Source organism: Methylobacterium durans, from assembly GCF_003173715.1.
In the GTDB taxonomy this organism is placed as follows: domain Bacteria; phylum Pseudomonadota; class Alphaproteobacteria; order Rhizobiales; family Beijerinckiaceae; genus Methylobacterium; species Methylobacterium durans.
Genome location: NZ_CP029550.1, coordinates 4,897,528 through 5,117,803, shown reverse-complemented (window position 1 = coordinate 5,117,803; position 220,276 = coordinate 4,897,528). Strand labels below are relative to the sequence as shown.

At 66.6% G+C, this 220,276-nt stretch carries 210 protein-coding genes, 27 pseudogenes and 1 other annotated feature (2 of these 238 running past the window's edge); of the genes and pseudogenes, 117 read left to right on the top strand and 120 right to left on the bottom strand.

Going from position 1 to position 220,276, the window contains the following annotated elements; translation table 11 throughout:
- Together DK389_RS23605 and DK389_RS23600 are read left to right on the top strand one after the other, a co-directional pair.
- Positions 1-181, top strand: the end of a protein-coding gene (locus tag DK389_RS23605) for a sensor histidine kinase (protein WP_109893256.1). It extends 1,268 nt beyond the left edge of the window; the window shows 181 of its 1,449 coding nt (coding positions 1,269-1,449); the start codon falls outside the window, past its left edge; its stop codon occupies positions 179-181.
- A gap of 58 nt (positions 182-239) precedes the next feature.
- Positions 240-752, top strand: a complete 513-nt coding sequence (locus tag DK389_RS23600) for a YidB family protein (protein ID WP_109893254.1) — start codon at positions 240-242, stop codon at positions 750-752.
- 21 nt (positions 753-773) lie between these two features.
- On the opposite strand, the gene rnhA is transcribed toward DK389_RS23600, so the two are convergent.
- Positions 774-1,469 carry a ribonuclease HI gene (gene rnhA / locus DK389_RS23595; protein ID WP_109893252.1) on the bottom strand — a complete coding sequence of 232 codons (696 nt, stop codon included), beginning with the start codon at positions 1,467-1,469 and terminating at the stop codon, positions 774-776.
- 161 nt (positions 1,470-1,630) lie between these two features.
- Here rnhA and DK389_RS34525 point away from each other — a divergent pair, with 161 nt between their 5' ends.
- Positions 1,631-2,113 (top strand): hypothetical protein, encoded by a 483-nt coding sequence (locus DK389_RS34525; protein ID WP_236960302.1) that lies wholly within the window; start codon positions 1,631-1,633, stop codon positions 2,111-2,113.
- A 74-nt stretch (positions 2,114-2,187) separates the two neighbouring features.
- Here DK389_RS34525 and DK389_RS23585 read toward each other — a convergent pair whose 3' ends face one another.
- Positions 2,188-2,937: an SDR family NAD(P)-dependent oxidoreductase gene (locus DK389_RS23585; RefSeq protein ID WP_109893250.1), complete on the bottom strand. Its 750-nt coding sequence runs from the start codon at positions 2,935-2,937 to the stop codon at positions 2,188-2,190.
- 85 nt (positions 2,938-3,022) lie between these two features.
- Positions 3,023-3,316: an ArsR/SmtB family transcription factor gene (locus tag DK389_RS23580; protein ID WP_109896774.1), complete on the bottom strand. Its 294-nt coding sequence runs from the start codon at positions 3,314-3,316 to the stop codon at positions 3,023-3,025.
- Between the two features lie 259 nt (positions 3,317-3,575).
- Between DK389_RS23580 and DK389_RS23575 the strand changes: the two genes are divergently transcribed.
- On the top strand, positions 3,576-4,025 hold the full coding sequence (locus tag DK389_RS23575) for a Ros/MucR family transcriptional regulator (RefSeq protein ID WP_109893248.1): 450 nt from the start codon (positions 3,576-3,578) through the stop codon (positions 4,023-4,025).
- 475 nt (positions 4,026-4,500) lie between these two features.
- On the top strand, positions 4,501-5,847 hold the full coding sequence (locus tag DK389_RS23570; protein ID WP_109893246.1) for a methyl-accepting chemotaxis protein: 1,347 nt from the start codon (positions 4,501-4,503) through the stop codon (positions 5,845-5,847).
- Between the two features lie 47 nt (positions 5,848-5,894).
- On the opposite strand, the gene DK389_RS33495 is transcribed toward DK389_RS23570, so the two are convergent.
- Positions 5,895-6,071, bottom strand: coding sequence for a hypothetical protein (locus DK389_RS33495; protein ID WP_194075105.1), 177 nt, complete (start codon positions 6,069-6,071; stop codon positions 5,895-5,897).
- A 288-nt stretch (positions 6,072-6,359) separates the two neighbouring features.
- Between DK389_RS33495 and DK389_RS23565 the strand changes: the two genes are divergently transcribed.
- The 7 genes from DK389_RS23565 to DK389_RS23535 all read left to right on the top strand — a co-directional run bounded on the left by DK389_RS23565 (position 6,360) and on the right by DK389_RS23535 (position 12,318).
- Positions 6,360-7,136 carry a Crp/Fnr family transcriptional regulator gene (locus DK389_RS23565; protein ID WP_194075104.1) on the top strand — a complete coding sequence of 259 codons (777 nt, stop codon included), beginning with the start codon at positions 6,360-6,362 and terminating at the stop codon, positions 7,134-7,136.
- A gap of 166 nt (positions 7,137-7,302) precedes the next feature.
- Positions 7,303-8,727 carry an ABC transporter substrate-binding protein gene (locus tag DK389_RS23560; RefSeq protein WP_109893242.1) on the top strand — a complete coding sequence of 475 codons (1,425 nt, stop codon included), beginning with the start codon at positions 7,303-7,305 and terminating at the stop codon, positions 8,725-8,727.
- A gap of 4 nt (positions 8,728-8,731) precedes the next feature.
- A complete protein-coding gene (locus DK389_RS23555) occupies positions 8,732-9,619 on the top strand; it encodes an ABC transporter permease (RefSeq protein ID WP_194075103.1) in 888 nt (295 codons plus the stop codon).
- A gap of 65 nt (positions 9,620-9,684) precedes the next feature.
- Positions 9,685-10,545, top strand: coding sequence for an ABC transporter ATP-binding protein (locus tag DK389_RS23550; RefSeq protein ID WP_109893238.1), 861 nt, complete (start codon positions 9,685-9,687; stop codon positions 10,543-10,545).
- Between the two features lie 28 nt (positions 10,546-10,573).
- The gene (gene fdxA / locus DK389_RS23545; protein ID WP_109893236.1) at positions 10,574-10,912 is read left to right on the top strand and encodes a ferredoxin FdxA; all 339 of its coding nucleotides are present in this window, start codon (positions 10,574-10,576) and stop codon (positions 10,910-10,912) included.
- A gap of 24 nt (positions 10,913-10,936) precedes the next feature.
- Entirely contained in the window at positions 10,937-11,710 is a 774-nt protein-coding gene (locus DK389_RS23540) for a ferredoxin--NADP reductase (protein ID WP_109893234.1), read from the top strand.
- 176 nt (positions 11,711-11,886) lie between these two features.
- Entirely contained in the window at positions 11,887-12,318 is a 432-nt protein-coding gene (locus DK389_RS23535) for a hypothetical protein (RefSeq protein WP_162560808.1), read from the top strand.
- 145 nt (positions 12,319-12,463) lie between these two features.
- Here the strand turns inward: DK389_RS23535 and DK389_RS23530 are convergent, their stop codons facing one another.
- Both DK389_RS23530 and DK389_RS32785 read right to left on the bottom strand, forming a co-directional pair.
- Positions 12,464-13,402, bottom strand: coding sequence for an MBL fold metallo-hydrolase (locus tag DK389_RS23530; protein ID WP_162560807.1), 939 nt, complete (start codon positions 13,400-13,402; stop codon positions 12,464-12,466).
- A gap of 11 nt (positions 13,403-13,413) precedes the next feature.
- Entirely contained in the window at positions 13,414-13,638 is a 225-nt protein-coding gene (locus DK389_RS32785; RefSeq protein ID WP_162560806.1) for a hypothetical protein, read from the bottom strand.
- Between the two features lie 41 nt (positions 13,639-13,679).
- Here DK389_RS32785 and DK389_RS23525 point away from each other — a divergent pair, with 41 nt between their 5' ends.
- Complete coding sequence (locus DK389_RS23525) at positions 13,680-14,438, top strand: SDR family oxidoreductase (protein WP_109893230.1); 759 nt, start codon at positions 13,680-13,682, stop codon at positions 14,436-14,438.
- Positions 14,439-14,452: 14 nt separating this feature from the next.
- Complete coding sequence (locus DK389_RS23520; protein ID WP_109893228.1) at positions 14,453-14,893, top strand: hypothetical protein; 441 nt, start codon at positions 14,453-14,455, stop codon at positions 14,891-14,893.
- 3 nt (positions 14,894-14,896) lie between these two features.
- Here DK389_RS23520 and DK389_RS23515 read toward each other — a convergent pair whose 3' ends face one another.
- The 3 genes from DK389_RS23515 to DK389_RS32780 form a co-directional block, all read right to left on the bottom strand.
- Positions 14,897-15,796, bottom strand: coding sequence for a sigma-70 family RNA polymerase sigma factor (locus DK389_RS23515; protein ID WP_109893226.1), 900 nt, complete (start codon positions 15,794-15,796; stop codon positions 14,897-14,899).
- Positions 15,783-16,178, bottom strand: a complete 396-nt coding sequence (locus tag DK389_RS23510) for a hypothetical protein (RefSeq protein WP_109893224.1) — start codon at positions 16,176-16,178, stop codon at positions 15,783-15,785. The genes DK389_RS23515 and DK389_RS23510 overlap by 14 nt, the downstream gene beginning before the upstream one ends.
- 439 nt (positions 16,179-16,617) lie before the next feature.
- Positions 16,618-16,791 (bottom strand): hypothetical protein, encoded by a 174-nt coding sequence (locus DK389_RS32780; RefSeq protein ID WP_162560805.1) that lies wholly within the window; start codon positions 16,789-16,791, stop codon positions 16,618-16,620.
- A gap of 170 nt (positions 16,792-16,961) precedes the next feature.
- Here DK389_RS32780 and ampH point away from each other — a divergent pair, with 170 nt between their 5' ends.
- A complete protein-coding gene (gene ampH, locus DK389_RS23500; protein ID WP_109893220.1) occupies positions 16,962-18,068 on the top strand; it encodes a D-alanyl-D-alanine-carboxypeptidase/endopeptidase AmpH in 1,107 nt (368 codons plus the stop codon).
- Between the two features lie 100 nt (positions 18,069-18,168).
- Here the strand turns inward: ampH and DK389_RS23495 are convergent, their stop codons facing one another.
- Positions 18,169-19,500: an AmpG family muropeptide MFS transporter gene (locus DK389_RS23495; RefSeq protein ID WP_109893218.1), complete on the bottom strand. Its 1,332-nt coding sequence runs from the start codon at positions 19,498-19,500 to the stop codon at positions 18,169-18,171.
- A gap of 294 nt (positions 19,501-19,794) precedes the next feature.
- Here DK389_RS23495 and DK389_RS23490 point away from each other — a divergent pair.
- Positions 19,795-21,752 (top strand): annotated as a pseudogene (locus tag DK389_RS23490) (AI-2E family transporter).
- Between the two features lie 139 nt (positions 21,753-21,891).
- On the opposite strand, the gene DK389_RS23485 reads toward DK389_RS23490, so the two are convergent.
- The 9 genes and pseudogenes from DK389_RS23485 to DK389_RS23450 all read right to left on the bottom strand — a co-directional run bounded on the left by DK389_RS23485 (position 21,892) and on the right by DK389_RS23450 (position 30,559).
- A complete protein-coding gene (locus DK389_RS23485) occupies positions 21,892-23,304 on the bottom strand; it encodes an amidohydrolase family protein (protein WP_236960300.1) in 1,413 nt (470 codons plus the stop codon).
- A gap of 56 nt (positions 23,305-23,360) precedes the next feature.
- Positions 23,361-25,067, bottom strand: coding sequence for a gamma-glutamyltransferase family protein (locus DK389_RS23480; protein ID WP_109893216.1), 1,707 nt, complete (start codon positions 25,065-25,067; stop codon positions 23,361-23,363).
- 142 nt (positions 25,068-25,209) lie between these two features.
- Complete coding sequence (locus tag DK389_RS23475; RefSeq protein WP_162560804.1) at positions 25,210-25,473, bottom strand: hypothetical protein; 264 nt, start codon at positions 25,471-25,473, stop codon at positions 25,210-25,212.
- A 266-nt stretch (positions 25,474-25,739) separates the two neighbouring features.
- A complete protein-coding gene (locus tag DK389_RS23470; RefSeq protein WP_109893212.1) occupies positions 25,740-27,410 on the bottom strand; it encodes an adenylate/guanylate cyclase domain-containing protein in 1,671 nt (556 codons plus the stop codon).
- Between the two features lie 156 nt (positions 27,411-27,566).
- A complete protein-coding gene (locus DK389_RS23465) occupies positions 27,567-28,187 on the bottom strand; it encodes an anti-sigma factor family protein (RefSeq protein ID WP_236960298.1) in 621 nt (206 codons plus the stop codon).
- 87 nt (positions 28,188-28,274) lie between these two features.
- Positions 28,275-28,346 (bottom strand): annotated as a pseudogene (locus DK389_RS35755) (zf-HC2 domain-containing protein); the annotation flags it as partial.
- Positions 28,347-28,386: 40 nt separating this feature from the next.
- Entirely contained in the window at positions 28,387-29,145 is a 759-nt protein-coding gene (locus DK389_RS23460) for a sigma-70 family RNA polymerase sigma factor (protein WP_109893208.1), read from the bottom strand.
- A 45-nt stretch (positions 29,146-29,190) separates the two neighbouring features.
- On the bottom strand, positions 29,191-29,571 hold the full coding sequence (locus tag DK389_RS23455; protein WP_109893206.1) for a cupredoxin domain-containing protein: 381 nt from the start codon (positions 29,569-29,571) through the stop codon (positions 29,191-29,193).
- 34 nt (positions 29,572-29,605) lie between these two features.
- Complete coding sequence (locus DK389_RS23450; RefSeq protein WP_109893204.1) at positions 29,606-30,559, bottom strand: metallophosphoesterase family protein; 954 nt, start codon at positions 30,557-30,559, stop codon at positions 29,606-29,608.
- A 323-nt stretch (positions 30,560-30,882) separates the two neighbouring features.
- On the opposite strand from DK389_RS23450, the gene DK389_RS23445 reads away from it, so the two are divergent.
- Both DK389_RS23445 and DK389_RS23440 read left to right on the top strand, forming a co-directional pair.
- Positions 30,883-31,191 (top strand): hypothetical protein, encoded by a 309-nt coding sequence (locus tag DK389_RS23445; RefSeq protein ID WP_109893202.1) that lies wholly within the window; start codon positions 30,883-30,885, stop codon positions 31,189-31,191.
- Between the two features lie 239 nt (positions 31,192-31,430).
- A complete protein-coding gene (locus DK389_RS23440; RefSeq protein ID WP_236960296.1) occupies positions 31,431-32,162 on the top strand; it encodes a M15 family metallopeptidase in 732 nt (243 codons plus the stop codon).
- A gap of 96 nt (positions 32,163-32,258) precedes the next feature.
- On the opposite strand, the gene DK389_RS23435 is transcribed toward DK389_RS23440, so the two are convergent.
- Positions 32,259-33,311, bottom strand: coding sequence for a zinc ribbon domain-containing protein (locus DK389_RS23435; RefSeq protein WP_109893198.1), 1,053 nt, complete (start codon positions 33,309-33,311; stop codon positions 32,259-32,261).
- Positions 33,312-33,709: 398 nt separating this feature from the next.
- Between DK389_RS23435 and DK389_RS23430 the strand changes: the two genes are divergently transcribed.
- Positions 33,710-34,246 (top strand): GlcG/HbpS family heme-binding protein, encoded by a 537-nt coding sequence (locus DK389_RS23430; RefSeq protein WP_109893196.1) that lies wholly within the window; start codon positions 33,710-33,712, stop codon positions 34,244-34,246.
- A 119-nt stretch (positions 34,247-34,365) separates the two neighbouring features.
- The gene (locus DK389_RS32775) at positions 34,366-34,515 is read left to right on the top strand and encodes a YjiS-like domain-containing protein (protein WP_162560803.1); all 150 of its coding nucleotides are present in this window, start codon (positions 34,366-34,368) and stop codon (positions 34,513-34,515) included.
- Between the two features lie 230 nt (positions 34,516-34,745).
- Here DK389_RS32775 and DK389_RS23420 read toward each other — a convergent pair whose 3' ends face one another.
- Positions 34,746-36,506: a cache domain-containing protein gene (locus DK389_RS23420; protein WP_236960295.1), complete on the bottom strand. Its 1,761-nt coding sequence runs from the start codon at positions 36,504-36,506 to the stop codon at positions 34,746-34,748.
- 463 nt (positions 36,507-36,969) lie between these two features.
- Between DK389_RS23420 and DK389_RS23415 the strand changes: the two genes are divergently transcribed.
- Positions 36,970-37,944: an ABC transporter substrate-binding protein gene (locus DK389_RS23415; protein ID WP_109893190.1), complete on the top strand. Its 975-nt coding sequence runs from the start codon at positions 36,970-36,972 to the stop codon at positions 37,942-37,944.
- A 253-nt stretch (positions 37,945-38,197) separates the two neighbouring features.
- Complete coding sequence (locus DK389_RS23410) at positions 38,198-39,613, top strand: TadE/TadG family type IV pilus assembly protein (RefSeq protein ID WP_109893188.1); 1,416 nt, start codon at positions 38,198-38,200, stop codon at positions 39,611-39,613.
- Between the two features lie 126 nt (positions 39,614-39,739).
- Here DK389_RS23410 and DK389_RS23405 read toward each other — a convergent pair whose 3' ends face one another.
- On the bottom strand, positions 39,740-42,001 hold the full coding sequence (locus DK389_RS23405; protein ID WP_236960293.1) for a hypothetical protein: 2,262 nt from the start codon (positions 41,999-42,001) through the stop codon (positions 39,740-39,742).
- Between the two features lie 433 nt (positions 42,002-42,434).
- Here DK389_RS23405 and DK389_RS23400 point away from each other — a divergent pair, with 433 nt between their 5' ends.
- Complete coding sequence (locus DK389_RS23400) at positions 42,435-43,049, top strand: carboxymuconolactone decarboxylase family protein (RefSeq protein ID WP_109893186.1); 615 nt, start codon at positions 42,435-42,437, stop codon at positions 43,047-43,049.
- A 168-nt stretch (positions 43,050-43,217) separates the two neighbouring features.
- Here DK389_RS23400 and DK389_RS23395 read toward each other — a convergent pair whose 3' ends face one another.
- The 4 genes from DK389_RS23395 to DK389_RS23380 form a co-directional block, all read right to left on the bottom strand.
- Entirely contained in the window at positions 43,218-44,105 is an 888-nt protein-coding gene (locus DK389_RS23395) for an alpha/beta fold hydrolase (RefSeq protein WP_109893184.1), read from the bottom strand.
- Between the two features lie 10 nt (positions 44,106-44,115).
- Positions 44,116-44,727, bottom strand: a complete 612-nt coding sequence (gene leuD, locus DK389_RS23390) for a 3-isopropylmalate dehydratase small subunit (RefSeq protein WP_109893182.1) — start codon at positions 44,725-44,727, stop codon at positions 44,116-44,118.
- Between the two features lie 3 nt (positions 44,728-44,730).
- Positions 44,731-46,161, bottom strand: coding sequence for a 3-isopropylmalate dehydratase large subunit (gene leuC, locus DK389_RS23385; RefSeq protein ID WP_109893180.1), 1,431 nt, complete (start codon positions 46,159-46,161; stop codon positions 44,731-44,733).
- A gap of 64 nt (positions 46,162-46,225) precedes the next feature.
- Positions 46,226-47,575, bottom strand: a complete 1,350-nt coding sequence (locus DK389_RS23380) for a dicarboxylate/amino acid:cation symporter (protein WP_109893178.1) — start codon at positions 47,573-47,575, stop codon at positions 46,226-46,228.
- Positions 47,576-47,793: 218 nt separating this feature from the next.
- Between DK389_RS23380 and DK389_RS23375 the strand changes: the two genes are divergently transcribed.
- On the top strand, positions 47,794-48,777 hold the full coding sequence (locus DK389_RS23375) for a LysR family transcriptional regulator (RefSeq protein ID WP_109893176.1): 984 nt from the start codon (positions 47,794-47,796) through the stop codon (positions 48,775-48,777).
- Positions 48,778-49,096: 319 nt separating this feature from the next.
- Here the strand turns inward: DK389_RS23375 and DK389_RS23370 are convergent, their stop codons facing one another.
- The 3 genes from DK389_RS23370 to DK389_RS23360 form a co-directional block, all read right to left on the bottom strand.
- Positions 49,097-50,722 (bottom strand): hybrid sensor histidine kinase/response regulator, encoded by a 1,626-nt coding sequence (locus tag DK389_RS23370; protein WP_109893174.1) that lies wholly within the window; start codon positions 50,720-50,722, stop codon positions 49,097-49,099.
- A 445-nt stretch (positions 50,723-51,167) separates the two neighbouring features.
- Positions 51,168-52,436 carry a hemolysin family protein gene (locus DK389_RS23365; protein WP_418292074.1) on the bottom strand — a complete coding sequence of 423 codons (1,269 nt, stop codon included), beginning with the start codon at positions 52,434-52,436 and terminating at the stop codon, positions 51,168-51,170.
- A 312-nt stretch (positions 52,437-52,748) separates the two neighbouring features.
- A complete protein-coding gene (locus DK389_RS23360) occupies positions 52,749-53,879 on the bottom strand; it encodes a 2OG-Fe(II) oxygenase (protein ID WP_109896764.1) in 1,131 nt (376 codons plus the stop codon).
- A gap of 442 nt (positions 53,880-54,321) precedes the next feature.
- Between DK389_RS23360 and DK389_RS34515 the strand changes: the two genes are divergently transcribed.
- From DK389_RS34515 to DK389_RS23330, 6 genes and pseudogenes are all read left to right on the top strand, one after another.
- On the top strand, positions 54,322-54,678 hold the full coding sequence (locus DK389_RS34515) for a hypothetical protein (RefSeq protein WP_236960292.1): 357 nt from the start codon (positions 54,322-54,324) through the stop codon (positions 54,676-54,678).
- A 789-nt stretch (positions 54,679-55,467) separates the two neighbouring features.
- Positions 55,468-56,430, top strand: a pseudogene (locus tag DK389_RS23350) (IS630 family transposase).
- A gap of 294 nt (positions 56,431-56,724) precedes the next feature.
- Positions 56,725-57,072: a hypothetical protein gene (locus DK389_RS23345; RefSeq protein ID WP_109893172.1), complete on the top strand. Its 348-nt coding sequence runs from the start codon at positions 56,725-56,727 to the stop codon at positions 57,070-57,072.
- Between the two features lie 180 nt (positions 57,073-57,252).
- Positions 57,253-58,437, top strand: coding sequence for an AraC family transcriptional regulator (locus tag DK389_RS23340; protein WP_109893170.1), 1,185 nt, complete (start codon positions 57,253-57,255; stop codon positions 58,435-58,437).
- Positions 58,398-58,643, top strand: a complete 246-nt coding sequence (locus tag DK389_RS23335; protein WP_236960291.1) for a hypothetical protein — start codon at positions 58,398-58,400, stop codon at positions 58,641-58,643. The genes DK389_RS23340 and DK389_RS23335 overlap by 40 nt, the downstream gene beginning before the upstream one ends.
- Complete coding sequence (locus DK389_RS23330) at positions 58,636-59,157, top strand: GNAT family N-acetyltransferase (protein ID WP_109896760.1); 522 nt, start codon at positions 58,636-58,638, stop codon at positions 59,155-59,157. Before DK389_RS23335 ends, DK389_RS23330 begins: the two co-directional genes overlap by 8 nt.
- Before the next feature lie 191 nt (positions 59,158-59,348).
- Here the strand turns inward: DK389_RS23330 and DK389_RS23325 are convergent, their stop codons facing one another.
- The 4 genes from DK389_RS23325 to DK389_RS23310 all read right to left on the bottom strand — a co-directional run bounded on the left by DK389_RS23325 (position 59,349) and on the right by DK389_RS23310 (position 61,685).
- The gene (locus tag DK389_RS23325) at positions 59,349-60,029 is read right to left on the bottom strand and encodes a 3-oxoacid CoA-transferase subunit B (protein WP_109893168.1); all 681 of its coding nucleotides are present in this window, start codon (positions 60,027-60,029) and stop codon (positions 59,349-59,351) included.
- 4 nt (positions 60,030-60,033) lie between these two features.
- Positions 60,034-60,681 carry a CoA transferase subunit A gene (locus DK389_RS23320; protein WP_109893166.1) on the bottom strand — a complete coding sequence of 216 codons (648 nt, stop codon included), beginning with the start codon at positions 60,679-60,681 and terminating at the stop codon, positions 60,034-60,036.
- 46 nt (positions 60,682-60,727) lie between these two features.
- Positions 60,728-61,159, bottom strand: coding sequence for a hypothetical protein (locus tag DK389_RS23315; RefSeq protein WP_109893164.1), 432 nt, complete (start codon positions 61,157-61,159; stop codon positions 60,728-60,730).
- Positions 61,160-61,286: 127 nt separating this feature from the next.
- Entirely contained in the window at positions 61,287-61,685 is a 399-nt protein-coding gene (locus tag DK389_RS23310; RefSeq protein ID WP_109896758.1) for a hypothetical protein, read from the bottom strand.
- 530 nt (positions 61,686-62,215) lie between these two features.
- Here DK389_RS23310 and DK389_RS23305 point away from each other — a divergent pair.
- The 5 genes from DK389_RS23305 (at position 62,216) to DK389_RS23285 (ending at position 69,757) form a co-directional block, all read left to right on the top strand.
- Positions 62,216-63,025: a universal stress protein gene (locus tag DK389_RS23305; protein WP_109896756.1), complete on the top strand. Its 810-nt coding sequence runs from the start codon at positions 62,216-62,218 to the stop codon at positions 63,023-63,025.
- 237 nt (positions 63,026-63,262) lie between these two features.
- Positions 63,263-64,267 carry a glucokinase gene (gene glk / locus DK389_RS23300; protein WP_109893162.1) on the top strand — a complete coding sequence of 335 codons (1,005 nt, stop codon included), beginning with the start codon at positions 63,263-63,265 and terminating at the stop codon, positions 64,265-64,267.
- Positions 64,268-64,612: 345 nt separating this feature from the next.
- Positions 64,613-65,620, top strand: coding sequence for a 2-hydroxyacid dehydrogenase (locus tag DK389_RS23295; RefSeq protein WP_109893160.1), 1,008 nt, complete (start codon positions 64,613-64,615; stop codon positions 65,618-65,620).
- Positions 65,621-65,623: 3 nt separating this feature from the next.
- Positions 65,624-68,017: a glycoside hydrolase family 65 protein gene (locus tag DK389_RS23290; protein WP_109893158.1), complete on the top strand. Its 2,394-nt coding sequence runs from the start codon at positions 65,624-65,626 to the stop codon at positions 68,015-68,017.
- A gap of 144 nt (positions 68,018-68,161) precedes the next feature.
- On the top strand, positions 68,162-69,757 hold the full coding sequence (locus DK389_RS23285; protein WP_109893156.1) for an aspartate:alanine exchanger family transporter: 1,596 nt from the start codon (positions 68,162-68,164) through the stop codon (positions 69,755-69,757).
- Between the two features lie 42 nt (positions 69,758-69,799).
- On the opposite strand, the gene DK389_RS23280 is transcribed toward DK389_RS23285, so the two are convergent.
- The 5 genes from DK389_RS23280 to DK389_RS23260 all read right to left on the bottom strand — a co-directional run bounded on the left by DK389_RS23280 (position 69,800) and on the right by DK389_RS23260 (position 78,523).
- Positions 69,800-72,121 carry a glycoside hydrolase family 65 protein gene (locus DK389_RS23280; protein ID WP_109893154.1) on the bottom strand — a complete coding sequence of 774 codons (2,322 nt, stop codon included), beginning with the start codon at positions 72,119-72,121 and terminating at the stop codon, positions 69,800-69,802.
- Positions 72,114-72,842, bottom strand: coding sequence for an HAD family hydrolase (locus DK389_RS23275; RefSeq protein WP_109893152.1), 729 nt, complete (start codon positions 72,840-72,842; stop codon positions 72,114-72,116). The genes DK389_RS23280 and DK389_RS23275 overlap by 8 nt, the downstream gene beginning before the upstream one ends.
- A gap of 30 nt (positions 72,843-72,872) precedes the next feature.
- Positions 72,873-75,308, bottom strand: a complete 2,436-nt coding sequence (locus DK389_RS23270) for a phosphoketolase family protein (protein ID WP_109893150.1) — start codon at positions 75,306-75,308, stop codon at positions 72,873-72,875.
- A 750-nt stretch (positions 75,309-76,058) separates the two neighbouring features.
- Complete coding sequence (locus tag DK389_RS23265; RefSeq protein ID WP_109888633.1) at positions 76,059-77,051, bottom strand: IS481 family transposase; 993 nt, start codon at positions 77,049-77,051, stop codon at positions 76,059-76,061.
- A gap of 137 nt (positions 77,052-77,188) precedes the next feature.
- Complete coding sequence (locus tag DK389_RS23260) at positions 77,189-78,523, bottom strand: IS1182 family transposase (RefSeq protein ID WP_109893148.1); 1,335 nt, start codon at positions 78,521-78,523, stop codon at positions 77,189-77,191.
- Between the two features lie 122 nt (positions 78,524-78,645).
- Here DK389_RS23260 and DK389_RS23255 point away from each other — a divergent pair, with 122 nt between their 5' ends.
- On the top strand, positions 78,646-79,965 hold the full coding sequence (locus tag DK389_RS23255) for an IS701 family transposase (protein ID WP_109890411.1): 1,320 nt from the start codon (positions 78,646-78,648) through the stop codon (positions 79,963-79,965).
- Positions 79,966-80,061: 96 nt separating this feature from the next.
- Here DK389_RS23255 and DK389_RS23250 read toward each other — a convergent pair whose 3' ends face one another.
- The 4 genes and pseudogenes from DK389_RS23250 to DK389_RS23235 all read right to left on the bottom strand — a co-directional run bounded on the left by DK389_RS23250 (position 80,062) and on the right by DK389_RS23235 (position 83,845).
- Complete coding sequence (locus DK389_RS23250) at positions 80,062-81,732, bottom strand: SulP family inorganic anion transporter (RefSeq protein ID WP_109893146.1); 1,671 nt, start codon at positions 81,730-81,732, stop codon at positions 80,062-80,064.
- A 631-nt stretch (positions 81,733-82,363) separates the two neighbouring features.
- Positions 82,364-82,558 (bottom strand): annotated as a pseudogene (locus tag DK389_RS23245) (universal stress protein); the annotation flags it as partial.
- A gap of 7 nt (positions 82,559-82,565) precedes the next feature.
- Entirely contained in the window at positions 82,566-83,558 is a 993-nt protein-coding gene (locus tag DK389_RS23240) for an IS481 family transposase (protein WP_109888633.1), read from the bottom strand.
- Entirely contained in the window at positions 83,480-83,845 is a 366-nt protein-coding gene (locus tag DK389_RS23235; protein WP_109896754.1) for a universal stress protein, read from the bottom strand. The genes DK389_RS23240 and DK389_RS23235 overlap by 79 nt, the downstream gene beginning before the upstream one ends.
- A 199-nt stretch (positions 83,846-84,044) precedes the next feature.
- On the opposite strand from DK389_RS23235, the pseudogene DK389_RS23230 reads away from it, so the two are divergent.
- The 4 genes and pseudogenes from DK389_RS23230 (at position 84,045) to DK389_RS23220 (ending at position 87,080) form a co-directional block, all read left to right on the top strand.
- A pseudogene (locus tag DK389_RS23230) lies at positions 84,045-85,091 on the top strand (IS630 family transposase).
- Positions 85,092-85,806: 715 nt separating this feature from the next.
- On the top strand, positions 85,807-86,415 hold the full coding sequence (locus DK389_RS23225) for a hypothetical protein (RefSeq protein WP_236960289.1): 609 nt from the start codon (positions 85,807-85,809) through the stop codon (positions 86,413-86,415).
- 144 nt (positions 86,416-86,559) lie between these two features.
- The gene (locus DK389_RS34510; RefSeq protein ID WP_236960288.1) at positions 86,560-86,715 is read left to right on the top strand and encodes a hypothetical protein; all 156 of its coding nucleotides are present in this window, start codon (positions 86,560-86,562) and stop codon (positions 86,713-86,715) included.
- Positions 86,712-87,080: a Cache 3/Cache 2 fusion domain-containing protein gene (locus DK389_RS23220; RefSeq protein WP_236960286.1), complete on the top strand. Its 369-nt coding sequence runs from the start codon at positions 86,712-86,714 to the stop codon at positions 87,078-87,080. Before DK389_RS34510 ends, DK389_RS23220 begins: the two co-directional genes overlap by 4 nt.
- Before the next feature lie 163 nt (positions 87,081-87,243).
- Here DK389_RS23220 and DK389_RS35750 read toward each other — a convergent pair whose 3' ends face one another.
- Positions 87,244-87,387, bottom strand: coding sequence for a YjiS-like domain-containing protein (locus tag DK389_RS35750; RefSeq protein ID WP_162560802.1), 144 nt, complete (start codon positions 87,385-87,387; stop codon positions 87,244-87,246).
- Between the two features lie 176 nt (positions 87,388-87,563).
- Here DK389_RS35750 and DK389_RS23210 point away from each other — a divergent pair.
- Positions 87,564-89,500, top strand: a pseudogene (locus tag DK389_RS23210) (adenylate/guanylate cyclase domain-containing protein).
- Between the two features lie 506 nt (positions 89,501-90,006).
- On the opposite strand, the gene DK389_RS23205 reads toward DK389_RS23210, so the two are convergent.
- Positions 90,007-90,777 (bottom strand): SDR family oxidoreductase, encoded by a 771-nt coding sequence (locus DK389_RS23205; RefSeq protein ID WP_109893140.1) that lies wholly within the window; start codon positions 90,775-90,777, stop codon positions 90,007-90,009.
- A gap of 103 nt (positions 90,778-90,880) precedes the next feature.
- Here DK389_RS23205 and DK389_RS23200 point away from each other — a divergent pair, with 103 nt between their 5' ends.
- On the top strand, positions 90,881-91,300 hold the full coding sequence (locus DK389_RS23200; RefSeq protein ID WP_109893138.1) for a winged helix-turn-helix transcriptional regulator: 420 nt from the start codon (positions 90,881-90,883) through the stop codon (positions 91,298-91,300).
- A 629-nt stretch (positions 91,301-91,929) separates the two neighbouring features.
- On the opposite strand, the gene DK389_RS23195 is transcribed toward DK389_RS23200, so the two are convergent.
- Positions 91,930-92,970 (bottom strand): YihY/virulence factor BrkB family protein, encoded by a 1,041-nt coding sequence (locus tag DK389_RS23195; protein WP_109893136.1) that lies wholly within the window; start codon positions 92,968-92,970, stop codon positions 91,930-91,932.
- Positions 92,971-93,677: 707 nt separating this feature from the next.
- Here DK389_RS23195 and DK389_RS23190 point away from each other — a divergent pair.
- The 4 genes from DK389_RS23190 to DK389_RS23175 all read left to right on the top strand — a co-directional run bounded on the left by DK389_RS23190 (position 93,678) and on the right by DK389_RS23175 (position 96,553).
- Positions 93,678-93,941 carry a hypothetical protein gene (locus tag DK389_RS23190; RefSeq protein WP_109893134.1) on the top strand — a complete coding sequence of 88 codons (264 nt, stop codon included), beginning with the start codon at positions 93,678-93,680 and terminating at the stop codon, positions 93,939-93,941.
- A 137-nt stretch (positions 93,942-94,078) separates the two neighbouring features.
- Complete coding sequence (locus tag DK389_RS23185; protein ID WP_109893132.1) at positions 94,079-94,258, top strand: hypothetical protein; 180 nt, start codon at positions 94,079-94,081, stop codon at positions 94,256-94,258.
- 443 nt (positions 94,259-94,701) lie between these two features.
- A complete protein-coding gene (locus tag DK389_RS23180; RefSeq protein ID WP_162560801.1) occupies positions 94,702-95,052 on the top strand; it encodes a hypothetical protein in 351 nt (116 codons plus the stop codon).
- A gap of 292 nt (positions 95,053-95,344) precedes the next feature.
- On the top strand, positions 95,345-96,553 hold the full coding sequence (locus DK389_RS23175; protein WP_109896011.1) for an IS256 family transposase: 1,209 nt from the start codon (positions 95,345-95,347) through the stop codon (positions 96,551-96,553).
- 221 nt (positions 96,554-96,774) lie between these two features.
- On the opposite strand, the gene DK389_RS23170 is transcribed toward DK389_RS23175, so the two are convergent.
- On the bottom strand, positions 96,775-96,978 hold the full coding sequence (locus tag DK389_RS23170; protein ID WP_109893128.1) for a hypothetical protein: 204 nt from the start codon (positions 96,976-96,978) through the stop codon (positions 96,775-96,777).
- A gap of 133 nt (positions 96,979-97,111) precedes the next feature.
- On the opposite strand from DK389_RS23170, the gene DK389_RS23165 reads away from it, so the two are divergent.
- A complete protein-coding gene (locus DK389_RS23165; protein ID WP_109893126.1) occupies positions 97,112-97,291 on the top strand; it encodes a hypothetical protein in 180 nt (59 codons plus the stop codon).
- A gap of 160 nt (positions 97,292-97,451) precedes the next feature.
- On the opposite strand, the gene DK389_RS23160 is transcribed toward DK389_RS23165, so the two are convergent.
- Positions 97,452-98,018 (bottom strand): Ros/MucR family transcriptional regulator, encoded by a 567-nt coding sequence (locus DK389_RS23160; protein WP_109893124.1) that lies wholly within the window; start codon positions 98,016-98,018, stop codon positions 97,452-97,454.
- A 54-nt stretch (positions 98,019-98,072) separates the two neighbouring features.
- Between DK389_RS23160 and DK389_RS35745 the strand changes: the two are divergent.
- A pseudogene (locus DK389_RS35745) lies at positions 98,073-98,381 on the top strand (hypothetical protein); the annotation flags it as partial.
- A gap of 237 nt (positions 98,382-98,618) precedes the next feature.
- Here the strand turns inward: DK389_RS35745 and DK389_RS35740 are convergent.
- Positions 98,619-98,858, bottom strand: a complete 240-nt coding sequence (locus tag DK389_RS35740; protein ID WP_109893122.1) for a DUF6894 family protein — start codon at positions 98,856-98,858, stop codon at positions 98,619-98,621.
- A gap of 335 nt (positions 98,859-99,193) precedes the next feature.
- Between DK389_RS35740 and DK389_RS23150 the strand changes: the two genes are divergently transcribed.
- Complete coding sequence (locus tag DK389_RS23150) at positions 99,194-99,805, top strand: PAS domain-containing protein (protein WP_162560799.1); 612 nt, start codon at positions 99,194-99,196, stop codon at positions 99,803-99,805.
- A gap of 265 nt (positions 99,806-100,070) precedes the next feature.
- Here DK389_RS23150 and DK389_RS23145 read toward each other — a convergent pair whose 3' ends face one another.
- A complete protein-coding gene (locus DK389_RS23145; RefSeq protein ID WP_109893118.1) occupies positions 100,071-100,322 on the bottom strand; it encodes a hypothetical protein in 252 nt (83 codons plus the stop codon).
- Positions 100,323-100,600: 278 nt separating this feature from the next.
- Positions 100,601-101,617, bottom strand: a complete 1,017-nt coding sequence (locus DK389_RS23140; RefSeq protein ID WP_109893116.1) for an NAD(P)H-binding protein — start codon at positions 101,615-101,617, stop codon at positions 100,601-100,603.
- Between the two features lie 228 nt (positions 101,618-101,845).
- Here DK389_RS23140 and DK389_RS23135 point away from each other — a divergent pair.
- A pseudogene (locus tag DK389_RS23135) lies at positions 101,846-102,477 on the top strand (tyrosine-type recombinase/integrase).
- Between the two features lie 214 nt (positions 102,478-102,691).
- On the opposite strand, the gene DK389_RS23130 reads toward DK389_RS23135, so the two are convergent.
- The 7 genes from DK389_RS23130 to DK389_RS23100 form a co-directional block, all read right to left on the bottom strand.
- Positions 102,692-103,054, bottom strand: coding sequence for a YybH family protein (locus DK389_RS23130; RefSeq protein ID WP_109893114.1), 363 nt, complete (start codon positions 103,052-103,054; stop codon positions 102,692-102,694).
- A gap of 248 nt (positions 103,055-103,302) precedes the next feature.
- Positions 103,303-104,010: a class I SAM-dependent methyltransferase gene (locus DK389_RS23125; RefSeq protein ID WP_210206701.1), complete on the bottom strand. Its 708-nt coding sequence runs from the start codon at positions 104,008-104,010 to the stop codon at positions 103,303-103,305.
- On the bottom strand, positions 104,000-104,464 hold the full coding sequence (locus DK389_RS23120) for an Rrf2 family transcriptional regulator (protein WP_109896752.1): 465 nt from the start codon (positions 104,462-104,464) through the stop codon (positions 104,000-104,002). Before DK389_RS23120 ends, DK389_RS23125 begins: the two co-directional genes overlap by 11 nt.
- Before the next feature lie 289 nt (positions 104,465-104,753).
- A complete protein-coding gene (locus DK389_RS23115; protein ID WP_109893110.1) occupies positions 104,754-106,376 on the bottom strand; it encodes an FAD-dependent oxidoreductase in 1,623 nt (540 codons plus the stop codon).
- A 305-nt stretch (positions 106,377-106,681) separates the two neighbouring features.
- Positions 106,682-106,933 (bottom strand): hypothetical protein, encoded by a 252-nt coding sequence (locus tag DK389_RS23110; RefSeq protein WP_236960284.1) that lies wholly within the window; start codon positions 106,931-106,933, stop codon positions 106,682-106,684.
- A gap of 27 nt (positions 106,934-106,960) precedes the next feature.
- Positions 106,961-107,161 carry a hypothetical protein gene (locus DK389_RS23105; RefSeq protein WP_162560798.1) on the bottom strand — a complete coding sequence of 67 codons (201 nt, stop codon included), beginning with the start codon at positions 107,159-107,161 and terminating at the stop codon, positions 106,961-106,963.
- A 12-nt stretch (positions 107,162-107,173) separates the two neighbouring features.
- Positions 107,174-107,410 (bottom strand): hypothetical protein, encoded by a 237-nt coding sequence (locus DK389_RS23100; protein ID WP_162560797.1) that lies wholly within the window; start codon positions 107,408-107,410, stop codon positions 107,174-107,176.
- A 413-nt stretch (positions 107,411-107,823) separates the two neighbouring features.
- Between DK389_RS23100 and DK389_RS23095 the strand changes: the two genes are divergently transcribed.
- On the top strand, positions 107,824-108,081 hold the full coding sequence (locus DK389_RS23095) for a hypothetical protein (RefSeq protein WP_162560796.1): 258 nt from the start codon (positions 107,824-107,826) through the stop codon (positions 108,079-108,081).
- 86 nt (positions 108,082-108,167) lie between these two features.
- Here the strand turns inward: DK389_RS23095 and DK389_RS23090 are convergent, their stop codons facing one another.
- Entirely contained in the window at positions 108,168-108,869 is a 702-nt protein-coding gene (locus DK389_RS23090; protein ID WP_109896750.1) for a sigma-70 family RNA polymerase sigma factor, read from the bottom strand.
- 155 nt (positions 108,870-109,024) lie between these two features.
- Here DK389_RS23090 and DK389_RS23085 point away from each other — a divergent pair, with 155 nt between their 5' ends.
- Together DK389_RS23085 and DK389_RS23080 are read left to right on the top strand one after the other, a co-directional pair.
- A complete protein-coding gene (locus DK389_RS23085; protein WP_109893100.1) occupies positions 109,025-109,273 on the top strand; it encodes a hypothetical protein in 249 nt (82 codons plus the stop codon).
- A gap of 301 nt (positions 109,274-109,574) precedes the next feature.
- Positions 109,575-109,805: a hypothetical protein gene (locus tag DK389_RS23080; RefSeq protein WP_109893098.1), complete on the top strand. Its 231-nt coding sequence runs from the start codon at positions 109,575-109,577 to the stop codon at positions 109,803-109,805.
- Positions 109,806-110,200: 395 nt separating this feature from the next.
- On the opposite strand, the gene DK389_RS23075 is transcribed toward DK389_RS23080, so the two are convergent.
- Entirely contained in the window at positions 110,201-110,803 is a 603-nt protein-coding gene (locus tag DK389_RS23075) for a DUF2147 domain-containing protein (RefSeq protein WP_109893096.1), read from the bottom strand.
- Between the two features lie 300 nt (positions 110,804-111,103).
- On the opposite strand from DK389_RS23075, the gene DK389_RS23070 reads away from it, so the two are divergent.
- Positions 111,104-111,355: a hypothetical protein gene (locus DK389_RS23070; protein WP_109893094.1), complete on the top strand. Its 252-nt coding sequence runs from the start codon at positions 111,104-111,106 to the stop codon at positions 111,353-111,355.
- A gap of 257 nt (positions 111,356-111,612) precedes the next feature.
- Here DK389_RS23070 and DK389_RS23065 read toward each other — a convergent pair whose 3' ends face one another.
- Complete coding sequence (locus DK389_RS23065; protein ID WP_162560795.1) at positions 111,613-111,795, bottom strand: hypothetical protein; 183 nt, start codon at positions 111,793-111,795, stop codon at positions 111,613-111,615.
- Positions 111,796-112,619: 824 nt separating this feature from the next.
- On the opposite strand from DK389_RS23065, the gene DK389_RS23055 reads away from it, so the two are divergent.
- From DK389_RS23055 to DK389_RS23045, 3 genes are all read left to right on the top strand, one after another.
- A complete protein-coding gene (locus tag DK389_RS23055; RefSeq protein ID WP_109893090.1) occupies positions 112,620-112,865 on the top strand; it encodes a hypothetical protein in 246 nt (81 codons plus the stop codon).
- 35 nt (positions 112,866-112,900) lie between these two features.
- Positions 112,901-113,317: a DUF1236 domain-containing protein gene (locus DK389_RS23050; RefSeq protein ID WP_109893088.1), complete on the top strand. Its 417-nt coding sequence runs from the start codon at positions 112,901-112,903 to the stop codon at positions 113,315-113,317.
- 426 nt (positions 113,318-113,743) lie between these two features.
- Positions 113,744-114,445, top strand: coding sequence for a sigma-70 family RNA polymerase sigma factor (locus DK389_RS23045; RefSeq protein ID WP_109893086.1), 702 nt, complete (start codon positions 113,744-113,746; stop codon positions 114,443-114,445).
- A 265-nt stretch (positions 114,446-114,710) separates the two neighbouring features.
- Here the strand turns inward: DK389_RS23045 and DK389_RS23040 are convergent, their stop codons facing one another.
- Together DK389_RS23040 and DK389_RS23030 are read right to left on the bottom strand one after the other, a co-directional pair.
- Positions 114,711-115,505 carry a hypothetical protein gene (locus DK389_RS23040; protein WP_109893084.1) on the bottom strand — a complete coding sequence of 265 codons (795 nt, stop codon included), beginning with the start codon at positions 115,503-115,505 and terminating at the stop codon, positions 114,711-114,713.
- 841 nt (positions 115,506-116,346) lie between these two features.
- Entirely contained in the window at positions 116,347-116,676 is a 330-nt protein-coding gene (locus tag DK389_RS23030; RefSeq protein ID WP_162560794.1) for a hypothetical protein, read from the bottom strand.
- Positions 116,677-116,932: 256 nt separating this feature from the next.
- On the opposite strand from DK389_RS23030, the gene DK389_RS23025 reads away from it, so the two are divergent.
- The gene (locus DK389_RS23025) at positions 116,933-119,470 is read left to right on the top strand and encodes a TonB-dependent receptor (RefSeq protein WP_109893078.1); all 2,538 of its coding nucleotides are present in this window, start codon (positions 116,933-116,935) and stop codon (positions 119,468-119,470) included.
- A gap of 415 nt (positions 119,471-119,885) precedes the next feature.
- Here the strand turns inward: DK389_RS23025 and DK389_RS23020 are convergent, their stop codons facing one another.
- Positions 119,886-120,920 (bottom strand): IS110 family RNA-guided transposase, encoded by a 1,035-nt coding sequence (locus tag DK389_RS23020; RefSeq protein ID WP_109893076.1) that lies wholly within the window; start codon positions 120,918-120,920, stop codon positions 119,886-119,888.
- A gap of 496 nt (positions 120,921-121,416) precedes the next feature.
- On the opposite strand from DK389_RS23020, the gene DK389_RS23015 reads away from it, so the two are divergent.
- On the top strand, positions 121,417-122,682 hold the full coding sequence (locus DK389_RS23015; protein ID WP_109893074.1) for an efflux RND transporter periplasmic adaptor subunit: 1,266 nt from the start codon (positions 121,417-121,419) through the stop codon (positions 122,680-122,682).
- Positions 122,683-122,958: 276 nt separating this feature from the next.
- Here DK389_RS23015 and DK389_RS23010 read toward each other — a convergent pair whose 3' ends face one another.
- The 4 genes from DK389_RS23010 to DK389_RS35735 all read right to left on the bottom strand — a co-directional run bounded on the left by DK389_RS23010 (position 122,959) and on the right by DK389_RS35735 (position 127,318).
- Positions 122,959-124,311, bottom strand: coding sequence for an MFS transporter (locus DK389_RS23010; RefSeq protein WP_109893072.1), 1,353 nt, complete (start codon positions 124,309-124,311; stop codon positions 122,959-122,961).
- A 933-nt stretch (positions 124,312-125,244) separates the two neighbouring features.
- Entirely contained in the window at positions 125,245-126,261 is a 1,017-nt protein-coding gene (locus DK389_RS23000) for a hypothetical protein (RefSeq protein WP_236960282.1), read from the bottom strand.
- 690 nt (positions 126,262-126,951) lie between these two features.
- Positions 126,952-127,089 (bottom strand): hypothetical protein, encoded by a 138-nt coding sequence (locus tag DK389_RS32760; RefSeq protein ID WP_162560793.1) that lies wholly within the window; start codon positions 127,087-127,089, stop codon positions 126,952-126,954.
- Between the two features lie 46 nt (positions 127,090-127,135).
- Positions 127,136-127,318, bottom strand: a complete 183-nt coding sequence (locus DK389_RS35735) for a c-type cytochrome (RefSeq protein WP_418292073.1) — start codon at positions 127,316-127,318, stop codon at positions 127,136-127,138.
- A 29-nt stretch (positions 127,319-127,347) separates the two neighbouring features.
- Between DK389_RS35735 and DK389_RS34505 the strand changes: the two are divergent.
- From DK389_RS34505 to DK389_RS22990, 3 genes and pseudogenes are all read left to right on the top strand, one after another.
- Positions 127,348-127,667, top strand: a pseudogene (locus DK389_RS34505) (transposase); the annotation flags it as partial.
- A 253-nt stretch (positions 127,668-127,920) separates the two neighbouring features.
- A pseudogene (locus tag DK389_RS22995) lies at positions 127,921-128,004 on the top strand (RNA polymerase sigma factor); the annotation flags it as partial.
- Between the two features lie 461 nt (positions 128,005-128,465).
- Positions 128,466-130,001, top strand: a complete 1,536-nt coding sequence (locus DK389_RS22990; protein WP_109893068.1) for a CHRD domain-containing protein — start codon at positions 128,466-128,468, stop codon at positions 129,999-130,001.
- A 529-nt stretch (positions 130,002-130,530) separates the two neighbouring features.
- Here the strand turns inward: DK389_RS22990 and DK389_RS22985 are convergent.
- Positions 130,531-132,879 (bottom strand): hypothetical protein, encoded by a 2,349-nt coding sequence (locus DK389_RS22985; RefSeq protein WP_162560792.1) that lies wholly within the window; start codon positions 132,877-132,879, stop codon positions 130,531-130,533.
- Complete coding sequence (locus DK389_RS22980; RefSeq protein ID WP_109893064.1) at positions 132,821-133,696, bottom strand: DUF4344 domain-containing metallopeptidase; 876 nt, start codon at positions 133,694-133,696, stop codon at positions 132,821-132,823. Before DK389_RS22980 ends, DK389_RS22985 begins: the two co-directional genes overlap by 59 nt.
- Before the next feature lie 459 nt (positions 133,697-134,155).
- Here DK389_RS22980 and DK389_RS22975 point away from each other — a divergent pair, with 459 nt between their 5' ends.
- Positions 134,156-134,482 (top strand): ATPase inhibitor subunit zeta, encoded by a 327-nt coding sequence (locus DK389_RS22975; protein ID WP_109893062.1) that lies wholly within the window; start codon positions 134,156-134,158, stop codon positions 134,480-134,482.
- A 519-nt stretch (positions 134,483-135,001) separates the two neighbouring features.
- Positions 135,002-135,274 (top strand): hypothetical protein, encoded by a 273-nt coding sequence (locus DK389_RS34500; RefSeq protein WP_236960281.1) that lies wholly within the window; start codon positions 135,002-135,004, stop codon positions 135,272-135,274.
- Positions 135,275-135,701: 427 nt separating this feature from the next.
- Here the strand turns inward: DK389_RS34500 and DK389_RS22965 are convergent, their stop codons facing one another.
- Entirely contained in the window at positions 135,702-136,127 is a 426-nt protein-coding gene (locus DK389_RS22965) for a hypothetical protein (protein ID WP_109893058.1), read from the bottom strand.
- A gap of 258 nt (positions 136,128-136,385) precedes the next feature.
- Between DK389_RS22965 and DK389_RS22960 the strand changes: the two genes are divergently transcribed.
- Complete coding sequence (locus DK389_RS22960) at positions 136,386-136,619, top strand: hypothetical protein (RefSeq protein WP_109896746.1); 234 nt, start codon at positions 136,386-136,388, stop codon at positions 136,617-136,619.
- 548 nt (positions 136,620-137,167) lie between these two features.
- On the opposite strand, the pseudogene DK389_RS22950 reads toward DK389_RS22960, so the two are convergent.
- Together DK389_RS22950 and DK389_RS22945 are read right to left on the bottom strand one after the other, a co-directional pair.
- A pseudogene (locus DK389_RS22950) lies at positions 137,168-137,559 on the bottom strand (transposase); the annotation flags it as partial.
- Positions 137,560-137,975: 416 nt separating this feature from the next.
- Positions 137,976-138,365: a hypothetical protein gene (locus DK389_RS22945; protein WP_109893052.1), complete on the bottom strand. Its 390-nt coding sequence runs from the start codon at positions 138,363-138,365 to the stop codon at positions 137,976-137,978.
- A gap of 444 nt (positions 138,366-138,809) precedes the next feature.
- Between DK389_RS22945 and DK389_RS34490 the strand changes: the two are divergent.
- Positions 138,810-138,905, top strand: a pseudogene (locus DK389_RS34490) (SOS response-associated peptidase); the annotation flags it as partial.
- 83 nt (positions 138,906-138,988) lie between these two features.
- On the opposite strand, the gene DK389_RS22935 reads toward DK389_RS34490, so the two are convergent.
- The 3 genes from DK389_RS22935 to DK389_RS22925 are packed head-to-tail and all read right to left on the bottom strand — an operon-like array spanning position 138,989 to position 140,252.
- Positions 138,989-139,408, bottom strand: a complete 420-nt coding sequence (locus DK389_RS22935; RefSeq protein WP_109893050.1) for a hypothetical protein — start codon at positions 139,406-139,408, stop codon at positions 138,989-138,991.
- Positions 139,405-139,800: a phage holin family protein gene (locus tag DK389_RS22930; RefSeq protein ID WP_109893048.1), complete on the bottom strand. Its 396-nt coding sequence runs from the start codon at positions 139,798-139,800 to the stop codon at positions 139,405-139,407. The genes DK389_RS22935 and DK389_RS22930 overlap by 4 nt, the downstream gene beginning before the upstream one ends.
- A gap of 8 nt (positions 139,801-139,808) precedes the next feature.
- On the bottom strand, positions 139,809-140,252 hold the full coding sequence (locus DK389_RS22925) for a hypothetical protein (protein WP_236960279.1): 444 nt from the start codon (positions 140,250-140,252) through the stop codon (positions 139,809-139,811).
- Between the two features lie 169 nt (positions 140,253-140,421).
- On the opposite strand from DK389_RS22925, the gene DK389_RS22920 reads away from it, so the two are divergent.
- Together DK389_RS22920 and DK389_RS22915 are read left to right on the top strand one after the other, a co-directional pair.
- Positions 140,422-140,628 carry a DUF6582 domain-containing protein gene (locus tag DK389_RS22920; protein ID WP_109889090.1) on the top strand — a complete coding sequence of 69 codons (207 nt, stop codon included), beginning with the start codon at positions 140,422-140,424 and terminating at the stop codon, positions 140,626-140,628.
- Positions 140,629-140,740: 112 nt separating this feature from the next.
- Positions 140,741-141,217 (top strand): Ros/MucR family transcriptional regulator, encoded by a 477-nt coding sequence (locus tag DK389_RS22915; RefSeq protein ID WP_109893046.1) that lies wholly within the window; start codon positions 140,741-140,743, stop codon positions 141,215-141,217.
- Positions 141,218-141,438: 221 nt separating this feature from the next.
- Here DK389_RS22915 and DK389_RS22910 read toward each other — a convergent pair.
- Positions 141,439-141,848: pseudogene (locus DK389_RS22910) on the bottom strand (transposase); the annotation flags it as partial.
- A 116-nt stretch (positions 141,849-141,964) separates the two neighbouring features.
- Positions 141,965-143,025 (bottom strand): IS630 family transposase gene (locus DK389_RS22905; RefSeq protein WP_109887384.1). Its coding sequence is split into 2 segments (ribosomal slippage): positions 141,965-142,539 and positions 142,539-143,025, totalling 1,062 coding nucleotides; the frame shifts between segments, so codons are not numbered across the junction.
- A 111-nt stretch (positions 143,026-143,136) separates the two neighbouring features.
- Here DK389_RS22905 and DK389_RS22900 point away from each other — a divergent pair.
- The gene (locus DK389_RS22900; RefSeq protein WP_109893044.1) at positions 143,137-143,865 is read left to right on the top strand and encodes a transporter substrate-binding domain-containing protein; all 729 of its coding nucleotides are present in this window, start codon (positions 143,137-143,139) and stop codon (positions 143,863-143,865) included.
- A gap of 280 nt (positions 143,866-144,145) precedes the next feature.
- On the opposite strand, the gene DK389_RS22895 is transcribed toward DK389_RS22900, so the two are convergent.
- Both DK389_RS22895 and DK389_RS22890 read right to left on the bottom strand, forming a co-directional pair.
- Entirely contained in the window at positions 144,146-144,529 is a 384-nt protein-coding gene (locus DK389_RS22895; protein ID WP_109893042.1) for a tautomerase family protein, read from the bottom strand.
- A 48-nt stretch (positions 144,530-144,577) separates the two neighbouring features.
- Positions 144,578-144,994, bottom strand: coding sequence for a MarR family winged helix-turn-helix transcriptional regulator (locus DK389_RS22890; RefSeq protein WP_109893040.1), 417 nt, complete (start codon positions 144,992-144,994; stop codon positions 144,578-144,580).
- A gap of 161 nt (positions 144,995-145,155) precedes the next feature.
- Between DK389_RS22890 and DK389_RS22885 the strand changes: the two genes are divergently transcribed.
- Positions 145,156-145,710: a nuclear transport factor 2 family protein gene (locus tag DK389_RS22885; RefSeq protein ID WP_162560790.1), complete on the top strand. Its 555-nt coding sequence runs from the start codon at positions 145,156-145,158 to the stop codon at positions 145,708-145,710.
- Between the two features lie 188 nt (positions 145,711-145,898).
- Here the strand turns inward: DK389_RS22885 and groL are convergent.
- Positions 145,899-147,534: pseudogene (gene groL / locus DK389_RS22880) on the bottom strand (chaperonin GroEL).
- A 374-nt stretch (positions 147,535-147,908) separates the two neighbouring features.
- Between groL and tnpA the strand changes: the two are divergent.
- The 3 genes from tnpA (at position 147,909) to tnpC (ending at position 150,288) form a co-directional block, all read left to right on the top strand.
- Positions 147,909-148,334: an IS66-like element accessory protein TnpA gene (gene tnpA, locus DK389_RS22875; protein ID WP_162560622.1), complete on the top strand. Its 426-nt coding sequence runs from the start codon at positions 147,909-147,911 to the stop codon at positions 148,332-148,334.
- Positions 148,331-148,687 (top strand): IS66 family insertion sequence element accessory protein TnpB, encoded by a 357-nt coding sequence (gene tnpB / locus DK389_RS22870; RefSeq protein ID WP_109891135.1) that lies wholly within the window; start codon positions 148,331-148,333, stop codon positions 148,685-148,687. The genes tnpA and tnpB overlap by 4 nt, the downstream gene beginning before the upstream one ends.
- Positions 148,688-148,806: 119 nt before the next feature.
- Positions 148,807-150,288 (top strand): IS66 family transposase, encoded by a 1,482-nt coding sequence (gene tnpC, locus DK389_RS22865; RefSeq protein ID WP_418292057.1) that lies wholly within the window; start codon positions 148,807-148,809, stop codon positions 150,286-150,288.
- A gap of 19 nt (positions 150,289-150,307) precedes the next feature.
- Here the strand turns inward: tnpC and DK389_RS22860 are convergent, their stop codons facing one another.
- Positions 150,308-150,538 carry a DUF6429 family protein gene (locus DK389_RS22860; RefSeq protein ID WP_109889933.1) on the bottom strand — a complete coding sequence of 77 codons (231 nt, stop codon included), beginning with the start codon at positions 150,536-150,538 and terminating at the stop codon, positions 150,308-150,310.
- Between the two features lie 434 nt (positions 150,539-150,972).
- On the opposite strand from DK389_RS22860, the gene DK389_RS22855 reads away from it, so the two are divergent.
- Positions 150,973-151,245 carry an usg protein gene (locus DK389_RS22855; protein ID WP_109893036.1) on the top strand — a complete coding sequence of 91 codons (273 nt, stop codon included), beginning with the start codon at positions 150,973-150,975 and terminating at the stop codon, positions 151,243-151,245.
- A gap of 739 nt (positions 151,246-151,984) precedes the next feature.
- On the opposite strand, the pseudogene DK389_RS22850 reads toward DK389_RS22855, so the two are convergent.
- A pseudogene (locus DK389_RS22850) lies at positions 151,985-152,206 on the bottom strand (transposase); the annotation flags it as partial.
- Positions 152,207-152,732: 526 nt separating this feature from the next.
- Between DK389_RS22850 and DK389_RS32755 the strand changes: the two are divergent.
- On the top strand, positions 152,733-153,557 hold the full coding sequence (locus DK389_RS32755; protein WP_162560789.1) for a hypothetical protein: 825 nt from the start codon (positions 152,733-152,735) through the stop codon (positions 153,555-153,557).
- A 157-nt stretch (positions 153,558-153,714) separates the two neighbouring features.
- The gene (locus DK389_RS22845) at positions 153,715-155,106 is read left to right on the top strand and encodes a site-specific DNA-methyltransferase (protein ID WP_335645495.1); all 1,392 of its coding nucleotides are present in this window, start codon (positions 153,715-153,717) and stop codon (positions 155,104-155,106) included.
- Here DK389_RS22845 and DK389_RS22840 read toward each other — a convergent pair.
- Positions 155,002-155,994, bottom strand: coding sequence for an IS481 family transposase (locus tag DK389_RS22840; protein ID WP_109888276.1), 993 nt, complete (start codon positions 155,992-155,994; stop codon positions 155,002-155,004). The two genes, DK389_RS22845 and DK389_RS22840, sit on opposite strands and share 105 nt — an antisense overlap.
- 89 nt (positions 155,995-156,083) lie before the next feature.
- Here DK389_RS22840 and DK389_RS22830 point away from each other — a divergent pair, with 89 nt between their 5' ends.
- A complete protein-coding gene (locus DK389_RS22830) occupies positions 156,084-156,506 on the top strand; it encodes a DUF5681 domain-containing protein (RefSeq protein WP_162560788.1) in 423 nt (140 codons plus the stop codon).
- 488 nt (positions 156,507-156,994) lie between these two features.
- Here DK389_RS22830 and DK389_RS32750 read toward each other — a convergent pair whose 3' ends face one another.
- Both DK389_RS32750 and DK389_RS22825 read right to left on the bottom strand, forming a co-directional pair.
- Positions 156,995-157,165, bottom strand: a complete 171-nt coding sequence (locus DK389_RS32750; RefSeq protein WP_162560787.1) for a hypothetical protein — start codon at positions 157,163-157,165, stop codon at positions 156,995-156,997.
- A 154-nt stretch (positions 157,166-157,319) separates the two neighbouring features.
- Complete coding sequence (locus DK389_RS22825; protein ID WP_109893030.1) at positions 157,320-157,655, bottom strand: GIY-YIG nuclease family protein; 336 nt, start codon at positions 157,653-157,655, stop codon at positions 157,320-157,322.
- A 63-nt stretch (positions 157,656-157,718) separates the two neighbouring features.
- Between DK389_RS22825 and DK389_RS22820 the strand changes: the two genes are divergently transcribed.
- From DK389_RS22820 to DK389_RS22800, 6 genes and pseudogenes are all read left to right on the top strand, one after another.
- Complete coding sequence (locus DK389_RS22820) at positions 157,719-158,318, top strand: DUF2239 family protein (RefSeq protein WP_109893028.1); 600 nt, start codon at positions 157,719-157,721, stop codon at positions 158,316-158,318.
- Between the two features lie 368 nt (positions 158,319-158,686).
- Positions 158,687-159,205, top strand: a complete 519-nt coding sequence (locus tag DK389_RS22815) for a molybdopterin-dependent oxidoreductase (RefSeq protein WP_236960277.1) — start codon at positions 158,687-158,689, stop codon at positions 159,203-159,205.
- 31 nt (positions 159,206-159,236) lie between these two features.
- The gene (locus DK389_RS22810) at positions 159,237-160,046 is read left to right on the top strand and encodes an IS5 family transposase (RefSeq protein WP_109895009.1); all 810 of its coding nucleotides are present in this window, start codon (positions 159,237-159,239) and stop codon (positions 160,044-160,046) included.
- Between the two features lie 24 nt (positions 160,047-160,070).
- Positions 160,071-160,343: pseudogene (locus tag DK389_RS35730) on the top strand (molybdopterin-dependent oxidoreductase); the annotation flags it as partial.
- 9 nt (positions 160,344-160,352) lie between these two features.
- Positions 160,353-160,820: a molybdopterin-binding protein gene (locus DK389_RS35725; RefSeq protein WP_418292072.1), complete on the top strand. Its 468-nt coding sequence runs from the start codon at positions 160,353-160,355 to the stop codon at positions 160,818-160,820.
- Entirely contained in the window at positions 160,813-161,379 is a 567-nt protein-coding gene (locus DK389_RS22800; protein ID WP_210206699.1) for a c-type cytochrome, read from the top strand. The genes DK389_RS35725 and DK389_RS22800 overlap by 8 nt, the downstream gene beginning before the upstream one ends.
- A gap of 221 nt (positions 161,380-161,600) precedes the next feature.
- On the opposite strand, the gene DK389_RS22795 is transcribed toward DK389_RS22800, so the two are convergent.
- Complete coding sequence (locus DK389_RS22795) at positions 161,601-162,680, bottom strand: YeiH family protein (RefSeq protein ID WP_109893024.1); 1,080 nt, start codon at positions 162,678-162,680, stop codon at positions 161,601-161,603.
- 133 nt (positions 162,681-162,813) lie between these two features.
- Positions 162,814-164,120, bottom strand: a pseudogene (tcuC, locus tag DK389_RS22790) (tricarballylate/proton symporter TcuC).
- Between the two features lie 283 nt (positions 164,121-164,403).
- On the opposite strand from tcuC, the gene DK389_RS22785 reads away from it, so the two are divergent.
- The 7 genes from DK389_RS22785 to DK389_RS22755 all read left to right on the top strand — a co-directional run bounded on the left by DK389_RS22785 (position 164,404) and on the right by DK389_RS22755 (position 171,329).
- The gene (locus DK389_RS22785; RefSeq protein ID WP_109893022.1) at positions 164,404-165,219 is read left to right on the top strand and encodes an IclR family transcriptional regulator; all 816 of its coding nucleotides are present in this window, start codon (positions 164,404-164,406) and stop codon (positions 165,217-165,219) included.
- A gap of 16 nt (positions 165,220-165,235) precedes the next feature.
- Positions 165,236-166,414 carry a CaiB/BaiF CoA transferase family protein gene (locus DK389_RS22780; protein WP_109893020.1) on the top strand — a complete coding sequence of 393 codons (1,179 nt, stop codon included), beginning with the start codon at positions 165,236-165,238 and terminating at the stop codon, positions 166,412-166,414.
- The gene (locus DK389_RS22775) at positions 166,411-167,124 is read left to right on the top strand and encodes an enoyl-CoA hydratase/isomerase family protein (RefSeq protein ID WP_109893018.1); all 714 of its coding nucleotides are present in this window, start codon (positions 166,411-166,413) and stop codon (positions 167,122-167,124) included. Before DK389_RS22780 ends, DK389_RS22775 begins: the two co-directional genes overlap by 4 nt.
- A 26-nt stretch (positions 167,125-167,150) precedes the next feature.
- A complete protein-coding gene (locus DK389_RS22770; RefSeq protein ID WP_109893016.1) occupies positions 167,151-167,978 on the top strand; it encodes a CoA transferase subunit A in 828 nt (275 codons plus the stop codon).
- Positions 167,971-168,702, top strand: coding sequence for a CoA-transferase subunit beta (locus DK389_RS22765; protein WP_109893014.1), 732 nt, complete (start codon positions 167,971-167,973; stop codon positions 168,700-168,702). The genes DK389_RS22770 and DK389_RS22765 overlap by 8 nt, the downstream gene beginning before the upstream one ends.
- 29 nt (positions 168,703-168,731) lie before the next feature.
- Positions 168,732-170,207 carry a class I adenylate-forming enzyme family protein gene (locus DK389_RS22760; RefSeq protein ID WP_109893012.1) on the top strand — a complete coding sequence of 492 codons (1,476 nt, stop codon included), beginning with the start codon at positions 168,732-168,734 and terminating at the stop codon, positions 170,205-170,207.
- A gap of 351 nt (positions 170,208-170,558) precedes the next feature.
- On the top strand, positions 170,559-171,329 hold the full coding sequence (locus DK389_RS22755) for a sulfite exporter TauE/SafE family protein (protein WP_162560786.1): 771 nt from the start codon (positions 170,559-170,561) through the stop codon (positions 171,327-171,329).
- Between the two features lie 345 nt (positions 171,330-171,674).
- Here the strand turns inward: DK389_RS22755 and DK389_RS22750 are convergent.
- From DK389_RS22750 to DK389_RS22725, 6 genes and pseudogenes are all read right to left on the bottom strand, one after another.
- Positions 171,675-172,461: pseudogene (locus DK389_RS22750) on the bottom strand (IS110 family RNA-guided transposase).
- Positions 172,462-172,703: 242 nt separating this feature from the next.
- The gene (locus DK389_RS22745) at positions 172,704-173,069 is read right to left on the bottom strand and encodes a response regulator (RefSeq protein WP_109893008.1); all 366 of its coding nucleotides are present in this window, start codon (positions 173,067-173,069) and stop codon (positions 172,704-172,706) included.
- Positions 173,066-174,075 (bottom strand): annotated as a pseudogene (locus tag DK389_RS35720) (sensor histidine kinase); the annotation flags it as partial. The gene DK389_RS22745 and the pseudogene DK389_RS35720, both read right to left, overlap by 4 nt.
- Before the next feature lie 28 nt (positions 174,076-174,103).
- Positions 174,104-174,373 (bottom strand): hypothetical protein, encoded by a 270-nt coding sequence (locus DK389_RS22735; protein ID WP_109896742.1) that lies wholly within the window; start codon positions 174,371-174,373, stop codon positions 174,104-174,106.
- A gap of 27 nt (positions 174,374-174,400) precedes the next feature.
- Entirely contained in the window at positions 174,401-174,757 is a 357-nt protein-coding gene (locus DK389_RS22730) for a c-type cytochrome (protein WP_109893006.1), read from the bottom strand.
- A 47-nt stretch (positions 174,758-174,804) separates the two neighbouring features.
- Positions 174,805-175,044, bottom strand: coding sequence for a biotin/lipoyl-containing protein (locus DK389_RS22725; RefSeq protein ID WP_109893004.1), 240 nt, complete (start codon positions 175,042-175,044; stop codon positions 174,805-174,807).
- Positions 175,045-175,251: 207 nt separating this feature from the next.
- On the opposite strand from DK389_RS22725, the gene DK389_RS22720 reads away from it, so the two are divergent.
- The 8 genes and pseudogenes from DK389_RS22720 to DK389_RS22685 all read left to right on the top strand — a co-directional run bounded on the left by DK389_RS22720 (position 175,252) and on the right by DK389_RS22685 (position 180,057).
- Entirely contained in the window at positions 175,252-175,770 is a 519-nt protein-coding gene (locus DK389_RS22720) for an ion channel (RefSeq protein WP_109893002.1), read from the top strand.
- 79 nt (positions 175,771-175,849) lie between these two features.
- Complete coding sequence (locus tag DK389_RS22715) at positions 175,850-176,056, top strand: hypothetical protein (RefSeq protein WP_109893000.1); 207 nt, start codon at positions 175,850-175,852, stop codon at positions 176,054-176,056.
- A gap of 10 nt (positions 176,057-176,066) precedes the next feature.
- Positions 176,067-176,324, top strand: a complete 258-nt coding sequence (locus DK389_RS22710; RefSeq protein ID WP_109892998.1) for a hypothetical protein — start codon at positions 176,067-176,069, stop codon at positions 176,322-176,324.
- Positions 176,321-177,661 (top strand): NRAMP family divalent metal transporter, encoded by a 1,341-nt coding sequence (locus DK389_RS22705; protein ID WP_109892996.1) that lies wholly within the window; start codon positions 176,321-176,323, stop codon positions 177,659-177,661. Before DK389_RS22710 ends, DK389_RS22705 begins: the two co-directional genes overlap by 4 nt.
- A gap of 65 nt (positions 177,662-177,726) precedes the next feature.
- Positions 177,727-178,190 (top strand): annotated as a pseudogene (locus tag DK389_RS22700) (response regulator).
- Positions 178,191-178,238: 48 nt separating this feature from the next.
- Positions 178,239-178,885, top strand: a pseudogene (locus tag DK389_RS22695) (BON domain-containing protein).
- 84 nt (positions 178,886-178,969) lie between these two features.
- A complete protein-coding gene (locus tag DK389_RS22690; RefSeq protein WP_109892994.1) occupies positions 178,970-179,782 on the top strand; it encodes a universal stress protein in 813 nt (270 codons plus the stop codon).
- Positions 179,782-180,057, top strand: coding sequence for a hypothetical protein (locus tag DK389_RS22685; protein ID WP_194075101.1), 276 nt, complete (start codon positions 179,782-179,784; stop codon positions 180,055-180,057). Before DK389_RS22690 ends, DK389_RS22685 begins: the two co-directional genes overlap by 1 nt.
- A gap of 41 nt (positions 180,058-180,098) precedes the next feature.
- On the opposite strand, the gene DK389_RS32745 is transcribed toward DK389_RS22685, so the two are convergent.
- The 7 genes and pseudogenes from DK389_RS32745 to DK389_RS22650 all read right to left on the bottom strand — a co-directional run bounded on the left by DK389_RS32745 (position 180,099) and on the right by DK389_RS22650 (position 184,635).
- The gene (locus tag DK389_RS32745) at positions 180,099-180,263 is read right to left on the bottom strand and encodes a hypothetical protein (protein ID WP_162560785.1); all 165 of its coding nucleotides are present in this window, start codon (positions 180,261-180,263) and stop codon (positions 180,099-180,101) included.
- Positions 180,264-180,625: 362 nt separating this feature from the next.
- The gene (locus tag DK389_RS22675; RefSeq protein WP_109892990.1) at positions 180,626-181,486 is read right to left on the bottom strand and encodes a universal stress protein; all 861 of its coding nucleotides are present in this window, start codon (positions 181,484-181,486) and stop codon (positions 180,626-180,628) included.
- Between the two features lie 14 nt (positions 181,487-181,500).
- Entirely contained in the window at positions 181,501-181,833 is a 333-nt protein-coding gene (locus DK389_RS22670; protein ID WP_109892988.1) for a c-type cytochrome, read from the bottom strand.
- Positions 181,833-182,647 (bottom strand): annotated as a pseudogene (locus DK389_RS22665) (universal stress protein). The gene DK389_RS22670 and the pseudogene DK389_RS22665 overlap by 1 nt, the downstream one beginning before the upstream one ends.
- Positions 182,648-182,763: 116 nt before the next feature.
- Entirely contained in the window at positions 182,764-183,747 is a 984-nt protein-coding gene (locus tag DK389_RS22660; RefSeq protein ID WP_109892986.1) for a zinc-dependent alcohol dehydrogenase family protein, read from the bottom strand.
- Between the two features lie 10 nt (positions 183,748-183,757).
- A complete protein-coding gene (locus DK389_RS22655) occupies positions 183,758-184,405 on the bottom strand; it encodes a BON domain-containing protein (protein WP_109892984.1) in 648 nt (215 codons plus the stop codon).
- A 29-nt stretch (positions 184,406-184,434) separates the two neighbouring features.
- Positions 184,435-184,635 (bottom strand): hypothetical protein, encoded by a 201-nt coding sequence (locus DK389_RS22650; protein ID WP_109892982.1) that lies wholly within the window; start codon positions 184,633-184,635, stop codon positions 184,435-184,437.
- Positions 184,636-184,768: 133 nt separating this feature from the next.
- Here DK389_RS22650 and DK389_RS22645 point away from each other — a divergent pair.
- A pseudogene (locus DK389_RS22645) lies at positions 184,769-185,335 on the top strand (phosphoketolase family protein); the annotation flags it as partial.
- Here DK389_RS22645 and DK389_RS22640 read toward each other — a convergent pair.
- Positions 185,327-185,548: pseudogene (locus tag DK389_RS22640) on the bottom strand (transposase); the annotation flags it as partial. The pseudogenes DK389_RS22645 and DK389_RS22640 overlap by 9 nt on opposite strands.
- 444 nt (positions 185,549-185,992) lie before the next feature.
- Here DK389_RS22640 and DK389_RS22635 point away from each other — a divergent pair.
- From DK389_RS22635 to DK389_RS22620, 4 genes and pseudogenes are all read left to right on the top strand, one after another.
- Complete coding sequence (locus tag DK389_RS22635; RefSeq protein WP_109892980.1) at positions 185,993-186,424, top strand: universal stress protein; 432 nt, start codon at positions 185,993-185,995, stop codon at positions 186,422-186,424.
- A gap of 347 nt (positions 186,425-186,771) precedes the next feature.
- Positions 186,772-187,173 (top strand): DUF6455 family protein, encoded by a 402-nt coding sequence (locus DK389_RS22630; RefSeq protein WP_109892978.1) that lies wholly within the window; start codon positions 186,772-186,774, stop codon positions 187,171-187,173.
- Between the two features lie 58 nt (positions 187,174-187,231).
- A complete protein-coding gene (locus DK389_RS22625) occupies positions 187,232-189,853 on the top strand; it encodes a cation-translocating P-type ATPase (RefSeq protein WP_236961033.1) in 2,622 nt (873 codons plus the stop codon).
- A gap of 165 nt (positions 189,854-190,018) precedes the next feature.
- Positions 190,019-190,878: pseudogene (locus DK389_RS22620) on the top strand (universal stress protein).
- 399 nt (positions 190,879-191,277) lie between these two features.
- On the opposite strand, the gene DK389_RS22615 reads toward DK389_RS22620, so the two are convergent.
- The 3 genes from DK389_RS22615 to DK389_RS22605 form a co-directional block, all read right to left on the bottom strand.
- Positions 191,278-191,970 carry a helix-turn-helix domain-containing protein gene (locus tag DK389_RS22615; RefSeq protein WP_109892974.1) on the bottom strand — a complete coding sequence of 231 codons (693 nt, stop codon included), beginning with the start codon at positions 191,968-191,970 and terminating at the stop codon, positions 191,278-191,280.
- Between the two features lie 121 nt (positions 191,971-192,091).
- On the bottom strand, positions 192,092-192,316 hold the full coding sequence (locus tag DK389_RS22610; protein WP_109892972.1) for a hypothetical protein: 225 nt from the start codon (positions 192,314-192,316) through the stop codon (positions 192,092-192,094).
- 88 nt (positions 192,317-192,404) lie between these two features.
- Positions 192,405-192,773, bottom strand: coding sequence for an SPW repeat protein (locus tag DK389_RS22605; RefSeq protein ID WP_109892970.1), 369 nt, complete (start codon positions 192,771-192,773; stop codon positions 192,405-192,407).
- A 296-nt stretch (positions 192,774-193,069) separates the two neighbouring features.
- On the opposite strand from DK389_RS22605, the gene DK389_RS22600 reads away from it, so the two are divergent.
- Both DK389_RS22600 and DK389_RS22595 read left to right on the top strand, forming a co-directional pair.
- Positions 193,070-193,384, top strand: coding sequence for a hypothetical protein (locus DK389_RS22600; protein ID WP_109892968.1), 315 nt, complete (start codon positions 193,070-193,072; stop codon positions 193,382-193,384).
- An 80-nt stretch (positions 193,385-193,464) separates the two neighbouring features.
- The gene (locus DK389_RS22595; RefSeq protein ID WP_109892966.1) at positions 193,465-193,737 is read left to right on the top strand and encodes a hypothetical protein; all 273 of its coding nucleotides are present in this window, start codon (positions 193,465-193,467) and stop codon (positions 193,735-193,737) included.
- A 202-nt stretch (positions 193,738-193,939) separates the two neighbouring features.
- Here DK389_RS22595 and DK389_RS22590 read toward each other — a convergent pair.
- The 3 genes and pseudogenes from DK389_RS22590 to DK389_RS22580 form a co-directional block, all read right to left on the bottom strand.
- Positions 193,940-194,296: pseudogene (locus DK389_RS22590) on the bottom strand (response regulator transcription factor); the annotation flags it as partial.
- Between the two features lie 90 nt (positions 194,297-194,386).
- Positions 194,387-194,995, bottom strand: a complete 609-nt coding sequence (gene fixJ, locus DK389_RS22585) for a response regulator FixJ (RefSeq protein WP_109892962.1) — start codon at positions 194,993-194,995, stop codon at positions 194,387-194,389.
- Positions 194,985-196,535, bottom strand: coding sequence for a PAS domain S-box protein (locus DK389_RS22580; RefSeq protein ID WP_109892960.1), 1,551 nt, complete (start codon positions 196,533-196,535; stop codon positions 194,985-194,987). Before DK389_RS22580 ends, fixJ begins: the two co-directional genes overlap by 11 nt.
- 244 nt (positions 196,536-196,779) lie before the next feature.
- Between DK389_RS22580 and DK389_RS22575 the strand changes: the two genes are divergently transcribed.
- Complete coding sequence (locus DK389_RS22575) at positions 196,780-197,640, top strand: universal stress protein (RefSeq protein ID WP_109892958.1); 861 nt, start codon at positions 196,780-196,782, stop codon at positions 197,638-197,640.
- Positions 197,641-197,951: 311 nt separating this feature from the next.
- On the opposite strand, the gene DK389_RS34485 is transcribed toward DK389_RS22575, so the two are convergent.
- From DK389_RS34485 to DK389_RS22555, 4 genes are all read right to left on the bottom strand, one after another.
- Entirely contained in the window at positions 197,952-198,140 is a 189-nt protein-coding gene (locus DK389_RS34485; RefSeq protein WP_236960269.1) for a BLUF domain-containing protein, read from the bottom strand.
- A gap of 214 nt (positions 198,141-198,354) precedes the next feature.
- Entirely contained in the window at positions 198,355-198,684 is a 330-nt protein-coding gene (locus DK389_RS22565) for a c-type cytochrome (RefSeq protein ID WP_109892956.1), read from the bottom strand.
- Positions 198,684-199,496, bottom strand: coding sequence for a universal stress protein (locus DK389_RS22560; protein ID WP_109892954.1), 813 nt, complete (start codon positions 199,494-199,496; stop codon positions 198,684-198,686). The genes DK389_RS22565 and DK389_RS22560 overlap by 1 nt, the downstream gene beginning before the upstream one ends.
- Positions 199,456-201,480, bottom strand: a complete 2,025-nt coding sequence (locus DK389_RS22555; RefSeq protein WP_109892952.1) for a heavy metal translocating P-type ATPase — start codon at positions 201,478-201,480, stop codon at positions 199,456-199,458. The genes DK389_RS22560 and DK389_RS22555 overlap by 41 nt, the downstream gene beginning before the upstream one ends.
- A gap of 127 nt (positions 201,481-201,607) precedes the next feature.
- Here DK389_RS22555 and DK389_RS22550 point away from each other — a divergent pair, with 127 nt between their 5' ends.
- Together DK389_RS22550 and DK389_RS22545 are read left to right on the top strand one after the other, a co-directional pair.
- On the top strand, positions 201,608-202,468 hold the full coding sequence (locus DK389_RS22550; RefSeq protein ID WP_109892950.1) for a universal stress protein: 861 nt from the start codon (positions 201,608-201,610) through the stop codon (positions 202,466-202,468).
- A gap of 640 nt (positions 202,469-203,108) precedes the next feature.
- Positions 203,109-204,337 (top strand): IS3 family transposase gene (locus DK389_RS22545; RefSeq protein ID WP_109888298.1). Its coding sequence is split into 2 segments (ribosomal slippage): positions 203,109-203,397 and positions 203,397-204,337, totalling 1,230 coding nucleotides; the frame shifts between segments, so codons are not numbered across the junction.
- Positions 203,390-203,506 (top strand) — a sequence feature (AL1L pseudoknot). (Overlaps the previous gene by 117 nt.)
- A gap of 201 nt (positions 204,338-204,538) precedes the next feature.
- Here the strand turns inward: DK389_RS22545 and DK389_RS22540 are convergent.
- On the bottom strand, positions 204,539-204,889 hold the full coding sequence (locus DK389_RS22540) for a hypothetical protein (RefSeq protein WP_162560784.1): 351 nt from the start codon (positions 204,887-204,889) through the stop codon (positions 204,539-204,541).
- A gap of 133 nt (positions 204,890-205,022) precedes the next feature.
- Between DK389_RS22540 and DK389_RS22535 the strand changes: the two genes are divergently transcribed.
- Both DK389_RS22535 and DK389_RS22530 read left to right on the top strand, forming a co-directional pair.
- Positions 205,023-205,340 (top strand): PilZ domain-containing protein, encoded by a 318-nt coding sequence (locus DK389_RS22535; protein ID WP_109892946.1) that lies wholly within the window; start codon positions 205,023-205,025, stop codon positions 205,338-205,340.
- Between the two features lie 267 nt (positions 205,341-205,607).
- Entirely contained in the window at positions 205,608-205,796 is a 189-nt protein-coding gene (locus DK389_RS22530; protein ID WP_109892944.1) for a hypothetical protein, read from the top strand.
- Positions 205,797-205,814: 18 nt separating this feature from the next.
- Here the strand turns inward: DK389_RS22530 and DK389_RS32740 are convergent, their stop codons facing one another.
- On the bottom strand, positions 205,815-206,660 hold the full coding sequence (locus DK389_RS32740) for a hypothetical protein (RefSeq protein WP_162560783.1): 846 nt from the start codon (positions 206,658-206,660) through the stop codon (positions 205,815-205,817).
- Between the two features lie 107 nt (positions 206,661-206,767).
- Between DK389_RS32740 and DK389_RS22520 the strand changes: the two genes are divergently transcribed.
- From DK389_RS22520 to DK389_RS22500, 5 genes are all read left to right on the top strand, one after another.
- Entirely contained in the window at positions 206,768-207,220 is a 453-nt protein-coding gene (locus tag DK389_RS22520; RefSeq protein ID WP_109892940.1) for an anaerobic typically selenocysteine-containing protein, read from the top strand.
- Positions 207,221-207,416: 196 nt separating this feature from the next.
- Positions 207,417-207,659, top strand: a complete 243-nt coding sequence (locus DK389_RS22515; protein WP_109892938.1) for a DUF6522 family protein — start codon at positions 207,417-207,419, stop codon at positions 207,657-207,659.
- Positions 207,660-207,815: 156 nt separating this feature from the next.
- On the top strand, positions 207,816-208,031 hold the full coding sequence (locus DK389_RS22510) for a hypothetical protein (RefSeq protein WP_109892936.1): 216 nt from the start codon (positions 207,816-207,818) through the stop codon (positions 208,029-208,031).
- 486 nt (positions 208,032-208,517) lie between these two features.
- Positions 208,518-209,219 carry a metallophosphoesterase gene (locus tag DK389_RS22505; RefSeq protein WP_109892934.1) on the top strand — a complete coding sequence of 234 codons (702 nt, stop codon included), beginning with the start codon at positions 208,518-208,520 and terminating at the stop codon, positions 209,217-209,219.
- Between the two features lie 280 nt (positions 209,220-209,499).
- Positions 209,500-209,679 carry a hypothetical protein gene (locus DK389_RS22500; protein ID WP_109892932.1) on the top strand — a complete coding sequence of 60 codons (180 nt, stop codon included), beginning with the start codon at positions 209,500-209,502 and terminating at the stop codon, positions 209,677-209,679.
- A 159-nt stretch (positions 209,680-209,838) separates the two neighbouring features.
- Here DK389_RS22500 and DK389_RS22495 read toward each other — a convergent pair whose 3' ends face one another.
- Together DK389_RS22495 and DK389_RS22490 are read right to left on the bottom strand one after the other, a co-directional pair.
- A complete protein-coding gene (locus DK389_RS22495) occupies positions 209,839-210,402 on the bottom strand; it encodes a Ros/MucR family transcriptional regulator (protein ID WP_109892930.1) in 564 nt (187 codons plus the stop codon).
- Positions 210,403-210,776: 374 nt separating this feature from the next.
- Positions 210,777-212,128 (bottom strand): IS3 family transposase gene (locus tag DK389_RS22490; protein WP_109889188.1). Its coding sequence is split into 2 segments (ribosomal slippage): positions 210,777-211,790 and positions 211,793-212,128, totalling 1,350 coding nucleotides; the frame shifts between segments, so codons are not numbered across the junction.
- Positions 212,129-212,212: 84 nt separating this feature from the next.
- On the opposite strand from DK389_RS22490, the pseudogene DK389_RS22485 reads away from it, so the two are divergent.
- Positions 212,213-212,764 (top strand): annotated as a pseudogene (locus DK389_RS22485) (TRAP transporter substrate-binding protein); the annotation flags it as partial.
- Positions 212,765-213,905: 1,141 nt separating this feature from the next.
- Complete coding sequence (locus DK389_RS22480) at positions 213,906-214,538, top strand: tyrosine-type recombinase/integrase (RefSeq protein ID WP_109896738.1); 633 nt, start codon at positions 213,906-213,908, stop codon at positions 214,536-214,538.
- 155 nt (positions 214,539-214,693) lie between these two features.
- Here the strand turns inward: DK389_RS22480 and DK389_RS22475 are convergent, their stop codons facing one another.
- From DK389_RS22475 to DK389_RS22450, 5 genes are all read right to left on the bottom strand, one after another.
- Entirely contained in the window at positions 214,694-215,911 is a 1,218-nt protein-coding gene (locus DK389_RS22475; protein ID WP_109896736.1) for an ABC transporter substrate-binding protein, read from the bottom strand.
- A 263-nt stretch (positions 215,912-216,174) separates the two neighbouring features.
- Complete coding sequence (locus tag DK389_RS22470) at positions 216,175-217,767, bottom strand: ABC-F family ATP-binding cassette domain-containing protein (RefSeq protein ID WP_109892928.1); 1,593 nt, start codon at positions 217,765-217,767, stop codon at positions 216,175-216,177.
- Between the two features lie 660 nt (positions 217,768-218,427).
- Positions 218,428-218,802, bottom strand: a complete 375-nt coding sequence (locus DK389_RS22465) for a DUF3768 domain-containing protein (RefSeq protein ID WP_109887400.1) — start codon at positions 218,800-218,802, stop codon at positions 218,428-218,430.
- A 660-nt stretch (positions 218,803-219,462) separates the two neighbouring features.
- Positions 219,463-220,197, bottom strand: coding sequence for an anti-sigma factor family protein (locus tag DK389_RS22455; protein ID WP_109887402.1), 735 nt, complete (start codon positions 220,195-220,197; stop codon positions 219,463-219,465).
- Positions 220,187-220,276 carry the 3' portion of a sigma-70 family RNA polymerase sigma factor gene (locus tag DK389_RS22450; protein ID WP_109887403.1) on the bottom strand. The gene runs 480 nt beyond the window's last position, so only the last 90 of its 570 coding nucleotides appear in the window; its start codon lies off the right edge, out of view — the gene reads right to left on this strand; its stop codon occupies positions 220,187-220,189. Before DK389_RS22450 ends, DK389_RS22455 begins: the two co-directional genes overlap by 11 nt.

The window sequence follows — 220,276 nt, the reverse complement described above, 5'->3', positions numbered from 1 at the left end:
GACGCGGCGCGACCAGGGCAGCACGGGCCTCGGCCTGCACATCGTCTTCAACCTCGTCGTCTCCCGGCTGCAGGGACGGATCGAGCTCGCGAGCGGGGCCGGCACCGGCACGCGCTTCACCATCACCCTGCCGCTCGCCCTCGAACAGGCCCGCGAGCGGGAGGATCTCGTCGCCGTGTGATATCCTCGCCGCCCGATCGGCGCCTGAATCGGGCTCGCTCGGCAACCGGAGGTTGACGATGAGTGACGGATATCCCTCGATGACGGCCCTCCTGGGCCTCCTCGCCCTGGCCGGCTACCAGAACCGGGACAAGATCGCCGAGTTTCTCGGCGGACGCGGGCAGCCCGACCCCGCCCCTGCCGGCGCGGCCGGCGGACAGGCCGGCCCGGGTGCCGGCGCCGGCGGCGCCCTGAGCGGCGGCCTGGCTGGTGGCCTCGGCGGCCTCCTCGGCAGCCTCGCGGGCCATGCGGGCGCCGGCGGCGCGGGCGGCTTCCTGCACAGCGGCCTCGGCGAGATGCTGGAGCGCTTCCAGCAGGCCGGGCACGGCTCCGCGGCCCAATCCTGGGTGAATAGCGGCCCGAACGAGGAGATCAGCCCGCAGCAGCTCGAGACCGCGATCGGCCCCGACGTGCTGGCCACGCTCACGCAGCGGACCGGGCTGTCGCGGGAGGATCTCCTCGCGCGCCTCTCCCGCGACCTGCCGCAGGCGATCGACCGGTACACGCCGGACGGGCGCCTGCCGGCCCAGTAGGGTCGTCCCGCGCCGGCCCGCTCAGGCCGCGCGGGTCGGCCGGGGCGTGAACTGCGCCTGCAATCGGGCTGTCTCCTCGGGGCCGAGCGCCAGAACGAGCCTCACCGCCTCCTCGACGAGGGCCGAGGGGGTGGTGCCGGCCCGCTTGGCAGCGCGCGCCACCTCGAGCCCGAGCCCGAGTTCGATCTGCACCGGGGCCGTGCGGCCCGCGCCCGCCGCGGCACCCGGCGCGGGCGGCGGGAGCGGGGCGGCTTGCGGGACGGCTTGCGGGACGGCTTGCCGCGGCAGGCCGCGCGCCTCGCGGCGTCCCTGCGCGGCCAGGCGATCGGCGCGCTCGTTCAGCGGGTCGCCGGCATGGCCGCGCACCCAGGTCCAGCGCACGTCGCGGCGGCCGGCGAGCTCGTCGAGGCGCTTCATCAGGTCGACGTTCTTCACCTCGCCGGTGGTCGTGCGCCAGCCCTTCGCCTTCCAGCCGCGCATCCACTCGGTGACGGACTTGATCACGTACTGGCTGTCGCAGCGCATCTCGATCGGAGCGCCCTCGGGGAAATGCTCGAGCGCCCGGATGGCCGCCGTCAGCTCCATCCGGTTGTTGGTGGTTCCGGCCTCGCCGCCGCAGAGTTCGAGGGCTCCGTCCGGGGCCGAGATCACGACCCCCCAGCCGCCGGGGCCGGGATTGGGGTCGCAGCCCCCATCGGCATAGACAACGGTTCGCATGGCGGCGGGTCCTTCGGGTGCGGGGCCGTCCCTTGCTAGCCGGAGGTGGGAAACGAATGGTTGATGCCGTCGGTCCCGCGGCCTTCCCGCGAGCGGGCCCGCAACCCTTCGTTAACCATCGTGAACCAATCCTTCCCCATCCGCAGGGGATTCGGATCACGATGGCACCCACACCGCTCCGACCGACAGCCACGGCGCTCGCGCGATACCCGATCCCGGTCGAGCTGATCGCGGCGCTCTACCGCGCCGACGCGACCGACTTCGCGCGCCTCGTCGCCCACATGCCGGAATACGGCCGCGCCCGGATCGCGGCCTATTGCGTGGAGCGGGAGCGCCTGCACCATCTCGGTGTGCGCCTCGCCGCCACCTGCGGCGAGGCGGCGCTGATCAAGGCCGCCGGGGCGGAGGTCGGCGCGGCCCTGTTCGCGCATGCCCGCATCGAGACGGCGGAGACCGACATCGGCTCGGGCGAGACAGCGGCGTCGGCCGAGGCGCCTGCCCGGGACCCTGCTCAGGCCACTGCCCAAATGACTGGCGAAGTGACGGCGCAAGCCCCCGCCCCGGCCCTCGCGCAGATGCAGATCATCGACCTGCCGGGCGCTTCGACCGGGCGCGCCCCGCAGGATCGCGCCAGGGCTGCCTGACGCGCCCCCATCCGGCCCGGCGCCGCGGCGCGCCCCTTCCCGTTCGGGCTGCCGCGGTCCCGGATCGGCAGCGCCTAGCGGAGGCCGCCCGAGGCCAGGATGTCCTCGCCGGTGATCCACCGGGATTCGGGCGAGGCGAGGAAGACCGCGAGCGCCGCGATGTCCTCCGGCTGACCCATCCGGCCGAGCGGCGTCCTCGCCACCATGTCGCGCTCCATGTCCGAGCCGATCAGCCCCAGCGTGTGGACGCCCTCGGTCTCGACGCCGCCGGGCGAGATCGTGTTCACCCGGATCCGGCGCGGCCCGAGTTCCTTGGCGAGAACCTGCGTGATCGCGGCCACCGCCGCCTTCGTGGCCGTGTAGACGGCGGTCGCCGGCGGGGCGAGCGCGGTCGCCGCGGAGCCGATATTGATCACGCTGCCGCCCTCGGGGCCGAACTGCCCCACCGCCTGCTGCGTCGCGAGGAGGAGCCCGAGCACGTTCGTGTCGAACTGCCGGCGGTACTCCTCCTCGCTGAACGCTTCGATCGGGGCGAAGCGGTAGATGCCGGCGTTGTTCACGAGGATGTCGACGGGGCCGAAGACGCGCTTCGTCTCCGCGAACAGGTGCTCGACCTCCGCGGCTCGCGCGACGTCGGCGCGGATCGCGACGGCCCGCCCTCCCCGCTCCTCGACCGCGCGAACGACGCGCTCCGCGCCCTCCGCGCTCGTGGCGTAGTTCACGACGACGGCAGCCCCTTCGGCCGCCAGCGCCCGCGCGATCTCCGCGCCGATGCCCTTCGAGGCGCCCGTGACCACCGCCACCTTGCCCTGCAATCTCGCCATGACTCGTCTCCTGCCGCCCCTCTCTTCGACATTTAGATGATCATCGAAGTGTTGCGTGTGCGAATCGGCACGCGGAGGGCCCGGCTCAGATCTCCGCCAGCCGGGCCAGATAGGCGCTCAGGATATCACGCTGCAGCACCAGGCTGGCGAACTTGCCCTCGCGCCGGATCTCGATGAGGCCGGCGGTCTCGAGTTCCTTGACGTGGTGGGAGAGGGTCGCCGCGCTGACGTTCTGGCTCTCGTGCAGGCTGCCGCAGGGGCACGATCCGCCCGTGAGGCCGACCTGCTTCAGGATCTCGTAGCGCCGCGGCTCCGCGAGGGCGCGGGCGATTCGGGCGAACTGACGGTCCGTGAGCGGGGGTGTCGGAGGCGATCCCATGACGGAGCAGGCATAGAGCACGCGGCGGGCGAGGGGAACTCCGGCCGGCCGCGATCCGCACGCGATAACAAGGATCTGGCGCGCCCGGTTGATGTCCCGCGGGAGCCCGGCGCGCGAGGGAGCCGCCGCCGACGCGCGCCGATCTCGGCGGCGGCTGACAGGTCCCGCTCCCCGTTCCCGCGACATGGTTGACATATGAACTTTCAGCGCTCATGTGCCAGACCTTCTTGAAATCGCCAAGACGAGGGTGCGAAGAGACATGAGCGCGATGCGTAACGCATTAGTGGAGATGACGGCCGAGGTCGTCTCTGCTTACATTGCGCACAATCATGTTGCTGCGAGCGACATCCCTGCATTGATCGCGAGCGTGCATGGGGCCCTGAACAACCTCGCGGGCGGCGCGCCGCAGCCCGCCGAAGAAGAGGTCGAGAAGCCGACGCCGGCGCAGATTCGCAAGTCGATCACGCCGGACGCCCTGGTCTCGTTCATCGACGGCAAGCCCTACAAGACGCTCAAGCGCCACCTCTCGACGCACGGGCTCGACCCCTACAGCTATCGCCAGCGCTACGGCCTGCCGGGCGACTACCCGATGGTGGCAGCAAGCTACGCTGCGCAGCGCTCCGAGCTCGCCAAGTCGATCGGCCTCGGACGCCCCGGCGGCATGGCCGAGGCCGGACCGGAGAGCGGCCGCGCGCGGCGCGAGGATTGAGGCAGGGCCCCGGCTGGACCGCCCCGCGCGCCGCGGCCTGCGGGGCGTCGCGTCGACGCGCCGGCAGGCCGCCGCCTGACCGCCCGCGACGGGACCGGGGCGCGGCCCATTGCGCACCAGCTCATAACTAAGAGTTATTCTATATCCCCGTCCAAATTCCCTACAGTTGAAATCTGAGCAGGGACGCCGGCGCGCCGGACCATTATTGTCCTGATTATATTCAGTTGCTCCCGGGCGATTTCATCTTTCGTTAACCAAGATCGAGCAATTTCGCGGCGACTTCTTCACGGCGTCCCGGCGACTGTCCTGACTTCGCCGGCCAGCGAGTGTGGGATCTCACGCGCGGCGGGCAGGTCGCGGCCGGATCCGGCCGTGAGACGGATCCTCAGTGGGGTCTCACCGCGGCGGTGAGCGCCCGACATGCGTGCCGCGAACCCGGTATTCCCCTCCTCAACGCCACGAGGATCAGATCGCCATGCGTGAGATCGAGCAGCAGAATCGCTTCGCCGCCTTCCACATCTCGGACGACGACATCGCCCAGCTTCAGCAGCACGCCGCCTTCGCGCGGACCCGGCTGCCGCAGCTGCTCGTCGAGCTTCACGCCGAGTTCGCCGCCTGGCCCGAGATCCAGCGCGCCCTCATGCTGCCCGACGTCCACGAGGCCCGCGTCGCCCACTGGGTGCGGGCGGCGGGCGGCGAGCTCAAGGCGGGGTTCCAGGATTCCGCCGAGCGGCTCGCCACCGCCTTCAGCCGGCGCGGCGTGCCGGCCTACGCGGTCGCGGTCTGCCACTTCACCGTCTCGCGCGCCATCGCCAAGGAGCTCGGTCTCGACCGGCCGCTGGGCGCGGGCCTGAGCGGGCACCTCGCCCTGCGGCAGGCGGCGAACCGGCAGGCGCTCGCCGCGATCCTCGAGAAGGTCGCCTGGTTCGATCTCGAGCTTCTGCTGGAGACCTATGCACGGGTGCAGGCGCAGGAGCGCCGCACGGCGCTCGCACAGCTCGAAGCCTTCCAGCACAAGGTCCAGGCGATCACCGAGGCGGTGACGGCGGGCGCCGGCACGGTGAGCAGCCGGGCCGAGACGATGGTGGCGACGACCGGCGAGACGGCGCAGCTCGCGCATTCCGTCGCGGGGGCCTCGCAGGAGGCGTCCGCCAACGTCGACGGCGTGGCCGCCGCCGCCGAGCAGCTCTCCGCCTCGCTGAACGAGGTCGCCGCCCAGGTCTCGCGGGCCGCGGACATCGCCCAGACGGCCAACCAGACGGCCCAGGACACGGATGCGACGGTACAGAGCCTGTCGGCCTCGGCGGGCCGGATCGGCGACGTGGTGGCGCTGATCTCCAGCATCGCGGGCCAGACGAACCTGCTGGCCTTGAACGCCACGATCGAGGCGGCGCGGGCGGGGGAAGCGGGGCGCGGCTTTGCGGTGGTGGCCACCGAGGTGAAGGGGCTGGCCGGGCAGACCGCCATGGCGACCAAGGAGATCACCGCGCAGGTGGGCGCGATGCAGAGCGCGACCCAGGGCGCCGTCGCGGCGATCGGGCGGATCGCCGCGATGATCGGGGAGATGGACCGGGTGGCGGCGACCATGGCCGCGGCGATCGACCAGCAGCGGGCCGCCACGCAGGAGATTGCGGGCAACGTGGCGCGGGCGGCGGCCGGCACGCAGCAGGTGGCCGGCAGCATCGACGGCGTCAGCCACGCCGCGGAGGTCGCCGGCGGCGCGGCCGGCGAGATGCTGGGCATCGCCCGCGCCCTCGCGGGGCAGGCGGTGACGCTCCAGCAGGCCATGAGCGAACTCGTCGCCCAGAACCGGGCCGCCTGACCCGCGTCCCCCGCCAGGGGGGCGACGGCGGCCGCCCGGCCCCGCCGTCAGCCTTCGTCGGCCTCCGGGCGGTCGACGTTCTGCTCCTCCTCGTCGAAGACGTAGCCGGCGAGCCAGTCCGCGCTGTCCTGGGAGCCCGCCCGGTAGGGATTGGCCGAGACGGGCAGGCCGGCGAGTTTCGCCGCCTTGCCGTCCTGCATGGCCTGGTTGAGCTCGTCCGCCATGTGCGCGTTCTCCCGTGCGGCTCGGGCACGCCGCGGCCGGGGACGGCCAGCGGCATGCCGGTTCGGCATCATGCCACGAACGGGCCCTGCCCTCACCGTCCTGCGCGGGGCGCGATTCCGCGCCGTCCGGCCGGGGCGGAGTGCGCACGAGCGTCCGGGCAAAATTCGCGTTCCGTGAAAAGATGTTGCGCCGATCGTCGCGAGCCCGCCGGCGACATGCCCAGATTAGAGCTGGTACAAGGTTTGCTGCGCCGCGGCAGGCAGCGAATCGAGGAACCGGCGATGCAGATGAGCCCAGCGCGAACCTGGAACCCGCACGCGGCCGGCGGCGCGGCCGCCCCGGTGCAGGCCAGCGCGCTTCTCCTCACGGAAACCGAGCGCCAGCCCAACGGCCCGCGCCCGCTCCTCCAGGGATTGACCGAGCCGGAGCTGGCGCTCGTCATGGCGAAGGGCCAGCGCCGGGTCCTCTACCGGGGCACCACCCTGTTCAGCCAGGACACCCCGCATGACGGGATCTGGCTCGTCGAGACCGGCCGCATGCGCGTCTTCTACACCGCCCCGTCCGGCCGCGAGATCACGCTCGCCTACTGGTATCCCGGCAATTTCGTCGGCGGGCCGGAGGTGTTCGGCAACGGCGTGCATAGCTGGTCCGGCATGGCCGCGAGCAACGCGACCGTGCTGCATCTGCCCGGCAAGGCCCTGCAGGGGCTCGTCGCGCAGATCCCGGCGCTCGCCCTCGGCGTGATCGAGGGCCTGTCCTTCAAGGGCAAGTGCTACTCGGCGCTCGCGCAGATGCTCGGCACCCGCTCGATCACCGAGCGCCTCGCCCACCTGCTCCTGCACCTCGCCGACCTCTACGGCGTCGAGGAGGAGGACGGCACCGTGATCGCCGCGACCTTCACCCACGCGGACCTCGCCCACATGGTCGGGGCCACCCGGCAATGGGTGACGATCAGCCTCAAGCGGCTCGCCGCGCAGGGCATCGTCGTCGCGCGGCGCTCGCAGATCGTGATCCTGCGGCCGGACCTGCTCGCCCGGATGCGCGGCGGCGAGGAGGCCGCCTAATCGGCGAGCGTGCCGCCCAAACAAGCGGCAGGGGCGTGGGGACCCCGGCTTTTTGCGCAACTAATCGACCCGCGAATCCTCTCTCCGTTTGATCGGACCGGATGCCGGCCCCGATCATGACCCCGGATGTCGAACGGACATCGTCCCGGCCGAAGTGGAGCAAGCGATGCCCTCGTTGTTATCCAGATGCGGATCGGTCTCGGCGGTCGCCCTGCTCGCCCTGGCGGGCCTTGCCGCCCCCGCCCGCGCCCAGTCGACGCTCACCGTCGGGATCGGCACGCAGGACACGACCACGAACACCGCCACGGTCGGCGTCGTGATCCGCCAGCTCAAGCTCCTCGAGAAGCACCTGCCGACGACCGGCAAGTATGCGGGCATGACGATCCGGCTCGACTGGCAGAACTTCACCTCCGGCCCGCCGGTCACGAACGGCATGATGGCCGGCAAGCTCCAGTTCGGCGCGATGGGCGACTACCCCCTCGTCGTCAACGGCTTCACCTTCCGGAACAACCCCGAGAGCCAGTCCGAGCTGATCTCGGTCGCGGCCTACAATCTCCACGGCTCCGGCAACGGCATCGTCGTCCACAAGGACTCGGAGTACTTCTCCTTCGAGGATCTCAAGGGCAAGCTCGTCAGCGTGCCCTTCGGCTCGGCCGCCCACGGGATGGTGCTCAAGGCCCTGCAGGACAAGGGCTATCCGGCGACCTGGATGCGCCTCGTCAGCCAGAGCCCGGAGGTCGGCTCGACGAACCTCCAGGAGAAGAAGATCGACGCGCACGCCGATTTCGTGCCCTTCGCCGAGCTGCTGCCCTTCCGGGGCTTCGCCCGCAAGATCTTCGACGGCGTCGAGACGAAGCTGCCGACCTGGCACGGGGTCGTGGTGCGCACGGATTTCGCCAAGCTCTATCCGGAGATCGTCGAGGCCTACCTCAAGGCCGTGCTCGACGCCCGCGACTGGGTGAAGGCCGACCCGAAGCGCGCGGCTGAGCAGATCGCCGCCTGGACCGGGACCGACAAGGAGGTCGTCTACATCTTCCTCGGTCCCGGCGGCATCATGACGATCGACCCGACCATCAAGGCGCCGCTGGTGGAGGCGGCCCGCGAGGACGTGAAGGTCCTGCAGAAGCTCGACCGCATCAAGGAGTTCGACGTCGGCACCTGGGTCAACGACGGCTATCTCCGCAAGGTCTTCTCCGAGCGCGGCCTCGACTACGAGCGGGAGCGGGCGAGCACCGCGAATTACGAGGTCTCGGGCGAGGACACCTACTGCAAGACGCCGATCTCCGAGCCGCGCAAGGCGGGCGAGATCTGGGTGAAGGGCGGCGCCATCCAGCCCTATTCCAGCGCCGCCTGCACCCTCGGCGCCCTCGGCGAGATGAAGGCCAAGGGCGAGGAGATCAACGTCGCCTACGTCTTCGACACCGCGCGCGGCATCAAGCTCTTCGCGAGCGAGGCGTTCTACGTCACCGACGGAAGGGGCGGCCTGTCGCCCTACCTCCTCAAGCAGGACGCCGAGGCCGCGGCGGGCGCCGGGGGCGGCAAGGTCCTTCCCTTCGCGGATGCCCTCAAATCCGCCGTTACGGGAGGCTAGCCCGATGGAAGCCGTCGCCCTCCGCTCCGCCGCCGCCGAGGCGCCCGTCACGCTGCGCCCGGAGCCGGCGAGGCAGGCCGCACCGCTCAGGGACGGCCTCGTCCGCCGCTGGCTGCGGCTCAACCGCGGCCAGATCCGCGCCGTGCTGATCGGGCTCGTCTCGCTCGCCCTCTTCGTCGCGGCCTGGCAGGTCCTGACCGCCAACCGCGTCACGTTCTACGTCCGCTTCGTCAACGTGCCGACGCCGGAGACCGTGCTGGAGCGGGCGCTCGTGGCGCTGAGGAACCCGATGTTCGGCGACCACGTGCTGATGAGCTGCCGCCGCATCCTGTTCGGCTTCCTGCTGGCAGCGGGCGTCGCCGTCCCGCTCGGGCTGCTGATGGGCCGCTTCCGCACCCTGCGCGAGATCGCCTTCCCGGTCTGCGAGGTGCTGCGCCCGATCCCGGCCATCGCCTGGGTGCCGATGGCGATCATGCTCTGGCCGACGAACGAAGGCTCGATCGTCTTCATCACCTTCCTCGGCTCGTTCTTCCCGATCCTGATCAACACCCTGCAGGGCATGGCCTCGGTCGATCCGGTGCTGACGCGCGCGGCCCGCTGCCTCGGCGCCGGCGAGAGGGCCCTGTTCCGCGAGGTCTACCTGCCGGCCTCCCTGCCGCAGATCTTCACCGGCCTCACGGTCGGGATGGGCGTCGCCTGGGTCTCGCTGATCGCGGCCGAGATGATCTCCGGCCAGTTCGGCATCGGCTACTTCACCTGGGAGGCCTACTCCCTCGTCCAGTACGCCGACATCGCGCTCGGCATGATCACGATCGGCGTGCTCGGCCTCGTCTCCAGCTTCGCCATCCGCATCCTCGGCCGCCTCCTCATGCCCTGGAGCGCGGCCCGCTGAGTCCCCGTCCCGGCGGGGCGAGCCGAAGCGCCCCGCCCACTCACCCGCATCGTCAGGAGCCTGCCATGGCCGGACCGGCCCGGGGCCTCATCGAGGTCCGCGACTTCAGCTTGCGCTACGAGACCCTGGAGGGCGCGGTCGAGGCCGTCTCCGACGTCGCCGTCACCGTCAGCCCCGGCGAGTTCGTCTCGATCATCGGACCTTCGGGCTGCGGGAAGTCGACACTGCTCAACGCGCTGGCGGGCTTCCTGAAACCCACGGCCGGGCGCGTCAGCGTCGACGGCGAGCCCGTCTCCGGCCCGAGCGCCGAGCGGGGCATGATCTTCCAGCAATACTCGCTGTTTCCCTGGAAGACCGTTCGCGAGAACGTCGAGTTCGGCCTGAAGATGAAGGGCATCCCGCGCGGCGAGCGCCAGCGGCAGGCCCGCACGCTGCTCGGGCTCGCCGGGCTGACGCCGTTCGAGAACCACTATCCCGACCGGCTCTCCGGAGGCATGAAGCAGCGCGTGGGCATCGTGCGGGCGCTGGCCACCGGCCCGCGCATCCTGCTCCTCGACGAGCCCTTCGGCGCGCTCGACGCGCAGACCCGGCTCATCATGCAGCAGATCCTCACCAACATGTGGCAGCGCCTGAAGATCTCGGTGCTGTTCGTGACCCACGACATCGACGAGGCGATCTTCCTCTCCGACCGCATCTACGTGATGACGGCGCGCCCCGGCACCATCAAGGCCGAGGTCGCGATCCCGCTGCCGCGCCCGCGCCAGCCCGCCATGACCCTGTCCTCGGAATTCCTCGGCCTGCGCCGCGGGCTGATGTCGCTCATCCGCGAGGAGAGCCTGCGCGCCATGGGCGGCGAGGTGAACGCCGAGGCGCTGAAGGGCCTTGCCATCAACCTCGAGGGCCAGGACCTCGCCGCCGTGCTCTGACGCCGGCACCTCTCAACAGGACACGCGCATGACCTACGTCGTCACCGAGAACTGCATCCGGTGCAAGTACACCGACTGCGTCGAGGTCTGCCCCGTCGATTGCTTCTACGTCGGCGAGACGATGCTGGTGATCAACCCCGACGAGTGCATCGATTGCGGCGTCTGCGAGCCCGAATGCCCGGCCGACGCGATCAAGGCCGACACCGAGCCGGGGCTCGAAGGCTGGATCGCCCTCAACGCCAAGTATGCCGCCCTGTGGCCGAACATCAGCGAGAAGATCGATCCGGACCCGGAGGCTGCCGCCTTCGACGGCCAGGTCGGCAAGCTCGCGCAGGCCTTCGGCACGCAGGACCCCGCCGCCGCCTGACACCGCCAACCGGAGGATCGACCCATGAGCAAGCACAACGAGGAGCGGGTGCTGTCGGTGCACCACTGGACGGACACGCTGTTCTCCTTCCGCACCACCCGCGACCCCTCGTTCCGCTTCCGCAACGGCGAGTTCACCATGATCGGCATCGAGGTCGAGGGCCGGCCGCTCCTGCGCGCCTACTCGGTGGTCTCGGCCAATTACGAGGAGGAGCTGGAGTTCTTCTCCATCAAGGTCCCGAACGGCCCGCTGACGAGCAAGCTCCAGCACCTCAAGGTCGGCGATCCGATCATGGTCGGCAAGAAGCCGACCGGCACGCTGGTGCTCGACAACCTGCTGCCGGGCCGCCACCTCTACCTCCTCGGCACCGGCACGGGGCTGGCGCCGTTCCTGTCGATCATCAAGGACCCGGAGACCTACGAGCGCTTCGAGCGCGTGGTGCTGGTGCATGGCTGCCGGCAGGTCTCCGAGCTCGCCTACGGCGAGACGATCACGCAGGATCTGCCGCGCCACGAGTTCCTGGGCGACATGATCAGCCAGCAGCTGGTCTACTATCCCACCGTGACGCGCGAGCCGTTCCGCAACCGGGGCCGGATCACCGACCTGATGGTGTCGGGCAAGCTGTTTGCGGATGTGGGCCTGCCGGCGATGAGCCGGGAGGCGGACCGGTTCATGCTGTGCGGCAGCCCGGAGATGATCCGCGACACGCGCCAGCTCCTGACTGAGGGCGGCTACGAGGAGGGCAACCACGGCGAGGCCGGGCACTTCGTCATCGAGAAGGCCTTCGTCGAGAAATAGGCGGTCTTGCCCCACGCTTCGCGGACGGCTTCACCTTGAGCTGCGCGAAGCGGCGGATCGTCCGCCAAGCTCCTGCGCGCAACTGCACAGAGGATTGCCTGCCCCTTCCGGCGGGCACAGCATCCGATCCGACCTGAGCGCGGCGCTGGTCCTCCAGCGGCAAGGTGGCATCCGTGATGCCTTTCGTCCGCCTGTTCGCGATCGCGGGATCCGCCCTCGCCTGGAACCTCCTCGACACCCGCGGGCCGACGCCGGCTGAGACGAAGTGGGAATGCCCCAGAACCTACACGGTGCTGGACGCGAGGCCGATCTCGTCTCTCCGCCCGATGACGCGACGAGACCTGATCGGCAAGACCCTCCGGGAGATCCGGCATGCGGGCGAGGAGCAATGGGATGCCGTCGAGGTCGCCTACGGAGCCGAGCGCTTCACGGTCCGCTTCGATGTCACGCCCTCCGCCTCACCGCCGGTGAAGGGGCTGTCGTGGAAGGGCTCGAAGGCCCCGGGCGTCGACTGGACCAAGCGGCACGCCGGCGGCGAGATCGGCGAGACGGCCATCTACGACGGGCCCTTGGCCGAACTCGCCCTCTCACCCGATCCGTGCCGGTAGGCGCTCGATCCGGCCCGAGCCCGCCGGAGTGACGACCACCGCGACACGGGGCTCCGCGGGACAGGCCCGGGGATGCCGACCTCCGGCCCCGGTGCGGACGCGGGCGGGATGTCGCCCGCCCGGTCGGTTCCTACCCGAGGGTCGATCAGTAATCCCAGAAGGCCGGCACGAAGCGGAAGACGTCGCCGTCGACCGCCACCCGGCCGATGGAGGGAAACGGCAGGTGGGTGGCCACCAGCGCCTCGCCGGTCGCCGCCAGCTCGCGCAGGAGCCGGATCCGGACGCGGGCGGCCTCCTCCGGGTCGTGCTCGAAGCCGTTGTGCCAGTCGGGCTGCTCGAACCCGACCGAGAACACGGCGTCGCCCGCGAAGGTCAACCGGTCGCCGCCCGATGCCAGGCGGACCACGCTGTGCCCCGGCGTATGGCCGCCGGTACGGCGGACGACGACGCCCGGCGCCACCTCGAACGCCTCGTCGAACGTCCGCAGATGCCGGCGGTACGTGCCCACGAAGCGCTTGGCGGCCGACCGGAGCGCGTCGGGGAAGCCCGGCGGCATGGCGGTGTGGGAGAAATCGGGCGCCTCCCAGAATTCGACCTCGGCGGCCGCCACGTGGATCCGCAGGTCGGGTCGCAGCCGCTCCTGCACGCCGTCGACGAGCAGCCCGCCGATATGGTCCATGTGGAGGTGGGTCAGCACCACGTCGGTCACGGAGGCGAGATCGATGCCGGCGGCGTCGAGGCGCCTGACCACCTGCCCGGCCCGCGGCAGGTCCAGGTTCGGGTCCAGCCCGAGCCCGGCGTCGATGAGGATGGTCCGGCCGCCGCTCCGCAGCACGACCACGTTCAGCGGCCAGTCGAACGCGTCCGGCGGCAGGAACATGTCGTCGAGCCACGCCGCGCGGACGGCCGGATCCGCGTTGTGGGCCAGCATCGCGGTCGGGAGCGGCAGCACCCCGTCGCTGATCACCATCACGTCGATCGCGCCGATGCGCAGGGCATAGCGCGACGGAACCAGCTCGTCCGGCCCCTGGGGCAGTGGCGTGACAGTCTTCGACCCCGTTTCGCCCATCACCATGTTCGTCATGTCCAGTCCTCTCATGAGGCGCGGGCGTCCGGCCTGCCCGGACGACACCATGCGCGCCGTGCGAACAGGACGAGGTGGGTGGGCGTGACTGTGACATCGCCACGAAAGATGTCCGGCGAAGGCGGCGATGCGAGCGCGGGACTGTCGCCCGCCCGGATCCTGCCCGCGATCCGGAGGTTCGTCCGTTTCTCGACGCCGATGTCACACGGCGTGGCCCCTCTCTCGTCCTGCTTCATGATCGCTCCGGCCGGAGCGGGACGAGGGCACGGAGGGCTCCATGAAGATCGTCGTCATCGGTGGGACCGGATTGATCGGGTCGCAGGTCGTCGCCGCCTTGAAGGGCCGGGGCCACGAGGTTCTCGCCGCATCGCCCAGGACCGGCGTCGATGCGGTGACCGGCGAGGGGCTGGCGGACGCGCTGAGGGGCGCCAGCGTCGTGGTCGACGTGGCGAACGCGCCCTCGTTCGAGAGCGAGCCGGCGATGGCGTTCTTCACGCGTTCCAGCGACAACCTCGCCGCGGCCGAGACGGCAGCAGGGGTCACGCATCACGTCGCCCTGTCGGTGGTCGGGACGGAGCGGCTGCTGGACAGCGGCTATTTCCGGGCGAAGCTCGCTCAGGAAGAGCTGATCGCCGCGGCGGGCATCCCCTGGACCATCGTCCGCGCGACGCAGTTCTTCGAATTCGTCGGCGCGATCGCCGCCGCGGCCACCGCCGGCGGCGTCAACCGCGCGACCTCCGCGCCGATTCAGCCCATCGCATCGGCCGACGTGGCGGCCAAGGTCGCGGAAGCCGCCCTCGGGCAGCCCCTCAACGCGATGGTCGAGGTTGCCGGTCCGGAGCGCCTGCCCCTCGTCGAACTCGTGAGGCGCTACCTGCGGGGCGTCGGGGACGAGCGGGAGATCGCGGCCGACGACGAAGCAGACTATTTCGGCGTCGTCATCGACGACCGCTCGCTGATCCCCGTCGATGGTGCCTGGCTCTCCGACACGCGCTTCGCGGATTGGCTGGCATCGCAGCCGAAGCGCCCGGCCTGAGGCGGAGCGCGCCGGTGGACGCGGGCTACATCCCGGCCTTCGCGGCCCTTGCAGGCTCCGCCATCGGCGCGCTGGCCTCCTTCGCCTCGACCTGGATCACCCAGCATGCCCAGCAGAAGGCAGCGCAGCGCGTGCAGGACCGCGCGCGCCGGGAGGCGCTCTACGGCGAGTTCATCCGCGAGGCGTCGAGGCTGTTCGGCGACGCCTTCCGGAACGATCTCGACGATCCCGCCAAGCTCGTGAACCTCTACGCGATCGTCAATACGATCAGGCTGTTCGGCGATCCGTGGACGCTGGAGGAAGCCGAGCGCGTCATGCACCGCATCGGTGAGACCTACTTCTCGCCGAACACGGATCTCGCCGCCTTCGCGGACATCCGCCATGCCGGCACGCTCGACCCGCTCTGCGCGTTCTCGCAGGCCTGCCGCACCGAACTCGCGATCGCGCGGCGCTGACGCTCAGTGAGCGGTCGGCGTCGCCGCATCGCCGCCGAACAGGTCGACGAGCCGGCGCAGCTTGTCCGGGTTGCGCGTGAAATAGACGCCGACGATCAGGCCGTGCTCGATCTCGAGGGCGACGGTCTGGTAGGTTCCCCCAGGTTCCAGGCTGAAATAGCCCGGCAGCCCGTCGATCCAGAGGTCCCGGAGCTTCTGCGCCTCCTGGATCCACGCCTTGCGCTTCATGCCGTGGTAGAGGCGGATCACCCGGTCGATGCCGACGATCGGCCGCGGGAAGGCGTACGCCTTGCCGCCGCCGTCGGAGTGAACGACCACCGCGTCGGCCAGGAGTGTCCGGAGCGTCGCCACATCCCCCGTCGAGGACGCCTCGAAGAAGGCTTTCGCGATCCGCGCGCCGTCGCGCGGGTCCATGGGGAAGCGGGGGCGCGCGGCCTGGACATGCTTCCTCGCCCGGGAGGCGAGCTGGCGCACGGCGGGGGCCTCCCGCTCGAGCGTCTCCGCCACCTCGTCGAGGGGAACGCCGAACACGTCGTGGAGCAGGAACGCGGCGCGCTCCAACGGCGAGAGACGCTCGAGCGCCAGCATCAGGGTCAGGGTGAGATCGTCCTGCGGATCCTGATCGAACGACAGGTCGACAGGCTCCGGCAGCCAGGTCCCGACATACGTCTCGCGGCGCGCCCGGGCGGATTTCATGACGTCGAGGCAGAGCCGGGTGACGGTGCGGGACAGGAAGGCACCGGGCGAGGCGATGCTCGTGTGGTTGACCCTGCGCCACCGGAGCCAAGCGTCCTGGACGATGTCTTCGGCCTCGCCGACCGAGCCGAGCATGCGATAGGCCAGCCGGACGAGCCGCGCTCGCTCCGCCTCGAAGACGTCCGTCGGATCGTCAGCCATCGACATGGCGGACCGACCAGAGGCTGAGGGCGATCGCGATGAGCGCGGGCAGCGTCACGGCCGGGAAGTCGCGCGGAAGTACCTCCGGTCCGCAGAGGCCGGCGGCGACTTCCCAGACGTGGAATAGGGCGTGACCCGAGAGCCAGAGGGCGGCCATGCCCCAGAGGAGCGTCCGCGTCTCGGGCCGGGCGGCGCCGAAAGCGACGGCCGAGCCGAGCAACACGAAGATCAGTCCGATGTCGCGCAGGAAGTGCTGGTTGAACGGGCCTGTCGCGGTCACGCCCGGCACGGCGAAGTACCACGCCTCCGGAGCGGCGAGCATCACGACGCCGTTCGCCGCCAACCCTGCTCCGAAGAGGCCCGCGAGCACCGGGATCGTCTTGGTCATCAACCTGTCCCCCGAGTGAGGTCCCGCGGTCATGACGAGGTTCGAGGAAGCGATGTGACATCGGGTCGAACGGATTGTCGACCTGCGCCGGGTCAAGCCTGCCCGCGCACCGCATTGGTCGAACCGAACCGCACGGCCCTGCTCAACATCGGCTCGCAGGTCGCCGGTCCTGTCGGGGCAGGCGCGATCGGCGGCGCGGCGGAACGGCGTGCGTTCGCAAGCAAAGCGCGGATCGACGGGTCGAAGCCCTGCTCGGCCGCGCGGAACGTCCGCGTCGCCACAGCCCCTGCCCCGAATCAGGGCGTGCGCGCCCGGCCCGAGCGAACGACCGGGACAGCCTCCGAGAACGATCGCTCGGTGTGCGGGCCGTGACGCTCCGGGCGATTCGTCCCCGCCGCCGAGACGCGCGGGCGCCCCCGAGGCCGGAGCCCCGCCGGCATCACAGGGCGAGCAGCTGCGCCGCCGCCTGCGTGAGGGTGGTGCCCCAGGTGATTCCGAGTGCCGCCGCGAAGGCGAGCATCGCCCAGATCAGCGTGTCCCGCAGATCGGACCCTCTGCCGATCCGGTCCGCGCTCCAGAAGGCCGGGAGGGTGGCATCGCGCTGGCTCGTCATCTGGAGATCCCCGCTGCCTGCCGCTCGGCTGAGCGCGTCTACCCGGTCCTCACTGTCTAGAGGGGGAACGCCCCGGATTTCGGTGCGGAATCTCACGCCTATCGCCGAGCTTCTGGTCGTTCGGCCGAGAGCCTGTAGGCTTCCGTTCTGAACGGAGCCCCGAACCCGACATGCGACTCGCCGTCCTCGCTCTCGCCCTCGCGCTCGCGACCGCGACGGTCTCGGAGGCCGCCGACGATCCGGTTCTCAAGGCCGCGACCGATCTCACCGGAGACGTCATGTTCCTGGAATCGGGGGCTCCCGGCATGGTCCTGGTGGTCGTGCGGGGCGATCAGGTGCTGATCCGCGGCTACGGCGAGACGGAGAAGGGCAACGGGATCAAGCCGGACGGAGCGAGCCTCGTGCGGCTGAACTCCATCACCAAGGTGCTCACCACGGAGGTCCTGGTCTCGCTCGCGGCCGAGAGGAAGCTTGCCCTGACCGACCGCCTGCAGCGTTTCGCGGAGGTGCGGTTGCCCGTCTTCAACGACCGAGCCATCACGCTGCTCGATCTCGCGACCCACTCGGCAGCGCTGCCGCGCGAGATGGGTTCCGCGCCCGACGGCGCGAACCCGCGGGCTTGGCCGACCTACACCGATCGCTGGACGTGGCTCCCCGGCTACCAGCTGCCGTGGGAGCCCGGCACCATCGCCTCCTATTCCAATGTCGGGTTCGACCTCCTGGCCGATGCCATCGGGAAGGCCGGCGGCCGCTCCTATCCCGATCTGCTGCGCAGCCAGGTCACGGAGCGGCTGGGAATGACGGATACCGGGTTCGCACCGACACAGGAGCAGTGCGGGCGGCTGATGATCGGCTCCGGCCTCGGCGGTCCGGCGACCTGCGTCGACACGCAGGCGACCGGCGGAAGCGGAGGCCTGTACAGCACCGGGAACGACATGGCGCGCTGGCTGCGGCACAACCTCGACACGGGAAACCCCGCGCTAGCCCTCAGCCACGCCGTCTACCGTCCGCGCCAGGCGATGCAGGCGACGATCGGCTTCGACGAGGCGGCGCCGATGGCGGGCCTCGGGCTGGGCTGGGTCGCCGTGGCGGCACGGAGCATCGAGCCGATGCTCCTGGTCAAGAGCGGCGGCGGCGCGGGGTTCATGAGCTACGTCGCCCTCGCCCCCGGTCGCGATGTCGGCGTGTTCGTCGTCGTCAACCGCGCCGATTTCGCCATGTTCTCCGGGCTGACGGATGCGGCCAACAAGCTGATCGCGAGTCTCGTGACGCGCTGATCGCGGGGCGCATGGGCAGCCCGGTGGCGAGCGGAGCGCGCGTCCCGCCCGCTGAGAGGGGGCTGCACCCTGGCGGGGCGCTCGTTCGGGCCCGAACCGCTCAATGCCCCGCGACGGCGTGAGGCGCGGTCTCGTCGGAAATGCCGACCTTCGCCCAGACGTAGAATGCGAGCAGCGCCACCGGCAGCCCGAGCAGGGACGTGCCGACGAAGAACCAGGTGAAGCCCGTCCGCTCGATCACGAAGCCGGAAAAGCCCGCCAGCACGCTGCCCGGGAAGGCGCAGAGCGACGTCATCAGCCCGAACTGGCTCGCCGCGTGCTCGGCCGAGGCCAGGGTCGACATGTAGGTGATCAGCACGACCGATGCGAAGGCGTAGGCGAAGCCGTCGATGCCGACGGTGATCGCGAAGGTCCAGAAGGCCGCTCCGCCGTCGCCTCCGTGCGCCGCGAGGTAGGCCAAGCTGAGATGCGAGGCCGAGCCCGCGACCGTGCCGATCAGGAGGCTCGGCAGCATGCCGATGCGCGGGATGAGCGCGCCGGCCAGGAATGTGCCGCCGAGCGCGATCCAGAAGCCGAAGAGCTTGGTGACGGTCGCGATATCGGTGTTCGAGAAGCCCTGGTGCTTGAACAGCGGCACCGCCATCGCGCTCGCGACGTAGCCCGGCATCCGGAAACCGGCGACGAGCAGCAGGATGACCGGTGCCGTGGGACCGAGGCGGGCCAGGAGTTCCCGGATCGGGGCCCAGACGGTCTCGACGAGGCCCGCTCGGGCGCTTTGGGCGGGGCGCCTGTCCGACGGCGGCTCGGGCGCCAGCACGGCCGCGACCATGCCGGGCAGCATCAGGGCGCCCATGCAGAGATAGGCGCCGCGCCAGCCGATCCGGTCGGCGAGGAACAGGGCGCCCGCCCCGGCTGCGAGGTTGCCGACCCGCCAGCCGATCTCGGTCCAGGAAGACAGCACGGCCTGCTTCTCGGGGGGGCGCACGCTGGTGATGCGCCAGCCGTCGATGACGAGATCGAGCGTGGCGCCGGCGAACCCGAGCGCCAGCGAGAACACGATCGTCCAGGCGAGCCAGTGCGCCGGATCGCCGAACGCGATCCCGGCGAGGGCGGCCATGACGCCGAACTGCGCGGCCACGATCCAGCCTCGCCGCCGGCCGAGGACCCGCCCGAGCAGGGGCGGATCGTACCGGTCCAGGAACGGCGCCCACAGGAACTTGAACTTGTAGGCGAGGGTCAGCTCGCTCAGGAGCCCGATCGTCGCGAGCGAGATCCCGACATCGGACAGCCAGGCCGATTGCGTCGCGTAGACGAGGAGGAAGGGGATGCCGGACGTGAAGCCGAGGCCGAGGGCCGGTGCGATCCGGCGATCCGTGAACAGCGCCGACCAGAAGGGCGTCGGCTCCGGTCCTGCCACGGCCGCTGGTTGCATGCGCGGTTCTCTCTCGATTCCGCCCGCGCTCGACGGACCTGGGCTGACGTCACCCCGTGAACAGAGATCGGCCTGCGGCCGTTCCCGCCGTGAACAGAGATCGGCCTGCGGCTGTTCCCGCACGGCCCCTCACCGCGACCTCTTCATCGCGGCCTCTTAACCGTGCCATGCGCCGACCGGACGGCGTGGGAGGCGCCGCGCGCTGATCGCAGGGCGGAGATGTCACCGAAATGCGGGCCTCCGCGTTGAGGGGAGACCCGGCATGGCCGGCCCCCGTCTCAGCCGGATTCCACGATGGCAGCCACATCGACGCCCGCTCCGCGCCAGCCCGCACAGGTGCCGCCCCCGATCACCCCGGGCCTGCGCGGTCTCCTGACGCTCGCGGTCGGCGTCGTGGTCATCGCCGCCCTCTATTTCGGCCGCGAGGTCTTCATCCCCCTCGTGCTCGCCGTCCTCCTGAGCTTCGTCCTCGCGCCCGTCGTCAACATCCTGCGCCGCATCCGCTTCGGCCGGGTGCCCTCCGTCATCGTGGCGGTGCTGCTCGCGCTCAGCGTCATCCTCGGCATCGGGGCCGTCATCGGAACCCAGGTCGCGAGCCTCGCCGGCAACCTGCCGCAATATCAGGCCACGGTGCAGAAGAAGGCGGCCGGCCTCCAGGAGGGCTTCCTCGGGCGCGCCAACGCGCTGCTGCAGCGGATCAACCATCAGGTCCACGACGCGTCCCAGAAGGCGGCCGCCTCCGGCACCACCGCCGCGGCGCCGGCCGGCGGCGAGACGCCGAAGGCGCAGCTCGTGCGGGTGCAGGAGCCGGATCCGTCGCCCCTCACGCTCGCCCACAACATTCTGGGGCCGATCGTCGAGCCGCTGACCACGGTCGGCATCGTGCTCGTGGTGGTGATCTTCCTGCTCATGCAGCGCGAGGACCTGCGCAATCGCCTGATCCGCCTGTTCGGATCGAGCGACCTGCATCGCACGACGGTGGCGATGGACGATGCGGCGAGCAGGCTCGGAACGTACTTCCTGGCGCAGCTCGGCATGAACGCCGCCTTCGGCGTCCTGATCGGGCTCGGGCTCTGGTTCATCGGCGTGCCGAGCCCGATCCTCTGGGGCGTGTTCTCGGCGCTCATGCGCTTCGTGCCCTATATCGGCGCCTTCATCGCCGCCCTCTTCCCCTCGCTCTGGCCGCCGCCGTCGATCCGGGCTGGTCGATGGTCCTCTGGACGGCCGGCCTGTTCCTGGTCGCCGAGCCGCTGTTCGGCCACGTGATCGAGCCGCTGCTGTACGGTCACTCGACCGGCCTGTCGCCCTTCGCCGTCATCGTCTCGACCCTGTTCTGGGGCTTCCTCTGGGGGCCGATCGGCCTGATCCTGGCCACGCCCTTCACGGTCTGCCTCGTGGTGCTCGGCCGCCATGTCGAGAGCCTGGAATTCTTCGACGTGCTGCTCGGCGACCGCCCGCCGCTGACGCCCGTCGAGAATTTCTACCAGCGGATGCTGGCCGGCGATCCGGACGAGGCGCGGGACCTCGGCGAGACGATGCTGAAGGAGCGCTCCCTCTCGTCCTATTACGACGAGGTCGCGTTGAAGGGCCTGCAGCTTGCCGCCAACGACTATGCGCGGGGCGTGGTGACGCCGGCGCAACTCGAGAACATCAAGACCTCCTGCCAGGGTCTCGTCGAGGATTTCGAGAGCCGACCGGACGCGGAGCCCTCCGCCGACGCCAGGGCGAGGAGCCATTCCGAGGTTCCGTCGCTGGCGGAGCAAGTGCACCCGAAGAACGAGGCCGTGCCGGGCCAAGCGCCGCCGGTCGAGGACCGTCCCGAGATCTGGCGCGGCGACGCTCCGGTGCTGTGCATCGCCGGCCGCGGCCCGCTCGACGAGGCGGCCTCATCCATCCTGGCGCAGCTTCTGCGCAAGCACGGGCTCGGCGCGCGCATCACCCCCCACGAAGCGGTGTCCCGCGGGCGCATCCGCGACCTCGACCTGTCCGGGGTGGCGATGATCTGCATCTCCTACCTCGACATCACCGGCAGCCCGGCGCATCTGCGATATCTCCTGGAGCGTCTGCGCCAGCGCAGGCCCGGCATCCCGATCCTGGTCGGCCTCTGGCCGGTGGGGGAGCGCGTCCTGACCGACGCGGCCCTCGGTCGGGAACTCGGGGCGGACATCTACGTGTCGTCGCTGCGGGACGGTGTCGAGGCCTGCCTCAAGGCCGTCCGGGAGGCACCGCGCGAGCCTGCCGCGGCCGCCTGAGGCCGGCCTCGGCCCACCGGCGATGCGGCCGCGACGGCGCGGGCCTCGCCTCGGGACGCGGAGCGGCCGCGAGCACTGCCGGGACAGCCTCGGTCGCTCGCCCTGTGGCCGCCGACACGTTCGGCCGGCCGAGCAAGGCTCACCGGTGGATCTTTTCCTCGTGCCGTGTCTCGAAGGTGACCTTGCCTCTCTTGATGACCCACGACCGTGGCGGCAGATCCAGGAGCGCATTGGCAACCATGGGCGTGTCGAGGATCACCATGTCGGCCTGCTTGCCGACCTCGAGCCCGTACCGGTCGCCGATGCCCATCGCGCGCGCCGCGTTGAGGGTCGCCATGCGCAGGACATAGGCCTGGTCGTCGGGCGATCCGAGCTGAGCGATATGCGCGAGCATGTTGCCGATCTGCAGCGGGTCGACCTTTCCGAACGGCGTGAAGGCGTTGCGGATGTTGTTCGAGGCGTAGGTCACGGTCACGCCCGCATTCCGGAGCGCCACCACGGGCGTCAGGCCACGGCGCGGGGCGGCCTGATCCTTCCGGCCGCCGAGATAGGTATCCGTTGCGGGAATGGTGACGATGCTGATCTCGGCCCGCTGGAGGAGGTCGATGACAGGCTTCGCCTGCTCCGGCAGCAAAGCCCCGAGGCTGGTCATGTGCCCCAGCGTGACCTTGCCCTGATATCCGGTGTCGATGGCCTTCTGCGCGATGTAGGACGCCGCCGCGAAGCGGCGATCCGAGGTGTCGTCGGCGAAGTCCGCGTGCAGATCGACGGGACGGCCGTACTTCTGGGCCAGCGCGAAGCACGCGTCGATGTGGCTCTGCGTGTCCTCCCAGGTGCGCTCGTTGTACGGGCAGCCTCCGACCACGCTCGCGCCCATGTTGAGCGCCTCTTCCATCATCGCCAGGGTGCCCGGCGCCTTGAGGATGCCTTCCTGCGGAAAGGCGACGATCTGGAGATCGAGCGCGGTCTTGTATTCCTCGGCCAGGGCCAGCCCGGTCTCGACGCCGATCAGCCCCTGGATCGGGTCGACGTCCGGTTGAGCGCGAAGCGCGACGACACCGTTGCGGATCGCCATGTCGAGGACCTGTCGGGAGCGATCCAGGACATCCTCCCGGACCTGCTGCGCCTTCAGCTTGCCCGTGATGCGGATCGCTTCCGCCAACGTGCCGGACTGGTTCGGCATCCGCTGCTCAAGCAGGGCCTTCTCCAGGTGGATGTGCGGCTCCAGCAGGCCCGGAATCGCGGCTCGGCCTTCGGCGTCGATCACGCGCGCCGCGTCGGCCGTGAGGTTCGGCTGCACGGCGACGTACTGCCCCTTGCTGGTGGCGAGGTCCACAAGGGGCTTGCCGTCGGCGATGCGGACGTTTCGGACCAGGAGGTCGATCTCGCCGTCCGCGGCCCTGCCGGCCTGCGCCCGCGCCGAGATCGGGACCGGCCCGACGCCGAGCGCGCCGAGCCCGCCGGCCGCAACCATTCCGACCGAGCCGACGCCCTGGAGAAAGGTGCGTCTGCTGGGGCTCGCACATCCGCACCTACAGCGTATCGTCGGCATCGTACCTCTCCCGTGCTGGTGCGACATGCAGGGCGATGTGATCGCGCTGCCCGGCGTCAGAGGCCCAGGGCCAGCCCGTCGCTCCGCGGATCGTGTGCGCCGACGATGCTGCCGTCGCTCTCGATGCGGATCGCGCCCGGATGGCCCGCCAGAGGGCTCTGCGCGGGGATGGGACTGATCTCGTGCCCGCGTGCGGCGAGCTCTGCGAAGACGTCCTGACCCGCATCGAGTTCGAGCTTCAGGCTGTCGCGGCTGTCCGAGAAGGTCTTGCCGAGGAGGAACCGCGGGCGGGTCAGGGCGGTGAGCGGATCCAGCTTGTAGTCGATCAGGCGCGTCAGCACGGCCGCGAGGGTCTGCGGCTGCCCGTCGGCACCCTGCGTGCCGTAGAGCAGCCTGGGGCGGCCATCGGTGAAGTACATCCCGGGATTGAGCGTGTGGAACGGACGCTTCCCGGGCTGCAGGACGTTGATGTGCTGCGGATCCAGGCTGAACGCCGCGCCGCGATTGTGCCAGAGGATGCCGGTGTCGCCCGCCACGACGCCGCTGCCCCAGTCGAAGTAGACCGTCTGCAGCATGCTGACGCAGTTGCCGTCCCTGTCGATCGCTCCGATGAAGACCGTGTCGCCCGGCTTGAACACGAACGGCCAGGGCGCGGCCCTGCGCAGATCGATGCTCCTGGCGTGCGCGTCGAGGTTGGCCTTGGACAACAGGCGGTTGACCGGAACGTCGACGAAGTCGGGATCGGCGACGTACCGGTTCCGGTCGATGAACGCCGTCTTCACCGCCTCGACGAGCAGGTGATAATAATCGGCGCTGCCCTCGGGAATGGCGGCTACGTCGAAGCGATCGAGCGTTCCCATGATCTCGAGCGTGGCGATGCCCTGCGTAGGCGGACGCAAGCTCACGAGCTCCCCGCCGCGGTAGGGAACGCGCAGCGCGCTCTCGTTCCGTGCCCGGCACCGGGCGAGGTCGTTCGCCGTCAGCGGCGAGCCGGCTTGCTGCAGGCCGCGGGCGATGCGCAGGGCCAAGTCGCCCTCATAGAACGCGCGGCCGCCATTCTCGGCGAGGACGGTGAGCGTGCGGGCGAGATCGGGCTGACGGAAAGTCTCCCCCACCTCCGGGATGCGGCCATCGAAGGTGAACACGCGGACGACGTCGGGCCAGTTGCCGATCTCCTTGGCCCGGAAGTTCGACCAGAACCGTTGCGAGGGCGTCAGGGGAAAACCGTCCGTTGCGTACTGGATCGCGCGCTTGAACAGGCCGTTCCAGGGTTGGCGACCGCCCCAGGATCTGCGGCTGAATTCGAAGGCCTGGTCCCAGGTATCGACCGCCGCCGCCGCGGTGAGCGCCGAGCCGGGTCCACGCACGGGAATCGACCCGGCATAGTCCAGCGGCTTCGCGGCCGCCTGCCCGATGCCGGACAGCGTGAAGCCGTTGCCCTTGCGGTCGCTGATGATCATGAAGGCGTCGCCGCCCAGGCCGCAGAAATGCGGATAGGTGACGCAGAGGGTGGCGTTGATGGCAATGGCCGCCTCGATGGCGTTGCCACCGGCCTGGAGGATTTCCCGGCCGGCTTGGCTCGCCAGTTCGTGCGGGCTGGTCACCATGCCCTGATCGGAACGCGCGAGCGCGCCGCGCTCGGCGCTCACCTCCGCATGGAGGTTGCCGGTCCATGCGGCGGCGCCAAAGGCGGCGGATGAGGCCAGGAGCGCGCGCCGCGAGGGCGTCGATCCGCGATGTCTCGCTTCTTCCGCACTGCCCATGACGAACGCCTCCCGGACAGAGTGTCGTGCAGGTGCTTCTCGGCCTTATATTGCGGCGCAACAGCAGCCGATGAAGTATCGGTCTGTTCCCCGCAATGTTCAAGCGTCGAGGCATGACCAAAGCGGTCCGCCCATTCCGATGTTACCGGTATCCGTCGAGCTGCGCTCGTCCGGCCGCCGTGATCCGCAGCCGGGCGGGCTTCTCGCTGACGCGGACGACCGCGTTCGCGGCGACCAGGGCGTTGAGGGCATCCTTCAAGGCTTGGAATGGGAGCCTGGAGCCGGCGGCCGCCTCGAGGGTCTTGAACGGCACGCCGGCCTCGCCGTGGCGAGCGTCGAGAGCCTCGAGGATCTCCAAGACCGTGACGGTCTGCAGGGAATCCGGTCGTGGTGCCCGTGGCCGCATGGTCCCTCCCCTCACCGCTCGTGCCGCAGCCTAGCAGATCTCGCGCAGCCGTCCGCGCCTTCAATGGCGGACGGGCCGCTCCGTGCAGCCCAATCGGTTTCGTCCGCTGATCATGCCGGCCGTGTCGGGGCGCCGGCTCGGACCGGTGCGGTTCTCGCGTCGACGGGCCGGCCGCCCGGTCCGATGGCCCATCGCGACGATCTCCGGCGAGCCGAGAGTGGCGGAGGCGTCGTGCAGGTTTGCGCGGGCGCACGTCCGAGGATCGCTCAACGGCGCCCGACCCGTCTCACCATCAGCGACTCCGAGCGCCCCTGGAGCACTACTTCCTGAAGCGAGGGCGCGTCGACCTTCGCCGCCGCATAGACCGCCTCCGAGACGAGAGCGACGCAGCCAAGCGATTTGGTCATGCCCTCCAGGCGGGACGCCACGTTGACGGTGTCGCCGAGTGCCGTGAACCGGGCATCCGCGTGGTCCCCCACCTCACCGACGATCGCCGCACCGGCATGCAGACCGATGCCGTAGCGCAAGGTCTGGCCGAGATCGGCGGCGAGCAGCCGGTTCAGACCGGCGACATGGTTGGTGATCAGGTCCACGCCCCGCAGGGCCTGCTGCGCCCCCGTCTCGGGGTCGGTCTGCAGGCCGAACAGCGCGAGCATCCCGTCTCCCAGCAATTGGTTGACCGATCCGCCCGCCTCGCGCACCGCGTCGCCGACAGCCCCGAGGAAGCGGTTGATGATGAACACCGTGTCGTAGGGAAGGCGTTCCTCCGCCAGCCGGGTCGAGTCCCGTAGATCGACGAACATGGCGACGATGAACCGCTCCTCGCCGGCCTGCGCCGGCTCGGCCCTGCGCGCCGGCAATTGTCGCGGTGGGAACAGCGGCGTGATGGCGAGATCGTGGGTCGGGTTCAGCTGGCACGCCAGCCGGATGCCGGGCGTCGCGCCGATGCGATCGAGCACGGCCTGCTCGGCCTTGGAGGGGGCGGGCAGGCCGCGCCCGTCCTCTCCGTCGAACACCCTGACACGGCAGGTCGAGCAGCGCCCGCGCCCGCCGCAGACGCTGGCATGCGGGATGTTGTGACGCCGGCTCGCTTCCAGAACGTTCGTGCCGCGCGGCACCCTGACCGCGCGCCCGTCGGGGTAGCTGATGCGGATCGTTCCGTGCCGCACCTCCAGGAGGGTCCGCAGGCCGCGCGCGGCGATGACGAGGGCGATCGCCGATCCGTAGCTCGTCAGCAAGGCGTCGCGGATCGCCCTGAGGCGCGCGATCTGGTCTGCCTGACCCACGTGGATCGGCGCGAGGGCCTCCGCTCTCCAGGACGGATCCTGTGCCAGCAGCGCGATGCTGCGGCCACCCTGGACGAAGCCGAGCAGTGCGAGGATCGGGACGAGCACGGCTCCCGCGAGCAGCCAGGGGCTGGCCGTCGCGAATCCCGGCTTCAGCCGGAGCCAGAAGAACAGCCCGAGGCATCCATGCACCCAGGCGACGATGAGGAGTGCGGATTGCATCAATCCGTTCGCGGGCGAGGCGACCCAGAAGACGTAGAGTTCCTGCGCGTAACCCTTCTCGAGCCCTTCCGTGCTGAAGGCGATCCGGGTCCCGACGACGTGGGTGATGAGCAGGAGCGGGACCGCCAGTCCCAGAATCAGCTGAAGCAACTCGGAGGCGCGCCATTGGAAGAAGCGGCGCTCGTAGAGCGCGTAGAGACCGAGCAGGAGGTGGGCGGTCAGGGCCGCGTAGAGCAGGACAAGCCCGAACGGGTTCAGCCAGATCGCCGAGGCGACATCCAGACCGGCATCCATGGCCGACAGCGACACGTTGCCCAGCGCGTGGTTGAGGAGGTGCGTGAGCACGTAGCCGAACACGACGAGCCCGCTGCCGAGCCGGACTCGGCGGAGCGTCAGGCGTCGGAAGGCTGTGAACGGGGTCAACCACATGACGCTGATCGCCGCTGCGGCGAGCCCCGGGCGGGCAGCAGCATGAGGGCGCGGTTTTGCGAGGGTCACGCTATAGCACAGCTCACGGGCCCGATGTCTCGACTGGCCGAGACCGGAGATGGGCATCGCGGCCCGGGTTCGGGCCGGGCGCGGATCTCAGTGCGGCGCGCGTTCGGCGAAATCGTCCTGGAATTCCTTGAGCTCGACCACGTTGAGATCGGATACGGCCCAGAACGCGAGCCCGGCCTGCTGCCAGCCGAGGATGTTGTAGCCCTCTCTGGCAAAGGCGGTCGGCCGCGAGCCTTCGGAGGGCCACATGAACAGATTGATGACGTGCTGGCGACGCTTGTAGATGAGCGCGGCCACGACCCGGTTCTCGATGTAGTCGAGGCGCCCCCCGACGAGCGTGAAGCCCCGGTCGTCGAGATCCACGACCGGGGGCGAGAAGTCGGTCTTCCCGGAGAACCATGGCTTCACCGTATGCTGGTCGGAGGTCAAGACGTCCGTCAGATGGTTCGCAAGAAGGGAGCGGACATGCCCGGACACAAGCTGACCCGGCAGATCCGGCCTCTCGTCGAGCCGGGTGATCAGGACGGCGAGCGCGAGGCTTGCGGCGAGCGCGAGGCCCGCGGGCACCGCACGCCATCGGCCCACCGCGTCGCGCAGGCGCGCGGCCCATCGGTTCGGTTCTCGCGTCCGCGCCGGCGGTGCGGCCCGAACGCCGGGGGCGGTGCTCGCGGCCTCTTCCGCGAGGGCGGCGAGGATTCTGGCGCGCAACGCGGGCGGTGTGCGCCAAGCGATCCCCTCGCGCGCGAGCCGCTCGCGCAATGCGCGCAGGCGATCGAGTTCGGCGGCGCAGGCGGGACACCGGGCGACATGGGCCTCGCACCGCAGGCTGTTGACCGCGTCGAGCTCCCCGTCGAGGAGAGCGTTCAGCGAGGCCGGGTCCTCGCCGCAGGGCCGATCGTGCCCCCCGTCATGGCCGATCCTCGCAGCACTGGCGCCGCCACGCGGTGCCCAGCATCTGCCGCGCCCTGGCGAGGCGCGACATCACCGTGCCGATGGGCGTCGCGGTGATGTCGGCGATCTGGCGATAGGACAGGTCGTCGAATTCGCGCAGGACAAGGACCTCGCGGAAGGCTTCCGGCAACGCTTCGATCAGCCGCCGGATCAGGCTGGCCTCGCTGGCGCGGAGGAGCGCGGTCTCCGGCGTGCCGAGATCGGCATCGGCGAGTTCGAGCGCTTCGGCGTCCGTGCCCTCCTCCGCCTGCGGTGTCCCGAGCGGCTCCGTGATCTCCCGAATCCGGGCCCGCTCGCTGGCCCAGCTCCGCACGCAGTTGCGCACGATCGCGAGGAGCCAGGCCCGCGGGTCGCCGCCCCGGAATCCGTCATAGGCCCGGAAGGCGCGCAGAAAGGCGTCCTGCACGATGTCGTCGGCGGCGTCCGCGTCCCGGGACAGGAAGCGGGCGAGGTTGTAGGCCGCGTCGAGGTGGGGCAGCACGATTTCGTGGAACGTGGTGCCGGAGCCCGGCGAGGGCGCCGAGGCGGCAGGCTCGTCGCGAACGCCTCGGCGCCCGGTCGGTGCCGCGGGGTGCAGGCGCTCGGACGGGACCGCCCGCGAGAGCAGCGCGCCCAGGGCCGCGAGATCGACGAGGATCGCCGCGATCCAGGCGCGGACGGGGGCGGCGGGAAGCGCCGCCCGGCCCGTTCCGGCCACAATGAGCCTGCCCGTCATGAGGCGCCTCCCGCGGTCGCTCGCCGCTCTCGCTACCGGGCCGGATCAGTCCGTCGAGGCCTTCACCACGACCGTGCCGGTCATGTGCGGGTGCAGGGAGCAGAAATACGCGTACTCGCCCGGCACTTGGAAGGTGAAGGTGAAGCGCTCGTCCGTATCGAGCGTCTTCGAACGGAAGAGTTTGTTCTGCGCCACGACCGTGTGGGGAATGTCGTCGCCGTTCACCCAGGTCACGCTCGTTCCCGGCGCGACGGTCAGCGTCTGCGGGGCGAAGGTGAAGTTGTCGATGCGGATGACGACCGGATCGGTGCGGGTCCGTTCGGCCGCCGCAATGCCCGGCACCGGCGCGAGGGCGAGGATCTGCAGGGTGATCGCGGCGATGCCGCATCCGGCCTTACGGCGCGGCAAGCGTTGAGCTGAAGGCATGAGGCGCTCCTGGTCGACGAGGGTTGCGGCCGGCTTACCCGGCGAGCGGCGTATCGATGATGGCCAGGGGCTCGCTGCCGCGGACGAATTGGACGCTCGCGATCCCGAGCACCCTGCGCAGTTCGCCGGCCGGCACCTTCAACGGCCCCGGCGAGGGCGCGGTGCCGGGCGCCGGCTGCGGGAAGGCCGTCGAGCGGGCGGTGTGGAAGGCGACGTTGCCCTCCACCTTCTGGATGATCTGGTGAATGTGCCCGTTGAGGACCGTGACCGAGCCGAAGCGCTTGAGGCAGGCGAGCACCCGCGCTCCGTCCTGCGTGCCCCAACCCCATTCGGGATAGACGGTCCAGAGGGGAATGTGGGCGAAGACGACGATGGGCATGCTCGAGGCGAGCCCCGCCACGTCGCGCTCCAGCCAGTCGAGCTGAGCGGACCCGAGATTGCCGAGGCCGCCGGCCCTCAGGTCGACGACGTTGACGAGGCCGATGAAGTGGACGCCCTGCCGGTCGAAGCTGTACCAGCCGGCCCCGCGCGTCCCCTTGCCGTAGCGGTCGCGGTAGGCGCGTCCCTGCCCGTCGTCGAGCAGGTCGTGCTCGCCGGGCACGAAGAAGAGGGGCAGCCCGGTCTCGCGAAGGATCTGGTCGGCATCGTCGAACTCCTGATCCTTCGAGAGATGGCTGATGTCGCCGGTGTGGATGATGAAGGCGGGCTTTTCCGGCAGCGCCCGGATCTGGGCCACCGCCTCGCGCAGCGTGCCCAGGGCGTCGGGATTGGCCGGCTTGTTGAAGCCGACGTGGCTGTCGCTGATCTGCAGGAAGGTGAACGGCGCCGCCACCGTCTCCGCTGCCAGTGCTCGACCCAGACCCACCGCGCTCGGCAGACCACCCGCGAGCGACCAGAGCAGGCCCGCTCCCGCCCAGGTCATGCATTCGAGGGCTCCGCGCCGGCTGACGGCGCCCGGCGCGCTTGGGCTGTCAGGATGATGGTGCATCGTTCCGGCTCCGCTGAGATGGGACCCCGGTGTCCCTGCGGATCCTGATCCTCGGCGCGCGCCGTTTATTCCCGACGCGGTGAGATCCGTCGCGATCGCGGGCCCCGCTCGCGCCGGGGCCATCCCGTCATCGGTCCGACGTTGCGCGGCGCGGGCGGGAATAAAGGGGCCGGCGGAGAGGTCTGGCCGGTTGGAGAGGCCGTGAGCCTCTCGATCCGTGCCAGCGCCGCAGCGTCGAGACGCGCTCCAGGCGGCCGGCGGTCCGGCACGCCTGGGCCCGCCAGCCGGGCGGCCGGCGGCTGGCCGTGCGTCAGGAGAACGCCATGCCCATGAATCGATCCCCGCGCCCTCGGAGCAGGCCGCTCCGGATCACAGCTTTCCTGCTCATCCTCCCCATCGCCGCAGCGCCCGCCGTCGCCGCGCCACGATCCTCGCCGCGCCCTGGCCTCCTCACGAGCTACGACGCGGCCGGGCCGGTCGGTCCGAGATGGACGGGCAGCCTTCGGGCGACCGGCACGCCAGCCCCCGTCTCTCCCGCCCGAAGGAGCAGCACGTCGGGCAACGCGGAATTCCCGGAGCGCGACCCGATCGCACAGAACCTGGGCGGCACGGCGGGCGGTGGGCTCGACTGACGGGAGGCGGGTTCGATCGAAACTTTGCGCAGACCTTTCGATCCTCGCTCGCCAGTGGACCGCGCGGGCGTCGACGCCCGCGCGATCCACGTTCGAGCGCCCGCCCTCCCCGCCGAGCCTGTTGCGACGCGTGAGGCGCACCCTTTCGGGGTCCCGACGGCCGGAGAGTGCCGCGATCCAGATTCGGGGTGTAACGGATCATGGGCGCGCTTGAGCGGGAGAGCCGGGAAGGAAGCAGGGTGGCGCATCGACATCGTTCCGGTCATCGGCGCCGCGCACGTGCGGCGACGAAGAAGCGGCTGCGACACGCCGCGTCGGGCGCCCTGTTGCTGCTCGCCGCCGGCGGCGCGCGGGCCGAGCCCGTTCTGGTGGACGCGGCGCGCTTCGTGCCGGGGCTCGTCACCGAGATCCGCTACGCGGGCAGCCACAACTTCGTCGGGCGGCCGATCGACGGCTACGAGGCGCCCCTCTGCCTGCTGACGCCGAGGGCCGCGGCAGCGCTCGCCCGCGTCCAGGCCGCTCTGGCGCCGGACGGGCTCGGGCTGAAGGTGTTCGACTGCTACCGGCCGCGCCGGGCCGTCGCCGATTTCGTCCGCTGGGCGCACGATCCGGCGGACTTGGCCGGAAAGGCGGAGTTCTATCCCGACATCGACAAAGACGACCTGTTTCGCCTCGGCTACATCGCCGAGCGATCCGGCCACTCGCGCGGCTCGACCGTCGACCTCACCCTCGTCGAACGCGGTACGGGACGGGAGCGCTCCATGGGCACGCCCTTCGATCTGTTCGATCCGCGCTCGGGTGAAGGCGCCGAGATCCCGATGGAGGCCCGCGCGAACCGCGCGCGACTGCGCGGCGCGATGATCGGGGCGGGATTCGCGCCGTATCCGGCCGAGTGGTGGCATTTCACGTTGCGGGACGAGCCGCATCGCGGGCAGGGCTTCGACGTGCCGGTGCGCGCGGTCGAACCTTAGGCCGACCGGGGAATCGCCGAGGTCTCGATCCCGCAGCCTCGCCTCTCGTCGCGGCCGGAACGCGGCGCCTCCCGGCGCGGCGCCGTCAGGCGCCCCTCACGCGGGCGTGGGTTGCACCGCGCTCGTCTGGCCGCAGGCGTAGCAGAACCGCTCGAAGGTGCTCTTGCGATGCTCGCAGGCCGGACAATGTTCGAACAGACCGATCCCGCAATGCGGACAGACGTTCGCGTCTGGATTGGCGAGGTCGACCGGCCGCTCGCACCCTGGGCAGACCTTCTTGGCAAGCCGTTGCAGCGCCTGATCCGTCGCGATCTCGGTGCGGCGCTCCTCATCAGGTCGGAGCTCCGCCGCCTTCTGCCGCTCTGTATAGGCTTGAAGCGCGCTGATCGCCGCACGACCCAGGATCAGGGTGGCGATGACGCCCACGCCGTACTGAACATAACCGCCGTAACTCGGCAGGTAGGGCACCAGCTCCACGAAGAAGGCGAAGGCCGCCGCGAGAGCGAAGCCCCAGATGAACGGCCAATTGCGCGTCTGCCGGCGCTTCAGAAGCAGCCATCCGGCGATCACCAGCAGCGGCAGGGTCAGCGCCAGCCGATACCCGAAGACGCGCAGTTCCTGCCCGCGCTCGGCCGCGTCGAGCCTCTGCTGGGCCGCCGCGTAGAGATCCGCGCTGGCACTCCTGACCGGAATCTCGCGCTCGGAGAGATCGAGCCCGGATCGCGCCAGGCCCTCCAGCCGCTCCTCGATCGCCCGCTCGGCGGCCTTGAGCGCGTCGAGCCGATCCGTGCGGGCGATCAGCCCCGGATCCTGATCGACGCGCTGCGTGGCGTCGCGCGTCTTCAGCCAGTTGGCAAAGGTTTCGCGCGCCGCCTCCGTTGCCGAGCGTGCGGCGTCGAGGGCCAGTTGCGCCTGCTCGCTCGCGCGCCGGTTGTCGTCCTGCTGCTGCCGGACCTGCTTCAGGGCGTCGGCCGAAACCTTCGCTCGATCCCGATCGAGAAATTGCTCGAGCGTGTATCGATGCTCCACCTGGGGCAGATCGCCGACGACGAGCGAGCCCAGGCCGATCAGGAAGCCCGCGAAGGCGAATGCCACGAGCCAGAGAACGGCGTTGAACCACCGCTCGGAGAGCCTTGTACCGAATCGCAAGGTTTATCCTCTCCCGTTTCGCGTTCGAACACCCGCGACTTGGCTCTCGACGGTTCGCGCTTTCCCGGGTCGAGCATTTGATGAGTCGGAGAGGTATACTGGGTGTCCGCGCACGCATTCAATTTGCAGGATCCTCGGAATGCCCCTTCGGCTCAGGATCGGGCGACGGGACTCCGTTATGCTCGGTCCGTCGCAGGTCGCCGCGCGGCCGGATTGACTTGTGCGCGCGGGAATTGAGGGGTGGCCTCGTTTGTCATTGCGAACGGAGGCCCGACATCGCGCACGCTCCGGCCGGCACGTATCAAGAGACTGTCTCCGCGCAGCCGGATGTGCGGGATATCGGAAAGCGGGACGCCACGATCCCGGGCCGAGCATCAGCGATGGGCGGAGGAAACACCATGAGGGTTGCGGCGCGTGCGGCGTTCGTCCTGCTGCTGGCGGGCGCTATGATGTCCGGAGGCGCCCCCCAGGCGCAGACCGGTGCGACCCCGCCGCCGGCCGGCGGCACGCCGGATCAGATGCCCTATGACGTGCCCTACGGCGTTCCGATCAACCTGGAGCGCGCCAAGCAGGTTCTCGCCGCCGCCGAGGCCGAGGCGCTGAAGCGCAATTGGAAGATGAACATCGCGGTGGTCGACACCCACGGCGACCTCGTCCACTTCGTCCGGATGGACGGGGCCCAGCTCGCCTCCGTCACGATCGCGCAGAACAAGGCGCGCACCGCCGCCCGCTGGCGCCGGGAGAGCCGGGTCTTCTACAACGCCTACGAGACCGGGCATCCTTATCTCGGAACGCTCGACCCGCAGCTCGCCGCCTCGCCGGGCGGCTTCCCGCTGATCGAAGGCGGCAAGCTGATCGGCGCCCTCGGCTGCAGCGGCGGAACGGGCGATCAGGACGCGGTGATCTGCAAGGTGGGCGCCGACCTCATTCGATGACGCGGCCGTACCGACGCATCATCGGCAACGCGGAAGCGGACGCCGGGACTGTGATCGTCCTCACAGATCTCTTCGCATCCCTCGGGCATCTCGCCGGCCCCTGGTGCGGAGATCACACGATGCTCACAGCCATCACGCGCAGCTTTCGCCTGTGGTGCGAGCGGCGGAAGGCAGATCACGAGCTCGCGGCTCTCGATGATCGGATGCTCGAAGACATCGGCCTCTGCCGCTACGAACTGGACGAGCGTCACGCCCGCCTGCGGCGCTAGGATCTCGCCGTGTCGGGGAACGTGTCGCTGGATCGTACGGCGGCGCATCCGCAACCGGGATCGGCTGCCCACCCGGTCCTGGACAGAACCGACGACGTTCGGGGGGCCCCGGGGTCGAGCCGTAGGGCAGGAGGCGTCGCGGTCGGGGTCCGGAACGCTCGGTCCGCCAGCATCGCGACGAGAGGCTCCGCGCAACCTGCCGATTCCTACCGCGCGACCGGCAAACAGCGCTATCCGGCGGCGACCGGGGTACGCCGAACGAGGCTGTAGATCTCGATTCCGGCGTCGAATCCCTTGAGAACCCGCGACCCGAGGGGGATCGTCTCGATCCGGTCCTGGATCCGGCCGGCCAGCGCCGCATCGATCAGGATCTGCGCGTCCTCCGCGGCCGCGCAGAGGCGTGCGGCCAGATTCACCACGGGCCCGATCGCCGTGTAGTCGAGCCGGTTCTCGTACCCGATCTGCCCGACGGTCGCTGGTCCCATCGTCGCGCCGACCCCGAAGCCGATCGCGTAGTCTCGGCGGCGCCATTCCACGACGAGAGGCTGAACGGCGTCCTGCATGGCGATCGCCAGCCTCATCGCCGTGAGGCTGGGCTCCGGGCAGGCCACGGGCGCATTGACGAGGACCATCAGCCCGTCCCCGGTGAATTGCGTGAGGGTGGCGCCGTGCTCGGTGATCACGCGGCCCAGCGCCTCGAAATACGTGGCGAGCACGTGGATGACCTCCTCGGGGGCCGCCTTTGCCGAGAACGGCGTGAACCCGCGCAGGTCGCAGAAGATCACCGCGACTTCCACCCGCCGCCCTTCGAGGACGCTGTCGTCTCCGGTTCGGTCGACGAGCTCGGCGACCTGTGGGGCGAGGAAGCGTCGAAGGCGGGCGATGCGCTCCTGCCGCTCCTGCGAGAGGGCGAGCTCGCCGGCCATGGCGTTGAAGCGCTGCGCCAGCCGGCCGAGCTCGTCCGCCGAGGAGACGGCGATGCGATGCTCGAAATGGCCTGCGCCGATCCGCTCCGTGCCGTCTTCGAGCTGCCGGATCGGACCTGTCATCCGACGCGCCAGCCAGAAGGCGAGGATGCCCGCGAACGCGCTGCCGAGAAGGAGCAGGGCGCCTGTTCGCCGGAGTGCTGTGTCGATCGGGCCGAACGCTTCGCGCAGGGGCTGATGCACGATGACGGTCCAGTCGACGCCCGGAACCACCGCCATGGCAGCGATCAGCGACGCGCCCGAGATGTCACGGCCGATCGCCGATCCACCCTCCGCCCGGATCGCATCGCGGAGCATCCGCAGCGGGCGCGCGGCGGCCGCGTCTCCGCCGCGGAGAACGAGGCTGATGTCGGGATGCGCGATGAGCCGACCTTCCGCGTCCAGCACGAAGGCGTGGCCGGTGCCCCCCACATGGATGCTCGAAATCACGTCCCAGATCAGCTTGAGGTTGATCTCGGCGATCGCGATGCCGACGATCGCGCGGTTGCCGGCGACCGCGATCCGCATGACGGGCTCCGAATTGCGGAAGTACGTCACCGGCCCGTACCAGACGCGGCCCATGCGGGTTCCGGCGTATGCGGGATCGGCGGACCGGTCCACGAGGCTGCCCATCTGATTGAGGCCGACGCGCGAGATGCTCAGCCGCTCCTTGCCCGCCCCGTCGACGAGCGTGAGGCTGACGATGGCCGGCACTTGGCGCATGAGCCGCAGGGCATCCAACCGTTGCCTGTCCTCGGCACCCGCTTCCCAAGGCAGCTGCACCATCCAACCGAGCTGGTCCCGGATGCCGTCGATGAAGCTCTGGATGCGGGATCCGGCGCTGCGCGCCTCGACGCCCAGCAACTCGTCCAGTCGTTCACGCTGGTCCTGATAGCCGAACCAAGCCTCCGTGGCGCCGCTGCCGAGGAGCGGCACCACCGCGGCCGCGAACAAGGCGAGGAAGTATTTGCGCAGGAGAGACCCACGAAGGTGGTGATCGCCGGCGCGGGCTGGAGCGCCCATCATGATCGGCGACGAGCGGTCGGCCCCCCGCTGCCGAGAATGTGCGTGGCGCACACGCCTCCCCGGACGAGAATGGCACACCGCCCCATGGGATCGCCTCTCCGCGGCCTGGAACCGGGAATTCACTATGCCACGGGCGGACAACCGGGTCAGTGCAGGGTCCGCGGACGAACCTTTGTCGGGAAGCGCGCGATCTATTCCTGCAGACGGGCACCGGAAAGGGTGCGAGGTGAACGGGACGGCTCGGCATCGGCTGGAGTGTCCTGCACGGCGCGTACGAGGCCGTCGAACCCGGATGCCGGCATTGCCGGATCGGAATGGTGGCCAGACGCCGCGCAGCGACGCCGCGGATGCACGGATGGGACGGGGCGCGACGGGCATCGCCATCGCCGGCCGTGGGTCGGTCGGGCGCGCGCGCCCCGAGGCTCGCTCGAGGTCGAGATCCTGATCGGACGATGGGGATCCCATGAGGCGGCGTGCGTTCATCCTCCTGCTCGGAGCAGCCGGTGCTCTCCCGGCCCGGGCGCGCCAGCCGACGATGCCGGTTGTGGGATATCTGGGTCTCGAATCTCCCGAGACCTATACCAGCCGCCTCGCGGCGTTTCGCGAAGGGCTGGCCGAGGCCGGATTCAGCGAGGGCCGCAATGTGGCGATCGCGTTTCGATGGGCCGACGGGCATTACGACCGCCTGTCGGCGCTCGCGGAGGAGCTCGTTCGGTTGCCGGTCTCGGTTCTGGCGGCACCCGGTGGCGCCCCTGTCGCCCTTGCTGCGAAATCCGCGACGACGGTGCTTCCGATCGTGTTCGAGATGGGCGGCGACCCGGTCGCGCTCGGCGTCGTCGACAGCCTGTCGCGGCCGGGCGGCAATCTGACCGGCGTGTCGAGTCTCAGCGTCGAAGTCTCGCGCAAGCGCCTGGAGTTCCTGCATGAGGTTCTGCCGGGCGTCGGCACCCTCGGAGTCGTCGCCAACGCCACCAGCCCGACCGCAACGTCCCAGCTGCGCAGTCTCCAAGTCGCCGCGGACACGATCGGCGTGGGAATCCGGAAGCTGCAGGCGAGCAACGAGGGCGAACTCGGCGCCGTGTTCACGCACCTTCCACGGCAGGAGGTGGGTGGTCTCGTGTTTACCTCCGACCCCTACTTCGCCAACCGCAGTCAAGCATTGGCGCGTCTGGCCCTGAGGCACCGGATCCCCGCGATCACGCAATCCCGGGATTTTCCCCTCGCCGGCGGCTTGATGAGCTATGGCGGCGACTTCACGCAGTCACATCGCAATGCCGGCGTGTATGTCGGGCGGATCCTCAAGGGTGAGAAGCCCGCCGACCTGCCGGTCCAGCTCGTCACGAAGGTCGAGCTCTTCATCAATCTGCAGGCGGCAATCGAGCTCGGCGTGTCTCTTCCGCCATCGCTGATGATCAGTGCCGATCAGGTGATCGAATGAGGGCTTTGCGACCGACCCATCGTCGGAATTTCCAGGCGATGGACGGCATTCGACATGGGCCAGCCTCGCGCGACGCCGGGAGGTGTTCCCGTCGGAGACGAAGCTGCGCAGTCACCTGTTCGGGGCCCGGCAATCCCCCGCCCGGCCCGTCGGGCGCGCCCCTGGTGCCGCCGACGGACCTTGAGCCCGCATTAACTCGCCTGAGACGGGTTCCAAAGTACCTCTTGCGCGGAAGTTGAAACGAGAGCGCACCATGTGGCTTCGGCGTGGACGGCACGCTCATCGGCACCTCGCCTGCTCGGAGCGGCCCGCGCACCGGTTCGGCCGGGATCGTCACGGCTCCGTGGCCGTCATTTTCGGGCTCTGCGCCGCGGTGCTGATCGGCGTCGCGGGGGGCGCCGCAGACTATGCCCGCCTCCTTCACCGCCGCGGTCAATTGCAGGCCGCCGTCGATGCCGGAACGCTGGCCGGCGGCAATGCCCTGAAGCTCGCAGCCTCGAACCCCGCCAGCATCGCTGGCCTCACCGAGCAGACCATCCGCGACGCCGCCCAGGCCTCCGCAAGTCAGCCGTTGACGGTCAATGTCACGGTCGCCGACGACAAGACCAGCGTCTTCGCGCGGGCCGAGGAGACGATCGGGCTCGCCTTCGGCGCCTTCGTGGGTATCCGAACCACCACCGTTGCGGCGCAAGCGCGCGCCAACGTGGTCGGCCGCATGAGGCTGTGCATGCTGGCGCTCGATCCCGGCGCGCCGGGGGCCTTCAATCTGCAGAAGAATGCCCAGGTCACGGCCAACAGCTGCTCGCTGTACTCGAACTCCAAGAGCAGCAAGGGGATGGTCGGCAAGGACAACGCCCTCGCCCGCGCCGACATCATCTGCTCGGCCGGCGGCTTCGACGGAGCGAAGGCCAATTTCGCGCCCAACCCGCAGACCGACTGTCCTGCCATCGAGGATCCGCTCAAGAACACCGGCCAGCCCAGCCTCGGCGACTGCGTGCAATTGCCCGCCTCCGCGCGCAAGGACGGCAAGCTCCGCCTCGGCGAGAACAAGGTCGACACGACCTTCACCCTGGAGCCGGGCACCTATTGCGGCGGCCTGCAGATCGCCGGCTCGGCGGTCGCGACGCTGAAGGCCGGCATCTACGTCATGAAGAACGGACCGCTGATCGTGAAGGACAACGCCACCCTGTCGGGCGTGGACGTCGGCTTCTTCTTCACCGGCGACAAGGGCGGCCTGCTCTTCGACAAGAAGACCACCATCAGCCTCGCGGCACCGACCACGGGTGTGATGGCGGGTCTGCTGATGTCGGAGCAGCGGTCGGTCAACTCACCGCTCGATCCGCTTCTCGATGTGATCGACCTCATCGCGGGCAACTCGATCCCGCCGACGCCGCCGCCGCTGGGGCTGACCAAGCCCCTGCGGACCTACCGCATCATCAGCGACAACGCGCGGACGATGCTCGGCACGATCTACCTGCCGGCCGGACGGCTGGTGATCGACGCGAGCCGGCCGGTCGCGGATCAGTCCGCCTATACCGTCATCGTCGCCCAGCAGGTCAATCTCTACGAAGGGCCGAACCTCTATCTCAACGCGAACTACGACGCCACGAGCGTTCCCGTGCCGAAGGGCGTCGGCCCCCTCTCCGGCAAGCTCATGCTGACCCAGTGAGAAGCCGCCGTCCTGACGGGAATGGGTCGGCCGATCAGGCGACCGGCGGGCTGCAACGAGCAAGGTGAGGCGCGCCAGGCCCTGCCGCGGCCGTCGATGCGGCCCGGAGCCGATATCGACGACACGTCATGGCTTCACGTTGAAGCCGTGACCGCCAAGAGGTCCCATCGTGTCGATCATCTGCGGAGTGGACTCCGTGATGTCATCCATCACGAGCTGGTTCATGGCGCAGATGAAGGACGTGAGACGGTAGCCGTCGTGGCGCGAGAGCGCATTGTCAAAGGCGCGCAGGTTCCAGAACGGATCGTTGGCGAGCGTGATCGGCGCGATGCCGCTCAGGTGGAGTCCGTGAACGAAGCGTGCCGCCGGCCTGCCGAGGCCCGGTCCCGCGGGATCGGCGGCCAGATCCTCGCTGTCCCAGAACTGCGTGAAGCGGTCCTGCCTGCGCATCCGCGCCCGGGTGAGCCAGCCATCCGAACGCGGGCAGTCGATCGGCGCGTCGGCCAACGTCGCGTAGGCGTGATGGCGCTCCCGGCCCGTGTCGTGCAGGCCCAGCATTTCGTGCGTGGTGCCGAACGGCGCCGCCGAGGGCTGCGTGTCCGCGAGGACGCCGGCCGCCGGGCGCGGCGGATCGAGGTTGCCGATCGTACGCGACTCTTCCCGGAGGCTGACTTGGAACGGGAAGGTCTCGGCGATCGCCGACAGCGCGCGCAGCGGCAGCGTCAGGAATGCATCGAGAGCGGCGGCATGCCTCGGCGGCATGCAGGTCATCCCGCGCGGCTGGCGGCCCTCGTACCGGGCCGCGACGCGATCGAGGAAGCGGGCCGCGGGGCGAAAATCGAGCTTGAAGGTCGGAAACAGGTCGTGCGTCGCCCAATCGTAGTCGACGCCGGAATGGAACATGGCGTCTGTGCTCGCGAGCCTCTGCCGGATGCGCTGGCGCGCGACTTGGAACCCGTCGTCGATGTCGAGGCCGATCCAGGCACAGTCGCCCGGCCGCAATCCACCGGCCGGAAAGGCGAGCGCGGCCGTCACCGAGATCAGCACGGGGCGCTGCTCGGGCGGGAAGAAGCCGGTGTCGCGAACGACCTCGTCGACCGGTGTGTGCTCGTCGGCGCGGAGGGCGACGCGCTCCCAGACCGCGCGCTGAATCGCCGTCCACTTGCTCGCCTCGGAGGCTGGGTTGATCAGGACGACGAGGTTGCCGAGGACCGGCGGCAGCGTCCTGCCGAAGGCGTGGCGGCGCACCGCTTTCAGCACGTCGTCCTTGAGGCCGGTGGCGAGCATGTTGCCGCCGAGACTGTGCCCGGCCACGATCATCCGGTTGTTGCGCTGGCTGCCATCCGACCGGGGTGCAACCAGGACCGATTCGATGGAGCGCAGGGCCGAGATCGCCGCGGGCGCGACGGCTTCGCTGACCGGTTTACGATCGAACAGGGTGGCGGCCGCCGAGACGCTGCCGAAGAAGCCTCCGACCGCGTCGCCCAGCAGATCCCTCAGGCCCTGTTCGTCGACCCGTGCGCCGCGCCAGCCGACGTAGATGGCCGTGACCTTGGTCTCGCACGCCTTCGGGTCGGTGGGGCAGCGCTGCTGCAGGAAGCGGGCGACGTGAGCCGCGTAGAGGCGCAGGTCGGCGACGTTGCCGTCGCCGATGCGGGCATCGTGGCGCCAGCCGTGGACGAAGACGAGGACGTAATTCGATCCGGTCGAGAGGTGCTGCTTGAGCGCGTCGAGCTGCGTGATCACCGGCCTGATACCGGAGGCGGCCTTGCCGCTCGCGCGCATCTGGCTCTCCATCGCGTGGCGCAGCATCGCGCTGGTGTTGGCCACGTCACTGCCGCCGCTGCGGGACACAAGGGCATAGGGCTCACCGTCTTCCTGGAACTCCAGGAAGCCCAGCGTGTAGTCGAGCGGCTTGCCGTCCGGGCGCTCGGCGGTCACGACGTGGCGTTGCAGGGCGCAGCGGAAGCGCGTGCGCCAGCGGGGATCGCCCGCGACGGCGGCGTTCTCGTCGTTGCTGGCATCGATCCACCCGCCGTCATCGACCGGGGTGGTTCCGGTGCGCTGGCGGCGCCCGGTATCCGCCAGGACGGTCCAGCCTCGGGCGAGCCCGTCGCTGCATTCGGGGGTCGCGGGGTCGAGATCGCGGTAGGCTCGCGCCTTCGGCGTCGACAGGACGACGTAATTCACGAACAGGACGCCGAGGACGAGCACGATGGCGCCGACCAAGGTCGCGAAGGCGGCGTGCAGGAGGCGCATATACCAACGCCAGACCCTGGCGAGCCAGGCTCGTCCTCGCTCCGCTGAACCGTGCTGCTCGATCTTCGGCTGCCAATCCACGGACGCGGTGCCCTGCCCGATGATGCCTGGCCGTGCAGGCCCTTTCATCAAGGGGATCAGCAACCGCGGGCGAGGCAGATGCAAGCGCGCGGGACCTGCCGCGGGAATTTCGTCCGCAATGGGACGAGCGTGGCGCGAGGTTCCATCTGAACGACGGAGCGAAATTCGAGCCGTCGGCGAGACGCGCGCTCGGGGCGCCGAAGGCCGGCGCGACCCGGGCATGATCCAGGCTGATGCCAAGGCGGCCGACCCCGCGATTCCGGGCCGAACCTCGGCGATGGGTTTAGAAAACACCGTGAGGGTTTTTGCGGTGCGTGCAGCGTTCGCCCTGCCGTTGACGGCCTCGGACAGACCCGCTGTCGCGGTCTCGTGCCGACGGGCGAACGGCTTGCGGTGTCCCTCGCCGATCATCGATCACCGGCACCTCATTGATCTCTCGAGGCTTTGGAGCGACACCACCCTTGCAGGGGGAGTTCGACTCATGAAGCGCCTTCCAATCGCGGTGGCCCTGGTTCTGTCGCCGCTCACGGCCCGCAGTGAGGACCGGCTGCCGACCATTCCGCCGAGCCAGTACACCGCCGAGCAGCAACAGGCCGCCTCGGCTTTCGAGGCGGCCCGCAAGACGCCGGTCTTCGGTCCGTTCGAGCCGCTGATGCACTCGCCCGACGTGATGACGCTGGCCCGCTCGATGGGCGACTACCTCCGCTACAAGCCCAGGATCGGCACCACCCTCTCGGAGCTCGCGATCCTGGTCGTCGCACGACACTGGACGCAGGATTACGAATGGTATGTCCACGCGCCGATCGCGCAGAAGGTCGGGATCAGGCCGGAAATCATCGCGGCGATCCGCGATGGGCGGCGGCCGGAGGACATGAGCGCGGACGAGAGCTTGGTCTACGACTTCGTCAGTGAGTTGCAGGTCAACAAGGCGGTCTCGGACGCGACCTTCGCCAGGGCCGAGGAGCGGTTCGGCAAGCCGGGGATCGTCGATCTGGCCGCGATCTGCGGCTACTACACGCTCCTCGCGATGGAGCTGAATACGGCGCGGTACGGCTTGCCGAAGGACGGCACACCTCTGCCGCGACTGCCCCAGTGAGCGACTGGAGCCGACACCCGCCATCATGGGACGGTGCGCCTGCGGAGGACCCGTTCGTCGCGCCGACGTCCGGCATCACCCTGCGGTGATCGCAGCGTTCGCATCTCGCAGGCCGCGACGGACCGGTTGAGAACGGCTTGCCGCGATGCAGGCCGGATCGGGTCGCGCTCAGCAGAGAAAGTCGCCGAGGGCGGCGAGAACGAGGTCCGGGCGCTCCTCCTGCAGGGTATGGCCGCAATCGAGGGCGTGACCGCGCACATCGGTGGCCTTCTCACGCCACGTCGCCAACACGTCGTAGGTTCGGCCGACCGTGCCCTTCGCGCCCCAGAGCGCCAGGAGCGGGACCTCGACCTGGCGGTCCGCATCGGCGGCGTCATGCTCCAGGTCGATGGTGGCCGCGGCCCGGTAATCCTCGCAGATGGCGTGGCGTGTCGCCGGATCGCGGTAGACCCGCAGATATTCGGCGAAGAGGCCGGGTCCCGGCACGCCGGGCGTCTTCGACTGCCCCTCGATATGCGTTCGCAGGAAGAATTCCGGGTCGGCGCCGATCAGGCGCTCCGGTAGCGGCTCGGGCTGGATCAGAAAGAACCACCAGAAATAGGCCGTCGCGAAGGCCCTGTCGGTGCGCGCGTACATGGTGGCGGTCGGCGCGATGTCGAACACGGCGAGGCGCGTCACGGCCGCGGGATGGTCGAGGGTCATGCGATGGGCGACACGCCCGCCGCGATCGTGCCCGACGACGGCGAAGCGCTCGTGCCCGAGTCTGCGCATCACGGCGACCGCGTCGGCTGCCATGGCACGCTTCGAATAATTGGCGTGCCCCTCGCCTCCCCCGGGCTTGTCGGAATCGCCGTAGCCGCGCAGGTCCATGGCCACCACGCTGAACCGCTCGGCCAAACGGGGGGCGACCGCGTGCCAAGTCGCGTGGGTCTGCGGGTGTCCGTGCAGAAGCAGCAGGGGTGGGCCCGAGCCGCCGATCGCGGCGCGGATGCCGACCGCGCCGGCGTCGATGTCGCGGAGCTCGAAGCCCGAGAGGAACGGGTCCATCGTCGCCATGAACCGCTCCTCAGCGCACGAGCCAGGGGTGGGCGGCGTGGTACCGCTCCTCGAAGGCGCGAATCGCGGCGGCTTGGTCGAGCGTCGTCCCGATGGCGTCGAGCCCACGGATGAGGGCGTCCTTGCGCGTCGCCGGGATCTCGAAGTCCACGCGCGTGGCATCCGCCGCGAGGATGGCCTGTCCCGGCAGGTCGATGGTGAGGCGGTTCCGCTCCGGATCGGCGGCCAGGGCCGTGAGGACGCTCACCGGCTCGGGGTCGAGGCTGACCAGGAGGAGCCCGTTGTTGGCGGCGTTGTCGGCGAAGATGCCGGCGAAGCTCGTGCCGATGATGGCGCGGATGCCGAGCTGTAGCAGGCCCCAGACGGCGTGCTCGCGCGAAGAGCCGCAGCCGAAATTCGGGCCGACCACGAGGAAGCGCGCCTCCGCCCATTCCGGTCGGTTGAGCGCGAAATCGGTGCGCGGCGTGCCCTGCGCGTCGAAGCGCAGGTCGTGGAGCGCCCCCCGGGCGAGCCCGCTGCGGTCGATGCCTTTCAGGAATTGCTTGGGCATTATCACGTCGGTGTCGACGTTGGCGGCCGGGAGGGGCAGGGCCGGGCCGGTGACGGTCTCGAAGGGCTGCATGGCTCAGTTCTCCCGGGCGAGGCGGCGAACGTCGGTCAGGCGCCCGGCGATCGCCGCCGCCGCGACCATCGCGGGGCTCATCAGGTGGGTGCGGCCGCCGGCGCCCTGGCGGCCCTCGAAGTTGCGGTTCGTGCTCGACGCGCAGCGCTCGCCCGGCTCCAGGACGTCGTCGTTCATGGCGAGGCACAGCGAGCAGCCGGACTGGCGCCACTCGAAGCCGGCCTCGATGAACACGCGGTCCAGGCCCTCGGCCTCGGCGGCGCGCCGCACGCTGGAGGAGCCGGGCACCACCATGCCGCGGACGCCCGCGGCGACGTGCCGGCCACGCACCACCTTGGCCGCCTCGCGCAGGTCGGAGAGCCGGGCGTTGGTGCAGGAGCCGATGAAGGCGCGCTGGATCGGCACCTCCGCAAGCGCGGTCCCGGGCGCCAGATCCATGTAGGCGAGCGCGCGCTGCATGTCCCTTCGCCGGGCCGCATCGGGCTCGGACGACGGATCGGGGACCCGGCCGCCGATCGGCACGGCCTGGTCGGGGCTGATGCCCCAGGTCACGAGAGGCTCGATCTCGGCCGCATCCAGGTGCACTTCACGGTCGAACACGGCATCGGGATCGGTGCGCAGGGTCGACCAGAACCGGACCGCTTCGTCCCAGAGACCGCCCTTCGGTGCCCGCGGCTTGTCGGCGACGTAGTCGAGCACCGCTTGGTCGGGTGCCATGATGACGCCGCGCGCACCCGCTTCGACAGCCATGTTGCAGATGGTCATCCGGCCCTCGACCGGGAGGGCGGCGAGGCCGTCGCCGGCGAACTCCACCGCGTAGCCCGTCGCGCCGGCGGCGCCGATCCTGGCGATCAGGGCCATCACCAGATCCTTCGCCGTCACGCCCGGCGGCAGCGTGCCGTCGAGGGTCACGCGCAGGGTGCGCATGCGGCGGTACCGGAGCGTCTGGGTGGCGAGGTAGTGCTCGATGTCCGAGGTGCCGATGCCGAAGCCGAGGGCGCCGAGCGCGCCGTAGGTGGTGGTGTGGCTGTCGCCCGCGGCCACGATCATGCCGGGCAGGATGAAGCCGAGTTCGGGCGCGACGACGTGCTCGATGCCCTGCAGCGGGTGCAGCACGTCCAAAAGCTCGATGCCGAAGTCGCGACTGTTCTCGCCGAAGTAGCGCACTTGGTTGGCGCCGCCCGCATCCGGCATCTCGGCGTTCCGGTTCGGCGCTGTCGGGTTGACGTGGTCGACGACCATCAGTGACGCGTCCGGCCGCCAGACGGGGCGCTTGGCCTCGCGGAGCCCGCTGAAGGCCTGCGGGCTGGTATACTCGTTGAGGATGGTGCGATCGATGTAGAGCAGCACCTCGGCGCCCGGACCGGCGCGATCGTCGAGGCGGGTGACCGTGTGGCTGTCGATCAGCTTGTCGTAGAGGGTGCGGGGCGACATCGTCTCACGTCCTGCAGGGGGGGGAGGCGCAGCCGCGCGGGCCGCGCCTCGGAAGTTTCGGGCGTCAGGCCGTCGCGGGAGCCGCCAAGACGCTACGGGGCGCCGCCTCGGCGTCGCCGCCGACCGGGTACTCCTCCACCAGCCGGCCGGCGAGCACGTCGCGCATCCGGTCCATGTCGAGCTCGCCCTCGATCTTCGCCATCACGACGGCGGCCACCGCGTTGCCGATGATGTTCACGATCGCCCGGCCCTCGCTCATGAAACGGTCGATGCCGAGGATCAGCGCCATGCCGGCGAGCGGGATGGCGGGGACGACCGAGAGCGTGCCGACGAGGGCGATGAAGCCGGCTCCCGTGATGCCGGAGGCGCCCTTCGAGGTCAGCAGGGACACGCCGAAGATCGCGAGCTGCTGCGTCAGGGTGAGATCGATGTTGGTCGCCTGCGCCACGAAGAGGGCGGCCAGCGTCATGTAGATGCAGGTGCCGTCGGCGTTGAAGATGTAGCCGGTCGGCACGACGAGCCCGACGACCGATTTCGAGCAGCCGAGATGCTCCAGCTTCTCCATCAGCGAGGGCAGCGCTGCGTCCGACGAGCTGGCGCCGAGGGTGATGAGCAGCTCCTCCTTGAGGTAGCGCAGCAGCTTGAACAGGCTGAACCCGGCCCAGAGCGAGACGAGGCCGAGCACGCCGAACACGAAGATCGCGCCGGTCAGGTAGAAGGTGCCGATCAGGCCGACGAGCTGCCCGAGCGAGCCGAGACCGAACTTGCCGATCGTGTAGGCCATGGCGCCGAAGGCGCCGAAGGGCGCGAACCGCATCAGCACGTTGATGACGCCGAAGATCCAGTGCGAGGCGGCGTCGACGAGGTCGCGCAGGGGCCGGCCGGCATCGCCCATCTTGGACAGGACGTAGCCGAACAGCACGGCGATGAACACGACGGGCAGGATCTCGCCCTTCGTGAGGGCGTCGAAGACCGTGTTGGGCACGATGCCCATCAGGAAGTCGACGGTGCCATGCTCCTTGGCGGCGCCGGCGTATTTGGCGACCGCCCCCGCATCGAGCTTGCTCGGGTCGGCGTTCATGCCGGCGCCCGGCCGCACGAGGTTGCCGACCACGACGCCGATGACGAGGGCGAGGGTCGAGAGCACCTCGAAGTAGAGCAGCGCCTTGCCGCCGAGCCGGCCCATCTTCTTCATGTCGCTCATGCCGCTGATGCCGGCGACGACGGTGCAGAAGATGACGAGGCCGATGACCATCTTGATCATCTTGATGAAGACGTCGCCCAGCGGCTTCATGTCGACGCCGAAGCTCGGCGCGGCGTACCCGACCGCGACGCCGAGCAGGATGCCGGCGACGACCTGGACGTAGAGGCTCCTGTAGAGCGGTTTCGCTTGCGCTTGGGCAACCCTCTGCACGGCGCGTCTCCCTGTTGCTTTTGGTCGGGCCGCCATCCTGGCCTTCGGCCGCAGCGGTTCGCAGCAGAGGGCCAGAGCCCGGCCGATTTCGCCAATGCCGTTGCTGCATCAGGTGATGCCGGGCCGCCGTTGACCGCCGTGCGAGGGCTCGCCATCCTTCCCGCCGGTTCCCGGGGGCGGCGCCCCGAGGGCCCCGACTTGGCAAGAGGGCTCGACGGATGGACGCCGCCTGGCTCGAAGACTTCCTGGCGCTGGTCGACCTGGGGCACTTCTCGCGCGCGGCGGAGCAGCGCTGCATCACCCAACCCGCCTTCAGCCGACGCGTCCGTGCCCTCGAGGAATGGGTCGGCGCCCCGCTGTTCACGCGCGACGTCCTGCCCGTCACGCTGACGCCCGCGGGCGAACGCTTCCGGCCGGTGGCCGAGGAGACGCTTCGGCGCCTCTTCCAGGGGCGTGAGGCGGCGCGCGAGGCGGGTCGCATGGCGGCCGAAACCGTTCGGTTCGCCTCGACGCAGACGCTCTCCGTCAGCTTCTTCCCGAACTGGCTGAGGACGTTGGAGAGCTTCGAGAGCGTTCAGGGGACCATCCAGCTGACCGCCGCCCACATGGCCGCCTGCGAGCAGATGATGCTGCGCGGCGAGGCGCAGTTCCTGCTCTGCCACGACCATCCGGCCACCACGCACATGCTGGCCTCGGACCAGTTTCGCTCGGTCCATCTCGGAACCGACGTCCTGCTTCCGGTGAGCGTCCCCCGCCCGGACGGGGCGGGGCCGCTCTTTGCCCTGCCGGGAGCACCGGAGACGCCGCTGCCGTTGCTGTCCTACACCGGAGAGTCCGGGCTCGGTCGCATCGTCGCGCGCGCGCGGGTGCTGGAGCGGAGCGAGGCCAGGGTGAGGCCGGTCTTCGCCTCGCATCTCACCTCGGTGCTCGTCGCCATGGCGCGTGACGCCCGCGGCATCGCATGGGCGCCCTTGAGCGTGGTGGCCGACGACCTCGAGCGCGGACGGCTGGTGCGTGCTGCCGGTGCCGAGAACGACATCCCGATCGAGATCCGCCTCTACCGCCCCCGCGCACGCCAAAGCCCGGCCGCGGAGCGCCTGTGGGCGCTCGTGGCCGGCCGTGACTGGGATGTGCCGGCCGGGGATAGCGTCGAGGAATCAGGCCCGTGCGCGCTGGCTTCGAAGGACACGGGTCCGCTCTAGTTTCCAGCGATCGCCGCATTGCGGCGCGTGCGGAAGCGGCACCGACTGGCCGATGCTGCGGCCGCTTGCGCCAGCGTCCGCCCTGCACTCCGCGGCGGATCTGCGACCTGCGCCAGCCCACTATCGGCAAGGGATCGTTCCGAACTCTTCACCCGAGCCGCGCAGGGTACCCGCGTGCCCACGGTTTGAGCCCCACAGTGAACTGACCGTGCTCGGCCACACCCGGCCGGCAGCGTTGTGCGCTGAGAGCCGACTTTGCGCCGGCTGAGACGGCCTTCCGGGAGCGGTCGATCGGTGGCTAGATATTCGGGACGCTCTCTCAGCCCACGCCCGTCGGGCCATCGAGGACCCGTCGGACGCGCCGGGCCAGCTCCATGCGCTTGTAGGGCTTGTTGATCACCTCGAACTCGGTGCCGCCCGCATCGGTGCGCTCCAGGGACGCCTCCGCGTAGCCCGTGGTCAGCAGCACCCTGATCTTCGGCTGCCGCTCGCGCGCGGCCCGCGCCAGCATCACCCCGTTCATGCCCCCCGGCATGATCAGGTCGGTGAACAGGAGGTCGATCCGCGCCTCGCCGTCGAGCACCTCGAGCGCCGCCTTCGGGCCGTCGACCACGGTGACCCTGTAGCCGAAATCCTCCAGAATGATGCCGGCCGTCGCCGCCACGTCGGGCCGGTCGTCCACCACCAGCACGGTCTCGGTCCCGTGCCGGTCGGCGGCACGCTGCGACGCCTTGCGCTCGTCCTCTATCTTCTGGTCGGAGGCCGGGAAGAGCAGGCGGACGGTCGTGCCGTGGCCGACCTCGGAGTAGATCTTCACCGAGCCGCCCGACTGCTTGGCGAAGCCGTACACCATCGCCAGCCCGAGCCCGGTCCCTTTGCCATCCGCCTTCGTGGTGAAGAAGGGCTCCATGACCCGCGTCAGGATCTCCGGCGCCATGCCGCTGCCGGTGTCGGTCACCGAGATGACCACGTAGGCGCCCGGACCGACCGTCTTGTAGAGGGCGGCGTCCTCATCCTCGATCAGCAGGTTCTCGGTCTTCACCGTCACGGTGCCGCCGCCGGTCATGGCATCGCGGGCGTTCAGGAGGACGTTGAGGAGCGCCACCTCGGCCTGGGTCGGGTCGATGCGGGTGTTCCAGAGGTCCGGGGCGAGATCCTGGCGCAGCACGACGTGATCCCCGAGCGACCGCTCGGCCATGTCGCTCATGCTCTGGACGAGGCCGTTGAGGTTCAGGAGGCGCCCTTCGAGCCGCTGCTTGCGCGAGAAGGCGAGGAGCTGATGGGTCAGCTTCGCGGCCCGCTCGGAGGCGTCGCGCACCGCCTCGCCCGCCCGCCGCAGGCGGCCGACATCGATGTCGGGATGGTCGATCAGCGCGAGCATCACCTCGTTGTGGCCGGAGATGACCTGCAGCAGGTTGTTGAAATCGTGCGCGATGCCGCCGGTGAGCTGGCCCAGGCTCTCCATCTTCTGCGCTTGGTGCAGGCTCTCCTCCGCGTCGCGGCGGCGCGAGACGTCGAGCTGCGAGCCGAAGAAGTAGACGAGATCTCCCGAGCGGTTGAACACCGGCGAGACGAACAGGGCGTTCCAGAACGAGGAGCCGTCCTTGCGGTAGTTCAGGATCTCGGTGGCGAATTCCCGGTGCTCGGCGATGGCCGACCGCACCTCGTCCACGGTCTCGCGGTCGGTCTCCGGCCCCTGAAGGAAGCGGCAATTCGTGCCGATGAGTTCCTGGCGCGTGTAGCCGGTCATGCGCTCGAAGGCGCGGTTGACGAAGATGATCGGGTTGTCCGGCTGGTGCGGGTCGGTGACGATCATCGGCATGCGCGTCGTCTCGACGGCCGCGAAGAAGATGTCGTGATGGACATCCTCGACGCCGGACGGGCCGCTGCCGGTGACGGGCGTGTGCGGCCCGTTCGTCTTGGGCTTCTCGGGCGACGTGACCATCCGGTGCGGATCTCCTGCTTATGACCCGAGCCCGTCCTGCCTCGAACCACGATGATGAACGATTGCGCGCAATCATCGCGCAGTGCCAGACGGCAGCGCTTTCACCGATGTATCGTTCCCTACGCAGAAGGTCGCAGGGCGCTGCCGGGCGCCCATTGTGAAACGCCGGGCGTAGGCCCGGCGCCATTCGTGCCCTCGAGCTGCAGCAGGTCTCGGCCGCACAGGACGCGACCTCGGCGTCGAGGACGTCCTCGGCCTCGCCGAAGGCAACGGGGTCCAAGAGACGGGGCTCGTCGCAGACCTCATCGGCGAGCCCATCACGCGCCGGGCCTGGCTGCGGCCATCCGGGTCATGCGAAGCCGCGGGAATTTATGGCCGGGGTGGGCACCGCGGCCGTTCTTCCCCTCCAAGACAGGTGCCAGCCCCGTGCGGGGAGCCGCCCGTCTCAGATCAGGGGGTGGGCCAGCACCTTGTCGATGCGCCGGCCGTCCATGTCGACGACCTCGAAGCGCCAGCCATGCACCTCGACGCTGTCGCCCACCGCCGGGATGTGGCCGAGTTGAGAGATGACGAAGCCCGCCAGCGTGTGGAAGTCGCCCGTCTCTGGCTCGCCGAGCAGATCGAGGCGTTTGAACGCGTCCTCGGCGGGCATCATGCCGTCGATCAGTAACGAGCCGTCCTTCCGCTCGACCACGGCCGGTTCGTCGCCCGGCTCCGGGATCTCGCCCGCGATGGCCTCCAACAGGTCGGTGGCCGTGACGATGCCCTCCAGGCTGCCGTATTCATCGACCACGATGGCCATCTGCACCGGCTTCCTCTGGAAGGTCTCCAGCACGGCCAGCACAGACATGGCCTCGTGCACCACGATGGGCGGCTGCGCGGCGACGCGCAGGTCCAACGAGCCCCCGTCGAGCAACTGGTCGAGCAGATCCTGCTTGCGCACGACGCCGACGACCTCGTCGACGGTGCCCCGGCTGACGACGACCTGCCCATGGTTGCAGGCTCGCACTTCTTCTCGGATGCGATCCGGCCCATCCTCAAGGTCGACCCACTCGATCTCGTGGCGCGGCGTCATGATCTCGCGGATGCGGCGCTCGCCGAGGTCGAAGATGCGCTCGACCGCCTCCTGCTGCGCCTCGCGGATCAGCCCGGCCTCGCGGCTCGCCTCGACGAGGAGGTTCAGCTCGGCCGTCGAGTGCTGACCGCCCTCGCCGTGGCCCGGCTGCAAGCCGAACAGGCGCAGCACGCCGTTGCCGAGCCCGTTCAGGAACAGGATGGCGGGGCGGAAGACCAGCAGGAACAGGCCGAGCGGCCGAATGACGGCGAGCGCCGTGCGCTCGCTGCGCTGGAGCGCGAGGCTCTTCGGCGCGAGCTCGCCGAGCACGATGTGCAGCGCCGTGATGATGACGAAGGAGATGATCACCGCGACGGTGTGGGCGGCGGCCGCGGAGATCATCTCCGGCAGCCACGACAGGGCCGGCTCGATCAGGTGGGCGAGGGCCGGCTCGCCCACCCAGCCCAGCGCCAGGGACGAGATGGTGATGCCGAGCTGGGTCGCGGCGAGGTGTGCGTCGAGGTGGTCGGTGGCCCAGAGCAGGGCCTTGGCGTTCGTCCGCCGCTCGTTGACGAGTTCGGCGACACGGCTCCTGCGGACGGCCACGAGGGCGAACTCGGAGGCCACGAAGAACCCATTTGCGAGCACGAGCAGGAGCACCGCGATGAGCCCCAGAATCGTCCCCAGACCGTCGTCCGAAATCTTCGCCTCCCGAGCCACGCCGCGTGGCAGACCTAGCAGCAGGCTCGATACGGGCCAACCGATCGCACTCTGCCAGAAAGAGCACGCGGGCGATCCGAGCCTGCCAAGGCGGGCCGGCCGCGCTGATGCGGGCTGGGATTTTCCCACGCAATCGTCGACCGGATGCGTGCCGCGCCTCGATGCGGCGGTTCTCGCGGGCCCGGTGCCGCATCGGTGGTGCTCCCCCTGTGCAAGGAGGGATGTGGCCCGGGGAAGGGCCGGCGATCTCAGCTATGCCGTCGCCCGATAGGCGCTGCCGCCCGCGAGCTTGGCGGCATTGGCCTCGCGGATCTTGGCCGCGGCCTCATCGTAGAGGAACGGCAGGAAGGCGTAGCGGCGCCCTGCCGTGACGCGCGAGACCGCGTGCAGGAGCGAGCAGGAAAACACCACGGCACCGCCTGGCGGTGGCTTGAAGCTGCGCGGCCCGTATTCCGGGAAGCTGACCTCGCCCCCCTCGAACTCCGCGTTCAGGTTGATCGAGACCGCGAACCGGCGGTGCGCCGTGCCGGTCGTCGTATTGTCCCGGTGCGCCCGGAAGTGGCCGCCGTCCTCGGCCGAATAGCAGGCGACGAGGTAGCGCTCCATGCGGGTCGGCTTGAAGCAGTGCACCTTCTCGATCTGCGGGATGACCCGGCGCAGGAAGCGCGCCTGCAACTGCTTGGTGAGCCCTTCGTCCTCGATCATGAGGTCCTTGCGGACCTTGTGGCTGCGATCGTGCACTTCGACGGTCCTGCCGTCGACCTCGCGCATGAAGCCGCTCTGGAAGCCACCTTGCTGCTCGTAGAGGTCGATCAGGTGCCGGCAGAGTTCGGGCTCGAACACGTTCGGCAGCACGAGGACGGGTGCCTGAACCTCGAAGCCGGCCGAGTGTCCGACCGGCGGCAGCTGATCAAGGTAGGCGAACAGCGCCGCGTGCGCGTCGAGCGGGAAGATCCTGAGAACGCGCAGGGCCGGATCGAGCACTATCCAGAAGCGCCTTGAGGTCGTCGCCCCATCCTGCGCAGGCGCTTTCGGCGCAGCGCCGTACAGGCGGCTCACGACAGTGTCGAAGTCCCAGAAGAAGCGGATGCCGGGAATGCTCTCCCGAACCCGCTGCTGCGCTTCGTCGGCCGGATCGATGCTGACGCCGAAGAAGCTCGCCCGCTGATCATCGAAATGCTGGCGATTGGCTGCGACGGCCGTCATGGCCCGCTGCGCCTGCGCATCGCCGGCGGATCCGTAGAAGCAGAGCACCACGTAGCGACCGGCGACCGTGTCGAACGCGTAGCGCGGATTGCCCGATGAGCGCTGATGAAACCAGGGTGCAGGATCGCCTGGCAGAAGCTGCACGTACGCTCGCGCCTGATCAGTTTTGGCGTTCATGGCCTGCATCGCTGATAAACTTCGTCAATCCTATCACGCTCTTTGTATGAAAGATTGACAGCGCTTCCATGGCAAATTGAAAACTGCCGCATGGTTAAACGATGGATGGAAAGGATACGCATCGTGAAAAACAATCACGCTTCACCATCGTAAATCTCGTCATGATCTTCACGCACCAAGCAGGCTGGCTCTGTACAGTGATTTCCCGGCCGGCGACGTTCGCTCCCCACGCCATGGACGGCACGGCATCTCCGATGCCAACCACCTTGCTGCGGATGGTCTCGGGCATCGGCAGGCCTGCTCTGCCTGCGGTAGCGTCCACGGACGAGGCGTCAGTTCCGGGACCGGTTCGGTGGGGATCGGGGTTGCCATCGGTACGCAACGGCAGAGGTCGATCCATGCGGAGCGTCTGTCACCTATCGTCTAACCCGTCCTCCCCCTGGTGAGCGCGAGCATCGGCATCGGCTTCGGCGGATTCGCGATTCTGGCTCTTCGGGCGGACCCAAGCCAACACACCGTCGACCGACCGCATGATATCGAGGTGCGGAACCTCAGATCGCTTGAGGAATGGACGATGCGCGCGATTGATCGCCTGTCTGCCTCGGAGGCGGAACTCGCCTCCGCAACTGCCGCTCCCCACCCGGAGGAGATGAGAGCGACGGTCGATCTCACGATCGGCCAATCGATCGCGTTTCGGGCAACGGCTCGGGCAACGCCTGCCGGACTCGTGTCCGCAGCGCTGCTCGTCGCCGCAACGCTCGTTCCCCTCGTGTGGCTGGCTCGAACCCGACGCGATTGAAGCTTTTCTCGAAGAGCAGTGGCACCGGCTGCCGGACAACGGTCGCCGCAGCCGGAACCTGTCGTCGGCGGCAGGGCGGTCGCTGAACACCGCCGCCCTGATTTGCGAGCCTGGATCGCCGCAGCACGCGATCTGGGCGCGGCGCCTCCACCCTGCTGATTTGCACACCCGATGCCGGCTTGAATCTGCTCAATGGCCGGCTGCACCCGGCCCATCGCCTTCACGCGGTGGCCGCCCTGGTTCAAGGTCGCCTCACGCAGCGATGCCAAAGCGGTCCCTCGGGACGTAAACATGTCCGCTCCGTTCGCGAGAGAAGTCTGGTCGCGAATGCAGGCCGTGGAGAGCGAGCTGGCCTGTCTCAGCGCGGCGAACAGCGTCTCCAGCGAACCGGTCTCCTGGCATGAGGGTTCGGCGGACGCGGAAGCTGATCAGAGAGCGCGCGAGACGCGGCCTGCCGAGCGGTACCCGACGGCCTCTAAAGGGGGCGGGAGAGCGGGCGCGAGAATTGCTCGCATCCGGCCAAGGATCTGAGATCCCGACGATCTCTGGTGTGCTCGGAAATGGCGCGTTTCGCGCAGAATGCCTGGTGGTGCACGCAGTCGTCTGCGAGCCGGTCTCTACCTCCCCTTCCCTGCTAACAGGGAAAACAAGAGAGAAAATGCCCTCGTTGGGATCATTGCCCGCGGCTTTAGCGGCATGCGGCCTCGATTTCACAGACACATAGAGCAGGTCCCGCGCTGCTTGAGACGGGTTTGCGGGTGGGGCGTTGACGGGTGAAGGAGATTGCCCATGCCTTCGCCCCTGTCTGTGGACCTGCGCGAGCGTGTCGTGGCTGCCGTGGCGGCGGGTGCCTCCTGCCGTCGCGCCGCCGCTCGCTTCGGGGTCAGCGTGTCCAGCGCCAGCCGCTGGTCGGAGCGCTTCCGCCACGAGGGCCAACTCGCCCCCAAGCCCATGGGCGGCGATCACACCTCGAAGCAGATCGAGGCGCATGCCGCGCTGATCCTGGCGACCTCTAGCCACGAGCCGCGTCTCTTCCTGCGTGAGCTGCGCGACCGCTTGGCTGAGCGGGGCGTGCAGACCAGCACGAGCGGCCTGTCGCGCTTCGTCCAGCGGCACGGGATCACCTGGAAAAAGGGGCGACGCACGCATCTGAGCAGGAGCGCGCCGACGTACGGGCTGCCCGCGAGGCTCGGTTCGAGGCTCAGCCGGAGCTCGATCCGGACCAACTCGTATTCTTGGACGAGGCGGGCGCAGCCACCAACATGGCGCGCCGCTATGGCTGGGCTCCGTGCGGCGAGCGCTGCCGGCTTGCGGCGCCGCAGGGGCACTTCAAAACCACCACCGTCACGGCCGTCCTGCGCTACCCACGGGCTGTGCGCCACCGCGCTGTTGGATGGCCTCACCAACGGCAGGCACTTTCGCAGCTATGTCACCGAGACCCTAATCCCGGTGCTGCAGCCGGGCGACATCGTCGTCATGGACAACCTGCCCGCCCACAAAGTCGCAGGCGTGCAGGCCGCGATCGAGGCAGCCGGAGCCCGGCTCATGTACCTGCCGTCCTACAGCCCCGATCTCAACCCGATTGAGCAGGCCTTTGCCAAGCTCAAGGCGCTGCTGCGCAAAGCGGCAGCTCGCACCATCGCGGATCTCTGGGCGGCAATCCGGCAGGCTTTCATCCGCTTCATCCCGCAGGAGTGCCGCAACTACCTCGCTGCAGCCGGATGCGAGGACGGCTTGGCCGTCGCTATGTGACCGGGAACAGCTCTAGCCTTATGGAATGAGACATGTTCAGCTTTCATAAGCCGACACGGGGTTGAGCGGCTGCCCGCTGCAGAGCTTGTCAGGCCCCAGATCTGACCCTTACCCCCTGACGCGCTGCTTGCGAGCCTATAAAGACGCTCGAACGATGATCAGGTCTTGTTCGATCAAGCAGCCCACGCAGAACTGGCAGAAAGAAGGAGAGTTCTGATCCTGCGTTGGCCAATCGTTGGTCCGCTGCCGAACGGTACATTCGAGGTTAAGGCGCTACTGCGGCGCGGGCATAGTATGAGCGACATCGGCGCCCCCTTCACCAACGAGCAGCTGACCGAACTGGCTCTGACCCAGGCGGAGAGTGTAAATCAGACCGGGAAAGCCCTGGCGGCGACGGCCCATCAGACCATCGCGGGATTGGTGATGAATGCGCTTCTGCTGCACGAGCTGGAGCGTCTTGGCCTCGTAGACCACGACGCCCTAAGGGCGGAGGCTGTTGAGCGGGCGCGGTCGATCCAACCGCCGGAGGTGGGGGCCAGCGTCGCCCGGGTCATCAAGACGATCTTCGACGGGGTGGCACCCGCCACGCCGAGCGCGGACCTCACCAGCGTCAACGGCCACAGGACGGACGCAAAGCACTGACGCCGCAGCTGGAGCGTATCGTCCGAGCACGAGAGATATCAGCGCCCTCAGGGTGACACATCACACCGTATTGCGAAAAACGAACCGAGGGCGGTCACAGTCAAAGAATGAATTCTCCTGTCCCATTTGATCAAGCACGGATCTCTGCATCGGATCATCTGGCGGCAGGAGGATATGGCTATGCTCTCCTCTGTCGGACAACGCACCAACGGCGGCTCGAATGGGGCGGCTACGGCCGAGAGTTCTGACGGGGCTGAGGAGGCTCCTTCCATCGGCTTCATTCATCCTGACGTGGTGCGGGCGCTCCACACCGTCCTGGTAGAACTCGGCGCGGATCTCGACAGCCTCCTCGGTGAAGCAAACCTCGATCCCCGCCTCTTTGACGGCAGCAGCAAGCCCGTCCCCTTCACCGTGATCGGCCGCCTGATCGCTCTAGCGGCTGAGCGCACGCGCTGCGCGCATCTCGGGCTGCTGGTCGGGCAGCGAACCACCCTGGCCTCGCTCGGCCTCCTCGGCCGACTGCTCCGCCACTCTGCCTCGGTGGGTGACGCCCTGCGGGCTCTGGAAGCGCATGCGCGTGTGCGCGACCGGGGAGCCGTCATCGGCCTCGGTGTCTACGACGACACCGCGGTGCTCAGCTACGCGCCGCATGAGCCCGAGGCCGAGGGCGCGGCTCTGCAACTGGAGCGAGCGCTCGCCACAGTGACCACCCTTCTGAGGGGGCTGTGCGGAGCCGCCTGGGCGCCGCTGGAGGTGCTGCTGCCGCGATCCGCGCCCCTCGACACAGCCCCATACATCGGCTTCTTCAGAGGACCTGTCCGCTTCGATCAGGAAGCGGCCGCCCTGGTGTTCCCTGCCGAGCTCTTGGAGCAGCAGAACGCGGGTGCGGACCCAGCCGTCCGTCGAAGGCTAGAGGACCGCATCCGCCGGCTTGAGGCCGATCAGGTCACCACGCTGACGGACAAGCTTCGCGAGTATCTCCAGACCGCGGTGACCCGGCAACGCTGCACGGCAGAGCGCGTGGCGCGCCTGAGGCTGGTGACCCGCCGCACCTTGAGCCGCCGCTTGCGGGCCGAGGGCACCAGCTTCCGGCGTCTTGCCAGCGAGGCGCAGTTTCGGGCGGCCAAGCAACTGCTCGCCGACACCAGCATGAGCTTGGCACAGATCTCCGGCTGCCTCGACTTCTCCGAGCCTGCCGCCTTCACGCACGCCTTCCGCCGCTGGTCGGGCACGACGCCAAGTGCATGGCGCCGGGCGAACCGACCAGAGACGCAGCGCGGCGAAGGTCCTGAGGAGCGTCGCGCGTTCGGGAGGAGGGACACGGGATGCAGCAGCACGTTCGTGCCTGGGCCTGCGCCCTCGTGATGCTCGCCGGGGAGGCGAGCGCGCAGGACGCCCGCACGCCTCTTCTGGACCGGGCGGATGCGCGCATGCGGATCGGCGCCGCCTCGCTGGTGCCGACGCTCCGCGGCCGCCGGCTCCATGCCGATCACAAGCTCGTCGTCGGCCGTGTGGAGGACGCGCGGGTCTCCTCCCCGGCGGGTTCGGGACGCCGTGGCCGCCATGGATGACCTATCGCACTATTCGGTCGTCGAGCGCCTGCGCGGTGGGCTCACGCTGGAGATCCGCGCGCTGAGGCCGGACGACCGCGCGGGATTGCTGGCCGCGGTTGACCACACCAGCGCCCAGTCGCTCTATCGCCGCTTCTTCGGCGCAAAGCGACACTTCACCGACAAGGAGATCGCCTTCTTCCTCAACGTCGACTTCACGAGTCACGTGGCCCTCGTGGCGACCGTGGACGAGGATGGAGAGCGCGTGATCGTCGGCGGCGCGCGCTATGTCGTGACGCAGCCTGGTCAGGCCGAGGTGGCGTTCACCGTGATCGACCACTACCAGGGCCGGGGCGTCGGCGCCGCGCTGATGCGGCACCTCGTCGACATCGCCCGCAGGAGCGGGCTCGCGGAACTGACCGCGGAGATCCTGCCGGGCAATGCCCCGATGCTGAAGCTGTTCGAGCGCTGCGGGTTGCCGCTCGGCAGGCGGCGTGAGGCGGAGGCGGTCCACGTGGTGCTTCGCCTGACCTGAGTGCTGCAGGCTCCGGCGATTCCATTCTCCTGAAGGAGGATCGGCAGCCGTCTCAACAGCGCCGGGTCCCGACTGCCCCGTGCGCGCCCGCGCAGCCGGCCCGGCACATGCCGCGGAGACAGGCGACGGCCTTCGCCTCGCCCGGCGCGAGACCCCGGCGGACGGGCCCAGGATCACCGAGACGCATTTCGTCACGCGCCCTCCGCCGGACGGGTCGTTCCGGGTTCCCGCAAGGCCGTGTCGAGCTCGGGCACGATGAGTTCGGCCTCGGTGGCGGCCAGCACCTCCTCGACGCTCACGCCCTCCGCCGTCTCGGCCAGCGTTGCCCGCCCCTGAGGAAAGGCGATGACCGCCAGTTCCGTCACGACAAGGTCGACCGGGCGTGCAGAGGTCAGCGGCAGAGAGCACGCGCGGACGATCTTCGACCGGCCCTTGGCGGTGTGCTGCATGGCCACGATCACGCGCTTGGCTCCGGTCACCAAGTCCATCGCGCCGCCCATGCCCGGGACCATCTTGCCGGGCACCATCCAGTTCGCGAGGCGTCCCTGCTGGTCGACTTGAAGGCCGCCGAGCACCGTCAGGTCCAGATGCCCGCCCCGGATGAGCGCGAACGACATCGCGCTGTCGAAGGCAGACGCCCCAGGCAGCGCCGTCACAGGCTTGCCGCCGGCATCGGTGAGCCAGCGCAGCGCCATGCCCTGCTCGGGGACCGGGCCCGTGCCGATCAGCCCGTTCTCCGACTGGAAGAACACGTGAATGCCGGCCGGGACATAGTTGGCGACGAGGGTTGGGATGCCGATGCCGAGGTTCACAAGCATGCCGTCGCGGAGTTCGCGGCCGATGCGTCGTGCGATGACGATCTGAGGGTCCATGGGGTCAGCACCTCGCGATGACGTAGTCGACGAGGGGAGCCGGGGTCACGACGTGGTCGGGCGCGATCACGCCGACCGGGACGACGTGCTCCGCGCAGACCATGACCGTGCGCGCCGCCATGGCGATGAGCGGATTGAAGTTGCGCCCGGTCAACGCGTAGGTGAGATTGCCAAGGTAGTCGCAGAGGAAAGCCTGGACGAGGGCGAAATCCGCCTGAAGGGCGGTTTCAAGCAGGTATTCCCGGCCACCGACCTCGATCGTCTGTTTCCCCTCCTCGACGACCGTCCCGATACCGGTCGGGGTGAGAATGCCGCCGAGGCCGCAACCACCGGCGCGGATGCGTTCCACCAATGTCCCTTGCGGCACCAGCTCCACCTGCAGGCCGTCCTCGATCATCTGCTTCTGGGTTTCAGGATTGAGGCCGATATGGCTTGCGACCACCCGCCGGAGCGCTCTGGCTGTCACCAGCTTACCGATACCGATGCCGGGCGAGGCAGTGTCGTTGGCGATGATCGTCAGGTCGTGCCGCGCCTGCCGGACGAGTTCGTCCATCAGCGGCTCGGGAGTCCCCACACCCATGAAGCCGCCGACCATCAGCGTGGCCCCATCGGGAATCGAAGCCACCGCCTCGTCGAGCGCGATCATCTTCATGTCGCACCTCGTTTCCTCTTCGATCCGAGCGCTCCCCGCTCACGCGCTAGTAGGCGTAGGAGGCAGGACGGTATGTGCCGGGCGGATTCCATCCATATCGTCCGGTGGCGGGCACCCGTGTCGCCACAACAGGAGCACCCGGGTCGAACGGCAAAAGGGCGGCGCCGGCGGACATGAAGCCGGCCAGCGCGCGCAGGTCGTCCGGCTGGCGTGGGTCGCGCGAGATGAACTCGGTCTCGCGCTGGAACCGGAGGTTGCAGGCTCGTGAGGGTAGGCGCCCGCTCGGAGCGCAGGCGTCATGCCGGGCGCAGGCGGCATCGAGCGCGTCGGTGGGAGGCAGCGGCGCGTTGTTGCCCATCCCGCAATAGTTGCCGTGGATGAGCGCCGCCGGCCGGCGAACGGAGCCCTCCGATTGGGCGAGCGCGGGCGAGATCTGGCAAGCTGCGGCGAGGAGGGGAATTACGATCCTGAGGGTCATGGCGTGAGACCTCGCAACCTGGAGACGCAGATCCTGGCGTGAGCGCGGCCGTTCGCGTCATCGGCGGCTCTGGCCCATTCACCGGACGGAGAGGGTCTGTCCGGACCCGGTTGAGCGGGACGGCATGTCAATAGGGACGGCAGACACCGGAATTCGCGTCGTAGTAGCGATAGGGCCCGCAGCCACCGTAGGCCGCACCGTAGCCAGCGGCGGCGGCAGCGCCGACCGCGGCCGCGCCCAGCCCGTAGCCACGATACCCGTAGCCGTAGCGGCCGTAGCCGTAACGCCCGACCCGTCCGTACCCTCCGCGATAGCCGCCCGCCACCGCGCCGCGATAGCCGCGGAACCCGCCCGCACGAACGCCGTGGAATCCGCCGCCACGGAACCCACCCCCGCGGAAGCCACCCCCATGGAATCCACCGCCGCGGAAGCCGCCGCCACCGCCACGGAACCCGCGAGCATCGGCCGCCACGCTGGTCACGATGAGGGCGGCGAAGGCTATGGAGGCAATCAGGAGAGATCTCATGGGGCTGTCCCTTCGCTCGAGGACGGCACGGCCGGTCGCGGCAAGCCGGGTCCGATCGTGCGGCCGGACACCAAGCCCGCCCAGCATCATCCCCATGGCGTGGGGACTGTAATGCCAAGGCGGTTCCGCCGCTTGATCCAAGGGGACAGCCGGCGAAGTCTCCGGCAGCCGAGATGTGCCGGCTGCGCCCCCAGGTGGGCCGCCTGTCAATGAACATGGGTCAAGGAGACACGGCTGCCGTCGTCCGTCACAGTCACAGCACCGGCTTCGTTTTACATGGCCTGACATGTCATAGGGCGAACGCTGTGGCGTGCGGCCTATGCCAAATGAGCTTTAGCCTGTAATCTTTGAGTGATCCCTGGCGACAAAACTTTTCGCTGGGTAGATGCAGTGACCATCAGGAGCCCGGTTTATTCGGGTCCAGCCAGGGGCATGCCAGCCCCCTTCCCTAGACAGAGAAGGAAACTAGTCGAGAAAAGCCGGCGAAGCTGTCCGTACAATCGTGCATGTCGATGATTGGAGGCGCCCAGATGAGTATCGCCAGCATCATGGTCTCCCTCGACCTCGGACCAACGGCCGCGGCCCGTGTCCGGCTCGCAGCCGGTCTTGCGAGCCGGTTCGGCGGCACGCTCACCGGTGTAGCCGCGCGCAAGGTCCCCAATCCCGGACCGGGCGAGGACCTCGAGACCTTACAGGCGGCGTACAAGCGGGAGCAGGCCAAGCTCAGCATGGATCTGTTTCAGTGCCGGAACCTCTTCGAGCAGAGTTGCGGCGTCGATATCCGACCGAACTGGCGTCAAGCTGAGGCTGACCCGACAGCCTTCCTCGTCCGGCAGGCGCTGGCCGCGGACATCGTGGTCGTTGGGCGCGAGACAGACAACATCGTCGGAGGCATGATCCCATCGCCAGGCGCAGTGTTGATGGAGGTTGGCAGGCCGGTCTTGGTGACGCCGCCGGGCTCCGATCACCTCAAGGCCGAACGGATCGTCGTCGCTTGGAAGGATGCGCCTGAGGCGCGGCGCGCAATCTCGGCCGCTCTGCCGTTCCTGCGTGGCGCGAAGCGGGTCTACGTCGTGAGCGCGGGCGAGGAGGCAGCCACCTCCAGTGCCGAGGAGGTCTCGGAGTTCCTGGCCCTCCACGGCGCACAGGCGGAGGCGCGCCTTCTGAATGCGGCGATGCAAGACGTTGCCGCTGAGATCCTGCGTTTCGCGGCCCAGGAGGATGCAGATCTCGTGGTGATGGGTGGGTATGGCCATTCGCGCCTGCGGGAATGGTTGTTCGGCGGGGTCACGCGAGACGTTCTGCAACACTCGCGGATGTGCTGCTTGCTGAGCCATTGACGGCCAAGATTTCGCTCGTCCGGCAGGAGATTCGTGCTCCTGCAGCCATCCCTGCTCAGGCAGAGGTCGCCTGGGGCGGATGTGCAGAGCGAAGCGGTGAAGCGGCACCGGGGCAGCCGATCTGATGCAGGGCGAGGACGAGCCAAAGGCGTGGACTGTCGTTCGGGACGCTCGATGAGTGCCGCCTCACGGCTTCGCCGACGCGTTCGGTGACGATATCGGTACGGATTCTTGCTCATGTTCGAATTCCCGGTCCTCGTCGGCGATATCGGCGGCACCAACGCGCGCTTCGCGCTGGTGGAGGCGAAGGGCGCCGCACCGCGGGTCCTGTCCCACGAGGCGACGGCCGGCCATCCGGACCCGTCGAGCGCGATCCGCGCGGCGCTTGCCAAGGGCGGCGAAGCGCCCGCTCCCCGCTCGGCGATCCTCGCCATCGCGGGGCGCGTCGACGGGCCGGCGGTGCAGCTCACCAACGCCCACTGGGTGATCGCGGGCGAGCGGATCGCCCGGGATTTCGGCCTCTCCAGCGCCGTCGTCGTCAACGATTACGTGCCCGTCGCCGCGGGCGCGGCCGGCATCGCGCCGGACGACCTCACCGTGATCGGCCCGGCGCGGCCGGAGGCGCAGGGCGCCCGCCTCGTGCTCGGCCCCGGCACGGGGTTCGGCGCCGCGGCGCTGGTGCCCTATGCCGACCGCCTCGCCATCGTCTCGACGGAGGCCGGGCACACGGAATTCGGCCCGACCGACGCGTTCGAGGAGCAGGTCTGGCACGCGGTCGAGCGCGTCGAGGGGCGCGTCACGGTCGAGGCGCTGCTGTCGGGGCCCGGCCTCGCGCGGCTGCACGCGGCCGTCCACCAAGTCCGCTCGGGGAGCCCGCGGGACAAGCTCGACCCGGCCGCGATCACCCGGGCCGGGCTCGCGGCGGAGGATCCGCACGCGGCCGAGACGCTCGCCCTGTTCGCCCGCCTCCTCGGCCGGGCCTGCGGCGACCTCGCCCTGACCTTCCTGGCCACGGGCGGCGTCTACATCGGCGGCGGCATCGCGCCCCGCATCGTGCGGGTGCTGCAGGCGGGGGGCTTCCGGGAGGCGTTCGAGCGCAAGGCGCCCTTCGCGCAGATGATGGCGCAGATCCCCACGAGCGTGATCACGGTCCACGACCCGGCCCTGACCGGGCTCGCGGCGCTGGCGAGCGAGGGCGCGGCCTTCGTCTATCACGGGCAGATCTGGCGGGCGGCGGGCTGACGGTTGTCCCTCGCGCCGCGGCATTTCAGTCGGATCGCCAAGTGCCAGCCACATCATCTTCGGACGTTACCGACGGCCTTGAACCGGCGAAGAGCGCCTACTTCCGCCCAATCAGGATGTCCCCGTTGATCAAGCGCAGGAATTCATCCGGCATAGAATGAGGGTGCAAAATGAGTGAAGGCGCATCTCATCATGCATGGCCTGAAAGACGTCACGCCATCTTCGGGCGTGTAAGAAAGTCAGAATCCTTGATGGAGTATGATCTATTCCGGCAAATAGGCGCCCACTTCGCTCGACAACGTACCAGTGCGCAGTGTTAGGACATCTAAATAAGGAGGCGTGAGCATGCAGGTCGCGATGTTCAGCGCGAAAAACTACGAACGGGCGCTTCTCAATGAACTCAATTCAGGTCACGGCCATGACCTCGTCTATTTCGATGCGCTTCTCGAACCCGAGACGGCCTCGCTCGCGGCCGGCTTCCCGGCGATCAGCGTCTTCGTCAATGATTCCGTCAACCGCGATGTTCTGCAACGTCTCGCCCATGGCGGAACGAAGCTGGTCGCGACACGCTGCACGGGCTTCAATCATATCGACCTCGATGCGGCGGAGGAATTCGGCATTCGCGTTGTGCGGGTCACCAACTATTCTCCCAATTCCGTAGCCGAATTCGCGGTCGGCTTATTGCTGGCGCTCAACCGCAAGATTCACCGGGCCTACAACCGGACGCGCGAGGGCAATTTCAAGCTCGACGGCCTGATGGGCTTCGATCTCGTCGGGCGTACCGTGGCGGTGATCGGCACTGGAAAGATCGGGACCATCTTCGCCCGGATCATGGCGGGCTTCGGCTGCAGGGTGGTCGGCTTTGACGTGCATCACTCACCCGAGTTCGAGAGGATTGGCGGACGGTACGTCGATGCCAAAGGTGTCGAAGAGGCGGATGTCATTTCGATGCATTGTCCCTTGACGCCCGAGACCTATCACATCGTCGATGCGCGGACGCTTGGGCGCGTGAAGAAGGGCGCGCTGCTCATCAACACGAGCCGAGGCGGGTTGGTCGACACCGACGCGGCGATCGAAGCGCTCAAGTCCGGCCGCCTCGGCGGATTGGCGATCGACGTTTACGAGCAGGAAGCGGATCTCTTCTATAGAGACCTGTCGAGCGCGGTCATCCCGGACGACGTCATCCAGCGTCTCATCTCATTCCCGAACGTGATCGTAACAGGACACCAAGCCTTCTTCACGCGCGAGGCCCTGGAGACGATTCTCGGCACAACTCTCACAAGCATATCGGAATTCGAGTCGGGCCGGCCTCTGACCAATGAGATTGCTGCACTAGGCCGATCCGGAGGATGACCGATGCTGCGCCCGCGCTATATTCCGCCCGAGGATATATTTCCCCCCAATCCTTGGGCGTTCGAGGCTGTCCGCTACGACGCGAGGCTGGCGCGAGAACTGACCGGACAGGCCGAGACGATGTTCGCCCTGTCAAACGGATATCTGGGCATTCGCGGCACGGCGGAGGAGGGCATGCCGGTCCGAGAAGCCGGCACCTACCTCAACGGCTTCTACGAACACCGGCCGATCTCCTACGGTGAGCATGCCTACGGCTTTCCGACGGTTGGCCAGAGCATCCTGAACTGCCCGGATGGCACGGCCTTGAAGCTCTTCGTCGAAGACGAGCCGTTCATCGTTCCGCAAGCGGAAATCCTGTCGTACCGGCGGGCCCTCGATCTGAAAGCCGGCACGCTGAACCGTGATGTCCGCTGGGTTTCACCCACGGGCAAGCGCTTGCTCATGCGGACGGTTCGATTGGTCTCGCTCGCGCACCGGCATCTCGCCGCCATCGAGTTGGAACTCATCGCGGAGGACGCGGACGTCGAGGTCGCGGTGTCGTCGGAACTCGAGAACTATCAGCCGCTGAGCGCCGACACGATGGACCCCCGCCTCGCGGAGGGATTCGTTGGCCGGGTCCTACATCCTACAGGGACGCAGTCCGAGGGCTCGCGGGCGATATTGAGCTACCGGACAGCAAGTTCCGGCTTGAGCCTCGGTTGCGGGATGGACCACAGCGCCTTCGCCGAATGTTCGATCTTTACAGAGTTGGTCTGTAACGACGACTCTGCGGCCGTCATATTTCGCTGCAAGCTTTCTCGAAAAAGGCCGCTGCGCATTTACAAGTACTTGAGCTATCACTATTGCGACATGCCCGGCTCCGCGCAGATCCTGTTCCAGGCCGCCTCCACCCTCGATAGGGCGAAAACGCATGGATTTCAGGCGATCCTTGAGCGTCAGAGGAGCGATGTCGGGCGCTTCTGGGCACGGGCCGATGTCACGGTGGAGAGCGACAATCCGAGGACGCAGCAGACGATTCGGTGGAATCTCTTTCAGCTTCTGCAAGCTTCGGAACGAGCGGAGGGACACGGGATCGGCGCCAGGGGCCTGACCGGACGAACTTACGAGGGACATTACTTCTGGGATACGGAAATCTACGTCCTGCCGTTCCTGATCTATACGAACCCTTCGATCGCGCGCAGCGTCCTCAAATTTCGCTACGATATGCTGGACAAAGCGCGGGCGCGGGCGCGCGAGCTTGGACACCGCGGAGCCACCTTTCCCTGGCGGACCATTAATGGTGAGGAGGCATCAGCCTACTATGCGGCGGGAACTGCGCAGTACCACATCAACGCCGACATCGCCTACGCGCTGCGGAAATACGTCGAGGTTACTGGCGATGAGGAGTTTCTCTGGAGCTATGGCGCAGAGATCCTGATCGAGACCGCACGCCTCTGGTTCGATCTCGGCTTCTTTTCCGACATGAAAGGCGGCCGCTTCTGCATCAACGGCGTCACCGGACCGGACGAATATACGGCGATCGTCAACAATAACTGCTTCACCAACCTGATGGCGCGAGAGAACCTGCGCTACGCCGTCCAGACCGTGCGCGCTCTCGAGCGCCTGCGTCCCGAGCGGCTCGCTACGCTGGTTGCTCACACGGGCCTCGAGCGTTCAGAACTCGGCCACTGGGAGGAGGCGTCCGAGCGGATGTACCTGCCCTACGATGAGCGCCTCGGAGTGCATCCTCAGGATGACGATTTCCTCGACCTGGAACGTTGGGACTTCGCGTCGACATCGGAGGATGAATATCCCCTCCTGCTGCATTATCATCCTCTGAATCTCTACAGATCTCAGGTGATCAAGCAGGCTGACACGGTGATGGCCATGTTTCTGTTGAATGGTCATTTCACGCGAGACGAGAAAAGGCGGAATTTCGAATATTATGACCCTCTGACGACGCACGACTCATCCCTGTCGGTCTGCATTCAGAGCATCGTTGCAAACGAGATCGGCCTCGAGCAGAAAGCGATCGAGTATTTCGACTTCGCGGCGGCGATGGACATGTCGGATATCGGCGGCAACATGATGCACGGCGCTCATGTTGCCGCGATCGGCGGTACTTGGCTCGCCCTCGCCTATGGCTTCGCCGGACTGCGCGACAGCGAAGGCCACATCTCGTTCAATCCCATTCTGCCGAAGGCATGGTCGGCGTTCAAGCTCGTCCTGACCGTGAGGGGGCAGACATTTCGGATCGAGATCGACCACGCGTCGGCGACATACCGGCTACTCAACGGCGAGCATGTGGGCTTCTCGCACGCCGGTGAAGAGTGCGTCCTGTCCTCCGCGGAGCCGGTCCTGATCCGCCCGGTCGGGCCTTTGCGAGCGGACCCTGGCGGCTTCAGCAAACCGAACTGACCAGCCCGCGAGCGGCTGGGCAGCAGCCGAGGTTCGGATCCGAGCAGGAAGACTGGCCGGGTCCGTGGCCGAAGACGCTGGTGCGGGCTGCGCTGAAGATCCTCGGGATTCGATGGCCAGCGTACTTAAGCGGAGAGCTCTTCCATGATGGCCTCAATCAGCGAGCTCATCGGGACACAGCCGATCCTCGCCCTCTTCCTCACCATCGGCCTTGGCTACGCGGTGGGACAGATCAGGTTTCTGGACTTCTCGCTCGGCGTGGGGGCGGTGCTGTTCGTCGGCCTGTTCATCGGTGCTATCGCACCAAAGGTGCAAATCTCCGGACCGCTCGGCCTGGTCGGTCTGATCATGTTCCTCTACGCGATCGGCATTCTCTACGGCCGTCAGTTCTTCGAGGGCCTGTCGGGACCCGGGCGCATCTACAACCTGCTGGCGGCCGTCGCTGTCATCGCCGGACTGCTGGTCGCGCTCGGCCTCGGCGCTGTCTTTCAGGTCAGTCTCGGCCACACGCTCGGCATCTTCTCCGGCTCGATGGTCAGCACGGCGGCCTTGCAGGCCGCGATCGACACGATCGGGAGCCGGGAACCCTCGATCGGCTATTCGGTCACGTATCCGTTCGGCGTGATCGGCCCCATCCTGTGCCTCTACTTCATGACGCGGCGCGTGAAGCCGGTCTTTCCGCAAAAACCCGTCCGCTTCCACATTGGCGAGGTCACGGTCGAGCGACTGCCGGCCGGCAGCGCCACGCTCGGCGCCGTCATGGCGACGCTGCCCGAGGGCGTGCAGATCGCGGGCGTGCGGCAAGAGCACCACAATCGACTGCCCGATCCAGGTCTCGAACTGCATCCCGGCGACGCGCTCCTGATCGCGGCCGATCGGGCGGCGGCCGTGGACGAGGTCGCCTCAGCCCTCGGACATGTCGACCGGGGCCGGCTCGCCAGGGATCGCGGCGACATCACCTACCAGCGCTTCTTCGTCTCGAAGCCGGCGCTGACCGGGGTGACGCTGGCGGAATTGCCCTCGCCCCCCGGCGTCCCGATCCGCATCCTGCATGTCCGGCGCTACGACATGGACCTGATGCCCTCGCCGGACCTGATGCTGGAGCTGGGCGACCGGGTCGGCATCCTCGTGGCACCCGACCACGTGGCCGAGGCGCGGGCGCATTTCGGCGACACGGTGAAGGCGGCCGCGGATTTCAGCTATGTCTCCGTCGGCCTCGGCATGGTGCTCGGCGTCCTTCTGGGCCTGATCCCGATACCGGTGCCCGGTGTGGGCATCGTCACCCTCGGCATCGGCGGCGGCCCGCTCATCGTGGCGCTCATTCTCGGCAGGCTTCGGCGCACCGGGCCGCTGAGCTGGGTCATGCCGCTGCCCGCCAACATCGTGCTGCGGAATCTCGGCCTGACGCTGTTCCTCGCGACGGTCGGGATCAATTCCGGTCAAGCCTTCGTCACGACCGTCGCGCAGACCGGGCCGCTGATGCTGCTGATCGGGGTAGCGGTGCTGCTGACGACCGTGGCGGTCGTGCTGCTCGCCGGCTTCTATCTGCTCGGGATCCCGTTCGACGATTTGCTCGGCGTCGCCTCCGGCGCCACGGGCAATCCCGCGATCCTGGCCTATTCCGCCCGCACGGCGCCGACGGAGCGGCCGGACGTGTGCTACGCGATGATTTTTCCCTCGATGACCATCGTGAAGGTCTTCAGCGTGCAGGTGCTCGGCCTGCTCTCCCTCGCCGGCTGACCTTTGCCGTTGCGCCTTGAACGGGATGGTGAGCGCGTTGCGCTAGGCCTCGACCTCCGCCACGCTAGGCAGGGCCTCGGACGACAGGTCGACGCGCAGGGGTGACCGCGCGTTCAGGGTCTGCGTGAGGCCCGCGATCGTGATGTCCATCGCGTCGCCCTCGATCAGTGTCGCCTCCACCGCATCACGGGCGAGGCTGAGGCTCACGGACCGGCCCCTCCACCGGACCTTGAACGTGAGGCGGTTCCACGTGCGCGGCAGCTTGGGATCGAGTTCCAGCGCCTCGCCCATGAGGTTCAGGCCTGCGATGCCCAGGACCGCAGCCTGCCACAGCCCGCCAAGGCCGGCGATCCGAATGCCGCCGGCGCTGTTCGGATCCGGGTCGAGGTCGAGTGCGGCGGTCTCGCGCATGTAGCGGAGCGCCATGTCGGCGTCTCCGAGACGGGCGGCCACGCGCGCATGCATCGCCGCGCTCAACGAGCTGCCATGGGCACACAGCGGCTCGTAATGGCGGAAATTGATCGTCGCTCCGTGCCCGGAAAACGCTTCGGGCAACAAGGCTATCAGGGCCACGACGTCGGCCTGCTTCACGACCTGCGAGCCTTGCGTCTGCTCACGGCCGATCACCACGTCGATCGGGAGCGCGTGGTCGGCGTAGTCCGACACGTTGAGCCTCTTCAGGGCGTGGAAGCCGGCGAACTGCTCGTACAATGCGGTCGCGGGGTCGAGGCCGGTGACGATCCGCCCCATCGCGTCCCGCCAGTCGTCGAGTTCGCTTTCGTCGAGCGCGAGCCTCTCCCGAAGCGTCGAGGCCCGATCAGGCCAGCGCGCCCGCAGCAGGTCCAGCGCCTCGAGGGCGCGGGCGATGTTCCAGCGTGCCATCACGTTGGTGAAGGCGTTGTCGTCCACATCCTCGTGGTACTCGTCCGGCCCGATCACCCCGCGGATGTGGCGCCCATCCGCCTCGGCAACGGCGCGGGATGCCCAGAAGCGCGCGGTCTCAAGGAGGATCTCGGCACCCGCGTCGCGGAAGAAGTCGTCGTCGCCGGTCGCGCGCCAGTACTGCCAGACCGCGTAGGCGACGTCGGCGCTGATGTGGTGCTCCATCTTGCCGGTCAGGATCTCGATCGGCTTCCCGTCGGGCCCCAGCACCGATTCCGGGGTGGTCTCCACGCCGGTGTCGGCCGACTCCCAGGGGTAGAGCGCGCCTCGGAAACCGCACAGCGCAGCCTTCGCGCGCGCGCCGGGCAGGGTGTGATACCGGTACATCAGCAGCGCGCGCGCCGCTTCGGGCCAGACGGCGGTGTAGAACGGCAGGAGGTAGATCTCGGTGTCCCAGAAGACATGGCCGAAATAGGCGTCGCCGGTCAGGGCGCGCGCACCGATCGACACACGGTCGTCGTCGGGATTTGCCGCGCTCGTCAGATGGTACACGGCGAACCGCAGGGCGCGCTGCAGGTCGTCGTCGCCGTCGATGCGGATGCCGCTGTCGCTCCAATGTGCATCCCAGGCGGCCTCGTGCTCCTGGAGGATGGCGCGCCAGCCCACGGCGGTGCTGCGCTCCAGCGCGGCAGTGGCTTGCGGCGCCGGGTCTTCCGCCGACCGATCGGCCCGGGCGACGGCGACGAGGCGGGCGAATTCTGCGACCTCGCCGGCGGTCGACCGCCAACGCCAGACCCAACGCAGCGGGAACGGACGCTCGGGCCTGAGCGAGACGTCGTTGAGGTTCAGCGACGCGGCACCGGCCATCGCGACGACCTTGCCGGTCCCTTCGGTGCGCCAAGCACCCAGGTCGCTCTCGAGACGCACCGGCTCCATGCCGAGGCCGGCAAGCCCGAAGCTCGCTTCGAGGCGGACCTCGATGCCGTCACGGTCCAGCACGATCCGCTGCAGCTGCAGTCCCACCGCACGGTCCGCCAGCGACAGGAGGCGAAGCTCGTGGCCCGACGCGGTGATCCCCGCCGGCGTCCGATGCGTCCATTCGGAGAGCAGCAAGCCGCGCCGCATATCGAGCCGGCGCAGGCCGTGGAGCACCTCCCCCTCGCGCGCCACCAGCGGCTCTCCATCGAGGATGAGGCGGACCCGCGACCAGTCGGCGACGGGCACGAGCGCGGGCACGGGCGGCTCGGTGTTGGGCAGGTCGAACAGCCCGGCCACGTAGCAGCGCGGCCACGAGGCCCATCGGATGTAGCCGAGCCAGCTCGCCCAGGTCGGTCCTCGGCCCGTCGAGCGCGACGCACGCATGCCGAGGAAGCCGTTGCCGAGAGCGAAGCGGGACTCGACCGCGCTCTCCGTGAGCACGCTGTAGCCTTCGTGCGCCAGAACCCAGCCGGGCTCCTCGGTCGGTTGAAGCACCTCAAGCATCTGCGACGGGCTCCGTGACGGCCCGGGCGCGCAACGCGCCCTCGGCCAGGGCGGTGACCGCCACCTCATCGAGGCTCGTCACGACGAGATCGGCACCCGCCTCGCGCAGAAGCGCCTCGTCGCCGAGCCGGGCGATCCCGAGGGCGGCCATCCCGCCGGCACGCGCCGCCCGGATGCCGGCGGGCGCGTCCTCCACCACGACGCACCGCGCCGGCGGCGTCTCCACGGCTTCGGCCGCGAGGAGGAAGAGCGCGGGGTCCGGCTTGCCCTTCGGCACCTCGCGGCCGCTGAGATCGGCGTCGAACAGCGAGAGAAGCGTGCGCCCATCCGGCAGCTTCAGGCGGGCCAGCATGGCGGCGGCGTTCCTCGACGAGGAGGCCAGCGCCAGCCGCAGCCCTGCGGCCTTCAGCGCGGCGGAGAAGCGCATGGCGTCCGGGAACACCGCGAAGCTGCCCTCCGCGATCAGCCGGTCGATGAGGGCCTGCTTCCTGGCCGCGTATTCCGCGGTCCGGGCGGCGGCCTGCGGTCCGCCGAGCCGCTCCAAAGTCGCCCGAGCGCCCTCGACGCGCCGCTTCCCGGCGACGTGCGCCTGATAGAAGGCGGTGGTGAAGCCTTCCGGGTCGAGGAACCCTGCCAGCGCCTCGCGCCAAGCGCGCTCGTGCGGCGAATCGACGAGCACGCCGTCCACGTCGAAGATCGCTGCGAGGAGTGCCGGTCTCACCGCACCCGACGCCCGTCGAGGCGCCCCTCCTCATACATTGTCGCTCTCCGTCGAGTGTGCGGCCCGCGCCGTCGCCATCTGGCTCCACGACCAGCCGGACACGTCGGGCATGTCGTCGCCGTGCCGGCAGATGTACTCGCGGTGATCGATCAGCTTGTCCCGGATCGCCTGCTTGGCGTAGGCCGCCCGGGCGGCCAGCCCCGGCACGCGGTCGATGACGTCGCTGACGAGATGGAACCGGTCGATGTCGTTCATCACGCACATGTCGAACGGCGTGCTCGTCGTGCCTTCTTCCTTGTAGCCGCGCACATGGAAGTTCCGGTGGCCGTGACGGCGATAGACCAGCCGGTGGATGAGCCACGGGTACCCGTGGAAGGCGAAGACGACCGGCTTGTCCGTCGTGAACAGGGCGTCGAAATCCTGGTCCGACAGGCCGTGCGGATGCTCCGTGCTGGGCTGCAGCTTCATCAGGTTCACGACGTTGATGACGCGCACCTTGAGATCCGGAGCGTGGCGGCGCAGGAGGTCGACGGCCGCGAGCGTCTCCAGGGTCGGCACGTCCCCGCAGCAGGCCATCACCACGTCCGGCTCGCTGCCGCGATCGTTGCTCGCCCAGTCCCATATCCCGAGCCCGGCCGCGCAGTGCTTGACCGCCTGATCCATGGTGAGCCACTGGGGCGCCGGCTGCTTGCCCGCCACGACGACGTTGATGTAGTTCCGGCTCCGCAAGCAGTGATCAGTCACTGAGAGCAGGCAATTGGCATCAGGTGGCAAGTAGACGCGGACGATCTCTGCCTTCTTGTTCACGACATGATCGATGAAACCGGGATCCTGATGGCTGAACCCGTTGTGGTCCTGACGCCAGACATGGCTCGACAGCAGGTAGTTCAGCGATCCGATCGGCCGGCGCCAGGGGATGTGGTTGCAGACCTTCAGCCACTTGGCGTGCTGGTTGAACATCGAGTCGATGATGTGGATGAAGGCCTCGTAGCAGGAGAAGAAGCCGTGCCGTCCCGTCAGCAGGTAGCCCTCGAGCCAGCCCTGACACTGATGTTCGCTCAGCATCTCCATCACGCGGCCGTCGGGCGCGAGGTGATCGTCCCACGGCAACGTCTCGGCGACCCAGGCGCGGTTCGTGACCTCGAGGGCGTCCTGCCAGCGGTTTGAATTGTTCTCGTCCGGGCTGAACAGCCTGAAGTTCCGTGCTTCGGCGTTCAATTGCAGGACGTCGCGCAGGAAGCGTCCCATCACGCGCGTGGATTCCGCCACGGCAACGCCGGGCGTGGTCACGGTGACGGCGTAGTCGCGAAAATCCGGCAGCCGGAGGTCGCGGAGCATCGCGCCGCCGTTAGCGTGTGGGTTCGCGCTCATGCGGCGCTCGCCCTTCGGGGCGAGTTCGGCGATCTCGGGGCGCAGCCGGCCGGCCTCGTCGAAGAGATCGCCGGGCCGGTAGGACTTCATCCAGTCTTCGAGGATCTGCACGTGGGCCGGATTGTCGTGCATCTCGCCCATCGGCACCTGATGCGAGCGCCAATAATCCTCGGTGCGCCTGCCGTCGATTTCCGCGGGACACGTCCACCCCTTGGGCGTGCGTAGAACGATCATCGGCCAGAGCGGTCGGCCCGTGAAACCTCTGTCACGCGCGTCGGTCTTGATCCGTCGGATGTCACGCAGCACCGCGTCCAGGGTGGAGGCCATGCGCTGGTGCATCTCGGCCGGCTCATGGCCTTCGACGAAGTGGGGCGTGTAGCCGTATCCGCGGAAGAGATGTTCGAGTTCCTCGCGGCTGATCCGGGCCAGGACGGTCGGATTCGCGATCTTGTACCCATTGAGGTGCAGGATCGGCAGGACCGTCCCGTCGGTCACCGGGCTGAGAAATTTGTTCGAGTGCCAGCTGGTCGCCAGGGGCCCGGTCTCGGCCTCGCCGTCACCGACGACGCAGGCGACGATGAGATCGGGATTGTCGAAGGCTGCCCCGTAGGCGTGCGAGAGGGAATAGCCCAGCTCGCCGCCCTCGTGCATCGAACCCGGCGTTTCGGGGGCGACGTGGCTCGGAATCCCACCGGGGAAGGAGAATTGCTTGAACAGACGCTTCATGCCCTCGGCGTCGGCGGAGATGTGCGGGTAGACTTCGCTGTAGGTCCCTTCGAGATAGGCATTCGCGATCAGGCCCGGACCACCGTGTCCCGGCCCGGTGATGTAGATCATATCGAGATCGTGCTTCTTGATGAGACGATTGAGATGAACGTAGACGAAGTTCAGGCCCGGTGTTGTGCCCCAGTGACCGAGCAGGCGAGGCTTGATGTGCTCCTTGGTCAGCCGTTCCTTCAGCAGAGGATTGTCGTACAGGTAGATCTGGCCGACCGACAGGTAGTTCGCCGCCCGCCAATAGGCATCGATCAGGGCGAGCTCTGGCGTGTGCGCCGCTCGCTTGGGCTGCCGCCGATTTTTGACGATCGCGTCCATCTGACTGCCTAGGCATGCTGCTGAGGCGGTTCTGGCGCAAAGCGGACGAGATGTGTCGAAGCGGGCTCGGCCTCAGCCTTCCACATGCTTCCAGCCGCCAGAATTCTCGGTTTGTATCGACGCTCGGACGCCCGGCTCAGTACGGGGTGCAAACCCCGGCGTAGGGGTCGTAGGTGGCGTCAGGTCCACATCCTCCGTACCCGCTGCCGTAATAGCCGGCCGCTGCCCCCACCGCGAAAGCCCCGCGCGTCGGCCGCAACGCTAGTCAGGATCAGGGCGGCGAAGGCCGCCGACGAGATCAGGAGAGCTTTCATGAGGTCGTCTCCTCGCCGGAGGACACTATGCGGTGGTGAGCCGCATCGTGCTCAGGCGTAGACCGGCACAACCGGCTCGCGCAGTTTCAACCCGTCCACGTCAGGAACGCTAACACCGCATCGAGCGCCCCGCTTGATCCGAGAGGACATTCACGTGCCGGAAACGGCTCGCGAGGGCCCATGTCTGTGATCAGATGCCCCATCGCATGATTGCAAACAGGACATCCTCAAGATCAGTACCTGCGCCGAATGGGGCGCCCAGACGCTGATACAGCAATCGGGATCCGACCGGCGTTGCGTGCCAGCGCTGCGCGCGAGAGACGCGTCGGATGTCGCCGAGAGGAGCGATGGTGCGGCCGCCGACGCATCGATGCGCGGCGGCTCGCAGGCGCACCGCTGTCCGACCGAAGCCGTACGGGCCGGCAGTGGCGCCCGTCTAGCTGTTTGGTCCCGGGATTTGGTGGTGCGGGTTCTGGGTGAACCTAGAGGGCTCCTCCGTCCAAGCTTTGCAGATAGCTTCGTAGGGCGTGAGGCCGCGTAGCGTCTTGAGGCGGCGGGCGAAGTTATAGGCGGCCACGAAGTCGGCGAGGTGCTGCCGAAGCTGACTGTGGCTGTCGTAGTAGAAGCGCTTGACGGTGGCGTCCTTGATCGTGCGGTTCATCCGCTCAACTTGACCATTCGTCCAGGGATGGCGCGGCTTCGTGAGACGGTGCTCGATGTTGAGGTCGGCGCAGGCGCCCTCAAAGGAGTGGCAGCGGAACAGCACCTTCTCGGCGCGCATCGCTCTGATCTCTTCCGGCGTCCAAGTGTTCCCGGACGGCTCGGTGAAATGCGTGCCGTTGTCGGTGAGCACCGTGTGGATCTTGTAGGGAACGGCGGCAGCAAGGGCCCGCAGGAAGTTGCCGGCGACCCGGCGCGTGGCCTTCTCGTGCAACTCGGCGAAGGCGAACTTGGAGGTCCGGTCGATCGCCACAAGCAGGTAGAGTCGGCCTTCTTTGGTGTGCACCTCGGCGATATCGATGTGGAAGTAGCCGAGCGGGTAGCGCTTGAATTTTGCACGTAGCGGCTTGTCGCCATCCACTTCGGGGAGCCGCGAGATGCCATGGCGCTGCAGGCACCGGTGCAGGCTTGAGCGTGTAAGGTGCGGGATCGTCGGCTGCAGGGCGTAGAGGCAGTCGTCGAGTGGCAGCAGGGTGTGCCGGCGAAAGGCGACGATCACCGCCTCGTTCTCGGCCGTCAGCACCGTAGACCGGTGTTCCGTTGGCCCCGTCTTCCGGTCAGCCACCGAGGACCGCTTCTTCCACTTCGCGACGGTCTTCGGGTTGACGCCGTAACGGGCCGCCAACGCCCTCAGGCTCGCTTGACTATGCTGTATCGCTCGACGGACTGCCGCTGTCGTCGTGGCGCTCCCGTGCTGAACCTGGCCCATAGCGCGTCCTTCCACTCTCGTGAGAAAACTGCACCATCAAACCCTGGGATCAAACACCTAGGAGCCTGTCCGAGTAACGGTGTTTGAGGCCTGGGTAGAGGGGGCGAGACCGGAGCCGATGAGGGCGGACAGCGGGCTCAACGGTCGGCCTGTGCCAGCTTCAGGAGGTTATGGGCCGTGCAGATCATCGCCCACTCGCCCCGGACCTGCTCAAGCCCTCTCATCAGGAACGGTCGGAAGCCTCGGGCCTGCTTGATCTGCCCGAACACCGGCTCAACCACCTGCTTCCTGAGGCGATAGCGACTGCGGCGGCCAGCCCGTTTTAGGCGGGCGGCCATCGCGCTCATCAACGGCATCTTGGTCAGCCTCCGGCGGCCGGCCGCATCCGCCTCGCCGTGTCGCGCCCGGCCCGGAGCGAGGTAGCCCGTAATGCCCCGCTCCCTGAGCGCGACGAGGTTCGCCTCGTTGGCAAACCCGGCATCGCCCGAGACCTCCCGCGGCTTGCGCCTGAGATGAGCGCGGACCCCGTCCACAAGCGGCACGAGGGCGCGGTAGTCGGCCGAGTTGGTCACGAGGCGGTGCGCGACGATCACCTGATGCGCGGCGTCGACCGCGATCTGACCGTTGTAGCCCTGCACGAAGCCGTCGCGCGTGGGCAGGATCCGGCTGTCCGGGTCGGTGAAGTTGCGCTGCGCCCGGTCGGGCGGACTGCCGTCGTCACCGCGCAGTGGCCGACCCTGCCAACGCATGCCCGACGAGGCACCCGGCCCGTTCTCGTCCTCCGGATCGGGCGGATCTGCGGCCTCCGCTTCCAGCGCGGCCTTGGCGGCGCGGATTGCTTCCAGCCGTCGCTGCTTGTCGGCCATCCAGTCCGGCGTTTCGTCGCCCCGACGGCCGGCACCGTGAGCCTGATCCTCCGCCGCGTCAGCCTCGCGCGCTCGCTCCAGCCAAGCGTCCACCTCGGCCGCCAGGGCCGGCTCGGCCGTCTTCATCCGCCCGTAGCTCATCGCTTTGTGGCGCGAGGCGTTTGCCTTCAGCTTGGTGCCATCCACCGCCACGTGAGCGAACTCGACGAGACCGGCCGCCCGACACAGGCGCAGCACCTGCACGAACAGGTCCGACAGGGCCACGAGGTGGCGCTTGCGGAAGTCGGCGATGGTTCGGAAGTCGGGCCGGTTCAGGCCGGTCACCGCCATGACATCGACCCGCTCCTCGCAGGCGCGGGCGAGCTGGCGCGAGGAGTACAGGCCTCGGCTGTAGCCGTAGAGCAGGAGCGCCACCATCATGCCCGGATGGTAGGGCGGGTAGCCGCGCTCCTCGGTGTAGGTGTCGAGAATGGCCGAGAGGTCGAGCGCCTCGCGCACCGTGTCGCGCACGAAGTGCGCCCTGTGCCCGGGTGGCACGAACTCGTGCAGCGAGGGCGGCAGCAGCCAGCCCTGATCGACGTCCCAGGAGCGAAACACCTTGGCCATGAGCCGAGTGAATCATCCCGCGGCCTCGTCGTCGAGACACTTACTCGGACGGGCTCCTAGTACTACTGTGTCACAAGATTGCGGTGTATGAGTGGTGATCCGACCTCGTGCGGGAGCGCGACATGGATCCCTGGAACACCCCGCTGGCCGACCCGCCGCGCTTTGCGGCCTATGTCGACACGCTCTCGGACGCCCTTGGCCATGCGGATCGGGTGGCGCCGCTGAAGGCTTACTGCACCGGTCTCCTCCTGCCGGGCGCGCGCAAGAGCATCGAGCCCATGGCAGCGCGGATCGCGCCAGCGCGTGTTCAGGCCACCCATCAGTCCCTGCACCACTTTGTGGCCAAGGGCGAATGGTCAGACACTGCTTTGCTGGCCCGGGTCCGTGCCGCTGTTCTGCCGATGATCGAGAGCCAAGGCCCAATCCAAGCCTGGATCGTCGATGACACGAGCTTCCCCAAGAAGGGCCGACACTCGGTCGGGGTGGGGCGGCAGTATTGCGGACAGGTCGGCAAGCAGGACAATTGCCAAGTGGCCGTGACGCTCTCGCTGGCTAATGCCCAGGCCAGCCTGCCGGTCGCCTATCGCCTCTACCTGCCGGAAGCCTGGGCCCTGGATCCCGAGCGGCGCAGGAAGGCTGGCGTGCCCGCGGCGATCCGCTTCCAGACCAAGCCGCAGATCGCGCTGGATCAGATCCGTGCCGCTCACGCCGACAAGCTGCCGCCCGGTCTCGTGCTGGCGGATGCCGGATACGGGATCGACACAGCCTTCCGCACGGCCCTGACGGAGTTGGGCTTGCCCTACAGTCTCGGCATTCAGTCTTCGACCAGCCTGTGGTCACCCGGAACGACACCGCTGCCACCCAAACCCTGGAGCGGGCGCGGCCGGCCGCCGACCCGGGTGCGGCGCAGCCCCGATCACAAGCCGCTCTCGGCTGAGAAGCTGGCCCGGTCTCTGCCAGAGGAAGCTTGGCAGTGTGTCACATGGCGTGCCGGCACGAACGGGCTGTTGGTGTCGCGCTTTGCGGCAGAGCGGGTGCGTCCGGCTCATCGCGATGAGCTGCGACACGAGCCCCGTCCCGAGGAATGGGTCCTGATCGAGTGGCCGCAGGGCGAGGCCGCGCCCACCAAGTACTGGCTCTCGAGCCTGCCACCCGAGACGCCCCTGACCGAGCTCGTCAGCCAGACCAAACTGCGCTGGCGCATTGAGCGGGACTATCAAGAGCTGAAGCAGGAGATCGGATTGGGTCACTACGAGGGCCGGGGCTGGCGCGGCTTCCATCATCACGCCAGCTTGTGCATCGCTGCTTACGGGTTTCTGGTCTCTGAGCGGGGCCGGATTCCCCCCTCGGCATCCGAGTTCGTCAGGCTCCAAACACCTGTCCTACCCGCCGATTACAGACCCCGCGGCGCCCCCGATCCGGCCCGAGCGTCACGTGCCTGACTCCATTACGACCTTGCGCCTGGGACTGACGCGCGCCCTGTTGCAATCGCTTCAGCGATGTCCCTGCTGCTATTCTCCGTTTGTGACACAGTAGTACTAGCCGGGTGCCGAGGGCGCCTGAAGCTTCCTGTAGCGCTCGATCGCCGTTCGGGCGTTGAACAACAGGCGGTCGGGGCCAAGTTCGTGATCGAGACCTGCGCGCCGCACCATGTCGAGCACGCCCGGATTGCAGTCGACGAGCCAGAGGGTCACGCTGGTTCGCCGCACGCCCTCCTGTAGCATCTGCAGTGCCGAATACTCGATGTCAGGCACGCGGCTGAGGTCGAGGACGACGACGCGCGGCTTGTGCTCGGCGATCAGCGTCCGGATCCTCTCGCCTACGTTCTGCGCGTTGGCGAAGTAGAGGCGCCCCTCGGGCCGCAGGATCAAGAGGCCCTCGAACGTTTCGTCATCGGGATGCTCAGGTGACAGAGGGCGCAGGACATCGGCCCCGCGCTTGCGCGCGACGACCGAGACCGGTGGGTGAGCGGTCTGGAGGGCGAGGCCGACGAATGAGAGAACGATGGCGACGACGATGCCCTGCAGCGTTCCGAAGACCAGGACTCCGACGGCTGCCACGACCGCCCAATGGAATTCCATCCGCCGCACCCGATGGATGGCCCGGAATTCCCTCGGCTGGATCAGGCCCGCCGAGTAGACAATGACCAACGCCGCGAGGGTCGCCTGCGGCAGAAGACCCAAGATCGGGGCCAGGAGCAGCATCGTGGCAAGCGATGCCGCGGCCGTCACGAGCGAGGCCGCCTGCGTCCGGCCTCCCGCTGCCCGTACGATCCCGGTCTGAGAGGCTCCGCCGCCTGCCGGCATGGCTCCGAGCAGGGCGCCCCCCAGGTTGGCCGCTCCGGTCGCGACCAGCTCGCAATTGGCGTCGATCGGCGGATCGCCGGGTCTGACAAAAGCCCGCCCCGCGGCGATGCTCTCGGTGAAGCTCATCAGCGCGATACCCATGGCGCCCGGCAGGAGCGCCTGGATGAGGGCGAGATCCGGCAGGGTCAGGGAGGGAAGGCCCTGCGGGATGGCTCCGATGACGGGCACCCCCGCGGCGCCCAGGCCCAGCAGCCACGAGGCGGCGATGGCGGCCGCCACCGTGACCAGCGGGGCCGGTGAATGCGGCCTGAGACACTCCATGCTGGCAAGCGCCGCCAGCGTGGTCACTGCGACCGCCAGGGTCAGGAGGGAGGTCTCGGGCAGGTGCTGTATGAGGCCCGCCAAGTCCGCGAAGAAGGATTGTTTCGTGACGTGCAGCCCGAAGAGCTTGGGGGCTTGGTCCAGCAGAATGACGACCCCGATCCCGGCTTTGAACCCCGTCAACACCGGCACGGATATGAAGCTCGCCACGAAGCCGAGCTTCATCAGCCGCGCTGCGAGGAGCAGAACGCCGACCAGGGCCGTCAGCGTTGCCGTTGCGGCAGTGAGCTTCGCCGGATCGCCGTCGGGTACCACGCTGCCGAGTTCAGCACCCGTCAGGATGGCCAGCGTCGTCGTCGAGCTGACGCTGAGGACGCGCGACGAGCCCAGAAGCCCGTAGATGACCGCCGGAACGAAGGCGGTGTAGAGGCCGACCGCCACCGGCAATCCGGCTACGGTGGCGAAGGCCATCGCCTTGGGCAGGACGACGGCCGCGGCCGTGAGGCCTGCCACGATGTTGAAACGAAGCTCTGACGGCGCGCCGTGCCGGAAGGCCTGCACCGTCGATCCGAGGCCCGTCATGTGCGCCTCTCCGCAACCGGCCTGGGTTGAGGAACGATCATACCACGGCGAGCGTGGAGAAAGCTCACCGCGTCAGACCCTTGTCCCACCACACCGCCCGCTTTCGTCCGGTTTCACCCCTCGCGAACTTCCCTGATGGTCCCTTCCCCGCTGAGAAGAAGCGTGCGCAGGCGGTCTCGGCCGAATACCCGGCCGAGTTCCCGGAACGCAAAGTCGGGGATCAAGGCCACGGTGTATCGGGGTTCGCGTCCATGGTGGAGGATGAGACCTGACCAGTTCGAAGATGCGCTGCAGGCTCAGCGCTCGGCCTACCTCAGGGGATCAAGAGCGGTGCAGATCATGGCCCTACACACAGAAGCGGGAAGCCGCTGCGGCAGAACAGGCGAGGCGACACGTTCACAGCTGCTCGCGGTGCGACGCCCTCCGTCCGCGAGTTCCTTATGCTTCGCAGCAGGCTGCAATAGTAACGGCAGCCTTAGTAAGGGCTCGCCATAGTAGCTGGCCGGCGCGTACCCGTAGCCGTTGCGATACGATTATGGGACCGGGCGCTTCGGGGTGCAGGGCCCCCAGAGGTGTCGAGGCGCATTCTCGTGAGGATCAGCCCTAGCGGCCATTGACGGCTCGCAGACAGTCAGCGGTAAATCAAGACGGGCACTTTAGAATGCGTGAGAACCTTCATGGTCTCGCTGCCAATGACGAGGGCGGAAAGGCCCCGACGGCCATGCGAGGCCATGACGATGAGGTCACAGCCGCGGGCACCGGCGGTTTCTATAATGGATTCGTACGGCTGCCGGTCGTCGACTTTCACGACCTCGCAAGGGACACCGGCCTGCCTAGCTGTTTGGTCCCGGGATTTGGTGGTGCGGGTTCTGGGTGAACCTAGAGGGCTCCTCCGTCCAAGCTTTGCAGATAGCTTCGTAGGGCGTGAGGCCGCGTAGCGTCTTGAGGCGGCGGGCGAAGTTATAGGCGGCCACGAAGTCGGCGAGGTGCTGCCGAAGCTGACTGTGGCTGTCGTAGTAGAAGCGCTTGACGGTGGCGTCCTTGATCGTGCGGTTCATCCGCTCAACTTGACCATTCGTCCAGGGATGGCGCGGCTTCGTGAGACGGTGCTCGATGTTGAGGTCGGCGCAGGCGCCCTCAAAGGAGTGGCAGCGGAACAGCACCTTCTCGGCGCGCATCGCTCTGATCTCTTCCGGCGTCCAAGTGTTCCCGGACGGCTCGGTGAAATGCGTGCCGTTGTCGGTGAGCACCGTGTGGATCTTGTAGGGAACGGCGGCAGCAAGGGCCCGCAGGAAGTTGCCGGCGACCCGGCGCGTGGCCTTCTCGTGCAACTCGGCGAAGGCGAACTTGGAGGTCCGGTCGATCGCCACAAGCAGGTAGAGTCGGCCTTCTTTGGTGTGCACCTCGGCGATATCGATGTGGAAGTAGCCGAGCGGGTAGCGCTTGAATTTTGCACGTAGCGGCTTGTCGCCATCCACTTCGGGGAGCCGCGAGATGCCATGGCGCTGCAGGCACCGGTGCAGGCTTGAGCGTGTAAGGTGCGGGATCGTCGGCTGCAGGGCGTAGAGGCAGTCGTCGAGTGGCAGCAGGGTGTGCCGGCGAAAGGCGACGATCACCGCCTCGTTCTCGGCCGTCAGCACCGTAGACCGGTGTTCCGTTGGCCCCGTCTTCCGGTCAGCCACCGAGGACCGCTTCTTCCACTTCGCGACGGTCTTCGGGTTGACGCCGTAACGGGCCGCCAACGCCCTCAGGCTCGCTTGACTATGCTGTATCGCTCGACGGACTGCCGCTGTCGTCGTGGCGCTCCCGTGCTGAACCTGGCCCATAGCGCGTCCTTCCACTCTCGTGAGAAAACTGCACCATCAAACCCTGGGATCAAACACCTAGCCTCCTGCTCGGCCTCCGTGAGCGTACGCTCGGCGTCGGCATGGGCATGTCGACTGAATTCATCGGCGTACGGGTACGACGGCCCCAACCCCAAAGTTGGAAGCCGGTGGATTACCGTGAGAACTGTCACCTTCGCCCCAACAGTCTTGGCGAGCGAAACAGCTTCTTTTACGGCCGAGGCGGAAAGTGGCGTCCCATCAGTAGGGACAAGGATATGCTGGTACATCGGGATCTCTCCCAGCAGGACGCGAGGCACACGCGCGTGGTCGTTCGAGGCCGACCCGTAGGGCCCGTTCCGGTTTATAGCAGTAGGACATGCTGAGTTGTAGGACTGATACCAAGTCTCGCTGAGCCGAACTCACGCTGGGTAGCGGTGCGGAAGGGGCGGTGTTCTGTCCTCGGGTTTTGGAGCCTGGGAGGATGGGATGGCCGCTCCTGTGCCACTGCGGCCGGACTACGATGCTGAGGCCCTGCGTGCCCTGGGGAAGAGTTCGCGCGCCCCGGATCAGACCCGCCGCCTGCTGGCTCTGTCGGCGATCTACGCCGGCGGCTCGCGCTCCGAGGCGGCCGCTCTCGGCGGGGTTGGGCTTCAGGCGGTGCGGGACTGGGTGCGCGCATTCAACGCCGATGGGCTGATTGGCGGCAAGGCTCCCGGTGCCCGCCCTCGGTTGAACGCTGAGCAGCGTGCCGCGCTGAAGGCCCTGGTCGAGCAAGGCCCGGTGCGAGCGGCGCACGGGGTCGTGCGCTGGCGGCTGAGCGACCTGGCTCAGATTCTGTTCGAGGACCACCGGGTCTCAGTCTCCGAGCAGACGCTGAGCCGGGTTCTGCGGAACATGGGCTACCGGAAGCTCTCAGCCCGTCCCCGCCATCACGCTCAGGATCAGGACGCCATCTCCGCTCTTAAAAAGCCTTCCCCGCCCGCTTGGCGCAGATCGCGCAGGCAACCGGCGGCAAGCCGATAGAGGTCTGGTTCTCAGATGAGGCCCGCGTCGGCCAGAAGAACACCATCACCCGGCGATGGGTACGGCGCGGCACACGGCCGGCAGCTCCGAAGGACCAGCGCACCGCCTCAGCCTACCTCTTCGGCGCAATCTGCCCGGCTCGTGGTACGGGAGCCGGGCTCGTCATGCCTCGCTGCACCACCGAGGCAATGAACCTGCACTTGGCCGAGATTGCCAGGGCCATCGCCCGGGCGCGCACGCCGTGCTGCTGCTCGATCAGGCTGGCTGGCACATGACCAAGAAGCTTGTGATCCCGGCCGACATCACCCTGCTGCCGCTGCCAGCGCGCTCGCCTGAACTGAACCCGGTTGAGAACCTCTGACAGTTCATCCGTGAGAACTGGCTCGGCAATCGGATCTTTGCGTCATACGAGGCCATCCTCAGCACTGCTGCGACGCCTGGAACAAGCTCATCAATCGGCCCTGGCGCATCATGTCCATCGGCCTGCGCGCCTGGGCCCATGAGTTCTGATCAGTGAGAGTCGGTATAAGGGTTACGGCTTTGAGCGAGGGTAGCGTGGCGCTCGTGCGGTTCGTACGCCGACGGCCGTTGTGACTCAGAGTGCGGCGCGTTTGGAGGCGTGCGAACTGCTTATCAAGCCAGATCGCAGCACTCGCAAGAGCGACTTGTGAAGGAAAAGTCAGACAGTTGTCGAGGCAGTAGAGGTTGACTCGCTGCAGATTGGTAGACCTTCTGCTCTGCGCCGATTGTGTTGAAAAACTCCGCGGCGCGGTCGAAGTCCTCTATAGCTAGTATTTGTCGCCCGATACGACCCCAGGTGTTGTAGGTTGATGTCCTCGAAAGAGGGGCAAACGGAGTTTTTCAACACAATCCGCCCATTCCGGCCGTTCAGCCGATCATGGCGGCTGCCCTGAAGCGGCCATCCGCTGGTGGACATTATGGAACAGGCTGCTAAGCGCCCGCGTAGATCGATCATAGAATAAGAAGCGGCCAATTTATAACGCCTGTACGCAACACTTGCGATTTTCTTTTCTGGCAACGCGCGCAAACTCCCCCTGCCGCCACAAGGCAGCATCGCGTCGTTTGCTCAAATAGCTACGCTTGCCTTGTTCGGCTCGTGGGGCCGCCCGTCAGCTGCGGTGTAGGCGGCGGGCATTGCAAAATGTGGACGTGCTCCGGTTGTGTTGAGTTCCGCCGCTGACGCGAGGAGGCAACAATGAAGCCTATGTTCCCGGACATCACCGCGGCAGCCGCCGCGAGGCTTCCGCTTGTTCGTATGGCAGCTCTCACCGGCCTCCTTGTCGCTGTCAGCTCCGGGGCTGCACTCGGTGAGCCTGTCGCCAAGTCCGGCACCACGCCTTACGTCACGCACTTCGTCTTTCGGCCTCTGGCCAGCATCGACATTGCGGGTCTGGGCTCAGTGACGCCGCTAGAGGCCGTCGGAACGACGCAGAACCTCAAAGGCGAGGCCACGCTCGACAAGATGTCCGCGCGGTGCATGGCGCTGAACGTCGCATCGGGTGACAAGAAGTACATCGACGGCGCCTGCGTGCTCGCCGACAATGACGGCGACCACATCTTCTCCACCTTCGACACCCGCGACGTCGACAAGACACAGGCCGATCTCAGTTGCGGCACGCACGTCATCACAGGCGGCACCGGCAAGTATGACGGCATCACGGGCCGCGAGCCCTTCGCCTGCAACGTCATGCCGGCACTGGCCGGGGCCGGCGGCTACACCGCGATGGACATCCCGCACAACACGACCTGGGAGATCAAGCCGAAGCAGGTCGGCACCACCGCGCCGAGCACAACCGGCACGATCAAACCGTGACGTTCAAGGGAGCCCGACCATGCTGCCGGGCGCCCGTCCCCCTGGCGGAGCTGCCCGCGCATCGGCCTCTAGAGTGCGCGCACCACGAGGCTCCGCCCCAACGGCCATCACACTGAACTCGCGCGAGGTTGGAGGGAGATGACCATGAAGACGTCCCTGCTCACCCTATCGCTCTTGGCCGCCCTGGCAGGCGCGGCCGCTTTGATGCCTGCAAGCGTGTCGGCAGGCCCCACCGAGGACGTGCAGACCGCCATGCAGCGCCTGAAGTCGAAGGCCGCCGCCCTCGGGCCCCGAGCGTGAAGGGCGAGGACACGATCGCCGGGAAGACCGTCCCGGTCCTCTACTTCGGCCAGACCAAGATGAACGGCGACTTCTCCCTGGTCGACAGCGTGCAGAAGGAGGTCGGCGGGACCGCGACCCTGTTCGTCAGGAGCGGCGGTGAGTTCGTCCGCGTCTCGACGAACGTGAAGAAGGATGATGGCTCGCGTGCCGTCGGCACGGTCCTGGATCCGAAGGGGAAGGCCATCGCGGCCGTCGCGAAGGGCGAGGCCTATTTCGGCGAGGCCGACATCCTGGGCAAGCCCTACACCACGGGCTACGAGCCGATCCGCGATGCGAGCAGCGGCGTTATCGGAGTTTACTACGTCGGCTACCCGAAGAAGTAGGGCGTGGCCTCACGATGGGCTTGGCAAGCTAGGCTGTAACGCAGCGAAGCGTCCCGACTGAGTGTGCCCTCAGGCAAGCCTAAGCTGTAATGCTGCACGCCGATTGGACGTTAAGAAACAGGCCCCACTGACCCGTCTGCAGCTCAAGGTGACACGCTCCAGCTCAGAGCCTCATGCGGTGACGAGATGCCTCGCAGGGGTTGAGGCCAATGTCTTCTAAGCCCCTGTCGTCGAGAAGCTCCAGCTCCCGATAAGCTCGTCGCGTGCGATACCAGAGCCGTACAAAGCGAGCCACCGATGCCAACATCGCTGATCTCCAGGCTGGTTGCATGGAGAGGTATGAGCGTCTGACGCGAAGTAGTCTGTGCTCGGTGGCACCGATGCTTGCCATCATTTGATCAGTCAGCGGCAGGAGTATCTCACGTGCTATAGTCCGGCTGGATCCGGCACAGCTGGCCGACCAAGGCCGCTGAGGACCACGGCATGAACCGGGCAGGCAGTGAACGCCACATCGCGGCGATCATGGTGGCCGACATCGTGGGCTACAGCCGCCTCATGGGCGCCGACGAGGCGGGAACGCTGCGCCGCCTGAAAGCTCTGCGCCGTGAGGTGATCGATCCCAGCATCGCCGCAGCTCATGGACGGATCGTCAAGACGATGGGCGACGGGCTGCTCGTCGAGTTCCCGAGCCCTGTCCGGGCCGTCATCTGCGCACTCCAGATCCAACGCGCTATGCCGACCCATGAAGCCGGCCTGCCGCCGGACCGGCAGTTCCGCCTGCGCATCGGCATCAACCTCGGCGACGTCGTGGCCGAACCAGACGGCGACCTCTACGGCGACGGCATCAACGTGGCTGCCCGTCTGGAGCCGCTGGCGGAGCCGGGCGGCCTCTGCATCTCGCGCGCGGTGCACGATCAGGTGCGTGATAAGCTCCCCTACGGCTTCGAGGATCTCGGCAAGCGGGAGCTGAAGAACATCGCGCGACCCGTAGGCGTGTTCGTGCTTTCGGCGCCGGCCATCAGCTCGCTCAGCATCACCGACGAGGCTGAAGAGCCACCGCCCGCCTCACGTGCCCGCTTCCTCCGGCCGGCTGCGCGGGCGACTTGTCTGGCTGCGCTGCTTGTGATGGGCGGCTTTGGCTGGTGGTTCTGGTCAAGCTCGCGAGCGCCAGCACCGAGCCCGCCGAGCGCCATCCCAGCGGTGAGCAGCGCAAAGGCTCCATCGCTCTCGCTCGTTGTCCTGCCCTTCGCCAACCTCAGCCATGACCCGGAGCAGGAATACTTCGCCGACGGACTCACCGAGGATCTGACGACGGACCTCTCGCATCTCGACGGCAGCTTCGTCATCGCGCGCAACACCGCCTTCACGTACAAAGGCAAACCTGCCGACGTGCGGCAGGTCGGTCGCGACTTGGGCGTGCGCTACGTCCTGGAAGGCAGCGTCCGGCGCGTGGGTGAGCGGGTTCTGCTGAATGCCAAGCTGATCGGGGCTGATACCGGCGCGCAGATCTGGGCCAACCGGCTGGAAGGGGACAGAAGCCAGCTGGGCGAGTTGCAGGCCGAGTTCGTGGCGCGCCTCGCCCGCTCACTCGACGTGCAGCTGACCCAAGCCGAGAGCCTGCGCTCGCTGCGCGAGCGGCCGCACAATCCGGATGCTGGTGACCTCGCCATGCGGGGCTGGGCAGCTCTGAACCGCCCTCGCAACCCGACGCACATCCGCGAGGCGCTCAGGCTTTTCGAGGAGGCGCTTCACCACGATCTGCACCTCGTCTCCGCCTTGGTCGGCAAAGCGCGATCTCTGACGTATCTGGCTTGGCTTCGCTGGAGCGAGACCCGGAGAGGGACTTGGCTGCAGGGGATGCAGCCATCGCGCAGGTTCTGTCGGAAGTCCCGGACCACGCGATGGCGCACTTCGTCAGAGGCGACATCCTGAAAGCGCGGAAGAGGCCTGATCTGGCCATCCCCGAGTTCGAGGCGGCGATCGCGAGTGACCGGAATTTAGCCGTCGCCTACGAGGCGCTCGGGCACGCCAAGACCCTGCTGGGGCGATCGAACGAGGCGCTTGCCCCCATCGATAAGGCCTTGCGCTTGAGCCCGCATGATCCGGCGCTGAACCTGTGGCTCTTCCACATGTGCCACGCCTACACGCACATGGCGCGCTATCAAGAGGCCATCCCTTGGTGCCTCAAGGCGAACGCGGTGGCGCCGCTCTGGCTCTCTTACGTGGACTTGGCCGCGGGTTATGCCTGGACCGGACAGGCAGCAGAGGCTCGCAATGCGGTTGCCGAGCTGCTCAAGCTGATGCCGAACTACACGGTCGAGAAATGGGCGAACGCTGGGTTCTCGGACAACCCGCAGTTTCTCGTCGAGTACCAGAGGATCGTGGAAGGGCTCAGAAGGGCTGGCCTGCCGGAAAAGTAGCTCGCCTGTGTATGCAGCATCCCGGCTCGCGCGAGTTGGAGGGCGACGTACAAATGAGCCTGCCCTGACCTGACCGGCTGGCTCTGGACCGACCTGATTGCGAGGATCAGCCAGGACCGGAGGAACTGGAGATGCGGCGAGGATACAGGCCAAGTGCCGAGCCGGTGGTGCTGACGCTGCAAGTCCGCTTACCGGCAGCTTGAGCCCTAAACCGGACAGGCCGCTTCCGGCCATCTTCGGTCGGCAAATTCGCGCCCGTTCCGGGTGTATATGCCTGGACTCGACAGTCTCGGACGCAGATTTCTTGCGGTCGTCCGACCGCGATCGAGCTGCAGGATGTGACGGTTCGCGCTGCATCACCCGTGCTACGGGCAGCGAAACCCGACGTCTAGCCGAATTCAGATTGCCCCAGGTCCGAAATCGTTCTTCGAATACAGATGGCCGGAGCGGCCGCAAGGTGTCTCCATGCAAAGTCGCAGATGGCGTATGTTGTCGAGCGCGTGAGTTTACTTCCGCGCGTCGCGCGCCTTGCGGGCAATCTCGTTGAGCATCGTCACGGCCTCGTCGAAGCGGTCCTCCGCCTCGGCGTTGCGTTGGAAGCCGACCCGCTGCACCAGGATCTCACCCGGCGTCGGCTGCTGCTGGAACAGGCTCATCACCTCATCGATGAAGTCGGCCAGCGGCAGGTAGCCTTCCCGCGTAGATTGGCCCGGTGTGAGGTCGGTCTGGACCGCCGGCGGCACCAGCTCGATCACCTCGATCTTTCCCTTGAGCGCTTCCCGGAGCGCCACCGTGTAGCTGTGCATGGCCGCTTTGGTCGCCGAGTAGGTCGGGGTTGCGACGAGCGGCACGAAGGCCAGGCCCGAGGTGACGTTGATGAGCGCCGCGTCGGGCTGCCGGCTCAGATGCTCGACGAGAGCATTGGTCAGCCGGATGGGGCCAAGCAGGTTGGTGGTGACGGTCGCCTCCGTGTCCGAGAGATCGCGGCGCTCGTCGAGGGCCTCGAAGCGCATGATCCCGGCATTATTGACGAGTACGTTGAGGGCGGGGTGCTCAGAGACCAAGCGCCAAGCGAAGTCTTCGACGCCCTCGGCTCTGTCGGCGTCGAATGCCATGGCATGCATGTTCCGGCGCCCGGCGATCGTCTGCTGCAGCGCCTGCGTGCGGCGACCGGCGACGATGACGGTGTTGCCGAGGTCATGGAAACGGTGGGCGAGAGCCTGTCCGATACCGGAACCGCCGCCGGTGATGAGGATGGTGTTACCCGACGTCTTCACCTGAGCGACCTTCCGTTGTTGTCACCGCAGAGGTTATGACTCGCGCTCTCCAGCCTGAAGTAGGCACGAAAAAGATTTATACGCACCGGAAAGAGAGTGTCGGATGCGCAAGGCTTTAGCCAATCCGGAAATCGAAACGCGTCGGCGATCCCCGGTCCCGACCGAGACAGATCCGGCCATCGAAGCCCTGGTCCAGGACATCATCGGCAAGGTCGCCGACAAGTGGACCATGCTGATCCTCGAGGCTCTGCAGGAGCATGGCACGCTGCGCTTCACCCAGCTCGCCAAGGCGGTGGGGCGCATCAGCCAGAAGATGCTGACGCAGACTGTGCGGCAGATGGAGCAGGACGGGCTGGTGCACCGGACGGTGCATCCGGTCATCCCGCCCCACGTCGACTACACGCTCACGCCGCTCGGCGAGAGCCTGAGCGCCGCGTTCTGCGGCGTCTGGATCTGGGCGGAGACGCACCACGCCGAGATCCTGAGGGCACGTGAGACATTCGCGGCTGCCAGAAGGCCATGATGCCGCTCACGCGTCGCTGAAGAATTTTCTATGTCCCTGGCCGGACGCAAGCCCGACGAGACATGCAGGGCGAGACCCGGAGACACGCCGGATCTCGAAGCACATCCCACGCCCCGGCTTTTGGTCACGCGGCGTGTCGAGTCGTCCGAACGACGTTCTCGTTGCCCGCCGACGCGGATCGAACGGTTGCGTCGGCAGAAACCGGCCGGAGGGCATCGGCGAAGCGTACGGCCCAACCAAACTTCAGTGCGGCTGCGACAGAGAAGCCGTAGTAGATCGCCGCTGCCACGGCGGCGGAGGCGGCGTAATAGAGAAGAAGGGTAGTCACCGGCACAATCCCAGTCAGTGGTCAGCTGCATCGCATGTGAACTCGCCACTGCTCCGAAACCAGCTGTGGTTTGGCATCCGTGGCATGTCAGGAGTGCATACTTGGTCTTGGCGGCCGGCTCAGCTGGCTCAGCCAAGCTCTGGTCCAGGGGCCGATCGCCTGCGCTAGCGGCGAGCCGGCACCGGCAAAACCGTTCCTCCCGCATGGTCGTCGGTCGGCACCTGCAGAGTGCCGCGGTTGAGGCTTCCTCGGGAGGAGGACGAACAGGCCTCGGCGGCCGTGGCAGCATCGCGTCCGCAGGTCAGGACTGCGAAGGACCGACAGTGTCAGCCGCAAACGCCTGCCGCGTACCCAGCGGCTTCGGCTGACCCGTCGTGCTGTCGCGCGCTGTCTGCCGCTCCATCTCGGCATTCAGCTTAGCCCCGAGAAGCACGATGACCACCGACAGCCAGATCCAGGTCATGAACCCGACGCCCGCTCCCAGCGAGCCGTAGACCCGATTGTAGCTGTCGAAGCTCGCCACGTACCAGGAGAAAAGAACCGAGGCGCAGAACCAGCACAGTGCGGCCGCGGCGCTGCCCCAGCTCACCCAACGCCACTTGGCCTCACGCCGGCTCGGACCGTATCGGTAGATCAGTGACAGCCCGAGGCTGACGATGACGAGTAAGGCCGGCCAGCGCGCGACGCGCAGCAGAGCATCCGTCGCTGAACCAAGCCCGATCCGGTTCAGCACGATGGGCAGGACGACCACCATGGAGGTCGCAGCAAGCGCGAACAGCACGCCTCCGAACGTGAACAGGAAGGTAGCCGCGTAGAAGCGGATGAGGGACCGCTTCTCCCGCTCCCTGTAGATGACGTTCAGCGCGTCGAAGAGGGCGCTCACGCCCGAATTGGCGCTCCAGAAAGCGATGAGGAGACTGAGAATCGAGGCGGTGCTGAGGGTGCCGCTACTCTGGCGGGTGATGCGCACGAGCTGGTCATCCAAGAGTTCCAGCACGCCGTTCGGGAGCACGCCGGCGAGCAGGCTGAGGTGCTGACCGATCGCATTCGGGTCCGAGACGAGCGCGTAGAGCGAGACGATCGTCGCGAGGCCGGGAAAGGTCGCGAGAAGCGCGAAGAAGGCGACCCCGCCCGCTGTGGCAAGCACACGATCTTCGGGCAGGGACAGCACGATACGCCAGAGGATGTCGCGCCAGCCGGGGGCCGGGATCTGATCGGGCCGAACGGCTCTGCGTCCGCGACCGGGTTCCTGGGCGCGTGCATGGGCGAGGCCGATCGTCGTCCCGTCGGGCGCCCTCGCCCTGTCGGAACGCAAGCCCTCACCCGCCTCATCCTGGATCATGAAGCGCCTCGCGCGATGCGCTGCAGTTTGGGCGCATCTTACGGTTGGCCCGTGCCGGGAGCGAGCCACATCAGCTGCCCCCGCAGCGTCGCTCCAGCGGACGTTCCATCCTGCGGTTTCGGCCGAACATTCTCCTCGCGCACGAAGGGTACCAGTCTGCGGCAGGCAGCAACCGAACCGCAGTGTTCGCTACGCAAAGTCGTCTGAGCAGACGCTGCCATTCCGCTTTCGATCGAAGCTGTGCGGCAGCCCTGAGCCCATCCCGTCCATTGCTGGAATTTCCGAAGCGAACATCGAGACAGGTCGGATCTCGGGTTTCGCTTGCCCCCAGAGCCGACCTCGGGCCGGCAGGGCCTGGAACGCCGCTCCCGACCCCGCGCGTTTTGGGAAGATCAGCGGTCTGCCTGCCCGGCCCGATAGAGACGGCCGTCTGCAAGAAGCGGATTCGGCCGACCTGAACCGGCCTGGGCCCGGTTTCGCGCGCCTACGGGCGACGGCCACGCTGGTCTCGATGCCGAGGTTCATGTCGAGGCGTGCTCGGTCGGGGAGTGGCCGGCATTCCCGTGCGGATGCCCCCTGATCCTTACGGCCAACGCACTGGAAAATGTTGCATGCATTCTCGTAACCAGCCTGTCTGATTACGAGGAACCGTATCGACGCCGTCTCCGTATCTGCTCACCGCAACCGGTGGGATCACAGGAGATGAAATGTTTCGAAAGCTGACCCTGACCCTGCCCCTGCTCTCCACACTGATCGTTGCTGGCGGCGTCCTGAGCACCTCTACAGCCGCCTTGGCCGACCCACCTTGGGCACGAGGCGATCGCGGCTACCATTATGGCGGCCCTCCGTCCTGGGCTCCGGCCCATGGCTGGCGACGCAAGCACGAGTTCCGTGGCTATGATCGGCCGTACCGGGGCTCGCGCTACTTCGAAGAGCGGCGCTACGGCGGGTATGGCGGTTACCGCTACTGAGCTGGTGGACCGCAGCCACTGCATCGTTGAGGTCTTAGACTGAGGGGCCGAACGATCCGTCGATGCAAGCTCGTCCTAATTCGTTCTGGGCGGGCTCACACGTCCTCATCATTTCCTCGGGCACTGGGAGTGTCGCTTTGCCTCGGTTCGCCCAAGGCTTCCTCGCCGCCTACATGCTTGCCGGTGTCTACCTCGGCGCGGTGGCGCTGGCAGGCCCGACTTCGCAGAGCGTCGGTCGTTCCGTGATGGTCGGCGTGGCTTGGCCGCTGTTGGTCTCGCCAGCCTTCGTCCGGCGCGAGATCTGCGCGGCGCGATAAGTGCCTCCGCATCGGGCGGGCGCGCATCGTCGGAGGTGAGCAACGGCCGGGAAGCAGGTAGGAACCCGAAGTCGGGGCCGCGTCTCCGGTGTCAGCGTCGGCCGCATGGTTCCGGGCGTCAGCCTCCAGCTTCGCTCCCTGCTCCGCCAGCCGCGCCAACATGATGGCCGTGCGCACCGTGATCCGCTTGCGGAACTCCGATGCGCCCGGATCGGCCGGTCTCGTGCGCGATAGGCCGTGCCTGGATCGCGGTGGAGAGACCGACCGAGCACGTCCTGCGCGGGCACGAACGCTTCGTCCGGGCTGCCGCTCAGGCACGACGTGATAGCCGCGTCGACCTCTTCCTCAGAGATCGCGCCTACCCTGAACAACTCGCCGAGGAATAAATTTTCCGCCATGTCCCTCCCGTTCAAGCCTGGCCGCGCGCCATGGATGGCCTCCTGATGCTCTCACGAAACGCTTTGCCCACTCGCCTCGCCCTTGCTCTCGTAGCCGGCCTGCTGGCCATCGCTCCCGCGTGGTCCGCCGAGGATTGCCCGGAGCGGTTTGAGAAGTACGGCCTGTTCCTGCAGGCGAAGCAATCCTGCGGGCGGGAAGTCGAGTACCCGCTGATGAAGGTCATGCGAGCCTGCGCCAAGGAGACGCCGCGGGAGGCGGCGATCAAGCTGATGGACGTGGGCCGCCGAGAATGGGCCAGGGGCGTGATGCGCAGCAGCCTCGGCAGCATGTGCGCGGAGGTGTTCGCCAAGCTGCCGCCCGCGGCAGAGAAGCGGCAAAGCACCCGTGGAAAGTAGCAGCCGGTCCGCTTACGCCAGATACGGGTGGCAACTTTGCGTCCGCGTTAGGCATTCAGTTTGATAACACCGACGGGCTCAGGCGGACTTTCAGGCCCCTTTGTCTCCGGCAACCACTGGCCGGTGCAGGTGAACCACACGTCGGTTGACACCTGGCGATCCGGGTCCGTCGCAGGTAGCGTCCACGGACGAGGTGTAATTTCCGGGACCGTTTCGGTGGGGATTGGGGTGGCCATCGGGGCCGGCGGCTAAGGTGGAGTTTGCGGACTTCAACCTGAGCCGGGAGCACCCGATGACCGACGACAGAGTGGCACTGATCGAGGCGCTGCAGAAGGCTGACGACGGCAACTTCCTGCGCTCGTTGGCCGAGACGGTCCTGCAGATCCTGATGGAGGCCGACGTGGAGGGCCTGATCGGCGCGGGCCGCTACGAGCGCACAGGCGAACGCAGCACCTACCGCAACGGCTATCGCGAGCGCAGCCTCGACACACGGCTCGGCTCACTCAACCTCAAGATCCCCAAGCTGCGGACCGGCAGCTATTTCCCCGGCTTCCTGGAGCCGCGCCGCACGGTCGAGAAGGCGCTGGTCGCCGTGATCCAGGAGGCGTGGATCGCCGGCGTCTCGACCCGGCGCGTGGACGACTTGGTGCAGGCCATGGGTCTGTCGGGCATCTCCAAGTCCTCCGTGTCGAAGCTGTGCAAGGAGATCGACGAGCGCGTGAACGCCTTCCTGACGCGCCCTCTCTCGGGTGCGTGGCCCTATCTCTGGCTCGATGCCACCTACCTGAAGGTGCGCGAGGGCGGTCGCATCGTCTCTGTCGCTGCCATAGTCGCCGTCGCGGTGGACACCGAAGGCCGGCGCGAGATCGTCGGCCTGCACATCGGCCCCAGTGAGGCCGAGGTGTTCTGGACCGACTTCCTGCGGAGCTTGGTCAAGCGCGGGCTCTCGGGCGTGCAGCTCGTCATCTCGGATGCCCACGAGGGGCTCAAGGCGGCCATCCGCCGGGTGCTGAAGGCGACCTGGCAACGCTGCCGCGTTCACTGGACCCGGAACGCGCTGGCCTACGTGCCGCGGACCCAGCAGACCATGGTGGCTGCCGGCCTGCGCCACGCCTTCCAGCAGCCCGATCAGGACGCCGCCCGGGCCGCCCTTCAGCACCTGGGCGAGCAACTGCACAACCGCTGGCCGAAGCTGAAGGTCTTCATCGAGGCCACGTGCGAGGACGTGCTGGCCTACCTGACTTTCCCGCTCCAGCATCGGGCCAAGCTTCACAGCACGAACCCGCTGGAACGCCTCAACAAGGAGATCAAGCGGCGCGCCGATGTGGTCGGCATCTTCCCCAACACGGACTCGATCCAACGCCTGATCGGTGCGGTGCTTCTGGAGGCCAACGACGAGTGGCAGCTTCAGCACCGCTATATGCAGATCGAGGGCATGGCCGGGTTTGCTCCGGCGTTGATCGAGGAGAGCGTCACGACACTTCCACCACAGGCTGCCTGACCGATGGCGGCTCCAATTCCACCCCGAAAGTCCACCTCATTGACGGACGTAACCTCCGTCCGCATCGGCGACGCGTTCCCGCAGTCTGTTGAGAAGTGTGGCCTTCCTACTCATCGACCCCGCCAGAGAGTGCCTCGCTCAAGACTACGCGCCTAGGGAGAACATCTTAATGGGCAATTAGATCGTCGATGAGGGTGTGAGCGCGTCTGTGTCGCGAGACCTTAGCGCTTCCCCTGCCTCCTGGCCTTCCCCAGCAGTGCCATGGACGCAACCATGGCCGCATCAGCGCTGTCCTGCACCGCCATGTCTGGCCGGTCAGACATCGCGATGAACCACGCCAGCGCCGTGGCCACAACGACGATTGCGGCTGCGACTGCGAGCAGCCGGATCTGCTCCTTCGTTGGCGTGGGCAGAGGCTCCAGCATCAAAACTCCGCGTTAATCTGGGCTTCGCGAGGTCTAGCCGACCAAGCAACAAACTACGCAATACCGACGAAAGGCAAAGCTTCTACACCGTGGCTCAGAGACGGCCGACAAGGGCCGCACGAGGGGTAGGGCAATGCTCGATATCATTCTTCGCTTGATTATCTCCGGCGTCCTCATGGTCGGCACGGCGCACCTGCCGGCACTGACCTCGGCGTATGCCGCGCCTCAGGTCGCCAAATTCTTGAGCATGTCCAAGCCGACCCGTTCGTGCCCGCCGCAGCGGGCCACCGTCATCCGGACCTGCGTAGGTTGAGGCGAGCGACTATGCTGACCCTGTTCACCCTCCTCGTGGCCGGCAACTTCGCGCTGGCGGCGCTCTTCTCGATCGCGGCTGCCGCCAGCGATTGACCCAGCATGCTCTTTCTCGGCTCGGAGGCGCTGGCACAAACCTAACCTGTGCCGGCCCTCATGTCCTACTCCGCGAGAACAAGATCGGCAGCCTTTCGGCGGCTGCGCGGCTTGGCGGGAGCCTCAGCCGCCTTGTTGCGAGGGCCGCGACTCTTCGGCGCCTCGGCGGCAGGTGCCGGTCCGCTCACAGTCTCAGCCGTGGCAGCGGCCTTTGTTGCAGATGTCTGGCGCTGGCGACCCAGCCCGGGGCTCTTGGCGAGCGAGGACCGTGCCTGCGAGTAGGAGGTTGTCACCATCGGATAGGCGCGCGGCAGGTCCCACTTCTCGCGGTAGCCGTCCGGCGTCAGCCCATGGGTCGTTAGGTGGCGCTTGAGCGTTTTGTAGGGCTTGCCATCCTCGAAGCTGATCAGCGCGTCCGGCGTGATCGACTTCCGGATCTGAGCTGGTGTCGCCTTCACTTCCGGCTCGCTCGGCTCTGCAACTTGGCTCAAGCCGGAGACGGTGGCATGCACGTTTGAGATGAGCGCGGGCACGTCTGACGCAGCCAAGTGGTTGTTCGACAGGCACGCTGAGACGACGTCGACGGTGAGGTCGATGTGGTTGCCGCTTGGCGATTCTTCGATTTCAGACATAGAAAAATCCTTTCCCCCTCGCGCGTACACCTGCAAAATACGGTCTGACAGATAATGCGCAGGCAGGAGGAAAGTGATTTTGACCACAAGTACTTTGATCTGGTGGGGTTAATTTACCCTATCTTTCGGCGAGGGAACAGCCGAGGCAGCCGGATGCCGCACTGCCACTTCCATCTGCGGACCCTTGACGGCCTGCAATGGGATCCCGAGGGCGTGCCCTTCTACAATCTGGAGGAAGCCTATCTCGACGTGTGTCAGAGCATCACGACGATCGCAGCCGATCTGGCGCAGGTCGGAACGCGCCGGACCAACCTGATGCGCTACGCCTTCGAGAACTCGGACGCGCAGGGACGGTTCCTGATGAAGGTGCCGTTCTGGGAGGTTCTCCCTCCGGATCGAAAGCCGCGCCGTCCCTCGTCCCTCCTGGATCGAAACACCGGAGCCGAGATGGAGCGGACCCGGCGCACGATCGTGGCGGTGGGCCAGGAGCGAGATGCTCTGTACGTCACCCTGTCACAGACCCATACCCTTCTGGCTCGGCTTCACGCCAAGCCTCGGCGATCAGGGGCAGCGGCAGGCGGAGCGGGCGAAAGAGAAGATCTATCGCTGCAATCGCTGGCCCGCGAAGGCGAGCGTGGCCGAGTAGACAGCATGGCCATTCTCGTCCCTCACCAGCACCATGAACATGCGCTGGTCACCACCCGTGGGGATCAGCTCGCTGGCAATGTCCGGCAGGAGCGACTTGGCCTTCGCGTAGGCTTCGTCCGGGCCTGCAAGCTCTGTTCCGGTGTCGTCGAATTGGGGACCGCTGTCGTGGACGTCGAAGAAGTAGCGGAGCATCTGGCTCTCCGCGGAAGCTAAGGCGGGAGCACACGGGTCTCGCAGCCGCTGGCGCCCTGAAAATCCAAGCCAGCGATGGTCAGGTTCTGCACCGATCGGCGAGAGGGCGCCACAACGTGTGTGAACGCCGCGCGTGATGCGACGACCGCCCTCCGACAGGGCCTGCATGGCTGGCAGCGGCTAGAGCGCCGCTCGTCGGCGCCGCTCGCGAGCTACGGCATCTGATGGCGTGCTTCCGCAGCTGGAAGTCGGACGCGGGCGGATCGTCTTTTGCTGGAAGGTGTTGACCGTCAAGGCCGTCAGCCGGGAGCGAGGATATGGCCGGGAGCGAGGATATGGCCGACGCTTCTCACACACCGAACTTCCGAGCCGCTTCGACGCAGATGCAGCAAGCCGAGGGCCTCTACCGCGACCTTTTCGATCGCGCCCCTCTGCCCCTCGTCGTGCTCACGCCCGACTGCCGGATCGCGAACGCCAATGACGCTTATCTGAAAGCGACGGGACGCCAGCGCGAGGCGCTTGCGGGGTTCGACATGTTCGAGGCCTTTCCCGACAGCCCGCACGATCCGCAGGCCGATGGCGTCCGCAATCTGAGCACATCGTTCGAGCGTGTGCTTAGAACGGGGGAGCGTGATCTCATGCCGTTGCAGCGCTACGACATCCAGCCCGAGGACCGGCCTTGGGAGGTGCGGTATTGGCACCCGGCGAACTGGGCGGTCCGCGATGAGGCGGGCTCGGTTCAAGCCCTGATCCACCACGTGACCGACGTCACCGCGAGCGTCCTGGAACTGGGCGCCCAGGTGACGGTGATGCCTTCAGAGCAGCCCGCAGACGATCTTCTGGCCCGCGCGGACGCGGCCATTCGACAAGCGAAGCATCTGCAGATGGAGACGCGTCGTGATCTGCTGATCGTCCAGAGGCGGGTGCGGAGATTGCTGCGCGGGTGAAACGCTGCGCGGCGTTCCAATAGGGCTTGCTCGCGTGGAAGTTCCACGAGCGGATGTACCTCGGTCCGCACACGTCGCCGTCATTATGGAACGGTGGCCGCGCTGACGTCTGAGATCCTATTGGAACGTCGCTCAAGAGGGCTTGGCCGGGAATAATGCGGGCTGAACCGAAACGGCTGCAACGCCCAGTGTTTCGCCCGAGAGCCGCCATTCCGTTTTCGGCCAAACCGGGGCGGCAGTTGTGCGCCCATAGCGGACCAAACTCTTACGTCGCCGGACGCTTCGCCAGCTTGTCCTCGCGGTCAGGCTCCGCTTTCCTCAGCAGGGTCGCATTGTCCCGAGCTTGGCGGGCTTCTCGGAGGGCGACGTACAGCTCCTCGATGAGGACGTGACCGTCCCAATCATCAGCGATGCGGATAACTGTGTCGCCGTGCGTAACCTCGAGCAGGCATGGTGCACGAAGCTCGAACTCGTGGTCGCCGTGCGTAGGGATGAACGCTGATTGCTGGGAGGTCATTGGGGTCTGTCGTCGGTAGTGGACGCGCCGTCCCGGAGACCTGTCTGAAATGAAAGCGCCGCCGGAATGCGGCGGCTTGGCATGATCGTTGGTCGTGATCGAACGCAGCCGCCCTATGATGAGGGCGGGCGATAACTCACAGCGTTGCTGGCGCGACGGATCATGGGGTTGCTTACGCCAGGGTTCCGCCTGCCGTCAACGAGACACCCATCGGGTTCGCTTCCTGCTCCAGTCGGAAAATCGCTCTGTCAGCTGGCGCTATTCGGATCTGAGCATCGTCAGAACACGGCGTGGTCGCCACGTTCGGCGACCGCCTCGCCGCGGATCACGCGAGCATAATAGCCGAACAGCGTCTCAGACCCCGTCGAAGGGGTGGCCTGCGCATCGTATCGTCCGGTTGCTGGATCCAGCACGAGCATCGACTCGGTCGCATAGTAGCGTCCGATCCGCGCGAGCTCGGCCTTGACCGCCAGGGCCGGCACCCATCGTCCGATCGTCGCCAGAACGGCAACGATCACATCCAGCAGCACTACGGGAACGTGCGTGAAGCGCGGTTCGCGCCCCAGCATGGCGAAAAGGCGCTCGCCTTGCGCCTTCGGCGTGATCGCTTCTCCGGGCCCGCCAATCGGCAGCACGCGATTGCGCCGCTCATCGTCGTGGAGGCAGTCCGCGAGGTAGCGGCCCAAGTCGTCGTCACTGATGGGCTTGCAGGCTGTCAGAGTTCCGTCGCCGAAAACCAGGAACGGCTTGCCGCGTTTCAGGCGATCGATCTGTCCCGAGAGCGATTTGAAGAAGGCCGTCGGCCGAACGATCGTGTAGTCGAGCCCCGAAGCGATCAGCACCGCCTCAAAAGCAAGCTTAGCGTGCTGAAAGGCGAGGATTGGCTTCTGGACGCAGATCGCCGAGAGAAGCACCGCATGCGTCACGCCGGCCGCCCGGCTCGCGTGCAAGGCGCTCACCTGCGCGCGGTAATCGATCGCCCAGGCGTCATCGGGTAGGCCGGTTCGCGACGCGAGGCACGACACTAGGACGTCGAACGATTCGCCGCGGACACCGTCGCGTGCCAGTGACAACGGATCAGTCAGATCGACGATCCGCTCGGTGGCGCCTGCAGGGGTTCGAGACGAGACAACCGCACCTGCGGGGATAGCAGTGTCAGCAGGGCGCCTGACGAGGCAGACAACCTCATGACCGCGTGACACGAGCGCCCGTACGGTTGCCCGACCGATTGTGCCGGTCGCCCCTAGAACGAGGACGCGGCGCGGCTCCGCCCCTTCCGGTCGATCCTTGCTCATGATTGCTTCACCCCAACGCTTCGCCATCCTAGCGCGACGGCGATGCTTGCGGTGCCCCGCCGAACGGCAAAGGCGGTGGTCTGACCCCGTCACTTGAGCCACGCCGAACGTCCGCTCCCTACTTCCCGACCTCCATAGCGGACAAGCTGCCTACGGCCATATTCTTCATCGCAGATGCTCATCTCGTTCTTCCCGCTCTGCCGGAACCGGCTGGTAGGGAGTACGATGATGGGACATTCAGAACACGATCCAGCCTTCAGCGAGCGTCGGTCGTGGAACGCTGAGCGTAAGCTCGGTGCCAAGCGGGCCCTCAAACCGCAGCAAGTCCGGGCCATTCGCATCTGGCTTGACCGCGAGCGGCGCGTGCGCGACCGCGCGCTGTTCGATCTCGCCATCGACAGCAAGCTGCGCGGCTGTGACCTCGTCAGGCTGACGATCGGAAATCTCGTGAGCGGCGGATGTGTCCGCGCCCGCGCCATCGTCGTGCAGCGCAAGACTCGGCACCCGGTGCAGTTTGAACTCCTCGAACCAACCCGCGCGAGCATCCGCGCTTGGCTGAAGTGCTGGGGCGGCACACTCGACGACTACGCTTTCCCGAGCCGACCTGATCACGCAATCCCCATCAGCACTCGGCAGTACACGCGGCTCGTGGACGAGTGGGTTACGGGGATCGGCTTGCGGAAAGACGAATACGGGACGCACTCTCTACGTCGGACAAAGGCGTCCCTATCTACAAGCGGACAGGTAACTTACGGGCTATGCAGATTCTGCTGGGTCACACGAAGATCGAGAGCACAGTACGCTATCTTGGCGTCGACGTTGAGGACGCCCTCGTCCTCGCTGAGGGCACTGAGATCTGACGGTTTGGGCTCGTCGACAGCGTCATCGGCGAGCCCATCATGCTGAGCTGGACTGCGCTCATTCCCGCCATACAGCGGCCTCAGCCAATGTCTGGGAAGCGGGCATCGTCTTAGGTCATGACCCGGGTCGCTTGGCGGCCCGGGTCGGCTCTCGTTCAGCGCCATCGGACGCCGGACCGATCCATGGGGACCGGTGCGACGGGAGGCGAGTGCCTCAGTTCCAGGTGTGGAGCACGGTGCTCCAACCTCCGCCCCGCCGCTCCAGGACGTTCACCCAATTGCCGCCGTAGCTCTGCGTCGCACCACCCTCACCGGGTCCGCTCAGCGACCAGCGGCCCGTGAGGACGAGGATATCGCCCTTCTCGACGGCATCCTGCACCGTGATCTTGTGGTCCTTGAAGCCCTTGGCCTGCAGGTCGGCAAAGAAGGCCGCGATGCCCTGAGGCCCCCGGACCGGGGAGCCGCCCGCAGGGATCACCTGTCCGTCCTCGCTGAAGAGATTGCCCAGTCCGGTTGTGTCGCCCTTGTTGAAGGTCCGATCCCAAAGGTCGGCGATCGCCCGGCCTTGCGTGCTCATCGTCTCTCCTTCCTGTTCTCTCGCGCGAGCCCGCGCCCGCGCCGGTAGTGTCCCCATGGCGGCCGCGGTTCGGAGACTGTTGCTCACGCTCGGCCAACGCTGCGGGACGTTCGTCCAAGCTAATCCTCGGTGCTCCGTCGAGACGCTCCCGCGAGCACAGGGCTGCCTTGCAGCCGCTCCCTGCGGCCAAGTCGTCCACTGGCATGACGCGATGGATATGCTGGTCAGCGGCCGAGCGGGGATGGCGCCTACGCTCGACCGACCCAGGCCCGCCAGGTGAAGGCAGCGAAGAACGGCTCGACCTCGCGGAAGCCGCCGCCCCGCAGGATGGCTTCATCCTGGTGCGGATCGAGCGTGGGAAGATTGGCTTCCACGGCCGCCCGAGCCCGCGTCGCCTGCTCGGGGTCGGCCCCCGATGCGACCGCGAATGCCTCGTAGCGCGCGAGCCAGCGCGAACGGATCCCATCCCGTTGCGGGAAACTGCCGTGCGCGGCCACGAACGGGGCGCCCGGCCTCAGGCGCCGATGGATGGCGCGGACCGTGTCCTCCCGTGCCGCCGCATCGAGGAAGTGCAGCGTCAGCAGGCAGGTCGCCGCATCGAAGGGGCCGAGGGGTGCGTCCTCAATGTAGCCTTCGACGAGGGTCACCCGGTCCATGAGCGGTCCAAGCGTTCGTTCGGCCTGACGGAGCATCTCCCTCGCCGGATCGACGCCGACGAACGACCAGCCAGGATGGGCCTCTGCCAGGGCTTGTAGTTCCAGACCGCCCCCGGCCCCGAGCACCAAGACCTTCGCGTCGGGCGGGGCATGCTCGGCGAGCAGGATGCCGGTCATCCTGTGGAGTGCCTCATAGCCCGGCACGAAGCGACGCGGTCCCTCGGCATAGCGTCCCGCGGCCTCCGGGTCGGAGAAGGCCGCCACGAAGTCCATCGGTTCCGGCTGCGCGCTAGACGTCATCTGATGGGGCCTCCTGCCCGCATAGTCCGCGCTTCGCCAATCGCGCGTGGAAGTCGGCACTGAGACGGCCCAGCGTGACGTCGCGCAGCCGCGAGAGCAGCAGGCTCTCTGCATCCCGGAAGGCGGCCGCGAGCGAGGCGTTGACGGCCTGCTCGACAAGGCATTCGGGTTCCTCGCTCCGGTGACCCATGGCGAAGATCTCCGGCGAGCCCAGGGCGACGTAGATGTCGTGCAGGGTCACGCGGTCGAGGTCGCAGGCGACGGTCCAGCCACCGCCGTGCCCCTTCCCGGAGGCCACGAGCCCCAGATCACGGAGGCCCGCCATAGTCCGACGCACCACGACGGGATTGGTCCCCATCACGCCGGCTAGTCGTTCGGAGGTCACCGGCCCGTCCGCCTCGGCCATGTGGAGGAGGACGTGGAGGACGCCCGACAACCTGCCATCCCGTCTCATGTAACTAACGATGCTACATGGGGTGGGCGCCGTCAATCGGCGCGGTGCCAGGAATGGCACGCGGGCACGTCGCTGCGTGACCATCTCGGCCTGCGGCGGCCGCTGAGTCGCGCCTTCGCCCCAAAGCATGGGCGCGGCGGGGACCCCGAAGCGGACGGGCCGCTCTCCGCTAGGGACGGCCGGCGGATCGGCACCCCTCAGCGCCCATCGGTCTTCCAGGCCTGCCCGGCATCGGTCGCTCGGCGGCATGTGCCCTTCGAGCCGGCCAAGCTGCAGCTCGCTTGCGGACTTACTCGCGGTTCTGGACGTGGTCCCACACCTTCGAGATGACGACCGATCCCTCGCCCACCGACGATGCGCCACGCTTGACGGAACTGGCGCGCACGTCGCCGACCGCGAAGATTCCCGGCTGCGACGTGGCATAGGGCGAGCTTGCGCCGATCGCGTCTCCGGTCAGTACGAAACCGTGGTCATCGAGTTTGACGAGGCCCGATAGCCAGTCGGTATTGGGTGCGGCCCCTACCATGACGAACACCGCGCAGGTCGAAACCGTGCGGGTGGTCCCATCAGCAACGCTGCGGATCGTCACCGCATCGAGTTCATCCTCACCATGGAGAGCGCTGACTTCGGCGCTGTATTCGATCGTGATCGTCGGGTCTGCCGCCAAACGGCTTGAGAGGTAGCTCGACATCGAGGTCGTGAGCGACTGGCCCCGTACCAGAAGGCGAACGTGCCTGGCAGAACGGCTGAGAAACATCGCCGCCTGCCCTGCCGAGTTGCCGCCACCGATGACGATGGCTTCGGCATTCCTGCAGTAGCGAGCCTCGATCTCCGTCGCCGCATAATAGACGCCCGCGCCCTCGAACGCCTCGAGACGTTCGATCGGCAGGCGCCGGTACTGCACACCGGTCGCGACGACGACGGCCTGCCCACAAACGCGTTGGTCGTTATCGAACGTCGCGCAGAACGCGCCTCCTGCGAGCCGCTCCAGCCTCACGACCCGCCGCGGCATCGCGAACCGCGTGCCGAACTTCATCGCCTGGACCTCGCCGCGCCAGACGAGATCGGCACCAGAAATTCCGGTGGGAAAACCCATGTAGTTCTCGATTCGGCTCGACGTGCCCGCTTGGCCGCCGATCGCGACATCCTCCACCACCAACGCGCGGAGCCCCTCCGCTCCGGCGTAGACGCCTGCCGCGACGCCGGCGGGGCCGCCGCCGACGATGAGCACGTCGAATGCCTCGTCGTCGACGAGACTGTAGTTCAGGCCGAGCAACTGCGCGATCTTGTCGGGCGTCGGGTCGGTCACGACGATGTCCCGGCCGAAGATCACGGCCGGCCGGTCGGACGAAATCAAGCAGCTTGTCGCGACAGCCCCCGCCTCCTGGCTGCCCAAAGCATAGGACCTGTAGGGCAGGCGGTTGCGGCTGGCGAACTCCGCGATCCGTCGAACGGCCCGGTCGTCATCCTCGCCGATCAGCACCAGCGTGCCGTCATGCGTGTCGAGCTGTCGCCGCCGCCGTGCCGCGAGGACCGTGATGATGATGTCCGACAGTTCGGGGATCTCGGACATCAGCCGCAGCATCTCCGGGCGCGGCACCTCGATCACGCTGGTGTCTTTGACCGCCCGCATGGGCATCGACCAATTGCCGCCGTTCAGGAACGAGATTTCTCCCATGAACTGCGTCGGACCGAGAGTGGACGGAAGATGGCGCTCATCCGTGAACGGGTTCACCACTTCGATCTCGCCTTCCTTGACGTAGACGAAGCGGTCGGCTGGCTCGCCGGCGCGTGCGAGAAAAGTCGCGGCCGGATAGTGCCTCTCAGCTCCGGCGACCTGGATCGCGGCGACATGCGATGCTGCAAGGGGTACCCGCTGCATCACGCGCAGATCAGGTCCGATCGTTTCCATGCTTCGCCCCCATCGCACTATGGCCGGTGCGGCGCAGCATCGAACGCCTGTCTTCGGTAGACAAGGCACCCGACCTCGCAAGGTTTTGGCCCCACGGCCGTTACGGGTAGAGTTCGATTGACCTGCGACGAGCAGCCGTTCCGATCAACCTGGGCCGGACGCAGCCCGGCAGATGTGCGCCCATTCCGGCCATCCGGCCATCCGGCCATCCCAGGCGACTGCTTGGAACCGGACGTTTGCCGCCTGGGCATTAAGGAGCGCCGCCTGGCCTTCCGTGCGCTGCGAAATGAGATGGGCCGCGAGTGCTACTCGTCGCCCATCTCCTTGTGCTCCGTTACCTCATCCTCGTCGGCATCATCGCCGAGAAGGTCATCAAGTTTTTCGATCAGGCCCGCGATCTGCTGTTCGGTCGCGATGACCTGGAAGGTCTCAGCACCCTCTGCCTCAAGGGTAATATGGAACTCGCCATGGACTTCATCGGTGAGAAAACGGGCCAACCTTTTGATCGGAGTCATGACGTGATCACCTCCTCGTGATGCGAGCCGCGCGAGGGTCATCTTCGTGCATCCCGTCGCCTCCACGCTTCAGGAGCTGTCGCGCAACAGGGCGGCTGCTTCCCGGAGAGCGGCCCGTCCTTCATTTCGTGCCTCTTCCTCGCTGGCCAGCGAGTAGCAGGACTGCCGAACGACGTGATCGCGGTCGCAGATGACCCAGCGGTAGCGGCCAGGATCGTTCGCGCAGGGCTCCACCTGCAGGACGAGGGGAGCCGCATTGTCCGCCGCCATCGTCATCGTCTCCTATGTGGCTGACGGGTCGGCCTCAGCGGCGGGCGGGCAGTCCGGAAACGGCTGCCAGTCGGTGAAGGCGTCGGTGGGGTAGATGTGCCGGCAGGAGGCAATGTGCCAAGGGCGGGCATCGCCGAAGCGCGTCGGATCCCAGTGGATCACGGCGCGCGTGTCAGGCACGTGCCGATTGATGGCGACGATCCACCGGCCGTCCTGCGGGGCCCGATCCATGGACCGCCAGCTGGACATGAAACGCTCCCGCTGCCGTCTCGTGCTCGACCATCAGAAACGCTCAAGGGCCCAGGACCGTTTCAAGCCCTTCTCAGGGGCATCGCCTGCTCACGAGGCTCATGTGAGGCGCCGCCGATGGTTGGTCTCCCATGGCCCGCATCGCCACCCTCATCGTCACGCCAAAGGCGCTTCGCCACATGATGCTTACTAACCCATGGCTGCCTCGACCTGTCCGCGTCCTGTGCTTGCATGAGCCACAGCTTCATGCCCTTGCCAGATTACTTGAGAGTACCTGCCCTCCGCCGTCTGGCTGGGGCGTGCGGGGCCAGCTCCGCACCGCTGTGAAGTGTCTGCACGCGCACGAGGCGGATCAGGAGTAGCTGCACCGCAGCTCCCGCCGGCGCGCATCATGGGGTGGTGCCCAGCCCGCCATGCCGGATCAGAATGCTGCAATGCACGTTGATGTTACCGGGATTAACATCACGAGGCGCAAGATGGCAGCTCTAGAGGTCGATCCGACTGAGGTTGAGGCTCTGGCGCAGCAGGCGCGTGCCATGATCGAGGAAAGCCTTGAGCGTTCAGAGGGGGACGGGACCGCGTTCTGGCACGCCGTGTCATTGATTTACCGGCGTGGTTTGCCCACTCCTGCTCTGGCGCCAGCTTCCGAGCAACTCGACATCGCCGCATAGCCGAGCCAGAGCGCGGTGCAGGCTCTCTCTTACCCGTGTCAGGTTTGAACGTCAGGGAGCGTCAGAGGCAGGCCTAAAATCGGCGCCTAAGCGGAGACCCGTGTTGCGGGCATCCCGAGCAGGCTCGTCAGGACCGCGCGCGCCCGGCTCACCCGGCTCTTCACGGTGCCAACTTGGCAACCGATCACCTCGGCCGCCGCCTCGTAGGTCAGGCCCTGGGCGCCCACGAGTAGCAGCGCCTCGCGCTGGGACGGCGACAGTTTGGCGATGTGCGTCCAGATCGTGCGCAGGTCCGTGCCGTGCTCCTGGGCGGCGGGTGCGATCAGGGTGCCGGCCATGACGCCGTCCGCGTCCTCGACCTCGCGCTTGGTCTTGCGGCACTCGCTGTAGAACTGGTTGCGCAGGATGGTGCAGAGCCATGCCTTCAGGTTCGAGCCCGGGATGAAGCGATCCTGCGCCGCCCAGGCCCGCACCATCGTCTCTTGCACGAGGTCGTCGGCGCGTGTCGCATCCGGGATCAGCGACATCGCGAACGCCCGCAGGCCAGGAAGCGCCTCGACAAGGCCGTCGCGGAAGGCTTCCGCGTTTCCGCCCTGCACTGCGAGCGCGCTGTCGAGCTGCGCGATTAGGTCGAGCAGCCGCTGCGGCGGCTGAGCCTGCATCAGCGCACCGTAGGCCGCCTGCAACTCGAAGCCGAGGTGATCGAGGATGGCCGCAGCAAGAGGAGCCGAAGCTGGTGCGCCCTGCACCTCCGTCTGATCCACACCGAGCCCGCTTGGTATCAGCATGTCGTTCAACCTGCTGTCGTTTTGCGTCGTCATGCGCGACGGCGTACGCCGAGCATCCTGATCGTACAGTGAACATCTAACTAGGCCGTTCGGGGGATCGTTCCTTGTGCTGCTCGCGTTGCAGCCGTTCTCTACAGGCCAGCGCGATCGGGGAAATGGCGCGACCCGTGACCTACAGCATCGTCAATCATCCGGACGGGCGGTTCGCGGTCGTGGCAGTTTCTGCGTCCGGCTCCGTGCATTGGCGCTGCGGGTTCCTGACGCGTGCCGAGGCCGAGCAGTGCGTCGAGGATTTGCGCGCGGTGATGGCGGCCTGTGGCGCTCCGCTGGTGCGCCGGGAAGCGGAGCGGCCGGGTATGGACCTACGGGCGATGCTCGGGGCACCCAGGAGCCCGTTCCAGTAGGGCTTGCTCTACCGAACCTTAGCCGAACCGCGGCACCGCTCGCACGCCGGGCATTATGGAGCCCGTCGGCCCATGATGACCTATGTCCTCGGCCAAGGTTGGTCGCGGATCTGACGAGGTTGCCGAGGATGGGGCAGTTCTACCTCGATGATTTCAGCGTATCGCATACCGTCTTTATTGCCGAACCTATGACCATCGCGGGCTCAGCTCGTACTAGCGCGAGTGTGTAGGCTTTTCTTCATCAGCTGCTCTGGTAGGAAACTGGCAAGCAATACGAGCATCGACTGCCAGGAACACGTCAATGAGCACAGCCTGTACGATCATGGAGCGCCTGATTACATTACTTGACGGCGAGCAGCTCCAGCGGGGCCACCCGAGCCATGCCGATTTGTTCTTGCAGGTCGCAGCGCTGCTGGCTGAGGCAATCCAGGACGGGGCGGACGAGCGGACATTGGGCGCGATTCGGGCCACTCTCCTGATCACCGAGCCGAAGTTCTCGTCGCTCGAAACTGTTTCGCGCCTGGGCACTTGATGCCCCCTATTCAATCGCGGCGTTTCATTCCCGGCCATGTGGTCGTGAACGTGGTCCCGACATCTTGCAGAGCGTCAGCGATGGCATCGCACCCCCTGATCGGGATGTCTAACCCTCCGGCACAAGCGTTTGCGCACATGATGACGCTGATGCGCAGCTTCGCCGCATTGGCGAGTTTCCTCTGGTTCCACCAGAGAAGCCTACGGGCTGTGGTGATCTGGCCGCCTGTCAGCAATGACCACTCTACCGTGCACTACTGGCCATTTCGACATCGTGAACAACGGTAGAGTGTCGCGCCATCGGATGTCGATTGCTGCATAAGGACAAGCGTATATCGGACGATAACCTCCGGCTTCCTGCCGAATGCGGATGCCGAGGCCCCTTCCCTATGCACCTCATTTCACTCGCGTCGGCGAGCCGTCGGTAGGAGGCGCCCTCCTCGCTGGGACGCTGCCCGTCACCGCACCTTTGGCTGCCCATTCCGGGTCGGAACGTGGGCCGCCAGCAGCGTCGGTCGCTCCCTGAAGTTGGCCGTGAGCGACGTCCGCGACGCGCTTCCAGGCCTGCGAGGCGCAGAACACCAGCATGCAGCCCTTCACGGTCAGCGTCGCCGATTGATCGCTCCACACCGTCACGTCATACGACTTGCCGTCCTCCGCATTGTAGATCTTGCCCTCGAACCGCCCGTCTGAGTTCGTTCTCAATCCGAGCAGCATCTGGTGCCCGAGCTGCGGGCGGGCTTGCTTGGCCGGGTCCGGGTTGTAGCGGTCGACCTTCGGCTTGCCGTTCTCATCCAGGGGTTTGCTGCCCCATACGATGAAGCCGCACAGGCGGGTGGCGTCAGAACCGCACGGCTCAGTCCGGACGCGAGCGCGGCCATCTTCCGTCAACCACGTCCCTGCCGGGACGACTGCTGGCGCGGCATGGCAATGGGAACTCACGAGAGCCGCTGCCGCGAATAGCGCAGCGGTGGTGAAGCGGACGTGGATCAGGGTCATCTCAACAACCTCAGACTGATGGATTCCCGACGTGTCAGGTTGGAGTGTGCTCCCTGGTCGACCGGTAGACGGTGCTGAACTCGGAGTTCGCTCGGGTCACCGGACTGACGCCTGACACGGCGCTTCTACGTTCGCTAAGGACTTCTCGTTCCTGGGAGGCGCAGCAAGGGGGCGATGCCATTGATCCGCCCGAAGTGAGCCACGGAAAGTGACCCGCTCGAAAGCGGCCGCGCCGCCTGCAACGGTTTGCCCCCGTCGCGGCTTTCCTTCCGGTTTTCTCGAACGACCCAGGAACGAGCCATGCTGATACGCCTTGTAACATCCGTTGCGCTACTCGCGGGGGCGGCGAACGCCGCGCTCTCAGCCCCTATGTCCGCCGATGACAAGGCGGTGCTGCAGCAGCAATGCATGGGCGACTTCACCACCTTCTGCGCGGGCCTCCCGCCCGAGGACGGTCCGGAGACGCAGGCCTGTTTCGAGAAAAACATATCGAAGCTGTCGCCTGGATGTCAGAGTGCCATCAAGAGCTACAAGCAGAACAAGAAGGGCTGAACGCCTACAACAGTGCGCAGGCTCGGGGCAGCCGCCGTGACAGCGTCGCTGAGGTTCACCGACGGGATTGGCGGCAAGTTCACCGCTGATGACCTGCACGCCTGTGAGGCGCCCGCTTCCGACCGAGAAGTGGACGCCGTAGGCCGCAGGCACAAACTCTACACTGGATCACTCTAAGGCCTTCATCCAAATGGCTTCCGCCAAAGCGCCGGCTGCAGATCATCTGACCCGCAGCCGGCTTCTTCGTGTTGATCGCCTTAGTGGCGGTGCTTGATGATGACCGTCTTGCCGCCGTGATGATGGTGATGGCCGTGATGATGGAAGCCGTGATGATGGTGACCATGCTTCTTGATGATTACCGTCTTGGCAGCAGCCGGAGAGGCAGCCATGACGATGGCAAGAGCGAGGGCCGGGACTGCGGCAGCGAGCGTCTTGATCATTCAGGTCTCCTGTTTTGAGGCAGACCTTAACGCTGACGGTCGCGTTCGGTTCTGTACGGCCAGTACGTAGCCGATCGGTTTCCTGAACGACTTGTTACCGTGGTCTGGTAGCGCCCTGCCACGCGAGCGCCTTCACGTGCAGGGCTGCAGAGCGACTTTGATGCAACGGCTCGCCAAGCCCCTCCTACGATCGGAATGGTTCCGCGCGGCTGCCGCATCAGGATGCCTACAGCCATGCTTTCGCTCGCATAGGCAGTGCCGCTTCTTCCATGCTCTACGCTGCACCCGTCCCGAGCATGGAGAGCACGCACGATGCAGGCGCCCGCCGCCTACAACGTCTTCTGTCGCAAGCGTCAGCCCGCCCTCCGCTGTGCTGTTCGCCAGGACCGACCAGTACCCAGCTTCGTGCACGGGGACACATGGGAGTTTGGCGGCACCATCCAAAACGCTCAGCAGGCACCAGCAGGCTTCCGACTTGATGCGGCGAGCGAGGCGATGCGACTGACAGGCTACTACTTGTTCCACGCCCTCGGGGTGTGAAGCGGCCGAACTCGATCCAGCCGACCACCGCTCGCTCGACCACTACGAGTGCTATGGCTCGATGAAGGCGGCGGCAGCGCTTCCGGCAAGCTACTCGCAGCAGCAACGAGCAATTCCGCGGCGATGAAGCCGCCTTCCGACAGAGCACGGCGCATCCGACCTGAGGGCGAGAGACGGGCAGGCATTAACCATTCTCACACTGCGTATTCGAGGCTGAAAATAGTCCGGAACGCTATCGGCGAGTCTCCGTTTCTGCGGTGGTTTCTCACTGAGGAGCACGACACATGCGCAATCTACTGATCGCCGGCGCAGCCTTTGTAGCCCTTGCCGGCGCTTCGTCCAGCGCCATCGCCGAAGATACCACCGTCATTCGCCGCGACAGCAGCCCGAGCGTCTCGGTTGAGCGTCGCGAGGGTGTGGTCGAGCACCGGAACGTAACGACAGGCACCGTCGATTGTGGCTCCAAGACTGTCCACAAGGAGGACGGTGCGGGCAACTCCAAGACGGTCCACAAAGAAGGCTGCAACTGAGGCGTTGCCGTCCTTCTGAACATTTGGAGATGATTATGACGAACAAGCTTCTGCTCGCGGCAACCATGGCCGCTCTTTTCGCGCTGCCCATGGCCGCTCAGGCTCAAGGCACCGTGCGCGGAGCCCAGCGTGGCGCTGAGGAAGGTGCCGCGGCGGCCGGTCCCGTCGGTGGCATCGTCGGCGGCGCAGTAGGCGCGGCCACGGGCACGGTTGGCGGGATCCTCGGCGTCGATGACCGTCCGCGCTTCCGCAACTACGTCACCGAGCGCCGCGTGAAGTCCTACGATTACGATGGCCGGGTCGCGGTAGGCAGCACGCTGCCGTCGTCTGGTGTCACCTACTACGACGTACCGGACGAGTACCACGTGAAGCCAGGCTACCGGTACACGGTGGTCAACAAGCAGCCGGTGCTGGTGGATCGCAGCCACCGCATCGTCGAGGTCATCGACTGAGCGATCGAACGGTCGACTGAAACGAGCCCGTCCGGCCTGTGCCGAGGCGGGCTTGTTGTTTCTGACGGGCGTACGCACTGCCGGGATCAGCGTTGATCCGCTTCGCTCAAGGCTTCCTGACTTCCTATGTGCTTGCCGGCCTCTACGTGGCCGTTGCGACGGGCTCCAGTCCAAACGCCTCGGGCTTTAGGCGCACGCTGATGGTTGGAGCGGCTTGGCCCATCCTGGTCACACCGACCTTCGTACGGCGCGAGATCTGCGCGTCTCGCTAGCCGTTGAACCCTGACGCTCAAGATCGCCTGCTCACGCAGAGACAGTTGGGTCGAACTCGCAGGCTCGACCTTGATCGCATACAGCGAATCGCTATTATGAATTCACTGTACACGCGTTGGCAGCCTCCTTGCGGGAGGATGCGGGACATACGTCATGAGGGCTCGCAGAAGTCGCTCTTCTGACCACGGACTTTCATCATCCTCTCAGACGACGCTGCCCGCCCATCTTCGGGAGCGTCTGGGAGAGGAGCTGCAGGTCTTCTACGCCTACGTCCTCTCGGAGAATCAGCCTCGTCATCTCCTCGGCCTCGTCGCTCAGCTGAGCGAGGTGCTGGACAGTCAGGACGCAGCCTACGCCGAAACGTTTCGAGATGAACTCCTCGCAGTTCTGCCGCGCTTGCGTGCCTTCGCCGTGTCGCTGGCGATGGACGAGGCACAGGCCGACGATCTGGTTCAGGAGACGGTGATCAAGGCTTGGCAGCATCAAGAGAGTTACCGGCCCGGCGTCAATGTCGAGGCCTGGATCTGCACCATCCTGCGGCGCCTCTTCTACGCCGACCGTCGCACGATAAAGCGCGAGGCCGCCTCGGAGTTCTCGGCTGATCCGGTGACGACGCCACCCACTTTGGAGCAGAGCACCGATCTTCGTAAGATCTGGGTGGCGCTCACGAATTTGCCGCCAGTTCAGCGTGAGGCGCTGGTCCTTGTCAGTGCACAAGGTATGACCTACGAGGCCGCGGCCACCCGAGCCGGATGCCAAGTCGGCACGATCAAAAGCCGCGTCAGCCGGGCACGGGCGGCCCTCGCTGGCTCGCTCGGCGTGCCCGCACTTCGGCTCGTGACGGGAGCCGAATGACCGGCACTCAGATCGCCGCTTCTCGTGGGCGGCTGGCGCTTCTTGTAGGCGGCTGAGATGAGTTCAGAACCCTGGCGAGCGCGGCGCAGCTGCGCCTCAGCGTGGTCAAACACGCCGAGTCCGCACTTGGCGTGTCGGACATCTCGGCCGTTCGGGCGGACGCAATTCGGAGCACGCTGGGGAACGCCGGGATCATGTTCATCATCGACCACCCCGGCGTGAAGCTTCAAGGCGTCAGTGCCAGCTCTGCTGCAGCCTCTGTCGCTCAGTAATTGCGGCCACCGCGCTGGCTAGGCTCCTGCCAGGAACCGCGATCAATTTCGGTGCCACGGGTCATCCGGCTGCCGCGCTCCATGGTAATCCGGCCCGCCGTCTCGGATGCACCTGCCGCGACGTTCCGCAGACCCTGCCGGCTACTGCGCTCGTTGAGGCTGCGGCGCGTCTCGAAGTTGTTGGCCGAGTGGTAACCGCCCTGATCCGAGAGGCGATCCCGCGAGCTGATGCCGTAGCGCCCCTCGGAGCTGCGCACCGAGACACTGCGGTACGAGTTGCGCCCGTAGCCGTAATCGGGCTCGTAGCTGCGCCGCGATACAGAGCGGTAGCCGTAGCCGCGGTCATAGGATGTGCCGTAGCTGCGACTGGCAACACTCCGGCTGACGCGGCGCGTCTCGTAGCCATCATCGTAGCCGTATGCGGCCGGTGCGTAACCGGTATCAACAATGGTCCGGCTGCGGCTCACCACGCTCGGGCGCGAGACCACGGTCGTGCTGTCTTCGTAGTCGTAGACGGGCGGGTAGGCGTAGCCGGCCGGAACGTAGGTGTAGCCGGCGATCTCAGGGCCGCCCCAGGAGTAGGCGCCGTAGGGCGGATAGCCGTAATCGTAGCCGTAGCCACCATAGTAGCCGCCGGACGCAGCTGCGCCGATAGCTGAGCCCACGGCCAAGCCCGCGACCCCGGCACCGACTGCGGCGCCGACGCCGAGAGGCCGTGCCTCGGCCTGCGGTGCAGCGAGCGCGGCGGCGCAGAGGGCGGTGGCGGACACAAGAGCGATCTTACGCATGCGAGATCCTGTCTGAGATGTTGGAGATGGGCTGCAGAACGGCCGCTCCCGCAAACAGGTTCCGAAACAAATCCCCGCTCACCGGCGCTCACGACGTCGTGAATATGGCCGAGTTTTGCTCACTCGCCGACCCATCAGAGCCTGGACTGTGCGGACGCCAACTAGGTGCGACTGATCGCAACCTTCAGTGCACAGCGAGTTAGCCCGATTGCGACGCCTCTACTCTTCCAATGCAGTTGCGAGCCGAGGTGATCCAGAATCGCTGCAGGCAAGTAGGCTCGACAGAGTGCATTCTGCCCCTCGGCCTGATCCACACCGAGTCCACCTGGTACCAGCATGTCCTTCAATCCGTGTTATTTCACAGAGCGATCCGCATCGGCGTACGCTGAGCACCCTGCCCGTACAGTGAACGCCTAACACTCCGGGGGGTAGGGATCGTTCCCCAGGCCACCCGCGTTCCGGCCAACCTGCGCAAACCGCTGCGGTCGAGGGAATGGCGCGAACATTGACATACAGCATCGTCGATCACTCAGACGGGAGGTTCGCGGTCGTGGCCGTCACGGCGCTTGGGTCTGCGTACTGGCGCTGCGGGTTCCTGGCGCGTGCCGAGGCCGAACTGTGCGTTGAGGATCTGCGCGTGGTGATGACAGCCTGTGGCGTCCCGCTTGTGCACTGGGAAGCCGGGTTGTCGGGCACAGATCAACTCTTGAACCTCAGCGCACCTAAATCAGCCTCCTAATGGGCAGTCGATCAAAAATTTCGCACAATGGCGGAGATATTAATTCAATTTATATGATTTTGTAATTGATATTTAATAGATGTAATTTGAGTCGTGATTTATTCAAATGAGCGAATACAGAAACCATTTTGGAATAGCGATCATCTCTGCACGCGCAGTCGTTCCGAAGACCTCCGTGATGGACAAATCCACAACGCGCATATCCCGGAGGCGTAGCTGAACGTCTGGGAGCAGCCAGCGAACCCGCAGGGCGTCCGCTTCTCCTTGCAGAAAAGCGTAGCCGCTAAGGCCGAACGGGGTTCTGCCCACGACCATCTCGTATCTAATCCTGACGAACTCCAGCTTCGCCGCCAGGAGCTTGCCGTACCCCTTGCGTGACTTCAGGACCTGCATCTCGGCAGGGGTTGCGAAGGCTGAGTAACTGCAACTCATGAACTCACGCCCGCTGCAGCCCCTCCATTACGCCACATGACGCAGACTTGCCTATTTATCCCGACTGTTTTTGCCAGCTCCTCCTGGAAAATCCGGGACTGCGATGCACCAACTGTTGCCGGATCGGCACGGCAACCGAGATTGGTGAGTCCACCCGGATGAACTGCTGGAAGTCAGGTCCGAGTCCGGGCTCTCGTGATTGCCGAGAGTTCAAGCGGAGCCGTAAGACCGTCTCCAGGAACGGTGGGGGACGAACATGTGGGCGCTGCGCGGCAGCTTGATCGCATCGGTGGCGCTGCTACCCGCCATCGTTCAGGCTCAGCAGTCCGTCACGCTGGGTGAGCTCAGCGTCGTCGCCACGACACCGGTGGGCACCTCTGCCGGCAACGGCGCGTCGGCAGCGCCGGTCCTCGATGCTCCTGCAGGCCCAGCCATCCAAGCGCCCGTCACCGAGCGTCTGCGCGGTGGTGCCCAGCCCCTCTACAAGATCCCCAGCACCGTCGAGTCCGTCACGCGGGCCGACCTGGAATTCGACCGGGCGACCTTCAACCCGGTCGACACGCTGGCTCGGCGCGTGCCGGGCCTCAACATCTCCGACGCCCAAGGCAGCGCGAACCGCGTCGACATCACCTATCGCGGCTTCCAGGCCTCGCCGGTCACCGGCGTGCCGCAGGGCCTCGCCGTCTACCAGAACGGCGTGCGCATCAACGAAGCCTTCGGCGACGTGGTGAACCTCGACCTGATCCCGCAGGTCGCGATCAACCGCATCGACGTCGTCACCGGCAACCCGGTTTTCGGACTCAACGCGCTCGGCGGCGCGATCAACATCCAGATGAAGAACGGCTTCACTTGGCAGGGCACCGAGATCACTGCGCTCGGCGGCTCGGATGGACGTGTTGCCGGCTCGCTCCAGCACGGCCAAGTGATCGGCCCCTGGAGCTTCTACTTCGCGGGCGACGGTCTGAACGATCGCGGCTGGCGCTATGAGAGCCCGAGCACGCTCGGACGGATCTACAGCGATCTCGGCTACCGCACGCCCGACGCGGAGTTCCACGTCATCGGCCAGTTCGCCCGGACCTTCTACGGCGCAACCTCCGCGACGCCGGTGGATTTTACCCGCATCAATGAGCGGGCGATCTTCACCTTCCCGCAGACCGTCACGACCGAACTCGGCACGCTCCAAGTCACCGGTCGCGTCGATCTTTCGCCGACCTGGGACTTGGCTGGCAACGCCTACATGCGTCGCTTCAGCCAGAGCTATGTCGATGGCAACGACGGCAACTTCGAGAACTGCAGCCGGCAGTCCTCCTTCCGCGGTTCGCTCTGCTTCGAGGATGACGGCTTCAGCCCCGCACCCGGGCAGTCACCGCTCGCCTTCCGCAACCAGTTCCTGATCGTCAGCCCGACCACGCCGCGCATCCCCTTCACGCCGGGCGTGCCCTACGGCACCATCGACACCACTAAGATCGAGGCGACGGGCTACGGCGGCTCGCTTCAGGCGGCCAACCGCGACAAGGTCTTCGGGCTCAGTAACAGCTTCGTCGTAGGCGGCTCGATCGACGTTGCCGACTACAGCTTCAAGTCGTCGAGCACACTCGGCGTGATCAACCCTAACCTCAGGGTGACCACAGATCCCAACAACCCCTTCTACGGCAACATTCCGGGCCTCGGCACCGACTTCTTGCGCACGGCCGGGGCGCTCGGGATCGCGCCATCGAGCGTCCTTGGCTCGAACCTCTACATGGGCCCCTACACCACCGACACGATCGACCTGACCGATGCGCTCTCGCTGACGGCTGGCGCGCGGCTCAACTTCGCGCGCATCACCAGCCTGGATCTGACTGGCTTCTCGCCGGACGTGACGGGCACGCACTACTACAGCAAGATCAACCCGCTCGCCGGCCTGACCTACCGCTTCACGCCGAACCTCTCGCTCTACGGCAGCTACTCGGAGTCGAACCGGGCGCCGACCCCACTGGAGCTCGCCTGCGCCAACCCGGACCGGCCCTGCCTGCTGCCGAACTCGGTGGTGGCCGACCCGCCGCTCAAGCAGGTCACCGCGCAGACCTATGAGGTGGGCTTCCGAGGCGCGCTGCCGGACTTCTACGATGGCGGTCTCGTCAACTGGAAGATCGGCGCCTTCCGCACGGATCTGGCAAACGACATCCTGCAGCTCGCCACACCCGGCAACGCGGCGCGCGGCTACTTCGTCAACGTGCCGGCCACGCAGCGCCAGGGCGTTGAGGTCGGGGCCGAGTACGTCGCGGACTGGCTGTCGGTCTACGCGAACTACGCGCTAATCGACGCGACCTTCCAGTTCACGGGCACGCTCACCTCGCCGAACAATCCGCTGGCCGATGACGGCGCGATCTTCATTCGGCCAGGCAACAAGGTGCCGCTGGTCCCGGCCCACCAGTTCAAGATCGGTTTCGATGTCGAGCTGCTGCCGCGCTGGCGCGTCGGCATGGCGCTGCAGGCCTACTCGTCGTCCTACTTCCGGGGTGACGAGTCGAACCTGAACCCGAAGCTGCCTGCCTACTACGTGCTGAGCCTCAACACGAGCTACCGGGTCAACCCGAACCTGGAGCTGTTCGGCTACGTGACCAACCTGACCAACAACCGCTACGCCACGTTCGGCACGTTTGCGGAGCGGGGTCCGGTTGCGGGCAACTTCGTGATCAACGATCCGCGCACGACGACGCTGGCGCAGCCGCTCTCGCTCTACGGCGGTGTCCGCTACACCTTCGGCGAGGCGCCGGCTCCGATGCCAGAGCCGCTGGTCCGCAAATTCTAATAACATTCGGTCGAGGAGGGCCGACGATGGCTCTCCGCAGCGTGCCAGCCTGCTTGCCGCTGGTCCATCGTCGCCTTCACTGAATGAGGCTCCCGTCAGCGAGCCCGCGCCAGCCCCTTCGGGCGAGCGCGCGAGCCGCGATGAACGTCCTGTGTGGATGGCTCCCGCGTTGCAAGGGGATCTGTGACGGATTGGCATTTCGGTCGGGTGCCGTCTTGTGTTCGGCCTGTTCGCGCGGTCATCGACCGCTGGCCCTGATGGTTTCCGCGGACGAGGTCCCATCCTGCTTCGCGGGCTTCGACGCCCTCGACGTTTAGCGGGTTGTCCTCGTCCCCGGTCTGACCGGTGCGCCATCACTTCACAGGGTCCTCGCAACCTCCTTCGCGCGGTACCGGGCTGATTGGTGAGTTCCCCCTCAGACCGCCGCGATGCCGAGCGCGGGCGTCCGGTAGACCTCGCCCCGGACCATGATGGCCCAGATCGCCCGCGCCGCCCGATTGGCCATCGCGACCGTGGCGAGGCGGACCGGCTTGCGAGCGAGCAGTGCGTTCAGGCGCGGGTCGGCCGCGCTGGGATGGTGCTTGTTGCGCCGGACGAGCGAGGTCATGCCGGTGACGAGAAGCCGGCGCAGGTACTGGTCGCCCATCTTCGAGATCCGGCCGAGCCGTTCCTTGCCGCCGCTGGAGTTGTTGAGCGGTGTCAAACCCAGCCAGGCCGCAAACTGACGCCCGGAGCGGAAGTGGCTCGGATCAGTGACGGTGGCGGCCAGCGCGGTCGCGCCGAGCAAGCCGACGCCGGGCACGGTGGCGATGCGTCGGGCGAGATCGTTCGAGCGGTACCAAGCCAGCAGGTCGCGTTCGAGCCGGTGGATGCTGTCCTGCACCGCGATCGCCTGCGCGGCTAAGGCGCCGATCACCTTGGCGGCCAGCTTCGGGACCTCGTGCGCCTCACCGGCGATCGCACGCCGTACGAAGGCGAGGGCATGAGTGAGGCCCTTCGGGATATCGATGCCGAACTCGGCCAGCAGCCCGCGGACCATGTTGACCAACTGCGTGCGCTGCCGGACCAGGAGATCGCGCGTCCGATGCAGAGACAAGGCTGATTGCTGCTCGACCGATTTGATCGGCACGAAGCGCATGGTCGGGCGCGTGACAGCCTCGCAGATCGCCTCGGCGTCCGCCGCATCAGTCTTACCGCGCTTTACGTACGGTTTGACGTAGGCCGGCGGCATCAGTCGCACCTCGTGACCGAGGGCCGTGAGTTCGCGCGCCCAATGATGGCTCGCGCCGCAAGCTTCCATGCCGATCAGACAGGGCGGGAGCTTGCGGAAGAAGGGCATCACCTGCGCCCGCCTGAGCGCGCGCCGGACGAGAACCTCGCCCGTGCAACTGATGGCGTGCACTTGGAAGACGTTCTTGGCCAGGTCGAGGCCGACGGTCGTGATCTCCATCGTAGTGGCTCCAAGCTCCTGCTGCATGACAGCACCTTCTTGGCGCCGCAGCGCCGGGAGCGGGAGCCATCCAGCCCATCTGCTTCTGCAGGTCAGCTGCCGAAAGCCGCCATTCTGTTGTCGGCCAGGATCAGCCATTCGGCGTTGCGCCCATTGCCGCAACTCAGCCGATTGAGACGGCATCTCCGAAGCGGATGTTCGTGGGCGGAGCTTTACGGAGCCGCTTGATCGTATAAGTCCCGTGATCTCATCTCGCCAGGATGCGTGTCGGCCTAGCTGTGGAAGCTGCTCAGTACAGCTACGCCGGTGAGCAGCCGTTCCTCACTCCGTTAGATTTTCAAGGAGCCCGCCAAGCAAAATATGTGTCCCGGCGCCTGTACGGATTTGGTGATGAACTCCGGGCACCTCGAAGCAGATTTGCCTTTCGTGCGTTAATGTTGGGAAGCGGTCGATGCTGGCCCGAACGGTCGAGCGCTTTTCTATGGATGCGGCGCCAATGAGCGATGCGCATGGCCGGAACGGGAAACCCATTGTCCTGAAGCCCTGGCTCCAGGTCCTGATTATCGTGGCGCTCCTGGCCAGCGTGGGCGGGGTGGTCTGGTATCAGCGCTCGACCGAGGCGGCCGCAGGCCCGTCGACGGCGCTGATCGCCACACCGGCGGCCCTCAATCAGCCGATGCGGGGGAGCTTCGTGCTCACGGAGCGGCAGCTAGAGACGCTCACGACGGCGAGCGTCGAACACAGGTTTTTCTACGAGGAGATCGTCACCGAAGGGAAGATCAGCGTCGACGAGTACAGGGCAACTCCGATCTTCTCGCCCTATCCGGGGCGCGTCGTCGCGATCTTTGGGCAGACAGGGCAGCACGTGAGACAGGGCACGCCACTCTTCTCCGTACAGGCCAACGAGATGGTCCAGGCCCAGAACGATTACCTCGCCGCCCTCAACGTCCTCAGCAAGAGTCGCTCGCAACTCACCCTCGCGCAGGCCGTAGAGAAGCGCCAGCGCGACCTCTTCGAGTCGCGAACGACGACGCTGCGCGAATTGCAGAACGCGCAGAACGACCTCTCGAACGCCACGAACGATCTCAAGACAGCCGAGGTCGGCCTAGAGGCGGTGCGCAACCGCCTGCGCATCCTCGGCCTGAAAGATCCGGACATGACCACCCTTCAGCAGAAGGGCGTGATCAACGCCGAGACGATGATCAACGCGCCGCTCAGCGGCACGATCATCCAGCGCAAGATTGGGCCCGGGCAGTACGTCGCCACCGGCGGGACAGACCCGTCCTACATCATCGGCGATCTATCGCTGGTCTGGCTCGTCGCGCATCTGCGCGAGGTCGACGCGGCCAAGGTGATGCTGGGCGAGCGGCTGCTGTTTCGCGTTCTCGCCCACCCGAACCGGACCTTCGAGGCCCGAGTAAACTTCATCGGAGCCTCCGTCGACCCAGCGACACGGCGGATCGTCGTGCGCGGCGAGATCGAGAACAGCAACAACCTGCTCAAGCCCGAGATGTTCGCGAGCGTCAGCATCATCAAGGAATACGACACGGTTTCGCTCTCTGTGCCGCGGCGGGCGGTGATCTTCGAGGGTGATCAGGCGAGCGTCTGGGTGCTCAAGGACGGCAACGTGGTCGAGCACCGCCACATCACGCCCGGCACATTGAACGAAGGCAATTTGGAGGTCGTCGAAGGCTTGGCGGCGAGCGAGACCGTGATCTCCAAGGGTGCGCTATTCGTCGACCGCATGGCCACTCAGCAATGACGTCAGAGCCGCCCTGACCGAGGCGCCGCTTCGCAGTCGATCGAGATGAGACGAGGACAGAGGCTGAGCGAGTTCTGTTAATGCTGCGAAAGATCGCGGTCCATCTGGGCTGTCGAGGTTCCTCCGTTGCTGCCGGCGAGGCAGCTCGGACCGATCTTCCGCAGCGGGCATAAAAGCAGCCTCGATGATGGGTCTGGTTGCGCCCGTACGCGGCCTCAGAGCGGCAGAGTATCAACGGCGCGGCCGACGGCGTTCTCGCTGATCGTTCGAGCGCCGCTACGTCAGCGTACTCCCAGTCTTGTCACGCATCGTGAGGACGGCGGCGAGTGAGACGAGCGCCAGAACCGCTATGTACAGGCCCGGCCCGGCCACTATCTGCAGGCGGTGGACGATCCAGGCCGCCACCATCGGCGCGGTTCCACCTGCAAGGGCCATCGCGGCATTGTAGCTGATCGCCAGCGCCGTGCAGCGTGAACCATGCCCAAACATCTCGACGAGCGCGACTGGGATCACGGCGCCGTATCCGGCGACTAATACCGCGAACACGATCTGTCCGAACAGGATCGGCACAGGCTGCCCACCGCCGAGCAGAAGGAACAATGGCCAAGACAGCAAGACAAGGTTGGACACGGTCACGACCAGCACCCGCTTGCGGCCGAAACGATCAGACAGCGCCCCCATGACCGGAAGACAAATGGTCGTCACCGCCATGGCGATCGAGTTGATGAGGAGCGCGGTGCTCTGCGAAAGACCAATCACAGTGTGCAGGTATGTCGCGAGGTACACGAACACGACGTAGTTGGAGACGGCCAGCCCGAGTATCATGGCGAAGGCGCGTACCATCGCCGAGCCGTCGTTCTCGATGGCCGTGCGTAGGGGCGAGCGATCGTCCTTGGGGGCGCGGTCCTCAGCGAAAGTCTCATCCACTTGCTGCTCGCTTAAATGCCGGCGCAGCACGAAGATGAACCCGCCAAGGCCAATGCCGAACAGGAACGGCAGGCGCCAGCCCCATTCGCGCACCTCGTCGGGTGTCAGCAGCCCGGTCACGACCGCACCGACGATCGAGCCCACCAGGATACCGCTCGCCGCGCCGATGCCAGCGAAGCTGCCTGTCAGACCGCGACGCCTCGGATCAGCGGCCTCGGCCAGGAAGATGGCCGAGGAGGTGTACTCACCACCGACCGAGAGGCCCTGGCAGAGCCGCAACGCCACCAGCAGTATTGGGGCAAGGAGCCCGGCTGTTTCGTAGGTCGGCAAGCAACCCATCGCGAAGGTTGAGACCGTCATCAGGCCGGCCGACAGGAGGAGTGCGGGCTTGCGGCCGTAGCGGTCGCCGACGTGGCCGAAGACGACACCTCCGATTGGACGCACGAAGAAGGCGGCTGCAAAGACGGCGAAGGCCGAGAGCAGAGACGTAGTGTGGTTGTCGGAGGGAAAGAAGTTCAGTCCGATCGCGGTGCTGAAGTACCCGTAGGCGGCGAAGTCGTACCATTCGAGCAGGTTGCCGATGGCGCCAGCGACAATCGCTCGGCGGCGGCTCGACTGTGGCGCTTCGGCGGTGAATTGCGGTTGTGGACTGGCGAGCTGACCAGCGAGCCGTAAGTCTTTGCTGAGATTGCTGCTTGTCATAGCCGACGTCATCCGGTCGCGACTCACGCACACCTGTCAGGCTAAATCTCTCGCCTCGGCAGTGGAACCTGGTTCGTCAGGAAGGGACGCTTTGCAACATTGGTCTACGAATTCTGTTCCCGCCGAGAAATGATCCGTCTGTGAACGACAGCTTCGCGCCGATTGTGTAGAAAGACTCCTCAGCACGGACCGAGGTCTCTACGGCTGGTGGCTGGCGCTCGCCGCCCCAGGTGTTGTGGGTTCATGCCCTCAGAAGAGGGTCAAACGGAGTTTTTCAACACAATCCGCCCCTCGTCGTCATTCGATCAACTCGGGCGGCGCTTCCGAAGCGGATATCCCAGCCAAGTAGCGCCTATCGGTGCTATCAGCTCCGTTGAATGCTTCGGCAAAGCTTCAACCTCAGAGGCTGGGTCCGCGCAGCCGGTGATAGAGCGCGCGCACCGCGTCCATGTAGCCCTGATCGTTGTTCTTGGCGCAGAATGCGCGGATGAAGTCCGCCTGGACGTTCAGGGGCAATGAGGACGGCGCGAGGTCCAGCCCCCTGTCGACACCTTCTGGGGCCCTGATGAGCGCTCCGCTCTTGAAGCCCTGTGCTTAGGCAAAGTAGTCTCGCTCGACGTCCGGGCGCTCCAAGATGTCCTGGTTGAACCGGGCACATGTCGAAGCTCCGATCCCTACAATCTTGGCGGTCTCCGCTTGGGCAGCAGCGATCCAGAGGCACAGGATCCAACCTAGAAATGCTCTCATCTCGATGCCCCCTCCCACCCCGCTTCAAAGGCTTCTGATTGGCCGCCGATGAGAGTAGCGCGTGTTGACCATCGGCACGCGCGATAGCGGGATGATCCGGCCTGTGATTAGCAGTGAGACGGGCAAGTCCCAAAGGAGCTGGAAGCTGCCTTTGGGCTGCGGGAAGAGCAAATCACGCTGCCTTGCTCAGAATTCCATGCCGAACTTCACGCGCAGGTTGTGGCGCTCGAACTGGTTCAGGCCCAGGGCACGCCGCGCGTACGCCGGATCGGTGTCGCGACCCCAGACCTGCGCTCCGTAGGCCAGCGTCAGCCAGGCTTTCTCAGTGAAACGGTGGTGCAACGCAGGACCGATGAAGAGCGCCTCGCTCTCCAAGCGGTTGAGGAAGATCCCGTCATAGCCCCGCAGGTAGCGAACCTCCGGGCCCAGGAAGGTCTTCTCCGCGATCCGTCCAACAACGGCGTTCGACCACAGGAACGTCGAAGAGCGGTATCCCTCGCCGGAACCTCGCTGCCGCCCTGCGGCTGGCTCGAAGCTGATGTTGCTGCCGTACCAGATCTTGTCCGGCACCACCTGAACATCGAGTTGCAGCAGGCTTTCCATGTCGAAGATGTTGGCCCCGTTGCCTTCGATCGGCAGCACGCGGGTGAAGCGCGGTCGCACCTCGATCGCCAGCCCGAGGGGCTGCTCGGCAGAGCCCTTCAGGAACCGGTACTTGAGCTCCACTGACACCCCGTCGAAGGTGCCGAAGGACTTGTCGTCCAGATCCACGATGTTGCGCTGGCGACGGAGGTTGCCGAAGGCGCTCAACTCGACGCTGAACCTGTCGATGGGGTTGAACTGGTAGGCGAAGCGGGTGTCGAGCACACGGTAAGTCGATGGGCCTGGTCCGTCGCGGCGCTTGCTCAGGCGTGTGACGGTATCGACCACCACCTCCTGCTCGCCCTTCTCGCCCGCGTCGGCGCCCTCGGTGAAGCCGAACAGGTGCTCGGTATCGACGTCCTTCTGCTTGTCTGACTTGCCGCCCTCCTGGCCGTCTCCCTTGCCGCCCGTCGATTGGTCAGCCTTGTCGGAGTCGGCCTTGTCGTCCTGCTTAGCTTGAACGGGAAGCGAGACGATCATCAAAGCGATCAGCGCTGCGACCGCTTGAAAGACGCGACGTGCGGGCTTGTTGCTTCCGGTCATGATCCTGCGGCGGCCCAATGAAGACAGGGGGGCTCCCTCTCTGGTTAGACCCGAAGCAGAGCTGCCTGCCTGCTGCTGAAATGCCACGCATCACAATAAGCGCGCGTCTGCGGGATGATCGTGGACGGCTTGACGTGCCTCGGCTAGAGGCGAGCAGCCATCGAGCCATTTCTTGCCTCCACACGGCTACGTCATGCTGATGCAGGGTCCAGTCTCGGCCTGCTGCTACCTGCTTCGAAGCAGGCCCGGATGTGACGGGGCTGAAGGTCGAGAGCGATCCGACATCGGCCAAATTGCCGAGCGCGCCTTTCCCGGTGCCTCACCCGAAAGCCGCGGTTCCGCCTTCGGCTAATGACTGCCGTTCCGATTTGCGCCCATTCCGGCCATCCAAATGACTTGGTGAGCGTCTCCGAGGCGGACGTAGAAGCGGCACGGATTGGCGGTTGCCTCGCGCTGAAGAACTCGGATCGGTGACGATGCGAATCGTTCGTCCCGATCAAGTCGCGCGGCACGACGCTGCGGGCGAAGCCGTTTGTCGGCAGCCACCGATGGTTCCTGTTCGCTGCAGCCGAAGGGTTACAGGGATAAGGTGCCGGAAAAGGTGACGGCGATCGCCCTTCGCCGCTTCACGCTTAGGATTCCTGTCGGACGCGGCCCGCCCGTGGCAGGCCGCGCTTACGAGCGACGGGAATCGCGACCAACCCCGGCCTATTTCGGGATCTGTGCCGAGGCGGTGTCCTTGCCGAGCGGCGTGTCGCCGGGCGGCACGCCGTTCTTGGACAGGATATAGGCCGTGATCGGGTCCCTCTGATCGTCCGGCAGCGTTCCCGGCGCGTTCGGCGGCATCTTCGGTCTGGTTGTAGGTGCGCAGGTCGGCCACGGGCTTGCCTGCCTACTTGCCCTTGAAGGCGTCTCCGCTCAGGGCCGGTCCGGTTCCGCCCTGCAGGTTGGGACGATGGCACTGGGCGCAGTGGCTGTTGTACTTGGTGTGGCCGTCCTCTGCCTGCTGGGCCGTGAACGGACCGCCGGTGGCACGGACAAGCTGGCCGGCGAACGGCGAAGCAGCAAGCGAGATGATTGCCAGACACCATCTTCGACGATTCCGCCGAGCCGCGTTGTACCCGGGCGAGGAGCCGCCAGCTCAGCCTGCATCCACGCGCCGAGCACGAAGAGCTGGCGGCTGCGTGCATGTGGCAGGAGGGTGAGGGCCGACAGCTCTCGGAAGATCAAAGCATCGAGGCAACGTTTGCAAGGCGTGCGCAGCTTCGACCTGCGCTCGACGCGATACCACGGGCTGGCCAAGGCAACCCTGCAGAGAGTAGCGACGGCGGCGGCTCTCAAACTGGATCCGCCTCGCTACATGTTTCTCGCTGCGTCCGCTGGCACCCACGCACACCTCACGCGTCAAGTCTCTTACAGCATAGCTGGCGAGTTCGCTAATAATGTTGGCCAATAACTGTCGGTCGAGACCAAAACGCAGACTGCTTTCGTACCATTATCCGGCATGACGAGGCAGCAGATGTCGGATCCTTGCGCCGTGAGCAGAAGGCGAAGCTCTGCGTGGCATTGCGGGTACGTCTTGGGACGCAGGGACGATGGGATCTGGGCTCCGTGGAATAACGCTGTCTTGCCGGCGTCTATGGACCGAAAGCTCTCTCGGATACGCGCCGCGGCGTCATGGACAACCTCGCCGCTCTGATCGAGCCTGCCGTCCCGGCGTTGCGTCGCTACGCCTGGGCGCTCTTGCGCGACTCTGATGCCGCCGAAGACCTCGTGCAGGATGCACGCAAGCACGCGTTTCACCGCTGGACCCTGCGCTATACCCAGCGCGGCATCTCCGGAGCCGCAGATCGGGATCGGCATTCTGTTCGCGTGGCTCGACACTCTGTCGACAGAACGCGTCTGCATGCAGTCGCCGAGCAGGTCCCACAGATCGAGGAACTCCCCAAAGAAGCGGGCGGACACGACCTTGCGCCGACCCGCGCATATCGCCCGGCCAGCCCGCTCCCGAGGTCATCAGACAAGAGCGGCAAGTCTATCCGTTTCGCAATGCGCCATGGCCAAGATTTGCTGCTTGATATTGAGGGGCGCGGCAGGCAAGCGAGCCGAAGGCGCATCTTTCGACTGTTCGGTTTTTTGTGGCGTAGTCACTGCAGGCAGTCTCTGCGTGAGTCTAAAGAGGAAAAATTTGCTAGCAATAATCCGTGTAGAAGGAGGGAGCTATGTCTACAGCATTCCGCGCCGTTGTCGAAGGCGCCCAGGAAGTACCTCCGAACAACTCGGCAGCTCGCGGCATCGGAACCGTCATCTTTGACAGCACCGCGCTTGCAGCGAACTATACGTTTCGCATCGAGGGGATCGATTTCGGCTTAGCCACGGGAAGGCCGGCTCAGACGCCCACCACCGCAGACGATGTGACCAGCACGCATTTCCACAATCAGGTGCGCGGTCAGAACGGGCCGGTTGTCTTCGGGCAGATCAATCCTGCACAGGACGCTGACGACTTAGCGGTCGGACTCGATGCGGATGGCTCTTGGACAGTCAGCGGCCGCTGGGAAAGGTCGGACCCGGCCAACGTCTCGATCGCCAACTTCGCGCCCATCTTTGCGGCGGCCGCCATCGGCACGGAGGTCCCGCTCTACTTCAACGTGCACACAACCCAGTTCCCTGGCGGGGCCATAAGAGGCCAGCTGGTCACCATCGCCGACGACAACGATAACGTCGTAACCGGTACGGCGGGTGTCGACATCCTGCCCGGGCTCGGTGGCAATGACACTTTCACGGGAGGCGCGGGCAACGACGCGATCTCTGGCGGGAGAGGCACCGACCGAGCGATCTTCTCCTTTGCGTTGAGCACCGCGCGGATCGGCACAACAGGGGACGGCGCCATCACGATCACGGGTGCCGAGGGAACTGACACCTTCCGGGGTATCGAGCAGTTCCAGTTCAGCGACCGCACCGTCGCAGTAAACGACGGCTCGCCGCTGGTGGACGACCTCTTCTACCTGATCCGGAACCCGGACGTCGCCGCCGCAGGGATCGACCCGGACACCCACTATGCGCAGTTCGGGTGGCGCGAGGGGCGCGATCCCAACGCCTTCTTCTCCACGGACGGCTATCTGGCTGCCCATCCCGACGTGGCGCGAGCTGGCGTGAATCCCCTCGACCATTACGCGCAGTTCGGGTGGCGAGAGGCTCGTGATCCTGGCGCAAACTTCGATATCGAAGCCTATCTCAAGGCCAACCCGGACGTGGCAGCGGCCGGCATCGACCCGCTGACGCATTTCCTCGCCTTCGGTCAGGAGGAAGGGCGGACGGCCTTCCCTACGATCGGCCGAGCCCGCGACTTCGGACCGGCCGGGTTCGACGCGGAATACTATCTCCTCGCCAACGGAGACGTCGCGGACGCAGCTCGCAGCGCGCTCGGCAACACCTTCGTGTTTGCAGCTAGGCACTTCGAGCAGTTCGGATGGCGCGAGGGGCGCGATCCGAACGTGGTGTTCGACACAAGTGGTTATCTCGCGGCCTACGGGGATGTCGCTGCGGCAGGGGTTAACCCGCTAACCCATTATCACCAATTCGGTTTCCGAGAGGGGCGCGATCCCTCGGGCGGCTTCGATACGACGGCCTACTTGGCAGCCAATCCAGGTGTGGCTGCGGCGGGGATCAACCCGATGACGCACTACCTGCAGTTTGGCTTCTACGAGGGTCGTTCGGCATTCGGCGATGACACGTTTGGAGCCGGGTCGATCGGTTAGGCAACGGCGTCAAAGATCCCAACTCAAGCGTGGCCGGAGCATCGCTGGCCACATTGGAGCACCCGGGAAAGTGCCAGAAATCGATGTTCGACTCGATCGACTTCATGAGCAGGTTTGCGCCCACATTTGCCATTCAGCCGCTCCCGACTGCTTCTCTAAAACGGCCATTCGTCGACCGCGTTATGGAAGCCTCAGCCCCGAAGGCTGACTCACCGAGCGTCCGAAAATTCCGCCGTGGAATGCCGAGGCACCGGAATTTCGCGGGGCTCGCCCACGCACCGGAGCCGAGCAACTCCAGCGCAGGAAGCGCATCACGGGGCAAGACCATCAAGCCCATGTTCGCTGGCGACCGGGGTCTGCTACAACCATCCGGTGAGCAGCACATGGCCGGTGGTCAGAACGATGGGCCCTGAGAACAAATTCAGAGCGACCAACGCTCTGAAATCGCCAAACGCTGCGCTCTCGGTGTTGCACCTCGCTGCCGGTAACGGTTCTTGTCGGCCGCGCAGACATTGCCGGAGGTCTCCGCTCAACGTCGATCGTTAATTTGGCGGCCGGAAGCCTGAAGAGTTCGGACTTCCGTAGAGCTGACCATCCGGAGCGACAGCTCCCGCAAACGAGCTGCCGGGGGCACGTCGACACAATCAAGCCGTCCATCGGCTGTTTCGCTCACGAGACAGGTGGACGTCGCGGCCGCAGCCCCCCGCACAAGGGTGAAGTCGCCACGTTCGGGCGCTCGGAAGCCCGGATCGGCCATGCGCCCGTGGCGCTCGAAATCGGCAACCTGCTCGAATGCCTTTGGGAATCCGTTGTTGCTGACGTCGTGATCGAATGCACTGCGAAGAGACGGGATATCCTGCCCGTGTTCGTCGAGGGGCAGCCAGCGAAAGCAGTCGAAGAGCGGGATATTCCCTGCCGCGCCAAGGTATCGGTCGAGATCGTCGGACCTGACGAACTCTCGGCCGCAACGCGCCGCGTTGAACACCTCGGGCGTGGCCTTGCAGAGGCTTGCCTGATAGCCGCGCGTATCGGGTTCGCAAAACAGGATGGCATTGTTCCAATGGCGCAGGTTGGCGGCGGCGCCGATGCCGGTCACCGGCGAGCGCAGGTACCAGCTGTTGTTGAAGACGTAGATCGGTGCATGCGTCGCGTAGCGGAACGTGTCCGGGACCGCTCCTCTCGGCGGCAGGGCCAGCTTGATCACACGCCCTGCAATGCTCGCGTCGCAAGCTAGCTCCAGTGGGTCCATCCACAGGACGCGCCCCGACGCTTCCACCTGTTCGACGCCGACCGGGAGCCAGCGAGCCTTGAGATAGTCGAAGCGCCGGTCGAGCCTGGGATCGAATCCGCCCGCGGCCCCAAACTGCGGCGCCGGGTTCCTCCGACAGGGCGCGTCACCGGGCGCCGACGACCGGGCGACGGCCGGGATGTCGTCGAACCAGCCGCGGTTGCCATAGACGAAGATCGGGCCGCCACCCATGTCGTCGAACGAGAACCACGCGTGGGCGTTGTGAATGCGGTTCCCGAAGATGTGCACCTTCGTCGCCCAAATCTCCAGTTCCACCGGGTTGTCGCGCACGTAGGAGAACAGGTTCTCGTAGATCCACAGGTTCGCGTTGTATGGACAAGTGGTCGGAGAAAGCTCGGATGCCGGCAGAGTATCGCAGTTGGCCGCCTTCAGGCGGATGCCATTGAAGGCCGCGAGGATCGTGTTGCGGCGAAAGATGATCCGGCCCTTGAGATCGGTGCCGCCGAGAAGCGCTCCATTGAAGTGCTCGTAAGCGCCATGGTGGCTGGCGCCCCATGGTATGCTCCGCCACATCACGCCTGGGCAGCCAAGCTCCGTTGCGCGGCCATCGCGACACCGGAATGGTCCATCCCGGGTCAGCGCTGTCCGATCGAAGCCACTCGCGTCCTGCACCCAGGTCACGTCCTCTACGATGACTTGTTCGGAGGGATGGTCGGCCTGCCCCCGCGCCGCCAATCCGTAACTGCCGCCGATGATGAGCGAGCGGCGAAACGCGATGCGCCGGCTGCTGATGGCGCGGATCGCCGTCATCCAGCAATCCTCGAATGTCAGATCCTCGACCACGACGCTGTCGACCCGGTCGAGATCGAGGCAGGCTGCGTCCGCGAGGCGGCCCGACCTTCCGATGGGGATCGCGAGACGTGATCGCGCCGATCGCGGCCCCCCTTCCGCCTCGGCGTCGGGCGAGGCCACCAAGGCCGTGAGCAGGTCGGGCTTTCGCGGCGGAGACAGGAAGGCGTACAGGTCGCCGCATGATCGCTCGGCGTCGTCCTCCGGCATCGGGCAGTCGCGGACTTGATCGATGCTCTTGCCGACGATCCGGGTCCGTACTCCGAGCCCTCGGATCACAACCGGTGCTCGTTCGCGGCTCCGCTTCTGAGATAGGACAACGCGTTCGCGATAGAGCGTGGCGGCCGCATCCGGAGTGTCCAGCAGCAATTGCACGATGTCGCCGGGCAGGACGGCTCGCATCGTTGCAGACGAAAACGCTTCGGTCTGCGCGGCAGCCAGACTGCCGTCGGCGGCGTAGCCGGGCCCTCCTCCATTCGGCGTCACGAAGATCGTCTTCGCAGTCGCACTCTGCGCAGGCAGGAAGGCGAGCAGGAGGATGATCGGGAGACGGCGTACGATCGCGCCCGGAGGGGCGCCGCACCGGTTCGTCGGCGCCGTCTTGAGCCGGACATATAGTCGCGTATCCGCAGATGCGGTGCTCGCAGGTCTGCGCGCGTGCCTCAGCCAAGGCAGTTCCTGACTCGGACAGCCAAGCCAAAGCGAATTCCGCAGCATCGTCCTATTCGCGGTTGCGCGTCCCCGTCGCATTTGCAAATGCCCGGCGTAGAGCTTCGCCATCCCGCGGTCGTGCCCGCAGGTGTGGGGAGATCAGCGCTGCAAATGCAAAGCCAATCTGATTGTACTCTTCCTCGCAATCCTTGGCCCGCTCGGCCGGAAGATACCCTTTGTCGACGATGTAGGCGTAGCGTTGCTTGTCCGAGCCATAAGCTAGACAGGCCAGATTATAGAAACGCTGCCAGGACAAGCCGTGCGCTCCGGCGAAGCTCTCCTTGTCGGTCGGCTCCCCCCGTCCCAGTGTTGCGAAGAAGTAGCCGCCGCCATTCACCACAGTGCGTGCATCGGCCGGGGTGAGATGCAGGAGCACCAGTGCGGCCACCTGATCGGCCGCATCTTCCTCGCGGCCGAGGATCGGGATGGGGAGGAGATGAAACAGCGCGTGGCTGCTCTCGTGGAAGAGTATCTGGAGGACAGGTCCTCGGATCGCATCCTGGCGGGAGACACCGGCCGGCGAAGTCGCCGCCGGGGCCTGCCGAACGATACTGGCGACGAGTTCGTAGCAGACGGCGATGGTCCTCGTCCGCGGATCATACCAAGCGTTCGGCTCGCCCGAGCATTCCTTGAGGCGGTAGCTCAGGCGCTTGGGCAGGCGCACGAGATCGAGGGTGGCCGCAACCCGCTCCAGCACGCGCCGCGCCCGCATCGTATCGTAGATCTCGCGGTGAACCTGTTCCTTCGGGACTTCATACCGGACGTCGGTGCGTCGTCTGCCCGAAATGTCCGTCTCGCGAGCTGCCGCTCCGTCTGGAGGCGAGAGCGCCAACAGCGATGCCGAAAGGCCAGCAAGCGCACCGAAGTATCTGACAGTATCCTCCATTGCAGCAGACCCGATTGGAACCCGTTGCGTACTGTTCAGTGGATGGACACCCTCGACCCGTTGCCGGTGTTGATTCGATACACAGTACCTTCTGGATCAAGCGTTCCTGAGCGAACAATCCGCTAGAAGAGGACATGCGCGGTTCCTCTCCCGTTTCGGACGGTCCGACATCTCTAATCCAGATAATTCAAGCGGAGCAATGCCATGTCTCGACCGTACGATAACTTACTTTCTCGCCTCAAACACATTCGCCCGACGGGGAGCGAGCGAAACAGGCGCCTGCGCTTCCACGAGATGCCCCTCTCCAAGTCAGTCCGAGGCAGGCATCACTTCCAGCTGTCGTCGCCACTGGGAGTGAGATAACCTTTCCCGCCCAACACTCATCGCAATGAGGGAAGTCGCTCTGGCAGCGCGGGCAGTCAAAATCGCATTCAATATTTAATATTTGGAGAATGTCGAATGACCAACTTCGACGATCCGGTGCGGATGTTCGTCCGCAACAAGCTCCTCGGCGAGTGGGCCGCTGACAAACTAGGACTGGTCGGTCAGGAAGCCGATGAGTATTCGGAGGCTTTGGCGCAGGCGGTCTTCGCTCCGGAGCGTAGCGACGTGTTGAGCAAAATCCGCAAGGACTTCGATGCGGCGGGTGTCGCCCAAACCGATGAGCAGATCATGCAGGTCATGACCGCCTTCTTGATTAAAGCCGGAAAGGCGATGTCAGGAGCGCAAGGAGATAGTCTCCGCGGCGCAGAGGTGATGCTCGCGCGCAAACTCATCTTGCGTTAGCCCCGCTGGATTCATTCTGAACGTTGGACGCCGATGTCATCACGGCACATCCTCCAGCATGCCGCGGCATCAGCGCGCGAGGCGCTCATCCAGGCAGCGCCGTGTTTCACCAAGACCTGGTGGCCGCCTCCGCTTGCAGCGCATGGATCACCTCCCGCCTTCCCGGACAGAAGTGCCGCGCTCAATCCGGCAGGTCAGCCAAGCCTGACGGATTATGGAAAGCTGCCCTTCGCGATGCTCACGGATGCGGCGGCCGTGGACCGGATCCGCCTCGGAGGGGCGCCACGCGGCTCACCGTCCTTGTAGCCCTACCTCGCCGCCCTTCGACCGCGCTACGGATCCGCGTGTCTCGCAAGCGGCAGGCGCCGTGCCGAGATCCACCGGTCGGAACAGGTATGAAAGACACGCTGACGAGGCCGGATAGGCCTCGGCTCATTCGATCAAGCAGCGCACGCGGAAACTGCAAGAATGGGATGGGGGGCCTGTTCTGATGGCCACACTGAGACGAGGGATAGGACCATGTTGTATCTGAACCTTGCGGGGCTCTCGATCGCTGCGGCGCTTGTGCTTGGCGTGGGAAGCGGAGCAGAGGCTGCTCCACTCAGCAATTCTCGACCCGCGGTCGAAGCGTCTGGCGTGGCGGACGGGTTCGTCATCAAGACCCAGACCTTGGGAATGGAGCGTCGGCACAACCGCAGGATGGATCGGCACGAGCGGCGGATGGACCGGCAGGTCAATCGGCAGGAACGCAGGATGGATCGGCACGAGCGGCGGATGGAGCGCCGCTACTGATCCGATCCGTGAAACTGCAATTCCTTGCCGGCGCCCAAAATCACTCCAGGTTGTCGTTCATCAAGTTCCGAAGGCGCCTGATGCCCAGGCGACCTATCGCGCGCTGCGGGCACGGCGCCTGATTGGAGGGCTTGCGAGAGACCCTCGGCACGTTCGGCTGCCGCGGCCCCTCATTCTGCGCCTGACTGAATGCGACGGAGAGGTCAACGCTCGGTACGCGCCCGAGACGCGGCCGGTCACGGTTTGCTACGCGTCCATCCAGGACGTGCGGAACCGGGCGCCGGAAGACACCTCTCCCGCGGGCGCGACCCGCCATGAGGCCATCATGGGCAGGCCATCATGGGCCCGGTCGCCCAGGTATCGATGAACGGTGGCCGACGGGTCAGCGGTCGCGCACCGCTCCGGCCGGCCACACGGGACGTGCGCCTCATGAGCAGCGTTGGTAGGCCACGCCGGTCGGATCCTGGTCGCTGTAGTAGCGTCTGAGCGACCCGTTCGGCGAGGGCGCCATCAGCACCCGGACCTCATTGCCGGCCACACTGTTCGCGCAGTCGAGCATGAGGATCTGATGGTCCTTGCCCGGCCGAACCGACTTGATCTGGCAGGATGCCATCGGCGTCCTCAGGCGTTTGCCGGAGATCATGAAGGCGGCCGCAAAGATGTCGACCGGCTTCTTGAATGCCGTCACCTTCCCGCCGGACGAGAAGACCTCAGCGCAGTCGCGGCCCTCCAGGAGCCAGGCGCCCTGGTAGGCGGAAAGACCAGGCTCGACCGCCCGCGCAGCTGGAATTCCAGCCGAGCTGGCGATGCCGAGACCGAGCCATGCGACTCCCACGAAACGGGCAACTCCCATCGCAACCCCCTCCGACAGCGGGGCGTACCTCATCGACGGGCCCGGGTGCGCCCCGCCGGTGCAAGCCTACCGGCGACAAGACGCAAGATGAAGGTGCGAAAAAAACGTCGAGCGGATGCAACGCCGACCGATTTTAGCGCGGACGAATGTCGTTGGCCCTGGACGGTTCTGCAAAGCTGAAGCATCGGCTCCTCGATGACTGTCCATGATCATACGGACACGCTTTTGCCGCAGTGGGCTTGTGGCATCACAGCCATCATGCGCGAGTCGCCCATCTTCGAGATCCGGATCACGACCAGCGAGACTGGCAGCATCCTGCGTGCGCCGACCGAGCGGGAGGTGGCCACGAAGGCGGAGACCCTGATCCGCAGGGTTCATGCACGCGGCGAGTTGATCGGCTTCAGCGTTCTCGGGCCAAGCGCGGCCAGCATTGGCCGGATCAAGTCCTACCTCGAGGATATCCTGATCGAGGTCACGCGGCTGAGCATCTGAGTTGGCCCGTTCTTCAAGACGGGTTGGGCGGCCCCGTCAGGGATTGTCCAAGGCCGTCGTCCCGGGTGCGCTGCCTCGGAGCCTGACCGGTCCAGCGCCGGGAGGCACCAGCAAGGATTCCGACTCCTGGGAGCCGAGTAGCCAAGCAATGCGTGAGATCGATGCACGCTGCGTGCGACATCATCGAAGGACGCTACAACATAGCCAACGCTCAGGCATTCTTGCGTCGCCGCTTCCGCGGCTTGACCTCATTCCCTCCTATCGCGGCCCGACAGGCGGGGCTCAGCCTCTGTCTCTGGCTTAAGAGGCAAGCTTTCACTCGCGCAGCGTCGGGAATGTAGTCACCGCACAAATTCATGGCGTCCGGGGTGCAAGCCTGTCGCTGCTCCGGCGTTCCCTGTCCAAGAGCAGGGGTGGAAGCTGTGAGCGCGGAGAGCCTCAGGCAGGCACAGAAGGTCTTCATGCTCACGGATCGTCTCTCCCTCGCGACGCCGAAGCCAGCTTAGCAGTGTGAGCGGCCCCACGAGGTGGTCCGGTTTGAGGTTCGCGCCGGGTGGATCTCTGCTCCATGGGTTGAGTGGCTGACCGAGCGCCCGGCAAGTGGCGCTCGGAGACGGGAGGACGTCCGGGACGTGCTCGACACAGGCGCGGCGGCGCACGAGGCTCAGACGTTTCCCCGGGCCGCCTCCTGCAGGATCAGCTTGTCCGGCGTCAGGTCCGCGATCGCCTCCCGGAGCCGAGCATTGACGGTCTCCAGATCCTTGATCCGCCGGACCAAGCTCGAGCTCAGCCCGCCGTAGTCTTTGCGCCAGCGATAGTACGTCGCTTCGGGCCCGCCGATCGCGCGGATCGCTGCGGTCACGCTCTGGCCCTGCGAGATCAGCACGTCCGCCTGCAGCAGCTTGGCAACGATCTGATCGGGCTTGGGTCGCTTCGCCATCTCGTCGGTCCTCCAGGCTTAAATGCCATACCAAGGGGCGAACCACTTCAAGGGAGGCGGATCTACCGGTCGTCTACCAATGCGCGCAGATATGTCTGTCGAGCACGCATAGCCGCGAGACAATCCTCGATCCGTCCTAGGACATGCGCGGCTGTATCCGTGCTCTCGCCCCGCGTGGCGAGGGTTTGTAGATGCCTAAGCTGTTCCCGCCAGTGCGCTTCGCTCTCTGCGATTAGGTCTCGCAAAACCTCGGGCGTCTCGCCCGACAGCCCGTTCATCATTTCCTCCGTCCCTCAGTCAGAGCGGGGATGACCGGCCCTATCACGGTCAGGGGATGCGCGATCATCGTTCAGGGATGGACAGGCCCGACGTCGGGCGAACGGCCACCCAGCCCCCGCCCTCTTTCTGCGCTCGCCTCAGCGGGGAATGACGCGAACGACCCTACGGGAATCGAGGTCGATCACGACCGCGCGGTCATCCGGGGAGATGTAGTACCCGTAGTACCCGGTCGGGTTCAGCCCCGTCACGGAGACGTTCTGGAAAGAGCCCATCTGGACCCAGCCGGGGATCACGGACCCACGCCCGACCCGCACACCGCTCGGCTCCTGATAGCGGGGCCCCGTGTCGAACAGGGTCTGAATCGTTGCGGAATCATTGCCCGACATGAGCAGGCCCTGATCAGCGAGGCGCGGGTTGACCCGCAGGATCAGCGGCTGAGTCAGCGCCGCAGAACTGGTCAGGACACTCGCCGCCACGAGACCAATCACGCTGACCAGATTTGTCTTGCGCAGAACATGAAAGTCCATTGGCCGCTCTTATGGCTTCGCCTGATGAAATTAGGCGAGCATATCGGCAAATATTGCGCCTCATTCCGGTGGTTTGCTTGATCGTTCAGGACAAGGCCTCAGCTTTCCGCATCGCCTCGTCGAGCACCTGACCGGCTTGCCGGGAAGCGTGTTCGCCATTGCCGTCTTGATCAGCGCCTTCAAGGCCGTGGCGTGAGCGGCTTCGAGTAGGAAACGTACTTTGGTCTGACACGATAAAACTTGGCGATATCTGGATTTGTTATTGCAAATCCCTGATTTTTGCCCCCGAAACCATCGCCGGTCTGACGCGTGGAGGTCCTGGCATAGTCTTTTCTATAAGATTGCGTACGGCATCCCGCAAAGGTCGAGCCGCCCCGCCTGTAAGGTTTAAGCCAGCGGAGAAACGAGCTTCCGTCGGCTCCAACACCTCAGGCCGTGAGGGACGAGGCACCGACCGACGAGGCGCTGAAGCTGCAGCGTCCATTACCGGATGACATGATGAAAGTCGTGGCGCGCGGAGCCCGCAAGGACGATGGCTGAGGTTCGGCTGCTCCGCGCCGCAGCGATGGCCGGCGGCCATGCGCTTGATGACAATCAGGACAGGGTCCAAACCGTCGGATGCGCTACTTCGTGATCCTCACCGAGACAGGATCGCTGCCAGGGAAGCTTTCCTCCAGCGCGTCGTCGAGTCGCTCATGCAGCCGGTCCGGATGGTTCTCTGGCAACTCGCCATCGCGATCATGCGGGTGGGCAACCCCGGGCGTCGCTGAAAGCCGCCTGCGCTCGGCGCCACGCATTAGTGCATCGTAGACGAGAAATCCGAGCCCGGCGCCGACGAGGAGCGCAGGAACAGGATTTGCGCGCACGCTGTCGAGCAGGCGTTGACCGCTTTCCGTGAGCCTGATGCTCGTTTCGCGCAGATCGTCCACGCTTCCGGTCAGGCCAGACGCATGGAGACGCGACTGAAGGTTGCCGAGGGTCTGATCGAGCTTCGTGCGGGTCGTCTCGACCTCGTGCTCCAGTTCGTCGGCCAACTTGCTCATTCGCCCATGCGCTCCGTGATGATGCGGGTGTCCTCGTGCACCTGACGCTCGGTCCGGATCGCCTCCAGGCCTGAGATCGAGGCCTTGCTGCGTCCCCACAGGGCAATGCCGATCGCAATAAGCGCGAATGCGCCCCCGACGATCAGGGCTGCCAGCGCATCCGAACTCAGCAGAACGGCCAAGCCCTTCACCAGAGCAAGGATCAGCACGAGGACGCCTGTCAGGGCGAACACACCGGCCGCGATGAAGAGGGCGAGCCCCAGGCCGAATTTCTCAACGCCCTCGCCCATCTCAGCGTGGAAGAGGGTGATCTCCTTGGAGACGAGCTCCTGCGTCTCGCGGATCGCGTCGCCGACCAGGGCCGGAATAGATTTGAGCCGAGCTTCCGTCATCGACGATCCTAGAGGTCGGGCGTCGGGAAGACGTCGGCCGGCACGACAGCCCGGGAGCGTGGGATCGGCCTGATCTCGGATGCCTTGAAGAAGCGGAAGAGCGCAAACCCGGTCAGGGCCGCCGCCGCGAAGGCAACCGCAGGACGGCGTCGGACGGCCGCCTCGACTTCGTCGTAGAGTTCGCTGACTGTGCGTCGGTTGATGTCCGCGGACAGCCCCTCGACGCCTTCGGCCGCGCTGTCGAAGAACGCTTTGACGTGCGGCGCGCCCTCGAAGCCTGCCCCACTGTTGCGGATGGCGTCCGCCACGTCCGAGACCGCCTTGGCCACGTCCTCCTTGCGCTTTGTGACGTAGCTGGCCGCTTGGCTTCTGACAGTACTGGCGAGATCGGGCTGCTGGTCTGCGTCCGAGTGAGCGGATCCCGGCCCGATCTCTTGCGCAACGTCGTCCATCAATTCACCTCGCGGCGCGCACTATGGTCAGAGCGCGAGAAGGAACGGCATGCGACGAAGGCGGTTCCAGCGGCGAGGAGCTCAGCCTTCGTTACGGGCGACGCGCTCATTCTCTGCCGAACGTCCAGCCAAGCGACGCGTTGACCAGAACTCAACGTCGGAGGCCGTCATGTCGAAGCTCACCAGCGACAAGCGGGAGGATCTGCCGAACAGTAAGTTCGCGCTGCCGGAGGGGCGCAAGTACCCGATCGAAGACAAAGCGCATGCGCGCAACGCCAAGGCGCGCGCCGCGCAGCAGGAAAAGGAAGGGAACCTCTCTGCTGCCGACAAGAAGAAGGTCGATGCGAAGGCTGATCGCGTCCTCAAAGGCAAATAGGCCGCAAAGCCGTTCGCGCCTTGGCAGTTCACGAAGCAAATTCGGTGCTTGATTTGGCTACTCAAATGATGATCTACGCCGCGCGAGGGCGCACGAACTATGGACTTACAACGTGATAGAAGACACTCAGGGGCTTGGCCCCGATTTCGTTGAGCTCGCCGCCGACATCGTCTCGGCCTACGTGTCCAACAATCCTCTGCCGGTCGCCGAGCTGCCGGCGCTCATCGCCAGCGTGCACGCTGCACTAAATGGCCTCATGAGAGGCGCGTCGCAGGCCGCTGAGGCAGAGGTCGAGAAGGCCACGCCTTCGCAGATCCGCAAGTCGATCACGCCGGACGTGCTGATCTCGTTCATCGACGGCAAGCCCTACAAGACCCTGAAGCGGCACCTGACCACACATGGGCTTGATCCGCATAGCTATCGCCAGCGGTTCGGTTTGCCGAGCGACTACCCACTGATTGCCGCCAGCTACGCCGCTCAGCGTTCCGAGCTAGCCAAGGCGATCGGCCTTGGTCGACCGGGAACTCGTGCTGCTGAGGAAGAGGCTTCGGAAGCCCCAAAGGGTCGCGGGCGTCGCAAGGCCGCCTAACGCGTCTCGGTGCGTCACGGCGCCGAGCCAGGACGACACCGGATCGACAACTTAGCCGAGGACGGAGGCAGCCCACGCCTTCGCTCGCGCCGTGAGGGTTCGGCCCTCTCGCCGATCCGCCTTCTCCTCGGCTGCCTGCTCCACGAGGATCGCGGCCACATGGGCGTCCTCGTGCTCCTTGCACGCGTCGAGGGCGCTGAGCTGGGACGCCGCTTTGCTATGGCGGGTTCGCAGTGGCGCGGACCTTCGACACCGACGCCGCCCGAGCGCGTCGCCTGAGCATCCAAGATGGCACTGCTGGGGCTTGCTTCGCATCCAGCTCGCGCGCGATCTGCCATCGTCAGCGCGTGAGCGAGGCGCTCGAACACACCCGCCTGGGACAGGCGCAAGAACCAGCGATTCACCGTGGACCAGGGCGGAACGTCCAGCGGCAGATGTCGCCAAGCGCAGCCGGTGCGCAGCACGTATAGGATGCCGTCGAGGATGGAGCGCAGCGGCCAACGCCATGGGCGGCCGGTCGAGGCGGGGTCGGCAGGAGCGGCGCAACGATGTCCCACTCGGCATCTCTCAGGCCGGTTGCGTATTGCAAGCTCTCGCGCGCAAGCTCGGTGCGGGCGGCGGGCGTCCACATCGGGGTTCCAGGGTGAGCGTCAGACACTCTCCCAATGCCCGCGACGCCTGCCGCTCACTCAACCGCCAAGCTGTCCAACCCCTTCTGAAACGGGGTCTAATACCAATCGGTGGTGATCATAACTGATAGGCCCAGTCACGCAGGCCGATGGACATGATCTTCCAAGGCTGGTCGATGAACCGGTTCCAGACCTGACAGCACTGCTCGACAATGTCCTCGTAGGACGAGAAGACGCGGTCGCCGAGCCAGTTGTCGCGCAGGAACTGCCAGACATTCTCGACCGGGTTGAGTTCCGGGGCGCAGGCTGGCAGCGGCAGCAGGGTGATGTTGGCGGGCACGACGAGGTCGTGGGCGACGTGCCAGCCCGCCCCATCGAGGATCAGCACGGCGTGGGCGCCTTCCTCGACGCTGCAGCTGATCTCCCTGAGGTGCTCGTTCATCGCCGCGGTATCGCATCTCGGCATGATGAGGCCGGCACCCTTGCCCTTCTCGGGACAGATCGCTCCGAAGATGTAGGCGTGGGCCGTACGTTGGTCCTTGGGCGCCGAGGGCCGGCTGCCGCGGCGCGCCCAGCGGCGGGGCAGCGTGTTCTTCTGGCCGACCCGAGCCTCGTCTGACCACCACACCTCGATGGCCGCGCCAGCCGGCAGCCGGGCTCGGATCGCCCTCACCTCGGCTGGCAAGTTTTTTTGAAGGCTGCCAGTGCGGCCGGGTCCTGCTCATGATGGCGCGGGCGTGCCGACAGCTTGCGGAAGCCGAGTTGTTTCACCGTGCGGCCCACCGTGCTCTCGTCCAGGCTCACGCCGAAGCTGGCGTAGATCCAGGCGGCGAGATCCTTCAGCCGCCAGCGCACCACGCCGTGTCGATCCGGGTCCGGCCCGCTCTCGACGATCTGCGCCAGCGCTTGACGCTGCGCATCGCTCAACTTGGCTGGGTTGCCCGGGGCCTTGCGGTTGATCAGCCCGGCCGGGCCAGCTGCGTTGAAGGCGAGCACCCAATCGCGCACCGTCTGCAACCCTACCACCCCGATCCGAGCCGCATCCGTGCGGCTGCCGCCCTCGTAGATCTCGGCCAGCGCCAGCAGCCGGCGGCTCTGGCCCGCGTCTCGGCTGGCCTTGGCCAGACGTCGAAGATCGTCGGCGTTGAAATCCTCACGCAGAGCAACCGCAGCGGACATGGCAAACCCTCCCGGTTTGCCTCATCGAACCAGATCCGCCGCCGATACGAAACCTCGTGAGTCGCTATCACCGTCGACCGGTATAACAGGCCGTAGGCGGCGCGAGGTGCTATGGACCGGTTTCAATCAAACGGGCGGCTGATCGCGGGCGTTTCCTTCGATATCCCCGGCATGGGCTACAAGGATCCTCGGACCGGCACCGTGACGGGGTTCGAGGCGGATCTTGCGACGGCTGTGGGCGAGAAGATCTTCGGCTCGGCGGATCGCGTTGACTTCTTCCAAGTTACGGACTCGGAACGAATCCAGGATCTCCAAGAGGGCCGCGTCGATTTGGTCGCGTCCCAGTTGACGATCACGCCCGATCGCGCCGAGCAGGTGGATTTCTCCACACCCTATTGCGTGACGCGAGAGGGGCTTCTCGTTCCGAAGGGGAGCCACATCGGTCGTTTCGAGGACCTGAAGGGCAAGCGCCTCGCGGTGACCGACGGCTCGGTTTCGCTGCGTAGGATGCGCGCGGCGCTTCCCTGCCTTCCCGGCGCCACGCTCGTCGTTACACCCCTCAGTTCCGGAAACCTCGATGCTATCGACAGGGGTGAAGCTGATGCGGCATCGAACGACATGATCAACCTAACCATGTTGCGGGCTGCCTCGGCCCACGCGGAGCGTTATTCGATCATCGACATAGGAAACAGGTTCGACCCAAAGCCATTCGGTATGGCCGTCAAGAAGGGGCATCGCACCCTCCTCGGCCTCCTCAACCAGGCGATCGAGAGTCTCAAGGCCGACGGTGGAATTGACCGCATGCTCGAAAACGCTCTCGCAAGCCTCGCTCGCCGCTAAGCGTTGCAAGGCGGCCGTTCGGGGTGGCGTTGAAAAGTCCTTTTCGACCAGCCTGTGACCGCGACGGCTCGATCAGGCGAAGCCCAGAACCCCTGTGCAACTCGCATTGCTTCAAGAGCCTGAAGCACCTGAGAAGCTATTCGCGATCTGGCAATCGCTCGTCGACCGGATCCGCGCCCGCGCATGATGCGCTTCCTGAACCTCGCGGAAGCTTTGGTAGCACCGGTCCAGCACACCGTTGCGGCCGTTCGCCCCCGCAAAGCGGCGATGCCGCTGGTGGTCAGGCTGCGTATTGGGCTTCGCCGTTGCCGAAGGACCAGTTCTCCTTCACGACCTCGACGAGGTTGATGAAGACGTCCTCGCGGCGCAGCCCGAGCCGCTCGTGCAGTCCGTCGGCTACCTGGCGAAAGAAGGCGCGCTTCTGCTCAACTGTGCGGCCGGCGTTAAGGGTCAGCTGGATCACGACGCACTCCGCCGTGCGGACGATGCCGAGGTAGGTTGGGTCGATGATGAAATTCTCGGGCGGATGCTCGGTGATGACCTGAAAGCGATCATCCTTCGGCGCACCAAGTGCCTCGACGATCGCCTCGTAAACTACGTCGCCGATGGTGCGGCGGTAATCGGCAGACTTGCCCTCGACGAGATCGATGCGGGCGAAAGGCATTTCATTCTCCTGTGAGGGCAAATACCCGCTTCGAGGCGCGAAACAGCCTCACGCGCTTCGCAAGCCGTCAAGTCGATCGGCGAGAGTTCCGATGTCGGTGATTTGAATGAGCTCAGTGACCCGCTGCTGGGCCGCGCCCCAATATGGCAGGGCCGCCTCTATCGCGGCGGTGCCGGCGGGGGTGAGATGGGCGACGCGCTCGCGCTGATCCCGTTTGCCGACCTCGACTTGGACGAGCCCGCGGCGCTCGAGGGGATCGAGGTTGCGGCCCATGGTGGACCGATCGAGTGCGGCCTCGGCGGCCAAACGCGACACTGGTAGCGGGCCGAGACGCTCGAGCGTGCGGAGGACGGAGAATTGAGTGACACGCAGACCTGCAGGCGCGAGCGCCGCGTCGTAGGCCGCTGTGACCATTCGTGTCGCGCGGCGAAGGGTAGTGCAGGCGCAGAGCGTCTCGACCGACATGAAGCGGGTATATGCCCTTTTTAAGTAAATCACAATCCGAGCGCTATTCCCGCTGGCGCTAACACTCTGATCCTTCGAGGGCTCCCTCTGCATACTGACGGCACCTGCCGGCGAGACCCGCACGAATTAGTTCGATCCGTATGAGCTGCGACCGCACACTCATGATTGAGCTCGTCCCGGCCGGTTGCCACGCTCGGCGAGACGAATCATGGTTTCGGCTGCGCGCAGGCGTGAACCGCTGGCACGGCAGCTCGAAGTGGATTCAGCGCGCTGCGGAGGAAGACATCATGTCTCCTGTGAACGATCCCGTGACGCTCCTGAAGAGCGCCTATGCGAGGTGGAGTGAGTCAAAGGGTCAGGACGTCCAGTGCTGGATGGATTTGCTCGCGGAAGATGCGACGCTCACGTCGCTCTCTGCCGGATCTGCCGAACTGGCTTTCACAGCACCTCGCGGCACCCGCAATGAAATCCTGGGCTATCTCGAAGGGTTGAGAGCCGAATGGGAGATGCTCGCCCACGACATGAAGGACTTCGTGGCGCAGGGCGATCAGGTCGTCGTTATTGGCCACGTAGCCTGGCGCAACAAGGCGACCGGAAAGGTCGCGAGCACGCGAAAAGTTGATCTCTGGCGCTTCTCGCATGGTCGCGCCGTAGCCTTCGAGGAATTCTACGATACGGCCAGGGCACACGCCGCCGCGACCCCCGACCCCCGATAAACTTTCCGGATCGGGCGGCGAGGTGACAGGCGATTGACACAGGCTGTCCCCTCAAACTCAAAAGCGGCGCCGAGCAATTCGTGTCCTCGGCGGCTTTCGTGCGTCCACATCGCTGCTGACGTCAAGCGCAAACCGGCAGCCAAAAGGGCCGCCAAAACGACGGCCCTTCGGAATGCTGGACGAACGGACTAAAAGTCCATGCCGCCCATGCCCCCGCCTGGCATCGGGGAGGCGCTTCCTTCTTGGGAGCGTCGGCGACCATCGCCTCGGTGGTGACGAGGAGGCCGGCGACCGAGGCCGCATCCTGAAGTGCCGCACGCACGACTTTCACGGGATCAATGATGCCGGCCTCGATAAGGTCGACAAACTCCTCGGTCTGGGCGTTGAAGCCATAGGTCTCGGAGCCCGTGTTGTCGGAAATCTTGCCGACGACGATCGAACCCTCGACCCCTGCATTCTCGGCGATCTGACGGACCGGAGCCTCAAGCGCCTTGAGAACGATCTGAGTGCCGGCTCGGATATCTGGGTTGTCATTCTTGAGACCAGCGACTGCCTTCTTGGCGCGGAGCAGCGCGGTGCCGCCGCCGGGGACGATGCCCTCTTCCACCGCGGCGCGGGTGGCGTGAAGTGCATCCTCCGTCCGGTCCTTCTTCTCCTTGACCTCGACCTCGGTCGAACCGCCGACGCGGATCACCGCGACGCCGCCCGCGAGCTTGGCCAGACGCTCCTGGAGCTTCTCGCGGTCGTAGTCCGAGGTGGTCTCCTCGATCTGCGCCTTGATCTGCCCGACCCGGGCCTCGATGTCCGCCTTCTCGCCGGCACCGTCGATGATCGTGGTGTTCTCCTTCTCGATGCGGACGCGCTTGGCGCGGCCGAGCATCGGAAGGGTCACGTTCTCGAGCTTGATGCCGAGATCCTCGGCGATCATCTGACCGGAGGTCAGGATCGCGATGTCCTCCAGCATGGCCTTGCGGCGATCGCCGAAGCCCGGCGCCTTGACGGCCGCGACCTTGAGGCCGCCGCGCAGCTTGTTCACGACGAGGGTCGCGAGCGCCTCGCCCTCGATGTCCTCGGCGATGATGAGGAGCGGCTTGCCGGTCTGCACCACGGCCTCGAGGACCGGGAGCATGGCCTGCAGCGAGGAGAGCTTCTTCTCGTGGATGAGGATGTAGGGGTCATCCAGATCCGCGACCATCTTCTCCGCGTTCGTGATGAAGTACGGGGAGAGGTGCCGCGGTCGAACTGCATGCCCTCGACGACGTCGAGTTCGGTCTCGGCAGTCTTCGCCTCCTCGACCGTGATCACGCCCTCGTTGCCCACCTTCTGCATGGCGTGGGCGATCATCTCGCCGATTTCCTTGTCGCCGTTCGACGAGATCGTGCCGACCTGGGCGACTTCCTCGGACGAGGCGACCTTCTTGGCGCGGCCCGTGATGTCCTTGACGGCGGCCTGCGTGGCGAGGTCGATGCCGCGCTTCAGGTCCATCGGGTTCATGCCGGCGGCGACGTACTTGGCGCCCTCGCGGACGATCGCCTGGGCGAGCACGGTCGCGGTGGTGGTGCCGTCACCCGCGATGTCGTTGGTCTTCGAGGCCACTTCGCGCACCATCTGGGCGCCCATGTTCTCGAACCGGTCGGAGAGCTCGATCTCCTTGGCGACGGTGACGCCGTCCTTGGTGATCCGGGGCGCGCCGAAGCTCTTCTCGATCACGACGTTGCGGCCCTTGGGGCCCAGCGTCACCTTGACCGCGTCGGCGAGGATGTCGACGCCGCGCAGCATCTTCTCGCGGGCATCGGACGAGAAACGGACCTCTTTCGCTGCCATTTGTCTCTCTCCTCAGCAGAGTTGGCCAAGACTTCGGACGATGGCGAAATGCGCCCGTCGATCGAGTAGTTGTGCCCCTTCCACCACTCCGATCAAACCACTGACGCCGAAACTTCCTCATGGCGATCAAATTGTAGGCGTTTGACTTTTCCTCGTTGCCGGGCCGATCGCGACGATTGCTATGGGCGCCGACATCAGACGGAGCGCGTTCATGAGGCCGCGAGTGTCGCGCGCTTTGGTGCTGGGGACGCGATCAGTTTCGTGCAGTTTCATGCGCCTAAGGCTTCCTTTCAGCGTAAGCGGTGTTCGAAGCACACCTTCCGGCAGCTGCGATGTGGGGCGAGGATGATCTCCGAGGAGATCGTTTTGTGTCTATGCTCGACCATATGCTTGAGCCGCGAACCGTACGGCGACTGGAACTCTTCACCGGGGTCACGGGCCGGCGACGCTGGTCGGACGAGGCGAAGGACCGCATCCTGCAGGAGGCGTTGAGACCGGGAGCGGTGGTCTCCGAGGTGGCCCGCCGGCACGGTCTCTCGCCGCAACACCTGTTCACCTGGCGCCGCTTGGCCCGACAGGCGCGTCGGGCCGCTGCCCCTTCGCCTCTGTTCGTGCCGGCCGTGGTCGAACCGATCCCGCAGGAGCCGCGCATGGCGGTTCCACCCCACGAGCCAGCGTGTCGCTCGCTGCCGAGGCATGGCATCGAGGTGGAGATCGGCGGCGCAGTAGTGCGCATCGGCGCCGGCGCGCAGCCCGATGCGATCACAGCCGTGATCCGCGCGTTGAAGGCTGGCTCGTGATCGGCCCGACCGGTGCGGTACGGGTGATGGTCGCCACAAAGCCGGTCGACTTCCGCAAGGGCATGGACGGGCTTGCTGGCTTGGTGCGGGAGGCGATGGATGCCGATCCGTTCTCGGGGGCCGTCTACGTGTTCCGCTCCAAACGCGGCGACCGCGTGAAGCTGCTCTTCTGGGATGGTACTGGCGTGGTGCTGGTGGCCAAGCGGCTGGAGCAGGGTGAGTTCCGCTGGCCGAAGGTGCAGGACGGCGTGATGCGGCTGAGCGCGGCGCAGCTCTCCGCTTTACTCGAAGGACTGGACTGGAAACGCGTGCACGAACCGCGGGCGGTGCCGGTTCCGCTCGTCGCAAGCTGAGCAGAAAAGAACGCCAGACCTCATCAAACTGGCTGCAAGCCGCTGATCGGTATGATCTAATCTGCTCCGTGAGCGCGACCACGCAGCCCCTGCCGGATGACCCTGAGACCCTCAAGGCGATGCTGCTGGAGGCACGCGCCGAGAGTGAGCGGCTGCGGCAGATCATTCGGGAGCTGCAGCGTCATCGCTTTGGACGCCGTGCCGAGAGCTGGCCCGAGGACCAGTTGCTGCTGGCGCTGGAGGAGGCCGAGCAGGTCGAGGCCGCCGATCACGCCGGCGGCGAGGAAACGGCGCCGACCGTGAAGGCGGCACGGATTGCCAAGCGGCGCACAAACCGAGGCGCACTGCCCGGCCACCTTCCGCGGATCGAGAGGCTCATCGACATCGCGAGCACAACTTGCCCGTGCTGCTCAGGCTCGCTGCACTGGATGGGCGAGGATGTGTCCGAGCGCCTCGACATCGTGCCAGCTCAGTTCCGGGTGCTGGTGATCCGCCGGCCGAAATATGCCTGCCGGGCCTGCGAGGAGGTCGTCGTGCAAGCCCCGGCACCGGCACGGCTGATCGAGGGCGGGCTGCCCACCGACGCCCTCGTTGCGCAGGTGCTGGTCTCGAAATACGCCGACCACCTACCGCTCTACCGTCAGGCACAGATCTATGCGCGTCAGGGGATCAGCCTCGACCGCTCCACCCTCGCGGACTGGGTCGGACGCGCCGCCTTCCTGCTGCGGCCGGTGCACGCGCGGCTGCTGGAGCATCTGAAAGCCTCGGGCAAGCTGTTTGCCGACGAGACCACCGCGCCGGTGCTCGACCCAGGGCGCGGGCGCACCAAGACAGGCCAGCTCTGGGCTTATGCTCGGGATGATCGACCCTGGGGCGGCACCGACCCGCCCGGTGTCGTCTACCTCTACGCGCCCGACCGCATGGCCGAGCGACCGGCGGCGCATCTGTCCGGGTTCGAAGGTGTGCTGCAGGTGGACGGCTACGCGGGCTACAAGGTTCTGGCCGAGCGCGGTCCGGTGCAACTGGCCTACTGCTGGGCTCATGTCCGCCGCCGCTTCTACGAGCTGGCACAAGCCGGCCCGGCGCCCATCGCGTCAGAGATGCTGGCCCGTATTGCGGGGCTGTATCGGATCGAGGCCGAGATCCGCGGCCGCTCGGCCGAGGAGCGGCGCGCAGCGCGCCAAGAGCGCAGCCGCCCTGTGATCGAGGCCTTGGAGCCTTGGCTGCGGGAAAAGCTCGCGCTGGTCAGCCAGAAGAGCAAACTCGCTGAAGCCATCCGCTACGCGCTCGGCCGCTGGGCCGGCCTGTCGCTCTTCCTTGAGAACGGCCGGGTCGAGATCGACTCGAACGTGGTGGAGCGGGCCATCCGTCCGTTGGCTCTGACACGGAAGAATGCGCTCTTCGCTGGATCCGACGGTGGCGGCGAGCACTGGGCGGTGATCGCCTCGCTGATCGAAACCTGCAAGCTCAACGGCGTCGAGCCGCAAGCCTACCTGGCCGACGTCATCATCCGCATCGTCCAAGGCCATCCGCAGCGGCGCCTCGACGAGCTTCTGCCCTGGGGCTACCCGAGCACACCCACCCTCCAAGCTGTGGCCTGAGAACGCTCCGGTTCTCACATCAGTCGGGCCGCGTGAACAGGGTCCGGAACAGCGCCTCGGATTGACGCAGCCCCTCGTCAGTCAGCACTACCGACTTGGCGCGTCCGACCGGATCCGCAATCAGCCCTTTGGCGTGAAGACGTCTAAGCACGGTCCAGTCGAAGCCCTTCCAAGCTCGACGCTCGTCGTGGAGCGTCAGCCACAGAAGGGCGAGCACCGCCTCGTCAATGCGCTGCTCGTCGACCGCCATCAGAGCAGATTAGCACGCCGCGCTCACACCGGCGTGGTGCCAGCCGAACGGTTACCTTTCAGCGGCATCCGTGACGAAGATCTCCCTGTTGCACTTCTCGGCCGCCATTTTGCGACAGGCGTCGATGCAACTGTGCTTTCGACGAAACGTCATGCCGCGTCTCCAGCGGGTGCATCGCGTACAGCGAAAAATGCCGACCGCTTCGAGGTGCTGCCTGCAATGGTCCAGCTAAACTCGAAACGCTCATCTGCAACAAGCCGATGGCATTATTTAGCACTTGTTGCGCACATGTGCCAGCAGTGAGGGTAATACCCTGATGACGGCGCAGCCTTTGGTGCGAAAACGAGCCGAATCACTAACAATTTATATGTTATAGTCGAAACTTACTTGCAAGGATTCGGGCATCAGTTCGGTAAACCAAGCGAGGCTTCGTGATGTGTGCATCGCCAACCTTTCGGCGTCAGCTCGAAGGCTACAGCTTGACGACCGCCGAGATCCTCTATCATCTGCCCGACCATCCGCATTTGCTACAGAGTTTCGTCTGGCAGCATCACGACCGGTTCCCGGAGTTTCCCGAGCTGCGGCGCTTCCTCGCGTTCTGGCACGAAGCGCTCGATGGGCCCGTTCATTCTGTGAAAATAGCCCATAGCAGACTGATCAAGCCTGCCGAATTTCGAGCTGCAGCCGGTGAGTTTCGACTCCATTGATCTGAGGCAGTAAGCATGCCGGTCGGAAAACTGAATTGCCATTATGCATAGGCATCGATGCGTCAAAGTTGGCGCATCGATCCTCAATTTCAGCGAGCAGATCTGAGTGACTGACGTCACAGATTCGGCATGCCATCGTTACCATATTGAACGCTTAGCAGTCGATGCCGGTGATCCGGCATTTTAATTCGCTCTGCTGGAGTGCGTTCGATGTCTGCTCAAGTTGATTCGGTAAAAATACGAGAAATCGCAGGAAACTGGCGTGTTTTATCGCTATTAGTTTTGATAATTACCGTGTCGACCTTCTCGGGTGATCTTATGTCAGCTCGAGCCGAGACAATCGGGTTCAGACTAGAGCTTCGGGCCTGTCATAATGAAGAATGCCGGCCACTTCCCCTGGCGCCAGCAGAAAGTTCCTTGAATGGCCTCTATTCTTGTCAGAGCCGCGCCGCCACGTTGGAAAATCTCGCTCAGGGGCAAGCAATCAATTGGGCCGCCTTGCCAAAACGAAAGTGGACGATCAAGGCACGCTGTGCGCCCATCGTAGGTTTGGCGGGCGCTTGAACGTTTCAGCGTAGATGTTGCTTCAGATAATGCCAGCAGGTATCTGTCTTAAATTAGCGGTGTGTCAAAATGCTTTTCGGGTCGCGTGGTTGATCGGCCCCCACGCGGTGGTCCGGTCTGAAAGTTAGTGCAGGGTTGGCGTTTTCTCGACGAGGTGCTTGTTGGGTTGGGCGAGCACAGCTTTCCGCAGCCGCTTGTTCTCGGTCTCGAGATCCTTCATGCGTCGGACCTGATCCGTCTTCAGGCCTCCGTACTCACGCCGCCAGCGGTAGTAGGTCACCTCGCTCACGCCGATCGCGCGGATCGCCTCCGCTACGCTGTGACCTTGGCCGACCAGCACGTCCGCCTGCCGCAGCTTGGCAACGATCTCCTCAGGCTTGGGTCGCTTCCTCGACATCGATCCGTCCTCCAGGCTGAAAAGCCATACCAAAGGGCGGACCATTCCGGTGGGGGCGGATCATCCTGGCATGGCGGTCCGGCGGATGCGGAAGCTGCTTCGAGAACTCGCGAGAATGGGCCTGCCAACGGGGGTGAGCAGGCCCATGTGGAACGGCCGGAGAATGGGCGTCAGAAGGCCCGTATTCCGCTAAGTGCCTGAGATCCCGACGATCTCTGGTGTGCTCGGAAGCGGCGCGGTTCGCGTGGAGTGCGTGGTGGTGCAAGCAGTCATCTTCGAGCCAGTCTCTGCCTCCCCTTCCCTGCTAACAGGGAAAACAACAGGGAAAGCCGGCCGACAGCGCGCGACAGGAGGGCAAGGCAGCTCGCGATTCCTTCTTGTCGTGAGGTGCTTAGCCCTGCGATTCCTGAGCCGCTGAACAGGGAAAGCCCACCTTACAACAGCGGACCGCTCGTGCCGCGACGCGGGCAAATGGCCAGCTCGATTGCCCGCTTCATCGCAACCCAAAGCCGCTCCGTCACTTGCTATGCTGGCGCGCTGGTTCAAAGTTGTTTCATCGGTAGCGAACACCATCAAGCTTGGCCCCATGTCTGTCCCTGATGCTGCGGCTGGGTCATTCCTAAATGAGTTCATTCAGGTGCGAGGTAAGGTCGAGCGAGGCGAGTGGAGCGTTACCCAAGCTGAGGAATGGGCCGAGGCGAAGGGCTGGGAGCTCTATCGGTTCGTCTACCCTGAGGCGGGATCAGACCGGCTGAGTGAGCCGTTCTGGCCATTGCCGCTCGCCACAGCATGGATTTTAAGCCGGGTACCAGATGAGGCCCTTGCCGCCTGGCGTCAGTACAAAGTCTGGGGGAGAGCTCTGCGGCGAGAGCAGCCTTGGGCGGAAGCCGTCGAGGAGCTTTGGCATAGGCTCATGGGTGATGCGTTGGCGGCTTGGGGGCGGCCTTCCGGCACTAGAGAGCGAGTGCGTATCCCTGCGGAAGCGTGGCTTGATCTGACCTGGGAGCGCCTCGGCTCGGTGGAAGACGTTCGCCCGCGTCATGCAAAGGGCATCTCCTACCGCGACGTTCGGTTGAAGGCAGAGGACGTTCGCGCGCTCTGGCCCGCAATGAAGCCCGGCACCGCTAAAGCCAAGGCAACCGCTGCCGCGGAGAAGGACTGCCGCCGAGAGCTCACGAAGCTGATGCGTGCCGCACCCGATGGGCCGACGTCGAAGGCGGCTCTTCGGGATCGATTCCCTCAGGTGTCCAACCGCGGCTTCGAGCGCGCTTACCGAAGCGCGGCTCAGGAGGCGCAGGCGCCACGATGGCAGGCGCCCGGACGGCGCGCGCGTAAATCACCGCAGGATTAATCGCAGCGCCAAGTTAATCGCGTCGCCTATTTCGGGTGGAAGGCCTCGGGCACTCTTGCTGCGCGTCTGGAGTGGCCCTGCGCCAGGGCAAGCCCCTTGCGCGCTGTCAAACCCGAGGAAAGTCATGACACCGCGACCCGACTCGCTACTCGAGCGAGTGGAATCACGCTCGCCCTCAGCACTGCGCGCCAACCCGCGCAATGCGCGCACCCACTCCAAGCACCAGATCCGGCAGATCGCCGACAGCATCGAGGCGTTCGGCTTCCTCAACCCCGTACTGGTGGACGAGGCCGGCATGGTGTTGGCCGGTCACGGCCGCCTGGCTGCCGCCAAGCTCCTCAAGCTGACCGGCGTCCCAACCCTCCTCGCCAGTGGATTGAGCGAGGCCCAGAAGCGCGCCTATGTCCTGGCCGACAACAAGCTGGCCGAGAAGGCCGGCTGGGACCGCGCGCTGCTTGCCATCGAACTGGGCGAACTCGCCGAGCTCCTGCCGCCGCTCAACTGGGACCTGACACTGACCGGCTTCGAGACCGGTGAGATCGACCTCATCCTCGCTGACCACGAGGAGGAGGAGCCCGCCCCTGAAGACGCCATGCCCGAGGTGACCGGGCCGGCGGTGACGCGGCGAGGCGACCTCTGGTGCCTGGGCGCGCACCGCCTCCTGTGCGGTGATGCGCGCGCAGCCGACGATCTCGACCGCCTCATGGCCGGGGTGCAGGCCGACATGGTCTTCACCGATCCGCCCTACAACGTGCCCATCGCCGGACACGTGCAGGGCCGCGGGCGCGTGCAGCACCGGGAGTTCGCCTTCGCCTCGGGCGAGATGAGCGAGGAGGCGTTCAGCCGCTTTCTCCACGACAGCCTCGGCAACGCCGTGCGGGTCTCGCGTGCCGGCGCCGTGCACGACGTCTGCATGGACTGGCGCCATGTCGCGGCCCTCATCCGCGTGGGTGAAGAGCTCTACGGCGCCCTGCTGAACCTCTGCGCCTGGGCCAAGACGAATGCCGGCCAGGGCTCATTCTATCGCTCGCAGCACGAGCTCGTGGCGGTGTTCCGAGTGGGCGATGAGGCGCATCAGAACAACGTTCAGCTCGGCCGCTTCGGGCGCAACCGCAGCAACGTCTGGAGCTATCCTGGCAGCAGCGGGTTTGGCGGTGAGGCTGACCGGGCCGACCACCCGACGCCGAAGCCGGTGGCCCTGGTGGCGGACGCGATCCGCGACTGCACCGGTCGGGGTGCGCGCGTGCTTGATCCGTTTCTCGGATCCGGCACGACGCTGCTGGCGGCCGAGAAGGTGGGCCGCTGCGGCTACGGCCTGGAGTACGAGCCGGCTTATGTGGATGTGGCGATCCGGCGCTGGCAGACCTTCACGGGCCGGGATGCGGTGCTGGAAGCGGATGGCCGGACCTATGCTGAGGTCGGGGCAGAGTGGAATGAGGCTGAGCTAGATGTTTGGTCCCGGGATTTGGTGGTGCGGGTTCTGGGTGAACCTAGAGGGCTCCTCCGTCCAAGCTTTGCAGATAGCTTCGTAGGGCGTGAGGCCGCGTAGCGTCTTGAGGCGGCGGGCGAAGTTATAGGCGGCCACGAAGTCGGCGAGGTGCTGCCGAAGCTGACTGTGGCTGTCGTAGTAGAAGCGCTTGACGGTGGCGTCCTTGATCGTGCGGTTCATCCGCTCAACTTGACCATTCGTCCAGGGATGGCGCGGCTTCGTGAGACGGTGCTCGATGTTGAGGTCGGCGCAGGCGCCCTCAAAGGAGTGGCAGCGGAACAGCACCTTCTCGGCGCGCATCGCTCTGATCTCTTCCGGCGTCCAAGTGTTCCCGGACGGCTCGGTGAAATGCGTGCCGTTGTCGGTGAGCACCGTGTGGATCTTGTAGGGAACGGCGGCAGCAAGGGCCCGCAGGAAGTTGCCGGCGACCCGGCGCGTGGCCTTCTCGTGCAACTCGGCGAAGGCGAACTTGGAGGTCCGGTCGATCGCCACAAGCAGGTAGAGTCGGCCTTCTTTGGTGTGCACCTCGGCGATATCGATGTGGAAGTAGCCGAGCGGGTAGCGCTTGAATTTTGCACGTAGCGGCTTGTCGCCATCCACTTCGGGGAGCCGCGAGATGCCATGGCGCTGCAGGCACCGGTGCAGGCTTGAGCGTGTAAGGTGCGGGATCGTCGGCTGCAGGGCGTAGAGGCAGTCGTCGAGTGGCAGCAGGGTGTGCCGGCGAAAGGCGACGATCACCGCCTCGTTCTCGGCCGTCAGCACCGTAGACCGGTGTTCCGTTGGCCCCGTCTTCCGGTCAGCCACCGAGGACCGCTTCTTCCACTTCGCGACGGTCTTCGGGTTGACGCCGTAACGGGCCGCCAACGCCCTCAGGCTCGCTTGACTATGCTGTATCGCTCGACGGACTGCCGCTGTCGTCGTGGCGCTCCCGTGCTGAACCTGGCCCATAGCGCGTCCTTCCACTCTCGTGAGAAAACTGCACCATCAAACCCTGGGATCAAACATCTAGATCTGTGTAGCCGCGCAGGAGACCGGTCATGAGCCGATCCCGGCGCCCAGGCCCAAGCGAGAGCTCTGACTACACGGTGGGCTTTGGACGGCCGCCGCAAGGCTCGCGTTTCAAGCCAGGTCAGAGCGGCAATCCGCGCGGCCGGCCGAAGGCGCAGAAGAGCACGGCGCAAATGCTGTCGGAAGCGCTGTTCATGCCTGTGGCAGTGACGGAGAACGGCCAGCGCCGGCGCATGCCGGCACAGGCGCTGTTGTTTCGGACTCTGATGCGGGATGCGCTCCGCGGAGACCGGCACGCCATCCGCTCACTGTTGACGCTGATGAAGGCCTTTCCGGAGACGGGCCCTGAGCTGAGGATTACGGAGGATCATGGCGCGCGCGTGCGGGAGATGCTCGACCGCATGGCGCAGAACATGGCGATCGAGCAGGGCGTGTCTGAGCTGGTGCCCTGACGACTGGCTCGCCTCTATTGCGTGACCTGTCACGTCGGGCTGGGGTGCCACTGCGGACTGCCTGAGCCGCAACGTCCGGTGCAAAGAGCTTGGTATCGCCGATCCGACGGAGCGTTGGGCGGTCTCAGGACCACCTTCACGCGCGCAATGTCACGCTCCCCCTGCCCTATTCCACCTCAGGGCGGTGTGTCTGCGGACCATCGACACGTCGATGATCACGAAAATGCTGGCAGAGCAGCTTCAGGTATCGGACGTGATCATGAAAAAGGCGGCCGAATAAGCTGCTCCGGCACTCGGAAGGAGTGGCTGCAATGCTGTTCCTTTGTGGCAACGTGGCCAGCGTTTGCCCGGCGTCGCCCTGCCGATCGACGGCGGCTATACGGCAGCCTGAAGAGCCGCTCAGGCGAGGTGCCTGAGGCGGCCGTCAAACATCTCTCGGTCGCTGCCGCCGGGAAGCCGACATTCAGCTTCGCGCCCATTCCGGCCGTTCAGCAGATCCGCCCGGCATCTCCAAAGCGGTCATTCGCCGACTGGACATCATGGAACGTCTTCGCGCCTGCCGCCGAGCGCACCAGCATTCCGTCGTAAAAATCCGAAGCGGGCTTGCGCGCGGTGCGGCCTATGCCTGCTCGATAATCTGAGCCGCGGCCGGATTTCATGTGTCCCTGCCTATTTTGTTAGAGCCACGCTTCCCGATCAGAGAGACGATGCTGTGACCTCCCCCCAGCCGACACTGGCTCTGCTGGCGATCATGTCCTTCCCGATGTAACGCCAGTGATGCCATCTCGAGATGCGGGCCGCCAGCTGCCGCGATCATAATGCCGACGCCTGGAGCCTTGAACACCAAAGCTCCTGGCGCGCCTTGAGCTCGCTCGTCCTGGCGACTTCCGGGAAGTCGTCGCGCAGACGTTCAAGCTCTTCGAACCTGAACTCCCGCTCTCCGTGCTCCCGCCACGCTGCCTGCAGTGAGGCGTGAGGGCTGCTGCCCTGTCGCAGCGTAAACCACAGACCGTTGCGGTGATTGTCGACATGCAGGCTACGGCCAACCCAAGCCTCGCCCGTCGCTGTACAGATCACCGCGTAGACGCCCCACGCCGGCTTGCGCTCCTTGTAAGCTGCGATGGCAGCCTTGCGGGCCTGTCTGTCCATGACATCCTCCTCTTTCTACCCGGATGTTATTGACACCGTATTCTATCCGGGTAAATAGCTGGCATGTCGAAGAACGCTGGACCTCCAATCCGTCAGAACACGCGGCGCTGCGTGGCCTTCGCCGGCACCGCACGGATCGCGACCGGGACCTTGAGCGAAGCTGCGGGAGCAGCCCGCCAGAGGCTGGACCAAGACCCGAGCACGACGATCTTGGTGTTCGATCGCGAGACTGCTGAGGTCATCGACCTCGACCTTCGCGGCTCCGTGCAGGACGTGGTCACCCGCTATGCCGCGGCGCAAGCACCCGCGCGGGAGACGGGCACCCCGAAGCGAGGCCGCCCCAAGCTCGGCGTCGTTCCGCGCGAGGTGACGCTCCTTCCGCGTCACTGGGACTGGCTAGCTCGCCAGCCTGGGGGCGCATCCATCACGCTGCGCAAGCTGGTCGAGGCAGCCCAGAGGTCGAGCGCGACCGCGGCGAAGGCCCGCTCTGAGGCGGCCTACAGGTTCATGTCGGCGATGGCAGGTGACCTGCCGGATTTCGAGGAAGCCGCCCGCGCTCTGTTCGCGAACGACCTAGAGCGGCTGGAGACATTCGCGTGGCAGTGGCCCCGGGACATTGTGGACGAGGTGGTGATGTACGCAAGACGTGCGACCAGTTCCTAGGCTCTGGACAGGCCGATTGGCATCTTGGCACGACCAAAGCCAGTGGCCGCACCCTCGAAAAGGCGCGGAAACCCGCGGGAGAATGCCATTCTCTCATTCGGCTGAAATGGAGAAACATTTGCTTGAGCTAAGCCACTCAGTTTACGACTGACAGGCTGCCGCCGGGTGTCGGATCGCCTGGGAGAGACATGCGAAGCCCCCACGGGAGGAGCCGTACCATGCCTGATCGTAACGGTGTGCCTGTCTCAGATGCTCTGCCGGGGTTGTCCGACGGGGTCCAGGAATGCCCCTGCCGAGAGGGCATGTACGCGGCTCAAGCTGACCGGCGACGTTTCCTCTTGGCGGCTGGGTCACCTGCAGGGGCTGCGATGGCCTTTGGCGTGGGTTCCGCTCGGGCTGAAAGCAAGGCGCCCGCCGGTGCCCAATGGTTTGCTGTCCCGGAGGACCCAACTAAGGAACAGGGGCGGCCGGTCGGAGCTGACGGCGGCTACGGTTCACGTTCCCAGTTCGAAACGGCTGTTCGTGTCCGTTACCCCACTCCGAACGAGAACACGTCCTGGTCTTTGACGCCGCTGGCGGCGCTCGATGGAAACCTCACGCCCTCGGGCCTGCACTTCGAACGGCATCACGGCGGGATCCCGACCATCGATCCGAGCCGCCACAGCCTCATCGTGCACGGGATGGTCGACACGCCGAAGCGGTTCACCATGGCTGAAATCAAGCGCCTGCCCTCGGTGACGCGGAAGCACTTCATCGAGTGCTCCGGCAACGGCCTGACCGAGTGGAAGAAGCCAACCCGTAAGACTGTCCAAGAAACGCACGGGCTTCTTAGAGCCTGTTTGAGCACCTCCGCCGGCCGTCCCCATCTGTCTCATGAGCCAACATGAATTCCGCCTGGCGGGGCGGAGTGGAGAGCAGATGTGGACGGACCGACATCGGACGCGTCATGAGTCGCGCCTGAAGGACATGGTGTTGCAGGCTGGCTTGGACGAGGTGGCCTGTTTTCTGAAACGAGCCGATCCGCCGGGCCGTCCAGAAGCGACAGCGGCGCGTCAAGTGCTGGCCGGGATCGCTTGGCACCTGCGGACGGGCGGAGGTTGGCGGGCATTGCCGGCCGGCTTTCCGCCCTGGCGCACGGTCTATGGCTGGTTCCGGCGCTGGATCGAGAAGGGCCTGTTCGAGAGCCTGATGCGGGCTCTGGCGCGCCGTCAGCGGCGGCGTTGCGGACGTCGGCCCGATCCACGGCTGGCGGTCATCGACACGCAAAGCGTCAAGTGCATCGGGGTCCGCGGGCCGCGCGGCTACGATGGTGCCAAGAAGCTGGTCGGGCGCAAACGCGTGGCTCTGGTGGATGCCCAAGGGCACGTCCTGGCGCTGGCTGTCGTGCCCGCCAACGTGCAGGATCGCGACACGCTGCCGGCGCTGGATGCGGGCAAGCAGACGTGGCCCAGCCTGCGTCTGGCTCTCCTCGACGGTGCCTTCACGGCCGAGCGCTGCCAAGAATGGTGCAACCTCCACGGCATGCGCCACCGCGTGGTCGAGAAGCAGCCGGACCAGAAGGGCTTCGTCGTGCTGGAGCGGCGCTGGGTCGTAGAGAGAACCTTCGGCTGGCTCAGCCACTGGGGTGGCCTGCTCCGTGAGCGCGCTGGTCGCCTCGACGTTGCAACGGGACGCCTCGCCTGCGTCGCCAGCCTCATGGCCGCCAACGCCCTCAACAATCCCGCCTGAAAACAAGACCTCAAACAGGCTCTTAGCACCTCCGAGTGGACTGGGGTGCTCTTCTCAACGCTGGCTCGTGAGGTGGGTCTCGAACCGGATAGCACCTGGGTACTGGCAGAAGGCGCGGACGCCGCCGTGATGACGCGGTCGATCCCGATGGAGAAGATGCTCAAGGACGCGATGATCGCCTACGGTCAGAACGGCGAAGCGATCCGGCCTGAGCAAGGCTATCCCATTCGCTTGCTGCTGCCCGGGTACGAGGGCAACACGCACATCAAGTGGCTGCGCCGTCTCGAGGTCAGCGACAAGCCATTTATGACACGTGAAGAGACGTCGAAGTACACCGACCTGATGGCCGACGGTCGGGCGCGTATGTTCACGCTCGATATGGAGGCGAAGTCGGTCATCACCTTTCCGTCAGGTGATATGCGCTTGCCAGGGCCGGGTCTCTACACGATCACCGGCTTTGCCTGGTCGGGCCGCGGGCGCGTCCAATCCGTCGACGTCTCAATCGATGCCGGCAAGACTTGGTACCCGGCCCGTCTCGAGTCGACGCCGGAGCCGATGTGCACGGTGCGGTTCTCCTTCCCCTGGCGGTGGGATGGTACACCGGTCGTCCTGCAGAGCCGATGCACCGACGAGACCGGCTACCTGCAGCCGACGCTTGCCGAGCTGGTCGCGATCCGCGGGGACCACGGCCCGGCGGCCTCCATCTATCATCTGAACGCCATTCAGAGCTGGGCCGTTGCGCAGGATGGAGGGGTCAGCAATGTGCATGCGTGAGGTCAACCGGATGGTTGCGGTCCTCGCGGCCGCCCTGGCGCCGTGCTCCGTCTCGGCGCAGATGGCTCCCGATACCCGACTCGGCGTTGGTCAGACCGTCACCGAAGCTGATCTCAGCGCGTACTTTTCGATCCCGCCGAGCGGCCGGGGCCTGCCGCCTGGCTCAGGGACGGCAAAGGAGGGTGAGATCGTTTTCAGGGAAACCTGTGCCGCCTGTCACGGCGAGCAACTCCAGGGGAACATGTCACCCGGGGTCGGAGCAGACAAGCTGATCGGCGGTCGCGGCAGCGTTGCCACGAACGATCCGGTCAAGACCACCGAGAGTTACTGGCCGTATGCAACAACGCTGTTTGACTACGTCAAGCGTGCGATGCCCTTCAACGCTCCAGGCTCACTGAGCGATGACCAGGTTTACAGTGTTGTGGCGTATGTCCTTGCACAGGGCAAAATTATAAAAAAGGACAAAAAAATAGACGCGACGACGCTGCCGAAAGTGCAGATGCCAAATCGCGATGGTTTTGTTGCCGACCCGAGACCTGAGCTGAGCCTGTATCGATAGCGTTTTTGGCGCCTTCTCGCGGCATCGGAGCTGTGCAGTTACGTTGCGATGGCTCGCAAACGATCATCGCGTGCGATCAGCTGAGCAAGAATCAGCTCGGCGCCCGCGATCTGGCCTCTGGGTCAGAGCCCGAGCGGTTCGCGAGCTCATTGAAGGCTTGCACGCAGGTACGCGGCGTTGGCAGGCTCAACTACCATTGACTGGAAAGCTCTTGCAGCGCCTCAAGCGGAGCCGAGAGCGTAGATGAGGGCTAGGCTGATGGCGATCAGCACGACGAGGGAGGCTGTGACGGCGGCCGTCACGCGTCCGCCGACTCGAGCAAGGGCTCGAACGTCCACGCCGAGCCCGAGAGCTGCCATCGACACAACCGTCAAGTAGCTCGCGACCTGCTTCAGCGGCCCAGCAGCTCCATCCGGTATCAGCCCGAGCGAACGCAGACCCGCGAGCGTCATGAAGCCAAGGATGAACCAGGGCACCAGCCTGAAGAAGCTGAGGTGGGTCGGTCGGCCCTGCGCCGTCGCGCCTTCAGGCGGCAGCAGCGGGGCGATCAGCGAGAGCACCACGACAACGGGCCCCAGCATCAGCACCCGGACGAGCTTGACGAGCGTGCCGACCTGCGTGGCGATCAGCCCGACCGGCACAGTCGCGGCCAAGACCTGCGGCACGGCGTAGACGGTCAGGCCCGCCAGGACGCCGTACTGGTTCTGCGACAGCCCGACGAGTGGGATGAACAGCGGCAAGCCGAGCACCAGGAGGACGCCCAGCACCGCCGTGAAGGCGATCGCCGCGGCGACATCCTTGCTGTCGGCGCCGATCACGGGCGCCACCGCGGCGATGGCCGAGTTGCCGCAGATCGCGTTCCCGCAGGCCACGAGCAGTGCCATGCGGGCCGGCAGGCCGAAGGCCCGGCAGAGCCCGTAGCTCGCTGCGTTCGCCAGGATGACGATCGCGACGATGCCGGCGAGAAGCGCGGGACCGGAAGCCAGGATCGCGCCGAAGCTCAACGAGGCGCCGAGCAGCGCAACGGCCACCTCAAGCAATTGCTTGGCGCTGAACGCGATGCCGGCATGAAAGCGGGGACTTGGCTGCCAGGCGCTGCGGAGGCCGAGGCCGATCAGAATGGCGAGGACAATTGCTTCGATATAGGGGTGACCGAGGCTCGATTCCTGGATGTTCTGGATACCCGCCGCGACAACGGCGATTGTCAGGCACAGCATGATGCCCAGCAGTAGGCCCGGTATCTCACCCGCCTTCACCTGCAAATTTGCCGGTGCTTCTCGCGCCGAGGTTCTCAGGCCCATGTCATCCGTCCTGCCTCAAGTCTCGCCCCCTCAGGGCCACGTTCACGGAGTGACGACACCCGGGCGGGATTGCTCCCCCGGGCAGTTGTGGAAGCCATGCGAGCCTGCCGGCTCGCATGGCTTGAGCGGAAGATCAGGCGAGTCTGGCGGACGGAGCCGACCGCCGCGCGATGTGCGCATTGCGGTAGAGCGTCAGCGCGCCCACGATCGAGAACATCGCGGCGCAGGCAAGCCAGAGGCCGGGCATCGCTTTGTTGCCCGATGCGTGGATTAGGTAAGTGCAGATCGCCGGTGTGAACCCGCCGAAGATTGCCTGAGCCAGGCTGTAGGCCAGCGAGAAGCCGGTGGCGCGAACCTCCGGCGGCATGATCTCAGTCAGCGTGACGACCATGACGCCCTGGTAGCCGCCGTAGAGGAATGACATCCACATCAGCGTGGCCAGAAGCCGGCCGAACGACGGGTCGGAAACAAGCCACGCCATGATCGGGTAGGCGGTGATCCCAATGAGCACCGAGAACACGAGAAGGACCGGGAGGCGGCCGACCCGGTCCGACACCGCGCCCATGACGGGAACCCAGACGAAGTTCGCGAGGCCGACGCAGACCGTGACGATGAAGCTGTCCTGATCGCTCAGGCCGAGCACCTGCCGCGCGTAGGTCGGCGTGTAGGCCGTGATCATGTAGAAGAACACGCTCGTCAGCGTCACGAGCAGGACGGCCTTCAGGACGATGGCCCAGTTCTGGAGAAGCGAGCCGTAGATCTCGCCGAGCGTCGCGCGGCGGTGCTTGGCACGCTGGGCGAAATCCTCGCTCTCCTGCATCGAGCGCCGGATCCAGAACAGCACCGGGATGATCAGGCAGCCGATCAGGAACGGGATGCGCCAGCCCCAGGTCATCATCTGCTCCTCGGTGAGAAGACCGCGCAGCGTCACGCCGATGACGGCGGCGAAGACGACGGCGACCTGCTGGCTCGCCGACTGCCAGCTCACGTAGAAGCCGCGGTTCCGGGGGTCGCGATCTCGGACAGGTAGACCGAAACGCCGCCGGACTCAGCGCCTGCGGAGAAGCCCTGGAGCAAGCGTCCAATCAGGACGAGGATCGGGGCGGCGATGCCGATTGCGGCGTAGGTCGGCGTGAAGGCGATCAGGGCGACGCCGACCGACATGATCGCGAGGCTCATGACGAGGCCGGCGCGCCGTCCGTGCCGATCGATGTAGGCGCCCAGCACGATGGCGCCGAGCGGGCGCATCAGGAAGCCGACGCCGAACGTGACGAGCGACAGCATCAACGAGACGAACTCGTTGTCGTTCGGGAACACGGCCTTCGCCACCGCAGCGGCGTAGAAGCCGTAGACCATGAAGTCGAACATCTCGAGGAAGTTGCCGCTGACGACGCGAAAGACGTCCTTCTTCGTCGGCGGCCTTTTTACCGTGGCGTCCATGTTCCCTCTCCCGACAGCGGGGTGGTCCTTCGTCCGGGGTTGCCCCCGATGTCGATGAACAGCGCCAAATTGTTCTATTATTTAGAACGCCGTCTCATCTATCACTACGCTAATCAATGCCTCCACTCTCCGTCAATCGAAAAAGCGAATGATAACAGCGACGCTTGATTCAGTCATCAAACCGACATTGTAAGGATCTTTCTACTTTATCCTTCTGCGGCCTTGACGGACCTCCAGGGACAGCCCTAGCATAATCCAGAACGCTGTATCGGATATTAGAACGATGGACAGCACGCTCCTCAAAGGCCTGACGGTTCTCGAGCACCTCGCCGCCAGCGAGACGCCGCGCGGCGTCAGCGATCTGGCCCGCTCCCTGGACCTCACGAAGAGCAACGTGCACCGCACGCTGCAGACCCTGGTCTCGGCAGGCTACGCGCGGGCCACCCCGGCCGGCACCTACGAGTGCACGCTGAAGCTGTTCGAGCTGGCGAGTTCTGTCCTTGCCCGCATCGATGTGCGGCAAGTCGCGGAGCCCTTTATGCGGGCGCTGGCCGAGCAGACGCAGGAGACGATCCACCTGTCGGTTCTCGACAAGGCCGAGGTCATCTACCTGCACAAGATCGAGAGCCCGCATCCGGTGCGGGCTTATTCTTCGATCGGCGGCCGTGCTCCGGCCTACTGCGTGGCTTCTGGCAAGGCGCTGCTCGCCTATCAGGAAGAGGCATTGGCGCACCTGCCGGAAGGGCTTCAGGTCCACACATCCCGCACGATCTCGAGCCTGGATCTCCTGCGACGTGAACTCGAGCAGGTCCGGATCCAGGGATTTGCGGTCAACCGCGGCGAGTGGCGTGAGGGTGTCTGCGGGCTCGCCGCCATCGTCCATGATGCGATGGGGCGCCCCGGCGCCGCGATCGGCATCTCCGGCCCTGCCGACCGCCTGAACCCGGCAGCCCTGCGCCGCTACAGCGACGTCGTCGTCGACGCGGCCCGCAGCCTGTCCCGGGCGCTCGGCTACAACCCCATCACCCTCTCGTCACACCACGCGCCGCGGGCCGCCCAGGGTCACGCGCCCTCGGGCGCGACCGCCGAGTTCGCCTGATCGAAGGAGTAAGGCTTTGCGACCGCTTTCCGGCATCCGGGTCATCGAGTTCTGCAGCGTCGCTGCCGGTCCGTTCTGCGCCATGCTCCTCGCCGACATGGGCGCGGACGTCATCAAGGTTGAGAACCCTGACGGCGGCGACACGATGCGGGCGTGGCCGCCAATGAGCGGGGACTACAGCGAGAACTTCGCCTCGCTGAACCGCAACAAGCGCTCGGTCACGCTCGACCTCAAGGATCCGACCGACAAGTCTCGCGCCCGCGAGCTGATCCGCTCCGCCGACGTCGTGCTGGAGAACAACCGCCCAGGCGTCATGCAGCGCCTCGGCCTCGACTACGCGACGCTCAGCGCCGATCGACCTGCGCTCGTCTACTGCTCGATCTCCGCCTACGGCCAGGAGGGACCGCGTTCAAAGGAAGCTGGCTTCGACTTGACCCTACAGGCGATGAGCGGCGTGATGAGCGTCACCGGCGTGCCGGGAGCACCGCCGGTCAAGTGTGGCGTACCGATTTCGGATTTCGGCACCGGCCTCTATGCGGCCTACGCCATCGCGGCCGCTCTGTTCCAGGCACGCGCCACCGGCAAGGGCACACATATCGACGCCTCGATGTTCGGCGCCACGCTCGCGATGGGCGCGCTCCAGACCAGCGAGTTTTTCGGTAGCGGTCGCGATCCTCGCCGCCTCGGCTCCGCACATCCCCGCAACGCCCCGTATCAAGCCTTCCGCGCCAAGGACGGCTACTTCGCGATGGCGGCAGGCAACAACGCGCTCTATCGCTCGGCCTGCAACGCGATCGAACGCCCGGACCTGTTCGAGGATCCGCGCTTCGCTTCGACCGCCCTGCGGGCGCAGCACCAGGGCGAGCTTCTCGAGATCCTGGAGCAGATCTTCGCGGACTTCACGTGCGAGAACCTTCTGGCGCGCTTCCGCGCGGCCGGCGTGCCCTGCTCGCCGATCAACAGCTACTCCGAGGCGCTCGCCGACCCGCAGGTCGAACACATGGGCTGGGTGCAGCCGGTGCGGCTGCCGTCGGGCGTCGAGACCCGCACCTTCGTCTCGCCCCTGAGGTTCTCCGGCGAAGGTTTCCCGATCTACCGGGACCCACCGGCCCTCGGCGAGCACAACGAGGAAGTGTTCGGCGCCGGGGGTCGGCGCCCGCCCTGGCCCGCACGGCCTGAGGAGGAAGCACGATGAGCGAGCTACTCGTCGAGCGTGACGGTACGACCCTGACCCTGACGCTGAATCGGCCGGACAAGATGAACGCGCTCTCGGCCGCACTGGTCGAAGCCCTTCTCCAGCAGGTCGCCGAAGCAGGCAACTCCGGGATCCGCCTGCTCGTGCTCAAGGGCAGCGGCCGCAACTTCAGCGCCGGCTTCGACTTCGGCGGCTACGAGGATCAATCCGAGGGCGATCTCGTCCTGCGCTTTATTCAAATCGAGCAGCTGCTGCAGGCTATCCGCCACGCACCCTTCGACACGCTGGCGCTGGCGCATGGGCGCAACTTCGGCGCCGGCGTCGATCTGATCTGCTCCTGCGGGCGTCGCATCGCCGATCCCAGCGCGACCTTCCGGATGCCGGGGCTCGCCTTCGGCCTCGTGCTCGGCACCCGCCGCTACGCCGAGCGCGTCGGCGGATCCCGCGCCCGCATCGTCCTGGGCGACGGCATCGTCTTCGACGCGGAGGAGGCGCTGGCGGACGGCTTCCTGACGGAGCGCATCCCGACCGCGGAATGGCCGGAGGCTATCGCGAACGCTGCGGAGGCGGCCAACCGACTCTCGCCCGAGGCGGCCACAGCCCTCCACGGCGCGACCGCGGCCGATACGCGGGCGCAGGACCTCGCCGATCTCGTGACCTCCGCCGCCCGTCCAGGGCTGAAGGAGCGCATCCGAGCCTACCGCGCCTGAACACTGTTGAATCGGGAGAAGCGCCCGTGAGTCTCGGCAAATCGAAAATCGTTCCCCTCGAGGAACTCGCCGCCCGCGTGGCCGACGGCAGCTCCCTCGCCCTCGGCGGCAGCTTCCTGCACCGCGGCCCCTTCGCCCTCGTGCGCGAGTTGATCCGCCAGGGGCGGAAGGACCTCGAGGTGATCAAGCAGTCGCCCGGCTACGACATCGACATTCTCTGCCGGGCCGGGGCCCTGAGCCGGGCGCGCGCCGGCATCGTCGCGATGGAGGGCAATTTCGGTCTCGCGCCCTGGTATCGGCGTGCGGTCGAGACCGGCCGGATCCGCCTGGAGGAGCACGCCTGCGCGAGCCTCACCGCGGGGTTGCGGGCGGCGGCCTTCGGCGTGCCCTTCATGCCCTGCGGCGGCATCCACGGCTCAGACCTGCCCGCGCTGAACGGCTGGAAGACGGTCGAGGACCCCTACGGCAGCGGCGAGACGGTCTACGTCATCCCGCGGATCACCCCGGACTTCGCCGTCATCCAGGCCAACGAGGTCAGCGAGGAGGGGGACGTGCGCGTCCACGGCACCTCGCATTGGGACCGCATCATGAGCCGGTCCGCCAAGCGGGTCCTCGTCGTCGCCGAGCGAGTCGCGTCGAGCGCGTCGTTTCGCGATCAGCCCGAATTGACGCTGGTGCCCCACTTCCTTGTCGAGGCGGTCAGCATCGTCCCGAACGGTGCGTGGCCCGGCTCCTGCTGGCCGCACTACGAAGTCGATTACCCAGCCGTCGAGGCCTACATGGAGGACGCCGCCGGCGTGCTCCGGGCCCATCTCGATGCAGCCCCCGAGGCCCGGGAGGCGGCCCATGTCTGAGTGGTCCGGCTTCTCCTACATCGTCACGAACCTCGCTCGGTTCGTCCGGCCGAACGAGATCACCTTCAGCGGTGTCAACTCGGCGCTGCCGATGCTGGCCTGCCTGCTGGCCAAGCGCGCCTATCCGTTCGCGTTCACCTACATCAACGTGGCAGGCGGCGTGGATCCGAGCCCCTCGAAGGTGCCGATCTCATCGTCCGACCCGGTTCTGGCGGAAGGGTCGCGTTCGATCTTCGCCAACGAGGACTTCTACGACCTCTGCACCCGCGGGCAGATGGACCTCTGCTTCCTCGGCGCGGCCCAGGTCGACGGCCTCGGGCGCACCAACGTCTCCTGCATCGGCGACTGGCACGCCCCAAAGGTGCGCCTGCCGGGCGGCGGCGGCGGCGCCGTGATGCTTCCGACCGCGCGCCGCGCGGTCACGTGGCGGACCGAGCATTCCCGCCGGACCCTGGTCGAGACCCTCGACTTCGTCACCGCCTCCGGCGGCATGCACGGCGTGGTGACGCCGATCGCGGTCTTCACGAAGCGCGACGGGCGCCTCGTCCTCGCCTCCTGGCACCCTGCGGCAAGCCTCGACGAGGTGCGGGCGCGGACCGGATTCGCCTTCGAGGCTGACGGCGCAGAGCCGACGACGGCACCGACCCCGGCCGAGGCGGAGGCGCTCGCCGCCCTCGATCCCGACGGCCAGTTCGAGCGCGACGCGGCGATCCGCCTGCGCTGACACAAACGTAGAATGGGAGGAGCGAGGCCATGACGACGTCGATCAGCGCACGCCTGCGAGAGGCGATCGCGCAGCATGCGCAGGCCGGCCGGACGGCCATCTCCGGTCCCGCGACCTTGACCTATGCGGAACTTGGCCGCCTGATCGATGGCTACGCCGCTGGGTGCCACGATTGGGGCATCGCGCGCGGAGCAAAGGTCGGCATCATCGCACCGAAGACCGTTGCCGCGATCGCCGTCTACTTCGGCGCGATGCAGGCCGGAGCCTGCGTCTGCTTCATCGAGCCCGGGCTCGCGTCCGAGGCCGTTACCGAGCAGGCGGAGACGGTCGGGATGCGCTACCTCGTCGTCGATGAGAGCCTGATCGACCGCTTCGTAGATCAGTCACCCCGCAGCGTCGCAGTGCGGGGTCTGGGCACCCTGAACAGCGGCGGCGTCTTCATCGATGACGGCCTCGACAGCAACGACATCGCGATGCTGCTCTTCACCTCGGGCAGCACCGGCCGGCCGAAGGGGGTCGTTCTGCGGCACGGCAGCCTGATTTGCAATGCGGACGGGGTTCTGCGCCACACCGGCACGAGCCCGCAGGACAGGCTCCTCCACGTCATGCCGCTCTATCACACGAACGGTGTCAACAATCAGCTGATCGTCCCCTTCCTCGCCGGCGCCAGCGTGATCCTCCACGACCGCTTCCGACCGGAGGCCGCGATCGAGGCGTTTCGCAACGATGCGCCGACCTACATGACCGGCGTTCCGACGATCTACGCGCGCATGCTCCCGCACCTCACACCTGGCGAGCGCTTCCCCGCGCTCCGCTTTCTTCGCTGTGGTTCGGCACCGATCACCCCTACGCTTCACCAGCAGATCGAGGACGCCTTCGGCGTGCCGCTGGTCGTTTCCTACGGCCTGTCGGAGGCAACCTGCACCTCCACGATGAACCCGCCCGACCATCGCAAGATCGGCACGATCGGCACGGTGCTTTTCGGCCAGGTTGTCTGCCTGTTCGATCCTGCCACCAACGCGGAAGCAGAGAGAGGGAGCGAGGGCGAGATCCGGATCTCGGGGCCCGCCCTCATGGCCGGATATCTCGGGAGCACGGAGCAGCCAATCGTCGATGGCTGGCTGCGGACAGGCGACCTGGGGCGCTTCGACGAGGAGGGCTTCCTCTCGATAACGGGTCGCATCAAGGACGTGATCATCCGCGGCGGCGAGAACATCTCGCCCGCTCTGATCGAGCGGCATCTTGCAACGCATCCAGCTGTCCGCGACTGCTGCGTGGTCGGCGCTCCCGATGCCGATCTCGGTGAGGTGCCCGTCGCCTTCGTGGTCCTGAAGGAGGGCGAGCAACTCGACGAGCCTGCTCTCAAGGCCTTCGTGAAGGGCTCGCTCGCGCGCATCTACGTGCCTGCCGAGATCCGCAATATCGAGGTCTTGCCAACGAACAACGTGGGCAAGACTGACCGGAAGGCTCTGCGGACCGCACTGGCGACTGAACCCCATAGCTGACCACACCAAGTGGCCAGCCCACACTCTGAAATTTCCGCCTCAGCCAAGCGAGAGCCAGGCTCTTGCCCTGCGCCATCTGCACCTCGATCCGGCGCAGCCTCAGCACGACCTACTCCGCGCTCAGCCTCTGTCGTTCTCTCATCTCCAGCTCCTCCGGTCCTGGCTGATCCTCTCATTCTGCCTGGTCCAAAGCCAGCCGGTCAGGTCGGTCGGCTCGGTCAGCCAAGCAACCCTTGGAGCGGAGACCCACTCTGCCCTAACTTCGAAAGAGGCCCCCTCGTGCGGGCCGATCAGAGGTCCGGCACAGCTCGACTCGGGCAGTAACTCTGCAGTCGATGAAGGATGGCGACTGTGGGTTCTGTCTACTCGGCGCTCCAAGCCGACGTTCAACTCGGCGCAGCACTCGCGATCCTAGTGGCCGCCCTGATCCGCGGCTTCGCTGGCTTCGGTTTCGCTCTCGCGGCAGTTCCGCTTCTAGGATTTTTCTTGCCGCCAAGTCATGCAGTACCTCTTGCCGTCGGTCTCCAACTCTGTGGAGGCCTCGCCGATTTGCGATACGCTCACCGCTCCGGGCACTGGCCCTCGTTGAAGTGGCTCATCGCCGGAGCCATGATCGGATCGCCAATCGGTGTGCTCGTACTTGCGATCGCCTCTCCCGCCGCTGCACGCCTCGCAATTGCCCTCGCGTGCATGGTCGGCACGCTTGCCTTGGCTAGGGGCTTCAATTTCCCGAGAGTTCCCAGTGGCCATCATAGTGGGTGGGTTGGCTTTGCAGCCGGTCTGTTCAACGGTCTTGCCGCAATGCCTGGGCCGCCTGTTGTCGCGTACTATCTGGCGATGCCTCTAACAGTCGCACAGATACGAGCCTCATTGCTGATATTTTTTCTTGCTTGCTCTCTGACGAGCGCCGCAAGTCTTGTTATTGCCGGAATGATCCACTTCGATATGCTACCGTCAATTTTGATTGGCCTGCCGTTGATGCTGTTGGGAAGCTGGGCGGGGGAGCAGCTGTTCAAAAGAAGTTCGGCTTCACGCCATCGCGCAATCTCGCTCTTCTTGCTTGCAACTATAGCGGTGATGAGCGGCCTGCAGGCTCTCAGCGGGTTCGTGGCATTCAGATGAGGCTCGCCGAACGTCCTCTGTGGATGACTCCCGCGTTGCAAGAGGAGATTCGACGTTACAGCGCAGAGGTCGGGTGCAGTCGTCTGTCCGGCCTGTTGATGCAGCCGTTCGAAGCTGCTGGCCTTGATGGGGTCGGCGAGCAGGGTCTCAATCTGCTTATCAGGCTATGACGCCTCGGACGTTCCATAGGGTGTCCCTGCTCCCGGCCTGACCGGTATCGCCATCACATCGCGTCGCTCTCACAACCTCCTGGAGCCGACCAATAGGTGGCTCAGCTCGAACTCTCAGCGTGTGGCTCTTGGTGGTCTCAGCCTCTCATGCCGCCAACGTCGGGACATGGCGAGCCTAATAGACCGCGCGCCGGGCCATGATCGCCCAGACAACGCGTGCCATCTTGTTCGCCATGGCCACACTTGCCACGCGCACAGGCTTGCGTGCGAGCAGGGCAACAAGGCCTGGGTCCGCCGTCTCCGGCTTGTGTCTCGCCTGTCGGGCAAGCGACGTCGTCGCTGCGTCGCAAGGCCAGCAACGAGCGGTCAATCACCTGAAGCCGGGCCTGCGTGTCGAGGACCTGCTCGGACAGGAGGTCGAGGACCTGCATCGCGGTGGCCGGCACGTCGGGCGCGGCTTCCTTCGCGGCGATCCGGCGCGCCAATCCAAGCGCTCGTTCGACCCCGTCCGGGACGTCGATGCCGAACTCGGCCAAGAGGCCGCGGATCATGTTCACGAGCTGCGTGCGCTGTTTGACGAGGAGATCGCGCGTGCGGTGGAGCGACAAGGCGGCTTGCTGCTCGGCGGACCTTGCCGCCACGAAGCGCATACTCGGGCGCATCACTGCCTCGCAGATCGCTTCGGCATCGACCGCGTCCTTCTTGCCGCGCTTCAGATACGGCTTGACGTAGGCCGGTGGCATCGACCGCACATTGTGGCCGAGCTTCGTCAGTTCCCGTGCCCGGTAGTGTGACGTGCCACAGGCGTCGATGCCGATGAGGCAGGCCGGCACCTTGGCGAAGAACGGTAGCACATGAGTCCGGCGCAGCGCCTTGCGTATGATAATGTGCCCGGAGGCCTCGACGGCATGGACCTGGAAGATGCGCTTGGCCAGATCGAGGCCAACAGTGGTAACCTGCATAGCGGATGGCTGCTTCGTTCGGGTTCGCCTGGCAGCCAACCCAACGTGGCACTCAGATGCCGGGGGCGGGAGGCATCCACCTCATCTGTTTACCCGCGGCTTGACCCACGAAGCGGACGGGCTCCTTCCGGCCAGGATCAGCCATTCGGCATTGCGCCCATTCCGGCCGTTCAGCAGATCCGCCCGGCATCTCCAAAGCGGTCATTCGCCGACTGGGCGTTACGGAACGTCCTCGACGGCGCTCAGGCGAACAGCGCCTTGGCGACCTGAGCGGCCTCAAGTGGCTTCTCGCAATGCTTCACGCCAGCATAGCGGTCCGGGATCACCGTCTTCTCGTAGCCCGTGGCGAAGACGAAGGGCACGCCACGCGCCTGCAGGGCATCGGCCACGGGGTAGACCATCTCCTCCTGCAGGTTCACGTCCAGCACCGCCCCGTCAATCCGAGGCGTGGCCGCAATCAGCGCCAGCGCCTCCTCGACGCGCGGCACCGGACCCAGCACCTCCGGTCCGCTCGCCTCGAACTCGCGCCGCATGTCGGTGGCGAGGAAGTAGTCGTCCTCCACCACGAGCACACGGCAGCTGGCGAGCGGATCCGTGGCTGAGGTCATGCTCTGCTCCTTGCCTTGTCTGCCTCGGTAAGCGGCAGCTCGATGGAGCATCGCAGCGCCGTCTCGCCGAGTTCGTAGCTCGTCTTGGCTCGCAGAACGTAAGTGAGAGCCCGCTCGATCAGCTCGCGTCCATAGCCGCGATGGGCCGACATCGGGCTTTGTTGCTCGCGCGAACGATCGAGGCCTTCCTCGACCCAAGCCAAAGCGAGCCGTGGGCCCTCGCCGTCAGCCGCGTAGGTCCGCCACGTCACCCGGATCTGCCCATGCTCTGTCGTGAGGGCACCATACTTGCGGGCGTTGGTCGCGAGTTCGTGCAGTGCCAGCGCGAGGGTCTGCACCGTCGCCTTGCGCAGACGAACTGACGGCCCGTCGAGCAGAATGCGCTCCTGCATGGCGGCAGCTCCGAGGGCATCGAGTTCCGTCTGGATCAGAGCGCGAATGGTGATCGGCTCTTCGCCGCGTGCGAGAGCAAGCCCTGGACGCGCGAGAGGGCAGACAGCCGGTCGGTGGACTGCTCGCGGAAGCGCTACGTCGGGCCGGTCTGCGCCATGGTCTGCTGTGCGATCGAGCGCACCACGCCGAGCAGGTTGCGGGTGCGGTGCTGCAACTCGGCCACCAACACTTTCTGTCTTTCCTGGAGCTGGCGCAGCTCGTCGATTTCGGTGGAGGTGCCCAGCCACTCGATGATCCGACCCTGCTCGTCGCGCACCGGCGTCGCGCGGGCGGTAAACCAGCGGTAGCGCTGCTCCTGGCCGTGGCAGAGCCGGAACTCGACGTCGAAGCGACCGGTGTGCTGAGCCTCGGCCCAAGCAGCCATGGCGGCTTCGCGGTCGTCGGGCTCGACCGCTTCCAGCCAGCCAAGATCCCGACGCTGCTCCTCCGAGAGACCGGTGTGGGCGCACCATTGCGGGCTGACCCACGTCCACTTGCCGCCGGCTGTGGCTCGCCAAACGAGCTGCGGCACACCCTCGATCAACGCCCGCTGGCGCGCCTCGCTCTCGCGGACGAAGGAGCTCCGCCGCGAGAGCAGCGGCCTAGGTGCGAGGCTCACCGGCGGGAGGGGGCCGCCAACGTGCGGCGGCCGGCGGCTGCCGGCAGAAGGTCAGGCCATCGTCGTCCCAGAGCGCGATGCAGTTGTGGCCGCGTGCAAAGTTCCGTACCCGGCCCATGCGCGCGTCGTTGACGCCGAAGAGACGGTCGCAATCCGTGTTCGTTAGCCGCAGGGCCTGCCCCGTCCCGAGGCCGTCCAGGACGGTCTGGAGAGCGGGAAGCGAGTCGGTGGACAGAAGCGTCAGCTCGTTCATCGTGGCCACTCCGGAATTTGTCGCGTCTCAAGGTCGTGCGGGCCCAGTGCCCTTGAGGCTGAGGATGTAGGCGATGACGGCGTCCATCTCGTCGCGGTCGAGCCGCAGACTCGGCATCCGCTGGTGGTGGCTCTGCAGGAAGACGTTGAGGGACATGCCGGTCGTCGAGGGCATGTTGGCGACCCGCAGGAAGGCAGGGCCGACAAACTCGCCCGCTTGCGGCCCGCGACCGATGACGTGGCACTGGATGCAGAGCTGCGTGGCGATGGTCCAGCCCCGGACACGGTGGTCCTCGGCGGGATCCGCGGCCGGACGGGCGATGGAGGCCGCAAGCAGGCAGCCGATGGTCAAAGCGCGCAGGACATGGACTCTCGTCCGGGACATGACGAACCTCCAGGATGCCGGGGCGGCCGCACGCCCGCGGCTGGGCCTCAGGCATGGATCTCGGCGATGATGCAGCCGGGGTCGACCACCTCGCTCGCCGGCGCCAGCACCTCCAGGCGCCCGCTGGCCGGCGAGACGATGTCGTGGAGGGCCTCGCCGATCCGCACGGCGGCCACGGCCTCGCCGGCCCGCACGCTCGCTCCGTCCGAGACGAGCCATCGCTCGAGGACGCCCTCGGGCAACATGCCCGTGGACCAGAGATCCTCGGCTACGTGGATATCTGCCATGATCGCCTCCTGGCTTGGGGCGCCCAACAGGGGCGCTGAGAAACATCGAACGCCATCGAGTCGAGGGCCGCGTTGATCTGGATCACGGCATGACGGGCATGGCCCTCATGGCCCCCGAAGAACCAGTATTTGGTCTTGAGGCAGGTCAATGAACTGGCTGGACGCGTGGGCAGGCTGGCCTTGAGCCATCCCTCGGGACTGAAAGCTATGCTCGTCATCCTGGTCGCCAGCGTCGTTCTCGTGATGATCACCATCCTGGTGCTCTACGAGACGCTGCGCCTCACCTCGGAGCACCTCGCCGAGCTCCCGGTGCCGCCGCGCTGGCGCATCATCGCGGTGGTGCTCGCCGCCTTCGCGGGCCACACCGTCGCGGTTTGGGTCTACGCGGGCGCCTACTGGCTCCTCGTCCTGCGGCTCGGGCTCGGCGCCTTCTCGGGCGTGCCCATCGAGACCTTCGAGGATTGCCTGTTCGTCTCAGTGGTCGCCTACTCCTCGCTCGGCTACGGCGATCACGCTCCCGTCGGCCACGCCCGCCTTCTCACGGGCGTCGAGGCGCTGAACGGCCTGCTCCTGATCGGCTGGTCGGCCTCGTTCACCTATCTCGCGATGGAGCGCTACTGGCCGCTGCACGGGAAGGCGCATGCCCACCGCGCCGCGAGGTCCCGACATCCTGCGGACGACGAGCCGGGTCGCGAACGCCTCGTCCCGCCGACGGCCGGTCCCTGAGGGCCGGCGCCTTTGCGCTGGATCAAGGCTGCTGCCTTCGTCGGGCGCGAAGGTCGGTCCCCGCAAGCGGAGACGAGCGATGCTCAGGTATCTCATTGCCTTCCACAAGGTCGTCTCGGACGCCACGGGCTACGACCGCTGCACGCTGCAGCGGCAAGTCGTCGTCACGGCCACCTCGGACGTGACCGCCGTCGAGGTCGCCAAGACGATGTTCTGCGAGGCCGCCGGCATCGTCGATTGGCGGCTGCGCGCCGACGCCTGCGAGATCACCGAGCTCGTCGTCTGAGGAGGCCACCATGAGCCACGAACTCACCGAACCCGTGCATTGGCAGGGACGGCAGTGGGCCGTCACCGGCTACGGCATCGAGGCGCTCGACGGCATGTACCACGTCCCGTACTCCGACATCCCCGATGCAGCTGACGCCCGGCCGCAGTGGCTGGACGAACTCTGCCGCCGCTACGGCACCGACTGCGACGACCTGGCCGCCGCCGTGAGGGTGGCGCGCACGATGCGCCCCGGAGCGGACACTGCGGCTTCGAAGTCGGCGGCATGAGCACATCGGTCCTGCCCGCGGCCGATGAGGCCGACGACGACGATCCGGAAGGCCCAGGGGCCGCCGCCGGGCTCTCGAAGCCGCGCTGGCTGCGCGTCCTCGGCCCCGGCCTGATCACCGGCGCCTCGGACGACGACCCGAGCGGCATCGCCACCTACGGTCAGGCTGGGGCTCAACTCGGCTACGGCCTGTGCTGGACCATGCTGTACACCCTGCCACTTATGGCGGCGGTGCAGATGGTTTCGGCCCGGATCGGGCGCACTACCGGCCACGGCATCGCCGGCGTGCTGCGCGAACACTACCCGAATGGCCTGCTGCAGTCCGTCGTGCTTCTTCTGCTGGCAGCCAACATCCTGAACCTCGGGGCCGACCTCGGCGCGATGGCAGACGCCCTCGACCTCCTGCTGCCGGGCCCGCGCTGGCTCTACGTCGTCCTCTTCGCCGGCATCTGCGCCTTCATGCAACTCGTCCTTCAGTACACGCGCTACGTCGCCGTCCTGAAATGGCTGACGCTGAGCCTGTTCGCCTATCTGGGCGTGGTGATCTTCGCCCGTGTCTCCTGGTGGGACCTCGGCACGGCACTGGCCATTCCGAAGCTCGACCTCAGCGACACGGGGCTGACCACGCTCGTCGCGCTCTTCGGGACGACGATCAGCCCGTACCTGTTCTTCTGGCAGGCGGCCGAGGAGGCTGAGGACCTGCACGCCTTTCCGCGCCGGCGCGACCTCCTGGACGCGCCCGAGCAGGGCCGCGCCGCGCTCCACCGCATCGGGATGGATACCCTCGTGGGCATGGCCTTCTCGAACCTAGTAGCGCTTGCCATCATGGTCACCACCGCCGCCGTGCTGCATCCGCGCGGCATCACCGACATTCAGACCTCCGCCCAGGCCGCGGAGGCATTGCGCCCGCTGGCCGGTCCGTTCTCAGCGACGGTCTTCGCGCTCGGCATCGTCGGGACCGGGCTCCTGGCGGTGCCGGTGCTCGCGGGCTCCGCAGCCTATGCGGTCGGCGAGGCGCGGCGCTGGCCCGTGGGCTTCGGCCGGCGCCTTCTGGAGGCGCGCGCCTTCTACGGGACGGTGGCGCTCGCCACGCTGGTCGGCATGGTCATCAGCCTGGGCGCGGTCGACCCGATCCGGGCGCTCTACTGGAGCGCAGTCGTCAACGGCGTCATCGCGGTGCCGGTCATGGCCGTGATGATGCTGGCGGCCGCCCGGCACGACATCATGGGCGCCTTCGCGGTGAGCGGGCCGCTCAAGCTGCTCGGCTGGACCGCCACGGCGTGCATGCTGCTCGCCGTCCTCGCCATGCTGGCGACGGCCGCGCTTCCCTTGATCTAGCGCAACGCGGGCCGGCCTGCCCGGCCCATCCTGGCAACATCGCAACCGGGAGCGGGAATCGAGCGATGCAGGCAGGTGGAGGAGACAGACGGCCCGTCGTTCTCGTGGCCGAGCCGCAGGCGCTGCCGGGCATGTGGCTGGAGGATGTCCTCGTTGACGCCGGTTGCGCGGTCAGCGGTCCCTACGGCACCTGTGGCGATGCCACGGAGTGCCTGGACGAGACGCCCCGGACTTCGCAGTCGTCAGCATCGACCTGAACCACGGTCCCTGCTTCCCGCTCGCCTGCACCTTGCGCCGACGGGGCATCCCCTTCGCGCTGATTGCCGGCAACGCCCGGGTGCCGTGCGCCTTCTCGGACGTACCGGTGTTCGACCGGATTTTCGACGCCGGGGAGATGGTCGCCGCCGTGGCCGTCCTCGGCGCGTTTCCGGGCTGCCGTGACGGCACCCGGAGGTGTCCGATGCTGCACCGGATCGCGGCGGGCGAAAACCTTGCGCTGGATCAATGTCCGGCCGCCTGCCGCGTCTAGCGTCGGGTTCGGCCAGGCGCGACCTGGACTTCATCGAGGAGGCGACCGATGGGCGACAAGCTGATCCGCCAGAACGTCATCGACGAGCTCGACTTCGACCCCAGCATCGGCGCGGCCCACATCGGCGTCGCCGTGGAGAACGGCATCGTCACGCTCACCGGGCACGTCGGCAGCTACACGGAGCGCGTCGCCGCCGAGAAGGCGGCCCAGAAGGTACGCGGCGTGCGCGGCGTGGTCGAGGAGATCAAGGTGCGCTTCGGCGGCGAGACGCCGCCGCGCGACGAGGACTTGGCCCAGCGCGCGGTGCAGATGCTCGACTGGTCGGTCACCGTGCCGAAGAATGCCGTGCAGGTGAAGGTCCAGAACGGCTGGGTGACGCTGACCGGCCAAGTCGACTGGCAATATCAGAAGGAGGAGGCCTACCGCGCGCTTCGACGCCTCGCGGGCGTCGCCGGCATCATGAACTTGATCGAGGTGACCCCGAAGGCGAGCGCACCCGACGTGCGCGCGAAGATCATGGCGGCGCTCAAGCGCAACGCCGAGCTTGAGGCGGACGCGATCAAGGTGACGGTGCAGGACGCCAAGGTCGTCCTGGAGGGCAAGGTGAGCGCCTGGTACGAGCGCCTGCTTGCCGAGAACGCCGCCTGGTCGGCCCGGGCGTGCGCGCCGTCGAGGACCACCTCACGCTGGCCTGAGCCCCGGCAGGATGGGTGAGGTTGCCAGCCACGCCCATCCGGCAAGCCCTCACATTCCGCGGCCCTCCGACCCGGAGATCGTCCATGACCTACGCGAGCATGATGGTGGCGATGGACCTGACGCCTCAGGCGCCGGACCGCGTTCGCTTGGCCGGCCATCTCGCCGACGACTTTCGCGCCCGGCTGATCGGCGTGGCAGCCGAAACCCCGGCCTACGCCGTTCCGCCGGTGGGGCCGACGCCGGCGAGCGCCTACGCGCTGGCCGCCTCGAACGAGATCGTGCTGAACGACCTCAGGCAGGCCCACGCAGCCTTCGAAGAAGCGGCCGGCGGGCGCAGCCGCGTGGAGTGGCGCTCGAACCTCGATTTCCCGCTGCCCTTCCTCGTCGCGCAGTCCGCGGCCGCAGATCTCGTCGTGGTGGGGCGAAAGACCGAGCCCGGGCCCATGCTGTTCTCGGTCAATCCCGGGGATCTCGTCATGCATCTCGGGCGGCCGGTCTTGGTGGTGCCGCCCGGGGTCGACCACCTCGACGCCAAGCGCGTCGCGGTCGGGTGGAAGAACACCCGCGAGGCGCGCCGCGCCGTGCAGGACGCGCTGCCGTTCCTGAAGCGGGCGTCACAGGTCGTCGTGATCTCCGTCGACGACCGGGACAGTGCGGCCGACCCGCAGGACATCGTCGGCTTCCTGCAGGCCCATGACGTCTACGCCACAGCCGTCCGGAGGGACACCGACGGCGCAGCGGCCTCCGAGGCGCTCATCGACGCCGCTTCCGAGCAGGCCGCGGACCTCCTCGTCACCGGCGCCTACGGCCACGGTCGCTTCCGCGAGTGGGCCTTCGGAGGCGTGACCCGGGACCTTCTGGCCTATGCCCCCATCTGCTGCCTGATGAGCCACTGATGTCAGACACCGAGCGGGCCGCCGCGGCACGCGCGGCCCTCCTAATCCTCGCCGCGGTCGCGACGAGCGCGTCGCCAACCCGCGCGGGACAGAGGGCTGGCTCGCCCGACGCGACCGGAACCTTCGTCGAGCCGGCGAACACGCCCCATCGGCACTGCTCGGGCTCCTGCCTGAAAAGCGGAACCCTGCAGTGGTTCTGCAAGCCACACCAGACCTGTAGCTTGGACTGCGGGACGGCGCCGCCGCACATGCACTGCCACGACCCGCAGCGGTGAGGGCAGGACGTCGTTAGCGAAGGCCCAGCCTCAAAACGTGCTCAACGGCGCAACCAAGCAGTGGCGAGGCTCGCCACGAGGGCTGCGATCCCGCAGGTCTCGCCGACGTACCGGAAACCGACCGCGGACAGACTGACGACAGCCCCAGCGATGATGGCGACGAGCCCGAGCACCAGGAGTCGGTCGATGAGCCAGTTCATGGTCATTGGCGGCTCTGGCCCTCCTCGCCGGACCCAGTTCGGAGGAAGGATGCCGGAATAATCCGTGTGCCCCTGGCAGTCAGGAACCAGAGGCCGCGCTGGTTATCGCCGGCCCTCCTACGAGCCCGTGGTCTGACGAGCCCGCGTGCCAGCAGCGACCGGACCGTGGTCATCTCCCATGGACGCACCGAGAGCAGGGCCCCTTCCCTTCGCATCCGTTGCAGGAGCGCGCGCTGCCCCGGCGTGAGCATCCTCCAGGACAGGACTTTCGGCGCCACCATCTTGGAGATGGAATTATTATAATCTACGGCACGGGCGCAACCATATCGCCTCCGCGCCGCTCAAGATGCGGCACCTCCGCCCGTTCGTCAGTGAGCCATGAGGACCGGGATGCGGGCGTTCTCGATGACGTGCCGGGTGACGCCGCCGAGCAGGAACTCGCGCACGCGGCTGTGGGTGTAGGCGCCAAGCGCCAGCATCGAGGCGTTCCGCCGCTCGGCCTCGGCCAGGAGCGCCGCGCCGACCGGGGTCCCGTCCTGAACTGGCAGGGTCACGGCCTCCGCCACGATCCCGTGCCAGCGCAGGTAGCCGCACAGGTCCGCGGCCTGCGCCTCTTCGAAGCGCTCGGTCCGCGCATACACGACCGTGACCCGGGTGGCCTCGTGCAGCAGCGTGACGGATTGGCCGATCAGGCGCGTCGCCTCCAGGCTGCCGTTCCAGGCGATGATGACGTGGTCCAGCAGGTCGTGAGGAACGGTCTCGCCGACCATCAGTGTCGGTCGGCCGACCGAGAACAGGGCGGTATCGAGCGCGCGACCGGTGAACGGAACCTCCGGGTCGGGCCAGCCGATGACGACCAGGTCGTTGACGCGGCCCGCGAGCGTCAGGAGAGGCTCAACCTCCCCGGAAAGTTCGGTCCAGGTCGCGAAGGTGGCGTCGAGGCGCTCCCCGGCCGGCATGAACGGCACCGCCTCGCGCTCGCACCAGGCCTGGAGGGCCGCCTTGCCTTCAGCGGCTGCCTCCCGCACGCCCTGCTCAATGGCCTCGATGGTCGCGCAGCCTATCGGCACGAGGCTCGCCATGCCAGCGAGCACGTGCTCCGGCCCGGGCGCCATGAAGCTGACGCCGATATGGGCGTGCAGGCGCCGGCTCAGGCGCAGGGCGGCATCCAGACGGCAGGTCGGGTCGATACCCGGGGCGGTCGGAACGAGGAGACAGCGGAGGTACATCGGGATCTCCTTGCTCAACGCTCCAGCGACTTCAGGTAGGCGATGAGGGCTTCCGCCTGATCGGGCTCGAACCGGAATTCGGGCATGCTCGGATGGCCTGTGCGGATGCCCTCGGTGAGGGCCTCGCCGAGATCATCGACGGGGTAGCGCTTGTGGAGCTCGCGAAAGGGCGGAGCCTCGCGCAACGGGCTGGCCCCAATGCGCCCGACGGCATGGCACCGGGCACAGTTGGTCCGCGCAAGGGTCTCGCCCTGCTGCACCTGCCGGTCCCAGGATGCCGCCGGAGCGGCGAACAGGAAGGGCACGAGCGCGAGGGCGCTGCCCATGATCGTGGCCGCCGCGCGCATCAGTGGCTCATCAGGCAGCAGACGGGTGTCGTCTGCAGGATGTCGCGGGTGGCGCCCCAAAGATCCACTCGCGCAGGCGACTATGGCCGTAGGCGCCCATCACGATCAGGTCGGCTTCCTCGCCCTGGGCAAACCGGAGCAGCTCGTCCGCGGCGCCGATGGTTGGGCGCGGCAGCAGGTGCGTGACGGCGGCGATACCGTGGCCCGAAAGGTACTCGGCCGCACCCTCGGCTCCTTCGTGGTGCGCGTCCGGGCCCACGGCCACGACATGGACTCGCTCAGCCCCGCTGAGGAATGGCAGGGCGTCATAAAGGGCCCTGCGCGCTTCACGCGTATCTTTCCAGGCCACGACGGCCCGTTTGGCCAGGAGGCGTTCGATACCGGGAGGCGCCACGAGCACGGGACGGCCAACCTCCATCAGCAGCGCGCCGGCCGAAACACCCAAGGGCCCTGGGTCTCCGTCTGCCGGTCCTTGCCGGCCCACTACTACGAGATCTGCGGTCCGGGCCTGCTCAACGAGGTAGGCCAAGGGCTCGGCCAGCGCGGAGCGCCAATCCCTCCTGGGAGCCGGTTCGGCCTCGCGTTCGAAGAGGGCTTTGGCCTCCGCGAGTTGCTCGTCCGCCCGACGCGCCTCGGCCTCGTAGGCACGCTCCACCTCCAGCATGTCGCCGGCCGGCACGAAGGCAGGGCACCTGCGTGCGGCGACGCCGGTCAGTTTCGCCCAGAAGGACTCGGCAATGTTGGCGGCGAGCTGGACGCGGTCCGCAGCCGCGGCCCCGAGGTCTACAGAGACCATGATGTTGGAGCTCTTCACGTGTGCCTCCCATGCGCGACCTGACGGTGTGACGGAGGCATCCTCGCTCGCATGCGCGACCCGAACCTTGATCCACCTCAAGGGGTGGGCGGCGAGAGGCCGCCCAGCAACCGGCCTCAAGGCACGAGCACGGCCGCGCCCTGCAGGGTCCCGGATCGGTGGTCCGCGATGGCCGCATTGGCCTGGGCAAGCGGATAGGCGCGCGTGTGGGTGACGATTCCGGCTTGCGGTACGATCTCGAAGAAGGTGCGGGCGTCCTCGCGGGTCAGGTTCGCCACGGAGAGCACCGCGCGCTCGCCCCAAAGCAGGTCATAGGGGAACCGGGGGATGTCGCTCATGTGGATGCCGCCGCAGACCACCCGGCCGCCTTTGCGCACCGCCGCGAGCGCGGTCGGCACCAGCCGCCCGTCCGGCGCGAAGATGAGGGCGGCGTCCAGCGGCTCGGGCAGGGCCTCGTCCGAGCCGCCCGCCCATTCCGCCCCGAGCGAGCGGGCGAAGCTCTGGGCCTCCCCATCGCCGGGGCGGGTAACCGCGAACACGCGCCGGCCCTGCCAGCGGCAGACTTGCGCCACGATGTGGGCTGCAGCCCCGAAGCCGTAGAGACCTACGATCACGGCCTCGCCGGCCATCCGCAGTGTGCGCCAGCCGATCAGCCCGGCGCACAGCAGCGGCGCGGTCGCGACTGGGTCGAGGCTCGCGTCGAGCGGTATGGTGAAGGCGGCCTCGGCCAGGAGGTGGCTGGCGAATCCTCCATCGCGCGTGCAGCCGGTGAAGCCAGGCGCGTCGCAGAGGTTTTCGCGACCGGTCCCGCAGTAGACGCAGTGCCCGCAGGCATGACCGAGCCAGGGCACGCCCACACGGGTGTCCGGTCGCGGCCCTGCCACCCCTGCGCCGACCGCTTCCACCCTTCCGACGACCTCGTGTCCGGGCACGAGGGGGTAGACCGCCTGGGGTAGATCTCCGTCGATGATGTGAAGGTCCGTGCGGCAGACCGCGCAGGCCTCGACCCGGATGCGGACCTCGCCGGGACAGGGCTCCGGGTCGGGCCGGTGCTCCAGCACGAGGGGACCGCCGACTTGCCGCATGACCATCGCCAGCATCGGGCCGACCTCACCACGCGAGCGTCAGGTTGTCCTCCACAGCGCGCACGCCGGGCGCGGACCAGGCGGCGCGCTCGGCTAGTTCCCGCTCGCGCCACACGTCGACGCGTCCGTCGAGGATCACCTTGTCGCCTTCGACCTTCACCCGAATGGTATCGGGATCCTTGGCACTGCGCTTCAGCGCAGCGAGGATCCTGTCCTTGACCTCGGTCGGTTGGATGGGCGGCGTCACGGCGACGAGGTTGACGATGTCGGTGACGCCGGCGAGGCGGCGCAGCGCCTTATCGACGGCCGCCTTCTGGTGGTAGTACGGCACGCAGCCCTGGAGCGTGACGCAGCCCTTCTCGACCTTGAGCGAGACCGACCGCTCCGGGATGCGCACGTCCCATTCCAACACCCGGGCGCAGCGGTCGGCCAGCGCCTCGTCGCCGAGCCGAGGATTCTCCGGGTAGCGGACCTCGATCTGCTCGACCACGGCGCGCACGCCGCGGATGCGGAGCGCGACCCGTTCGGCAATGCATTTCTCCGCGTAGTTCCGGACGTGGCCCGAAAGGGTCACGACGCCGTTTTCGACCGTGACACCAATTAGCGCCGCGTCGACCATCGGGGCGTATTCCAGCTCGTCCAGCACCTGCTGGCGCACGGTGATGTCGTCCATCGCCGGTCTCCTCGGTTCGGTTGGGGAGCTCAGAGGGCGAGCCAGAGCAGCGTCGGCGTCACCACCGAGGCGGCGATGGCAAGCGCCAGCGCCTGCAGGCTGCCGATGCTCCGATAGCGCGCGGCGTTCGTGACGACTCGGAGGCCGGCGTCGTTCAACGGTGCCAGCATGATTGGCATCCGCGCGCGGCGGACCGTCATGACGAAGGTGGATCGAAGAACCAGGGCCATTGCTCACTCCCGTCTTGCCTGACGAGGGCCATCCTGCCGTGCCGCTTCGGGTGCGCTTTGATCCACCTCAACGCCGCCTGCCCTGGGCTCCGGCACGGTCGCTCCCAGTATCCGCATCCGCCGGGAGGCCGACATGGACGCGGGGCGCGAACCGAGGAACCGCTGCGAGAGCCGCCGCGACGACAGCCCCCGGGATGACGGACAGGGTCTCACCTTCGTGCCCGGGCCGCTCGGATCGGACAGCCTCAAGCGCATCGACGCCTACTGGCGCGACGCGAACTACCTGTCGGTCAGCTAGATCTACCTCATGGCCAACCCGCTGCTGCGCGAGCCGCTGAAGCCTGAACACCTCAAACCGCGGCTCCTCGGCCACCGAGGCACGACGCCGGGCCTCAACTTCATCTACGCCCGCATGAACCGGATCGTCCGCGAGCGCGACCTCGACATGATCGCGGTCTGGGGACCAGGGCATGGGGCGCCCGGGCTCGTGGTGAACGCCTACTTGGAGGGTACCTACAGCGAGATCTACCCGGATGTGGCGCGCGACCTCGACGGCATAGCCCGGCTGTTCCGGCAGTTCTCGTTTCCGGGCGGCATCCCGATCCACGCCGCGCCCGAGCTGCCGGGCTCGATCCACGAGGGCGGCGAACTCGGCTACGCGCTTGCGCACGCCTTCGGCGCCGCCCTGACAGGCATGGGCAAGCCGCTCGAATACGCCGTCCTGGGACAGGCGCAAGAACCAGCGGTGCACGGTGCCCCACGGCGGGAAGTCCAGGGGCAGATGCCGCCAGGCGCAGCCGGTGCGCAGGACGTAGATGCTGCCGTCGAGCGCAGCGGCCAGGCGTTAGGGGCGGCCCGTCGTGGCGGGGGTGGGCATCAGCGACGCGACCCAGGCCCATTCCGCACCACTCAGTCAGGTTGCATAGGGTAGGCTCTCGCGCGCAAGCGCGGCGCGGGCGGCGGTCGTCCACATGGGGGACAGGGTGAGCGTCAGACACTCTCCCAACGGCCGCGATGCTCGCCGCTCATCCAACAGCTAAGCTGCACAGCCCATTATGAAACGGAGTTTAACACCGAATGCCAGCGGTCCTCTGAACCGGGGCACGGCCGGCGCCCAGAATTCCGCAATAAAATGGCGCGCCTGCGAGGCCCCACGGAAGGCCGATAGACTGAGCCTCGACCGCCGCAGTCCAAACGGCGCGAATTTGAGCTTCCGAACACTGCCCGGAGGGCCGCTTTTCGGTTCCGCTCAGTCCTACAACTCAGCAGGTCCTACTGCTATAAACCGGAACGGGCCCTCCGGGTCGGCCCCGAACGACCACGCGAGCGTGACTCGCGGCTGCTGGGAGAGATCCCGATGTACCGGCACATTCTCGTCCCTACCGACGGGACGTCCCTTTCCGCCTCGGCCGTAAAGGAAGCCGTGTCGCTCGCCAAAACTGTCGGGGCGATGGTGACAGTGCTCACGGTCGTCCACCGGCTCCCGACATTGGGGTTGGGGCCGTCGTACCCGTACGCGGATGAGTTCAGTCGACGTGCCCATGCCGACGCCGAGCGTAGGCTCACCGAGGCCGAGCAGGAGGCCAAGCGGGGTGGTGTCCCTTGCGAGGTCGTGAAAGTCGAGGACCGGCAACCGTACGAAGCCATTATCGAAACTGCCGGGGCCCGCGGCTGTGACCTCATCGTCATGGCCTCGCATGGCCGTCGGGGCCTTTCCGCCCTCGTCATTGGCAGCGAGACCATGAAGGTTCTCACGCATTCCAAAGTGCCCGTCTTGATTTACCGCTGACTGTCTGCGAGGCGTCAAAGGCCGCCAGGGCTGATCCTCACGCATGCGCCTCGACACCTCCGGGGCCCCTGCACCCCGAAGTGCCCGCTTCCATAATGCCCAGTCGGCGAATGGCTATTGCGAGGCTGGCGCGCTCGCACGGCTGAGCTACCATCGCCCGCGGCTCGTTTTCCGAGACGTGGCGGGCTCGCCCATCCGCGGTGGCGCGAAACACCGAAAGCCGCGGGCTTTGATCCAGATCATGGCCTCGCCCAACGGGCGCGACACCCTCGCGACATGCCCGACAGCCCGGCGCCCGCGATGCCGACGCCCCTTGCGGTGGCACACGGAGCCCATCGGAGGCCGCGATGTCCGATCCTGCCGACACACCCGACCCGTTCGACCCCTTCGGCGTCATCGCCTCGATGGGCGAGTGGTGCTGCCTGCTGAAGGCGGCGCGGGAACTGAGGGAAGTCGACGGGGAGATGATGGCGACGATGCTGGAGGCGAGCGCGGCCGGTCTCGCACCCGTGGGCCCGGACGCCGTCGCGAACGTCCGCAGCATCGCGAACCTCATGCGAAGCCTGAACCTCGACGTAGAGGCCATCCGACGGCGTGCCCCGGAGGCCATGCGGGAGCTTGAGGCGGCCTGCCTGCGCTGCACGCAACGCGGCCGCTGCGCGCGCGAGCTCTGGGCCGGGACCGCCGCCGACGCCTACCCGGAATTCTGCCCGAACGCCGCGCGCCTCGACCAGTTGCGCCATGCTTGAACCGGGACTGGCCATCGAACCTGCGTCGTCCGATCCGCGGGTGGCGCCCGGCCGTGCCATGCCGGGCATGGAGCTCGTTCATGCCCTGCCGACTGAGGACGTTCCGAGGCGCCTCGGGACTTCCCTGCATGCGGGCCTAACGGATGCGGAGGCTCGGCAACGCCTCGCGCCGGTCGGACCGAACGTAATCGCCAGGAAGGAGCAAACTGGCGCGCTCGCCCTGCTCCTACACCAGCTTGCGAGCCCCGTCGTCTACCTGCTCGCGGCAGCCTGTGCCCTGTCGCTCTACTTCGGCGATTGGCAGGAGGCGGTCGCGGTCTTCGCAGTTCTGGCCGTCAATACCGGCCTCGGCTTCTTCACCGAACTGCGGGCGGCCCGGTCCGTCGAGGGATTGCGGGCGCTTGGGACGCGCTCGGCCCGCGTTCGCCGCGACGGGCACAGGCGGGTGCTTGCCGCAGAGGATCTCGTCCCGGGCGACATCGTGCTGGTCGAGGGCGGCGATGCGGTCCCTGCCGACATCCGGCTGGTCGAGGCGTCCAACCTCGGCGTGGCCGAGTCCACGCTCACGGGCGAGTCCGTGCCGGTCGACAAGTCGGCGGACCCGGTCGCCTCGGACGCGCGCCTCGCCGAACGCTCGTCGATGCTGTTCCGAGGCACGCTGGTCACCCGCGGGAGCGCCACCGGCGTCGTCGTCGCGACCGGCTCGGGAACCGAACTCGGAGGCGTCTCGCGGCTCGTCGAGCAGGCCGAGCCGGACACTTCGCCCCTGGAGCGCCGCCTGAAACGCCTGTCCGGCCAAATGGTCTGGGTGGTCCTGACGTTGGCCGCCCTTCTCGCCGGCCTCGGCGTGGCGACCGGCAAGGACCTCCGCCTCATGACCGAGGCGAGCATCGCGCTGGCAGTCGCGGCCATCCCGGAAGGCTTGCCGATAGTCGCGACCCTGACGCTCGCGCGCGGAATGTGGCGGATGGTCCGGAAGAACGCGCTCATCGAGCGCCTGTCGGCCGTCGAGACGCTCGGCGCCACGACGGTCATCCTGACCGACAAGACGGGCACGCTCACCGAGAACCGGATGACGGTGCGACGATTGTCGCTGCCCTCTGGTGAGGAAGACTTCACTGAGCAAGGCTCCGGCGCCGCTCCTGAGGCCGAACGCCTGCTCCGCGTCGCGGTGCTCTGCAACGACGCCTCACTCGGAAGAGGCCCGGGCGAGGGCAGCGGCGACCCTATGGAACAGGCGCTGCTGCGAGCAGGCCGGACCGCCGGGCTGGAGCGCGCGGAGATCGTGCGCGACCAGCCGCTTGTGCGGAAGCATGCCTTCGACGTGGCCACCCGCATGATGGCCACCATCCACGCGTTCGGACCGCGCTACCTGGTCGCGGTCAAGGGCGCCCCGGAGGCGGTTCTCGCAGCCTCGCGGCGCGCCGGCGACGGTGAGCGCGACCGGCCGCTCGACGATGCCACCCGCGACCTATGGCGATGTCGCGTCGAGGACCTGGGCGCGCGGGGCCTGCGGGTCATCGCCTGTGCGGAGAGGATGGTGGACGAGGCGGGAAGCCATCCCTTCGAGGAGCTCACGTTCCTCGGTCTAATCGGGCTGGAGGACCCCGCCCGGGAGGACGTGCCGGAGGCGGTGGCGGCCTGCCGCGACGCGGGCATCCGCGTAATCATGGTCACCGGCGACCACGCCGTCACGGCCTGCAGCATCGCCCGCGCAGTCGGGCTCGCCGGTTCAGGGGACCGCGTCGCGGAGGGCGCTCCCAGCGACTTGCGGGACGGGCTTGAGGATATCGCGGTCTTCGCGCGAGTGAGCCCGGCCGAGAAGCTGTCGCTCGTCCGGGCGTATCAGCAGAGGGGCGAGGTCGTCGCCATGACGGGCGACGGCGTCAACGACGCCCCGGCTCTGAAGCAGGCGGACATCGGCGTCGCGATGGGCCGGCGGGGAACGGACGTCGCGCGCGAGGCGGCCGCCATGGTCCTCCTCGACGACGCCTTCCCGACCATCGTCGGCGCGATCCGCGAGGGGCGGATCATCTTCGACAACATCCGCCGCTTCGTCGCCTACCTCCTGGCCTGCAACCTGAGCGAGGTGATGGTCGTCGGGCTCGCGATCCTGTCGGCACTGCCCCTGCCTATCCTGCCGTTGCAGATCCTCTACCTGAACGTCGTCACCGACGTGTTCCCGGCCTTCGCGCTGGCAATGGGGGAAGGGCGGGACGACATCCTCGAACGACCGCCGCGCGATCCGAGGGAGCCCATCCTTGGGCGCCCGCTATGGGCCCGGATCGCCCTGCACGCGGCCATCATGACAATGGCCACCTTCGGGGCCTTGGCTGTTGCCGAGTCCTGGCTCGCCCTCGACCGCGCATCCGTCGTGACGGTCGCGTTCCTGACGCTCGCCTTCGCCCAGCTCTGGCAGGTCTTCAATATGCGCGCCTCCGGCTCGAAGCCCTTCCGCAACGAGGTCACGCAAAATCCCTGGGTCTGGGCCGCCCTGCTCCTGTGCACGGTGCTGCTCGTCGGGCCGGCCTACGCGCCTCCGGTCGGCGCCGTGCTCGGCCTCGTCTCCCCGGACATGGGCATGTGGGTTCTAATCCTCTCCGCGAGCTTCGCACCGGTCTTGGTCGTCCAGCTCGCGGCGATGGCCACAGACGCACGCAATCGGGCCAGGCAGGCCTGACGGCAGCCCACGACGGGGATTGTGCTCGCTCCGCACGCCAGGCCGGTCGCGCGGCCGGATCTGCAAACGAAGCCCATCGTCCGCCTGCAGCGGACTTGCGCTGGATCAACGCGTGCGGCTCCCGCGACGCGAGACTGGGGCCAGCAGAGCCATCTGGAGCCCTCCATGACCAGCCCGTCCTCAGCCCCGCTGGCTGCGATCAGCGACATCTTCGTCGGCATCACCGAGGAGGGACGCGACGACGAAGCCGCGAGTGCGCTTGCCTACAGCTTGGCGCTCGCCGGCACGGCCGGCTCACACCTGACCGTCCAATCCGCGGCCCGGCGCCTGACTGTGGTCGCCGGCGCGGCCTGGGGTTCATCAATGACCTCGTCGCGGACGAGAACCGGCGCTTGCGCGGGCTCGCGCAGATCGCCGCCGAACGCGCCGCGGCGGATGCCGCCAGCGCCGGCGTGACCTGCACGACCGAGGCGCCAATGCTGGCCTATGCGGACCTGATCGGGCGGCTCACCGCACGCGCACGGCTCGCCGACCTCACCATCCTGGATGCGGAAGCGCGCGAGGTCGACCTCGATCGAGACCTGATCGACGGGGTCCTCTTCCGGAGCGGGCGACCGCTCATCGTGGTCCCACCGGGACACGACGCCTTCGCTGCGCGGCGGATCATCGTCGCCTGGGACGGCAGCGCGCAGGCGGCGCGGGCCACCAACGATGCGCTGCCGTTCCTGCGCGCGGCCGAGGCGATCGAAATCGTGTCGGTGGTCGGCGAGAAGGACCTGTCGAGGTCGGTCGCCGGAGCCGAGTTCGCGCCGCACCTTGCGCGCCACGGCGTGAACGTGTCGGTGAACGACATTTCCGTCGTCGGGGACGTCGCGGAGACGCTCAGGAACCAGGTCAGCCTGTTCCGCGCAGACATGTTGGTGATGGGCGCCTACCGACATTCCCGCCTTCAGGAATGGTTCCTCGGCGGTGTGACCCAGTCGCTCCTGGTCCGGAGTGCGGTGCCGCTGTTCCTCGCCCACTGACCACGGGGCCGCAGAAGCATCACGGCACAGGAACATCCCCTCAGCAGCCTCTGCAGACGCCGCCGAGCGACTTCTTCACTTTCCGGTCCCAGTCCCGGCTCCGCACGTCGCTGCCCCTGCGCCCTTGTTCGGCTTGGTTGGGTCGGTCGCTGCGTCCGCGCGTCCGGCAGGCGCGGTCTCTGTCCCTGACTGGACGGAATCGGGCGTGGGCTGGCGATGCGCCGGGGCCGCCCAGGCCGGAGCGCACAGCACCAGCAAGGCTGCGGTGACATGGGGCATCGGAGGCTCCTCAGTAGGGCTTCCGTCCTTGCGCGTGAGCCGTCGCTCGCCGCCCGGTCCTGCGATGCTCACTAGATCGTCAGGGAAGCGTGGTTGACGCGAAGGCAGGGCGGGGCCGGCTCAGTCCTCGACCAAGCGGCGGAGGTGAGCGCGGCGCAGGCTGATTTGCCGACCGCCGACACGCTGCAGAGCCCCCTCATCCGACAGTTGCGAGAGGGTGCGCGACACGGTCTCGATGGTCAGCCCGAGATAGTCGGCGATGTCGCGCCGGGTCATGGGCAAGGTGAAGGTCCCGTTGCCCCCGAGACGCTCGTCGACCTCCATCAGAAAGGAGGCGACGCGCTCCTGGGCCGAACGGCGCCCGAGCAGGAGCGTGAGGTCTTGGGCGAGGCGCAGGCTCTTCGTGGCCATGCCCCAGAGCTGGCAGGCGACCTCGGCCCGGTGGTTGGCGGCGCGCTCGACCTGGCGCCGCCGGAAGATCAGCAGCTTGGTGTCGGAGAGGGCCTCGGCGGAGTGCCGGTGGGTCTCGTCCTGCTCGAACCCGAACAGGTCACCGGGCAGGTGGAAGCCGGTGATCTGGCGGCGGCCGTCGCTCAGGACCTTGTGTGTGCGCACCGCGCCGCTGACGACCTTATAGACGAACTCGGCGTCCTCGCCCTCGCCGTAGATCTCCTCCTCCCGAGCGTAGGAGAAGGGCGTGCCGATCAGGTCGGGACACCCCGCGAACAGGACGCTCCCGAGTGGGCCCTGGACAGGAACGGCATGGCCAGCCGCGACGTGCGAGAAATTCGGTTCGGAGAACCCGGTGGTCATCGCTTCGCTCCTCACCCGTACTGGATGAAGGGAGACTGGCCGCGCTGAGCAGGCCGCGAAATTCCGGGCGTTCTCTTAAGTAGATCCGCGTAAGGGCAACTACGTATGGACGCCCCGGCGCTCAGATGTTCGCGGCCGCCACGAGCCCCCACGTGTGCACGGGGTCGGGCAGTACGACGAGACCATGGTGGCCGGCGAGCAGCGAGCCCAGCGCGGTGGCGAGCCCGTACGCCAGGAGACCGAGGACGAGCGTGACGGCATCGGCATGGCGACGCAGGGCATGGATAGACACGCAGCCGGCGGTGAACGACGCGGCGACGGCGAGCGCGACGGGGTCGAAGGGCATGGCGCCGCTCCGGATATGGGCATGGCAGCCCCGGGAAAGCCGCGCCGGACAAGGCTCCGGCGCGGCCGCACTGGCGGTGGATGGCGCCTCAGACGGAGCGAGCCTCAGGCGACACGTAGAGCCGCCAGAGCTCGTACGCGGCCAGGGCGGCCACGGCGAGCCCGACCGCGACGTGGATCCACATGGCGTACTGGATGGTCGCGAAGCCGAGCACCCAGGGGGCGGCCGCCACCCAGAGGCCGATGGCGAGGTTGAGGTACTCCTCCCAGTCGTAGGACTTGCTAATCGCCAGTAGGGCTATGAGCGCGATGGTCCCGCCGCAGACGAGGGCGTTGCGCGTTGCGGCGGCTTCGCTGCCGAGCTCCAGGTACCAGGGCGTCACGAACAGGATGAGGCCGAGGATGATGTTGAGGCCGTTCAGGACCATGTCCTCGGTCCGGTTCTCGATGGTGCGCATCGGCATCTCCTTACGTGCGGAGGGCCCGGAGGCTGGAAGCACCGGGCGCCAGGCTTGAGCAGCAGACGGCCTGCCGCCTTCGATGGGCCAAGATTCCGTACCTGGAGAGCGGAGCATTGATCTGGCTCAAGACGTTCGAGCGCGTCACCACGCTCCTTGCTTGAGCTGGCTTGGCAATTTACTGAGATACTTGTAATATTTGTGTACTGACCCGCACATTTGCTTGATTTATCTGGATCAAGGCCGAGCAATCCGCAGCGTTCTTTGATTCCTGCATTCGGAGAGAGGGGATCCCCATGCATTCCGAGCGCACGACGCATATCCAAGCCTCAGCCCCCACCAACCCGACCGAGGCCATCAAGACCGGTATCGGCACCTGGCGCGCTTTCGCGGTCGACCTGCCGCTGCGCCTCGCCGCGGAGACGTTACGGTTCACGGGCCACCGCCTTCAGGCCCAGGCGGACCATCTCGCGGCCCTTGCCGGGTGCGGCTCGCTCATGGACGCCGTCGAGCTCCAGGTCGCCTTCCTGACCAAGGGCGTGGCCGATTACCAGGAGGCGACGACCCTGTCGCACGACGTCACCGAAATGGCCTTCGCCCAGGCGGCCTGACGCCTCCTCGCCAAGACCGATTACGGCCCCGGCTCCCGCCTCACGATAGAACCCGACACGGCGATTCCAGGACAGGCCCGATGCCGTTCAACCGGCCTCCACCGACCCTCTACCGAGTGTTCCAGCACCGGCTTCAGCCGGGGGTATGCTGCGCCGTCCGCGACACTATGCTGGTCCCGTACTTCGTCCGACCGGGCGCGTGGGATTTCGGCGCGAGCGTGCGCGAGGACGAGAGTCTACCGTTCGGCTTTCAGCCTGCCCCGGCGCGGGAGGCCACCGCGGCGTTCGGCTACTACCTCTTCCACCATCCCTGCGAGACCCTGGCGCCGAAATATTCCCGGCACTGGGCCTGATGTGGCCTCGTTCGGGTGGAGCCAGATCAAGGCCGCGGTCGCCCCGCCTGTCAGCATCTCGGCTCAGCCGGACCGGGGAAGGCGCACGCCATACCCCTTACGGAGCGCCCCGGGGCCGATCCGCGCGAGCCGCCGCGCCCGCGAAGTCCCGCGGCGGGCTGTTCCTCAAGCCTGAAGGGATGAACCCTGTAGCGGCTCCGTCGCTGGCGAGCATGCCGAGCAGCGCGTCGAATGCGAGCGGCTTCTCGACCAGGGGAACGCCGGCGGCGCGAGCCCGCGTCCGGATGCTCGGGTCAGGATGACCGGTGATGAGGACCACCGGGACATGGGCATCGAGGTCTCGCAGCCGGGCGTATACCTCCAGCCCTTCCATGCCGGGCATGACCTGGTCGAGCAGCACGAAGGCCGGGGCCGGACCGGGGAAGGCCGCAAGCAGCTCCTGTCCGCCCGCGAAGGTCTCGACGCGATGGCCCTCGCTCTCAAACAGGAAGCGGGTGGAGTGCAGGACGGCCAGGTCGTCGTCCACGACGTAGATGAGGTTCGAAGGGGCTGACGGCATGACGGTCGCCGGGGCGCGGTACTCAAAGGTTGGATGCCGTCATGTTGCAGGAAGCCTCCGGCTGTCGCCTTGACCTACCTCAAGCCCGCCTCACGCAATGCCAGCCAACACCGCCCAACGAACCAGTTCCTGCAGGTTGCCGGCCTGCGTCTTGGCCATGAGCTTCGCCCGGTAGATCTCGACCGTGCGCGGGCTGATGTTGAGCGCGCGCCCGATTTCCTTACTGGTGCCGCCGGCGACCAGTTGGTCCAGCACCTGTCGTTCGCGCTCGCTCAGGGTGCCGACCCGGCGCACGAAATCTCGCAGCGTCGGGTCCGCGGCCTGGGCCGCGCCGCTGCGTTTCAGGGCCGACCGGAGAGCCTGAAGAAGTGCCTCGTCGTCGAACGGCTTCTCGATGAAGTCGCAGGCGCCGAGCTTCATCGCCTCCACCGCGAGCGGCACGTCTCCGTGGCCGGTCATCACCACCACCGGTAGCGTGTGGCCCGCCGCCCGCCAGCGGCGGAGCAGTTCCAGCCCGTCGATGCCGGGCATCCGGATGTCAGTCAGGACGCATCCCGATGCCGGCTTCGGGAGCCGGTCGAGCAGGTCTGTCCCGGCCTCGTAGACCCGCACGTCGAAGCCGGCCGTGTCGAGGAGGAAGGCGATCGAGTCCCGCATTGCGGGGTCGTCGTCCACCACATGCACGAGGCTAGCCGCCATGGTTCAGGTCTCCGTTGTGCGCGGCTGGCAGCGTCAGCCGGAAGGTTGCCCCGCCGGCGTCGTTGCGCTCGACCCACAGGCGGCCGCCATGCGCCTCGACGATGGTCCGGCAGATCGAGAGCCCGACGCCCATTCCGCTCTGCTTGGTGGTCACGAAGGGCTGGAACAGCCGCTCCGCCACCGCCTCTGCGATGCCCGGCCCCGTGTCCGACACCGTGATCTCTGTGAAGTCCGGCGAGACCGGCCGCGCCTCGACGGTCAGGTCCCTCCGCTCGCTGTGCTGCATGGCCTCGCGGGCGTTGCGCATCAGGTTGACCAGGACCTGTTGCACCTGCACCCGGTCGGCCAGGACCGAGTTTGTGTTCGGGGCGAGCGCGACACGCGCCGTGACTCCCTGCTCGCGGGCGCCAACGAGGGCGAGGGCGCTGGCCTCCTCGATCAGCCGCGCGACCGGCTCCACCCGCTTCTCCGTCTCGCCGCGGGCGACGAACTCGCGCAGCCGCCGGATGATCTGACCGGCCCGCAGCGCCTGCTCGGCCGTCTTGTCAAGAACGTCCTTCACTCTCGGGATGGCCGCTGGGTCAGTCCCGTCGAGCATGCGGCGGCAGCCCTTGGCGTAGTTGGCGATGGCGCCGAGCGGCTGGTTCAGCTCGTGGGCGAGCGTCGAGGCCATCTCGCCCATCGCACTCAGCCGGGAGACGTGCACGAGCTCGGACTGGAGCTCCTGAAGACGGGCCTGGGTGTGCTGACGTTCGGTCAGGTCGTTGATGAAGCCGGTGAAGTAAACCTGCTCGCCCGAGCGCATCTCGCCGATGGCAAGCTCCATCGGGAAGGTCGAGCCGTCCCGCCGCTGGCCCGTCACGACCCTGTTGGTACCGATGATGCGCCGCTCCCGCGTCCGCCGGTAGCGGTCGAGGTAGCCGTCGTGCTCGCCCCGCATCGGCTCGGGCATCAGGATCCGGACGTTTTCCCCGACCGCCTCGGCGGCCGCGTAGCCGAAGAGGCGTTCGGCCGCCGCGCTGAACGAGTGGATGAGTCCGGCCTCGTCGATGACGACCATGGCCTCGGGCACGGTGTCGAGGATGGACTGCAGGTGCGCCTCGCGGGCGCGGAGATCCACCTCGGCCCGCTTCTGCTCGTCGATGCTGAGCACGACCCCGCGATGCCGGAAGGGCTGGCCCTCCGGGTCGAGTTGCACCCGGCCGCGTGAGCGCAGCCAGCAGACATGCCCGTCGGGCCGCACGACGCGGTAGTCGACCTCGTAGCTGCCGCCCTCCCGCAATACCCGCCGGATTGCTTCCGCCCGGGTTCGGCGGTCCTCCGGATGCACGAGCGCCTGGGAGGCGGCGAAGGAGGTCAGTTGCTCGGCTGGCACGCCGAAGAGGCGGGCGCAGGTCGGGGAGACCGTGGCCCGGCCGGTCGGGATGTCCAGCGACCAGATGCAGATGCCGACCTCGTCGAGGGTCTGCCGGAGCTCTTCAATGGTCGATGTGCCATCGCCAACACGGTCCATGCCTGGCGCGTCGATGGGGCTCGTCATCGTGCACACCTCTGGAGCAACAACTCCAAGCCGCTCCGGCCGAGGTATCTGCCGCGGCGTGACCGACGCACCGTCGCGGAAGAGCGGAGCCTTAAGTCCCGCACGGCGCCTCGACTTCGCACTTGCGAAGCTACTCCATGTTAAGGACCACGAATAGTTGCCCGACCGGGATGCCCCTTGAGCTGGATCAAGGTCGGTCGCCCGAGAGGGAGCAAACCATGGGGCTCCGGACCGGAGACGACCCATGTCCAACAGCTCTTCATCCCCGCTCGCCGCCATCCGCGACGTTCTCGTGGGCACCACCGTCGAGGGCGAAAGCGACCCTACCTCCTCGGCCATCGGGTATGGCCTGACGCTGGCCAAGGCCGCCGGCGCCCACCTCACCGTGCAGTCGGCCTCCTGGCGCCTCTCGGGCGACGACGCCTGGCTCGGCGACTTCGACAACGAGGGCGTCGCGGTCATCGACCGGCGTCTCGACGAGATGGCCCGCGCCGTTGCCGGCAACACGGCGGGCGAGGCGGCGCTGGCCGGCGTCGCCTGCACCACCGAGACGCCGAGCCTGCCCTACCCGGAGGTGGTGAGCCGGCTGGCGGCTCTGGCGCGCCTGCACGACCTCACCGTGCTGGACGCGGGACCGCGGACCTACGACCTCGACCGCGAGACGATCGAGAAGGCGCTGTTCCTCAGCGGACGGCCGGTCATCGCCGTCCCGCCGGGACACGACGCCTTCGCTGCGCGGCGGATCATCGTCGCCTGGGACGGCAGCGCGCAGGCGGCGCGGGCCGCCAACGACGCGTTACCGTTCCTGCGCGCGGCCGAGGCGGTCGAGATCGTGTCGTGCGGCGACGAGTCGGAAATCCATGCCGAGGTGCCCGGGGCCGAGTTCGCGCCCCACCTCACCCGCCACGGGGTGAACGTCTCCGTCAACGACCTGCCGAAGGGTAGGGGTATTGCGGACACGCTCCGCACCCAGGCCGGGCTGTTCCGGGCCGACATGATCGTGATGGGCGCCTACCGGCACTCCCGCGCGCGGGAGTTCTTCTTCGGCGGCGTGACCCGTTCGCTCCTGAGGGTCAGCCCGGCCCCGCTATTCCTCTCGCACTGAGTCCGGGGAGGCCGGCGATGCGCAAACAGAGATCCTTCGGAACCACCGCGACCACCCAGGTGGCACGCAAGCGCAATCTCCCGCGTCGGACGCCCACATCTGTCCCGGAAAGGCCGGGCCCCAGCGCAGTGGAAGCCCGGGAGCGTGCACCGAACAGGATGGACTGGCCGGACCCGCTGAACGAGGAGGAGATGGGCGCCCTGGAAGCCGGCTGGGGGTTTGTCGAGTGACGGGCCCGCGCGTGCGTCGTGGCGCCTCGATATAGCCCGGCCATTAAAGCCGGGCTCGCGCCTGCCCCTCGATGGCGTGGATCATGCGGCGCAGGTCGAATGGATGCGGCCGAGGGCGCCTCGTCCGGTCAGGGCCCGGATCAGCCCGTCGAGGAAGACGGAGGCGCCGGAATAGGCTGGCGTCCAGCTGGGGAACCGGCGCCGCTTGATGTCGTCGTTCAGCAGCACCTCGACCCACGTATGGCGCCGGCCGCGAAGGACGTTACCCATGAGCGCGTCCACCCTGCGCGCGGCTTATCAAGGATCTGCGCGAACCGGCTGCGCGGCGCGAGGAGCGCGCCCGTGGCCCGGAGTCGGGCGTTCCTGGCCTGCGACGTCTCGACATGTCATGGACGTCGGCGTCGGTGGCCACCCGTCGGCTCACGTACAGCGGTGACGCGTCCATGGGCTGACCTCCTCGCGGCCACCAGTCCCTTTCCGCCGGTCACCGTCCCAGCGCCTTGAGGTAGGCCGAGAGGTCGGCGGCGTCGCCCGGGCCGAGCCGGAAATCGGGCATGGCCGGATGGCGCCGCTCGACGCCCTCGACCAAGACATCCGCGAGGTCGTCCATGGGAAAGCGTTTGGCGAGCGTACGGAAGGGCGGTGCCGCACGCATCGGGGTCGCGCCACGTGAGCCGACCGCATGGCAGCGCGTGCAGTTCTCTCGGGCGAAGGTCCGTCCCTGCTCCGCCGAGGCGTCCCGGGCCGCGGCGCGCGAGGCGACGAGCAGGCCCAGAGTGAGGACGATGCCGACGGTTAGGCCGCACGGGCGCATCAGTGGCTCATCAGGCAGCAGACCGGCGAGCGGCCCAGGAGGTCTCGCGTGACGCCCCCAAAGACCCACTCCCGCAGCCGAGAATGGCCGTAGGCACCCATCACGATGAGGTCGGCGTCCTGGCGCATAGCGAAGTCCAGGATCTCCCTGCCCTCGGCTCCAACCACCCGCAGGAGATGGGTGGTGACGTGGGCGCCGTGTCGCGCGAGGTGACCGGCCACGGCCTCAGCTCCCTCGTGCAGAGCGTCGGCCCCGACCGTCGCGACAAAGACCTGATCCGCGCCGTGGATGAAGGGCAGCGCCGCCGTTACCGCTCGCCGCGCCTCCGGGCCGTCCTTCCAGGCGACGACGATCCGGGCTGCCTTCAGGTGCACGATCCGCGGTGGCACGACGAGGACGGGCCGGCCCGCCTCCATAAGCACCGGCCCGGGCGACACGCCGAGTGGGCCGGGATCCTCGTCCTCCGACCCGCGCCGGCCCACGACGACGAGGTCGGCGGTGCGCGCCTGCTCGACGAGGTGCGTGGTGGGCCCGGCGAAGGCGGCGTACCACTCCGTGCGAATGTCGTCGCCCGCGCTGCGCTCGAACAGAGCGCGCGCCTGTTCGAGGAGTTCGCGCACCTGCGCCTCGTTGCGCTTCTCCTGCTCGACGGCGTCGTAAATGTCGCGCACCAGGATGGGCGTACGCATCTTGTGGGCGGCCGCGCCGGTAAGAGTAGCCTCGAAGCGCCGGACTAGGCCGGCGGCCAGCCGTATGCGGTCGGGTGCCGCGTCACCGAGGTCGGCGGAAACGAGGATGTTCGCGTAGTCCATGACCACCTCCGTCGTGCTTAGGTTCCGACCGGGGAAGCTTGGCCTCGGGCGGGACGGCCCACCTTGATCCAGCGCAAGCTGCCTGGGACTCGTGAGCGGTCCTCGTACCGCCGAGCACGCGCATGGCGTTGAGGATGACGGCGACGTCGATGGCCTCCTGGAGCAGCGCTCCCTGGAGCGGAGTGAGGTGGCCCAAAGCCGCTGCGACCATGCCGGCGAGCGACAGCCCGATGCCGGCGAGCACGCTCTGCAGGGCGATGGCGCGGGCCCGCCTGGCGATGCGGATGGCGCTGGGTAGCGGCGCGAGGCTATCGACCAGCAGCACGACGTCCGCCGCTTCGGCCGCCGCGGCCGCGCCGCGGGCACCAAGCGCCACGCCGAGATCGGCGGCCGCGAGCGCAGGGGCGTCGTTGACCCCGTCGCCCACCATCATCACGGGGCCGTTTCGCCGTTCGGCGAGCACGGTGTCCGTCTTGGCGGCCGGGTCGAGATCCGCCGCCACGGCATCGACGGGCAGGCCCGCGACGAGCGCCTCCGCGATGCCGCGCCGGTCGCCAGTCGCGAGCACCACCCGCTCGATGCCGCAGGCGCGCAGCGCCGCGAGCGTCCGGCCGCCATCGGCCCGCACCGGGTCCGCGAATTCCAAGACAGCGGCGGGCGCTCCGTCCACGGCGACCAGCACCGTCGCCGCCGCCGCGGCGACGTGTTGAACGCCGTCCGCCGGCGGGACGGGGACGCCGTGGATCCGCATCAGGCGCGGTCCTCCGACAAGGACGTGCCGCCCCTCCACTAGGCCAGTCACGCCTTCGCCTGGCATCTCCGTGACCTTCGTTGGTTGTGAGAGCGTCAAGCCACGCCGGCGCGCTTCATCGACCAGAGCCCGCGCTATCGGGTGACCGGAGGCTTGGTCGAGGGAAGCGGCCAGCCCCACCGCCTCCGCTTCGTCGAAGGGGGCGAGGGTCCGCGCCGCGGCCAGCCGGGCCGTGCCTTGGGTGAGGGTGCCGGTCTTGTCGACCACCAGCACGCGCACCTTGGCCAAGGTCTCCAACGCGCCGCCCCCCTTGATCAGGACGCCGATGCCGGCGGCGCGTGAGAGGCCGGAGACGAGGGCGACGGGCACGGCCAGGATTAGCGGGCAGGGCGTAGCGACGACCAGCACGGCGAGCGCGCGAAGCGGGTCGCCCGTGACGCCCCAGGCGCTTCCGGCCAGAAGAAGTGTCACGCCGAGGAAGGCGAGGCCGTAGCGGTCGGCCATGCGCGCCATAGGCGCCTTGCGCGACCGGGCCGCCTCGACCAGCCGGACGATGCCCGCGTAGGTGCTCTCGGCCGCGGGACGCTCTGCGAGCAGCGTGAAGGGCATGCCGACGTTCACCGAGCCACTCAACACGGGCGCGCCCGTCTCGACGGCGACCGGCAGCGCCTCGCCGGTGAGGCTCGACTGGTCGAGCGCGGTGCGGCCCGCGGCGACCCGCCCGTCAACCGGTAGAATGTCGCCGACCCGCACCAGGATGCGGTCTCCCGGAGCCAGAGCCGCGATGGGCACCTCCAGGACGCCGCCGCCTTCCTCCCGCAGGGCGGTGCGCGGCTGGCGCGCGAGCAGCGCCGTCATCGCCTGGCCCGCGCGGCCGGCCGCGTAGGCCTCGAGCGACTGGCCGCCTGAATACATCAGGGCGATGACGGCGCCGGCCAACGGCTGCGACAGGGAGAGCGCGCCGCCCATCGAGAGCAGGGCGATAAGGTCGAGCCCGACGTCGCCCCGCGATAGGCTGGTCGCAACCTGAGCCGCGAGGACGGCGAGGACCGCGAGCGTCGGGAGCGTGAAGGCCCACGCCGCGATCTCGGGCAGTCCAAGTGCCTGTGCCGACAGCCCTGCGCACAGGCCGACCAGCGGCACGACCGCCAGCCATCCCCGCAGCCCCGGCATCCAGCTGGCCACCGCCGGCCGGTCAGTCTCGGTTGAACCCATGGTCGTCGTCGTCGTCATCGGGGTCGGCTCCGGTCGTTGCGCGCCTCCGAAGTGCGCCCGTCCCGGCCGTGGGGCCTTGCGCTGGATCAACGCGCGGCCGTGGTACCGGGGGAGAATGGCGCGAAGAAGCTGCAGGGAGCTCCCCATGCCACGCCCGTCCTCACTTCCTCTTGCGGGCATTCGCGACATCTTGGTCGGCATCACGGAGGAGGGCCGCGGCGACGAGGCCGCGGCCTCCCTCGGCTACGGCTTGACGCTGGCGCGTGACGCGGGCGCCCACCTCACTGTGCAGTCCGCGGCGCCCAGGCTCATGACCACCGCGATGCCACTCTGCGGGTTCGCCGACGAGCTCGTCGTTGCCGAGAATTGCCGCTTGGCGTCCCTTGCGCGGCACGCGGCGGAGAGGGTCGCGAGAGACGCGGCCGGGGTAGGCGTCATCTGCACAACCGAGGCGCCGAGCCTCATGCACCACGAGCTCGTCGCCCGGCTCTCGGCCCGGGCCCGCCTGCACGACCTGACAATCCTCGACGCCGAGCCGTTCGCGGTGATGCCAGACCGCGAACTGATGGAGGGGGGGCTCTTCCGGAGCGGGCGACCTGTCATCGTGGTGCCACCGGGCTGGGACACCTTTCGCGCGCACCGGATTATCGTCGCCTGGGACGGCGGCACGCAGGCGGCGCGCGCCGCGAACGACGCCATGCCCTTCCTGCGCGCGGCGGAGGCGGACGTGCTCGTGTGCGTCGGCGACACCGAGAGGTTGCTGTCGTCCGTTCCTGGCGCGGAGTTCGCCCCGCATCTGGCGTGCCACGGCGTCGAGATCACGGTCGATGACCGCCCGGTCGAAGTCGACATAGCTGAGACCCTGCGCCGGTCGGCCGAGCAGTTCAGGGCCGACATGGTCGTGATTGGTGCCTACCGGCACTCGCGCATGCGCGAATGGTTCCTCGGAGGCGTGACGCAGGCGTTGCTCGCGCGGAGTGGTGTGCCATTGTTCCTGGCGCATTGATGAAATGCCCGCAGCCAAGTCGGAGGTACCATGGCGTTGTGCCGCCGCTGGCACCGGCACCTCATCTGACCTGCGCAGAATGTCCGCTTCCCGCAGCTTGAGCTCCGAAGCGAACGGGCCGATCTCGGCCGATTGTGTTGAAAAACTCCGCGGCGCGATCAAAGTCCTCTATAGCTAGTATTTGTCGCTCGATACGAACCCAGGTGTTGTAGGTTGATGTCCTCGAAAGGGGGGCAAACGGAGTTTTTCAACACAATCGGCCAGGAGCAGCCATTCGGGATTGCGCCCATTGTGGACGAAAAGGGCTGTTCTGCCGAAACTGAAAAGCGGACACGCCGACCCAGCAGATGGGCGATCCGAACGCTGCCGACTGAGTGGTTGAGCTCGCGCGGCGAAATTGCTGCTCCCCTTTCGACATCCGACTCGGGCTGACGACCGTCGTTGCTGTCGTCAGGATGCGCCGCGAGGAGGCTGCCGCCTGATTGGCAAGCTCGCTGGTCAAGCTGTAACGATCCCCGCGAGGAGGCCGTCGTATGACTTGGGACGACGTCGTGGTGCTCGGTCGGAACTTGCCGGACGTGGAGGTCGCGTGAACCGCTCCGGGATTTTCGGAGGCTCCAACTCTTGAGAGACTGGAGCCATGACGAAGCATACTCCACCCTTCTCCCCTGAGGTTCGCGAGCGGGCAGTCCGGCTGGTTCGGGAGCATGAGAGCGAGCACGGTTCACAGTGGGCGGCGATCCAATCGATCGCGGCCAAGATCGGCTGCTCGGGTGAGACGCTGCGGAACTGGGTCAGACAGGCCGAACGCGACGGCGGCGTACGAGCCGGGCCGACCACGGACGAGCGCGAGAGGATCAAGGCGCTGGAGCAGGAGAACCGCGAGCTTCGGCAAGCCAACGAGATCCTGAGGAAGGCGTCGGCGTATTTTGCTCAGGCGGAGCTCGACCGCCGGTCCCGGTCATGATCGCCTTCATCGACGATCATCGCGCCACCTACGGGGTCGAGCCGATCTGCAGGGTTCTGCCGATCGCCCCGTCGACGTACCACGCTCATGCCGCGCGGCGGGCCGATCGCGGCAGACTGCCGGCTCGAGCCAAGCGGGATGCCGTGCTCATGGCCGAGATCCGGCGCGTTCACGCGGCGAACTTCGGCGTCTACGGCGTGCGCAAGGTGTGGCGGCAACTCGCCCGCGAGGGGATCGCGGTGGCGCGCTGCACGGTGGCGCGGCTGATGCGGGCGATAGGACTGCAGGGCGTCGTCCGCGGACGCAGAGTTCGCACGACCATTCCCGATCCGGCTGCCTTCTGCCCGCTCGACCGGGTCAACAGACAGTTCAAGGCCGAATGCCCGAACAGGCTGTGGGTAGCGGATTTCACCTACATCGCCACCTGGGGCGGCTTCGTCTATGCGGCTTTCGTGATCGACGTCTTCGCCCGCCGGATCGTGGGCTGGCGTGTGTCGCGCTCAGCCCGGGCAGACTTCGTGCTCGATGCCCTGGAGCAGGCCCTTCATCAACGTCGGCCCTTCGCCAGCAGCGGGCTCGTCTGTCACTCAGATCGCGGATCGCAGTATGTGAGCATCCGCTACACCGAGCGCCTGGCCGAGGCCGGCATCGAACCGTCTGTCGGCAGTGTTGGCGATAGCTACGATAACGCCCTCGCTGAGACGGTGATCGGCCTGTTCAAGGCCGAAGTGATCCATCGGCGTGGGCCGTGGCGATCCTTCGAGGCGGTCGAGTACGCCACGCTCGAGTGGGTCGATTGGTTCAATCACCGTCGGCTGCTTGAACCGATCGGCAACGTGCCTCCCGCCGAGGCGGAAGCGCGCTACTATGCAGAGGTCGAGGTTCAAGCCTTGGCCGCCTGATCCAAACCAAACAGCCTCCGGGAAACCCGGTGCGGTTCAGCGACCTCCTATGGCACTCCTCCCCTGAAGGTCAGAGGCAAGCTTCTGACGCGTCTGCGCCAAGAAGACTCTGAGCTTGCTAAGGCGATCGGCCCTGGACGCCCTGGCGCGATGGCTGGCTCTGAGAGCGCTCCGCATCGCCGCAAGGCCGCCTGAAGCGTCTCAGCGCGTCACGGCGCCGAGCCAGGACGACACCGGATCGACGACGTAGCCAAGGACAGAGACAGCCCACGCCTTCGCTCGCGCCGTAAGGGTTCGGCCCTCGCGCCGATCCCACTTCTCCTCGGCTGCCTGCTCCACGAGGATCGCAGCCACATAGGCGTCCTCGTGCTCCTTGCACGCGTCGAGGGCGCTGAGCTGTGAGGCCGCTTTGCTTTGGCTGGAGCGCTCGCGATCGTATACATCGCGGACGCAGCCGTGCCAGCGCTCTTCAAGGCTGCTCAGGCCAGCAGCTGCCTTCTCTTCCGCCGCTGAAGGCGACCAAGCCACGAGCAAGACGAGAAGGGAGAGCATTAGCCGCATGCCCGCCTTATCGCCCCAACGGCCAAGCTTGGCTAGAACGAAAGGGCAACACCTTCATGGTTCGGAAATCAGACTGCGATAGATCGCGAGAGGTCGACCTCACCCACTCTGTCCCGTCGCCCCGATGACACAACTCGATGGCGTCGCCGCCACACCGGCGGCAACGGAGAAGCGGATCGGTGGCGAGCGTCACGAGACGATGCGGCTGGCGACCATCATCCTGGAGGATGGCGAGCAGATCCCGTGTATGATCAGGGACATGTCGGTGTCTGGCGCGAAGCTCGGTGTGGCGAGACGCTATCAATTGCCTGAGACGTTCATGCTCACGATCGCCGGCCGCAATCTCACCTGCCGCGTTCAACGTGCATGGCGTCGTGGCGACTTCGTTGGTGTGTCGCTGCTGGCTGCGGCGGAAGCGCTGAACGAACAGCAGGGCGCGTGAGGCTTGGGCCTCGATCACCTGCACAGAGAACATAAGAGGGCGCCTTGCTCAGATTTTTCGGCCGATGGTTCGCGCTCTCTGTCGTTTCCGGCCTGCTGCTCGGCAAGTTCATGAAGGCGGGCAAGGGCCCATCGATGCGGGACGACGACACGAGATAGTGCTCCCCCTCACCGCGGGGCCTGAGCTGGTTCACCGCTGTGTGTGCCGGCTCACAGTCCTGTGCGCCCGTCAGCAGTTACATGGCCGCCTGCCACTACGGAGGCACCCATGGCCGCTCGCGAACAGCTTCTCGCCGCTCTCCGCGTCATCCTCACCGAGGGCCAAGACCCTCGCGCGGTCATCGCCCATGCCATTGAGGACGTGGAGCGCGAGACGGCCAAGCGTCAGGCCCCCCAAGAGGCGCCGGGCCCTTACGCGCCGAACGCCTGGTCCATGTATGCAGGTCGGGTGCAATGACAGCGTCAGTGGACTGCCTCAGCCAAAACTTTTGAAGTCGCAGCGGCGAGGATCTTGCTCGGCTGCAGTTTTCAAGAATAAGCTCTCCGCCCGCTGAATGACCAGCAGCAAAGCCAAGTTCACGCTGGTGGAGGAAGCGTCATGGTCAAGATCGGTGATCTTCATCGCCTGGACGGCATCAGAACGCCGAGCGGAACACACGCTGGCGCTGCCAAACTCATCGCTATCAGCTCTGGCCTTGCGCTCCTGATTGCCTCGACCTCGCTGGTGGGATGAGGAGCGTGGCATCGTCAGTGCGCCGTGACCGCCAGCAACTTGTTCAGCAGCAACTAGGATCTCGCTAGCGCCAAGCCGGTTGTCCCTCGCCGCAACAAGAAGACGGTGATCGGGATAGAAATGAAGCCGCGGGATCTCGAGGCGCGCATCGTCGCCATCGAGCGCGCCCTCCAAGTGATCGTGAACGGCCTCTCGGACCGGGAAGCGCTTGACCGAGGCAAGCTCGTGTACCTGCTCGTGACCGCGGCAGACGAGCCCAATGTAGGCCGTTCGAACGGGGGCATCCCGAAGGCTCTGCGGCGCTTGGCGGATAGCCTCTGAGCGAAGCTCATTACTGCCCTGCATCCCTGTGCACGGCCATCGGCCGCCACGCTTGGTCATCCGCTGCGGATAGTCGTGCGCTAGACGCTTGGCCTTCTTGCGAGCGGCATCGCCGATGAGGCCCCAGGCGTGCGCTGCCTTCGCGAATGGCCTGAAGGCGTCAACCGGAGCGGCGGGAGCGCTCGACCGCACCGCTGCGATCGCTGACGCCTTGGTTAGGCAGGCCGCGAGTTCCTGCTTCAGGGCTGCGCGCTCAGCTGGCGTCATCGGCGTGCCTCCGACGGAGAGCCAGCGGCCGGGAGTCGCGTCCCGGAACTCTCAACCCGCCGACTTCCTTGGCCCGGATATCCCTTCGGATGCCATGGAGATCGACGATGGCGCGAATCCCTCTGCTCGCCCTTGCGGTCAGTGCCCTCCTCTCGATCGGCCCCGCCTGGGCCGAGGGCAAGCCGCTGCCGCCTCCCGCCAGCAACGCCATGCCGCCGGTCGAGCTGACGATCAACATGGACAACGGCAAGCCGGTTTGTGCTCCGGCCGAGGTGTTGCTCCCGGCCGACACTAACGTGGAGCTCCACGTTGTCAGTCAGGCAAACGCGCCGATCACGATCACCATGGGCGAGCAGTTCGAGAACGGCCGCGTGCTGCACGCCGACGGCGATCTCGTCCACGTGATGAGCGAGAAGGGCTACTTGGTGAAGCAGAACGGCAAGGGAACGCTGCGCCTGCGAACGATGAAGGCGGGTAGCCAAGAGTACGCCTGCACGAGCACCAAGAACCAGGATGCGCCCTTCAAGGGCAAATTGACCCTGACGCCGCCAGCTGGCTAATCGCGCGCCGTCGCTTCGATCGCGATTGCGGACGAAGCGAACGCGGGCACTGGGAGTGTCCGCTCCGTCCGCGGGGATGTTTGATCAATCCGCATCGTCCCTCGCGAGCCTGAATGCGTACCAACTCAGTCTGGTCTGGATGTGCTAGGCACGACCTTCGCCCGCGCCCATCATCGAACTGTCAGGAGGCCGCTCCATGCGCCTTGATCTCGACCTTCGTGGTTCCTGGCTGGTCGATCCCCGAGATCTTGCGGCCCGACTGGGCATCTCGGTGGCCTACCTCAAGCGCCAGATGTCCCTCGGGCATGTCACCAGCCGCTTGGATCCAGGCCGAGATGAAGACGAGGGCCGCTCACGCATCACGATCAGGGTGGTTACGGCGGCGTGGGAAGGCATCTTCGATCGCGAGGGTGTCCTGATCAGCGAGCGCCGCCTCTAAATCAGCCCGCGACTGTCAAAGCTTCCCTGTCGGCGCTCGAGTTCACCGGCGCTATGCGCCTGCCTCCTGAAGCCGGTCGAGCCTCCCCCAAATGGACGATGGACCGTGCGTGGCGCACTGCAACAATGGTCCGGGTCGATTCGAGCGAGGGGCGCGATGACACCTTCACCCGGAGTTATAGAGGCTGCAGCCTTCACGGTGGGTTGCGCGCTGATCCACGCACTGCGCGAGCATGCGGACCGTGTGACGCGTGCATTGTTCGCCACGCTCGTGGCGGTGACGCTCGTCTTCGTCACGATCGACAGCCTGACCTTCGACCACACCGATGCAAGCGGGTACGATTTGCTGGGCGCGCTCCGGCAGGGGCCGTGAAATGAGACGCTCGGTGTTTGATTCCGCAATGTGGTGGTACGGCCGATCCCCGTGCGGCGGCTCACCTGGCTCCATCGCAGGGCCGAAGGAGATGGAGGCTCGTGCCCATACCGGCGGAGCGCAGAAGCGTCACGCCCAGGAAAAGAGGAACGACATCAACGCTCCCACGCACGCTGATCAGCGGTTACGGCTGGGAAGTCGTGACCACATCAATGTGTGCGCCCTCACCGTTCAGCTTCGTGCCAAAGTGACCACATGACTCTTCCAGCGACGAAGAGACACAGAGCAGACGGATCGAAGTCTTTTAGATCGTCGGGCTTTCTTTCTCGGCTACTCCGTCAGCCGTTGGTGCCGCCAGCGTCAACTCCGATAGCAGCTCCATCATCATCGTGCTCAGCGCAGGTCGCCGCCTTGCCGTCGCACGGGCAGAGTATTGCCGTGGCGCGCGTTGGCTGAGGCTCACATCGGGCATCGAGGATCGTCGCCATGCCAACCTACGCCATCGCAGACCTGCATGGCCGCTTCGACCTCTTCACGATGGCGATCGCTACTATCACGGAACGCGGCGGCGGCACGGTCGTGTTCACGGGTGACTATATCGATCGCGGTCCGGAGAGCCGGCAGATCATCGACGCGCTCATGCAAGGCCCGCCAGCGGGCCAGGAATGGATCGCCCTCAAGGGCAACCACGAAGACATGATGGTGAGCGTCTGCCGAGGACGGGCCTCGGTCCAATGGTGGATGGAGAACGGGGGCGCCCAGACCCTGCTCTCCTACGGCCATCCCATGGCCGGGAACGTCGAGGTGTCGATCGTTCCCCAAATGCATCTCGACTGGCTTGACTGCCTCCCGATCGTTCTTCGGGATGGTCGCCGCCTCTTCGTCCATGCCGGCGTTGACCCCCTGGTCGCCCTGGACCTGCAGAGCGAGCAGAAGTGCCTCTGGATGCTCTACCCGGACGGGTTCGTGGGAGGCCACGGTGACCTTCACGTGGTCCATGGCCATCATCAGTTCGCCGAAGGGCCCAAGCTCTATGCCGGCCGGACCAACCTCGACACCTTCGCTTGGTACACCGGCCGGCTCGTGGTCGGCGTGTTCGATGACGATATGCCGGGCGGGCCGGTCGAGCTGATCGAGATTATCGGCGAGCCGCACGAGCTGGCTCTCCGCGAGGACTCTGAGGCCTGAGCATTCCCATCACTGCGCTGGAGCTGTGCACCCAGGGCGACGCCGGTTCTGCTGACCACCGAGGACGATTGGCGCACCTGGCTCTAAGCACCGATCAAAGGGCTCTGCAGCTGCAAAGGCCGCTGCCGGATGAGATGATTCTGGCCTGCGCTGCGCACTCTGAGTTGACCGAGGGAAGGCTTGGCCAACCACGCAACAAACTACGCAATACCGAGGAAAGGCAAAGCTTCTACGCCCTGGCTCAGAGACGGCCACCAACGGCCGCACGAGGGGTAGGACAATGCTCGATATCGTTCTTCGCTTGATTATCTCCGGCGTTCTCATGGTCGGCACGGCGCATCTGCCGGCACTGACCTCGGCGTATGCCGTGCCTCAGGTCGCCAAACACTCGAGCATGTCCAAGTCGACGCGTGCGTGCCCGCCGCAGTGGGCCGCGGTCATCCGGACCTGCGCAGCTTGAGGCGAGCGACGATGCTGACCCTGCTCACCCTCCTGGTGGCCGGGAACTTCGCGCTGGCAGCGCTCTTCTCAATCGCGGCTGCAGACAGCGACTGACGCAGCACGCTCGCTCTCAGGTCGGAGGTGCCGGCACAAGCCTCACCTGTGCCGGCCCCGCGCCCTACTCTGCGAGAGCAGGCTCGGCAGCCTTGCGCCGGGTGCGCGGCTTGGCGGGAGCCGCAGCCTTCTTGCGGGTGCCGCGGCCCTTCGGCGCCTCAACGGCAGGTGCCGGCGCGCTCACCGTCTCGGCCGACGTAGAGGCCTTCGTCGCCGCCTTTTTGCGTTGTTGCCCGAGACCGAGGCTCTTGGCGAGCGAGGAGCGCGCCTCCGAGTAGGAGGCCGACACCATCGGATAGTCGTGCGGCAGGCCCCACTTCTCCCGGTAGCTCTCGGGTGTTAGGCCGCGGATCGAGAGATGGCGGCGCAAGGTCTTGTAGGGCTTGTCATCCTCGAAGCTGATCAGCGCGTCCTGCGTGATCGACTTCTTGATTTGCGCCGGGCTGAGCTTGACCTGCGGCTCGCTGATCTCCGGGGTGTGGGTCAGACCTGACACGGCGGCATGCACGCTCGCGATCAGCCTCGGAAGGTCGGCCACGGATGCGTGATTGTTGGACAGGTAGGCGGAGACGATGTCGACCGTCAGATCGATGTGGTTATTGTTTGCTTCTTCAACGGTGTCGGACACAATGAGGCCCTCTCTGCTTCTCGCCCATACCTGCGCGTCTGCTGCGTATCGGCAATTGCAATCCGACAAGATGGCGAGCTTTCCCACAGATAAGTTGATCTTTCTACTCTGCTTAACGTCAGCGTAACCGCAGGGGGGCGTTCTCTGTGGTCTGACCAAAGGCCTCCGGTTCTGATCATCATCGAGCTGCCGCTCGCTCTCGCCGCTTGCTTCGGTACGGGCGCTCGTTCCTTCTATATGCAGACCTTCCGCTTGGCGCCCAAGCCGGTCGTTCCTGAAAGCCTCATCGCTTTCCGATAGTGTCCGTCGTCAGATGATTTGAGACGATCTGGGACGCTCAGGAACGGAGGCTCTGGTCCACCTGGGTTGAGAGGTTAGGCAGCCCGCGCGTGGTGGCGCAAGCGGCGGTCGATGAGGGTCTGACGCTTGATCTGCGCCCGCTCGCGCAGGATGCCCTCGCCGCGGCCGAGATAGACGTCAGCGGGGGTGAGATTGCCCAGGCTCTCGTGAGCTCGGACGTGGTTGTAGTGCTCCACGAAGGCGGCAACCCGGGCCTCCAACTCGCCCGGCAGGTAGGCGTGTTCGAGCAGGATGCGGTTCTTGAGCGTCTGGTGCCAGCGCTCGATCTTGCCCTGCGTCTGGGGATGGCGCGGCGCACCGCGGATGTGGGTCATGCCTCGGCTGCCAAGCCATGTCGCCAAGTCACCCGCGACGTAGCTCGATCCGTTGTCGGTCAGCAGCCGCGGGCGATGCGCCACCGGCACCTGATCGAGCCCGGCCGCGGTCAGCGCCAGATCGAGCGTGGCGGTGACGTCGCTGGCCTGCATCGTGGCGCAGAGCTTCCAGGCCACGATGAAGCGCGAGAAGTCGTCCAGCACCGTCGACAGGTAGTACCAGCCCCAGCCGACAACCTTCAGGTAGGTGAAGTCGGTCTGCCAGAGCTGGTTGGGCGCCGTGGTCTTGTCGCGGAACGCGTCGGCGGCCTTGACGACGATGTAAGCGGGGCTGGTGATCAGGTCCTGGGCCTTGAGCAGGCGGTAGACGCTGGCTTCCGAGACGAAGTAGCGCCGCTCGTCGGTGAAGCGCACCGCCAGTTCGCGTGGGCTGAGTTCCGGCTCCTCCAGCGCGAGGGCGACGATCTGCTCGCGGATCTCTGTCGGTAGACGGTTCCAGACCCGGCTGGGCCGGGATGGTCGGTCAGCCAATGCCTCGGGACCGCCTCTCAGGTAGGCGTCGTACCAGCGGTAGAACGTCGATCGGGTGATGCCGAGCTTCTCCAGGGTGCGGCGCACCGGCAGGTGGGATTGCTCAACCAGCCGGATGATCTCCAGCTTCTCAGGGGCTGGGTACCTCATGCCTCGTCGTCCCCAGCCCCGCTCATGCTTTTTTTGAGCAGGCGGTTCTCCAGGAGGAGATCGGCCACAACCTCCTTCAGCGCGCCCGCCTCGCGGCGCAGCTCCTTGACTTCGTCTGCTGTCGCCGCCCGCGCCGTGTCGCCCGCCAGCCGCTTCTTACCGGCTTCCAGGAACTCCTTGGACCAGCCGTAGTACATCGAGCTGGCGATGCCCTCGCGCCGACACAGCTCGGCGATACTGTCCTCGCCGCGCAGGCCCTCCAGCACGATGCGGATCTTCTCCTCGGCCGAGAACTGCCGGCGGGTGGCCCGGCGGATGTCTTTGATCACCGCGTCTGCCGGCTTGCGTGCCAGTCCGGATGTCTGCTTCATCGTCGTGCCTCAGGACTACGATGAACCAGCCATCCTCCGTTCGTGAAGGGCCTCGATGTGTCTCAGGAGCGCTGACGGCGGACAATTGCGGGCCAGGTTATGGCCAAGCTCGGCGCGGTGCCGCAGCAGGTGGCCGGCGGCGACATCTACCCCGCCCTCGAGCGCGGCACCATTGATGCCGCAGAGTGGATCGGCCCCTACGACGACGAGAAGCTCGGTTTCAATAAGGTCGCGCCGTTCTACTATTATCCCGGCTGGTGGGAGGGCGGACTGACTCTGCACTTCTACATCAACAAGGCGAAATGGGAGGGTCTGCCAAAGAACTACCAAGCGGTGGTACAGGCCGCTGCCATGGCCGCCAACGTCGATATGCTGGCCAAGTACGACGCCCGAAATCCGGCGGCTCTGCGCCGCCTCGTCGGCGCGGGCGCGCAGCTGCGGCCCTACCCGAACGAGATCATGGAGGCCGCCCTCAAGGCGACCAACGAGGTCTACGCGGAGATCTCTGCCAAGAACCCGGATTTCAAGAAGGGCATCGACGCGTTGCGCGCCTTCCGCGGCGAGGAATATCTGTGGTTTCAGGTGGCGGAATATACGTACGACAGCTTCATGATTCGCAACCGCACGAAGAACTAAACCATACAGCGGCCCCACTGTGTCTTGTATGGCGGGGCCGTTTTCATAAATATTACCATGATTACAGAGAATCCATGGCCAATTGTTGCTGTAATGATGGCGCTGTGGTTAATTCTTGCCTAATGACGGACTTGCTGAACACGAAAAACCTCTAAAATGCTGTGAGAATAAATAATCGATGAGGACAACTTATTATCGAATTAGTGTTTCACCTTTGCCGCCCGAGCTTACTCTGAAGTCCGCCTCTCCGACAGTATGAGCCATACCCATCGCATTTCTCTTCTCTCGCAAGTTGTTGTACTCGAAGAGGCCATCCGAGGGGACGACGCATTGAATTTGAAGTGCCATATGCCACTCCCATAGCAATCGCGGGGTCGTGGAGGTAACCAAGACCGATGTCGAAGAGAGAAGCACAGCACAACGCTATTCCGGCCACTATCATTTCAGCCATGCAGATCAACACGCTACGGCGAGAAGAAGAGCGGAGGCGGGCGTGCTCCTCCGAAGCAGGGCAAGGGCCTGCGAGTCGTTACTCCCCACATGCTGCGCGCCGTGTGCGTGATGTTCTGACCGACGAATTTCAGACCGCTCGGCAAATCGCGCGAGCTGCCAAGCTACCAACACGTTCCCGCGCTGAGATCGCCGTGCGAATTTGCGAGTCGCTAGCACGGCATGGGCTTGCACAGCGGGGTGGAACGAAGGTGCTGCCGAGATGGCGGAAGAGCAAGGTGCCATGCGAGTCGTGAGACTGTGGTGGCCTCGCAGGGATTTGATTCGAGCTAGATGAGCAACTGCCTTACCGGCCAAGCGCCTTGCCGTGACGTTCCGTCTCTACCGAAAGGCATTGGGGACCGTGATCAGTGTCCGAACGGTAGCGATCAGTGCGACAAGTTGAGGCTGACTTGGCGCGATGAGACGATCGCAGCAGGTCTTCAGCAAGGTGCCGAGATACCTGGCCATCAAGGCGCCTCTAAGAATTGTGCGCGCAGACCTGGCCGGGAGCGGCATTGGTCCGAGTGGGATGTCCTCTTAGTCCAGTGCTCGCCTTAAGCCGCCGTTCCGCTCTCGGCCATATTCTTCATCGGAGATGCTCCTCTCGTTCTTCCCGCTCTGCCGGCACAGGCCGGTAGGGAGAACGATGATGGGACATTCTGAACACGATCCAGCCTTCAGCGAGCGTCGGTCGTGGAACGCTGGGCGTAAGCTCGGTGCCAAGCGGGCCCTCAAACCGCAGCAAGTCTGGGCCATTCGCATCTGGCTTGACCGCGAGCGGCGCGTGCGCGACCGCGCGCTGTTCGATCTCGCCATCGACAGCAAGCTGCGCGGTTGTGACCTCGTCAGGCTGAAGATCGGAGATCTCGTGAGCGGCGGATGTGTCCGCGCCCGCGCCATCGTCGTGCAGCGCAAGACTCGGCACCCGGTGCAGTTCGAACTCCTCGAACCAACCCGCGTCAGCATCTGCGCGTGGCTGGAGTGCCGCGGCGGTACACTCGTCGACTATGCGTTCCCGAGCCGGCCGGATCATACAGCGCATATCAGCACTCGGCAGTACGCGCGGCTGGTGGACGAGTGGGTTTCCGGAATTGGCTTACCGCGAGAGGACTACGGGACGCATTCGCTGCGTCGGACGAAGGCGTCACTGATCTACAAGCGGACTGGCAACCTACGGGCGGTGCAGATTCTGCTGGGTCACACGAAGATTGAGAGCACAGTACGCTATCTTGGCGTCGACGTTGAGGATGCCCTCGTCCTCGCTGAGGGCACTGAGATCTGATGGTCTGGGCTCGTCGACAGCGTCATCGGCGAGCCCATCATGCTGGGCTGGACTGCGCCCAATCCGGCCATCCGAGCCGGAAATGATCTTACCCAAAAGCGGACATGCTCGCGCTGAGCTACAAAGCCTCAAGCGCTGGACATCGCCCGGACATCTTAGGGCTTTGCCTCCTGTCCTTTCACCAGCGGGCAGCCGCCCTCGGCGACCGGGCGAAACGCTTCTTTTCCAGGTATGGTGGACAGCAACTTGTAGAGGTCCCACTCGCCTTTGGACTCAGATGGCTGCTTGACCTCGAACAGGTACATGTCGTGGATCTTGCGTCCGTCCTGTCGGATCTCGCCCTTGCCGAAGAGCGGATCATCGGCTGGTATCTCCTTCATCTTGGCGACTGTCGCTACTCCATCGGACGCCGATTTCAGAGCTTCCACCGCCTTTAAGTAGTGCATCACGCCCACATACACGGCGGCTTGGTTCGAGGTCGGCTTCTTGCCGCCAAACTGGTGGGCGAAGCGATCCGAGAAGGCCCGCGTGGCTGCGTTGAGGTCCCAGTAGAACGGCTCGGTCAGGACGAGGCCCTGCGCCGCCTTCGTTCCCAATGTGTGCACGTCTGACGAGTAGATGAGGAGCGCCGCGAGCGCCTGCCCCTTGGAACTAATGCCCTGCTCACCCGCCTGCTTGACCGCATTGATGGTGTCGGCTCCAGAGTTCGCCAGTCCGATCACCTTGGCGCCGGAGTCCCGAGCTTGTTGTAGGTAGGAGGAAAAATCAGCGGTAGGGAATGGCGCCTTGATCGAGCCGATCACCTTGCCGCCGTTCTTCTCCACGACTGCGGCGGTATCCCGCTGGAGTGTCTGGCCGAAGACGTAATCAGCGGCGATGAAGAACCACGTGTCACCGCCTCGCTTGACCATCGTACTGCCGGTGCCGTTGGCGAGCGCCACCGTATCGTAGGCCCAGTGGACGGTGTTGGGGCTGCATTTCGGGCCTGTCAGATCGGCAGTCCCGGCTCCCGTGATAATCAAGGCCTTATTCTTCTCCTTCGCGACGTCACTGACCGCCAGAGCCACGGAGGAGGACGGCACGTCGAAGATGGCTTCAACACCGTCCCGCTCGAACCACTGGCGGGCGAGCGCCACGCCGATCTCGGGCTTGTTCTGGTGGTCGCCAGAGACGACCTCCACCTTGAGGCCGCGCTCGGATGGTTTGAAGTCTTCGACTGCCATCCGCGCAGCGACGACTGAGCCCTGACCGCCGATGGCAGAATAAGCGCCAGATTGATCGCCTAATATGCCGAGCTTGACTCGTGTTTGCGCTGTCGCAGCGTTGGATATGAAGATGCCGAGCACGATTGCAGAAAAAAGCCGCTGCCACATGGCGTCCTCGCGCATCTATTTTGGGACAGCCTGCTCCGCCTTTCCTACGCTGTCTAGACCATCATGTTGGAACCGGCCGACAGCGTACACATCTCATCGCGTGCTGCTTGCGGCCATCTCTGGATGGCTACTTCTCGCCCATTGCCGCAATTTAGCCGATCCGGATGGCGTCTCAAAGGCGGTTATTCGCCGACTGGGCATTATGAAGCAGTTCGGCCCAACCTCCTCATAATGGCAGTTTACGCAACTCTGGGGAGCGGACGTCAGTCAAACGTCTGAGTTAGCGTGAGGCGTCGCTCTATTTTGATCGCTTCGAGAAATGGCTCATCATGGCTGACGACGAGAAGGGCACCGTCGTATGCGGCGAGCCCCGCCTCGACCGCCTCAATCGAGTCGATGTCGAGATAATTTGTCGGCTCGTCGAGGATGAGCAGGGGTGGCGGAGTCTGGCCGCCCAGCACACAGGCGAGACCGGCGCGGAGGATCTGTCCACCGCTCAAACTATGCACGTGCTGCAGCGCAGCATTCGCTCGGAACTGGAACCGGGCGAGCGCTGCTCGGCAGCCATTCTCGCCCTCGGTTGGATTGAGCCGCCTGAAGTTGTCCACGATCGTCGTGCTCGGATCAAGCAGACTGACCCGCTGATCCAGCATGGCAAAAGGAACATGCACGGCGACCTCACCCGACCAAGCTTTCAATGCACCTGTGAGAAGGCGCAGAAGCGTCGATTTTCCCGATCCATTCGACCCGACGAGTGCCACGCGCTCTGGCCCAAAGATCTCTAGAGACGTATCGCGGAGGACAGGCGTATCTGGAGCATAACCCGCGGTTACCTGCGCCAGGGTGAGGACCCGCCGATTGGCTGATAGGCCCGTTGGCGCGAGCGCTACCCGCAGCTTCCGCAGCGTCTCGACCTGTTTGCGCGCGGCGGCGGCGCTGGCGTCGGCCTCGGTCAGTCGCCGATCGGCGAGGCGGGCTTGGACGCCACCGGTCGCCTCGCTGCGGTTTTTCCGCGCGCCGAGCAGGATGCGGGGCGCGTCGCCCCTGGCGGCAGCGCGCGCGCCGACGCTATCCTTGCGAGCCTTTCGCTCGGCAGCGACCTGTGCGGCACGGGCGGCGGCGGCGAGCTGCTTCTCGGCATCAGCCAGATCGTGCTCGGCGGCTGCGAGCTTCAGATCCTTCTGCGCCCGGTACGCGCTCCAGCCGCCGCCGTAGCGGCTTACGCCCGATGTCGTGAGCTCCACGATCGTGTCCATACTCTCAAGGAGTGCCCGATCATGGCTGACGACGAGCGCTCCGCCGTGCCAATCGGCGAGAAACGCAACGACCGCGTTCCAGCCCTCCCGATCGAGATTATTCGTGGGCTCATCGAGCAACAGGAAGTCTGGCCGAGCGAAAACCAAGGCAGCAAGTGCGGCGCGGGTGCGCTGCCCGCCTGACAGGCTGGCGAGCGGCGTGTCGGGTGCAATCGCTAGCGCAAGGCGGGTGAGCGCGGCCTCAAGCCGCGCTTCGAGCGTCCAATCGGCGTGGGCCAGATCATCCGCGCCGGCCTCTCCCCGCTCGGCGCAACGCAGCAGCACGAGATCGTCCCGGACGCCGAACAGATCGGCGATGCACTCGGACGCGTCCACATGGACGATCTGGCGCATGACGCCCAACCGACCACGCAACGAGACCGACCCGGAGCTTGGCCGGAGTTCGCCCGCGATCAAGCGGAGGAGTGTCGATTTGCCCGCACCGTTGCGTCCGATCAGTCCAGCTCGCTCGGAGCCGAGGGCGAGGTCGATGTCGGAGAAGAGCGGGCGGCCATCTGGCGTCGACCAGCACAGGCGCGAAAGCGTGATGAACGCGGACATGGATCTGTTCCCGAAACAGGCTTGAATGGAAAGCAGGTTCGGGCGGTGATCACATGGTTAGGAAGTACTCCGGTGGGGCGCCCTCTGGTAGACCGATAGCTATCAAGGCGCAAGGCAGCCAGTCACATCGGAGCGCTGCCGAAGGATGAGATCAAACGCTCAGGTCAACATGAATCTCGACCGAATATTTGAGTTAAAATTTGGACGCAGGCCGTAGCAAATTTAATCTGGGCGGACATTGACGGACTTTGTGTTTCAATTGAGATTCGCTCAACGGAACGGTTCGCGATCTGATATGCCTCGTCCCGCACACGTCGTCCGGCATTCTGGAACGGAGGACCCGCTGACGTTTCAGAACCCGGTGAAACGGCGCTCGCAAGGACGTGAACGTGATCAGGTATATTGCAAGCCAAACTTGAACGGTTACCTAGCCCAGCGGGCCGCCCGTATGCCGCCGTTCCGCCTTGGGCGAGCAACAGTCATTTGGATCGGTAGGCGCTGATAACATGCAACAGACGTTTGGAGGGATATCCTCGAGCCACACACAGGGTCAGCGAACTCGACATCGAGGTTGCCCTGCCTGCCACTCGACTGTCGAGACAACGTTTAAATCGCTCATCAGCAGTAATAACTAGCACGACAGAGTCCCGCGCGGTCTAATCAGTACTCGTCGGCTCGCATAACGGTGAGCACACGTATTGTGACGCCTGGATCGGTGGGGTCTGGTGAATAGCTGCGCATCGTGCGGTCGTAGGCGTCGATCTTCCAAAACCAACGCTCGCCTGCGGCCTCGACAGCCCCGAAATCGCGCTCGCCCCGAGGATCGTTGCCGGCGTGGAAGCGCTCGAAGCGGCGCACCGCCCGGATCAGGGCCATGCGATCTGGTTCGGAGAGGGCAAGCACAGCCGCTGTCTCGACCACGATGCCGCCGATGAAGCTGCGCCGGAAAGCATCGTTGAACGTGCGGATCGTCACCGAACGCGCCGGCTCGACTCGCCGCTTGGCGGCCGTGTCGAAGAAGACGACGTTGCTCATACCTCGCCCCTCTCCGCTGCGGAGTTGGGCTTGAGCAGGATTGACTCGCCGCTCGCTGATCGGGCGCTACGCAGCCGTTCGGTCCGCCAATCCGCGGGTGAGCCTGATTGGCCAACTGACTTCGCCAGTCCCCGCGGCAAATTCCTGGGACCCGCAAGCTTCGTCTGGATCAAGCACGCACAGATCGCCACAGATCGGCTCGTGAGTTTCGTTCCCAGCTACGCTGGCAGGGGTGAGATCGAGCAGCGGGCGTGTCGCGCAAACTGGAGATTGAGCGCAGCACACCCAGCCGCATGTCTGCCTGGACCGACAAGCGCCCGGCGCGTGGTCGATCCTCTTCAGTGCGCGTCGAAGGCTGAAGTCCCCAGTGGCTCTGCTTTGATCGTGAGAGCGTAGGTGTCAATGTGAGCAGCCGGCTGTGCTTCGCTCACTGGCGGCTTTGTGAGCATCGTCATCGTGAAAGCGGCGGCCGCTAGAGCGAATGCCGCTGCGAATATGGATGTCTTTCGCATGGATGCCTCCATCGGCAGGCTGGCACATCGAACACGGCAATGCGGCAGCCGGTCGTATTCAGGAGACCTGCGGGAGCCCTCGTTTATTCACGGGCCGACAACTTTTTAGCCACGAGGGCGATCGGAGCTGCCGTCGGCGTGACGGTTCTCAGCGCCACAGGGTGGCGAACTCACCGAGTTCCTTGGGGTTTAGGTCGGACACGGCCCAGAACGCCATGCCGTTCCCCTGCCAACGCACGTAGTTGTAGCCATCGCGCGCGCCGGCTCCGCTGGCGTAATCCTCCTCGCCTGCGGGCCAGATGAAGAGGTCGATCACGTGCTGGCGGCGCTTGTAGACGAGGGCCGCCGCCGGGTTGCCCGGCAAGTAATCGAGACGTCCGCCCACGAGTGGAAAGCCGTCACCTGCGAGATCCTTGACGGGTGGAGCGAAGGGCAGACGTCCCCCGAACCACGGCTTGACCGTGTGCTGTTCGCTCGAGACCACGTCCGTCAGGTGATTGGGCTGGAGCGCCCGGATGTGCGCAGCCACGATCCAATCCGGCATCGTGTCGCCTCGGGGCAGGACGGCAAACACCGCCAAGCTTGCGGCAAGCGCTAGGCCCGTGGCGCCCAAGGTTGGGCGCCAATGCCTCGCCGCGAGGCCGTAATGGGCAGAACTACCTGCAATCTTCGCTCGGACCGCAGCCCGCAACGGTGCGGGCGCAGGGTGACGCGGCATCGCCCGCACCCGTGATGACAAGTCGAGAAGGCGCGTCTGCATGCGCGTGCAGGCTGGGCAGGCGTCCAGGTGTGCGGCGACCCGCGCGGCCTCGGCCGGTTCCAGTTCGCCGTCGACGTCGGCCTGGATCAGGAGATGCATGACCTCGCAAGGCTCAGGACTCATGATCGTCCTCCTGGACGGCCGAACCAAACAGCATCTGCCGGGCACGCCACAAGCGGGACATCACCGTACCGACCGGCAC

Excerpts from the sequence above, each read along its gene's own strand:
- DK389_RS23100 (WP_162560797.1), bottom strand. The coding sequence starts at position 107,410 with ATGTCCAGCTGGCGGTCCATGGATCGGGCCCCGCAGGACGGCCGGTGG.
- DK389_RS23415 (WP_109893190.1), top strand. The coding sequence starts at position 36,970 with ATGAGGCGGCGTGCGTTCATCCTCCTGCTCGGAGCAGCCGGTGCTCTC.
- DK389_RS22685 (WP_194075101.1), top strand. The coding sequence starts at position 179,782 with ATGTCAGACACCGAGCGGGCCGCCGCGGCACGCGCGGCCCTCCTAATC.
- DK389_RS22630 (WP_109892978.1), top strand. The coding sequence starts at position 186,772 with ATGTCCGATCCTGCCGACACACCCGACCCGTTCGACCCCTTCGGCGTC.
- DK389_RS23165 (WP_109893126.1), top strand. The coding sequence starts at position 97,112 with ATGCTCGATATCATTCTTCGCTTGATTATCTCCGGCGTCCTCATGGTC.
- DK389_RS32785 (WP_162560806.1), bottom strand. The coding sequence starts at position 13,638 with ATGAAGCAGGACGAGAGAGGGGCCACGCCGTGTGACATCGGCGTCGAG.
- DK389_RS35740 (WP_109893122.1), bottom strand. The coding sequence starts at position 98,858 with ATGCTCCGCTACTTCTTCGACGTCCACGACAGCGGTCCCCAATTCGAC.
- DK389_RS23260 (WP_109893148.1), bottom strand. The coding sequence starts at position 78,523 with ATGGCCAAGGTGTTTCGCTCCTGGGACGTCGATCAGGGCTGGCTGCTG.
- DK389_RS23255 (WP_109890411.1), top strand. The coding sequence starts at position 78,646 with ATGGATCCCTGGAACACCCCGCTGGCCGACCCGCCGCGCTTTGCGGCC.
- DK389_RS23565 (WP_194075104.1), top strand. The coding sequence starts at position 6,360 with ATGAGCCCAGCGCGAACCTGGAACCCGCACGCGGCCGGCGGCGCGGCC.
- DK389_RS23070 (WP_109893094.1), top strand. The coding sequence starts at position 111,104 with ATGCTGATACGCCTTGTAACATCCGTTGCGCTACTCGCGGGGGCGGCG.
- DK389_RS23405 (WP_236960293.1), bottom strand. The coding sequence starts at position 42,001 with ATGAAAGGGCCTGCACGGCCAGGCATCATCGGGCAGGGCACCGCGTCC.
- DK389_RS22635 (WP_109892980.1), top strand. The coding sequence starts at position 185,993 with ATGTACCGGCACATTCTCGTCCCTACCGACGGGACGTCCCTTTCCGCC.
- DK389_RS22580 (WP_109892960.1), bottom strand. The coding sequence starts at position 196,535 with ATGACGAGCCCCATCGACGCGCCAGGCATGGACCGTGTTGGCGATGGC.
- DK389_RS23410 (WP_109893188.1), top strand. The coding sequence starts at position 38,198 with ATGTGGCTTCGGCGTGGACGGCACGCTCATCGGCACCTCGCCTGCTCG.
- DK389_RS23125 (WP_210206701.1), bottom strand. The coding sequence starts at position 104,010 with ATGACGTCTAGCGCGCAGCCGGAACCGATGGACTTCGTGGCGGCCTTC.
- DK389_RS22800 (WP_210206699.1), top strand. The coding sequence starts at position 160,813 with ATGCGTGAGGTCAACCGGATGGTTGCGGTCCTCGCGGCCGCCCTGGCG.
- rnhA (WP_109893252.1), bottom strand. The coding sequence starts at position 1,469 with ATGCGAACCGTTGTCTATGCCGATGGGGGCTGCGACCCCAATCCCGGC.
- DK389_RS22920 (WP_109889090.1), top strand. The coding sequence starts at position 140,422 with ATGTCGAAGCTCACCAGCGACAAGCGGGAGGATCTGCCGAACAGTAAG.
- DK389_RS23055 (WP_109893090.1), top strand. The coding sequence starts at position 112,620 with ATGCGCAATCTACTGATCGCCGGCGCAGCCTTTGTAGCCCTTGCCGGC.
- DK389_RS23530 (WP_162560807.1), bottom strand. The coding sequence starts at position 13,402 with ATGACGAACATGGTGATGGGCGAAACGGGGTCGAAGACTGTCACGCCA.
- DK389_RS23090 (WP_109896750.1), bottom strand. The coding sequence starts at position 108,869 with ATGCTGATACCAAGCGGGCTCGGTGTGGATCAGACGGAGGTGCAGGGC.
- DK389_RS23455 (WP_109893206.1), bottom strand. The coding sequence starts at position 29,571 with ATGCCTTCAGCTCAACGCTTGCCGCGCCGTAAGGCCGGATGCGGCATC.
- DK389_RS23305 (WP_109896756.1), top strand. The coding sequence starts at position 62,216 with ATGAGTATCGCCAGCATCATGGTCTCCCTCGACCTCGGACCAACGGCC.
- DK389_RS23265 (WP_109888633.1), bottom strand. The coding sequence starts at position 77,051 with ATGGGCCAGGTTCAGCACGGGAGCGCCACGACGACAGCGGCAGTCCGT.
- DK389_RS22825 (WP_109893030.1), bottom strand. The coding sequence starts at position 157,655 with ATGGACAGACAGGCCCGCAAGGCTGCCATCGCAGCTTACAAGGAGCGC.
- DK389_RS22885 (WP_162560790.1), top strand. The coding sequence starts at position 145,156 with ATGATTGAGCTCGTCCCGGCCGGTTGCCACGCTCGGCGAGACGAATCA.
- DK389_RS22475 (WP_109896736.1), bottom strand. The coding sequence starts at position 215,911 with ATGTGGCAGCGGCTTTTTTCTGCAATCGTGCTCGGCATCTTCATATCC.
- DK389_RS23075 (WP_109893096.1), bottom strand. The coding sequence starts at position 110,803 with ATGACCCTGATCCACGTCCGCTTCACCACCGCTGCGCTATTCGCGGCA.
- DK389_RS22765 (WP_109893014.1), top strand. The coding sequence starts at position 167,971 with ATGTCTGAGTGGTCCGGCTTCTCCTACATCGTCACGAACCTCGCTCGG.
- DK389_RS22690 (WP_109892994.1), top strand. The coding sequence starts at position 178,970 with ATGACCTACGCGAGCATGATGGTGGCGATGGACCTGACGCCTCAGGCG.
- DK389_RS23320 (WP_109893166.1), bottom strand. The coding sequence starts at position 60,681 with ATGAAGATGATCGCGCTCGACGAGGCGGTGGCTTCGATTCCCGATGGG.
- DK389_RS22735 (WP_109896742.1), bottom strand. The coding sequence starts at position 174,373 with ATGAACGAGCTGACGCTTCTGTCCACCGACTCGCTTCCCGCTCTCCAG.
- DK389_RS23360 (WP_109896764.1), bottom strand. The coding sequence starts at position 53,879 with ATGAACGCCAAAACTGATCAGGCGCGAGCGTACGTGCAGCTTCTGCCA.
- DK389_RS22510 (WP_109892936.1), top strand. The coding sequence starts at position 207,816 with ATGACACCTTCACCCGGAGTTATAGAGGCTGCAGCCTTCACGGTGGGT.
- DK389_RS23145 (WP_109893118.1), bottom strand. The coding sequence starts at position 100,322 with ATGACCTCCCAGCAATCAGCGTTCATCCCTACGCACGGCGACCACGAG.
- DK389_RS23310 (WP_109896758.1), bottom strand. The coding sequence starts at position 61,685 with ATGAGATCTCTCCTGATTGCCTCCATAGCCTTCGCCGCCCTCATCGTG.
- DK389_RS22990 (WP_109893068.1), top strand. The coding sequence starts at position 128,466 with ATGTCTACAGCATTCCGCGCCGTTGTCGAAGGCGCCCAGGAAGTACCT.
- DK389_RS23105 (WP_162560798.1), bottom strand. The coding sequence starts at position 107,161 with ATGGCGGCGGACAATGCGGCTCCCCTCGTCCTGCAGGTGGAGCCCTGC.
- DK389_RS23460 (WP_109893208.1), bottom strand. The coding sequence starts at position 29,145 with ATGACGGGCAGGCTCATTGTGGCCGGAACGGGCCGGGCGGCGCTTCCC.
- DK389_RS23120 (WP_109896752.1), bottom strand. The coding sequence starts at position 104,464 with ATGAGACGGGATGGCAGGTTGTCGGGCGTCCTCCACGTCCTCCTCCAC.
- DK389_RS23270 (WP_109893150.1), bottom strand. The coding sequence starts at position 75,308 with ATGGACGCGATCGTCAAAAATCGGCGGCAGCCCAAGCGAGCGGCGCAC.
- DK389_RS23375 (WP_109893176.1), top strand. The coding sequence starts at position 47,794 with ATGGACGCCGCCTGGCTCGAAGACTTCCTGGCGCTGGTCGACCTGGGG.
- DK389_RS22595 (WP_109892966.1), top strand. The coding sequence starts at position 193,465 with ATGCCGTTCAACCGGCCTCCACCGACCCTCTACCGAGTGTTCCAGCAC.
- DK389_RS22540 (WP_162560784.1), bottom strand. The coding sequence starts at position 204,889 with ATGCTCTCCCTTCTCGTCTTGCTCGTGGCTTGGTCGCCTTCAGCGGCG.
- DK389_RS23540 (WP_109893234.1), top strand. The coding sequence starts at position 10,937 with ATGAGCAAGCACAACGAGGAGCGGGTGCTGTCGGTGCACCACTGGACG.
- tnpA (WP_162560622.1), top strand. The coding sequence starts at position 147,909 with ATGCTCGACCATATGCTTGAGCCGCGAACCGTACGGCGACTGGAACTC.
- DK389_RS22965 (WP_109893058.1), bottom strand. The coding sequence starts at position 136,127 with ATGGGAGTTGCCCGTTTCGTGGGAGTCGCATGGCTCGGTCTCGGCATC.
- DK389_RS23550 (WP_109893238.1), top strand. The coding sequence starts at position 9,685 with ATGGCCGGACCGGCCCGGGGCCTCATCGAGGTCCGCGACTTCAGCTTG.
- DK389_RS23325 (WP_109893168.1), bottom strand. The coding sequence starts at position 60,029 with ATGGACCCTCAGATCGTCATCGCACGACGCATCGGCCGCGAACTCCGC.
- DK389_RS22600 (WP_109892968.1), top strand. The coding sequence starts at position 193,070 with ATGCATTCCGAGCGCACGACGCATATCCAAGCCTCAGCCCCCACCAAC.
- DK389_RS23335 (WP_236960291.1), top strand. The coding sequence starts at position 58,398 with ATGCAGCAGCACGTTCGTGCCTGGGCCTGCGCCCTCGTGATGCTCGCC.
- DK389_RS23080 (WP_109893098.1), top strand. The coding sequence starts at position 109,575 with ATGAGCACAGCCTGTACGATCATGGAGCGCCTGATTACATTACTTGAC.
- DK389_RS23450 (WP_109893204.1), bottom strand. The coding sequence starts at position 30,559 with ATGCACCATCATCCTGACAGCCCAAGCGCGCCGGGCGCCGTCAGCCGG.
- DK389_RS22925 (WP_236960279.1), bottom strand. The coding sequence starts at position 140,252 with ATGGACGACGTTGCGCAAGAGATCGGGCCGGGATCCGCTCACTCGGAC.
- DK389_RS22560 (WP_109892954.1), bottom strand. The coding sequence starts at position 199,496 with ATGGACTACGCGAACATCCTCGTTTCCGCCGACCTCGGTGACGCGGCA.
- DK389_RS22535 (WP_109892946.1), top strand. The coding sequence starts at position 205,023 with ATGACACAACTCGATGGCGTCGCCGCCACACCGGCGGCAACGGAGAAG.
- DK389_RS22975 (WP_109893062.1), top strand. The coding sequence starts at position 134,156 with ATGACCAACTTCGACGATCCGGTGCGGATGTTCGTCCGCAACAAGCTC.
- DK389_RS23065 (WP_162560795.1), bottom strand. The coding sequence starts at position 111,795 with ATGATCAAGACGCTCGCTGCCGCAGTCCCGGCCCTCGCTCTTGCCATC.
- DK389_RS34500 (WP_236960281.1), top strand. The coding sequence starts at position 135,002 with ATGTTGTATCTGAACCTTGCGGGGCTCTCGATCGCTGCGGCGCTTGTG.
- DK389_RS23400 (WP_109893186.1), top strand. The coding sequence starts at position 42,435 with ATGAAGCGCCTTCCAATCGCGGTGGCCCTGGTTCTGTCGCCGCTCACG.
- DK389_RS22530 (WP_109892944.1), top strand. The coding sequence starts at position 205,608 with ATGGCCGCTCGCGAACAGCTTCTCGCCGCTCTCCGCGTCATCCTCACC.
- DK389_RS23420 (WP_236960295.1), bottom strand. The coding sequence starts at position 36,506 with ATGATGGGCGCTCCAGCCCGCGCCGGCGATCACCACCTTCGTGGGTCT.
- DK389_RS23330 (WP_109896760.1), top strand. The coding sequence starts at position 58,636 with ATGGATGACCTATCGCACTATTCGGTCGTCGAGCGCCTGCGCGGTGGG.
- DK389_RS22720 (WP_109893002.1), top strand. The coding sequence starts at position 175,252 with ATGCTCGTCATCCTGGTCGCCAGCGTCGTTCTCGTGATGATCACCATC.
- DK389_RS23130 (WP_109893114.1), bottom strand. The coding sequence starts at position 103,054 with ATGAGCACGCAAGGCCGGGCGATCGCCGACCTTTGGGATCGGACCTTC.
- DK389_RS22610 (WP_109892972.1), bottom strand. The coding sequence starts at position 192,316 with ATGCCCTTCGACCCCGTCGCGCTCGCCGTCGCCGCGTCGTTCACCGCC.
- DK389_RS23180 (WP_162560801.1), top strand. The coding sequence starts at position 94,702 with ATGCTCTCACGAAACGCTTTGCCCACTCGCCTCGCCCTTGCTCTCGTA.
- DK389_RS23485 (WP_236960300.1), bottom strand. The coding sequence starts at position 23,304 with ATGCCGACGATACGCTGTAGGTGCGGATGTGCGAGCCCCAGCAGACGC.
- DK389_RS22515 (WP_109892938.1), top strand. The coding sequence starts at position 207,417 with ATGCGCCTTGATCTCGACCTTCGTGGTTCCTGGCTGGTCGATCCCCGA.
- DK389_RS22670 (WP_109892988.1), bottom strand. The coding sequence starts at position 181,833 with ATGCGCGCGGCGGCCACGATCATGGGCAGCGCCCTCGCGCTCGTGCCC.
- DK389_RS22730 (WP_109893006.1), bottom strand. The coding sequence starts at position 174,757 with ATGTCCCGGACGAGAGTCCATGTCCTGCGCGCTTTGACCATCGGCTGC.
- DK389_RS22480 (WP_109896738.1), top strand. The coding sequence starts at position 213,906 with ATGGGACATTCTGAACACGATCCAGCCTTCAGCGAGCGTCGGTCGTGG.
- DK389_RS22660 (WP_109892986.1), bottom strand. The coding sequence starts at position 183,747 with ATGCTGGCGATGGTCATGCGGCAAGTCGGCGGTCCCCTCGTGCTGGAG.
- DK389_RS23535 (WP_162560808.1), top strand. The coding sequence starts at position 11,887 with ATGCCTTTCGTCCGCCTGTTCGCGATCGCGGGATCCGCCCTCGCCTGG.
- DK389_RS23200 (WP_109893138.1), top strand. The coding sequence starts at position 90,881 with ATGCGCAAGGCTTTAGCCAATCCGGAAATCGAAACGCGTCGGCGATCC.
- DK389_RS23020 (WP_109893076.1), bottom strand. The coding sequence starts at position 120,920 with ATGGAGATCACGACCGTCGGCCTCGACCTGGCCAAGAACGTCTTCCAA.
- DK389_RS22710 (WP_109892998.1), top strand. The coding sequence starts at position 176,067 with ATGAGCCACGAACTCACCGAACCCGTGCATTGGCAGGGACGGCAGTGG.
- DK389_RS23250 (WP_109893146.1), bottom strand. The coding sequence starts at position 81,732 with ATGACGGGCCTCGGATCGACGGTGCAGGCCTTCCGGCACGGCGCGCCG.
- DK389_RS23110 (WP_236960284.1), bottom strand. The coding sequence starts at position 106,933 with ATGACCCTCGCGCGGCTCGCATCACGAGGAGGTGATCACGTCATGACT.
- DK389_RS22840 (WP_109888276.1), bottom strand. The coding sequence starts at position 155,994 with ATGGGCCAGGTTCAGCACGGGAGCGCCACGACGACAGCGGCAGTCCGT.
- DK389_RS22725 (WP_109893004.1), bottom strand. The coding sequence starts at position 175,044 with ATGGCAGATATCCACGTAGCCGAGGATCTCTGGTCCACGGGCATGTTG.
- tnpC (WP_418292057.1), top strand. The coding sequence starts at position 148,807 with ATGCTGCTGGAGGCACGCGCCGAGAGTGAGCGGCTGCGGCAGATCATT.
- DK389_RS22470 (WP_109892928.1), bottom strand. The coding sequence starts at position 217,767 with ATGTCCGCGTTCATCACGCTTTCGCGCCTGTGCTGGTCGACGCCAGAT.
- DK389_RS34510 (WP_236960288.1), top strand. The coding sequence starts at position 86,560 with ATGAAGACGTCCCTGCTCACCCTATCGCTCTTGGCCGCCCTGGCAGGC.
- DK389_RS22605 (WP_109892970.1), bottom strand. The coding sequence starts at position 192,773 with ATGCGCACCATCGAGAACCGGACCGAGGACATGGTCCTGAACGGCCTC.
- DK389_RS23345 (WP_109893172.1), top strand. The coding sequence starts at position 56,725 with ATGAGCGACATCGGCGCCCCCTTCACCAACGAGCAGCTGACCGAACTG.
- DK389_RS23115 (WP_109893110.1), bottom strand. The coding sequence starts at position 106,376 with ATGGAAACGATCGGACCTGATCTGCGCGTGATGCAGCGGGTACCCCTT.
- DK389_RS23480 (WP_109893216.1), bottom strand. The coding sequence starts at position 25,067 with ATGGGCAGTGCGGAAGAAGCGAGACATCGCGGATCGACGCCCTCGCGG.
- DK389_RS22615 (WP_109892974.1), bottom strand. The coding sequence starts at position 191,970 with ATGACCACCGGGTTCTCCGAACCGAATTTCTCGCACGTCGCGGCTGGC.
- DK389_RS23160 (WP_109893124.1), bottom strand. The coding sequence starts at position 98,018 with ATGTCTGAAATCGAAGAATCGCCAAGCGGCAACCACATCGACCTCACC.
- DK389_RS23580 (WP_109896774.1), bottom strand. The coding sequence starts at position 3,316 with ATGGGATCGCCTCCGACACCCCCGCTCACGGACCGTCAGTTCGCCCGA.
- fixJ (WP_109892962.1), bottom strand. The coding sequence starts at position 194,995 with ATGGCGGCTAGCCTCGTGCATGTGGTGGACGACGACCCCGCAATGCGG.
- DK389_RS22890 (WP_109893040.1), bottom strand. The coding sequence starts at position 144,994 with ATGTCGGTCGAGACGCTCTGCGCCTGCACTACCCTTCGCCGCGCGACA.
- leuD (WP_109893182.1), bottom strand. The coding sequence starts at position 44,727 with ATGCAGCCCTTCGAGACCGTCACCGGCCCGGCCCTGCCCCTCCCGGCC.
- DK389_RS22820 (WP_109893028.1), top strand. The coding sequence starts at position 157,719 with ATGTCGAAGAACGCTGGACCTCCAATCCGTCAGAACACGCGGCGCTGC.
- DK389_RS23025 (WP_109893078.1), top strand. The coding sequence starts at position 116,933 with ATGTGGGCGCTGCGCGGCAGCTTGATCGCATCGGTGGCGCTGCTACCC.
- DK389_RS23085 (WP_109893100.1), top strand. The coding sequence starts at position 109,025 with ATGGCGCGACCCGTGACCTACAGCATCGTCAATCATCCGGACGGGCGG.
- DK389_RS23600 (WP_109893254.1), top strand. The coding sequence starts at position 240 with ATGAGTGACGGATATCCCTCGATGACGGCCCTCCTGGGCCTCCTCGCC.
- DK389_RS32745 (WP_162560785.1), bottom strand. The coding sequence starts at position 180,263 with ATGACCATGAACTGGCTCATCGACCGACTCCTGGTGCTCGGGCTCGTC.
- DK389_RS23040 (WP_109893084.1), bottom strand. The coding sequence starts at position 115,505 with ATGCGTAAGATCGCTCTTGTGTCCGCCACCGCCCTCTGCGCCGCCGCG.
- DK389_RS22900 (WP_109893044.1), top strand. The coding sequence starts at position 143,137 with ATGGACCGGTTTCAATCAAACGGGCGGCTGATCGCGGGCGTTTCCTTC.
- DK389_RS23295 (WP_109893160.1), top strand. The coding sequence starts at position 64,613 with ATGCAGGTCGCGATGTTCAGCGCGAAAAACTACGAACGGGCGCTTCTC.
- DK389_RS22815 (WP_236960277.1), top strand. The coding sequence starts at position 158,687 with ATGGCCTTTGGCGTGGGTTCCGCTCGGGCTGAAAGCAAGGCGCCCGCC.
- DK389_RS23010 (WP_109893072.1), bottom strand. The coding sequence starts at position 124,311 with ATGACAAGCAGCAATCTCAGCAAAGACTTACGGCTCGCTGGTCAGCTC.
- DK389_RS22550 (WP_109892950.1), top strand. The coding sequence starts at position 201,608 with ATGCCACGCCCGTCCTCACTTCCTCTTGCGGGCATTCGCGACATCTTG.
- DK389_RS32760 (WP_162560793.1), bottom strand. The coding sequence starts at position 127,089 with ATGCCGCCGAACGCGCCGGGAACGCTGCCGGACGATCAGAGGGACCCG.
- DK389_RS22785 (WP_109893022.1), top strand. The coding sequence starts at position 164,404 with ATGGACAGCACGCTCCTCAAAGGCCTGACGGTTCTCGAGCACCTCGCC.
- DK389_RS22565 (WP_109892956.1), bottom strand. The coding sequence starts at position 198,684 with ATGCGCCCGTGCGGCCTAACCGTCGGCATCGTCCTCACTCTGGGCCTG.
- leuC (WP_109893180.1), bottom strand. The coding sequence starts at position 46,161 with ATGTCGCCCCGCACCCTCTACGACAAGCTGATCGACAGCCACACGGTC.
- DK389_RS23560 (WP_109893242.1), top strand. The coding sequence starts at position 7,303 with ATGCCCTCGTTGTTATCCAGATGCGGATCGGTCTCGGCGGTCGCCCTG.
- DK389_RS22945 (WP_109893052.1), bottom strand. The coding sequence starts at position 138,365 with ATGGACTTTCATGTTCTGCGCAAGACAAATCTGGTCAGCGTGATTGGT.
- DK389_RS22930 (WP_109893048.1), bottom strand. The coding sequence starts at position 139,800 with ATGACGGAAGCTCGGCTCAAATCTATTCCGGCCCTGGTCGGCGACGCG.
- DK389_RS23430 (WP_109893196.1), top strand. The coding sequence starts at position 33,710 with ATGAGGGTTGCGGCGCGTGCGGCGTTCGTCCTGCTGCTGGCGGGCGCT.
- DK389_RS34485 (WP_236960269.1), bottom strand. The coding sequence starts at position 198,140 with ATGGGTAACGTCCTTCGCGGCCGGCGCCATACGTGGGTCGAGGTGCTG.
- DK389_RS22810 (WP_109895009.1), top strand. The coding sequence starts at position 159,237 with ATGTGGACGGACCGACATCGGACGCGTCATGAGTCGCGCCTGAAGGAC.
- DK389_RS23285 (WP_109893156.1), top strand. The coding sequence starts at position 68,162 with ATGATGGCCTCAATCAGCGAGCTCATCGGGACACAGCCGATCCTCGCC.
- DK389_RS22675 (WP_109892990.1), bottom strand. The coding sequence starts at position 181,486 with ATGTACCTCCGCTGTCTCCTCGTTCCGACCGCCCCGGGTATCGACCCG.
- DK389_RS22935 (WP_109893050.1), bottom strand. The coding sequence starts at position 139,408 with ATGAGCAAGTTGGCCGACGAACTGGAGCACGAGGTCGAGACGACCCGC.
- DK389_RS23150 (WP_162560799.1), top strand. The coding sequence starts at position 99,194 with ATGGCCGACGCTTCTCACACACCGAACTTCCGAGCCGCTTCGACGCAG.
- DK389_RS23525 (WP_109893230.1), top strand. The coding sequence starts at position 13,680 with ATGAAGATCGTCGTCATCGGTGGGACCGGATTGATCGGGTCGCAGGTC.
- DK389_RS23015 (WP_109893074.1), top strand. The coding sequence starts at position 121,417 with ATGAGCGATGCGCATGGCCGGAACGGGAAACCCATTGTCCTGAAGCCC.
- DK389_RS22650 (WP_109892982.1), bottom strand. The coding sequence starts at position 184,635 with ATGGCCCTGGTTCTTCGATCCACCTTCGTCATGACGGTCCGCCGCGCG.
- DK389_RS23470 (WP_109893212.1), bottom strand. The coding sequence starts at position 27,410 with ATGTGGTTGACCCCGTTCACAGCCTTCCGACGCCTGACGCTCCGCCGA.
- DK389_RS32780 (WP_162560805.1), bottom strand. The coding sequence starts at position 16,791 with ATGACGAGCCAGCGCGATGCCACCCTCCCGGCCTTCTGGAGCGCGGAC.
- DK389_RS22830 (WP_162560788.1), top strand. The coding sequence starts at position 156,084 with ATGAGCCGATCCCGGCGCCCAGGCCCAAGCGAGAGCTCTGACTACACG.
- DK389_RS23510 (WP_109893224.1), bottom strand. The coding sequence starts at position 16,178 with ATGACCAAGACGATCCCGGTGCTCGCGGGCCTCTTCGGAGCAGGGTTG.
- DK389_RS22575 (WP_109892958.1), top strand. The coding sequence starts at position 196,780 with ATGTCCAACAGCTCTTCATCCCCGCTCGCCGCCATCCGCGACGTTCTC.
- DK389_RS22760 (WP_109893012.1), top strand. The coding sequence starts at position 168,732 with ATGACGACGTCGATCAGCGCACGCCTGCGAGAGGCGATCGCGCAGCAT.
- DK389_RS23235 (WP_109896754.1), bottom strand. The coding sequence starts at position 83,845 with ATGTACCAGCATATCCTTGTCCCTACTGATGGGACGCCACTTTCCGCC.
- DK389_RS23190 (WP_109893134.1), top strand. The coding sequence starts at position 93,678 with ATGTTTCGAAAGCTGACCCTGACCCTGCCCCTGCTCTCCACACTGATC.
- DK389_RS22555 (WP_109892952.1), bottom strand. The coding sequence starts at position 201,480 with ATGACGACGACGACGACCATGGGTTCAACCGAGACTGACCGGCCGGCG.
- DK389_RS23175 (WP_109896011.1), top strand. The coding sequence starts at position 95,345 with ATGACCGACGACAGAGTGGCACTGATCGAGGCGCTGCAGAAGGCTGAC.
- DK389_RS22505 (WP_109892934.1), top strand. The coding sequence starts at position 208,518 with ATGCCAACCTACGCCATCGCAGACCTGCATGGCCGCTTCGACCTCTTC.
- DK389_RS23445 (WP_109893202.1), top strand. The coding sequence starts at position 30,883 with ATGCCCATGAATCGATCCCCGCGCCCTCGGAGCAGGCCGCTCCGGATC.
- DK389_RS35725 (WP_418292072.1), top strand. The coding sequence starts at position 160,353 with ATGACACGTGAAGAGACGTCGAAGTACACCGACCTGATGGCCGACGGT.
- DK389_RS23315 (WP_109893164.1), bottom strand. The coding sequence starts at position 61,159 with ATGACCCTCAGGATCGTAATTCCCCTCCTCGCCGCAGCTTGCCAGATC.
- DK389_RS32750 (WP_162560787.1), bottom strand. The coding sequence starts at position 157,165 with ATGAAATCCGGCCGCGGCTCAGATTATCGAGCAGGCATAGGCCGCACC.
- DK389_RS22895 (WP_109893042.1), bottom strand. The coding sequence starts at position 144,529 with ATGCCTTTCGCCCGCATCGATCTCGTCGAGGGCAAGTCTGCCGATTAC.
- DK389_RS33495 (WP_194075105.1), bottom strand. The coding sequence starts at position 6,071 with ATGGCGGACGAGCTCAACCAGGCCATGCAGGACGGCAAGGCGGCGAAA.
- DK389_RS32740 (WP_162560783.1), bottom strand. The coding sequence starts at position 206,660 with ATGACGCCAGCTGAGCGCGCAGCCCTGAAGCAGGAACTCGCGGCCTGC.
- DK389_RS23475 (WP_162560804.1), bottom strand. The coding sequence starts at position 25,473 with ATGCGGCCACGGGCACCACGACCGGATTCCCTGCAGACCGTCACGGTC.
- DK389_RS22745 (WP_109893008.1), bottom strand. The coding sequence starts at position 173,069 with ATGACCTCAGCCACGGATCCGCTCGCCAGCTGCCGTGTGCTCGTGGTG.
- DK389_RS22625 (WP_236961033.1), top strand. The coding sequence starts at position 187,232 with ATGCCGGGCATGGAGCTCGTTCATGCCCTGCCGACTGAGGACGTTCCG.
- DK389_RS22455 (WP_109887402.1), bottom strand. The coding sequence starts at position 220,197 with ATGAGTCCTGAGCCTTGCGAGGTCATGCATCTCCTGATCCAGGCCGAC.
- ampH (WP_109893220.1), top strand. The coding sequence starts at position 16,962 with ATGCGACTCGCCGTCCTCGCTCTCGCCCTCGCGCTCGCGACCGCGACG.
- DK389_RS23050 (WP_109893088.1), top strand. The coding sequence starts at position 112,901 with ATGACGAACAAGCTTCTGCTCGCGGCAACCATGGCCGCTCTTTTCGCG.
- DK389_RS23030 (WP_162560794.1), bottom strand. The coding sequence starts at position 116,676 with ATGAGTTGCAGTTACTCAGCCTTCGCAACCCCTGCCGAGATGCAGGTC.
- DK389_RS32775 (WP_162560803.1), top strand. The coding sequence starts at position 34,366 with ATGCTCACAGCCATCACGCGCAGCTTTCGCCTGTGGTGCGAGCGGCGG.
- DK389_RS23395 (WP_109893184.1), bottom strand. The coding sequence starts at position 44,105 with ATGGCGACGATGGACCCGTTCCTCTCGGGCTTCGAGCTCCGCGACATC.
- DK389_RS23585 (WP_109893250.1), bottom strand. The coding sequence starts at position 2,937 with ATGGCGAGATTGCAGGGCAAGGTGGCGGTGGTCACGGGCGCCTCGAAG.
- DK389_RS22715 (WP_109893000.1), top strand. The coding sequence starts at position 175,850 with ATGCTCAGGTATCTCATTGCCTTCCACAAGGTCGTCTCGGACGCCACG.
- DK389_RS23495 (WP_109893218.1), bottom strand. The coding sequence starts at position 19,500 with ATGCAACCAGCGGCCGTGGCAGGACCGGAGCCGACGCCCTTCTGGTCG.
- DK389_RS23045 (WP_109893086.1), top strand. The coding sequence starts at position 113,744 with ATGAGGGCTCGCAGAAGTCGCTCTTCTGACCACGGACTTTCATCATCC.
- DK389_RS23140 (WP_109893116.1), bottom strand. The coding sequence starts at position 101,617 with ATGAGCAAGGATCGACCGGAAGGGGCGGAGCCGCGCCGCGTCCTCGTT.
- DK389_RS22775 (WP_109893018.1), top strand. The coding sequence starts at position 166,411 with ATGAGCGAGCTACTCGTCGAGCGTGACGGTACGACCCTGACCCTGACG.
- DK389_RS22520 (WP_109892940.1), top strand. The coding sequence starts at position 206,768 with ATGGCGCGAATCCCTCTGCTCGCCCTTGCGGTCAGTGCCCTCCTCTCG.
- DK389_RS23280 (WP_109893154.1), bottom strand. The coding sequence starts at position 72,121 with ATGCTTGAGGTGCTTCAACCGACCGAGGAGCCCGGCTGGGTTCTGGCG.
- DK389_RS23240 (WP_109888633.1), bottom strand. The coding sequence starts at position 83,558 with ATGGGCCAGGTTCAGCACGGGAGCGCCACGACGACAGCGGCAGTCCGT.
- DK389_RS35750 (WP_162560802.1), bottom strand. The coding sequence starts at position 87,387 with ATGTTGGCATCGGTGGCTCGCTTTGTACGGCTCTGGTATCGCACGCGA.
- DK389_RS34525 (WP_236960302.1), top strand. The coding sequence starts at position 1,631 with ATGGCACCCACACCGCTCCGACCGACAGCCACGGCGCTCGCGCGATAC.
- DK389_RS32755 (WP_162560789.1), top strand. The coding sequence starts at position 152,733 with ATGCTGGCGCGCTGGTTCAAAGTTGTTTCATCGGTAGCGAACACCATC.
- DK389_RS22500 (WP_109892932.1), top strand. The coding sequence starts at position 209,500 with ATGCTCGATATCGTTCTTCGCTTGATTATCTCCGGCGTTCTCATGGTC.
- DK389_RS23225 (WP_236960289.1), top strand. The coding sequence starts at position 85,807 with ATGTTCCCGGACATCACCGCGGCAGCCGCCGCGAGGCTTCCGCTTGTT.
- DK389_RS23340 (WP_109893170.1), top strand. The coding sequence starts at position 57,253 with ATGCTCTCCTCTGTCGGACAACGCACCAACGGCGGCTCGAATGGGGCG.
- DK389_RS22855 (WP_109893036.1), top strand. The coding sequence starts at position 150,973 with ATGTGTGCATCGCCAACCTTTCGGCGTCAGCTCGAAGGCTACAGCTTG.
- DK389_RS23170 (WP_109893128.1), bottom strand. The coding sequence starts at position 96,978 with ATGCTGGAGCCTCTGCCCACGCCAACGAAGGAGCAGATCCGGCTGCTC.
- DK389_RS23515 (WP_109893226.1), bottom strand. The coding sequence starts at position 15,796 with ATGTCGATGGCTGACGATCCGACGGACGTCTTCGAGGCGGAGCGAGCG.
- DK389_RS23195 (WP_109893136.1), bottom strand. The coding sequence starts at position 92,970 with ATGATCCAGGATGAGGCGGGTGAGGGCTTGCGTTCCGACAGGGCGAGG.
- DK389_RS23575 (WP_109893248.1), top strand. The coding sequence starts at position 3,576 with ATGAGCGCGATGCGTAACGCATTAGTGGAGATGACGGCCGAGGTCGTC.
- fdxA (WP_109893236.1), top strand. The coding sequence starts at position 10,574 with ATGACCTACGTCGTCACCGAGAACTGCATCCGGTGCAAGTACACCGAC.
- DK389_RS23370 (WP_109893174.1), bottom strand. The coding sequence starts at position 50,722 with ATGGTCACGTCGCCCGAGAAGCCCAAGACGAACGGGCCGCACACGCCC.
- DK389_RS22465 (WP_109887400.1), bottom strand. The coding sequence starts at position 218,802 with ATGAGCAACGTCGTCTTCTTCGACACGGCCGCCAAGCGGCGAGTCGAG.
- DK389_RS22705 (WP_109892996.1), top strand. The coding sequence starts at position 176,321 with ATGAGCACATCGGTCCTGCCCGCGGCCGATGAGGCCGACGACGACGAT.
- DK389_RS22860 (WP_109889933.1), bottom strand. The coding sequence starts at position 150,538 with ATGGCGGTCGACGAGCAGCGCATTGACGAGGCGGTGCTCGCCCTTCTG.
- DK389_RS23095 (WP_162560796.1), top strand. The coding sequence starts at position 107,824 with ATGCCGGATCAGAATGCTGCAATGCACGTTGATGTTACCGGGATTAAC.
- DK389_RS22960 (WP_109896746.1), top strand. The coding sequence starts at position 136,386 with ATGCGCGAGTCGCCCATCTTCGAGATCCGGATCACGACCAGCGAGACT.
- DK389_RS23570 (WP_109893246.1), top strand. The coding sequence starts at position 4,501 with ATGCGTGAGATCGAGCAGCAGAATCGCTTCGCCGCCTTCCACATCTCG.
- DK389_RS22655 (WP_109892984.1), bottom strand. The coding sequence starts at position 184,405 with ATGGACGACATCACCGTGCGCCAGCAGGTGCTGGACGAGCTGGAATAC.
- DK389_RS22985 (WP_162560792.1), bottom strand. The coding sequence starts at position 132,879 with ATGGCGAAGCTCTACGCCGGGCATTTGCAAATGCGACGGGGACGCGCA.
- DK389_RS22795 (WP_109893024.1), bottom strand. The coding sequence starts at position 162,680 with ATGGGCCTGAGAACCTCGGCGCGAGAAGCACCGGCAAATTTGCAGGTG.
- DK389_RS22980 (WP_109893064.1), bottom strand. The coding sequence starts at position 133,696 with ATGGAGGATACTGTCAGATACTTCGGTGCGCTTGCTGGCCTTTCGGCA.
- DK389_RS23290 (WP_109893158.1), top strand. The coding sequence starts at position 65,624 with ATGCTGCGCCCGCGCTATATTCCGCCCGAGGATATATTTCCCCCCAAT.
- glk (WP_109893162.1), top strand. The coding sequence starts at position 63,263 with ATGTTCGAATTCCCGGTCCTCGTCGGCGATATCGGCGGCACCAACGCG.
- DK389_RS23555 (WP_194075103.1), top strand. The coding sequence starts at position 8,732 with ATGGAAGCCGTCGCCCTCCGCTCCGCCGCCGCCGAGGCGCCCGTCACG.